Genomic DNA, 229,064 nt, shown 5'->3' on the forward strand with positions numbered 1-229,064 from the left:
TGCCCGTTATCGGCATGGGGACCTGGCGTACCTTCAACGTGGGCAGCGACCCGGTTTTGTTGGATCAGCGCGCCCACATCCTCGAGGTTTTTTTCGAGCGTGGCGGCGAGGTCGTCGATTCCTCCCCCATGTACGGGTCCGCCGAAGCGGCTATGGGGCGTTTGACCGAGCGCCTGGGACGTTACGACAGTCTGTTCGCAGCCACCAAGGTGTGGACCAGCGATGGCAGCGCGACCCGTGAAGAGGTGGAGCGTTCCGAGGAGCTTTGGGGGGTGGAGCAGCTTGATCTGATGCAGGTCCACAACTTGCTGGGATGGGAAGGTCATCTTGAAACCCTCAAGGCGATGAAAGCCGACGGCCGCATTCGTTACATCGGCATTACCACCTCCCATGGTCGCCGTCATAGCGAGTTTGCGCGCATCATGGAAACCGAACCCCTGGATGCCGTCCAACTGACCTACAATATTCTCGACCGGGAGGCTGAGGAACGCCTGCTGCCATTGGCAAAGGAACGCGGCATTGCCGTGATTGCCAACCGGCCCTACCAGGGCGGACGCTTGTTTGACCGCTTCCAGTCCCATCCGCTGCCTGATTGGGCTGGCGAGGTCGGTGCGGGGAACTGGGCGGAATTCTTCCTCAAATTCATCGTCTCCCATCCGGCGGTGACCTGCGCCATTCCCGCGACGACCCAGGTCGAACACATGCGGGAAAATATGGGCGCGCTTTACGGCAAACTCCCGAACGCGGATCAGCGGCAGCGGATGATCGACTACATCGGGACGCTGTAACCGATGAGCTATGACCTGCGGGACTTCCTGATGTTTACGCCGGAGGTGTACCTCCGGTTATTCGAGCGTCAAAACACCACTTTCGGGCTTTGGCTGCTGGTGGCTGCGGTGGCCTTGTTGGCGGTGCCGGCGCTCCTTTGCTCGCAGGCGACCTGGGCGCGCCGGCTGGCGCTTGTTATTGCGGCTGTGGGGTGGGGTGCGACCGCCAGTGTCTTTATGCATCGCTACTACGCGCCGATCAACTGGCCGGTCAGTTACTTTGCCTGGATGTATGCTGCCGAAGGTTTGCTGTTGATCGTTGCGGCTTTAAGGTTGTCACCTATCAAAGCCCATCCGCCGTGGGCGGCCTTGGGTTTGGGCAGTGTACTGATGCTGTCGCTATTGACGGCGTGGGCTGGAGATGACTGGAAAGCGCTGGCCTTGCCCGGATTAACGCCCGATATGACCGCCTTGGCGACCATAGTATTGCTGACTACCATGCCTCGGGGTTGGCGGGTGGGGCTGCTGATTGTGCCTTTATTCTGGTGCCTTTTCAGCGTGCTGACACACTGGGCTCTAGGCTTGCACGTTCCATTGATGGCGCCACTCGCCGGTGTACTGCTGGCCGTTGCAGCGGCCTTCTGGCCGGGGCCTTGATTTGACCCCGGCGCAAAGAAAGCACTGTAGGTTGGGCTGGCAAGCGCTGTAGGTTGGGCTGGCAAGCCCAGCAGGATTTCCCGGGGTTGTTGGGCTTGCCAGCCCAACCTACCGGAGTGTCCAGACTTTCAAAACTTATTTGCGGGACAGCACGCTAGCGCCCGGATTTACTCGTCCCATTCCGGCGCGAAGCTTGGATTTGCCACCCGCTCGTTGCGATTGAGCTTATCGATGGCATCGATCTCGTCGATGGTGAGTTCGATATCCATCGCCGCCAGGTTTTCCTTCTGGTGGCTGGGCCGTGTGGAAGACGGAATCGCGACAATACCCCGCGATGCCAGCCAGGCAATGGAAATCTGCGCCGGCGTGACGTTGTGGGCGCGGGCGATATCCAGCAAGGTTTCGTCGTCCATGACACGCCCGACGGCCAGTGGCATGTAGCCGGTCACCTTGATGTCCCGTTCCTGTAGATGGCTGACCACCTTGCGGTTGCTGAGGAAGGGATGGACTTCCACCTGGTTGGTCATGATCGGCGTATCGCCAAGGATAACGCGCGCATTGTCCACTTGATCGTTAGTAAAGTTGGAGACGCCGACGAACCGCGTCATGCCTTCGCGCTGGGCGTCGCGCAGGGCACCCAGGTATTCTTCCATAGGCACTTCGTCGTCCGGCGAGGGCCAGTGGATCAGCGTCAGGTCCACGTGGTCCGTCTTCAGCCGCTGCAGGCTATCCCTGAGGCTGTTCATCAAGTCGCTGGCACGGAGATTTTCGAACCAGACCTTGGTGGTCAGGAAAATATCGCGACGAGGAATGCCGCTGGTGGTAATGCCGTCGCCCACCTGAGCTTCATTTTCGTAGATCTGGGCCGTGTCGATGTGTCGATATCCCAGAGACAGGGCACTTCGCACCGCATCCCGGCAAACGTCGCCTTTGAGGCGGTAGGTTCCCATCCCGATGGGTGGCAGGGTATCCAAAACCATTGCAGTTCCCCTCTATGATGGTCGTCGGTTTATCCATGATGGTCGATAGTTATACGCCGGGCCTCTATACCGGACCTGTCGTCTCTACACCGGACTATTAAGTCTCTAAACCGGACGACTAAACAGGACACAGGCGTTCGATCGGCAAACCGGAGTCGAGACACTCGCCAAAGCAGGCTCGCGGAAAAGTAAGGGCTACCCGCATTGCAGCCTGGCATCGTCGATCCGGGGAGACGCCTGAGGAATTCTGGAGGCCTCGGAATAAGCTCTGATAGCGAAAATGATGTCAGGGCTCATTCCGTGACTACTATTACGTTGGGGCGAAACGAAGGGTTCTTCAAGTACTTTTTGCACGGCCCCGGCATTTAAAATGAGGCATGTCATTGTGGCCGGACTCACCGGCGGGATGTCGGATTTGCCTCTGTTCTCGCCTCGTCCGGCTCCCTATGCTGGGGTGAACGACGAAAAGCCACTGGCAATGAGGAGAACGACCATGCTTCAAGCGAAATACGAGAAACGCGGCCCCGTACCCCAAGAGGTGATTGAGGCCGTCGAGGTGGAAACGCCGGACCCGGGTCCTGGCCAGGCGTTAGTCAAGGTCGTCGCCGCACCCATTAACCCCTCCGATGTTCTGACGCTGACCGGCGAGTACGGCATGCTGCCGTCGCTGCCGGCCGTTGGCGGCAACGAGGGGGTAGGCAAGCTTGTGGGGCTGGGTCCCGACACCCAGGGGCCGGAGCCGGGACAGCTGGTGCTGCTGCCTGTTGGTATCGGTACCTGGGCCAGCCACGTTCTGGTGGATGCGCGCAAACTGATCCCCCTGCCGGGCGAGGCGGATGCGAAACAACTGGCGATGATGACGATCAACCCGCCAACCGCATTGCTGATGCTCAATGAGTTCGTCGATCTCCAGGAGGGCGACTGGGTCATCCATAACGCCGCTAACTCCGGTGTTGGCGGGTATCTGGTTCAGCTCGCCAAAATGAAGGGTATCAAGACCGTCAACGTGGTGCGGCGCGAGTCTGCTGTCGAATCGGTCAAGGAGCAGGGCGCCGACGTCGTGCTGGTGGACGGGCCGGACCTGCACAAGCGGGTGCGCGAAGCCGTAGGCGACGGGCAGGTTCGGTTGGCCATCGATGCCGTCGGCGGTGCTGCCACAGACCACATTGCCAACTGTCTGGTCGAAGGCGGCGTGCTGGTGAATTACGGCATGATGAGTGGCGAACCCTGTCAGGTATCGCCGGCTAACATCGTCTTCAAGGGTGTCACGGTAAAAGGGTTCTGGCTGGCCAAGTGGTTTGAGAACGCTACTCAGGAGCAGCAGCGCAATATCTTCGGTCAACTCACCAAGCTGATCGCCACGGGTAAGCTTCAGGCAAAGATTGCCGGCGAGTATGATGTGCTGCAAATCAAGGAGGCGGTGGCCGCTGCGGCAGCCGGCGAACGCGACGGCAAGATTCTGGTCGTGCCGGTTTAGTACGCGCTGCAGACGCCGCCTTACCAGACCTAACAGGGGACATAATGATTACGGGTCAATGTCTGTGCGGCGGCGTCCGCTTCGAATACGGGGGCCGTCTCGGGCCTATCGCGCTGTGTCATTGTAGCCAGTGCCGTCAGGCCCACGGCAGCGCTTTCGGCGCCAGCAGTCCGGTGCAGAATGTGCATTTCAGTTTCACCGCGGGCAGCGACCTGATCCGCGAATTCGAATCCCGGCCCGGCAAGTATCGGGCCTTCTGTTCCAACTGCGGGAGTCCGCTATACAGCCGGGTCGATGCCATACCCGGTATCCTGCGACTGCGGGTCGGCGTGATCGATGGTCCGGTTAACCCGCCGGCTGCGTACCATGTCTTTGTGGGCGCCAAGTCTGACTGGTTCGAGATCACCGATGATCTCCCCCAGTACGAGAAACTCGAGCGCACCAACGATCCGCACTAGTGCACTGGTTGACGATTAAGGAGCTGGAGTGAACCGATCCGTGGTTCGCGTGGACAATCTGCACAAGCAATTCCGCTCAGGCGGCGAGACCGTTGCCGTTTTTCACGGGCTGAACCTGACCCTGGCGCCCGGGGGTTCGCTGGCCCTGATGGGCCGTTCCGGTTCCGGTAAAAGTACGTTGCTGAACCTGCTAAGCGGTCTGGAGACCTGGAGCCGTGGCCGCATCAGTTTGTTCGGCGACGAACTGACCGCAGGGGATAGCCTGCACTGGAGCGAACTGAGGCGCAAGCGGATTGCGACCGTCTTCCAGGAAGCCAATCTGATGCCGGCGATGACCCTGACGGAGAATGTGCAGTTGCGTGCCAGCCTGGCGGGACATGACCGAGTAGACGCCCAAGGTTGGCTCGACCGTCTGGGGGTGGGTGCGTTGGCCAAGCGGTACCCCGATCAGGTTTCCGGGGGCCAGCGTCAGCGTGCCGCGCTCGCCATGGCGTTTGCCATGCAGCCCGCGTTGCTCCTGGCGGACGAACCCACCGGTAGCCTGGACCTGCACACTGCCGACGATGTGGCTGATGTGCTCTTCACCTTTCAGCGTGAACAAGGCTGCCCCATGATCCTTGCCACGCACGATTCCCGTCTCGCCGAACGGTGCGGCCAGATTCATCAATTGGCAGATGCGGCGTGACGCGGGGCCTGCTCCTACGCGCCTTTCTCAGTCACTATCGCCGTCATCCGCTGCAACTGGCCGCCCTGGCTCTGATCATCCTGCTGGCGACGGGCCTTTGGAGCGGCGTCTGGGACCTGACGCGCCAGGCGCGCAGTAGCCTTGAACAGGGCAATCAGGTGCTCTCCGGTTTCAGTGAAATCAGCCGAGCGAACGGCGATCCGGTCACGGTGGACGACTTTGTCCGGCTGCGGCGGGCGGGCCTCTGTGTCATTCCTTGGTTGAATGTAGAGGCCGACGGCGATCGCGGCCAGATCATTGGTATCGATAGCGTGTCCCTCGGTTGCTTTGCCGGGCGTGCCCAGGGCAAGCGCAGCCTTGATCGCTTCCGGGGCGAGCCCTTTGTCGATATTGGCCAGGCTGCCAGCCGGGCACAATCGTCCGGGTCAGACAGCCGTCTGCGCCTGATGGCGCCAACCGACGTGGGCTCGCTGCCGCAGGGTTATCGTACGGCGCCGGCCGAGCGGCGGCTCGATACCGGTGAGTTGGCGGATAGCTTCTTGTTGAACCTGGATGCGTTGTGCGTACTGGTACTGCTGATCACCGGCCTGCTGGTGCGAAGCGTCTATCTGCTCGGCCAATCCCAGCGACGGGCCAGCTTCATGCTGCTACGTCGTTTCGGTGTGCGTCCGTCCCGAATCCGGCGCTTTCTGGTCGTAGAATTGGCGGTCATAACGGTGGTTGCGGCGTTGCCCGGCACACTGTTGGGCCTCATGCTGGCGCAAGGGTTTGCGGTGGGCTTCGAACGAGCCTTGGGCGGTCTTTTCGACGTCACCCTGTTCAGTCAATCCCTGTCCTGGATGAGTATCGTGCCGGTGTTGGTGATGACCCTGCTGGTGCTGCTCTGGTGTCTGGTCTCGCCCGCCGGGTCCCGGCCGCGCCGGGGCAAGTCCTATCTTCTCCCGGGGGCCGCTCTGTTATTGGGGATTGCGACGCTCTGGGTCTATGGCTCAAGTTCGCTGTTGCAGGTCTTCCTGGCGCTGGCTTTGCTCTTTCTCGCAGTGGGCGTTTTGACGCCGGGACTGATCGCGGGCGTTCTCGCTCGTCTGTCACGGTCGCGCCACGCCGGCCAGCCGCTGCAACGATGGTCGTTGCGCGAGCTTTCGGTGATGGTTCGCCGCTTGGGGCTTCCGGTCGTGGCGCTACAGTTCGCTGCCGCGACGGTACTGGCGATACAGGCACTGGTCACGACATTCGAGGCGACCTTTTACGACTGGCTGGATCAGCGCCTGCAGGGGGACATCTATATGGAATGGCCCATCGATGCAAACCTGGAGCGTCTCGCGCCGACACTGCGCTCCCTTGAAGCGGTAGATGCCTGGCATCCGGTCACGCGCGGTGAAGCCACTCTGCAGCAGCCGCAACAATCGCGTGTAGATCTGCTTGCCCTGGAGCCGTCGTCGCCGCTCCTGCAGGACTGGACGTTTCTCGCTGCTGTCGACACACCCTGGCACGCGGTCGCGGACGGCCAGGTTATGATCAACGAGCAGTTGGCACGACGCCATGGCCTGAAGCCGGGCGATGCCCTGGGCGTTACGCTCTCCGGGTCGACGCAACAGCGCGTCATCGCGGCTATCTACGCCGACTACGGCCGTCCCAGTGGCGAGGTGTTAATCGCCGCAAAGCTGCTGCCGCCCAATTTCCGTCCCTCGTTCGTCAGCCTTACGCTCGACCTGAAACCATCGGCGGACATCGGCAAGGTCAGCCGAACCCTGCAAACGGCGGTTCCGGACCTGGCGCTGCACATCAGGAATAATGACTCCGTTCGCGGACTGGCTACCCGGGTATTCCACCAGACGTTCCTGCTGACCCAGGCTATCAGCCTACTAACCCTCGTGCTGGCGGGAATGGCGTTGCTGGTCCTGGGTTGGGTGTTTTTTGCAACCCGGCGCTGGTATTTCCACCTGTTGCGCGTTTGGGGGCTGTCGGCAGGCGAGCTGAGACGACTGGTTGCGCGTCTTTCCGTCGGCCTGACGTTGCTGTCTGCGTTGGCCGCCTTGCCGCTGGGGGTGTTGCTAACCTGGGTGCTGGTGGCGCGGATCAACCCGTTGGCGTTCGGCTGGTCTCTCCCCATGGCGGTTTATCCTCTGTTCTGGATTCAACTTTTAGGGGTGGCCGTGGGTATTGGCCTCATCATCGCGTGGCTTATCCAGCGTCAGCTTGGGGACACGGCGCCCGATCCCGTGACGATGGATCAGTTGGCGGGAGAGGAACGATGAGCCGGCCTATCTGGGTGTTGATCCTCCTGCTGACGACCGTAGGCTGCTCGGACCCCTCGTCCTCGCAGCCGGAGGGCTTCGCCGGCTTGGGCGAATCGCTGGATCAGGGCGCGCAGGCTCAGGACTTTGCTCAGCCGGGGCCCGGCGATGGGATTCAGCTTCCCCGCGACCTGGGACCGCACCCGGCGCATCGAATCGAATGGTGGTACCTCACGGCTAACCTGACCACTGAGCAGGGCACCCCGGTCGGCCTGCAATGGACCCAGTTTCGTCAAGCTCTGGTGCCGAGGTCACCCTCCGATCCCCCGCCTGCCAGCGAGAACTGGCCGCTTGAATCGGTTTGGATGGCTCATGCCGCGCTTTCCGTAGACGGATCGTCGCAGGGCCAACATCTTTTCAGTGAGCGCGTGGCCCGCGGCGATATCGGTCACGCCGGTGCCCGGGCCCAGCCGTTTACTGTATGGCTGGACGATTGGCAATTGACCTCCAAAGGCGATGGCCGGTGGCATCTTCAGGTGGACGGCGGGGATTGGTCCTATGACCTGATCCTGCAAACCCGGCGGCCCCCGGTCCGTCATGGCGAGCATGGTTTCAGTGCCAAGTCCGGCAGTGGCGAGGGCTCTATGTACTTCAGCTATGTGGACCTGGCCATCGCAGGCACGATCACCGTGGGTGGCGAAACGCAGAAGGTGTCCGGCGGTGGCTGGTTCGATCGGGAATGGAGCAGCCAGTTCCTGCGCTCCGACCAGACCGGTTGGGACTGGATGGCCCTGCGATTGGACTCCGGCGCACGGGTGATGGCTTTTCGGCTACGGGAAGCCGGCGGCGCGTTCAGCGCCGGGACCTGGATCAGCCCCAAGCACGAGGTGGTGCCGCTACAGTCCGCTGACTTTGAGCTGGAGGTCGAAGCGCGGCGCAAGACCCCACGCGGCGCGGTGCCTGTGAGTTGGCGTTTGCGCATTCCCTCACGGCAAGTGGATCTGACGATACGGGCAATGCCGGGCAACTTCTGGAACGAAGGCCTCTATCCCTATTGGGAAAGCCCCGTCCGGATCGATGGCTCGCATCGGGGCCGGGGTTATCTTGAGTTAACGGGCTATGATGAGGAAAATCCGTAACGAGTATTAACGAACACTTGTTGCTCCTCGGATTGGTTTAATAAGGCGATGGCATGGAAAAAGCACGCTGAAGAGTATCGAGCACTAGCCGAGGAAACGCCGTGACCCATATTCTGATTGCGCCCGACTCGTTCAAGGAAAGCTTAACCGCCGCCGAGGTGGCGACTGCCATCCGAAGGGGTTTGGCCGAAGCCCTGCCCGACGCTTCTTTTACCGAACTGCCGCTGGCTGACGGCGGCGAGGGCACCCTGGAAGCGCTGGTCATCGCAGCGGGCGGACGCTATGAAACCACCGAGGTCACCGGGCCGGACGGCTCGACCCTCAAGGCGCGTTTCGGTTTGATACATGACGACCGCACCGCGGTCATCGAGATGGCCGAAGCCAGCGGCCTGCAGCGGTTAAGCCAAGCCCGGCGCAACCCGATGAAAACCACCACCCGGGGCACCGGTGAACTGATCCTGGATGCACTTGATAGAGGGGTCGAGCAGATTATCCTCACCCTGGGCGGCAGCGCCACGAATGACGGCGGTCTGGGCATGGCCCAGGCACTTGGCGTCAATGCGCTGGATGCGTCCGGTCAGCCGGTCGCTCCCGGAGGACAAGGACTGCTGGAGCTGGCGTCCCTGAACCTGCATGAGTTGGATACCCGGGTGCCTGCCACCCGCTTTCGCGTGATTTGCGATGTGAATAACCCGCTCACGGGCGCCAATGGCGCAACCTACGTCTTCGGGCCCCAAAAAGGTGCGACCCCGGAGATGCTGGTCCAATTGGATCAGGGAATGGCGCGGTATGGTCTCCTGCTGGAGCAAGTGGTCGGTCGGCGCCTCTCCGATACGCCGGGTGCTGGCGCGGCCGGTGGACTCGGGGCAGCCGCCTGCGGCTTTTTGGGCGGCCGGTTGGAGCCCGGAATCGACGTAGTAATGGATGCGGTAGGCCTGCGCGAGCATTTACGCGGCGCCGATCTGGTAGTTACGGGTGAAGGTCGTATCGATGCCCAGACGGCACGCGGCAAGACGCTGGCCGGTCTTGCCCGTGAAGCCGCTCAGGCCAACGTGCCCGTGATTGCACTGGCCGGCAGCCTGGGCGATGACTACACCGAGGCACTGGCCTGCGGACTGACCGCTATTTTCGGCGTCACGCCCGCACCCATGCCTTTGGCTGAAGCTTTGGAGCAGACCGCCGCCAGCCTGAGACGGACGGCCCGCAACGTCGGTGCGCTCTACGGCGTCCGCCCGCATTGGGGCTAAATCAGGGCGCCGTGATCTTCATAATGTGGCCATCAGGGGCATCGGTCAGCAGCCAGATATTGCCTGCGGGTCCCTGAGTGACGGCCCTGATACGGTGATCCATATCCGTCAGCAGGTCCTCCTCCTCGACCACGTCCTTGGCGTCATTAATGCGCAGACGCACCACTTTCTGGAACTTCAAGGCGCCGACGAACACGTCGCCCTGCCATTGCGGAAAGACCTCACCGGTGTAAAAGGCCATACCGGAAGGTGCGATGGACGGATCCCAGTAGTGCAGGGGCTGGGCCATGCCCGGTGCCTCGGTTCGATCCGTGATAGGCAGGCCGCTGTAGCCGATCCCGTGGGTGATTTCCGGCCAACCGTAGTTGGTGCTGGCCTCGAGAATATTGATTTCGTCGCCGCCTCTGGGACCATGTTCGTGGGTCCAGATTGCGCCAGTTTCGGGGTGACGCGCTATCCCCTGGATATTGCGGTTGCCGTAGGTGAAAAGCGTATCGCTTGCGTCGGGGTCGTCGAGAAAGGGGTTGCCCGGTGCCGGTTCGCCATCGGTAGTAATGCGATGCACGCCGCCTGCGTCGTCACTGATGTCCTGGGCGCGATCCTTTTCGCCTCGATCACCCACCGGTACATACAGATAGCCTTCCCGGTCGAATGCCAGGCGCCCCGCGTAGTGACGCGTCGAATCCGAGCGGGGTAAAGCATCGAAGATGACTTTCACATCGCTCAGCTTGCGGTTCTCGTAGTGGGCCCGGGCCACACGCGTGGTGTACCCCTCTGAGTTCTGGTGGGCATAACTCAGGAACAGCTGGCGGTTATCGCTAAACTCGGGATGCAGAATTATATCCATGAGTCCGCCTTGGCCGCCCACCTTCAGGTCGGGTAAACCCGACACAGGCTGCTCGACGATGTTGCCGTCCCGCAAAATCCGCAACCGGCCTGCCCGTTCTGTGACCAAGGCGTCGCCATTGGGCAGGAACGCCATGGCCCATGGATTTTCCAGGCCGGTCGCAATGGTTTCAACTTTGTAATCATGGTATTGCGAACTAAAGATTTCTGCGTGAGTCGGGCTGCTCAAGGTAAGGCTCGCCAGGATCAGACTGAACAGGCTTATGGGAAAGGATCGGTTGCAATGGCTCTGCGCGCTCTGCATCAGTGGCCTCCTGCGTTGATGGGCGTCGGACGCGGTTTATATCGGGTTTATCGGGTTTATCAAAGTCAAAGTATGGACAACCAGAGTATGGTTAAGAATACGGTTAGATGTACACGCGATACGAAGGTTCAGATGGGTTCCTGAATAAGCTGTCATGAAAGGCATCGGACAAACGCGATCGACTAGCCTATGTGTTTGAAAAAGACACCCTAGCCTGTGCCATACTCACGAGTACACTTTCAGCACAAGGAGAACGAGATGTCAGACCATCACGTCTACAAGAAAGTTGAGGTGGTTGGTTCCTCTCGCACCAGTATCGACGACGCTATCAATAATGCGTTGGCCGAGTGCAGCAAGAGCATCAAGAACGTGGAGTGGTTCGAAGTGACGGAAACCCGGGGCCATGTGGAGAACGGCAAGGTTGGCCATTATCAGGTGGCCCTGAAGGTCGGCTTCCGGATAGAAGGCAGCTGAGCCTAAGGAGCCTCTGAATAACTCCTGGACCGCCTCTGCGTGCTCTGAAGGCTGTAGCTGCAAGGCGTGGCTCGCCGGTAATGGCCTGGGCCGCATTCGGATAGCCCTTACCAAGAGCCGCAACGCGGCAGATGCAGTCTTCAGAGCACGCCCTTCGGGGCTTTCAGAGCCATCCACACTCCGCGTTGCGACTTTTTGAAAGGCAACCAGCCTTCCCGCAAAGTCGCGCCTTGATTGTGGATGGCTCTGAAAGCCAGAGGCGATCCAGGAGTTGTTCAGAGGCTCCCTAAGCAAAGCCGGAGTTTCCCATGTCTCGCTGGAAACTCCGGCACCGCATTGAGTTAACCAACACTCAGTGCGTCTTCCTCCTTCATCGCGCCGGTCTGCACACGCCATTGGGCGGCGTAGCTGCCGTCGAGATCGATCAATTCCGCGTGGGTTCCGCGCTCGCGGACTTCGCCATCCCCAATTACTGCAATCTGATCCGCGTGGACGATAGTCGACAGACGGTGGGCAATCATAATCACCGTGCGGTTGTGACCGATACGGCGCAGGGAACGCTGGATAGCGGCCTCGGTTTCGTTGTCCACGGCGCTAGTGGCTTCGTCCAATACCAGAACGGGCGGATCCTTCAGCAGGGCGCGTGCCAGAGAGAGGCGCTGACGCTGTCCGCCGGAGAGGCGCACGCCGCGCTCGCCAACCGGCGTGTCCAAACCGCTGGGCAGATTCTCGATAAAGGTCCAGGCCTCTGCGGTTTTTGCGGCTTCGATAATTTCCGCGTCCGTCGCATCCGGCCGGCCGTAGGCAATGTTGTCGCGGATCGAACCCTCGAAAAGGTAGACGTCCTGGCTGACCAGGCCGATGGCCCGACGGACGGAATTGAGGCTGACATCCTGGATGGGTTGGCCGTCGATCAGGATGCGGCCGTCCTGCACGTCGTAAAAACGCAGCAACAGCTTGATAAGGGTGGACTTGCCGGAGCCGGTGGCGCCGACCAACGCCAGCGTATGGCCTGCGGTGATGTCCAGGCTGATGCCCCGTACACCGGATTCGCTATTGGCGTAGCGGAACCGCACGTTTTCAAAGGTCACCGCACCTTGCACCGGCTGGGCCAGTGGCTGGGTGGCTTTGTCGCGTACGTGAACCGGCTCGGCGATCAGGTCGAGGATGCGGCGGGTGCTGGCCATGGCGCGCTCGAACAGGTCGATGACTTGCGCCATACCGGTCAATGGCCAGAGCAGGCGCTGGGTCAGGAAGACCAATACACCGTAGGCGCCGACGTTGAGTTCGCCGTTCAGTGCCATCATGCCGCCCACCGTAAACGTAGCCAGAAAGCCGACCAGGACCGCCATACGGATGAGTGGGATAAAGGCTGAGCTGATGCGGATGGCATGCCGGTTCGCTTCGACGTAGGCATCGCTGGATTGACGCAGGCGTTCGGCTTCGCGTTTCTCGGAGGTAAAGCTCTTGATGGTTGCAATGCCGCCCAAGTTATTAGCCAGGCGGGTAGACAGATCCCCGACTTTCTCCCGCACGTCGGCGTACAGCGGGCCCGCCTTGCGCTGGAAATAGAAGGCGCCCCAGATAATGACCGGTATCGGGGTAAACGCCAGTACGGCAACTGTGGGTGAAATGACAAAAAACACGGCGCCGACCGCAAGTATGGTGACCACCACCTGAACCATGGCGTTGGCGCCCCCATCGAGAAAGCGCTCAAGCTGGTTGACGTCATCGTTCATGGTCGCCACCAGTTGGCCGGAACTGCGGGACTCGAAAAAGTCCATATCGAGCCTTTGCGCATGCTCGTAAGCATCCTGGCGCAGATCGGCCTGCAGCCGTTGAGCCAGGTTGCGCCAGAGCACCTGAAACAGATATTCGAACAGCGACTCACCGGCCCAGATAACAAAGGTCAGTACGCCGAGCACGATGATCTGCTCTTTTGCGGAGGTAAAACCGAGAGCGGCGACAAAGCTCTCTTCCTTGTTCACCACCACGTCGATGGCGACACCGATCAGGATTTCCGGCGCGATATCGAATAGCTTGTTGATCACCGAACAGGTCGTCGCGGCAATGATTTGGCGCCGGTAGCCTCGGGCGTAGCGAAGCAGGCGCCCTAGGGCCTGAAAACTGCTGGTGTTGCTGGACATGGATAGTCTCCGACTGGGGCGCCCTGGCCGCAGACAAGAAAGGGTTGGGGCAGGGCCTGGAAAGGCGCACAGACTAGCGGAAATTGGCGTGGCTTAAAAGAAATCACTCTCAGGCGCATGTAGGTTTGTGGTAGCTGTGAGGACTTGTGGATGACCTAACGCATATGCTTTTGTAACCACCGATCCAACTGATCGGCAAACGCCTTGCGGTCGGTTTGGGAAAAACTGGACGGTCCGCCGGTAACTTGTCCGGCATTGCGCAGCTCTTCCATGAAGTTGCGCATGGCCAAACGCTGGCGGATGTTATCCGGCGTGAAGGGCTGGCCGCGAGGGCTCAGGGCAGCGGCGCCTTTCTCGATGGCTTCGGCGGCCAGGGGGATATCCTGGGTAACGACCAGGTCGCCACCACTGAGCTGGTCGACGATTTCGCGGTCGGCGACGTCGAATCCCTGTGCCACCTGCCGGCTGCGAATATACGGTGATGGCGGCACGGGTACGCTCTGGTTGGCGACAAACGTAACGTCCACTTTCCAGCGGTTGGCGGCACGGCACAGGATGTCGCGGATGGGGACCGGGCAGGCATCGGCATCGACCCAGATAGGCATAGTCGGCTCTCCTCGATGAATGCCGCTGAGGATACCCCGATTCGTCCTGAAGGGCATCGTTCGAAGTGAGCAAAATAGGGGGTTTCAGCGTAACGTTAGGTATTGAAAGTGTCTGCCTGGAGGGACGTAAACGATGTTATGCCGCTTGCGCTTTGTGTTGCTGGCTCTCGCCTTGCTGTCCGGTGTGCTTCCTCTCCAATCGGCCGCCGCCAGCGATGCTGCGGCATGGCAGGCTCTGCGTGATGGCGAAGCCGTGCTGATCCTGCGTCACGCCCTGGCGCCGGGAGTAGGCGACCCGGATAACTTCGACGTCAGCGATTGTCGCACCCAGCGCAACCTGAACGTTGCAGGGCGCCAGCAGGCTCGGGATTGGGGCGCATTCCTCGAGCGTCACGGCATTCATGAGGCGCAGATTTTCTCCAGCGCCTGGTGTCGCTGCAAGGACACGGCGGAGCTGATGAACGTCGGCGAGGTGGCGATCATGAGTTCGTTGAATTCCTTTTTTGGCGGACAGGGGGATCGCGCGGCTCAAACCCGGCAAACGGTGAAGAGTGTCAATGAACTGCCATCCGGTCAGCCCATTGTCCTGGTTTCGCATCAGGTGAATATTTCCGCGCTGACCGACGCGTTTACCCGCTCCGGTGAGGGCGTGATCCTCGCCCTGCCACTCGACGAGGATAACGAGGTGCTTGCGCGGGTTATGCCCGCAAGTAGGCCGTAATATTGCGGTTAGGGCGTATTGAAGGGCGCCGGTTCGATATGGAGACTGGTGCCTTCAGCTTATTCCGTCTTTAAATCATCGAAAGCGTCTGTCCTGTCAGGACGGGCAGGGAGAGTCATGATTTCCGAACAACCGGTTGCACCCGCACAGTGTTCCGTCTGCCAGGATGCTGCCTTGCGCCTGCTTGAGGTTGTCAGCGACGTGCCGTACTGGCGTTGCGGTCGCTGTGAAGCCACGCTCATGGCGCCAGAGCACTGGCTGGACAAAGACGCGGAAAAGCAGATCTACGACCTGCACGACAACAACCCGGACGATGCCGGTTACCAGCGCTTCCTGACGAAGATTGCGGACCCGATTCTCCAGCGGGCGCCGGATGAAGCCCATGGCCTGGATTTCGGCTGCGGCCCGGGCCCGGCTTTGGCTAGGATGCTGGCGGCCAAGGGTATGGAAGTCTCTCTTTACGATCCTTTCTATGCGCCCAATCCGGAAACCCTGGCGCGGCGCTACGATTTCATCACCTGCACCGAAGTGATCGAGCATCTGCACGAACCGCAAAAGGTATTCCAGCAGCTCGATGAACTCCTCAAGCCCGGCGGCTGGCTGGGTGTGATGACCTGTTTCCAGACCGACGATGCCCGGTTCGCCAAGTGGCATTACCGACGCGATCCGACTCACGTGGTGTTCTATCGAGAAACCACACTCCAATGGCTCGCCCGCGCAATGGGCTGGGAGCTGGAGATTCCGGCGAAAGATGTGGCGTTGTTCCACAAGTCTGCCTGAATCGAAACGGCGTCAGACCAGCTTCGGCACCTTCTTCATGCCCCGGCGGATGGCTTGCTCGAGGCCCAAGCTGATGACCCGGCCACTGAAGGGAATCAGGTCGTCGAAGCGAATGGTGTAGTTGACTACCGTCCGACCGTTTAACTCATCAAAGCGCAAACGGCCCAGATGATTGCGGATGGGACTCATGCTGGTCACGGTGTACTCGATCAGCGCATCCGGCTCGAAGGCGATGACGGTCTCCTCCAAGCTGATGGGGCCAATACCCACCTTGCGCACGGAACCGACGCCGTTCGGATCCGCCTGATCGCTGTCCTTGATGCGCTTGATGGGCGCGCCGAGAATATCCGCCAATCGGTTGTGATCGGCAAACAGCTCGAACACGTGTTCCCGGGGCAGGTCGTATTGTTCCTGGATTTCGATGGTGTAGCTGGCCATGGTGTTTTCCGTTGTTATTGTTGAAAGGCCAGACTAAACAGTTTTCTATGGGAACAAAAGTAGCCGCGCTGCCGGAGCGGCAATCTGGCCCGTTAATGCCTTCGTGTATGCCGGTAATCCCTCGGCGATATCCCCATCACTTTTTTGAACAGCCGCGAAAAGTAGTAGCTATCCTCGTAGCCCAGGCTGTCGCTAATGCCCCGGAAAGACAGGTCTGAGTTATCCAGTAACTGACAAGCCCGTTCCACCTTGAGATGCAGGAAATGCTGGATCGGCGCAACACCCGTGATCGAGCGGTAGCGGGTGGCAAAATGGGCCGGAGAGAGGCCGGCCAACTCGGCCAGGTGTTCCAGGGTCACGCGCTCGTCCAGGTGTTCGTTCATGAAACCGTGAATACTGTCCAAGTCCAGCGGTTGGCGGTGGGCCAGCGGTTCGGCGCACAGGGTGACGGCGGACAAGAGCTGGCGCAGGCGGTTGGCGGCATGAATCAGGCCGGCCGGGCGGAAGCCGGTTTCGCGAACGGATAGTAGCCCATTGAAGTCCACCAATAACCGCGGCTGTTGGCCCACGTGCCGCACCAGGGTTTGCTCGGAAAATCCCATGTGTTCGCAGAAGGCCGGTGCCAGATTGCCGCTGAAATGCACCCAGTGCAGGCTCCAGGGTTTTTCGTTATCGGCTGAGTAACGATGGCTCGCGCCTTTGGGCAGCAAGAGCAAATCGCCCGCGTGGATGCGGTGGCCCTCGCCCTCGACGTTCAAGTGGGCGATGCCGTCCGTGCAGTAGATCAGCAGATGGTCGTCGTGATGTTGGCGATGCATATGGTGCCGGTAGGCCTGGCGGTAGTGACCGAAGGCGAGGGGATAGAGGTCCCGGGTCAGGGGATGGCCTGCCAGCAGGGCGATCATTCGCGATGGGATGAGATAGCGGATGCTGTCCGGGGGCAGCGGCCACTGTGAGGTGCGGGTCATTGTCGTTGCCGGTCTGATTGGGGTTCTGGGCATTAATCGAAAGATAGTCCATTACGGACGAAATTTAGTCAATCATCCCGGCTGAAATGCTGTGCTAGGATCATTTGAAATTACCCGTTTAACTGCACCCGCAGCTTAATCGGCGATGCCTTGCCTACAAGAACAACTGGGGAACGATCATGAAAAAAGTGCCACTCTTTATCGAAGGCGAATTCTGTCAGAGCGCTACCAACGACTGGATCGACGTTACCAATCCCGCCACCAACGAAGTTATCGCCCAGGTGCCCTGCGCCACCGAAGACGAGATGCAGCGTGCCATTGCCAACGCCGGTGAAGCCTTCAAAAGCTGGAAGGAAACGCCGGTGTCCGAACGGGCTCGCCTGATGATGCGCTACCAAGCGCTACTCAAGGAACATCATGACGAGATTGCCGAAATCCTCTCCCAGGAAACCGGCAAGACGTTCGAGGACGCCAAGGGCGACGTCTGGCGTGGCATCGAAGTGGTCGAGCACGCAGCTAACATCCCGTCCCTGATGATGGGCGAGACGGTCGAGAACGTGGCCCGCGGGATTGATACCTATTCCTATACCCAGCCGCTGGGCGTCTGCGCCGGCATTACCCCGTTCAACTTCCCGGCGATGATTCCGCTGTGGATGTTCCCGATGGCGATTGCGGCGGGCAACACCTTTATTCTCAAACCGTCCGAGCAGGACCCCCTGACGCCGACCCGCCTGGCTGAGCTGTTTGAACAAGCGGGCGCACCTAAGGGTCTGCTACAGGTGGTCCATGGCGCCAAGCCGCAGGTGGACAAGCTGCTGACCGATCCGGCGATCAAGGCCGTTTCCTTTGTCGGCTCCGTTCCGGTCGGCCGCTACATTTACGAAACGGGCACGAAAAACATGAAGCGCGTCCAGAGCTTTGCCGGCGCCAAGAACCACATGGTCATCATGCCCGATGCCGACAAGCAGCAGGTGATCAGTAATTTGGTGGGCGCATCTGTGGGCGCCGCCGGTCAGCGCTGCATGGCCATTTCGGTCGCGGTCTTTGTGGGCGAGGCCCAGGAGTGGGTTCCGGAACTGAAAGAAGCTATGGCGAAGGTTCGTCCCGGTGCCTGGAACGATTCAAACGCCGGCTACGGTCCGGTGATCAGCGGCAAGGCGAAGGAACGCATCGAGCAGTTGATCGGCCAGGGCGAACAGGAGGGCGCACGCCTGTTGCTGGATGGCCGAGGCTGCACGGTGGACGACCTGCCGGATGGCAACTGGGTCGGCCCCACGCTGTTTGCGGGGGTGAAGCCGGAAATGAGCGTCTACAAGGAAGAGATTTTCGGCCCGGTACTGAGCTGCATGGAAGTCGACTCCCTGGACGAAGCTATTGAGCTGGTTAACCAGAGTCCTTACGGCAACGGCACATCCCTCTTTACCAGTTCCGGCGGCGCCGCCCGTCGCTTCCAGCATGAGATCGACGTGGGTCAGGTGGGGATCAATATTCCCATTCCGGTGCCCCTGCCGTTCTTCTCCTTCACCGGTTGGAAGGGCTCGTTCTACGGCGACCAGCACGCCTACGGCAAGCAGGCTGTGAAGTTCTATACCGAAACCAAGACCATTACCTCGCGCTGGTTCTCCAGTGAGGCGGTTTCCGGACCCAACTTCTCCATCCAGATGCGGTAAGGGTGGCCGGTATGGATTTCGCGCTGAACGAAGACCAACTGGCTTATCGCGACGCGGCAAAGGCCTTCGCCGAGAAGGCCATGGCGCCGCAGGCGTCTGCCTGGGATATCGACCATACCTTCCCGGTTGACGTGATCCGCGAGGCCGGCGAGCTCGGCTTCTGCGGCATCTACACGCCGGAAGCCTGCGGCGGCCTGGGACTGTCCCGGCTGGATACGTCGATTGTCGTCGAGGAACTGGCGGCGGCGTGCCCGTCCACCGCGGCCTACATCACCATTCACAACATGGCCACCTGGATGGTGGCCAGTTTCGGTACGGACGCGGTCAAGGATGCCATCGCCCCGCGCATGGCCAGTGGCGAGTATCTGGGCTCCTACTGCCTGACCGAACCGGGCGCCGGGTCGGATGCCGCCAACCTCCAGACCAAGGCTGTTCGGGAAGGTGACGGCTATCGGCTGACCGGTTCCAAGGTATTCATCTCCGGCGCCGGCGCCACGCAGATGTTGGTGGTCATGGCCCGCACCGGCGCGCCGGACAGTGGTGCCAAGGGCATTTCCGCCTTTGTGGTGCCGGCGGATGCCGAGGGCATTCATTACGGCAAGTCCGAAGAGAAGATGGGCTGGCACAGCCAGCCGACCCGCCAGGTCAGTTTCGACAACGTGCTCGTGCCGCTGGAAAACCGGCTGGGCGAAGAGGGCGAAGGCTTTCGCATCGCTATGAAAGGACTGGATGGTGGCCGGCTCAATATCGCCACCTGTTCGCTGGGTGGCGCCCAGGCTGCGTTAATTCGCTCCCGGGACTACCTGCACGAGCGTAGCCAATTCGGTCAGCCTTTGGCCGATTTTCAGGCGCTCCAGTTCAAGCTGGCGGATATGGCCACCGATTTAGTCGCGTCGCGGCAGATGGTGAGGTTGGCCGCCTGGAAGCTGGATCACGCTGATCCCGAAGCCCGGCTGCACTGCGCCATGGCCAAGCGTTTCGCCACCGATGCGTGTTTCGAGATCTGCAACCAGGCGCTGCAACTGCACGGCGGCTACGGCTATATCCGCGAGTACCCGCTGGAGCGTTACGTTCGAGACCTGCGGGTGCATCAGATTCTCGAAGGCACGAACGAAATCATGCGCATGATCATCGCGCGCCGGGTGCTGGAAGACGGCGTCGCGGAAGCGATTCGTTAAGGAGAACAAAAAGATGAGTGACCTGATCCAAGTCGAAAATCGCGGCCATGTGGCGATCCTGACCATTGCCAACCCGCCCGCCAATACCTGGACCGAACAGTCCCTGGGCCAACTGACGGAAATCATCGAATCCCTCAATGCTGATCGCAACATCTTTGCGTTGGTGATCACCGGCCAGGGTGAGAAATTCTTTTCCGCCGGCGCCGATCTGAAGACCTTCGCCGAAGGCGACGAAGGCCGTGCGAATCGCATGGCCCAGGCCTTCGGTCAGGCCTTCGAAACCCTGAGCCGTTTCCGCGGCGTGTCCATTGCGGCGGTGAATGGGTACGCCATGGGCGGTGGCCTGGAGTGTGCGATGGCCTGCGATATTCGCATCGCCGAGGAACATGCGCAGATGGCGTTGCCGGAAGCCGGTGTGGGTCTATTGCCCTGCGCTGGCGGCACGCAGAACCTGCCCTGGCTGGTGGGCGAAGGCTGGGCCAAACGGATGATTCTCTGCGGCGAGCGGATTAAGGCGGATAAGGCGTTGGCAATCGGCCTGGTAGAAGAAATCGTGCCCAGCAGCCAGGCTTTGGACAAGGCGCTGGAGCTAGCGGAAATGGCTTGCAAGCAGAGCCCTTCGTCCGTCGCTCGTTCCAAAACGCTGGTGATGAGTGCCCGCGACGGCCGCTCCCATGCCGACGGCTGGCGCATGGAGCGCGAGTTGTTTGTCGAGCTGTTCTCGACCGAAGACCAGGCCGAAGGCGTCAATGCGTTTCTGGAAAAGCGCAAGCCGGAATGGAAAAATCGGTAGAGAACGGAAAACCGGTAAAGGGTGGAAAAAAACCGGTAGAAAGTCAAAGAATCGATAACCCGGATACGAGGATCACATGCCTGAACAACCGATTATCTTTGAGCAGAAGGAGGCGACCGGCGGCCAGCGTATCGGCATCGCTCGCCTCAACCAGCCCAAGTCGCTGAATTCGCTCTCGTTGCCGATGATCCGCGACCTGGAGCGACAGCTCGATGTCTGGGCCAAAGATGACGCTATCGCTGCCGTCTGGCTGGAAGGCGCAGGCGAAAAGGCTTTCTGCGCGGGCGGCGATATCGTCGCGCTCTATCGTTCGATGACCGAGGGCCGTTCCGGGCCAGACGAGGGTGTGGATTTCTTTACCGAGGAGTATGCCCTCGACTATCAGATCCACACCTATCCTAAACCCATTGTGGCCTGGGGCAATGGGTTCGTAATGGGTGGCGGCGTGGGGCTGCTGGCCGGCGCCTCGTACCGGGTGGTCACCGAAAAATCACGGGTGGCGATGCCGGAAGTGACGATAGGCCTCTATCCCGATGTAGGCGCAAGCTGGTTCCTGAACCATATGCCGGGCCACGTCGGTCTATTTATCGGTTTGACGGGGGTACACCTCAATGCCGCTGATGCCTGCTATCTGGGTATGGCGGATCGCATGATCGGTAACGATCACCGGGACGCCGTGCTAGACGGCTTGCTGGCCTCCGAGGAGCTTGCCGCTGATCCGCATGCCGCGGTGAATCAGGTTTTGCGCACCTTCGAGCGTGAGTCGGGCAGCGTGATGCCGCAGTCGGCCGTTCGCGCGCGCCGCGATGCGATCCAGCACATGATGGACGCTGACGACTTGGCGTCCCAGGTGGAGCGTATTACTGCTTACGAGGGCGATGACGAATGGTTCCAGCGTGCGGCGCAAACCGCAAAGGCCGGGTCGCCAACTACCATGGCGATTCTTGAGCGTCAGCTCCGGGAGACCCGTCTCGATGGCTTGAAGGCCGTTTTCGATAAGGAATTAAACCTGTCGATCCGCTGCCTGCAGAAAGGCGAGTTTGCCGAAGGTATTCGCGCGCTATTGATCGACAAGGACAAGAATCCGCGCTGGCGTTATCCGTCGCTGCGGGCAATGGACCCGGATTGGGTGGAGAGCTTTTTCGAGCCGGCCTGAACCGGCAGTCCATCCTCCAAAACAAGAACAAGGAGCAATCACTATGGCCAACATTACCTTCATCGGCCTGGGCAACATGGGCGGCCCCATGGCCCTCAATCTGCTCAAGGCCGGTCATACCGTTACCGTCTTCGATCTGTCCGAAGAGGCCATGACGACCCTGAAAGATGCCGGTGCCAACACCGCGCCAAGCATTCATGACGCCGCGAAGGACGCCGAGTGCCTCATCACCATGCTGCCCGCCGGCGAGCACGTAGAGGCGGTGTACCTGGGCGACGACGGCCTACTCAATACCCTGTCGTCATCCACTTTGGTTATCGATTCCTCGACCATCGCTCCGGAGACCGCGCGCGTCGTGGCCGAGAAAGCGGTTAAACAGGATATTGCCTTCCTCGATGCCCCGGTGTCCGGCGGGGTCGGCGGCGCTAAGGCGGGCACGCTCACCTTTATTTGCGGCGGCGAACAAGCGGCTTTCGAGCGCGCCAAGCCGATCCTCGAAGGCATGGGCAAGAATATCTTCCATGCGGGTCCCCATGGTGCCGGACAGGTGGCGAAGCTCTGCAATAACATGCTGCTGGCCATCCTGATGAACGGTACCTGCGAGGCGCTGGCCTTGGGCGCCAAGAATGGCCTGGACCCCGCCGTGCTCTCTGAAATCATGCGCCAGAGTTCCGGCGGAAACTGGGCGCTGAATGTCTACAACCCTTGGCCCGGCGTGATGGACGGGGTGCCGGCATCGAACGATTATCAGGGTGGCTTCCTGGTCGATCTGATGAGCAAAGACTTGGGATTGGCCTTCGACAATGCCGTAAAGAACAAGGCCCCCATCCCCATGGGCTCGCTGGCGCGCAATCTTTATTCGCTGCACGGACAGCAAGGGAACGGGCGTCTGGATTTCTCCAGTATCCAGCGTTTTTACCGGGGCGAGTAAACTATTCTGGCGTGTTCGGCTGTTTCTGGGCCCGTTCGAAAGGCATCGGGCAGGCCCGGTTATACCCCTCTGTTAAGGCGTTATCTTGAGGTTCTATAAGTTCTTGCCTTTCAAAATCTTGCATTAACCTGGTTATCTGGACATCTGCAATGCGGCCCTCTAGTGTAATGCGTTTGATTCACAGGACACGATGTGTCGTAGAGGGAACCTCGAATGGCCGAAACGCCGGATAACCGCGCTGACGATCAACGCGCCGACAGTAATAGCGATAGTAATAGTGACAACGAAAAGAAGCTGCTTGGACAGTTCCCGGTCGGCAGAGATCTGGCTACGCCTCTTTACGGCATTTTTATCTTGGGTGTGCTTTACACGCTGTATGTCGCGCACCAGATTATCCTCCCCATTTCCCTTGCGATACTGACCAGTCTTCTTATGGCGCCGGCCGTCCGCGCCGCCCGACGCCGCTGGCGTATTCCCCGGGGCGTAACGGCTCTCGTGCTGATCATTGGGCTGTTGGCCGGCATCGCGGGCATGGGGTGGGCCGTATCCAAGCCGATCATGAAGTGGGTTGAGAAGGCCCCGGAAAGCATGTCCCGCTTGTTGGTCGGGGGTGGTGGCGGCATTACCGCGAGCCTGGAACAAGTCACCAAATCGGCCCGCGAAGTGCAAAAGCAGATGGAGAGCCTGTCGGAGGGCGACGAGCCGACCAAGGTGGTGGTGCAGTCCAATTCCTGGCAGCAGACCCTGTTCACCAAACTTCGTAACGGCTTGACCGGTATGGCGCTTGCGCTGGCTCTCAGCTACTTCCTGTTGGTGAGTGGCGATAATTTGATACGTAATTTCGTGCGCCAGCTTCCACGTCACGATCAGCGTACCGTCCTCAGGGTGGTGCGGGGTTCCCAGAGCCAGATTGCCCAGTACTTGGCCGTCATCAGCACCAGTAACCTGCTGGTCGGCGTGCTTACCGGTTTGATGTGCTGGGCTGTGGGCTTGCCGTCACCGGCGGTGTGGGGACTGATTGCAGGCCTGGCCCGATTCGTCCCCTACCTCGGTGTGATCGGCACCATCGGCCTGCTGGGCGTCATCTCCATCACGACACTGGACCAGCTCTGGATGATGGCCATCGCGCCGTTGGGCTACCTGGCGCTGACATCCCTCGTGGGGTTCTTTATCGAACCCTATATTCACGGCTTCCGCATGTCGATCAACCCCGTGGTCATTTTCCTGTCCATCTTTTTCTGGGGCTGGCTATGGGGCGCGATTGGCGTATTGATGGCTGTACCGTTGATGACGGTCATACAGGTCGTTCTACGCCAGATTCCGAGCCTACGGCCCATCTACCGGGTGATTGCGCGCTAAACTGGAGTGATCACAGCGGGGTTTAACGCTTTTCTGACGCTAAGGTTCGGGTATTACGACCCTTTGTTTGTCTGAGCGGACTATGATTATGGTCATTAAATGACCTAACCTGTTAAGAATCAGGGACGCCTGACCGGGTCGGGTAATTTCCGGCTTCCACGCGGTCCGGGCAGTGTTTAAGTCGAAGAAATAATCGGCAATCTTGTGGTTCTCGTACTCGACAGTAAATCGGAAGACGTAGGGGCAGCCTATGCTGAATAATCACGGTGGTTTTAAACATCGGATGAGATCCATCGGTTTGGTGGATATGCAGTCCGGTGGCGATGTCAGTCGCATCATCACCAGCGGAGTGGGCCACCTGCCTGGCGGCTCCGTACTGGAAAAGATGCGCTATATCCAGGAGCACGGCGACGGCTTACGCCGGCTGTTGCTGTCGGAGCCCTACGGCGACCCTTACATGTCCCTGGATCTGATCGTGGAGCCGGCTCATCCGAAAGCCCAGGCCGGCTATATCATCATGGAGGCGATGGGTTATCCGCTGTATTCGGGGTCCAACACCATTTGCACCGCCGCTGCCGTCCTGCAGAGCGGTATCGTGCCGATGGAAGAGGGCGAGCAGTCACTGCTTCTCGAATCCCCTGCCGGGCTCGCGCACGTCACCGCCTTCAATCAAAATGGTCGCACTCATTCCGTTACGACGCGCTGCGAGCCGGCTTACGTCGCGGCTCGGAACGAAGTGGTGGACGTGCCGCGTTATGGCAAAGTGCGCTATGACCTGGTTTGGAGTGGGGCCTATTTCGCGTTGGTGGATGCCACCGAACATGGTTTTCAACTGGTCGCCGACGAGATGCCGGCCTTGGCCGCTTTCGGGCATGCATTGGTAACGGCGGCACGGCCCCAAGTCACGCAGGAGCACCCGGAACTGGGGGCCGTCGGGCCGTTGCCTTTTGCCCACTTCATGGGACCGGTGGACACAGTGAATGAGAAGGGCTTTCGCTCCCGCTCGGCGACGTATGTGCATCCCGGGGTGATCTGCCGCAGTCCGACCGGAACCGGCACTTCGGCGCGTATGGCGTTGATGTACGAAACCGGTGAAATAAAAGATGGCCAGTGGCTGGAAACCGTCTCGCCACGGGGCGCCTCATTCGTCGGTAAGGTTCTGGGTGCGGATACGGTGGCCGGTCACCGGGCCATGAATAGCGACATTACCGGCAAAGCCTGGACCCTGGCTCGTTCCGAGATTGTGGTCGACCTGGACGATCCGCTGGTGGACGCCTCTGATCTCGAAGACGTACTGGATACCGAGCCGGACTGAGATATGCCACAGCTGCTGCCCGGTCTATCTGATCGGGCAACTGCTCGCCTTCCTTGCTAACAACGGCGTGGGATTCGAGGAATGAGTAGACGCCGACGTGTTCTGATACCTCCTATCCTCCTTTCGGTCTGATTGTTGCGATCCGCCTTGCTCACCGGCATCTACAGCGTTTCCCTAAGGTTTTGGGAATCCCGTATCCCGTATCCGTATCCGTATCCCGTATAAGGGTGCCGGCGAGCGTGCGAACCGCACAATGCCCTGGCGGCTGATTAATAGTCCGCGGTATAGGTCAGCGTGTAAGTCCGCCCGCGACCCTTGTAATCGAACATCTCTTCCGGCCCATAGGCGGAGTAGAAGATCACGGAACGCTGCCCCCAAATAGTGGAATAGTCTTCGTTCAGCAAGTTGCTGACGCCAAGTGATAGCCTCCCCACAGGCAACTCGCGGGTGCCGGTTAGGTCGAACAGGGTGTAGCCGTCGATCTGCCTGCCATCGTCGTCATCCAGCGGGATTACCCGGGTGCCTTGCAAGCGTGCCTGATTTAGCCGGTCGCGCCAGCCCACGTGGCCGGTCACTTTGGACAGGCTGGCCGATGTCACGGAGCGGTCCTGCCAGTCGCCGTCCACCTTCTGCTGCGAACGGGTGAGGTGCGTCGTGCCGCCGACTTCCCACTGCTCGGCAAACCGATAGGCGGCGCTGGCTTCGATGCCATAGTCGCGGGTTTCCTGATCGTTCACGACGACCGACAGGGTATTGCGGTCGTAGCTTAGGGCTTTGTCGGACCAAGCGTAGTAAAGCGCGACCTGGGCATCCCAGGCATCCTTGTAATGGCGCCAGCCTAATTCAACCTGATCGGTCTTGATGGCCTGGAGCGGCGAGTCTTCGACATTGACGCTGTTGACCAGCACGGCGTTGCCACCGGCGATGGCATATTCGCCTTGACCATAGAACTTCGCCGGATCCGGCAGTTCGAAGCCCTGGCTGTAGTTTGCCCAAACCTGCTGGCCGGCACCGAGATCGTAGACCGTGCCCAGGTTGAACAGGGATTCTTCGTAATCGTTGTCGCCACCGGGGACCGTTTCAGCACTGCCTATCTGGCCCTGGGAAACCATTACTTGGTAATCGCTGTCGACGAAGTCGTCGACAGCGACCCGGGTATGTTCGTACCGGACACCGCCGCTCACGCGCCAGCTATCGGTCAGTTGCTTCTCCACCTGCAGGTAGGGGGCCAGGGTGTCGATGGTGATGCCCGGGTAACGGCCAACGACATCCGACTCGCGAGCAACCAGTCCGCCCGTGTCAGCGGCTGTATCGAAGTCAAAAAGCATCTGCGTTGCGTCGAATGTTTCATGGGAGTAATCGACCCCGTAGCTGAAACGCCAGGTGTCCTGATCGCGCACCAGCAACAGTTTGGCGCCACTCAGATCGGTACTCTGCTCGGATGCTGAGTAGTACGAACCTGTCTGCAACTCTCCGCTGTCATTAACCTTCAAATAGGGAAAGGGGTGAAAGCTGAACGCTTCGCTACGGGTATAGGCCTGGGCATAGAAGGTATGTCCGAGTACGTCGAAAGCTTGGTAGTTCAGGTTGACCTGGTGGCGTTCGGTCGCCGGCTCCTGGTCGAAATCGACACCATCGCGGATCTCGAAGGCGTTGCGGTCCACACCGGTCACGGCGTCGAAGTTTTCACCGAGATAGAGCCCGCGATCGCCATCGTAGCGTGAGTCGTAGTATTGGGCGGTAATGTCCAGACGCTGACTGTCGGTTAGCTCGATACCCAGGTTGCCGGTGACGTCCACCGAGCGATTGTACTGTAGGTCCGTCTGAGTAATATCCGGCTTAATCTGGTCGCCATCCGCATCGAACTGCCCGCCTCTTTTTTCAAGCGCCACCCCCAGACGTCCCTGAACCCGCTCGCTACCACCGCTAACGGATTGGGCGATGCGGGTATCCAGATCGTCGCTATCGTTGAAGCCGCTGGTCGCGCCTACCTGAGTGGTGAAATGGGGGCCGCCGCTTTCACCTTTCTTGGTGATGATGTTGATAATGCCGCCGGTACTGCCGCCGCCATACAGGGACGTGGCGCCGGAGAGGACTTCGATACGCGCGATGTTAAACGGATCGATGCTGTCGAATTGGCGGCTCACGGAACGCGACGAATTGAGCGACACCCCATCGATCATCACCAGCACACTGCGACCGCGCATGTTCTGGCCGTAATTGGTGCGCCCCTGGGGCCCGGCGTCGAGTCCGGGGATCAGTTGGCCCAGCGCCTGCTTCAGAGACTTACCGGATTGGATCTGTTCGGACAGCTGTTCCTGTTCGACCACCCATACGGTGCCCGGAACTTCGCTGATCTGCGAAGGGGCGCGTGTGCCGACGACGACCAGTTCGTCCAATGCTGTTGAACCGGCTCCAAGGGCCGCCAAGGCTGGCGCTGACGCCAGCAGCGACATGCTTAGGAATGCCTGTACACCCGCAGACAGCGGATGGCGAGGACCAAGCTTCATGTGTAGCTCCTTCATGGTGCAGGAATTCGATAAAAAAGGTGAAATCTCTGAAATTTTTGCAGGTGATAACCGATGCGTGAATGGTTCGCAATGTTAATAGGGATGATAGTGATTATCAATAACGTCTTGTTTTGAGTTTTTAATGGTGTTGATAATCGTTCTCATATAAAGTCTGGTTATGATCTCGGGAGGTCGTCGCATTGCAAAGGCGCGTCGAGCGACTCAAGGGCGTACCGCAACTCATGACGTCCAAGCGCTAAAACCTAAGTAATGACAAGGGGGCGGGATGGAGCCGAAGACGAAAACAGCGGAAGCCACGATGAACGAAGCCGACCTCCGGGATTTGGAGGTCATGGAAGGGGTGAAACTTGCGGGCATTGCGCTGGGTATCGTTCTCCTCGCGGGGCTACTGTCGGCCGGAGGCATTCTGATCGGCTAGCCAAGCCAATGACAACGCATTGTTATACCGTTTTCCTAGTACTGTGGCTGCCCGGTCGCGGAGGCTATCGCTGCGTAAGAGACCTTCCGGCGATCCTGGCCGGCCAGAATGATGAAAGAACCATTGAGCCCAACGACGGTTGTCAGGTTCGAATTCGTCCGGCCAGGCGGTTGGCTTCTTTGGCCATCGCTTCCAGCTTGGGTACGGTTGCCAGGTTATTGCGGGCGGCCTCGCTCATCGCTTCAGAAATATCGGCGACGCCAGAAACATTTTGGTTGATGTCCTCGCAAACGCTGGTTTGTTCTTCGGCCGCCGTCGCTACTTGGGTGGTCGCATCGTTGATCTGAGACATCCGTTCCTGGACGTTACCCAGGCTCTGGCGAACGGTATTGACCGCCTCGCTACTTTCCCGTCCAACGATCTCGCTGGCCTCCATGAACTCCACGGCGTCTTTTGAGCCACTGCGGATGGTTTCGATAATGCGGTCGATTTCCACCGTGGCATCCTGGGTCTTCGAGGCTAAGGTCCGTACCTCGTCCGCCACTACCGCAAAGCCACGGCCTGCCTCACCGGCGCGGGCGGCCTCAATGGCTGCGTTAAGCGCAAGCAGGTTGGTCTGGTCGGCAATTTCCCGGATGACTTCCATCACTTTGCTAACCTTTTGGCTGTCCTCGGCCAGTCGCGAAACTGTTTCGCTAGAACTGCGGATCTGAGAGACCAATCGCTCCATGCTGTCGACCGCTGTTTCAATCTGGCTGTCGGCAACGTCGGTCTGTCCGGAGGTTTCCTGAACCTGATTGGCGACGGTGGCCGCATGCTGCGCCACCTCCTGAGCCGTTGCGGACATCTCGTTCATGGCGGTAGCGATCTGGTCGATGCGCAGATGGGCGTCCTCGGCGCGGCTGGATACCCGGTCGGCGTTGTCACGGATGATGTCCCGTGTGCTGTTCAGCTCGCCGGCATTCGCCGACAACTGCCCACTGGTCGTGACCAGAAATTGATGAAGTTGGCGGGCGGCGTCGGCCAGACGTCCCAGCTCATCGCTTCGCTGCAGGGTCGCCGCTTGAGTGGCATCGCCGTCGCCCAGTCGCTGGATGTTACGGATGAGCGACTGCGTGGGACGAATGACGGAGTGAATCAGAACGATGACGCAGCCGATAGTGCCTAGCAGAACAGCCAGCATAAGCACGATACCGAGCGTGGTGGCCTGGCGGTTAACATCCGCATTCAGGATTTCCAGTTCCTCGAATGCACGGCTACGGATATCCGCGGCGGCCTGCTCAATCAGCTCGCTGGGTTCGCGATCGATGCCGCGCACCGCTGCATCGCCTGCCTGGTGGTCGAATCCGGAATCGACAAAGGCTTCGAAGCCGTCGCGATAAGCCTTGCCCATCTGCCGGTGGGATTTACGAAAACGTTCCAGCAACGATCTGGCGTCCGGGTTGGCAACGCGCGGAATCAGCTCGCCCAAGGATTGCTGAATCGCTACTTCTTGCTCTTGGAAGCGGGCCCAGTACTTATTGCGGTCGTCTGCACCGCTTCCCCGGATTAGTACGTTTTTCCATTCCTGCACTTGCGTCTTGAAAGCACTCAAGATGTCTTGCGCTTCCATCGCCTGGCCCAAATCCTCAGTACTGAGATGGGCATAATCATCCTTGACTTGGAGGGAGTAGCTGAAATAGATCCCAGCTACGATAGCTACCACTAAATTGGCGCCGATCACAATTGTCAGCACCCGGCTGAGGATGCTTCGGGTATACCATTGCATTAAACGTTGACCTCGTCAGAACGATATAGCGACCAAAAGTGGTCGACGCGGTCAGGATAATATGAAAATGAGGTTACAGTTTTACGACAATGTATCGATTTTGTTAGCGGTGAAACCTTGTGTCTTAGCTAACTGGTTTGCGGACTGGAGCGCTGGTCCTCGGGGATAGGCCGAACTTGACTCGAAACGCCTCCAGGTTCGATCCGGCTTTGCTTGACGCCACAGCGTGCGCGAACGTATCGATAAAATCGGCAATGACATCGGGTTGGCTCAGCGGCGACCAGTGGCTAGCCTCGATTTCCCGCCGGTAGAGGGCGGGCACCCAATCTTCCAAACCCTCGAACAGTTGAGCGCCGACGTAGCGGTCACGGGCGGCCACGATGAGCTGCACCGGACAGTGAGCGTAGCGAACCCGTGGCCTCAGCAGGCGCTGAAGAACGTTGGCGCGATAGAGCCGAATACCGTCACGGCCGTCCTCGCGCTGGTGCGGGTTGGGTTCGCCGGCATCGATGCTTTCGGTCGCTTTGAGATAACGATGCCAGCGCTTGCCCAGCAGGTTCTCCCATACCACTGGCGCGAGCCACGGCAGATGGAAGGCCCCGATATACCAGGAACTCGCCAGTTGCCGGAGGAGCTGGCCTGCGCGGCGCGGCGTGGGTCGCCGCAAACGGGACCGCAGCCAGTGGCCCACATGATCCAAGCAGGGACCGGACAGGGTGGTATAGGACAGGATGCGGGCCTGCAGCGGTCCCCCGGTGACCGATTCCCAGCTTTGGATCGAGCCCCAGTCGTGCCCCACCAAGTGGAACGGTCGATGGGGTAGCACCGCGTCGACGACGGCTTCCAGGTCGTTCGCCAACAGCGATATCCGGTAGTCCCGCGATCGGGCGGGCCGATCCGATAGCCCCGCTCCACGCACATCGTAGGTCACCACGAACCAGTTTTCGGCCAGCTGCGCGGCGACACCGTTCCAAACGTGCTGGTTGTCCGGATAGCCATGAACCAGGACGATGGCACTGTTGTCGGGATTGCCCCGTGTGATCACATTGAGCTGGACGCCGTCGCCCTGGATGTGCTGCTGTGTAGGCATAGATGACTTCTCAACGCTCAGGTAAGACCGACCAGGGGTGGCGGAAACAGATGGCGAAAATGGGGGAGGGAAACGAGTCTGAATCCCCGAAATTATCCACTTTAGTCCGGTCCCGCAGGGTTGGGCATGGCCGCACAGGCCGTCTTGTTGATCGGCAGGGCCAGCGGCTAAGTCAAGGCAGGCAATGTGTATGGAGCAGAGCCTTTCAGGCGAAAACGAGAATCGTGCAGGTTCCGTCATCCTTTTCGATGGCACCTGCGCTTTCTGCAATTTCTGGAGCCGGTTTGTGCTGCGCCACGACGATCACCGGGTTTTCAAACTGGGGCGCTTGCAATCAGAGGAGGGCCGCCGGTTATGCGAGCGATATGGCTTGTCGCCGGATGCCCTGGATAGCGTGGTGCTGATCGACGGCGGGCAGGCCTATCTTCGTAGTGCTGCAATGATAAGGATTCTTGCCCGGCTGCCCTGGCCCTGGCGATGGCTGGCGGTTGTTCGCGGGTTACCGCAGGGACTGCGCGACGGCCTGTACGATTTCATCGGTCGCCATCGTTACCAGTGGTTTGGCCGCTACGATCATTGCCCGATGCCGGATCCCAAACACCGGGGCCGCTTTATCGATTAACGGAGGGCAGCGCGCAGACGCCTAACGCCAAAGCTCTTTCAGTGGGGTTTCCGGCGTAAATCGATGCTGGAGCTGCGCTTGCAGGAGTTCGGCGGTGGCCAGGGCGTCAGTTAGCGCATGATGCGGGGCATAGTAAGGCAGGCCGTAGCGGGTGCGACTGTCGGCCAGGCGAATGGACTCGTGTTTGCGTCCGCGAACCTGCGCCCATAGTCCGTGCGGCTTATGTCGGTGCCAGCGGGCTTCAAGTTCCATGGTGTCGACGACCGGGAACTCGATGCCTTCCTTCAGACGCCAGCGAAACGCGGCATCGAGAAACTGACGTTCGATATTGCGGTAGTGCACCACCACGATTTTGCCCGCGAGCGCCTCCAGCAGTTCGCCGATAACGTCTTTGATATCCGGTGCCTGACGAATTTCCGAGTGCGTAATGCCATGGAAAGTAACGGATTCCCGATGCAGCGGGAGTACCGGGCGTACGACCCAGTGATGAGCCTGCCTGCAGTAGATGCGTTGATAGTCGAACGGCACCAGCCCCACGCTGACAATCGAGTGAGTCTCGGCATCCAGCCCGGTGGTTTCGAAATCCATGCCGACCATAGGCACCTCCTTGATCGGCGTGTCGCCAGCGGGAACCCCGCGCTCATAATAGGCTTTGAGGCGAGAGTCCTTGGCATTGGCTGCGAGTTCCCGAAACCGATGTTGCCAGTCCAGGTTCGATTCCGGCGATTGGCGTTTTGGAAAAAGAGGCATTAATCGGCTCCGCTCAATTTATCCTGCCGCTGCTGGCATGATAGCGATGACGGAGGAACTTCTGAGCGTTGCTGATCACCTGAAACGCATCTTTCAAATTACGACGCTCGAAAGACGAGAGGATCTCCGGCTCGATATTGTTGTTCGGTTCGCGCCCGTGCTCGATATCGGCGGATTGGTGACGGATGCGGACGATGGATATGAACTCCAGGGCATCGCGTAAATTGCTGGCGATGCCATCGGCCAACAGCTGGGTTTCACCAATCGCCTTGAGGCGATTGAAGGTATTCTGTGCCCGGGAACCACAGGCCAGGGAGTGCACCCGGATCAGGTCGGACAGCGGCGCGGTGCCCCGGCGTTTGAGGTTGATTGAGTTTCGGTGCATACCGTCGCTTTCCATTACGAAGTCGCGGAAGAAGCCGAGTGGCGGCGTGCGGTTGAGGGCCGCGTGAGCCAAGTAGGCTAGAAAACGCGGGTTGTTTTGGGCCTTTTCCGCAACCAGCGTCTTGAGCTCTTCGGCAAACTCGGTATGTCCGGCGATGCCGTCCAGATCGAAGAAGATGGCGCTGTTGAGTAGCGCCTTGGCGTTGGGGTTCTCGATCCAGCCGGTGAAGTAGTCCTTCCATACTCGCAACGGTTGGCGCCACTGCTCATTGGTGGCCATGATGTCGCCGCTGCAATAGGCGTAGCCACACTCCGCCAGTCCGTCACTGACGAACTTCGCCAGTGCTTTAAAGTACTCATCGTGCTGGGCCGGATCGAAACTGTCGTCCAGTACAAGCGCATTGTCCTGGTCGGTGACGATCAGCTGCTCGTCGCGGGCCATCGACCCGAGCGCCATGAAGCAATAGGGTACCGGAGGCGGCCCCAGCAGTTCCTCGCCGAGCTCCAACAGGCGCTGGGTGAAAGCGCGCCCGATGCCGGCCATGGCACTGCCGATCATATGGGAGTTGGCGTCCTCGTTGACCATGCGGACGAAGGTGGAGCGGGCGTCCCGGGTGAGGCTCTTTAAGCCACGTACATCGGTTTGATGGTGGATGTTGCTTACCAGATAAAGGCCGCTTTGGGACTCGTACTTGACGATATCCGACAGGGCCAGAACGCCTATCGGCCGGTGACGATCCAATACCGGTAGATGATGTACGTTGTGGCGCAACATGGTCAGTATGGCCTCGAAGACGAAGATGTCAGCCTGGATATAAACCAGGTCCTTGGACATGATTTCGCTGACCGTCGTCTCGTAGGGTAAACCGGGGGCGAGCGCGCGAGTGCGCAGGTCGCGATCGGTGATAATGCCGGCGATAATGGGACTATCGCCTGGCTGCCAGTCCTGATCGATACGTACACCGGGATGCGTCAGCACCAGGGCGGACACGCCCTCGTCGGTCATGATGCGTGCAGCTTCGTGGATCGTCGCGTCGGCGGCCGCCGTGACCGGCGTGCGGGTAAGCAGCTTGAATACGCGCGAGGTCATCAGTGGGTTGGATTCTTCCTGTCGTGATACCACTGCGCGCAGACGGGATTGATCCTCGAGTTCGACGAAGTCCGCAAAGTGATCGTCGGTTTCCCAGAGTTCCTGAAAAATGTCGTCGGGGATCAGGTAAATCAGTGTGTCTTCGATGGCCGTCGCAGGAAAACGCACCTTTTTGTGCATCATCAGGCCCATCTGACCGAAGATGTCGCCTTCGCTGAGCCGGTTGTAGAGTTCGCCGCTACGCCGGTAGACTTCCACTGCGCCGCTTCGGATGAAATACAGGTCCGTGGCGGGCTGGCCGAATGTCAGTATGGTTGAACCGGCCCGATAGTAGGCCACTTCGACCTGGGTGGCTAACCGGTTGAGGGTATCTTCGGGGAGGTCGTCAAACGGTGCGAAGCGTTTGATATGGTCCCTGATTTCGATTTGCTCGACTTCCATCGGCTTGCCCCCGAATGTGCACTATGCCGCCATTCTGGCAAAGTTTCCGCCTTGCGCTCAATGCATTGTCGGGTTTTGTTCACCTCCAGAGGTTGTCTTTGTGTCGGGTTCCTCCGCGGATGCCAATCCCCTCGGCTTGATTTACCGGGACGATTATCTTTTGGCGGTACACAAACCGGCGGGGCTGCTGGTCCATCGCAGCCCTATCGACCGGCATGAGACCGAGTTCGCCCTTCAGTATGCCCGCGCATTAAACGGTGGCCAGCATGTCTACCCGGTGCACCGGTTGGACCGGCCTACCTCCGGGGTATTGCTGTTTGCCCGCTATCCCGAGGTGGCGAGGACGTTGGGTGAGCACATGATGACCCGGCAAGTGGCCAAGACCTATCTGGCCATTGTCCGCGGATGGCCACCCGAACAGGGCCAGATCGATCACGCCCTGCATGAAGAGCCGGATGACCGGCGTTTGAAGGGCAGGGAGACGGTGTCTCGAGAGGCCGTGACCGATTACCAGCGCCTGGCGACTACGGACATTCCCTATCCTGTGGAAGGCTATCCCACCAGTCGCTATGCATTGATGGCGTTATACCCCCGGACCGGGCGGCGGCACCAGTTGCGCCGGCATATGAAACACATCAGCCATCCGATTATCGGCGACGCCAATCACGGGCGCGGCCGTCACAATCGATTTTTTGCCCGGCATTTTGGCGAGGCACGCTTGTTTCTGGCCTCCGTGGGTCTGACGTTCACCCATCCGGTGTCGGGCACCGAGCTCAATCTGACAGCGATGCCGGAAAGAAGCTTCCTGACGGTCGCCGGGCAGCTCGGTTGGGAGGACATACTGCGTCGGCAGTTTGAACCCTCGGCCCCAGTTTGAACCCTGAATAACACGTTGTTCTCTGAATAAATCGTCACCGGGCATGACTGTTCCTACGCCATGTCGCCCGCTAAGGTTAAAGGGACGGTTCGCAAAGAGCCGGTGAATGCCCGGCGTTTTCCAGCAAACGTGCACAAGGCCCTCAACCTCGGAGGCGAAGCAACTTGCAGTCCGATCAGTATAAAAACGATGCGCCCGCTTATGGCCATCCTTCGACCGGCGGAGTTCTGGTCGGTCCCTTGCTGCGGCGTGCCAGTGCGGGACATCTGGTCTTCTGGTTGGTGGCCATGCGACCCCTGGATATCGAGTTGTGGCTGTTCGAGGGCGAAACCGCCCAGCCGTCCCGGCGACACGCGCTCTCGCAAGCAAATTGCCGTGTCCTGCCGATCGGCACTCGGGCTTTCGTCCATTGCCTCGATGTCAAACTCGATCAGCCCCTGCCGGAAGACGAGCTGATCGGCTATGACTTGCGCATCCTGAATCCTTCGTCGAACCAGGAAGAAGGCATCGCAGACTGGGCGCCACACCTGCTCTACGAAGGCCAGACCCATCCCGCCTTCGTGGTGCGTTCGGCGGTGACTCACTTGCTTCACGGTTCTTGCCGCCGGCCTCATCATCCCGCGAAGGACGGCATGGCCAGGGCAGACCGCTGGCTGGCACAGCGCTGGCGTTCCGCCGAGTCACGGCCCTCGCTTATGTTACTGACCGGAGATCAGATTTACGCCGATGATGTCGCCGGGCCGATGCTTAGAGCCATCCACGGGGTGATTCAGCATTTGGGGTTGTTCGAGGAGGATTTGAGCGAGGCCTGCGTTGGCGATAGCCGCGAACTGCTTCGGGATAGCAACACCTACTACGGCCGCGAGCACATGCTACCGGAGACCGACTACAACGAGGCGTTGATGGAACGTTTCTTCGGCGGCGTGCGCAAACCGATCTTCTCCACCGCCAATGCCAAGAATCACACTGTCACGGTGGCAGAGGTTCTGGCCATGTACCTACTGGTCTGGTCGCCGGTGCCTTGGGCATTCGCCGATTTGCCGGAGCCGGAACTGGATGACGAACATCGCCGGATATATCGGCGGGAGCAACGTTGCATCGATCGCTTTGCCGAGCAACTTCCTGCCGTAGCGCGTTTGCTGGCGCAGGTTCCCAGCTACATGATTTTCGACGACCACGATGTGACCGACGACTGGAACCTCTCCGCACTGTGGGAGGAAACAGTCTACGGCCATCCTTTTTCGCGCCGGATTGTGGGAAATGCGCTGATTGCCTATCTAATTTGCCAGGGTTGGGGCAACGAGCCCGAACATATGGCAGAACTGATGGATAAAGCTGCGGAACTGTTCCAGACCCGGCGCCGGGAAGACGATATCGACAAGCTCGATGCCGAATTACAGGATGCATTCATCGATCAGTTGGTGCATTACGACCGCTGGGGGTATGTGCTGGATACGCAACCCCGGATTATCGTGCTCGATACTCGCACCCGGCGCTGGCGTAGCGAGGTTCGCCGGCGCCGGCCTTCCGGTCTGATGGACTGGGAAGCCCTAACGGAGCTGCAGCAGGACATTTTGCATCAGTCGTCGGCCATCATCGTCTCCCCGACACCGGTGTTCGGCGTCAAGCTGATCGAAGGCATTCAAGCGGTCTTCTCCTGGGTTGGCAAGCCGCTGCTGGTGGATGCAGAGAACTGGATGGCCCATCGCGGCGCGGCGAACGTCATCCTCAATATTTTTGGCCATGCCCGCACACCGCAAAATTTTGTGCTGCTCTCCGGCGACGTGCATTACTCGTTCGTGTACGACGTGAGTTTACGCCATAAGCCGGGGCCGAAAATCTGGCAGATTACCAGTAGCGGGCTCAAGAACGAGTTCCCCCACAAACTGCTGGATCTGCTGGACCGTCTCAACCGCTGGCTTTATGCGCCCTGGTCCCCACTCAACTGGTTCACCAAGCGCCGGCGCATGCGCGTCTCGCCGTGGTATCCGGAGAATCGCGATGCGGGTGAACGCTTATGGAACGCAGCGGGCATGGGGTACGTCCAATTCAATAGCGAAGGCCGTCCGGTAAACATCGTTCAGTTGAATGCGACGGATACCGACACGATCTTTCGCCGCGAGGACTCGGATTAGGTGCCGCCAGAATCCTGAGCAGGAAACGACTGTTCGTGACGCCAATGTCCCGTCAGACCGGCTGATCCGCCAGGATTTTCTTGAGAAAGTCCCGTGTGCGTGGGTCCTGCGGATTGGAGAAGAATTCCGACGGCGGACCCTGTTCCACGATACGGCCGCCGTCAATGAAGATCACCCGGTCTGCAACATCACGGGCGAAACTCATTTCATGAGTGACCACCATCATGGTCTGGCGCTCCCGCGCCAACTGCTTCATCAGCGCCAGCACTTCCTCCACCCATTCCGGGTCGAGGGATGAGGTGGGTTCATCGAACAGAATGACCTCGGCGCCGGCCGCCATCGCCCGGCCGATACCCACGCGTTGTTGCTGTCCGCCGGAGAGCGCTGCCGGGTAGGCTTCGGCTTTCTCGGACATGCCAATACGCTGCAGGATTTCCCGCGCCTTATCGTGGGCTTTTTGCTTGGGCCAGCGATCCACCACGATGAGCCGTTCCGCGATGTTGTCCAGGGCGTTCTTGTTGGCGAACAGGGCATAGTTCTGGAAGACGAAAGCGGTGCGCCGGCGCAGCTCCAGGATCTCTTTCTTGGAGGCTTTGCACACATCCACCGTCAGATCCCCGACGGTGATTTCGCCGTCGCTGGGTTGCTCGAGAAAATTGACGCAGCGTAGTAGCGTGGATTTTCCGGTACCGGATGGGCCGATGATCACCACAATCTCGCCCTGTTCGATCTCCAGATCGATGCCGTTCAGCACGTACTGGTCGTTGAATTTCTTGCGCAGTCCCTTGAGTTTGATCATCGGCTATAGGCTCTGTTGAGGCGGATTTCCAGGAAGCGCTGCAGCCACGACAGCAACTCGACTACGATCCAGTACATCACCGCCGCGACGATAAAAGCTTCGAAGTAAAGGAAACTGCCGGCGGCTTCCTTCTGAGTGGCGCCCATCAGCTCCGTGACACCGAGGGTGAAGGCCAGTGACGTGGCCTTGATCATATCGATGAAATAGTTCATGAGCGTGGGTACCGCGATCCGGGTCGCTTGGGGCAGAACGATCCGGCGCATAAGCTGGGCATTGGTCATGCCGATGGAGAGAGCGGCTTCGGTCTGGCTGCGATCGACGCCGACAATGGCGGCGCGGATGGATTCGGCCATGTAGGCCGAAAAGTGCATGGTCAATCCCATGACGGTAGCGGTGATTCCGTCGATAGCGGTCAGCGAGCTGAAAATCTGCGGCAGGCCATAGTAGAAGAGGAAAAGCTGAACCAGCAGCGGTGTACCGCGAAAGAACGAGATAAATAGAATGGTGAAGTGATTGATGACCGGAATTTTCAGCACCCGGACCACGGCTAGCAGGCCGGCGAGTACCAGGGCCAGCACCATGCCCAGCGTAGCCATTTCCAGGGTCAGGGGAAGATACTGGAGCAGGATCGGTACCAGCTCCAGCATGTACGTGATGTCGAGAACTTGCATCGGCGAATCCCGGTTCAGGGTCTGGTGATATCCGTCCCGAACCAGGATTCGGAGATTTTCTTCAGCGTGCCTTTTTCGCGCAGAGCGTCGATAGCGGCATCGACGTCATCGCGTAGAGCGCGGCCTTCCTCGGTATCCGGGAAAGGGTAGGCGTTGCGAATCGTGGAGAAGGTCGGCCCAGCCAGTTCCAGCGGCAATGGCTTCTCTTTGATGATCTGGCTGGCGCTGATACGGTCCATGACGAAGGCGTCCACCCGGCCTAGAGCGGTATCCTGCTCCAGATTGCTTTCATAGGTGCGGATGTCGATCTGGTCGGCGTAGGGCAGGTCGCGCAACAGGGCTTCGAAGTTGGAACCAAGATTCACCGCGACCGTCTTCCCCTTGAGGTCTTCCACGTTGCTAACCTCGTCGTTGCCTTTTTTGGTCACCACCTGGGCGCCGTCATAGACATAGGGCTGAGTAAAGACATACTTCTTTTGCCGATCCTCGGTGATGGTGATCTGATTCGCCACAGTATCGACGCGGCCGGATTCCAGCATGCCGAACAAGCCAGAGAAAGCAGCGGTGTGGTAATTCACTTCGCGGCCCAGTTCCTCGGCGATGGCGTTCATGACGTCGACTTCAAAGCCCTTGAGCTGATCCTTCTCTACAAAGGTAAAGGGAAAGTAACGGCCGGACATTCCGACATTCAACGGTTCCGAACCACCGCTACTCTGAGCCGACGCCTGAGCCAACGATAGAGGGCTGATAGCGAGGGTCAGAACGGCGATGACACTGAGTAGCAGGGCTTTCATAGTCGTCTCCAATTGAGTGAGCGCAGGTGAGAGGGCGCAGGACGTTTTCGGGCCGATATCAGCGTTTTCCCTAAAGCGCCTTGTACTCTGAATTCAGGACCAGAGTTGCACCGAATTCACGACCAGAGTTGCTCCAGAGTTGCATGGGCTTTTCGGTCTCTTCGCTGCTTCCTATATCCGTCCGGACATCGCGGGTTTCAAGGCCTGCCGTGGGTTGATGCCGTTGGATCTCAGAGAACGGACCGCTTATGGTGCGCGCTGTATTCCAGCAATGTATCGATTGGAATGGGTTTGCTGAACAGGTAACCCTGCAGCAGGTCGCAGCCCTGTATGGTCAGCCACCGTCGTTGTTCCTCGGTTTCGACACCTTCGGCAACCACCTGCATACCCAGGCCGCGGGCCAGGCCGAGGATGGAGAGGGTAATGGCGCAGTCGTCGGCGTCACCGGGAATCTCGTGAATGAAGGAGCGGTCTATCTTGAGCTTGGAGAAGGGCAGGTGCTTGAGCCGCGAAAGCGATGAGTAGCCGGTGCCGAAGTCGTCGATGGATAACCGTGAGCCAAGATCGACCAGCCCGTTCAAGGTCGTCTGCAGGCTTTTCGAGTCGCCCTTGATGGCGTCTTCGGTGACTTCGAATTCTAACTGATCTCCGCTAAGGCCGAACTCCGCCAGCATTTCCTGAATGCGCAGTGGCAGACGTCCATCCATCACCTGTTCGGACGATAGGTTAATCGCTGTCGTCGTCATCTCGATGCCTTGTTGTCGAGCGTTGCGCCTGTCTTCGCAGACCCGTCGCAGCACCGATAGACCCAGCTCTTGCATCAATCCGGCGTTGCGGGCTACGTCGAGGAATTCCATCGGCGACATCCAGCCTCGTGCCGGATGCTGCCAGCGTACGAGCGCTTCGTTGCTGACGATCTCGGCGTTGTCCGGCTCGACGATGGGCTGGTAAAACACGTCAAGCTGATTGTGCTGGATCGCGTGGCGTAGCTCGCTCTCCAGTACGAAACGCGAGCGGGCGGTGGAGTGGATATCCTGACGGAACGCCTGCATTTGCGCGCGGCCACTCTCCTTGGCGTGGTACATCGCCGCTTCGCCACTGCGTAGCAGTGACTCGGAGTCCAGACCATCCTCCGGGTAGCGGCAAATGCCGATGCTGGCGGTCATGCGCAGGGTTTGGTCGTCAATGGTCATCGGATCGCTGATGCAATGCTGGATTTGCTGGATCAGATCCTGCAGGTGGCGCTGTTGCTCATGGTCCCGGACCAGCATTGCAAATTCGTCACCGCCGATGCGCGCCAGCTTGTCCCGTCCGGGTAGGTAAAGACCGCGCAGACGGTTGGCAATCTCGGCAATCACACGGTTGCCACCTGCGGCACCCATGCCGTCGTTCACAGCCTTTAGCCGGTCCAAGTCGATCCAGATAACGGTAAAGCCGTCGTTTTCACGCTGGCGCATTTTCCGAATCAGGTGCTGGAGTCGCTCCCGGAAAGACTGGAGGTTGGGGAGCCCCGTCAGATTGTCGTAATGGGTGACGTAATCGAGCTGCTGCTGGGCGCGAATCCAGGCGTCGTGAGTGTTGACGAGACTGATGGTGTCGGCGATGGCGATTGCAAAGGAAATTTCCGGTAGCGTCCAGGTTCGCCGCCGCAGCGACTCCAGACAGATCGCGCCGCTGAGCCGCCCGCCGTCGAATACAGGCAGATCCAGCAGCGACTGGATGCCCAGCGGGCGAAAATAGGGTTCGGCGAATTGGGCGGTGCGGGGGTCGTTGAGGGCATCCCCCGCATCGATCACACGTGCGGTTTTCAACGCCTTGAAGTAGGCGGGATTGTCCGTATCCACCAGCGACACCGGCCGATAGTCGTGCCCCTTGTCGAGCAAATACAGCACTTCGCTGTCGATGCGGTCCTGGCCCGCGTTCATCTGCCAGACACTGACCCGGTCAACGTGAAGCAGGCGACCGGCCAGCGCGCTCAGCGAAGCCAGTTTCCTGCTACGATTCTCGTTGATAAAGTCAGCATTGTGGCTGAGTTTCAGCAGGGTTTCGTGAAATTCTATAAACGTCTTGTTTTGGGACATAGGTGTTAGTTACAGCCTGAGTTCTCGCACGATGGGCACCAAGACACGCACGAACCTGTCCGAAGATGTGAAAAGTCGTCCCTCTTTTCATTTATAGCAACACATTAATAATGGCAACGCTTGCCGCGTCTGTCCAACGTGGCGGTCGTGCGTACCCTTGAGTTGGGTCAACCTAAACGTGTAAGCCGTTGATTGTTTATATTCTTTAATGCGTACACCACTGAACGCGTACGCTATGGCGAACCTACCGGAGGTGGATATGCCTTGGCATCAGCAGGAAATCAGACTCCAGTCCCGTCCAAGAGGGTTTCACCTGGTCACCGGTGAGGTTCTGGACCAATTGCCGCAGCTGGCCGATATCCACGTCGGATTGCTGCACCTCTTCATCCAGCATACATCGGCGTCGCTGGCGGTGAACGAGAATGCGGATCCGGATGTGCGCGGCGATCTGGAGCGGCATTTCAATGTCATGGTCCCGGAGAATGCCCCGCATTACGAGCACACCCTGGAGGGGCCGGACGATATGCCCGCCCATATCAAGAGCGTGCTGATCGGTCCATCCCTGTCGTTGCCGATCCGCGATGGCCAGCCGGTACTAGGCACCTGGCAGGGAATCTATCTTTGTGAACACCGGGATAGCGGCGGCTCGCGCCGAATTGTCGCTACGCTTCAGGGGGAATAGGCCGATAGCGTGAGCTTCTCGGAGTGGCAAGACCTAATCGAACGCTTCCGGATAGCGCTGTTTGGCTCGATAAAGGCGATAAATGGTGATGGCATTGGTGACGAGCACCAGTACTTCGGCCAGTGTTCCGCCCACTGAACCCACCAAAAGGTGACTGAGCCCCCAAGCCAATGCAGCCAGGCCCAACAAGACGCGCATTGGAATGCCCCGGAGCAAGAACATGCCTACCGTGCCCAGCACCATCGCAACAATAGCGGGCAGGTCCGCCCAGCCCTGCCACGTCACCACGGAAGCGACGCCACTGGCAGCCAGCACCACCGCCATTACCGCCTTGCTGCCCGGATAGCGCCTGGCAAGTCCAATGCGAACGATGACCAGTCCCGTCAATGCGGCTGCAGTCCAGCTCTCAAAAAACATGAACTGAAGGGCGAACGCTACATTGGCGGAGAGCAGAAGCACCAGCAGCCGGTCATCCTGCTTGCTGGAAAACGCCAGCACGCAGAGTATCAGCGAAACGAGGCCAAAGAACTGGCCAGCCAATAGGCTATAGTTTTCAAGCATGGAGGGGCCTATCGCTGAATTCGCCGCCAAGGCGCGGCTTGCTCGAGTTCAAAGGCGAGTTCCAGCAGATCCCGTTCGCATCCATGGTGGGCCGAGATGTGGACGCCCACGGGCAAGTTGTCGGGCGTTGTGCCCATAGGGAGTGAGATGGCGGGAACGCCTGCAGCGTTGGCCAGGGGCGTGAAGCTCACATAGTCGACGAGTCGCTGGAACAAGGTGTCGAACGGCAGCTCCGGGCTGAGGTAACCGAGTGGGGGCGTGGTATGCGCCAAAACTGGCGACAACACGGCATCCACGCCGAAATTTTCCAGTCCCTGAGCATAGAGAAACCGTGTCTGGCGCAAACGCCAAAGGGTGGCGGGCAGGCGCTGAAAGCCGGCGGTAAAGCGACTGCTAAGACCCCGGGTAAGCCCGTCAACCTTTGTGGGGTCAAAGCCCTTTCCCAGGAATTGTTTGCCACCCTTTCGCATGATGAAGGCCAGGAACGCCCAGTAATGCGCAAAATCCTCGGCGAATTGCCGGGGCACCGGCACGTCCATCGGAATAATCGTGTGACCCAAGGATTCGAGCAGCCGGGCGGTTGCGTCGACCGTATGGCGGGTGACTTCGTCCGTCCCGCTCTTCGTATCATTCTCCGTACCACTCGCAGTAATGGATTCCATCACCAGGCCAATGCGTAACCGGCGTTTTGCCGGACCCAGCACTTCGCCGATCGCGGGCAAGTGCGGATTGTGATAGTGGTGCTCCGCTCCGGCAAAGAACCGGGCGGTATCCCGCACCGAGCGAGTCACGACGCCTTCGCTGATGATGTTGATGGGCAAGACTCTTCCGGCTTCGTTCGCCACCAGGCGGCCCCGTGTTGGCTTGAGTCCCACCAGGCCGCAGCATGCTGCGGGTATGCGGATCGATCCGCCGCCATCATTGGCATGGGCGATGGGCACTACACCGGCGGCTACCAGGGCAGCCGAGCCTCCAGATGACGCCCCGCAGGAGAAAGCCGGGTTCCATGGATTCCTCGTCGGCTCGGCATGGGCAGGCTCAGTGGATGCGTTGAAACCGAACTCGGGCAGGGTGCTTTTGCCTAAAGGGATAAGACCTTGGGCCAGGAGTTGATGCGCGAAGGGCGATGTCGATTTTTCCGGTTTCCCGGTGGTTGCGAGCGAGCCATGCCGTGTCGGCTGGCCTGCTATGTTGGTGTTGTCTTTAATCAGCGTCGGCACCCCGGCAAAGATGCCATCAATTCGGCGCGACGCTGTGTGCAGCGCATCTTCGAAATCGGCAAATGCCAGTCCGTGGATCAGCGGTTCGACCCGACGGGCACGCTGAATGGCAGCGGCAACGACATCCCGGGGGCTGAGTTTGCCCTGGCGAATCAACGCGGCAAGCGCCGTGGCGTCATGGTCCGAGAGGGCGTCATCGGCAAAAGCATGGACCGGTGTGGGTTTTTCCTGGGCAGTCATGGGGTCAGCCGTTTATCCAGTTAGGAGTGTCCCATCCTCTGTGTCGGGGGCCACCTTGTCGAGAGGCAGGAGTCACACTATCGTTCTATCGATAGCGAGCTAACGATGATGCACTGTCACTCATGAACGATCAATAACGCACTATCGTTCATGACTGAATGCCATGTCAGGCACCGTTTCGAGAAACATAAGTGGTTGTTCGCAATAGCCAAACGCCATAAGCTGCTCCGCTGCGTGTGAGAGAGAAGGAAACCTATCCGACATGAGTTCGGTCGACTTGCTGGTCAAACATTTCTTGGGCATTTATTTCCTGATGATCGGCCTCTATTACACCAGCCGAAGCCTGGGGTTGTACGCGCGCATGCGCTTCTCGCACATCCACTACGGCATGAAAGGCTCCCGCACCTGGTGGCATCGCCATGTCTTCAACGTGTTCCGTGCCAGCATTCTCGGCGTGTGCGTCACGCGGATCTTTTTCGATATTGATGCCTGGCTCGGCGTTTTCGATCCGCTTTACCGGTCACCGATCCTGACCGCCGGGGCGGCGTTGTTGTTGATCGCCTTCTCGTTGATTGAATACGTGCAGGCCTATATGCATGAGGACTGGCGCTCGGGAATCGACAGCCAGAATCGCGGGCACCTGATCACCACCGGCCCCTATAACCGTTCTCGGAATCCGTTGTTTATCGGTATTCTCTTGGGGCAGTTGGGCTTTTTCCTGGCGCTGCCCAGCGTGTTTTCGCTGGTCTGCCTGATGGTTGGCGCCATCGTTATCCTGCGTCAGGCGCAGTCGGAAGAGCTGGCGCTTAGTGAAATCTACGGTAATGAGTACCTGGATTATCAGGCGCGAGTACCCCGCTGGTTTTAAGGTGTCTCCGAATAAGGTGTTTTCGAAACAGTCTTCTATGCTCCAGCCGCGCCGTATTATCTTTAGCCGCAAGGGTTTCGACTCCAGTTCGGGAGGCTGCCCCAGCCCTATACTGCCGGATGGGCGGTTGCTGTCGTTGCCGATCCCCGATACGCGCTCCCAGGTAACGTTCGCGGATATCGTCCATCAAGGCGTATCGCTGGGCGATCACGTGGCGGTGCTGACCCGGGAGCGTTGGGACGGCGCGAGCGGTGCCCACATCGACCCCGATCTCAATGCGGATGCCTTGCCCCGTATGCCGGGCTGGCGGCCTGTTTTCGGACAGAGCGGCGCCGCCCAGGGGCATCTCAAGAATCGGGGCGTCGAGGTTGGCGACCTATTTGTCTTCTTCGGCCTGTTCCGCCCTGTCATCGAAACCCGGGCCGGCTGGCGATTCGATCCGGGCCAGCCCCCGCGTCATGTCATCTGGGGCTGGCTGCAGATCGGACAAATTCAAGCCGTCGATGCACTGGAGAAGGGCGCCTTGGCCTGGGCTCGGTATCATCCCCATTTTGGCTGGCGAGACGATCCTAGCAACACCCTTTATCTTGCCGCAGATGCACTAACGCTGGGGGATACAGCGCCTGGCCTGCCGGGCGCCGGCTGGTTCGAGCGTCACCGTGCCTCGCTGCAACTTACCGACCGCCGAGCGTCCCGGCCCGGCGTGTGGGCGTTACCCCGTTGGTTCTATCCACGCAAGGGTCAGGTTCCGCTCACTTATCACGCCAAGCCGGAACGCTGGCGGCGGGAGACCCATCGCGTGGTTTTGCAGGCCGTCGCCAGAGGACAGGAGTTTGTACTCGATACGCGCCACTACCCGGAAGCCTTGCCTTGGATCCGGTGTATTATCGGCTCTAATGCAGGTCGGGCCGGTTAGCATCGATGAACGTGCCTGTTTTTGAAAAACGACTGTCTGGGGATGTCTTTCTTTCGGAAGTGGTTGTTTTTCGGAAAGTGCGGAAAGTACCTATACGCGCGCTACATAAGTTTCATTAGCTTGCTTGGATGGACTCTAATCGTTTGCGTCGATGACGACCTCAGCGACGACCTACCGTCTCGATCCGGCGCAGGTACGCGCCGAATTTCTCCGGCTCCTTCCCATCTCGCTTTTTGTGGTGGCGTTTGGCGCTGCCTTTGGTTTGGCTGCGGTGCAGAAGGGTATCGTTCCGCTGGAAGCCACCTTGATGAGCGTGCTGGTGTTTGCCGGTGCCTCCCAGTTTGCCGTGCTGGAACTTTGGGGCGAGCAGGTGGCACTGCTGCCGCTGATCGCGATCACTTTCGCCATTAACTCCCGTCATCTGCTGATGGGCGCTTCTCTCTATCCCATGCTGCGCCAGATGCCGATAGCTCAGCGATACGGCATTCTACTGGTGCTTACAGACGCCAATTGGGCCGTGGCTGCACAGGACTACCAGAATGGTAGACGCAACCTCGAGGTCATTCTCGGGGGCGGTTTCGTGCTTTGGGTGGCCTGGCTGATCGGAACCCTGCTGGGCGTCTATTTTGGCGGCCTATTGCAGGAGCCCAAGAGTCTGGGGCTGGATATGGTGCTGGGCTGTTTTCTTCTGGCGATGGCTCTGGGCGGGCGCAAGAATTCGCGGGTTATCGTCGCCTGGACGGTGGCTGGAGCGGCGGCGATGGCCGCTTACTGGTGGTTGCCGCCACACACCCATGTCGTGGTAGGCGCCCTGGCTGGCGGCGCGGTAGGTTTTTTCTGGTTGGAGCGTCAGTCCGATGAGCATTGAAACGACGCACCTTGGCGTTCTGCTAATTATCGTTATTATGGCGGCGGTAACCCTGGTCACCCGCTGGGGCGGGCCCTTCCTGATGTCCTACGTGACCATCAACCCACGGGTCGAGAGCTTCATCAATACCATGGCCAGCTCGGTACTGATCGCCATCCTCACGCCGATGGCCTTCACCGGCGATCTGGGCGCCAGACTGGCGTTGGCTACCACCGCTATCCTGATGCTGGCGCTCCGTAAACCCCTTCCCGCTATCGCCGGCGGAATCCTCGCCGCGGCTGGCGCGCGCTACGTCTTCCAATAACACCACTTGCCGTTTGAGGTTTGCCGATGTATCTCGGGTCACCGCCGGGCCGGTCGACCGGTGGTAGCATGAGTCTTCATCGTGTGTCGGCAGAGACAAGGCTCCATGGCGGTAATCTCCGCGATAAGCAGACTGATTCCTTCGCTGGTGCTGGTGGCCTTCATCGGCCTGGTGGCGATGTTGTCCAGCGAACGGGCACCCGGTGACGCCGCGCGCATTGTGCTGCCGCAATGGCCGGACCAGAACCCGCTGGATTGGCAGGCTGTCGATCGGCTTGTCGCCCGGGTGCCGCTGACGGAGAGAGGGGCTTTGGTGGTCGATGGGCGGACAATCGCCGCACTGGAAGAGGGCAGCCGGGGAGTAGCGCTGCCCTTGACGCCCGAGCAACGTATGCGCATTGAATTCTTGCTAAACAAAGGCCTGCCCGACGCGGGCAACGGGGTTGCGGACCTGTTTTTTCGCTTCCTTCAGTATCGAGCGGCCGAACAGGCCCTAGGGACATCTGCGAGTCCGGCCGAGCACGAGCGTCTGCAGGCGCGCTTCTTCGGCCACCAGACCGCTCACTCGCTGTTTCAGCAACAGAACGCGATGCGCAAGGGCCTGGCTGAGCAGGAGGCTCAACGGCAAGGCGAACCGCCGGCAAGCGGAGGTGTGCGCTAATGTCTCGAAGCCCGTTGGACTGGAAAGCGCATCTGCTGGCGGTCAGCGCCGGGGTCCTGCTGGCGTTGCCGTACAATAACCGTGAATTATTCCTGCTGACGTGGTTGGGTTTCGTTCCCCTGCTGTTTGCCCTTCAGGGCAAGACACCCGGCCAGTCTTATCGCCTGGGTCTATCCTGTGGGCTGGGTCTTTACGGGGTCGGGGCCTGGTGGGTTGTCGGCTTTATCGAGCGGCTGTGGTCGCCGGGCCTGGCGGTCACAGCATCGCTCTCACTGCTGTTTTGGTTCTACAGTGCGCAATTGCCGGCGTTGCTGGCGTCATCCTTGCAATGGCTCCGGCGGCGGACCGGCTGGTCGGATGTGCTTCTCTTCCCGCTTTTGGTTGCGCTTTTCTTCGGTCACTTTCCGATGCTCTTCCATGCTCAGCTTGGCGAAAGCCAAAGCGCCTTCCTGGCCGCCTTGCAGCCGGTGTCTCTGACCGGCGTGCTGGGGTTGGATACGGTCATCGCTGTGGTGAATCTACTGCTGTTCCGGTGGCTGTCGGGCGCTGTGGAAGGCCGGCGCGATCCAATAGGTTGGGGTGCGGCCCTGGTACCGGTAGCCTGGCTGGTCTTCGGTGGTTTCAGCCTAGGCGCCTGGGATATGCGAATGACCGATTGGTCGTCGCGGCGAATAGGGTTTGTGCAGGAGAACGCACCGGCCGGTGTCGGCAACAAGCCGCCCGTAGCCGGTTATAGTGAAACCTATCCGCGTGCGCTGGCACTCTCCGAGCAGTTGACCGCACAAGGGGCTGAGCTGGTGGTCTGGCCTGAAGCGCGATTCAACCCCTACTTTCTCGAGCCCCGTGTCGCTGAAGCCTTTCGCCAGGCCGCTCAGACCATGGGCGCAGCGCTGCTGTTCCAGGCGATGGAGCGGGAGAACCGGGTGCGGAGTCGATTGGAATTCAATAGCGCGGTACTGATCGATGCCCAAGGGCGAGACCAAGGCCACTACCGCAAGATCAAGCGCGTGGCATTCGGCGAGTATCTGCCGGTCCTGGGGCTGTTCCCGGAGGCGCGGCGCTGGGTTCGGGGAACGTTTGGCGCGTTCTTCAGTCATGTTTCGGCGGGGCAGGGGCCGGCGCGTTTCTCGCTAGATGGCCTGCAGGTGGTGCCGTTGATCTGCTACGAAGCGATGTTTCCCTATTTCGTTGCCGACGCGGTGCGTGGCGGCGGTGCCGGCGAACTTGTGGTGACGATGTCCAACAACGCCTGGTTTGGCGCCACACGCCAGCCGTACCAGCATCTGAATGCATCGGTATTGCGAGCGGTGGAAAGCCGGGCGCCATTGCTTCACGTGATGAACAACGGCCCGTCAGCGGTCATTCTGCCCAACGGCCGGCGGCTGTTTGAATCGGCTTACGGTGAGGAAGCGGGTTATTGGGTCGACGTTCCCATACCGGCTTCAGGCGCCGACAGCTTCTTTACCAGGCAGCCCTGGCTGTTTCGCGGTGCGCTCTATGGCTTGCTGTTGGTCGTGCTGGTCAAGGCGTTCTGGCCTGTTCGGGCGCGCCGATCAGCGACGTCGGCACCCGCTTCCTGAGCTGTTCCTGCTGCGCCTTCTTTTCCGCCGGGGATAGGGTCGGGTCCGACTGGATACGCATGCTCTGCAGAGTGTAACGCGTCAGCGTTTCCTCCTTACCGTAAAGCGCTTCGGTGAGTTCGTCTCCCAAGTGGGTCCGGCGCAGGCGACTGAGTTGTTCGAAGTTCGCCTCCAGATTCGTCAGCTCGCCGTGGTAGCCAAAGGTGTCTTGGATGTCCCGGTAGGCGTTGCTATAGCGGTAGTAGCGCTCCGCAACGTCCGCCGCCTGTCGGCCTGCTTCGCCCTGAAGACCGCCTTCGATCAGCGTTTTCAACTCGGCGAGCCGGGCCTCGGTCATGGCGTCGTCCGGTTGTAGGAAGGCCGCTTCCAAAACGGCCTTGGCCTGTTGGTCAAGTTTGACCTCGCCGGATGCATCCAGATTCAGACGGCTCAGCGCGGTGGCGATGGCATCCAACTCGAACTGGGCTTGGCCCGGGGGTTCGGGCGAGGGTGGTTGCTCTCCCGCTTGAACCGGCGGCTGGCGGAGCGAGGGCCCCGGTTCGGTCGCCGCCGGGGAGCGCGCCAGCGCGTCCGGTGCGGGCGCTGGGTTTTCCGGCATGTAAACATCCGGTTGCGGCGATGTGGCCGGTTTGGCGACCGGCTTTTCCGGCGTCGTTGCCTTGAGCCAGCCCAGCATGCCGGCCATCACGAGCGCGAGCGGTCCGGCTACGGCCAGCGAGAGCTTCAGCGCCCGCAGGCGTTGCTGTTGCTTGTGGCGCTTCAACTTTGCTTCGGTTCGGTGGGTATCGGATTGGACCATGACGATTCCTTAGTCGGCCACTTCACGGATTTGGCTGATGGTGGCTCCCGTCCAGTTCTTCACCGCACGGCGCAGGCTGGAGGCGCAGGAGAAGCCGGTCAGTTCGGACACGTCCTCGACGCTCAGGCGGGAAAAACGCAACTGGTGCGAGGCGAGTTCCATTCTTACTTCGTGCAGGATCTTGCGGAACGATGCATTTTCGTTGGCTAAGCGTCGCGTCATGCTGCGCGGCGTCATGCTCATCTGCATGGCGACTTGGTCGAGAGTGATTTCAGGCTTGAAGTGTGCCCGAATGTGCCAGCGCACCCGGTCGGCAAAAGTGACGTGGGATGGCATCCGGCTAAGCTCCCGCTCGCACTGCTTTACAATTCTCTCGAAGGTGCGTTGACGCAATCGGCGGAAGCGTTTGAAGACGAACTCAAGCTGACCCGATATCGTCGATTCCTCGCAGCCGAACGTGATGGAGCTGCAAGGTAGGGCGCTGTATGGCTCGGCATCTTCCGGTTCCGGGATGGATAGGCGCACATGAACGGAGGGGTCCTCCACCGTCTTGTTCCCGCACAAATCCCATATACGCAGGCTAATAGCCAGCCGGAATTCGCGGATGAACGCCCGCATGACCGGGTTGCCGTCCTCGGCCGTGGGGTAGTCTAGTGGCTCGACAATGCGATTGTCGGCGTCAAGATAGGAGTTGGGGTGGGATGCGGCCATGGTGTAGTAAGGCTGCGCGGTGACCATGTAGCGGCGGAAAGCTTCGGCGGCGTCCTTAAGGTTGGTGCTGCAATGCACCACGAAACCGACCGGCCCCCAAAAACTCCAGTCGAAGTTCATGCCGACCTGCAAACCCAGGCCCGGCCGGGGTAAGAGTCTGATGCCATTACCGATGAGTGCATGAAGCTGGTTGTAGCTGACACAGACATCCTGCATATCGAACAGAGCGGGTGAGATGCCGGTGCCTCTCAACAGGTCGTTCTGGTTGGCGCCCAGTGTACAAAATGCTTCGATAAAACCCAGTGGGTGGCGGTGGAGGGGAATGAGTTTGCTATCAAAATTCATGGAGAGCCTCCCTGGCTGTTAAAGCCTGTTTTGTTGTTTTGGGAGCGCACAATAACCGTGCCCGAAAAGGGCACGGTTACGTTGTGTCTGTGCTTGCTGACTCTTTAGCCGCTAAATCCGGCCATGAAAACGATCTAGCCGTTACAGTCCTTTGCGCTCGACGTCCCAGTCGCTTAGGTCACAGACTTCGCACGGTCCGGTGAATAGGTCGGCGGCGTCGGCGTCATCCGACAGCTGATACAACCACCAGGCTGTGGTGATACCGCGGTAATCGCCCATGCTGCCAACCGGCTCGAAGTGACTGGCTCCATCCAGAGTAGCCCAGAATACCGGAACATCAACACGGCGATAGACCGGCGCCTGGTTCAGCGTGGGACCGGCCAGGGTGTCTGACGAGCCGGAAAGCAGCAGCATCGGGGCGGTTTGCTGGTATTGCGATGAGGTTTCGTGCCCCAGGCCTAGAATGTAGGGCTGCACCGGAGCGGTCGCGGTGATGCGATCGTCACGGGCGGCCATGATGGTGCCGCCACCACCTTGTGAGTGGCCGGAGGCGCCGACGTTGGAGAAGTCCAACTGGTCGGCGTAGCTGGTGCGCTGAAGATACTCCAGGCAGTCCAGCATTTCCTCACCGGAACCGGCATTGGAGGTATTCGCCGCCGCAACGACAAAGCCCCACGAGGCCCAGTGTTCGAGACCGCCGCCATAGGTGGACGGCGAACCACCGGTGCCGTTACCCCACAAGATCACCGGGTGGTCGTCCTGCAGGTTGACGGGACGATAGATGGTGCATGAGAAACCACCACGCTGGCTTGTGGTGGCGAACGGGCCATCTTCGGCATAGGCGGCGAGAGAGTCACCGCCCGGCGTCATTGCCACTGCACTGGTGGACAGAATAATACCGCTTACAGCGGCTGCAGTTTTTGCAGCCCACGTCGATTTTAGGACTTGCAGTTTCATTGTTGTTTCCTTCCCTGCTGTCATTTGAGAGTTTTTGGCGTTGTTTTGTCTCGCAGTTCATACACCGAACGAAACACTTGCGATTCTAGGGAGGTGGTTCGCAGGTCGGCTATGACGGGAAAGGCGGGATTGCGGCAGTGTTGGAAGGTCAGGTTGCGTATAAAAAGTGTACAGCGACGATCGCCGGCGCTACCGCGGTCGTTAAAGCCGTCCTTGGCTCATTCGGGAGAACCGAATAACTCCTGTTTTATACGATTTTCCTTCCTGCTAATCGCGCAGAATGCGGTCTGAGGAAAACGTCGAGTACGTGGGTTGGCGCAATCAATTCGAACTGCGCGCGTCCTTGATGACATCGTAGGCATGGCTGATTTCGCGGGTTTTTTCCTCGGCCATTTCCCGCATGCTTTCCGGTAGGCCGCGTCCCGCCAATTTGTCGGGGTGATTTTGACTCATCAGCTTGCGGTAGGCTTTTTTCAGTTCGGCATCGCTGGCGGATTCGGAAACCCCCAGTACTTTGTAAGCATCGGCGAGTTGCTGGCCGCGAGCGGGACCGCCACCGGCCGTGCCGCTACGGGCTCCCCGTAGCATGGCTTCAAGCTGGTCAACCTGGGCCTCGGGGATGCCCAGCTTGCGGGCGATGTGAACCAGCATTTCATGTTCGGCCGGATGCACCTCGCCATCGGCGCCCACGGCGGAGACCTGGACCTGCAGGAACATCTGTAGCAGCGCGCTTTGGCCACGGGTCACACGCAGCAACAGGTTCAGTTCGTTGTCCAGATCGAAGTCGTCCTCTTTGCCGCGGCGGAAAGCGGCCTTTGCCGTTTCACGCTGCTCGCCGGACAAACGAAGTCGATTGAACAGGGTTTCAGCCACCTGGATCTCATCCTGAGTGACCACACCGTCGGCCTTACACACCGCGCCCATGACGGAGAACGTGCTTTCAAGGAACTGGGACTGAACCCGGAAAATACCCTGGCGTAGCTTGTGGGCTAGGGCCTTGGCGAGGATGTAGCCTACGATCGCGCCAATGAGCAGGCCGGGAAATCGTCCGAAGCTGTAGCCGATGAGGCCACCGATAAAAAGTGCGAGGAACATGCGGGGAATCCTATCGTGTTTTTTGCTATGACAGTCATGACGATACTTGTATAAGCCGTGGGTATCTTAGCAACGTTTGCCGGTCGATAGCGTATGGAAATGCATTGCGGCGTTCCGCGCCTGTATTGATAGGCGACAGCAGAACGGCCCTCAAGGCGTGCAGAATCGCCAACAGACTTAACTAGAGGTTTCTTGGCAGCAGTGTACTAATGACTCGGGTACTGATAACCAGTGTACCAGTGGACGGAGGCTCAGGGGTGGGGCATTTCGGCGACCGTCCGCCCTAACCGGCAAAGGCTTGGGAATTGCGCCCACAGAAATCTACACCGCCGTCAAGGACAGCGGTGCCTGCTAACAGGATAATCAAGCTTCCGGGAAGGCGCTCCAGCCGTCGAGCCAGCTTTTCTCCGCGATTGGATTGATGGCCCCCTGAAAGGTAGCCGATTCGTCGAAGAATTCGCTTTGGGGCGGCGCGACGGCCTGCATCTGACGCGAGGTCATGATGGGCTGAAAGCTGGGTGAACTCACATTGCGCGCCGACGTCATCATCGCACTTTCCACGCGGAAATGGTTGTGGTGTTGGGGCGAGCGGATCCAGGCTTTTTCGTCGAAACCGTAGTCGTCGTCCGTATCGCCATGCTCATCGGCACTCTGGCCAAGATTGCCGGTGCTGGCCACAATGCTGCCGGAGAACGACAAGGTTCCCGCGCCCACCAAGGCGGACACCTCGTCGCGCAGGTCCAAGGCCTCGATACCGTAGCTGTCGATAATCATGTTGTGGAAGTGGGCGCCGGAGCCTTCGCGGATGACCATGCCCCGGTGCTTCTTGGCGGACAGCCCGCCGCCGACCATGGTGACGTTGTAGAAGGTCGGTTCCGAACGCGGGCGTGCATTGTGGTCATCGCCGTTGTTATCGCCCTCGAAGCCATTGTCACCAGCGTCCGGATGCTGCTGGATGATCGCGAACTGGACCCGGCCGGTCCAGCCCCAGTCCCAGTCGATCCCGTCGTCGCCTGCGCCGGAGACGACCACATGCTTGAGATCGACCTGACCGCCAAACATCTCGATACCGTCATCCAGTGACCGGTGAACCTGGACATGCTGGACGATGGTGTTTTGACCGCATCCGCCCAGCGTCAGGCCATTAAGCTCGTTATTCTTGTAAACCTCGAAGCCGGCGAATTCGATGCGCGTGTATTGCATCACGCCGCAGCTATCCTGCCGGTCGTTCCCGCCGAACCGGCCGCGACTGTCGCCTTCGGGCACGCCCTCAATGGCCGCGTTAGGCTGATTGACCGGCGCTTTACCCAGCAGCGCAACGCCGCCCCAATCGCCGCGTTTACGCTGGCCGTTGTCCTGAGCGCTCGTAAAGACAACCGGAGCGTCCGCGCTGCCGCGAGAGAACAGTTTGCTGTCGCGCGTCACGATCAGAGCGGAACCGCGCTCCCCTTTGACCGTCACTCCGTTCTCGATAGTGAGGTTGGCGCCCTGGTCGACGTAGATGGTCTTTTCCAGCACGTAAGTCTTGCCGGCTTTCCAGGTAGTGTCGGCCAGGACGTCCTGGCCGACGCGTACCGTTTTGTTTTCGAATGCGGTGAAGCCAACGATAACCGCCGCGGTAGCGACCACGGGTAAAGCCCAGGCCGTTGTCTTGAACGCGCGTCCGCGCGGGTTTGCGGACGGTGTTTCAGCCTTTTCGTAGCGCTGGGTGCGGGGGGCCGCCATCAACGGCTCGCCGGTATCCGCCGCGCGAATGTCTTTCACCAACGCCTTGAGCTCGGAAGAGCCCGCCGCTTCCACGCGAGTCAGAATATCGTGCCGGTACGGGACGTCGCGCAGAAGGTTGTTGAGATGGATGAATTGAACGCCGGGACACTGGCCCTGGTCGACAACCCGCTTGAGGCGCCACAGCATTTCGATGAGCAGAGAAGACTTCGCAGACATGACCTGAACCTTTGTCGGTTTGGACCCTTCAGCCATCAAGACGCGCCGGGCGGCATGTTCAACCCGGTGTAAAGGCACAGTGTCTTGTTACGGAAGGGCTTTCGAGTTGACAGGCATTGAAGCGAAGGCAGATGACCGGAAGGTTACAAGAAAACATATGCCACAAAAAGTTACATAAATACGCATCCGCATCGTGCACTAGGCGCTGAGATTAGGGGTGGACGAACGTGAGCATCAGTCCGAGGCTTGCTCATTCAGATAGCGCTCGATATCGAAGATGTGCACATCGACGGCGGATAGATCTCGCAGGGAGTCGGCCAACCGCAGCAGGTAGTCCCGGTTCGGCCCGCTGGGGCCCGTCGCGGAGGCAATTTGGCGAGCGATATCGCGCTCGTGGGCGGGACCGAGAAAGGCCGTGTTTTCCGGGGTGGCGATGTAAACCAAACCCTCCACCTGCTGGCCATCGTCGAAGGTAAGCTGCGTGGTAAAGCGTAGGTAACCGTTTTTCTCGCGGATATCCAGGTGGTCGAACACCTGGGGCGATATCAGGTAGCCCATGCCGCGGCACAGTGCGCCGGGTTTCTCGATCAGCGTAACAACGCGTCCCGGCGCCTCAACCGTGCCACGGTGATCGTGGGAGCCTTGCCAGAAGCGACGCTCCCAATCCCGGATGGAGGCCGGTTTGCGTTCAAGATAAGGAAAATCTGCCTTGAAGATCAGCGAGCCGTAGCCGAACAGCCATACGGATTCGCGACCGTCAAAGCGATGGCGCTGGCGATTGATTTCAACCGTATTCGTGGACATGGCAAAAGATAGATGCGGAAGTGTAGTCGAAGGCCAGCATAGCATGCTGGCTCGCACGCACATAACGGGAGAGAGCGGGAGAGTGCAGCTCTCTGTGTCCGCCTCCTGGGAAAAAGCCTGGTCGCCGTTGCTTAACTGGAATGGTCCCACCTGTCTTTGCGGCTCTCACGATGCTGCGTCCTTTGAGAATTGAAGTAGGGAGGCGTTGGTGGCCGGTTCGCTTCCCGAGCACCGGGCTAGGCGGTATGCTCGATATCGGTCCAACCGCGAGTAAACCGATATGGGCGATGTCCTTCCTTTCAAACGGCCGGAAAAGAAGAAACTCCGCAAGGGGCTTTGTCAGCACGATATCCACAAATGGGTGGTCTGCAAGGATAAGCAATTTGACGTCAAAGCCGGCAAGCTAGTCACCGTTTATCGCTGCGAGCGATGCGGCAAGCAGAAGGTCAAATCGCACTAGTGCACTGTCAGCGCACTGTCAGCGCACTACGATGCTATGACTCAGCTACCGTGTAGACCTTCACATCCACCTCGTCGATCTGTTGTTCGCCCAGAAATCCCCGGGCGTAATCCAAGTAAACCCCAGACTGCAGAAACAGGTTGAACATGGCAGGATCCACATGCCCCTCCCTGGCCATGTTGCGCATGATGCCCAGAGCCTGGGTCAGGGTCTTGCCTTCCTTGTAGGGCCGGTCGACCGCGGTCAGCGCCTCGAAGATGTCGGCGATGACCATGGCTTTCTCCGGCACGCTCAATGCCTCGCCCGGTAGCTGGCGGGGGTAGCCGGTGCCATCCACCTTCTCATGGTGGGTGCCGGCCAGGCGCGGTACTTTCGATAGCCGGTCGGGCAGGGGCAATTCATCGAGCATGATGATGGTCTGCACAATATGCTCGTTGATTTTGAAGCGCTCTTCCGGTGTTAGGGTGCCGCGGCGAATCGTCAGATTGTAGCGTTCGCCATAGTTGTAGGCCGTATCCGGCAGGGCCATATCGAAGCCCCAGCGATTGCGCGGATCGTCCCGGGCTACGGGCGGTTTGCGGCCTTCATCCCAGGGGACGATGTGCTCCTGCTTATCGGCCAGCAACGTCTCTTCCACCGGCAAGGCCGGTTCCGGCTCAGCGGTATGGCGTGCCCGTTCATCGTGAGAGAGCCCCAAGCGGTCGCTGAAGTAGCGGAGCCAGCGCCGGTCGCCGATTCTTACCACGCGTTCGACAGCGCTGTCGTCCATGGCTTCGCCACCGATGTTGGTTTGCGCCAGGAACTGAAAATCCGCCTGAAGTTCCGCCTGCAGCGCGTCTTTTCTTGGCCGGGCCTGGTCGTCGTCCTCACCGGCCAGGCGGCGATTGAGATAGTCGATCTCCAGGTCGCGATGCAGGACTTCAAAGCGGGTGCGGATTTCATGCAAGCGGTTGTAGATGGTTTCCAGCTTGGTGGCTTTGTCGACCACGTACTCCGGGCTGGTGATTTTGCCGCAGTCGTGCAGCCAGGCGGCGATATGGAACTCGTAGCGCTCCCACTCGGTCATTTCGAAGTGGGTGAATGGCCCGCTGCGAGTGTCGATGGCCTTATCCACGATCATCTTGGCGAGCTTGGGTACGCGTTCGCAGTGACCGCTGGTATAGGCCGACTTGGCGTCGATTGCGTCCGCAATCAGGCGGATGACGCCCTCGATCATCCGCTGCTGGCCTTCGATAAGCTGGCGGGTTTCGATGGCTACCGCCGCAGAGCCTGCAATTTCGTTGACGAAGCGGATGGTGTTCTCGTCAAGGGCGCCGAAATGCGCCTCGTCGAGATCGATTAACAGTACACCCACCAGCTCATTTGTCCGGTTACGCAGAACGGCGTAAACCGCGTGGTCTGTCAGGCGCTGGCGAAGATCGCGGGTGATGTCGGTGTCGGTCTGGTGCTGCGCTATCCCGTCGATGACCGCTGTGCGCTCTGGCCCAACGGATACGGCAAGTTCCAGCTGTGACAGCGGTTGGCGAAACAGGTAGATCGCGCCGCGTTTTTCGTTAAGGATGCTGATCAGCTCATTTAGGATACCGTGGAGTAAGGCGTCCAGGTTTTGGGACCGGTTCAGCGTCGTCGAGATGGACTGAAAGCTGCGGATAGTGCCCGCCATGTCCTCGATCGCCAAGCCCAGGCCGTGAGCCTCGCGGATGCGGGATTCAGTGGATATCGGCGTGTCGAAGCGGAAACGCGATAGTTCGCCCACCTCGGTGGCCAATTGTTCCAGCGGCTTTCCCAACTGTCGTCCTAACCGCCAACCCAGGACGAGCAGGACCAGCACGAGACCCAGCGCGATCCAGAGCTGCTGGCGCACGAGGCTCCACGCATCGGCCAGCAGTTCATCGGCGGGAATGGCAATCAGCATTTGCAGGCCGGCGCCGTGCATGGGCCGAAGAGCCGCGGAGATACCGAACCATTCGCCGTCGGCAATACTGAACTGTCGTGCCTCGGTGCTGACAGGCATGGCCCGCACGCGGTCCAGGGCGGGAACGTCCAATTGCTCCAAGTACGCCAGTTGGGGAGTGTGATCGGGGCCTGCCATCATGCGTGAGGGGTCCGGATAAGCGATCACCGTGCCCTCGCGGTCGACAATCGCGATCTCGGTGTTGGCCGTCAGCTTCAGCGCTTCAAGTTGGCTGCTTAAGGCCGAGACGGTCACGTCGATACCGGCTACGGCAGGGGTATCCGCCGCTTTGCGAGCCAGGGTTAGGCCGACAGCGCTTGTGGTGTAGAACACATAGGGATCGGTCAATGCGATGTCGTTGGTGCCGGCCGCTTTTTGGTACCAGTTGTGTTGCTGCGGGGCGTATCCGGTATCCGGGTTGGCGCGGCGCTCCAGCAAGTCCAGTCGCGAACTGTAGAAATGCAGCTCGGCCTTTAGCTGATTATTCTCGTCCAGCGTAATGGTCTGTAGAACGAATTGGGTAGCGCCGGGAGCGCCAAGAAACGTGTCGTCTTCGGGCATACGGCGAAGCAGGAAGAATTCACCGTTGGGGTAGCCCATGTAGGCGGCATCGACGATGTGGTTGATGCGCAGGATATCGGCCAGCACGTCGAGGTGCTCAAGCCGCTCGTCCAGTGTTTCTGCCTGGGCAAGGGTGCTGCCTCTGAGTAGGAGTAGAGCGGTAACCGGCGGTTCGGTCAGAGAGCGGATGCGGTCGTTTACGGCAAAGACAAGGTCTTCGACCGAATCCGACGTGGCTCTCAGCTTGGCGGCCTCCATACCCCGGTGCGCCTGATAGATCAGCGTTAGAGTCAGAATCAGCATGCCCAGCGTAATCGCCAGAGAAGTGAGCAGCGCCAGGGGATAGCGCTTTGGGTCGCGCGTCATGGTCAGATCCTTCTGCATGTACCGCATCGCCCCTCAATACAGTCACTGTCGGTAAGATCAAGCGTAGTCTTTCATCTCACTATTGCACAAAGCCGGTACTTGATCATTTGGATCATCGGCATAGACTGCTGATCTGACTACAAGAATAAATAAAGGCAACCTTCGTGCATCTCCTAACTGGCTTCGGTCTCGGCTGCCTTTGTCTGCTGAGCGTCGTTATTCTGCGTGACTTCCGCCACTCCCGGCTTGGCCGCGTGTTCTTGCTGATCGTCGTGACCTCGGTGGCTTTCCTGCTCGATCCCTTGATGGACCCGCAGTGGCGCTGGATTACCTCGAACATTCAGACCGCCTTGCCCGGCCTATTCTGGCTGCTGTGCGAACTCACCTTCGCCCGGCGACCTAAACTGGTTAGCCTCTGGGGCGCTATGGCGGCTTACAGCTTTGTCGCACCGGCGATTGCGCGGCCATTCGTCGCACCGGATGATCCGCTGAACCCCGGCGTATTTTTCGGCTGGAGCCTGGGCCGCTACTTCGAGTATGCCATTATGCTCAGGGCTTTCTGGCACGTGATTTCCCATTGGCAGGACGATCTGGTGGAAGCCCGGCGCCGGGCGCGATTGGTCGTTTTGCTGGTCGTCGGCAGCGCTGTGGGCTGGGCGGTGGTTACGCTGAACATGGGGTTGTCCGGCGAGCTGACGCCGGGAATGGTGACCGGTGTGGCGGCCTTTCTCGCCGCTTTTTTCCTGTTACAAGGACGGCAAGGGGTGCTCGAGGTGGCCGAACCTGGGACGGCGCCATCGGTCGAGCCCTTAGCGCAACCGTGTGTGGAACGGAGCGCCGATGCGCAGGTTCTTACCCGCATTATGGACCAAGAATACTACCGCACCGAACGGTTGACTCTGAAAATGCTGTCCGAAGCCTCCGGCATTCCGGAGTATCGCTTGCGCCGGGTGATCAACCAGACCCTGGGGTACCGTAACTTCAACGATTACATTAACCAGTTGCGTATTGCCGACGCGTCCCGGCGGCTGTTGAACGCGCCGGATATGCCGATCCTCAATGTCTCCCTGGACGTGGGCTACCGTACTCTCAGTTCCTTCAATCGCGCTTTTCGCGAGATTACGGGTGTGACGCCCACCGAGTACCGGCAGAAGGCCGGCTCGTCACTCGCCAGCGTCTGATCAAATTCTCTGATTTCACGTTTTGCACAGCGATTACAGGATTTGTTTTCGCTCTTGCAAGCCTTGTGCTGCAATGGATTTCAGGAATTGCACAGTGGCCTGACGGATCTGCATGCTGCTTTCCCTCGCGAGCGCGTCAGTCACTCCCTAAGTTGGTAAGACCCGGAACCCCGGTATAACCACAAAAAAGGGAGTCGATAACAATGACAAAGCATCAAGCGCTTCAGGCAGGCACGGTTGCCGCCTCGTTGCTGTTGGTCGCGAGCCTGGCCGGCTGCCGCGGCAGTTCCGATAGCTCCGATAGCGACGGAGGTACGGCATCGCAGTTTCCTGAGGGTGCCCCAGGCGGACAACCTGACACAGAATGCCAAGGAAGCCTTTATCAACGCCGAATCCGGCGCGGTGATCGTTTTTCCGGAAGGCCGCTTCGACATGGCCGACACCTTGACGTTCGATGCCGATTCCGACGGGGACGGCACGCCGGTTAACAACATCACCCTGATGGGTTACGGCAAGGAGAAAACGATTCTGGACTTCTCCGATTCCGCCGGCGGCGACGGCATCTTTGTCCAGAACGGGAAAAACATCACGATTAAGGATATCGGTGTCTACGAGGCGGCCAACAACGCGATCAAGCTGAAAGATACCGACGGTATCCATATCAAGTCGGTGGCGACGGTGTGGGAAGGTGAGCTGGATGAAGGCAACGGCGCCTACGGCCTTTATCCCGTCGAGTGCCAGAACGTCCTGATCGAGGACTCCTACGTGCGCGGTTCGGCGGATGCGGGTGTCTATGTCGGCCAATCCAGCAATATTGTCGTGCGCCGTAATGAGGCCGTGGAGAACGTGGCCGGCATTGAGATTGAGAATTCCACCCATGCCGATGTCTACGACAACGTCGCTACCGGCAATACCGGCGGTATTCTGGTGTTCGATCTGCCTATCGGCAACGGGCTTTACGGCTCGACGGTGCGCGTCTTCGACAATGACGTGACCGACAACAACACCACCAACTTTGCCAACGCGAGCGCCAATCCGGCGGGTGTACACATCGTGCCGCCGGGTACCGGTGTGATCGTGCTTTCCACCAGCGACGTGGAGATCTACGACAACACGATCACTGGCCATAACACCACATCTGTGGCGATCAGCTCCTTCTATCTTGCGGACGAAAATCTCGGTTACTCGAATCCCACCTACCAGCCCGTTATCGACGATGGCTGGAAAGCGGTGCCCCGTAATATCCACGTGCATGACAACGCTATTTCCGACTCCGGAGCGGCGCCGGAGGGCGCGTTTATCGAGGATATCATCAGCGCCTATGTGGCCAACTACGGTGCCTTCCCGGCGGTACTCTACGACGGCTTGGGCGAATTAGTTGCCAATGCCGGGATTGATGCTTCGACCACGGGCGCCCCTTTCGGCCCCGAGGATAGGGTGTGTGCCGAGAATAACGGCGATACGAGTTACGGCCAGGTCTACGGTACCGATCCCGCCGATAGCGGTAACTTCGACGGCAGCATGATGCCGCAGGCTCGCCTGTTCTTCGAGGTGAGCCAAAGCGACCTACTGAGCTGCTCGACGCCTCTGGCGCGCCTGCCCGCATCGTCCGCCACCATTAACGGCACGGCATACGGCTGCGGTTCCAGCGAGTCTGGAGATCCCAGCGCTTCGTCCTGCCTGCTCTGAACCATCCCTGTAGCAACGCTGTCTCCGCCCCTGTCTGGGGCGGGGCTCATCGAGGAGTGGAGCGACATGTTCCTGACGATGTCTTACCGAAATGTGCTGGGCGGATTAGTGTGCAGTCTGGCTCTCGTGGCCTGCGGTGGCGGTGGGAGTTCTGGCACTGACGACACCGCGGAGCCGGCAAGTCCGGGAAAGGAAAGCGGTGTTTGCGGCGAACAGGTCGGCGCCGTTAACCAAGCGGCGTTAAATACCGCGGATTGCAAGTTCCTGAGCAGCTACCGCCTGTTTGCCGACAGTGGCGATCCCACGGCAAAGGCTAACGGCACAGGCACGCCCTATGACCTGACGACGCCGCTTTTTACCGATTACTCGAGTAAGTACCGTTTTGTCTTCGTACCGGAGGGAACCCAGGCAACCTACGTCAGTCGGGAGGCCTTCGATTTTCCCGTCGGCACGGTGATCACAAAGACCTTTTCGATCCCTGCGGATACCGCTTTTCGCGGCCCGCAAAACGAAAGCATGATCGAAACCCGCCTGATGATTCATCGCGAGAGCGGCTGGGTGGCCTTGCCGTACATCTGGAATGACGATTTCACGGATGCCGAACTACGGGTGGCCGGCGGCACGGTGAATGTAACCACTATCCACAATGGCCAACAAATCGATCTGGCCTACCAGGTACCCGACAAGAATCAGTGTAAACAGTGCCACCAGTACAGCGATGGCAGCACCACGGGTATCGAGCCTATCGGTCCCAAGGCGCGCTTGCTCAATCGCGACTTCGATTATCCGTCCGGAGCGGGCAATCAGCTTGAGCACTGGCAGAGAGCGGGGATTCTCGCTGGCGTGCCTGCCGATGTGCATAGCATCGAGACGATTCCCGCGTACAGCGACGCCGATGCGACACTGCTATCGGGCCAATCCGATGCAGGCTTGATGGCCTTGGCCAAAGGGTATTTGGACGTCAACTGTGCCCATTGCCATCGCCCGGAAGGCGGCGCCAGCAACACCGGCCTGCACCTGGAATACTGGCGTGACTACGAAACCGACCCGCGCAAGCATGGCGTATGCAAGAAGCCTGTGGCCTATGGTGGAGGCAGTCTGAGCTACGATGTCGTTCCCGGCGACGCAGCGAACTCGATTCTGCATTTCCGCATGGCGAGCAACCAGCCGGGGGACAAAATGCCGGAGATCGGCCGGACAATCGTGCATGACGAGGGTCTGGCGCTAATCGAAGCCTGGATCGACAGTCTGGACGCTACGACCTGCTCATCCTGACGTTGTGTGGGGGGCGCCTGTCGATAAGGCGCCCCAAATACAACGCATAGCCAGTCCTCGCCGAAGGGCTGTTCCTTGTGCTGTGGCCAGACGTCATCTGGCCCGATGGCGCAAGCCGTACTATTATTCCCCGAAGTTTCCCTCTCAATACAGTTCAACGAATTGGCAGGAAGACGTCGCCATCGTTCTGTCATCGGGCCAGGCTATTTTCTGGAGCTGATTTTTAACATAAGGACTTGTCATGCAACGTTTGACGCGACGTGAATTCTTACGTATCTCGGCTCTCACGGCCGGTACGGTAGCCATTTCTACAGGCCTGTCAGGTTGTTTTTCTTCGGATTCGGATTCCGACTCCGATAACGATCGTGCCGTCGGTTTTCAGCATGGTGTGGCTAGCGGCGACCCCTTACAGAATAGGGTACTACTATGGACCCGAATAACACCCGACGACGATGACAGCTCCGATATACCCGTGGGCTGGGAAGTGGCGACCGATGCCGAGTTCAGTAATCTGGTGCACTCGGGCGACACTATGGCCCGCGCCGCCAACGATTACACCGTAAAGGTGGACGTATTGGATTTGCAGGCAGGCCAAACGTATTACTACCGCTTTAAGTCTGAAGGCGACACCGTCTCGCCCGCCGGTCTCACACGGACCTTGCCGGAGGGCGCGGTATCGCAGGTGCGGTTAGCCGTGCTGTCCTGCTCCAACTACCCCGCGGGATACTTCAATGTCTACGCCGCCGCTGCACAGGAAGCGGAGCTGGATGCGGTCGTCCATCTCGGCGACTACATCTATGAATACGAACAGGGCGGCTATGCGTCGGGCGATGCCGAAGCCCTGGGTCGTACGTTGCCGGCCGATAACGATACCGAACTGCTGACGCTGACCGACTATCGCAAACGCTACGCGCTCTACCACACCGATACCGACCTGCAGGCCCTGCACGCGGCTGCGCCGTTCATTGCCGTTTGGGACGACCACGAAGTGGCCAACGACGCCTGGGAGGACGGTGCCGAAAATCATACGCCAGGCGAAGAGGGTGATTTTACCGCTCGCAAAACGGCTGCCCTGCAGGCTTATTTCGAGTGGATGCCGGTGCGTCCCGCCAGCGAAGACGACCAGCAAACGATCTACCGCAGCTTCCAGTTCGGCAATCTGGTCAGTCTCTATATGCTGGATACGCGGATTATCGGACGCGATGAACAGCTCAGCTACGCCAACTACCTGACTGGCGACCCGGAGAATCCCATCAACGCCGCCCAGTTCGAGGAGGACGTGACCAATCCCAACCGCACACTGCTGGGCGCGGAACAATTGGCCTGGCTGCAGAACCAGATGGCGACTTCGACGGCCACTTGGCAAGTGCTGGGCCAGCAGGTGCTCATGGGCCGGATGACATTGCCGGCGGAGTTACTGCTCAGTATCCAAAACCCTGATCCTGAGGTGTTGTTGCCCCTCTTTGAGGAGCTTGCGACGATCAAGGCCCGCATGTTGGCGAACGATCCGACTTTAACACCCGAAGAGCGAGCTCGCTTAGACGCCGAGTTGCCCTATAACCTCGATGCCTGGGACGGCTATTACCACGAGCGGGAAGTGGTGCTAGCCTCCGTGCGCGAGCTCGACAAAAACCTGGTGGTACTGGCAGGGGATACCCATAATGCTTGGGGCAACGATCTCAAGGACATGGCCGGCAATGCCGTCGGCGTGGAGTTCGCCACCGCATCTGTCACATCGCCAGGGTTGGAGGACTATCTGGGGTTGCCGGAGGACGCGGTTCCCGGGGCCGAAGAAGCCCTCCAGACGCTAATCGATGATCTGCAATACACCAACATTAACCAGCGCGGCTATCTGTTGATCACGTTGACGCTCAATGAAGCCCGAGCCGACTGGCGCTACGTCGATACCATTAAGGCTACCAGTTACAGTCTGGACGCATCCCGCCGGATGTCATTGAAGACGACGCCTGCAACACGTCAGATTCAGGCGGTGTCTTAATGCACTGTTCGGCCCTGACCTCTGTCGCGAACCCTATTGCATTTCCAGAGGATACCTATGCAACTCGTCATCGGTAACAAGAATTACTCTTCCTGGTCGCTTCGACCCTGGTTACTGATGTCCGCTTCGGGCCTGGCGTTCGAAGAGATTCAGGAATCCCTGCACAAGGACGATATTACGCGGCGTTTGGGGCAGTATTCGCCGACCTGCCGTGTTCCCGTGCTGATCGATGATGGCGTGACCGTTTGGGATTCTCTCGCCATTTGTGAGTACGTGTCTGAAACATACCTCGATGGCCAAGGTTGGCCATCCGACCGTTGGGCCCGGGCACAGGCCCGGGCCGTATGCACGGAAATGCATTCGGGCTTTTCCGCTCTGCGCAAGGAAATGCCCATGAACTGCCGCGCGCGCCGGCGGATCGAACTGAGCGACGCTGCGAAAGCCGACATTGCCCGTATTGACGCCATCTGGACCGAGTACAGCTCCCGCTATAGCGAGCACGGGCCCTGGCTGTTCGGCTCGTTCTCGATTGCCGATTGCTTCTTCGCGCCGGTGGCGTTTCGCTTCCTGACCTATGATGTCGAGCTATCCGATAGCGCCCGGCAATACGCTGAACGGCTGCGCGATCACGGCAGCATGCAGCATTGGCTGTCGGCCGCCAGAGACGAAAAAGAAGTCGTGGCGGAAGACGAGGTGGGTGTTGAGGCCTAATGATCGAGCTCGTGCACTGAAGCTCAGGGACATTCGATGTCCCGGGCCTTGGCGAATTGCTCGCTGATCGCGGCCTTCATGCGCTCGGGGTTCACGTATTCCGGCGGTAACGGTGCAAGCAGGTAAATAGCGTCGCCTTTTTCCAGATCGGCTTGGTCGAAACCGGGCGCGCGGGGATTGTCGACCACGACCGGGCTCAATACGCGAACCTGGATATCCGGCGCTCGGGCTTTTAGCGCTGCGACAGTCCCCAGGCGGTTTTCGCTGTGGAAAGTGCCGGTCAGGTGCAGTACCTGATGTTCTGGGTGAGCGTCGAGGGCCTCTAAAATGCGGCTGGCCATGGTGTTGTCCCGCAACACTTGGGCCTTGTAGCGGTTTTCTAGCTGGTTGGAGGCGTTGGTGCTGTGTCCGCCCAGGGCGCCGAAGAAGCGCTCCCGGTAAGCCGGATCGCTATAGAATGGATCTTCCGGCAGCAACTCCCGTGTTTCCGGAGCGAACGCCCCCAGAGCCTCTTCGCCTTGACGCCCAACGCAGCGCACCACCGTGGCGGGGGCGTTGGCGGCAATGACCGGCACACCCATAGCGGCGGAAAAAGCCACCAGGGGCCGGTAAGACGCACGGTAATTATCCCAGGCTTGCGCATCCTCGATCATTTCCGCTTCGCCCAACTCGCCAGCCAGGTAGCGATCCAGTTGCGGCTGATAATCCATGTTGAATTGCTCCAGCGACAGGATCTGTTGCGGACGGTGCGGGTAGAGGGCCACCTGCATCCGGGCCTGGAGCAGGTGGGCGCCGTTATGCCCATGGAGCTCGCCGATGATCACGACATCGACATTCTGCCAGCGCTCCGCCAGAGCTTCGGCAGTGATGTATTGACCTGTGTCCGTGTCGATCAGGTGGGTATTGAGCAGCGAATGCAGAGGTGGTAGCGACCGGGTTGGCGCCGGCTCAACTGTACTGACCGTCGAGCAGCCGGCTAACAGGAGCATTGAAGTGCCGAAACACACTAAGGAACGGGCAAGCACGTTGGGGACTCCCACAGAGCGAATTCACTTTGGGTTTCAGGAAGCCACTGATTATAGCGGATCGGTGGCGAGCGCTTGACCTTGAAGTGGTTGCAGGGTTTAGAAATGCAGCATTGGGTTTTCGTAGAATTCGAGCTGCTTAGGAGCCGCACGCATGACGCACAGTCATTCTCATCAGAGCCATTCCCACGGGCATCACCATGGCCACTCTCACGGGGTGCCCAACAGCCGCGCATTTGCCATTGGCATCGTGCTCAACGTCATTTTTGTGGTGGTGGAAGCGGTCTATGGCGTGCTGGCGGGTTCCATGGCGCTGCTGGCGGATGCCGGCCATAACCTGAGCGATGTACTGGGGCTGGTTCTGGCCTGGGGCGCGGCTTGGCTGGCGCAGCGGCAGGCGACCAAATGGCGCACCTACGGACTCAAGAAAACCACCATCCTGGCGGCTTTGATCAATGCGCTGGTACTGATGGTGGCCATCGGTGGTATCGCCTGGGAGTCCGTACGTCGCTTTTCCAATCCGGCGGATGTAGCGGGCATGACCGTTATCGTCGTGGCGTTGGTGGGTGTGGTCATCAACGCGGCCACGATGATGCTGTTCATCGGCGGACAGAAAGATGACCTGAACGTGCGCGGCGCCTTCCTGCACATGGCTGCGGATGCTGGCGTGTCATTGGGTGTCGCGGTTGCCGGGGGGCTTATCCTGTGGACCGGTCAGGCGTGGATTGACCCGATAGTGAGCCTGGGCATAGTCATCGTCATTCTGGTGGGCACGTGGGGTTTATTGCGTGAATCCCTCAACCTCAGCCTGGACGCGGTACCGGCGGGCATCGATCCCGATGCAGTGCGCCAGATGTTGATTGACCTGCCAGGGGTCGAAAATGTCCATCACATTCATATCTGGGCGATGAGCACCACCGAAAACGCCCTGACGGCGCATTTGGTCAAACCCGATCCCGAAGCGGACGATGCCCTGCTGGAAACGTTGGAGCGGCGGTTGCGCGAGGAATTTAACATCAGCCATGTGACTGTCCAGTGGGAGCGCGACATGAGCGGTTGTCCGATGCCGGAGCCGTGCTGATCGTTCGCGCGTAGCCGCTTAACCTACCGGGAATTCAGTCTTCGCGTAGCGTACGTGCAACTTGCGCCGCATGGTAAGGATGTAGCCCAGGGTTAGCGGGCCGACCCGGCCAACCACCATCACAACCATGATAATGATCTGTCCCGGAGCGCCGAGTTCGCCGGTGGTACCCCGGGATAGACCCACCGTGCCAAAGGCGGAGACCACCTCGAAAGCCAGGTCGAGGAAACCGGTGCGCATGGTGATCGCGAGCCCGAAAACGCCCAGGAAAATGGTCGCCATAGCGATGGTGGTAATGGCAAGCGCCTTGATAACGGCTTCCTGGGTCAGGGAGCGCTTGAAGAGGGTGGCGTGGAGATTGCCCCGCAAAAAAGAGCGCGTTGCGGCGATAAGGATCACGAATGTCGATAGTTTGATGCCGCTGGACGTGGAATTAGGCGCACCGCCGATAAACATCAGCAGCAAGAACATGACGCAGGTTCCCGACGTCAGCGCGCTGATATCCAGGGTGTTGAAGCCGGCCGTGCGCGGAGTGGTGCTTTGGAACCAAGCGGCCAAAAGTTTATCGCCCCACCCGCCCAATGCGCCCAGGGTATTGGGGTTGCCGTACTCCAGCAGCAGGAAAATCGCGGTTGCCGCCAGGTTAAGAATGACAGTGGTGACCAAAATCAGCTTTGAATAGACCGAAAGGGCCGAAAAACTGCGCTTTTCCACCACCTCCTTGACGACGATATAGCCCAGCCCGCCGACGATAAACAGAGCTGAAACCGTCAGCGTAATGCCCGGGCTGGAGACGTAGCTCATAAGGCTTGAGGAAGACAACGCAAAGCCGGCGTTGTTGAAGGCGGAAATGCTGTAAAACAGCGCGTGGTACAAGCCGTCGCCCCAGCCTTTTTCCGGCACAAAAAAGCCAGCCAGAATCAGCAGTCCGATGGCTTCGCTGATCAGAGCAAAGGCGGCGATGGAGGCGCCCGCCTTGCGGGTGGTCTTGATGGAAATTTCGTTCAGCGCCTCCTGCGCGAACAATTGTTGCTTTAGCCCCAACCGGAAACCCAGAGCCACAGCGGTGAGCACGGCGAAGGTCATTAGCCCCAGGCCGCCGAGCTGGATCAGCGAGAGAATGACCACTTGCCCGAAAACCGTGAACTGGCTGCCCGTATCGACCACCACCAGGCCCGTGACCGTAACGGCGGACGTTGCCGTGAATGCCGCCTCCAGCCAGGTAACGGGTACGTGGGTAGCCCAGGGCGTCTTCAACAGGCAGGTGCCGATGGTGATGAGCACCAGAAAACTCTCGATCAGCAGGCGCGGTGGGCTGGTGCGGCGCGGGCCCGACCGTGAGGAACGAGGGTGCCTGGGGAAAAAGGCAGGTCGCCAGTTACTCATACTCGGTCGGCGAGTTTGCGAAATTCGGTCAGGGTACCGGCAAGGACAATCTGGTCGTCCTTGCGCAAGACAAAGTCGTTCGAAGGATTGATGGTCGTGTCTGAGCCGCGCTTGACCAATAGCAACTTGACTTCGGCCTCGGTTTCGCCGGCCAGATCGGCAAGCGCGGTGCCGTCAAGACTGTCGGTGGCGAAGATCTCGACGATAAACTCGTCGTCACCGAGATCGATGTAGTTATTCACCATCGGGTAGTTGAGTTCCTGCGCGACACGTACACCCATCTCGAACTCGGGGCCGATGATCCGGGTCGCGCCGATTTTGTCGAGAATCCGGTGATGCTGGCTGGTGATTGCCTTGGCCCAGACTTTCTCGATACCCAGGTCCAGCAGTTGCATCGTGGCCAATATGGCGGCTTCGAAGTCCTCGTCGATTGCCACCACGCCGATGTCGTATTGGCTCACGTCGAGTTCCTTGAGGGCATGCTCGTTGGTCACGTCGGCAATGACGGCATGGGTGATCGTCTCCGCCAGGCGGTCGACCCGGCTTTCATCGATATCCACTCCCAGTACGTCATGTCCAAGGCGGGTCAACTCCTTGGCGATGGTTTCACCGAAAACACCTAAACCAATTACAACGACCTGCTGTCGCTCAATCATGGCGCGTCCTTGTTCCTGGGTCTCGCTCGGGTCGAGCAGTGCGGAGTTTGATGTTAGCAAATTCTGAATACGCTTGTTTTAGGATGCGCTTTCGAGACCGAGTCCACTGCTGCCGCCCAGGCCCTCGGCGGTCGAAACTTGATAGACCGTAATGCGTTCGGCTTTTTTGCGCTTGATGGCCGGCGCCGGAGGGGTGCACTGTAGTTACCGATGACGGATGCAATGCCTATTCACTGAACAGGAGGTTATTCATGGCTAAGGTTCTTGTCCTGTACTACTCCTCATACGGTCACATTGAAACCATGGCTAACGCCGTGGCGACCGGTGTTCGCAACGCGAATCTGGAGGCCGATGTCAAACGGGTCCCGGAAACCGTGCCGGAAAATGTGGCTAAGGATGCAGGCTTCAAACTGGATCAAGAAGCGCCCATTGCCCAGGTGGAAGACTTGGCAAACTACGATGCTATCGTGCTGGGAACGCCGACGCGCTTCGGCCGTGTCAGCAGTCAGATGGCAACATTCCTCGATCAGGCCGGCGGACTCTGGGCCAAAGGGGCGATGGTCGGCAAGGTCGGTAGCGCGTTCACCTCCTCCGGCAGTCAGCACGGCGGCCAGGAAACGACGCTATTTTCCATGATTACCAATCTGCTGCACTTCGGCATGATCATCGTCGGCCTACCGTATAGCCACAAAGGACAGATGACCCTGGATGAAATCGTGGGCGGTGCGCCCTATGGCGCAACGACCATTGCGGGTTCCGATGGCGCGCGCCAGCCCAGTGAAATCGAGTTGGAAGGCGCGCGGCATCAGGGCGAGCTTGTTGCACGGACTACTGCACGACTGTTTGACTAAGTCCGCTAAGGAGCTTCTGAAAAGTCCATTCTGCGGCGAATCGCTGTGTTGCGCGGTGCTTGTGGCAAGCCCGGTCAGACATTCGTCTTCGCAGAGATGGCGGAGGAGTTGGTCGTGGAACACTTGAGTTTGTTGGTGGCGAAGTAAAAATGAGGCCTCATCACTGATTACGAAGCTGTCACAGTGATTGCCGGGCGCCCCGGGTCGGCTAAGCTGAACGTATCGAAAGCATCGACATGGAATAGGGGCGTTCGTCATGAGCAAGAAAGCCGGGACCACAGCAACCGGGACAAAAAAAGACCTGTCCAGAGAGCCCATCTTCCGCCTGCCGCCCTATACCGTGCACAACATTTTCGTTGGCCTGTCGGAGATTCAGGACTGGGGCCTGAAACTGCTTAATATTCCGTCGCTGTGGCGCATCTCCGAGGGGGAGGGTGTCAAAGTCGCGATTCTCGACACCGGTGTGTCCCTGAATCATCCGGATCTCACCGGCTCCATCCCGGCGGGCAACTACAAGGACTTCACCAACAGCCCTCACGGTATTGCCGATCAGCAGGGGCATGGCACCCATTGCGCGGGGATTGTCGCCGCGCGCAAAAACAGCCGCGGGGTGGTCGGTGTTGCGCCGAAGGCCGAGCTTCTCATTGGCAAGGTGCTGGGCGACGATGGCTCCGGTACCGGCGAGAATATTGCTGCCGGCGTCAATTGGGCGGTGGAGCAGGGGGCCGACATTATCTCCATGAGTCTTGGTGCACAGATGGATGTCCCGATGATTCACGCACCTATCCGCCTAATGCCTACGTCAAACTCAGCGGCACCTCGATGGCAACGCCCTTCGTCGCTGGTGTCGTGGCGCTCATGCTCTCCAAACACCGCAAGTATGGTGGCGACACGCCTCTCAATACGCAGGCCGATGTGGAGAAACACCTATCCATGATGGCCATCGACCTGGGCGCGCCCGGCTTCGATCCTCAGTTTGGTTGGGGGCTGGTCAATCCGGGTAGCCTATTGGCGGACATGAAGGCGAATGGGAAGGGGCCATGCTAGTGTCCCTTAACAAAAGTTCGTCGCCTGTCAGCGCGGCTGTGCGGCTGCCCGACAAGGCGCGCGAGCGCAGGACTGGCCGTAGCCAATTCAAGTGAGTGCAACGCGGTCGGGCAGCCGCACAGCCGCGCCCGTAGGGAGCCCCGCAGTTCTACCCTGACCGCGTTGCGCAACTTGAAAAGGGAATAACCCTTCCCTGCGGTACGCGCCTTGCCAGGGTAGAACTGCGGAGCTCTGACGGGTGACGAACTTTCGTTAAGGGGCACTAGAACTCTCGGGCGTTTCTATTTTTTATCGGAAAGGTTATTAAGAGCCTCATCGAGACGGCCATCAAACAGGTCATCACGTACTCGGGCATCAAGTATGCGTTCATGAAGGGAGCGTCGTTCGTGAAGTGTGCGTTTTTATCCAGTGCGCTGTGGTTCATGGCCAATATCGCCGTGGCCGAACCGCTCGATTGTGCGGCTCCGGTGACGACCGTCGATATCAATCGCTGTACCGGACAGACCGTGGAACGGGCTGAAGCCACCCTCGATAAGTATTTGCAGGCCAGCCTTCGGCGCAATGCGGAGAATAGCGAACTCACCGATCGGATCAATGCCTCGCAAACGACCTGGCAGGCCTATCGTGAGGCCCACTGTGGCGCAATCTACGAGGCCTTGAAAGACGGTACGCTTCGTGGGACGGCGGCCGGTCAGTGCCAATTGAGGATGACCCGCGAACGCATCTATGAGCTTTGGCAGAGTTGGCTCACCCTTGGCGATGCCTCGTCGCCGGTGCTGCCCGATCCCAGCGTTCGGGAAGCGGCTTTCCAGCTGGACCTGACCGACGATCAGCTCGCCGAAGTCGGGCAGAAAATATTCCAGAACGAGTGCGCCGGCAACGTCGATTGTCTGGTTCACTGGAATCGGGGCGAAGCCTTCCCGTCCCTCGGGATCGGTCATTTCATCTGGTACCCCACCGGGGTGGACGGTCGTTTTGTGGAGAGTTTTCCGGATTTGGTCGCTTTTATGCAGGCTCGGTCCGCTGACTTGCCTGGCTGGCTGACGCGGCTTGAGCCGCTCGATGCCCCCTGGCCGGATCGTGAGGCTTTCATCGCGGCGCAAGGAAGCGAAAAGATTGAAGGCTTGCGTCGGTTTTTGAACCGGACCAAGCACCTGCAAGCGGAATTCATGTTTCGGCGGGCCGAGCGCTCCATGACCCGGGTCGTCGAGGCGGCCCCCACCTCCGAGCAGGCCGCCATCAGCCAGCGGTTGAAGGCGTTGGCGGCAACGCCAGGCGGGGTCTACGCCTTGATCGACTACGTGAACTTCAAGGGCGAAGGGCTTTCTGCCAGCGAACGTTACGATGGAGAAGGTTGGGGCTTGTTGCAGGTGCTCCAGCACATGCCGGAAACACAGACCCGCGCCGCTGTGGACCTTTTCCGGCAATCCGCTGCGGAAGTGCTGACTCGCCGTGCCGAGAACGCCCCACGGGCGATTGAAAAGGCGCAGTGGTTGCCGGGATGGTTGAAGCGTGTAGAGACGTATCGTGAGTGAATTGTCGTCCGCCGCAACGGACTTTCTTTTCTCTTTCTTCCGTTTACGACTTTTCGCTTACGTCATTTCGGCGCAGGGCATGCGAGTATCTCTGTAAGCAACTGGATGCGCATGGCGGAGATAAAACAAGATGATGAGAGTAATTGCCTTCGGCGAAGCACTGATCGATATGCTCGCACTGCCGGGTGAAGGCCAGCGTCGTTTCCTGGAACAGCCCGGCGGCGCACCGGCCAACGTGGCCGTGGGTGTGGCCAAACTGGGTGGTCAGGCAAGCTTCGTTGGGCAGGTGGGCAACGACATGTTTGGCGATAAACTGGCGCGCGCCATGCGAGGTTACGGTGTGGATACCTCGCCGTTGCTTCAAACCGATGACGCATTAACGGCGCTGGCCTTCGTCAGTCTGGACGATAAGGGCGAGCGCAGCTTTGCTTTTTATCGCCATGGTAGCGCCGACCTGCTTTACCGGGTCGAGCACTGCCCGCCGGGCATATTCAGCCGCCCGGCTATTTTTCACAGCGGCTCGAATACCCTGACTGAGCCGGATATCCATTTCACCACACTCGCCCTGATGCAAAAGGCACGGCAGGCCGGTTGTCTGGTGAGTTTCGACGTCAACTATCGTCATAACTTATGGACCGCCGGCGCGAATGCCCGTGAACCGATCTGGGACGCTATGGTCGCCGCCGATATCGTCAAGCTCAGCCGGGAGGAGTTGGATGCGCTCTACGGCAACGAGGACAAGCTCGTTCGCGAGCTGCTGGAGGCCGGCGTTCGGCTGATTCTGGTGACCGATGGCGGCAACCCCCTCAACGTCCATTGGTCGGGCGGCAGCACCCAGCTGACGCCGACCAAGGCGCAGGTCAACGATAGCACTGCGGCCGGCGATGCCTTTGTAGCCGGACTGCTGTATCAGCTGGCAGATCAGGATATCGTGCCCGCCACGTTGGACCGGTGGATCGAAGACGAAGCCCGCCTGGGCAAAGCGCTCACTTTTGCCAACAAGTGTGGAGCGGTTGCCGTGTCCCGGTACGGGGCGTTCGATGCCTTGCCGAATCGGGAAGAGGTGAGGTGATAAGCGCTTGGGCCGTTGAATGGGCCAGTTTGCCGGTTCGCGGGTGACATGGATTGAAAGTGACTGGCAGATTGCGGAATGCGCGTGTGGCGCTATGCTTAGGAGCGTGTGGCTTGGAAAAACGTGGCGTTAGCGCTACAGATGAATGGAACAATCGGGAGATTTGCGATGCGCCTATACCTTATCCGGCTTTCCGGCCTTCTCTTATTGAGCCTTTCACTTTTGTGCGCACCGGCAGCGCTCTGGGCGGCCGAAGGGCTCGTCACCGTCAAGAGTAGCCACAGCGTCAACGACACGGCCGACAAACTTAAAGACGTCCTTAACGCGAAAGGTATGACCGTGTTCAAACGCATCAATCATACCGACGGCGCCAAAGGTGTCGGCCTGGATTTGCGTCCCACTGAACTGATTGTCTTCGGCAACCCCAAGGTCGGCACCCCGCTGATGCAGTGTGCCCAGTCCGTTGCCATCGATTTGCCGCAGAAGGCCTTGGTCTGGGAAGACGCCGACGGACAGGTCTGGTTGGGCTACAACGATCCACAATACTTGAAAAAGCGCCACAATATCGAAGGCTGCGACGAGGAAATGGAAAAGATTGAGGCGGCTTTGCGTAGTTTGGCCAAAGCAGCGACACAGTAGCTAAATAGAAGAGTTAATTGCGTATTGCACTTAGGTGTTGAACGCGGGGGTTGTATCAAGGAAGAAAGAACGTGAGCAGGGGAATTATTGATTGCTGAAATGAACTAGTAATGAAGGGAGTACATTGGGGCAGGCTCGACGGCAATTGTCCAACCCACCCCTGTTTTTATCTTTCTAGGTCACCGGTATTTAAGATAAGCCCTCGCATTGAGATTAGGGCTTGGTTCGGTTCCTGAAATCCACTCGCTTATTTGGCGAAGCGCGATCCACCGGTGAAGAACCTTATACCTTCTTTTCCCTTTGGCTGCGGCCTGCTACGGCGCCTCTGGGGGATCGGTCGGTATTCTCTCTTGCTTGCTTGCGTTCCTGCATTACCTTGGTCAGGCCCAAGGTACGTCTGTGTTTAGTCGAACTTCCAAAACGGTTTGCTCAAGCGGTCCTCTGCTTGCTCGCGAGAATAGCCGACATCCAACAGCAGGCGTTCGTCCATCCGACTTACTAAATAAGCAAAGTCTCTTTTCTTTCTCCACTTGCTAAAAACACCAGCAACTCGCTTCATGTATACCTCCTATTAAAGGGTTTTATTTAATATGGCGGTATGATAGTGCGAGCGAGCTTTCTTATGAATACCAGGAAACACCTATTCAGGATAAATCAGACTTGTATCGGTCAGGGTAAATCAGACTTGTATTGGCGTGAAGCGAGCATAAATAAAGCAATAAATTGCTAATGCATTATTGGAGTAAATTCAATTCGTAGAATCACGAACAATAGAGTTGGTGTTGGTCCGGTTTACTCGATGGCATTGCTATGCAGGAAAATGGTTTGAATGGCTTCTGGGCGTTCTCAGATAGCGTAAAGCTCCGCGTCCATGCGGAGTAATAGGGCCTCATTAGTTAATGCTCACCGTTAAGGCTCTGGATGGCCGGCTCTCGAGCCCCTCGGTGTCGACCGTGGAGATAGAGAACTCATAAGTGCCAGGCCGGAATCCCGACAGCGAAAAGCTGGTGTCGCTCGCGCTGTGGACCGTGATGGTGCTGTAGCGTCTCTGGTCCCGGAGCTTGTAGTAGATCCGGTAGCCTTCTATATCGCCCATGTACAACTTGGATCCATCGGCACGGGTGGCCGGTGCGTTCCATTGCAGTTGGGTGAATTGCGCCCGCCGCGTTGACGTACTACGGCTACGCTGGACGTTAGCGCTTGCCTCGCGTCTGCTGACGGAATCGGTCGTTTGGCTGCGGGAGTAAGACCGGGAATCGGCCTGGGCGGTGGGGGCGTTCAAAACTGCGATTTGTGCTGAGCAAAGGGCTACTGTAAACAGCAAGGCGCGTCGCGCCGCTGAAGGTTTTTTGTGTTTCATGATATGCCTTGTCGTATCTTCTGAGTCCACTGGCGTGGACTTCTTTTATATTAGAGGTACAACGAGACCTGACTCTCACCCTCGGTTACAACCGCGGCTATTATGCGGAGCAAGAAACCCTGAACAAGTGTCCATTTTATAAGCCCAAAGAAAAGCACAACAACATTACCATTAAGAAATTTTTGACCGGCCGTCGGTAAAAATTTAGATGTCCGGCTGCTCAGGTTGGCCGCAAGGTAGGGCTTAAGCCACGCGTGGCGAAGTTGGCTATTTATTGTCCGCTATAGCGCATCAGGAAATTGCTACAAATTAATTTTAGTTGCCGCAGGTTGGGGGATTGTCGCCAGCATGGCATGCAGGCGCTTTCGGTCCAGACCCGGCGCGACCAATGTTCGGTCCTCCACGCAGAGAGCCCCGCAGGCTGCGCCCAGCTGCATGCAGGTTTGGAGAGGCTGCTGATTGATGTACCCATAAAGGAAGCCGCTGAAGAATGCGTCGCCGGCACCGTTGGTATCTTCGATGTGCTCAATCGGGTAAACCGGCTGCTCAAGCCAATGGCCGCTGCTGTCGAGCAGGGTGGCGCCGTGACGGCCATGGGTGCATACCACCAGCGCTTTGCCGCGTTCAATCTGCTGAGTCATGAATGCCCGGTAGTCCGGCAACTTGTCGCTGGATAGGAAAATCACGTTAGCGGCGTCGATGAAAGGCTGATGGTAAGGGTTTCGGCCATCGTAGTCGTGGAGGTCGGTCCAGATGGGCTTGCCCGCCGCGCGGGCCATCTCCAGCGCCGGTCGAGCGTAGGCGAGAATGTTCACCACAGCCAGGTGGCACTGGCTTAGAGCGATCTCGACGTCGCACCAGTCGATCTTGTCGGGCATCGCCGGGGGCGTGACGAAAAGCGAGATGCGGTCGCCGTCAGTATTCATCAGATTGACGTGCTGTTCCGTGCCGGCTTCAGTTTCTTCGACCAGAAGGGTAATGTTTGGATGCTTCAGGGCGTCGCGGATGAACTGGCCTTCCGCGTCGCGACCCAGTAATGTGTGCAGCGTCACCGGAATATCCAGCGCCGCCAAGTTGACGGTTTTACCCGCTCCGGTGCTACCGAGACTGCGATAGCCCGCCCGAGGCCAGATCGTCTGGGGTGCAGGGGAGGGAAATTCGTCGAGCTGGATGATCGTATCGACGGATGCGCCGCCGATCACGGTTATTGGCATGGTCATAGGGCGCCCTTCCAAAAACTGAAATCTTACGGCAGTAGAGTCGAAGCTGAATCCTCCGGCGTGCTAAGCCGCGAAAAGCGGGTTAGGGGGTGAGAAAGCGTGATTTATGCCAGGGTTTTGGATTTTCCGGGCAATCAATAATTTCCGTAACTGGCTGTAAAAGAAGCTGTTCCTTTCGTTATATAGAGCGGCTCTATAGGTCATTTAAGTATAATCAATTTTATCCGCTGGGGAGTTGTGGTTATCTTAGCGGCTCCAGACAACTTTTTAGGAGAAAGTGTAAATGGGCGTGATCAATAGCGAGATCAAACCGTTCAAAGCAACCGCATTCAAAGCGGGCGAGTTCGTCGAAATTTCCGACGCCGACGTTAAGGGCCAGTGGGCGGTCTTTTTCTTCTATCCGGCCGACTTTACCTTCGTTTGCCCCACTGAGCTGGGCGACGTCGCCGACAAATACGAAGAGCTGCAGAAGCTGGGCGTAGAAGTGTTCTCAGTGTCTACCGACACTCACTTCACTCACAAAGCGTGGCACGATAGCTCCGAAACCATCGGCAAGATCCAGTACTACATGGTTGGCGATCAGACCGGCACCGTCACCAATAACTTCGGTGTCATGCGTGAAGGCCAAGGTCTGGCGGACCGCGCGACCTTCCTGATCGATCCGGACGGCGTTATCCAGGCGATGGAAATCACCGCTGAAGGCATTGGCCGTGACGCGGAAGATCTGCTGCGCAAGGTTAAGGCCGCTCAGTACGTGCGTAACCATCCGGGCGAAGTTTGCCCTGCCAAGTGGAAAGAAGGCGAAGAGACCCTGTCTCCGTCTCTGGACCTGGTCGGCAAGATCTAAGCTTCCCCATAAGGTGAAGCTGAAAGAAAGGCCCGCTCTGCGGGCCTTTCGCGTATGTGGGCATCCTGGGATGAGGGACATCCTGCTAAGGGGATACCCGGCATATGTGGAATGCCTCTCGTATTTTGGAATGCCTAAGAACCTCGGATTAAGTCGATTGGCTTGTATAGCAAGTGGCTATTAAACGTTTAAGTCTAATTAATTTGAGCCTTGGCGGGTTCATCCTTATCTTTGCTTATAACTTATTCGTCAAACCACTCGGTTTTTAAGTCACTCAGTTTCGCGTTACGCAAGGGGAAAAAAGACATGTTGGATGCCAATATCAAAGCGCAATTGGAAGCCTATATGGATAAGCTGCAGCAGCCGATCGAGCTGGTTGCGGCGTATGACGATGGCAAGAAGTCCCAGGAGCTCAGACAGTTGCTGGAAGAAATCGAGCCGATGTCCTCGAAGATCAGCCTGCGCACCGAAGAATCGCAGGATGTTCGCCGGCCGTCTTTTGCCATTAACCGTATCGGTTCCGATATTGGCGTTCGTTTTGCCGGTATTCCCATGGGCCACGAGTTTACCTCGCTGGTTCTGGCCTTGTTACAAGTTGGCGGTCATCCATCCAAGGCCTCTCAGGAGGTCATCGAACAGGTTAAGGACCTGGATGGCGAGTTTGAATTCGAGACTTATTTCTCCCTCTCCTGCCAGAACTGTCCGGACGTCGTGCAGGCGTTTAACCTGATGAGCGTGCTAAACCCGAAGATCAAGCACACGGCTATCGACGGTGCGCTGTTCCAGGACGAAGTCGAGCAGCGTGAAGTGATGGCCGTGCCGAGCGTTTACCTCAACGGCGAATCCTGGGGCCAGGGCCGCATGACGCTGGAAGAGATCGTCTCCAGGCTGGATACCAAATCCGACGAGAAAGAAGCCGAGAAGATTAACCAGAAGGATCCTTTCGAAGTGCTGGTGATCGGTGGCGGCCCGGCGGGCTCCTCTGCCGCCATCTATGCTGCGCGCAAGGGCATCTCGACAGGTATTGCCGCAGAGCGCTTCGGTGGCCAGGTGGCGGACACCATGGGCATCGAGAACCTGATCTCCGTGACGTACACCGAAGGCCCGAAGCTGGTGGCCGCCATGGAACAGCATGTCAAGGAATACGACGTCGATATCATGAACATGCAGCGCGCGGAGAAGCTGATCCCGGCGGCTCGAAAGGGCGGGTTGCATGAGGTGCGCTTGAGCAATGGCGCGTCCCTGCATGCGCGCAGCCTAATTCTGTCCACCGGTGCGCGCTGGCGCCAGATGGGCGTGCCGGGCGAGGAAGAGTACCGTAACAAGGGCGTGGCCTACTGCCCGCACTGTGACGGCCCGCTGTTTAAGGGTAAGCGCGTGGCGGTGATCGGTGGCGGTAACTCGGGTGTCGAAGCGGCTATCGACCTGGCCGGTATCGTTGGTCACGTCACCCTGATTGAGTTTGGCGCCGAGATGCGAGCGGACGACGTGCTGCAGAAGAAGCTGCGTAGTCTGAAAAACGTGGAAATCATTACGTCGGGCCAGACCACTGAAATCACCGGCGAGGGCGGCAAGGTAAATGGCCTAAACTACAAGGATCGCAACACCAGCGAGGAGCACCACATTTCTCTGGAGGGTGTCTTCGTACAGATCGGTCTGATGCCGAATACCGAGTGGCTCAAGGGCGATATCGAGCTGAGCCAGCACGGTGAAATCATCGTCAACGATCGCGCGGAGACGTCAATTCCGGGTGTGTTTGCCGCAGGCGATGCGACAACCGTACCGTACAAGCAGATCGTCATTTCCATGGGCGAAGGCTCCAAGGCGGCTCTCAGCGCCTTCGACTTCCTCATCCGCAACTCCGTCCCTGAGGACGAAGAAGAAGCGGCTTAAGACGGGCCTAGCGGACAGCAAACCCACCATCCGGTTTGCGGGTGGTGGGCTTTTTTATTCCTGCGGCTCCTCTGGCTGATCGCCGTTCTGTTCCACGTCCGATGGATTGACGCTGCCCTCAAGATTCGCTTCGAAAGCGCTGATAAACGCGTTGCGCAAGATATTAAGCACGGCGCTCAATGTTCCGGTATCCGGTGATTCAATTTGCCCGTCGATAGGAATGCGTGTCGCGAACTGGTCCCTGGGCTGATTTTCCAGCAGCTCGGCAATGCCTCCTACCAGCCCCTCCCAAGCAGCTTGAAACAGGTTGTCGCCCTGTTCTTTCACGTCTTTACGCCAGTCGAACACGTCGATGTCGCGCAGCAGGGGTTTGACGTAGCCGGTAATCCGACCGTCTTTAGCCGCCAGTTCCGTTACCAAATCCAAACTGCCGGCCTCGATGTCGATCGGGGTATAGGCCATCACCAACTGGTCGATGGCGTCCATTTCCAGGTTCACCAATTTGCCATTGAAGTTGAAATGGGCCTGTTCCCGATAGGGATCCATCTGCATGCTGATCGTCAGCTCGCCTTTTTGCATGGCCTTGGCTTGGAGCTCCAGGTTTGCCGCTAAAGAATCGGAGAGCTCCCGGCTATTGGTGAGATTGGTTAAGGTACCTTCGATCTGGGTCAGGTAGGCATCGACCGGCGGTGAGGCATCGGGCTTGCGAAAATGGAACTCGCCGTCGTGGATTTCGACACGATCAAGCCGAAGCGGAAACAAATCCCGCACCACTTGACGCCAGTCCGCCTGCTCCCCGGTCTGTTGAACGCCCTCCGACGATGCGCTGTCTTCGACAACGATATTGAGTAACGGCTGATGAAAGGCCAGCTCCCCCACCAGCTTGCCGCGGAGCAGGGCGGAGGTCAGCAGGGACAGGTCTACTTTACGTGCGCTGAACAACGGGGCAAATACTTCGCCGGTGGCTTTATCGATCTCAACGTTATTAATGACATAGGCGCCGCGCCATAGCGCAAGATCGATATCGCCAACCTGACCGCTATAGCCCTCGGCGCTGTCCAGAGTGCGGTTAACGTAGCGCTGTAGTACTTCCGGCAGTGCAGCTCGCATGGCGATAAGAACAATGGCGAACGCGAGCAATACCCAGAGTACTTTCCGTTTACGGTGTCGCATAGGTTTTGAACCTGTTTAGGCGGTTAACCTACTTATTAGACGCGGTAGCCTAGCTTAGCACCGTTGCTGCTATCGGTCTGGTCGGTGGCCAGTTCATCGGGCCTGCCGATGGCGAAGCCCTGAACGTAGTCGACACCGATTTCCTTCAGTTTGTCGAAAACCGCCTGGGTTTCGACAAACTCGGCAATGGTCTTCTTGCCCATGATATGGCCGATCTCGTTCATCGAACGGACCATCGCTTCGTCCATGGGGTCGTCGATAATCTTGCGCACGAACTCGCCGTCGATCTTGAGGAAGTCTACCGGCAACCGGCGCAGGTAGTGGTAAGAGGCGAAGCCGCTGCCGAAATCGTCCAGCGAAAACAGGAAACCCTGTCGCTTGAACTCGTTGGCCAGCTCGATGGTTTTTTCCAGGTTGCGAATGGCCATGGTCTCCGTGATTTCGAAGCAGATCTTGTGGCTGGGCACCTTGTGCTTATTGACGAGCTCCATTAGGTAGTCAGGGAACCGATCATCGCCAAGGGTGCTCACGGACAGGTTGATAGAGCAGATATCCAGCGCGTCTGTCAGGCCCGGGTTTTCCGACAGCCAGCTGAAAACCTTGCCAACCACGTAACGATCCAGGCGCGGCATCAGGTTATAGCGCTCGGCCGCAGTAATGAACTCAGCGGGCGGGATCGTCTCTCCGTCGTCGCCCTTGAGCCTGGCCAGTACTTCGAAATGTTTACCCCGGGTTCGCCCGTCCGTCATAGCCACAATAGGTTGGGCCACCAGCTCGATTTTATCGTCCTCCAGCGCCTGGGAGACACGCGTCACCCAATACATATAGGTTCGGTGATGCAGGTCGTCTTCGTTGTCCTGATTGTAGACGTAGATCCTGTCCCGGCCAGTGTCCTTGGCGACGTAGCAGGCGCTGTCGGCGTTGTGCACTACCTGGCGCACAGAGGCGGCGTGTTCGTCGATCAAGGCAATGCCGATGCTCATGCCGACCTGGAAGGTTTTATCTTCCCAGGTGAAACGGAAATTGCGCATGAAAGCCAGCATATCGTCCGCAATACGGAAGGCCTGCTCTGAGTTGCAGTTCTCCAATATCAGCGCAAATTCATCGCCGCCCATGCGGGCAAGGGTGTCGCGCTGGCGAACGTGCAGCTGCATCTCACCGGTGATCTGCCGCAATAGCTCATCGCCGGCCAAATGACCGCAGGTGTCGTTAACGATCTTGAACCGGTCGAGATCCATGAACAGCAGGGCGTGGATCTTGCCTTCCTCCCGCGCGCTGGTAACCACCGTCGCCAGACGACTCTCGAACTCGCTGCGATTGACCAGTCCGGTCAGATCGTCGTGGCTCGCCCGGTGGCGTACCCGCTTAGTCAGTTCCCGGGCATAGCTGACGTCGAAGAACACCGCGACCGCGCCCAACAGCTTGCCGCTGTCGTTGTAAACCGGCGACACGGAGGCATCCACGTGGACGCTCGCGCCGTCTTTGCGGACCAGCATGGCCGGCTCGGGCACGGCGACGGTCCTGTTCTCTCCAAGGGCCGTGGAGACCGGGTTGTCGATGGGGTCGCCGGTCTCGTCGCTGCGAAGCTCCAGCACGTCTTCGATCCTGCGGTTCATCGCCTCCCCGGCGAGACGGCCGGTGAGGCGCTCGGCCACAGGATTAATGCTGGTCACCCGGCCTTTGGTGTCGGTGGTTATGATGGCCTCGCCGATGGACATTAGGGTCACGTGGGCCAGTTCTTTCTCCGCTTGCAGTTGCTGGGTTCGCTGAAGGATCTGTTTTTCCAGCTCCTCCTGGGCACGCTGCACGGCATCGGCCGAGTGCACACGCTCGGATATGTCGCGCACGACCCCGAGCAGCATCTGCTTTCCGCCGCTCTGGATATCCCACTCCAGCCAGTTGTGGCTACCGTCCCTGGCGCGAAAACGGACGCTGGCCTTGACGCCTTCGCGGGCTTTTCTCACGCTTTTTAGAGCCGCCTTGAACTTCTCCCGGTCTTTCGGATGAATAAAGTCCAGATAGGGATGCTCATAAAGTTCGTCGAGGCTCCAGCCGAACAGGCGGTTCCAGGCCGGATTCAGGCGGTAGAAATAGTCGCCTTCGGCCATGACGAAGAAAGGCACGGCCGAAAGTTCGAAGAAAACATCGCGCTCCCGGCTTGCCTGTTCCTGTTCGCGACGGTGGGTATGCGCTTCGCGGGAGCTGTCTTCCACCTGTTGTTCCAGGGCCTGGGTCATCTTCAGCCGTGTGATATCGGTATAGGTAATAACGACACCGTCAACCTTATCTCCGCTGGTGCGGTAGGGCGCGATCCGGCGCAAGTGCCAGGTGCCGTTCTCCGACTGTACTTCGCTTTCGAGTGTGCCCAGGGTCTCCAGTAGCGACGCCGCGTCCGTAAGCAGGTGCTCGTCGGCCACCTTGAACTTGATCTCCCCCAAAGGCCGCCCGATATCGGTATCCACCAGATTGAAGAGGTCTCGGCAGTTCGGTGTGAATAAGCGAATCCGAAATGACGTATCGATGAAAAGCGTGGCCGAGGTAATGCTTCGCAGCAGGTTATCCAGATCGTTGTAGGCCTGGTCGAGTTGGTCCACTTTGGTCTTCAGCTCGTTGTTGACCGTGGACATTTCCTCGTTCAGCGACTGGAGCTCCTCTTTCGAGGTTTCCAACTCCTCGTTGGTGCTCTGCAGCTCCTCGTTCATGGAGACCGCTTCTTCGTGAGACACCGTGAGGTCCTGGTTGGAGGCTTCGAGGTCGTCAATCGTGCTTTGCAGTTCGGACCGAACGGCCTGGAGTTCCTCTTCCAGATGCTCCACCAGTGCCGGGTCGCTGTCGCCACCGGTGGAGGCAGCAACTTCCGGCTGAACTCGTGGTTTGTCCTCGAAAGCGCGTTGCGTTTCGAAGGTGATGAGATAGTGAACGCCGTCGTTGACCTGCAGCGGGGTGAAAGCCAGCACCAGCGGATTTTCCGGCGTCTCCGTCGAGGCGCGGAAAGGCGCCGACTCGACGCGCTCGCCGTCCTTGAGCGCTTGACGGAATAACCCCCGGAGCTTGCTTTTTATCGTATCGCGCGCCAGATCGAACAACCGGTGGCTCGGTTCGCCGGACGGATGCTTGAGAAAATCTGTCGTGTCGCCGATAAAATAGAGGGTTTCGCCTTCTTTGTTAACCAGCACCGCCGGTGGCGCATACTTGCCCAGCAAGTGTTGCCTGACCCGCTCCCCAATCCGCACGCTATGAGACCGTCTGCGGTCAGGGAGTGGCTGCGAACGTCCCGGAGGCGCCGTGTTTCTGGCGAGGCTGGGCGTTTGCCCCTCGATAAACGGCAGATTAATCGGTTGCCGGTCTTTCGGCTTGCGCTGGTAGATGCGGTGACGACGGTCGACGGACCGAAACAGGTCTTCCTTGCGGCCGATAGTCTCGGATGAACCGAGGAACAGGATGCCGTTGTCCTTCAAGGCAAAGTGGAAAAGCCCCATTAACTGAGTCTGCACGTCCAGTTTCAGGTAGATCAGCAAGTTGCGGCAGGTAACCAGGTCCAGCTGGGAAAACGGAGCGCCGGTAATCACGTTCTGGTAGGCAAACACGATCTCTTCGCGGATTTTCTTGCTGACGCGATAGTAGTCGTCCTCACGGTGGAAATAGCGTTGCAGCAGCTCCCAGGATAGGTTGCTCGTGATGCTGTCCGGGTAGAGTCCATTGCGCGCAATATTCAGCGCATCTTCATCGATATCCGTTGCGAAAATCTGGATGGTTGGGCGCTTGCCGACAATCCGCATTTGCTCATGGAGCATAATCGCCAAGCTGTAGGCCTCTTCGCCGGTGGCGCATCCCGGGACCCAAACACGGATGGACTGGCCCGGCTCGGCATTGGCCACCAGCGACGCCAGAACCTGTTCGTCGAGGAACTGCATACTGTCGCTGTCGCGGAAGAAGCTGGTGACGGAAATCAGCAGGTCCCGGTAGAGCCGGCCGCGTTCTTCCTCGGATTGGTCCAGATACGCCAAGTACGCCTGCTCGTCCTCGGCATGGCTTAGCCCCATGCGGCGGAAAATTCGACGCGCGAGCGTCTTTTCCTTGTAGCGGGTAAAGTCGTTGGGGCTGTTGTGGGAAATCAGTTCGATAATCTTCCTGACGGTTTCGGGCGCAGGGACGTCGGACCGACCGTCGCGTTCGCTGGCAAAGCGGGATTGGCCCGCAAGGAAATCGAGGATGTACTCCGGCATATCTTCGGCGTTGACGGTTGCATCCGTGGCGCCGGTATGAATCGCGGCCGTCGGCATGCCGTTGAACTGGGCCTGCTCCGGGTTCTGGGCAATGACCAGGCCCCCGGCTTCCCGAATCGCCTTGACGCCCTCGGAGCCGTCCGTTCCCGTGCCGGACAGAACCACTGCATAAGCCTGCTCGCCGCAATTATGGGCCAGCGAAAGGAAGAACTCGTCGATGAGCAGGTTAGGGTGCTTTCCCTCCAAGGAACGCATTCTGAATTTCGATCCTTCCAGCTCCAGACACGTGTTTGGCTGTAAGACATAGACCCGATCCGGGCGGATGGTCATGTCATCGGTTATAGGCTCCACCGGCATGCTGGTCGACTTGGCCAGGATATCGGCCAGCGCGCTGTCGCCACTGGACGGCAGATGCTGTAAGACCACAAAAGCCAGGCCGGTGCCGCTTGGGCAGTTGGAGAAAAAGGCTTGTAGCGGTTCCAGCCCGCCGGCCGAGGCGCCGATGGCGACAAGGGGAACGCCGGAGGGCGACAAGGTGCGGACTGTGACTTGCTGGCGCTCTCGGTTCTGTTCGCGATCATCCATAATGTGGCCCAAGGTTGGGAGCTGTCCCTGTTGAAAGGGGTGTGCCCGGAGTATCCCCGAGTTGTCGAGCATGCTGACCCCCGGATCGGCCGTGGTCTGGACGGCGCGGGTTACCAGCAATGTCGATGTTGCCATTTCTGAGGCATACTCGCATTAGGCTATGTTGAGAGGCGTATGCGAGACTGATGCATCGGTGGCCGTAAGGATAGCTGAAACGCTACCGAAGGTATGGTGTAAATTCGACACCGGGGTGATATCCAGGGCGTATTCGGAGAGCCCGCGACGAATGCAAGGATAATGATCGATGTCTCGAAGAACAGAAGTCAGGGTAGGCGTTATCGGATTCGGGCTCGCCGGATCCGTGTTTCACGCGCCGCTAATTGATGCAGCTAACGGGATGCGCCTGGCGGCCGTCGTCACGTCCAGTCCCGAGCGTGCCGGGGAAGTCCGGCAAGCCTATCCGGAGGTGACCGTCTACGACACCGCCGGCCAGCTGTGGCATCACGCGGACACGCTGGACCTGGTCGTTATCGCCTCGCCTAACCGAACCCATAAACCTTTGGCCATGGCGGCTCTGCAAGCCGGCCTTGGGGTGGTGGTCGACAAACCATTGGCCGCCCACGCCGACGATGCGCGGGAGCTGGCCGAGGAGGCCGAGCGCTTGGGGCTGTTTCTGACGGTGTTTCAGAACCGCCGTTGGGACAGCGATTTTCTTACCCTGCAGCAGTTGATAGCCGAGGGTGCGCTAGGCGAGGTGCGCCGTTTCGAATCCCGTTTTGAGCGCTGGCGTCCGGAGCCCAAGCCCGGCTGGCGCCGGTCGGGTGCCCCGGAAGAGGCCGGCGGCGTGCTCTATGACTTGGGCGCCCATCTGATCGATCAGGCGCTGGTCCTGTTCGGGCCGGTCAAGTCGGTCTATGCGGAACTGGATCGTCGCTATCCCGATGCCGAGGTGGACGATGACTCTTTCGTGGCCCTGACGCATCGCAATGGCGTACGTTCGCACCTATGGATGAGCAGCGTTGCGGCCCAGTGCGGCCCACGCATGCGCGTACTCGGCAGTCGCGCGGCCTACACCAGTTTTGGTTTAGACGGCCAGGAGAGCGCTCTGCGAGACGGTGTGCGGCCTGGTCAGAACAGTTGGCTGGATGCCATTCAGGATGGCCAAGGCTATCTGTCAGCGGGAAGTGAGGAACGCGCGATTCAAAACGACCCAGGCGATTATCTGCAGTTCTATGAGGCCGTCGCCGCTGCGTTGATCGAGGGCCACGCGCCCCCGGTCGATCCATTGGATGCCGTCGCTGGCCTTGAGATTGTTGCGGCGGCACAGCATGCATCGGCAGAACGCCGGGTGATTGAACTCTCGAAGTAGCGTAAACTCACGCCGGATGTTCTTGTGTCTGACAGGCCGTGGTTGACTGGAGTCTGGATTGCTAAGTCTTATTCTTTTCGCTGCCGCGCTAATTGTTGCTGCTCTCACCGTATTGGCGCGTCTGCCGTTTTACGATTGGTGGATACGGGCCTGCGATTTTCCACGTCTGCAAATCGCGGCTCTTGCCTTGATTATTCTCGCGCTGTCGCCGTTAGCCTCGGCGCCCTATCACTGGCTGACGGCGATCGTCAGTGGCGCCGTGCTGGGCTGGCAGTCCTATCGTATCGCTCCCTACACGCGACTCTGGCCGAAACAGGTCAAGGACGCCGAGGGTGGAAACGAAGAACGCTGCATTAGCCTGCTGATCGCCAATGTGCTCATGCCCAACCGTAAATCAGAGGGCCTGATGCGGCAGATCCGGGAATGCCAGCCGGATGTGGTGCTGACCCTGGAAAGCGATCACTGGTGGGAAAACGAGCTGGACTCGGCCATTGCCAGCGATTATCCCCACGCCGTGCGGATTCCTTTGGATAATCTTTATGGCATGCACCTCTACTCTCGGCTGAAGTTGGAGGAGACCGAGGTGGAATGGCTGATCCAGGACGACATACCGTCGATCCACACGTGGTTGCGGCTGGCGAATAATTCTCGTGTGAGGCTGCACGCCTTACATCCTCGGCCGCCAGCGCCCAGCGAGAGCGAAGAGTCGCTCTGGCGCGACGCGGAGTTGCTGTTGGTGGGCAAGCAGATCCACCGGGACGGCGACCCCACCTTGGTTGTCGGCGATCTGAACGATGTGGCCTGGTCGCGCACGACGCGCACCTTCTGCCGGGTCAGTGGCATGCTAGACCCCCGCCGTGGCCGCGGTATGTTCAGTACCTTTCACGCCAATTACCGCTTGATGCGGTGGCCATTGGACCATGTCTTTGTCAGCGAGGAGTTTACTCTCAAGAACATGCGCCGGCTGGAGGCTTTCGGTTCGGATCATTTCCCCATTCTCGTCACGCTCTGTTTTCGTCCCAGCCGCGCCGACGAACACGAGAATCCGGAAGCGGATGCAGACGAGTGGGAAGAGGCCGAGGAGGCGATTGAAGAGGCGCGCTCCCGCGATCAGGAGACTTGATCGGGGCCGGGGTATTCAGGTTATATAAGAGGTGAAGGCAGGTTCGGAAGCGCCGCCGGGGCTCATTCGGACCTGATATCCGATCATTGATGGCAAACAGTGCACTAACAATGGCGATTTCACTCAAACGTGCCTACGAACCCGCATCGAGCCGAGATGGCGAACGCATCCTTGTAGATGGCATCTGGCCGCGAGGCGTTTCCAAGGAAAAGCTGGATATCAAGGAATGGCTCAAGGAGATTGCGCCTTCCAGTGAGCTGCGGAAGGCCTTTCACGCCGGAGAGATGACTTGGGGTGAATTCCGCAAAACTTACATGAGCGAACTCAAACCCTATCGCGACACCCTGCGCAAAATCGCTAAAGAGTCACGGGAACGTACCGTGACGCTGGTCTTCAGTGCCGCCAATACCGAGCACAATAACGCGGTGGTGTTGAAACAGTACCTCAACATGCTGCGGGGGAAGTAGGGCTGCGGCCCAGGAGTTAATCAGAGGCTCCCTAACTCTGAATCAGTTGCCGAGAGAAAACCTGCAACTGATCCAGCCCTTGAATATCGTCTTCGAACAACGGCAGGCGCAGCAGCGGAATATCGCCCAGGCGCTGCGTGATGCCGTCCAACTGTCGCTGCTGGCGTTCGCGGCGATGGGTCCAGAAGTCGCTGTCGTCAGTTTCTGGCAGCAGGCGATTGATAATGGCGCCTGCCACGGGTACCGACGCGCTCCTCAGCGAATTTACCGCTCGTTCCGTCTCCAGAATGGGCAGGCGCTCGGGCGTGAGCACGAACAGGAAAGCCGTGCAATCGGCATCGTTGAGCACGCGCCGTGTCCGCTGGAACAGACGCTGGCGAGCCAGCAGGGTTTCGGTGAGTTCGCGGCTGCGTTGATCCATGCCCTCTAAGGCATGCTCTTCGGGGTTGCTCATCGGATTGTCGATGCTGCGCCCCGGCGTGAGATGGGCGAGAGCCTTACCTAGCTTTTCAGAGCGCTTATTGTGCTTGAGCAGACCATCGGTCCAGGCTGCCATGATTTCGGGGAGACTTAACAGCCGCAAAGTATGACCGGTCGGGGCGGTATCGAAAATGAGCAGGTCGTAGTCTTTCTCGCTGTCGTCAATCAGCCGCGAAATGCGTTCCAGCAGTGCGGCCTCCTGAGCGCCCGGCGACTGACTGCTCAGCCGAAGCTGACGTTGCAGCTCCTGGAGCTGATCCGGCCCGACGTAACGGCGCATTTGGGCGAAGACCCGCTCCAGATAGGCGTCTACCTCAGTGTCGGGGTCCAGCTCGAGCGCCATCAGGTTGGGCCAGAGCATGGTGGGCGTATTGCCGATGGGCCGGTCAAAGACGTCCGCCAGACTATGGGCGGGGTCCGTGGAGATAAGCAGCACCCGACGCCCGGCATCCGCCGAGGCTAGGGCCAGGGCGGCGGCGACCGTGGTCTTACCGACGCCTCCTTTGCCGCCCACCATTAGTAGGCGTTTTTCGGCGATCAGTCGCTGGATGTCGAGCATTCAGTCCTCAGCAGCAGCGCATATTATCCAAGGGCGAGCGTTCCATCCCCATCCGTTGGTGCCAGTCATGGAAGCGCTCCAGTAGGAGAGGCTGAAGCTCCAGGGTATACCAGCTTGCCGGATTGGGGATGCCCATCATTTCGCCGAACACCAGCAGCATGAACAGGTCGTCCTCGTCCCGCTTGGCGCGGGCCACGGCCGCTCTGTAAGGCGCATTGTAGTATTCGGCGCCCGCGACGCTCACCCGCCGGTACCAGTATTTCAGCTGCGAAAAGGTCTCTTTCATAACGACCTCCGAGTATGTGGAGGCGACGCCCGCTGCGTTAAACGTCGCCTAGTGCCCCGGTTAACCATCAGGACGCGTCAGCGCTTTCGCTTTCCCGTTTGAGCCGCCGTAGCGAGGCGATACATTCCAGGGTTACCAGTATCGCGGCTACCAGTACCACAAGGTCCAACGTCAGCAAGAACCAGTCGCCCTTGGTGTAGAAGCCTTTGAGTTGGATCAGCAGCGCATACAGTGTCATCACCAGCAGGAAGATCAGGGGCACGACGGTGAAGACCGTCGGTGCGCCGCGGCGGACCAGCATGACGGTCACAACCAAAAGGGTCAGCCCGGCTAACAGCTGGTTGGAGGTGCCGAACAGCGGCCAGATCAGCAGTCCGCCGGACCCGTCCGCCCCGCCGGCGCCAAAGGCGAGCAGCAGGCAGGTGCCTACCGACAGGAGCGTGGCGGGTACGGGTTTGGCCATCCATTTGAAGTTATAGATTTCACCCCATTCCTGGAAAATATAACGCTGCAGACGCAGGCCCGTGTCCATGGTGGTGCCGGCGAATAGCGCCGCCATGACCGTCAGCATGGTGCCGGCCACTTCCGCATTCAGCCCCGTGCCCTGGCTGAGGATGGTCGCGCCGCCATTGACGAACGCCAGCACGCCCCCCTGACCGAACGACGTATAGACCGCCTGCCAGTCGGCCAGCGAGGCGAAACCCGCGGTAGCGGCAATGATGGCCGCCAACGCCAGTGCGCCTTCGCCGGTGGCGCCGAAGTAGCCGACGAAGCGGGCGTCCGGTTCGCGGCGTAGCTGCTTGGACGTCGTGCCGGAGGATACCAGGCCGTGAAAGCCGGAGATTGCACCGCAGGCGATGGTCACGAACAGCAACGGGATCATCGATGGCGTGCCGGCCGGCAGATCCTGGTTGATCATGGGGGCCACAATCGTGGGGTTGCCAATCAGCACTGCGGCATAAAGCGCGATCAGGCCGACGAACAGCTGCAGGCCGTTGATGTAGTCCCGAGGCTGGAGCAGTACCCAGACCGGTAACAGCGATGCGACCGCGGCATAGCCGAACAGAATCAAAATCCAGGCGGCGTTGTCGGAGAGGCCGCCGACCTGTTCCGGCAGGGAAACCGGCACCGAAGGTCCCATGTAGATCAGAACGTACAGCGCAACCACGCCGATGAGTGAAACCAGCGGCAGGCTCAGCTTCGCCCGGTAAATCAACTGGCCGATAACCAGTGCGACGGCGATGGCGCCCCAGACGGGAACCACGGATCCCGGGTTATTGATCAGCAACTTGGCGATAACGACGCCAAACACCGCGTTGACCATCAACAGCACCAGGAAGATAACGATGCTGAAGATCGAGCGGGCTCGGGTACCCACCACTTCGCCGGTGAGGGTGCCGATCGATTTGGCCTTGTTGCGCACACTGGCCCAGATGGCCCCGAAATCATGGATGCCCGCGAAAAAGATGGTGCCGATAGTGACCCACAGGAAGGCCGGCAGCCAGCCCCAAATCACGGCGATTGCCGGGCCGACAATGGGCGCCGCTCCCGCCACGGAGGTAAAGTGATGCCCCCAGAGTACGAACTTGTTGGTGGGCACGAAATCCACACCGTCCTCAAACTCGTGGGCCGGCGTGCGGAAATTTTCGTCAACTTTGTAGATGACTTTGGCGATAAAACGGGAGTAGACAAAATAGCCCAGGGCCATCCCGCTCAGCCCCAATATAAGCAGCAATATGGCACTCATCGTAAGTTCCTGGCTTTGATGGGTTATGCGACCGGTTCACTCATGGAACCCTGACAAGTCCATTGACGATTCTGCCGGAGCTGGCCTGGGCGGTGGTGCGCCATGGATGGCCTGGAATGCCGGAATCGTCAATAGACTTACCCCCCGCTCTCCAGGGGGGGTAACGAAGGTTCAATGGTCGGCCCTCAGCCGTTGATTTTCAATAGACTTTCTGAGCATAGATCAACCGGTAAAGATGCGATAGCCGTCCGCTTTACGGTCAGGACTCGCCTTACGGTCAGGAGGCGGTGGTGACCGCTTCTACCACATCTGTGACTTCCGGGCCGACAACCTGATTGCGCCCCCGGGTTTTAGCCACGTATAGCCGCTGGTCCGCCCGGGCCACCAGCGTGCGCAAGCTATGGCCATCCGTGCCCAGTTCAGCGGTGCCGAGACTCATGGTCAATGGAATGGTGATATCGCCCAGCCTGAGCGGATTGGCCTCAAGCGTCGCGCGTAATGTTTCGCAAAGGGCGAGGGCGTGGTGGCTGCTGGTCGAGGGAAGTAGGGCGCCGAATTCCTCGCCGCCGAGGCGACAGGCTAAATCGGTGGCCCGCAAACGCTGGCGCAGGAGGTTCGCGACGTGGATCAGCGCTTCGTCACCCACGTCGTGACCGTAGCGGTCGTTCACGTCCTTGAAATGGTCCAAATCCAGCACGATGACCGCAAGCGGCCTCTTTTCCCGGCGGGCGCGCGCTTCCTCTTGCGCGTAGCGTTCTTGCAGCATCGCGCGGTTGGCCAGTCCGGTCAGCACATCGGTGCGGGCCAAATGCAGTAATTTAAGGGCGGTGCGCTCTCGGCTGACTTCATAGACATTGGAGAAAACCAGTAGGCACAGGGTCAAGATCACCATATTCGTTATGGGGACCGGCTGCATAAGTTCCACTGAGTCGTGGTATTTCATCAGAAAAATGGAGCCGGCGCCCACGATGAAGACAACGGCAATAGCGAGCCCCACACGGCGACCATGCAGCAGGTGGGACAGTAGTGGAACCAAGAGTACCCAGCCAAAAACGGTGATGGATGTTCGATCCGTGGACATCGCGAACATCATGGTCGAGAAAAAAGGCAGGGAAAACGCACAGATCCAGCGCTGAAGATGTTTGGTGTGGCGCACCTTGAGCATCAGGAAGATGGAATAGGCCACCATACCCAGCTCTACTGCTGCGAGCGGAATGTTGTCGTTCAGGATATTGAGAACAGCGAAGAGGACACCGCAAACGGCGGTTAACCAAAGCAAGGCTACCAGCACCGCCTTGCGATGAGGCTGGGCAAGCTTGTGCCGGGTTTCAGGGGTGTTGTCCATCGGCAATCACTAATTCGCCTAATATTTCAGCGTGAAAACTATCGGACAGCGGCCCCGAAAACAAGGAATACGATACTTTAAATTGTCATAAGTTGTTGAAAAAAATTCCGAGACGGTTTGTTGATTCGATTGTGTCGTGTCATACCGAAAGGCTGCACTCGCATGAGAGGTCGAGTGCAGCCTTGTCAGTCTAGAACGCGGTTGTCACGAGGTAGACGGTATAAGCGATGTAGGCGGTTATCAGTAATGCGCCTTCGAAACGGTTGATCCGTCCCTGGCCCCGAAAACCATAGCCAATGACGAACAGTGACAGTGTCAGCGCCGACATCACCATGATGTCTCGCCAGAAGACCTCCGGTCCCACACTCATCGGGTGAATGATGCCGGCGATGCCCACCACCGCCAGCGTGTTAAACAGGTTGGACCCTAATACGTTACCAAGCGCCAGGTCATGCTCGCCTTTGCGGGTGGCGATGATCGAGGAAGCCAGTTCCGGTAACGACGTACCGATGGCAATGATCGTCAGACCGATGACGAGATCGCTGACGCCGAATGCGCTGGCGATCTCCACGGCACCCCAGACCAAAATTCGGGAGCTGATGACCAGTAACACCAAGCCAGCAATTAACCAGAGCAAGGCACGATTGAGCGGCATGGTGTGGGTGGCCAGCTCCTGTTCCATTTCGCCGCCGAGGGTATCGGTTTTCTGGCGCATACCCTGAAAAATCGTCCAGCCCATGACGCCTGCAAACACCACGAGCAGAACAATGGCTTCGAGGCGGGTGACGTTACCGTCCCAGAGCTGCCAGGCGGCCAGTACCGTCACCAGAGTCAGCAGCGGCAATTCCTTGCGTAAAATCTGTGAGTGCACGGCGATGGGAGCGATAACGGCCGTCAGGCCCAAAATCAGCGCGATATTGGTGATGTTGGAGCCGTAGGCGTTGCCCAGCGCGATACCCGGGTTGCCCTGAGAGGCCGCCAATGCGGACACCACCATTTCCGGTGCCGACGTGCCGAAGCCCACCACGACCATGCCAATCAGTAGCGGCGGCATCCCGAAATGCCGCGCCGTGCCGGTAGCGCCATCGACAAAACGATCGGCGCTCCAGACCAGGAGCGCCAGCCCAGCAATCACGGCGATAAAGGCAAGGGTCATAAACCAGTTCCATTGTGAAATGACGAAATTAACCAGACGGGGCACTCGTGTGCCGACTGGGACTTTAGCGATATACGGGGAGAAATTCATGATGTTTTGTATCATTGAGATACACCGTAGCAGTCGCGGAATCGGTGGGTACGAGATACATAACGCTATCGACGCAAGGCGGGACGCATCAAGGACTCCCTGGCGCATGACGATTAGGGCGGCCACGGTGGGAGAGCAATCAGGGTCGGGCGCTCATAGGCGTAAGTGAGGGACGGACCCCGCCGGATCAACGCTGGCGGGGTCTTGGACAGCTTGCTGTTCTGAATTACTGGCCGCAGGCGATGTCCAGTGCCTGCTCGATATCTTCGAGAATATCCTCAATATGCTCGATGCCGATGGACAAGCGCACAAGATCCTTGCTGACGCCGGCGCTTTTGAGCTCCTCGGCGTTGAGCTGCCGGTGCGTCGTGGAGGCCGGGTGGCAGGCCAGGGACTTGGCGTCGCCGATGTTCACCAGCCGGTAGATCAGCTTGAGTGCATCGATAAAACGGGCGCCCGCTTCAAAACCGCCCTGGATGCCAAAGCTCAGAATGCCCGACGCCTTGCCGCCGCAGATTTTCTCGCAGGTTTCGTTGTAGGGGCTGCTTTGCAGGGCCGCGTAGTTGACCCACTCAACCTTGGCGTGGTTTTCCAGGTAATTCGCTACTTTCTCCGCATTTTCGCAGTGCCTTTCCATGCGTAGCGCGAGCGTTTCAAGTCCTTGCATGATCAGGAAGGCGTTAAACGGCGAAAGCGCGGCGCCGGTACTGCGCAGCGGCACTACGCGGCAACGACCGATAAAGGCGGCTTCGCCCAACGCTTCGGTGTAGATCACGCCGTGATACGACGGGTCCGGCTCGTTGAGCATCGGGAACTTGGCTGCATTGGCTTTCCAATCAAAGATGCCCGAGTCTACGATGACGCCCGCTACGGCCGTGCCGTGGCCACCGGCATACTTGGTCAGCGAGTGGATCACGATATCCGCGCCATGCTCGAACGGGCGACATAGGAACGGCGTGGCCACGGTGTTGTCGACAATCAGCGGAATGCCGTGGCTATGGGCAATTTCCGCCCAACGCTCGATGTCCACCACGTTGCCAGCGGGGTTGCCGATGGACTCGCAGAACAGGGCCCGGGTGTTGTCGTCGATGGCCTGTTCCACCGCGTCGAAATCATCGTGTTGCGTGAAGCGGCATTCGATGCCCTGGTTGGGTAGGGAGTGGGCGAAAAGATTGTAGGTGCCGCCGTAGAGCTGGCTGGTGCTGACGATGTTGTGGCCGGCGTGACAAATCGTTTGCAGGGCATAAGTGATCGCGGCCATACCCGAGGCCACAGCCAGCGCACCCACGCCGCCTTCGAGCTTCGCCATGCGTTCCTCGAGGACGGCGTTGGTGGGATTCATGATCCGGGTGTAAATGTTGCCTTCAACCTTCAGATCGAACAGATCGGCGCCGTGCTGGGTGTCGTCGAAGGTGTAGGAGGTGGTTTGGTAGATCGGCGTGGTTGCGGCATGGGTCGTCGGGTCGCCCTTGAAGCCTGCATGCAGTGCCAGAGTTTCCGGTTTCATAGCTGTGCTTCCATTCCTGATGTCTTTTTGTCGTGTGTCTTTTTTGTGTGCAAAGGGATCTGTTGTTGCAACAGAACCTGTTTTTTGGCTTGTTGTAGAGCTGTTGTTGAAACCTGATGGTAAAACCAATCAGTTGTTAAAAAAGGAACTTGAGTATAGACCGCTCCTGGTCAAAGCGTCATTGCCTATGATCGTCCGTAGCGATCCGAAACAGAAATTTACCGGCTTTGCTTACCTCATGATTTATATCGGAGGCCTATAAACTCAAGCAGTGACCGATTGCGCGGCCCGGTTTGGGGCTGTGTGTTCTGACTCAACCCGGCTTTGGCCGGGTTTTTTATAGGGGAGCTAATGGGGTAGCTACCAAGAGCAGCTACTAAGAGCGGTACCACTGCGGGGGAAGTCCGCTCCGGGAGGAAACGGCTCGTTCTTCGATAGGCAACTTGGCTCGTGTCTTGCTGCCCAACCGGTAAGTCAGTTTTCGTCGTGGTAGGGAGTGTTTATGGTATACGCCTCAGATCAAGGCCAGATACGGGAACACGCCATCACCCCGGTGGATTCCATTACCCAGCTGCAGGCCGAGCACCGTTATATCCGCCGGCTGTTCGGGCAGCTGGCCCATCATCAGCAGAGTCATGACCTAACCGGGCTGCTGCAGGCTATTTGCGACCAACTCACGGTTTACCTGATCCTCAAGGAAGAAGTCTTTTACCCCGGCATGCGTGCGGCGGCGAATGCCGAACAGCGCGCTCAATTGGACGAATCTCTCGTCGAACACTACGCGCTCAAGGTTATTCTGGATACGCTGGATGGCCAGGCGCCGGGCGATCTGCTGTTCGGAGCCAAGGTAAGAACGCTCAAGCGGCATTTTGTACGGCATGCCAGCTACGAGGAAGAGGCCCTGTTTCCGGGGCTGCTGCCCCTGAGCACCCAGGATTTCAGCCAGCGTTTATACGATCGCCGCCGGGAGCTCGTGGCGGATATGCGCCAGCATCGGCTTTGAGGCTTTCAAGTATTTGCGCACTAGCGTCGTAGATTTTTGACGAGCCGTGGCACAATCTCTAGCTCAACATGCGGCTCACAACATGCATAAAAAAGGCCCGACCGGTTGGCGGGCCTCGTCATGCGTTCCCTGCGAATGACGTTATCAAGCGGCCTGGCTATGGGCCGTGATGCCGGCGAAGACGTTCTTGGCCGTATCGGCTTGAAGGTGGGGCACCATGTCGCCAATGCTGACAACGCCCACCAGCCGCTTGTCTGCGTCGACCACCGGCATACGCCGAACCTGCTTCTCGCCCATGTTCTGAGCGACGGCCTCGACGTCTGTATCTTCAAAAGAGTAGAGCACATCGTCAGTCATGATCTCGGCTACTGTCGTCGTGCTGACGTCTTTACCCTGGCCGACGCCCCGAAGCACGATATCCCGATCTGTGACGGACCCGGCAAGCTTGTCATCGCCAATCGGCAAGAAGCCAATGCCCCGCTGGGCCATTTGGGCTGCGGCATCCTTCAGGGTGGTGGATGGCGTAACCAGTTGTACGTCTGAATTCATGATTTCCCTGATGTTCATAGCAACACTCCGTCATGCTCTGTCATGAATGGGCCGATTAAAGGACGGAGACCGCCCCAAAATAAAGGCACTGCACTACAGATAAAGCGAAGACCAGGCCAATTATGAATACATGAAACCTTTGTCAGCTTTGGGCACAAAGCGGCCTGGAATCAGGGGGAAGGCGATAGCGATGATGAGGGTGGTTTAATACGTTAGCTTGCTGATCCCGCAGAGATTTTGCGTCGGTAAAAACTACAAGCAGTTTTGCAAAGTTTGCAGGCTATGCTCACCTTATTGGGGGCGCCCCTAACCTGGGTTAATGTGGATTGGCCGAAGCTGGCTTTAGTTTATATGTTAAGTCCTGTGTTCAAAAGTAGCCTACCATTCACCGTAAGGGCGTGAACGACGGATAGAGCCGGGCATGGCTTGAGTTAGCCTGGCAGTAGCAACCATCAAGTCACATTCCGCACGACAAGCAGTTTCCAGTTGGACGGAGATGCAAGGAGCGTGAAGGATGAGCGTGATTAAGGAATCCAAACTGTCCTCTTTATCAGCGGGCACGCCGGGAAATGAGTGCCCGGTATCCGCAAACCATGTACTTGTATTGGCGCATTCCGGCGAAGCTATCCACCTTTCCGAGATTCCCGATACTCAAAACTGTACAGCGACATTCACCCAAAACGCCGGCTATGCCCTCCAGGTCTTGCGAGAGCTACGACCAGGGATTGCCATTCTCAGTGTCGGGCGCGGTACGGCGAGCGAGCTTTCGATAATCGAAGAAGCAGCGAAACTGGGTGCTAGGGTGGTGGTGACGGGACCGGACGAGCGAGGCCTTTTTGCCCAGCAGTCTCGGGCTAGAGGGGCGTTGATCTATCTGCAGAATCCAGTGGACACCGCCGACATCTGGAGCGCCTTGAGCGAGCTGGGACAGACGTCGGATCGTATGATAAATCGCTCAGGCGCATGCGCTTCCCCAGCGTCGACGGGGGAAGATACGGTGTGGGACCTGTTGCATAGCGAGTCCGACACCATGCAGCGAATTGCCGAGCAGATCCGCAAAGTCGCGCCAACCACCGCAACGGTCATGCTGACCGGTGAAAGTGGCACTGGCAAGGAAGTCGTAGCGCGCGCTATCCATGATCACAGCGACCGCCGGGACAAACCTTTCCTGCCGGTCAACTGCGGCGCTATGTCCCCCCAGCTCATCGAAAGCGAACTTTTCGGGCATGACAAAGGCAGTTTCACCGGGGCCGTCAAGGATCATCAGGGCGTTTTCGAACGGGCGCATGGCGGTACGCTGTTCCTTGACGAGATCACGGAGATGCCCATTGAGTTACAGGTGAAACTGTTACGCGTGCTGGAATCTCGCGAGTTTGTGCGTGTCGGCAGTCATCGAGTCCGAGAAACGGATGTGCGGGTCATCTGCGCCTCCAACCGCAAGCTGGAGCGGGAAGTGGAAGCCGGCAATCTAAGGTCCGACCTGCTGTACCGGATCCAGGTGTTCCCGATTGTGCTACCGCCACTGCGCGCGCGGGGGGACGACATCTCGTTACTGGCCAACTGCTTTCTCGACGAACTCAACGCCGAAACAGGCCGTCGCACGCAGCTTTCCCGGGACGCGCTTAATGCTCTGAAAAACTACCCGTGGCCGGGCAATTTGCGTGAACTAAAGAATGTTATGCAGCGGGCTCACATCATGGCCGACGAGTGGATTCGTGCTGACGATTTGCCGGACGCCATTTGCCACCCACTGACGGCCGACGCCGGCGGTGGCCCTAGCTTGACGGTCAACATCGGCACGTCTGTAGCAGAGATGGAGAAAAATCTGATCCTTGCCACCCTGGAGCGAGTCCACGGCCGTAAAGATCGAGCTGCGCATCTACTCGGTGTCAGTCTGAAGACCCTTTATAACCGGCTGCGCGACTATGAACGGGACGGTTCATAATCGGAGCCGGTTGGGGAGCGGGAGCGTTCATCGCCTCCAAACCGGGGGCTAAAGCTGCTTGCTGCCTCCGGTCACGCCATAGATTTCACCGGTGACGAAACTGGCCGCCGGTGAAGCCAGGAATACATACACCGGGGCCAGTTCTGCCGGCTGGGCTGGGCGGCCGAACAGGGTGTTGCCGCCGAAGCTCTCAACCTTGTCCGGTGGAAACGTCGAGGGAATCAGCGGTGTCCATACCGGTCCCGGTGCCACGCCGTTGACCCGCACCCCTTGCTCAATCGCCTGCTCGGCCAGGGAGAGGGTGAAATTGGCGATTGCCGCTTTCGTGGCCGCGTAGGGCGCCAGGTGCACGCTCGGTTTGAACGCCTGGATCGAGGTGGTATTGATGATGCTGCCGCCGGGAGGGATGTGTTTCAGGGCGGCGCGGCATAAATAGAACAGGGCTTCGATGTTGGTGCTGAACGCACGGTGGATCTCGTCGTCCGGAATCTCTTCCAGTTTGTTATAGCTCATCTGGAAGGCGGCGTTGTTCACCAGGATGTCGAGGTGGTCGAATTCGTCGATGACGCGCTTGATCACGTGATCGCACGCATTGCGATCGGTCTGGTCCATTTTGATAACCAGCGCCTTGCGTCCCGCTGCCCGCACCAGTTCGGCGGTCTCTTGGGCATCCCGATCCTCGTCGAGATAGGTAAACGCGACATTCGCGCCTTCTCGGGCATAGGCCAGTACGACGGCCTTTCCGATCCCGCTGTCACCTCCGGTCACCAGGGCGGTGTAGCCTTCAAGCTGCGCGTTGCCGCGATAGCTCTCCTCGCCATGGTCGGGGAACGGGCGCATGTCGCCCTCTTCTCCGGGCACCGACTGCTGTTGGCTGGGATACTCGGGTTTGGGATACAGTTCGCGTGGATCCTTGAGCAAAGTACGACGAGACGGGTTCATACTCGATGACCTCCTTCCTGAAGATGACTGATCGCGCCGTGCATTGGACCACCGGGCGGCCCTTGACGTATGACACTCGGGCGATGGCCGGGATAACCCGCGCCATTTAAAATAAGCCTGCCATTTTTGCGAACCGGGGACTATAACCCATGACAAGACACACCCGATTTTCCGAGGACTTGCCGGTACCTGCCGACGATGGCGCCTGTGTTCACCTGGATGGTGCGGCGATACCCGCGGTTGCGTTGCCCGGCACCCACGGTGAAACGATTGATCTCTCGGCCCTGAGCGGCCTGACCGTGATTTATTGCTATCCGCGCATCGGCGATCCAAATACGCCGGCCGCTCCGGGCTGGGCCGATATCCCCGGGGCCAAGGGGTGCACGCCCCAAGCCTGCGACTTTCGTGATCACCATGATGAATTGACGGTTCTGGGAGCGAGTGTGTTCGGTGTGAGCGCTCAGCCGTTGGATGAGCAGAAAGCGGCTGTCGAGCGACTGGGGTTAACCTTTCCGCTGCTGCATGACAGCGATCTGGCCCTGGCCAACGCATTGACGCTGCCGACCTTTGAATTCAATGGCACGCATTTGATCAAGCGCCTGACGTTGATTGCCGTCGGCGGTGTCATTCAAAAAGTGTTCTACCCGGTATTCCCGCCGGACCAGCATGCGGAGGCTGTGGTGGCGTGGGTGCGGGACCAGCGAATAGAGGATGGATGATGCCCATAGGCGTTTGCGTCAGTTACCTTTCAGCTTCGCGCATAACCGGGCTTAGTAGAATCACAATATTCCGCGTTGCAGGTTCGCCGCCTCCAAAACGAAAAACGCCCCGCATAAGCGAGGCGTTAAGGCAGACCTGGATTGTTTTACTGCGCTTTACGACGCAGAACCAGACCAGCCAGTCCAAGACCCAGCAGGGCAAAGGTTGCCGGCTCGGGGACTGAAGCGAAGCTGATGCCGGCGACCGCGAAGTCTGAATTCGCGGACGAGGCGGTCTTAGCCGTGTCGGCAAAGAATTCGATCTGGAAAACACCGGTATAGTCCAGCAAGCCGGTTTCGGCGTAGCCGCTGTCCAGGTAGCCGTCGAGAGTCCCGCCTACACCTGAACCGTTAATTTGCCATTGCGCCTTCTCGACGGCCGGGTCGCCGCTTGATCCGCCTTCTAGGAACAGGTCGAAGAAGTGCAGTTTAGTGATGTCCAGAGCCTGCGAGAAGGTGATTACGATGCGCTCGACATCGGTTTTGTTGCCTGCGCCGTAGGAGATCTCGTCATCGTTGATGCCGGTGCCATCGGTTTCGCAAGCCAGCAGAGTGTCGCAAGGCGCGTGGCTGGAACCATCAAAATTAGTAAAAGTCAGGTTCGCCAGCTTGCCGGCCTTATAGGCTGTAACGGTAACGTCAATGCCTTCAACGGTGCGGGTCTTGCTGGAAGAGTTATCGCCGCTGACCTTCTTTTGCCAGAGTGCGTCGGTGAAATCGATAATACCAGCCTGTGCTGTTCCTACAGTAAGAGACAACAGGGCACCCAGGGTCAAACAACGAGAAATTCTCATACTACTCTCCTTGAGATAGGCGCAAACGCTCCTGGAAGGCGGAGCGCTAATGCAATGCACGCGAGCATAGGCAGGAATGGTGCCTGTTTTTGATAGCTGTCACATAAACAATGAGTTAGTGTGCTTTCAATTGTTGGGTGGTTGAGAGTTGTGTAAGTTTATTCGACGCAACGGCTTTATCGAAGAAAGAATTGTGTTTGATTTTATGACACTGCTGGGACAGATCGGGGACACGCCTCCAAGCGCGAATACCCAGAACGCATGGCGCAGTGACGAAAGAAAATAGTCCAAAAAAAGGGGCATCTGGCAACGCCGGATACCCCAAGAACCGATGACAGATCATCATCGAAAACTTTGCTAAGACCTAGTCCGCTGTGGGCGTCTCCTTGATGGCCGAGTTCATGCGGCGGCGCAGGATAGGGCCTACGATGTAGGGCAGGATCAGCCCCATTCCCGCGAAAACCCACAGACCGATAGCCAGACCGCTGTTCCAGAGCGTCGACCAGTCGCCGTCTGAGATATCCAGCGCGTGGCGCAGGTTCTTCTCCATTTCCGGTCCCAGCAAAAGGCCGAGAATGACCGGCACCAGCGGGATTTCCAGTTTACGCAGCACGTAGCCTGCGACGCCGAAGGCGACCATAAAGTAAAGGTCGAAGGTAGTGTTGCTGATCGAGTAGATGCCCACGAACGCCACCATAGTCACGATTGGCAGCAGGTACATCGGCGGCACCGACAGCAGCCTTACGAAGATGCCCACCAACGGAATATTGAGCACCAGCAGCAGGAAGTTGCCGATCAGCAACGCCGCGATCACGCCCCAGACGATATCGGCGTTCTGGGTGAACATCAGCGGGCCCGGTGTGATATTCAACGAAATCAGCAGAGCCAGCAGAACAGCGGTGGTGCCGCTGCCTGGCACGCCCAGGGTTAGCATCGGCACCAGTGCACCACTGGATGCACCGTTGTTACCGGCCTCTGGCCCCGCAACACCGCGCGGATCGCCCTGGCCGAAGTACCCTTTCTTACCCACCACTTTCTTTTCCAGGGTGTAGCCGATAAAGCTGCCCAGGGACGCGCCCGCGCCCGGCAGAACACCCGCGATGAACCCGAGAACGCCGCCGCGAAAACTGGAAGGCATGATGCCGCGAATGTCGGCCCAGGATAGCTTGAGCTTGTTGACGGTCATCTTCTCCTTGCCGCCGCCGGCCTTGTCCTCAATGAAGAACAGCAGCTCGGAAATAGCGAACAAGCCCACAATGGCAATGATGAAATCCACACCTTCGTATAATTCCAGTACCCCGAACGTGAACCGCTGTACGCCGGTGTTATCGATACCCACGGTAGCGATCATCAGGCCGATACATGCTGCGACAACGGTCTTCATTGGGTTCTTGCCGGTAATGCCACCGAGAGTGGCGAACGCCAGCAGGAATAGGGCGAAGTACTCCGCAGGACCGAAGGTCAATGCGAAGTTGGCTAAGATTGGGGCCAGCAGGATTAAGCCGATAGTGGCGATCAAGCTCCCCATGAAAGAGGCCACGGCGGAGATCGCAAGGGCTTCGGCGGCCTTGCCCTGCTGGGCCATGGGATAGCCGTCCAGACAGGTCATCATCGCCGGTTCGTCACCGGGAATATTAAGCAGGATCGACGATATCCGCCCACCGTACATGGCGCCGGCGTAGACCGCCGTCAGCATGATCAGGGCCGTTTCCGGACGCAGGCCCAGGGTGAAAGCCAGCGGAATCAGGATCGCCACGCCGTTGGCAGGGCCGAGGCCCGGCAGCGCGCCGATCAACGTGCCGAGGAAGGCCCCCAGCAAGGCATACATCAGGTTCTCCGGCTGCAGCGCGACGGCGAAGCCATCCATCAGGAAGCCAAGGGTTTCCATTAGCTCACCTCTAGAAAATCAAGCAGGCCCAACGGGAGCGCCAGATTAAGCGCGAAGTTGAACAGCAGGAAAACCACGACACCCGCCACGCCGCCGGTAATAAAGGCGTTCAGTGGGCGCGCGCCCATACGCCAGCACAGCGTGCCGACGGCCAGAAGCGTACTGACGATGAAGCCCAGCGGCTGCAGGAGCATGGCGTAGAGCACCAGCACCACCACGGCAATGACGAGTTCCACGCAGGTGCGGCTCCAGGGCCAGGCGTTATCCGGGTCGGGGCGCACCACCATGTACAGGCTGGAGAGGCCCAGCACCACGGCCAAGAGAATCGGGAAGGTCTCCGGCCCAACGGCCTCGGACCCACCGAACGGTTCGGGTAGCTGTGAAGCGCCCCAGCCATAGGCGATGGCCAGGACGATCATCACAACGCCGAAAATACGGTCGTTGAGGGAGGTCATTAGCGAATCAGCCCGATGTCCTTGGACAGGTCCTCGATGGACTGGATCTGCTCCTTGACGAAGCTCTCGAACTCACCGGCGCTCATGTGGAAGGGCATCAGGCCATTCTGCGTCATGACCTTCTTCCACTCGTCGCTCTGGTAAATGGTGTCCATAGCGTCGATCCAATACTGCTTGGCCTCGTCGGAGATATCCGCAGGCATGTAGAACCCGCGCCAGTTGGGGCCAAGCGCATCGATACCCTGTTCACGGGCGGTGGGGATGTCCGAGTACTTGCCCGGCAGGCGCTCTTCGGCGAGCACGGCCAGCACGCGGAGGTCGCCGGATTCCATGAATCCCTGGGCTTCGCTGATATCGCCGGTAAAAGCATCGACGTGACCGCCGACCACTTGGGTCATAGCCTCGCCACCGTTGTTGTACGACAGGTAGGGAATCCGTGGCAGCGTTTCGACGCCTGCGGCTTTAGCGGCAATCAGCACCTTGAGGTGATCCCAGCCGCCCTTGGCGCTGCCCCCGGCGAACTTGACGCTGCGGGGATCGTCCTTAAGCGCATCCATCAGCGAAGACAGGTCTTTATACTCGGAGTCCTTGGACACGGCGATGACGCCGTAATCGGCCCCTAGCGCGCCAATCCAGTTCACCATATCGGCATTCATACCGTGGAACTGACCCTGGGCGAGACGGGTTGTCGTCGCAGTAGATGCGGCCACCAACACCTGCTCTTCGCCAGCGCGCTTGCTGACCGTGTGGGCATAGGCAACACCACCGCCGGCACCGGCCATATTGATGGTCTGAACGCTGCGGGGAACGATATCGAGCTGTTCCATCACGTTGCCGACACTGCGGCAGGTAAAGTCCCACCCGCCGCCCGGGTCCGCGGGCGCGATACATTCGACTTTGCCGGAGGGTTCCCACGCGAAGGCGGAAAGGCTGAACGTGGCCATGGCCACGAATGACAGGCATCGTTTGATAAGCATATTGTCACCTCGGTTTTGTTGTTGTGCCGTCAGGGGAGGCTCGTTGCGAGATACTCCCCGTGTGATGCCGGTTTGGCATCGAGCAGACGACTCACCTCGGAGGTTAAGTACCGATCAGGCAACGATGAAGTTTGTGGGCGTAAAGCCTTTAAAGAATTTAAAGGACGTTTTGTGCATAAAGTTCACGGGCAAACCTGTCGCCTGTGAATTAACCTCTTGCAGAAACTCATAATAAATTTGCTGTTTGTCCATGCCGTTTGCCTACCGAAAGCTCAAGCTCAAAACTCGGATGATCATCATCCTGGGCCTCGTCAGTGCGCTCCAGACCGGCTTGATCGGCGGCTTCGCCGGCTACTACCTGAGCGAGTCGCTGTACGGCGAGATCGGCCAGCGGGCGCTGATGGTGTCCAAAACCGTTGCGGCCATGCCGTCGATTATCGAGGGCGTACGCGCACGCGATACCGAGTCTTTGAGGGCGCTGAGCGAGCGTCTTGCGGAAACCAACGAGGCTCTGTTCATCGTTATCGGTGACCATAGCGCCATCCGACTGGCCCATCCCGATCCGGATCGCATCGGCCACTCGATGGCGGACGATGATGGCGATCACGGCACCCTGGCGCTGGAGAAGGGCCAGGCGTACGTGGCCAAAGCGCTGGGCAGCCTAGGTCTTTCGATGCGGGGCAAGGCGCCGATTATCGACGTCAGCAACGGAGAAATTATCGGCATCGTTTCGGTGGGCTATTCGCTGAATCAGGTCTTCTCCGTGATCCAGCGCTATAACACCGTGCTCTACGCGGTGATGGGGCTGATGTTGCTGGGTAGCGTACTGGCAGCCATCCTCATCGCCGGCCGCTTCAAGCGCGCTATTTTCGGGCTGGAGCCGGAGGAAATTGCCGGCTTGTTCCAGGAGCGCGACGCCACTTTGCAGTCCGTCCGCGAAGGCATCATCGCCATCAACCGCGGCGGCACCATCACCACGTTTAACCGCACGGCCATCAAGACGCTGGGGCTCGACCCGGATACCCGCCTCGCCGGCAAGCCCATTGCCCACATTTTGCCCGACAACAACCTGATGACGGCGTTGGAAACCGGTGAGTCCGCATTCGATCAGGAAGTGTGGCTGCAAGGACGGCAAATGATCGTTAACCGCTTGCCGGTCAAACAGGGGGACGAGATTATCGGCGTGGTCGCCAGTTTCCGCCTGCGCGACGAGCTCGACCAGGTCAGCCGGCAGCTCACCCGCATTCAACAGTATGCCGACACCCTGCGCAGCCAGACCCATGAATATTCCAACAAGCTGCACACCATTGCCGGACTGATCCAGATAGGGGCTAACGAAGAAGCGCTGGCGTTGATCGGCAACGAAGTGAGTGATCACCAGGCCTTGATCCATCTATTGCTGGAAGCCGTGCCCGACCCGGTCCTCGCCGGCTGCCTGCTGGGCAAATACAACCGCGCCCGGGAAATGGGCTTGAAGCTGGTCATCGACCCGGACAGCCAGATGGCGGACGTGCCGGAAAAACTGCCGAGGGATCAACTGGTCAGCGTGCTCGGCAACCTGATCGACAACGCGCTGGAAGCCACGCGCCAGTATCAGGGGGAGGGCGGCCTCGTACACCTGAGCATGACCGACCTGGGCCACGACCTGATTTTCGAAGTGGAAGACCAGGGTCCCGGCATTCCGCAGAACCAGCACGAACGCATCTTCGAACGCGGCGTCACCGACAAACAGGAGGGTGATCGCGGTATCGGCCTGTATCTGGTGCGCCAGTTCGTCGATCGCTGGGGTGGTTCAGTGACCGTCGAGACACTGCAGCCCTCGGGCAGCCGGTTTACACTGTATTTATCGAAAACACCCAAACCATCGAACGCGCCCGGACAGCCGGAGGTCAATGCGTCTTGAAGTCCATTCGCCTGTTTATTGTCGAGGATGACCGCCAGATCGCCGAAATACAGCGCCGCTTTGTCGAGCGCATGGACGATGTGGAGCTCTGCGGTATGGCCCATACCCTGGCAGACGCTCGTGACCAGGTCGACGTGCTCCAGCCGGACCTGGTACTGCTCGACGTCTACTTTCCGGACGGCAGCGGCCTGGAACTACTGCGCGAACTGCGCGCCGGCGACAGTCCCAGCGACGTCATCCTCATCACCGCCGCCAAGGAAGTGGACACCCTACGCAGCGCACTACGCGGCGGCGTATTCGACTACATCCTCAAACCGCTGGTGTTCGAACGCCTGCAAGCGGCCATCCAGCGCTATCGCCAGCATCTGGACACCCTCAACAGTCTCAACAACGTAGCCCAGGAAGAGGTCGACGCCCTCCTGCCGCGAAACCACACGGAGCCTACCGGCGAGTCCGCACAACGCCTACCCAAAGGCATCGACCCGCTCACCCTCGACAAAATCCGCGACGTGATGAAAACCCCCGGCGACTGGAGCGCAGAAGCCGTCGGCCAGGAAATCGGCGCCTCACGCACGACGGCGCGCCGGTATCTGGAGTATTTGGTGAGTGCGGAAGAACTGATGGCTGAGGTGACCTACGGCTCGGTGGGGCGGCCTGAGCGGCGGTATCGGGCGTTGTAAAAAACTATGGGTTTGCACGTCTCGCTCGGAAATATGAGCTGGAGTTATACGAACGCGTTCGTAAAATGCCGGGGGGCTTCCGAAAGGGTGGGTAACTATTTGATACGTTTGAAAAGTGGACACATGGGGGTGCGGAGTTATACGTTTCAGATTTAGGGGCGGTGTGGCTTCTGGAGGGGCGTATAATTCCGGTTTTGATTGGTTGGGGTGCTCTCACTGTTCTGTTTTTAAAGATAAAAGTTACTTTTTTGAGAGCGTTTTTCTTTGGAGTTATACGAATGGGTGTTATACGAACGCGTTCGTATAATTGGCTGCTATGTTTATTGACCGCACCTGTTAACTGGTGCTATTGATAGCACCAAATCGTTGAGTAGGTAATCACCATGCAAGTGAAATTTTCCGAGGATGTCATTCCTCTATCAGACCTGAAGATCAATCCCGGAAAGGTGGTTGGTCGAGCGCAAGATACGCATCGCCCCATCCTGCTCACCAGCCGTGGCCGCGGCATAGCTGTTGTTCAGGGGCTCGAGGATTATGAGAGAACCGCAGAGGAATTGCGGTTTGTAAAGGCGGTGGCGCAGGGGCTTATGGATGTTCGCGAGGGCAACACCGTATCGTTGGAGGACGCCAGGAAAACGTTGGGTATCAAGTAAATGGAATTACGCATCGCGCAGTCCGCTCTTGAGGACTTACAGGCTATTCAGGAATATTACAAAGAGCAGGATGTGCCACATATCGGTGATGATTTCGTGGCTGCTATCCTGGAGCACTGTGAAATGCTTCAAATCCACCCTGATGCTGGCCGAGTTGTTCCTGAATTCAACATGGATCATATTCGCGAATTGATTCACGCGCCGTTTCGAGTTGTCTATCTCAGGCAGGCTAAAGAGGTTGTGCTCATTCGAGTCTGGCGGAGTGAGAGGCAGCTCGAATTACAAGCAAACGCAAACACTTAAAAGAACACCCACTCTAAGACCGCAAACACTTAAAAGGACACCCACTCTAAGACCGGAGTCTTCACTCGGTTCGTTAGGTGGTCTTCTACGTCTTCGTTAGAAAGATGCCAATAGGCACACGCTCTGCTAGACTCGTCCCATGAAGCAAGTTAACTGGAATGCTGAGAAGAACCAGCAGTTGATGAGCGAGCGGGGTGTCTCCTTCGAAGATGTCCTGTTTGCTCTTCAGTCTGGTGGTTTACTTGATGATGGACCTCACCCCAACAGGGACAAGTATCCGAACCAGCGCCTGCTTGTGGTTCGGGTTGACGATTACGCCTGGCTGGTGCCATACGTTGAGAATGATAGAGAAATTTTTCTCAAGTCGGTCATCCCCAGTCGCAAGGCCACCAAGAAATTTTTAGGGGGGTAGCATGGCAAAGACCAAATTAGATCCCGAAGAGCAAGAGCTGCTAGAGGCTTACGAATCCGAAGAGTTCGAGTCAGATCTGGATGCCGATCGTCGAGAGTACTTGACGAAGGCAGCGGAAGAAACGTTCAAGAAAGACAAGCGGATCAACATACGTATCTCCAGTCGTGACCTGGAAGCACTTCAACGTCGGGCACTGGAAGAGGGGCTTCCTTACCAGTCCTTGGTTTCTAGTGTCCTACACAAGTATGTCTCCGGCGGCTTCAAGGACATCTCTGCTAACAAGTCAGGCCAACGGACGCGCTAACGCGCGCCGCTGTGCCTGGCGTGTGTGCCAGGCATGGCACCAGACTCGTCGGATATAAAGCACTTAAAAGGACACCTGGAGCCCTTAAAACGGAGCCCTTAAAAGGACACCCACTCTAAGCCGCCCACTCTAAGCCGGAGACCTCGCTCAGTCTTTACAGCAAAATTTGCCTCAACTTTCCGATTTGACCCGGCGAAATGGAGAATCGCCACGGCTTTACGTCTTGCAGGGCTATTAAATCAAGCAATGCGGCTTTCTGAACAAAAGGCGGCTGCCCGCCACTCGAAGAGGGCAGATATTCGGTGTGAAGGAAGGTGGGTTGGGGGACTACCCCAACAACATTTGGCAACGGCCCAGGCCAACGGTCCGTCGGTAGCCCAATTGCTGACAGGCCGCCTTCAGATTGAACGCTGTGCCAACCAGTCCTTTGAACTGGCTTTCAAAGCTGCGACTCATGTAGAGCCAGTGTTTGGGTTCAATGGCGAGGCGGTCCAGGATAGGGGGTACGTTTTCGGGGATGTGGCCTTTTTTGCCGGCCCTGAGTTGGCGGCCCGTCCAATCGACTAGTTCCAGGTAGTCCTCCAGCCGGAAGGGTAGGCCCACTGGCATGTCCTGTCGTGGGTAGCCTGCAAACGGAAACAGGCCAGGCAGGTTATCGGTATCGTTCCGGCGCTGCTGTACTCGAGCCCTGACGGAAGTGAACTCACTTGTCTCTGGCGTCTTGGCGATGCCGGCGCGTATGGGGTTGAGATCGACGTAGGCCAGGCAGGCGGCCAGGGCCTGCTCGTCAAGCAGGGCCTGGGATTTGAAACGACCTTCCCAGAATCGGCCGGTACAATCATCTTCAAGGTTGGCTCGCCGGGCGATGTCTTCGTTCAGACAACGCATGAACCAACTGATGTCCTGCAACCGCGCCCGCCAAATCTCGACTTGCTCCTCCAGTTTGCGTTGCTCGATTTCTCGCAGGGGCTCACCCCGGAGATAGCGTTGACTGAAGATCGTGCCCCTGAACAGGTGGTGCCATCGCTCAATGACCGCCCCTAGGGTCCACTGGTCGGCCTCCGCTTGATTGATATGCAGGACCACATGGACATGGTTACTCATCACCGCATAGGCACAGACGTCCAATGCAAACACCGTAGCGAGTTTGAGCAGGCGGGTCTCAATCCAGGCTCTTCGGTGTGAGAAATCCTGACCGGTCAGAGGATCCTGGCCACAGAGAAAGGCGCGTCGGACACAGCGGCTGACGCAGTGGTAGTAGGGTGTCGCTTCGACGGCGACTTGGGCTTTCCTTGCCCGGGGCATTGGCATTCCCTTCTTTCGGTAGCTGTATGGATAGACAGTATCAGAAGTTGTTGGGCCGGGCTATGGTTTCGTTGGGTGTCCTCATGCCGTCGGGCTATGGTTTCGTTGGGTGTCCTCATGCCGTCGACGCTCATGCCGTCGGGAGTCTTCGCTCGGTTTCGTTGGGTGTCCTTCTACGCTTTCTTCTACGCTCTGCAACTTCCGCATCCTCTGTCTGATCCGGAAATGATGGACAGAGTGTCATGCACCAGCTAATGCAGGCGGCCGCTTCAGGCTCTACTCTATACCTGATATAGCAACCGCAGGCTCAATAGTAAGCCATCTAACACTGACCAGATGGTTGTCAAAGGGTATACGAACAGTTCTAGTTGCGGCTGCAAAGATCAACGGAGACAGATATGGCAGGCGATCAGGAATCATTAGTTCAGCAAGGTATGAAACTCGCCGTAGATCTACCGGATATCATGCCCGAGCAGGCGGATGCACGTCTGAAAGAAATCTATGAAGATATACAGCAGACGCTACGGGTACCGATCGTCAACAAGATCTTTAGAGCGCTGGCCAACTACCCCGACTATCTTGAAGAAGCGTGGGGGCAAGTCCGCCCCATCGCGCGGACAATCCATTTTGAGGAGGCTAGTGGCGACATACGAGCCCAAGCCTTACTGAAAGGCGCCCCCGTGAGCGCTGTGATGGATCTCACAGGGCTGGATAACCCTGACAAATTGCAAGCCTTTAACGACACCATTCATTATGTCCTGCCAAAACTGCTGCTCATCGTTACGTTTTTCCATAAGGCAGCGTTTGAAGATCAGATAGCTGACGTAGCGACATCGCCAGAGCTATTGCAATCCCTGCCTTCCGGTATTGCACAGGGTGCGGCCAAAGTCCAGATGGTTGACCCTGAAAAAGCCGATGTTCAGGTTCGTCAGTTATTTGAAGACATCAAAAGCTGCCACGGCCATTCGCTGGTTTCGTCTTACTATCGCGGACTGGGACAGTGGCCGGATTTTCTGCAGCACGCTTGGGAACAGATCCGGCCGTATGTCGGGAGTGAAGAGTACATTGCCAGCCGGCTTAAGCTTATCGGCAAAGCGCATACTGTTGTCGATAGCTGGCCCACAGCCTCGGTTAAGCTTTCCCCCATTCATCAGGAAGAGATTAGGGCTATTCTTACGGCCTTCCAGCTCAAATTCATTCCCGATATGCTACTGGATGCGGCGCTTATACAGGCACTATTGGGAGGACGAGAGGCAGCCCTGATGTCGCCCCTTAGCGTAACGACGTAGATGTTCCACCCCATACGCAGCCCCGCTTTTCGGATCTGCGGCTTTCCATTTCTCGGAATTAATGCTTAATAGGACACCCACCTCACAATCTGAGCTATGAAACGGTGCCACTGACTGAGCGGTAGCTGACGCAGCGGCGAAATCTGAGATAAGCCGCTATTGCCTCTAAATAAATCAATGCGCTAGCCGACCTCGGATGAATAAAAGAACAGCTGCAAAGGTTGGTAGGAATGGCTCAGAATTTGGTTTTTATACAGCCTCGTTTTTCGCAAAAGGAGGAGGCGTGCATCATTTAGCAGCCCAGTGGATCGTGGGGCTACTGAGAGAGAGCAATATCCCTTTTCTGATCTGTGGCGGACTCGCAGCAAAGGGATATGGCTCTAAGCGCGAACTGAATGACATCGACCTTTTTGTCCCCGGTGAGTACTTTTCGTCAGTGGTTCAGGCCGGCCAGGCATTTGTATCTAAAACTGCCGCTCACCGCCAAGAGGAAGGCTGGGATCTAACCTACGTCCAGTTCAAGTATGAAGGCATCAAAGTGGAGGTAGGTAGCGCTAACGGTCCAAGAATATTCGATGCAGGCAGAGAAACTTGGGTTCCGCTTGATATAGATTTTTCCCGCCATGCGATGGTGCGTTTGTTGGGTCTTGAGCTTCCCCTTATGCTGAAGGAAGACTTGATTCAGTATAAGTCTGCGCTCTCACGTCCGGTGGATGTTGACGATATCCGAGCTATCTATGACGGCGCGTAACCAAGCTTTGGACCGGATGTCAGAACCTCCGCTTCGCTACGGTTTTCCGATTGCCTACTCGACCTCCTAAATTGCCGCAAAGTTCTGCATTGAAAACGTATTAAAAGGACACCCACTCCAAACGTATTAAAAGGACACCCACTCCAAGACCGGATCCTTCGCTCTGCTTGTACATCAAGTTTCAGCATTAAAAGGCAGCTTGTGTTCCGCTGCTAGAGCAATCCCGCCTGTTGTCTACACGAAAAAGCTCTCCCACGCTCGCTAAACCATATACGGACTAGTTCGCCTCAAACGCATGTCGATTTTCGGAAGTCTCGTTCGACTAATTGTCGCGAGCAAGCGTGCTGGTAATGGCAAGGCGGCTACGCACCACTATCCGACAGGAGAAACGACGATGAAAGCGGTCAATATCTACCTCAACTTTGCGGGCCATACCGAAGAGGCATTCAACTTCTACAAGGCCATCTTTGGCGGTGATTTCATGGGGGGCATCATGCGCTTCCGGGACTTTCCGTCAATGGAGGGTATGGAGGACATGCCGTCTCTGAAAGAGGAGGAAAAGGACCTCGTCGGGCACGTCTCCCTGCCTCTGACAGAAAACACGACTCTGATGGGCACGGACACCACGTCAAACATGCCGGAGAAGCTGGTAGCGGGCAATAATACGCAGATCACGCTTGAAACCGACAGTGCGGCCGAAGCTGAAGCGCTTTTCGGCAAACTATCCGAGGGCGGCAGGGTTGTGATGCCCTTGAATGAGATGTTCTGGGCGGAGAGATACGGCGCGTGCGTTGATAAATTCGGCATACATTGGCAGGTCAATTATACGGGCGATCGCCCCATGGGAAGCTGAGCTGAGGCCTTGAGGGAAAAAGGCAGCATGGACTGACTTGGTTCGAAGGTCCCGGCCGACCGCTGTTCCGCGGCGTCGTCTGGCTCTCAGCGTTGTAACTCCTCAGCGAAGCTTCCAGGCGTTTCGCGAGCAAGTGGTGGAGGACGTATCGAGAAGCGGATATCGATCGAGTCCTGGATGTCATCCGCCCGCGTCACAGACGCTGTCGAAATCGACGCTACCCATTCGACTATGAAGTGCAATTTGGATGAAAGGAGCCGGCATCATGACAGTGAGTAAGATTACACTTCCGCAATCCGTATCGCTTGAGACGTGGCGAGAGGCGCGCCAAGAACTCCTCGCCAAGGAAAAGGAGCTGACGCGGGCGTTGGACGCACTGGCTGCCGAGCGCCGAAGACTGCCGATGGTCCCCGTCGAGGAAGACTACGCATTCACCGGTCCCGAGGGTGAGGTATCGCTAGTTGACCTGTTTCATGGGCGCCGGCAACTGATCGTCTATTGCGCAATGCTGGAACCCGGTGCGGCGCCCTGCGAGGGCTGTTCAATGGTTATGGACAACGTCGGTCACAATCTTTCGCATGTCACTGCTAGAGATACCGCCTTCGTGTTCACGTCACCGGCGCCGCAGAACGAGATCATCGCCCTGCAAAAGCGGATGGGTTGGAGCGCTCCCTGGTACACTGATCAAGGTCGCCGCTTCGCCGATGCTTTCGGCGCAGGGAAGGGTTTTGCCGTCAACGTATTCATCCGTGGTGATGACAACCGTGTATACCTCACGTACTTTACCACCGCCCGCGGCGGCGAACTGTTCGATACCCACTTCCGTTTGCTTGACCTCACGCCGTACGGTCGGCAGGAGCCATGGGAAGATTCTCCCGAAGGCTGGCCGCAGACCCCGCCATATGAGTGGTGGCTCTTGCGCGACGAGTACGACATGTAGCTGAACGTGAAGAGCTGATACGACGAGAAAACGTCCAGCAATACGCTGCAGCCGACCGCCGCTTTTTGGCTTCGGCTGAGCACTTGCCAACACCAAAGGAATCAAGCGGATGACGAGTGAAAGCTGGTTGTTAGTCGGTGGACTGGTCGCTGTCGTCGTGGCGCTTGTCCATTCTGTGCTTGGCGAAGTTCTCATTTTCAAGCGGATGCGTGAGGGTACAGTTGTCCCAACGCGGGGGCAGCCGGTCCTCAGGGAGCGTCACGTTAGAATATTGTGGGCTACATGGCACATTGTTTCTGTATTCGGTCTGGCCATTGCGGGGATCCTCGTTTTTATGTCTGTTTATCCGGTCACCGATGTCCAAAGCTTATTTCTCCGAGCGGTTGCAACTTCCATGGGCGTCTCCAGCGCCCTGGTCCTTTTCGCAACCAAAGGCATGCATCCGGGATGGGTTGGGCTCCTGGTCGTGGCAATATCAGCAGCCATGGCATTCTAAGCAGGGCGCATACATAACAATTCAATGAAGTCCACGCCTGAATTCTTCAAAGGCACCCGTTGGTTGAATTCTTGAAAGGACACCCACTCTAAAATGAATTCTTGAAAGGACACCCACTCTAAAAAGCGGAGCCTTTGCTCGGTTTCGTTGGGTATCTCATGCCACCCATGCCATCCCGCTTCAGGCAGGCAGCCTGCAAAATACTATTCCTCAACTCTTTAGGTTCTACTGCATCTGGTATATTCTTTATTCGTAATATACGAATATCAATATATTCAGGTATACAGATGGAAAGTCGACGTCGAGTACTCTTCGTATGCACGGCCAACAGCGCACGCTCGCTGATGGCTGAAGCGATCCTGAAGGACATGGCTGGCGATCAGTTTGAAGTGGCCAGTGCCGGTACTGGTCCCACGCAGCCGCACCCGATGGCGTTGCAATGCATTAAAGAGGCAGGGCTGGACAGCGCCGGGGCGCGCTCCAAGTCGACGGCTTCTGTTGGCGATCAACACTGGGATTACGTCATCACGCTTTGCGACAAGGCCGCTCGGGAGTGTCACCCCATCGCGTCTGTCGGGCAGGTGATTGCCTGGGATTTCCCCGACCCCGTCCCCAAGAATCGGCATTCAACGTTTGCACTGGTGATGAAGGAGCTGAAAGAGCGCATCAGTCTGTTTGTCATGGTGCATCAGAAGGTCGGTCACCGGCCGATCCACTATCCGCCGGCGGGCGTTTTCAAAGCGCTGGGCGACGAGAACCGCCTGGCGACGATGTTGTTGATCCAACAGCACGAAGAACTCTGTGTTTGCGAATTGACGGAAGCGTTGGAGCTGTCGCAACCGCGCATTAGCCGTTATCTCGCCCATTTGCGGGAGCAGGCGCTGGTGCAGGACGAGCGTCGTGGGCAGTGGATCTACTATCGGTTGCATCCGGCCTTGCCCGATTGGGTGCTGACGACGCTCAGAGCGGCTGTGGATGAGAACGCGGCCTTTCTTGAACCCATGATCGACCGGTTGGCGACGATGCCGAATCGGCCTGCTAAAACGGATTGTGTCTGATGGGGTTGTTTGAACGTTTCCTGAGTGTCTGGGTGGCCTTGGCGATCGTCTTTGGTGTTGCTGCCGGGCATGTGTTTCCGGGGTTGTTCGAGGGGATTGCCGCATTCACCTGGGCTCAGGTGAACCTGGTAGTCGCGGTGTTCATCTGGGCCATGATTTACCCGATGATGGTGCAGGTGGACTTCGCGGCATTACGGGATGTCCGTGAGCAGCCGCGCGGTTTACTGCTCACCCTGGTGATTAACTGGCTGATCAAGCCTTTCACCATGGCGGCGCTGGGCTGGCTGTTCTTCCGGGTGTTCTTCGCCGAATGGGTGGCGCCGGAGACCGCGAACGAGTACATCGCCGGCATGATCTTGCTCGGCGTGGCGCCGTGTACCGCCATGGTGTTCGTCTGGAGTCACCTGACCAAGGGCAATCCCAGTTATACGCTGGTGCAGGTGTCGATCAATGACATTATCATGATTTTTGCCTTTGCGCCCCTGGCATCGTTGCTGCTGGGGCTATCCGACGTCACAGTGCCCTGGGACACGCTGCTGCTGTCGGTGACGCTCTACGTTGTGCTGCCCTTAATCGCCGGCATTCTGACCCGGCTTCATTTGCTCAGGCAGGGGCCGAGCCGGCTTGAAAGCTGGCTGGCCCGTAGTAAACCAACGACGGTGTTGGGACTGCTGGCCACTGTGGCCTTATTGTTTGGTCTTCAGGCGGACCGGATTCTCGATAACCCGCTTGCGATCGTCCTCATCGCCATCCCGCTGCTTATCCAGAGCTACGGCATTTTTTTCATCGCGTATGGCGCGGCGCGTTCAATGCGGCTTCCGCATGACATTGCAGCCCCTGCGGGGCTGATCGGCACGTCCAATTTCTTTGAGCTTGCTGTTGCGGTTGCGATCAGTCTGTTCGGTCTGACATCCGGTGCGGCTCTCGCGACGGTGGTCGGCGTGTTGGTCGAAGTGCCCGTGATGTTATCCCTGGTGGCTTTGGCCAATCGGACCCGGCACTGGTTTCCTCAAACGACCGCCGCGGAGGCGACATCATGACCCGAATCAGAACCCTGGACGCACCCTCCGACTGCCCTCATATCGACCTCAGTAGGCTGGATTTTTCCTCTATAAATGCGCCGGGCGCCCCGGAACACGCGCCCCGCATCCTGCTGCTTTATGGCTCTCTGCGCGAGCGATCCTATTCCCGGCTGGCGGTGGAGGAGGCGGCGCGCCTGCTCAACCTGATGGGCGCCGAAACCCGGATTTTCGATCCGTCGGACTTGCCGCTACCGGATCAGATCGAGCATGACGACCACCCGGCGGTGCATGAGTTACGGGAGCTTTCGTTGTGGTCCGAAGGCCAGGTGTGGTGCAGTCCTGAACGCCATGGCCAGATTAGCAGCGTGATGAAGGCTCAGATCGATCATCTGCCGCTCAACATGGGTGGCGTCAGACCGACGCAGGGACGCACGCTGGCGGTTATGCAGGTGTCGGGAGGCTCGCAGAGCTTCAACGCGGTCAACACGTTGCGCCAATTGGGGCGGTGGATGCGGATGGTCACCATCCCCAACCAGTCCAGCGTTCCCAAAGCCTACCAGGAGTTCGACGACCACGGCCGCATGCTGCCGTCAGCCTATTACGAGCGCATCGTCGATGTGATGCAGGAGTTGATCCGCTTTACCCTGCTGCTGCGGCCTCACACGGATCTGTTAACTACGCGGTATTCCGAGACACAGCCCGACACCTTCGCCCGGGAGCAGGCCATCCTCGGCCGCCTCTAGTCTTTATCAATCAGGAGCCTTGGACCATGAGCACACTCAAAGTCGGCATCAACGGATTTGGCCGGATTGGCCGCCTGGCGCTGCGCGCCGCTTACGATTGGCCCGATGTGGCGTTCGTCGCGATCAACGATCCGGGTGCCAGTGCCGAAACCCTGGCACATTTGCTCAACTTCGACAGCGTTCATGGCCGCTGGGCGCATGAAGCGACCGCCGACGAGCAAGGTATTGCTATCGGCCAACACGCCATCCGGGTTACAGGGAACAAAACCATTGGCGAGACCGACTGGTCCGATTGCGATGTGGTGATCGAAGCCAGCGGCAAAATGAAGACTGTTGAGGTGCTGAACGGCTATCTGGAGCAGGGCGTCAAACGGGTGGTGGTATCCGCGCCGGTCAAGGAGGCGGGGGCCAAGAACATCGTGATGGGCGTCAACGATGACGAGTTCGACCCCACCGTTCACCGCATCGTGACGGCCGCCTCGTGCACCACCAACTGCCTGGCGCCGGTGGTGAAGGTGATCCACGAGAAGCTGGGGATCCGGCATGGCTCGATCACCACCATCCATTGTCTGACCAACACCCAGACCATTCTGGATGCGCCCCATAAGGACCTGCGCCGGGCCCGGGCCTGTGGCAGTTCGTTGATTCCGACGTCCACCGGCTCGGCAACGGCCATCATCGAGATTTTTCCCGAACTCAAAGGCCGTCTCGACGGCCACGCGGTGCGTGTTCCCCTGACCAATGCATCGTTGACCGACTGCGTGTTTGAAGTGGAAACGCCGACGGACCGTGAGACGGTGAACCGGCTTCTGCGAGAGGCCGCTGAAGGCGAGCTGGCCGGCATCCTCGGCTACGAAGAGCGCCCACTGGTGTCTATCGATTACAAAACCGACCCGCGTTCCTCCATCATCGATGCGCTGTCGACCATGGTCGTTAACGGGTCCCAGGTGAAGATCTACGCCTGGTACGACAACGAATGGGGTTACGCCAACCGCACGGTGGAGCTGATGCGCAAGGTGGGCCACGCCTGAGATGAACGCCGCCATCCGCCAATACCTCGTTATTACCGGCAACTATTGGGCTTTCACGCTTACGGACGGCGCGCTGCGCATGCTGGTGGTGCTGCATTTTCATGAGCTGGGCTACTCGCCGTTGGAAATCGCACTGCTGTTTATCTTCTACGAGTTCTTTGGCGTGGTGACCAATCTGGTGGGTGGCTATCTGGGCGCTCGCATGGGGCTGAACCGGACCATGAATATCGGCCTGTTCCTGCAGATCATTGCACTGGGGATGTTGGCCGTACCGGCGGCCGCGCTCACCGTACCCTGGGTCATGGCGGCCCAGGCCCTGTCGGGCATCGCCAAGGACCTGAACAAGATGTCCGCCAAAAGCGGCATCAAACTGCTGGTGCCCGGTTCCCAGCAGGGCAAGCTCTATAAATGGGTGGCGTTGCTGACCGGCTCCAAGAACACGCTCAAGGGGGTGGGATTTTTCCTGGGCGGCGCCTTGCTCATGCTGGCCGGCTTCCGCGGTGCGGTGATGATTATGGGTGGCTTGTTGCTGCTGGTCTGGGTGGGCAGCCTGATTCTGCTTTCCCAGGAACTGGGCAAGAGCAAGGCCAAGCCCAAATTTACCGACATTCTTTCAAAAAGCCGGGCCATCAATGTGTTGTCGTTTGCGCGCATGTTCCTGTTTGGCGCACGGGACATCTGGTTCGTGGTGGCCCTGCCGGTCTTTCTACATACCACCTTTGGCTGGGACTTCTGGAAAGTCGGCGGCTTCATGGCGATCTGGGTGATTGGATATGGCGCGGTGCAGACGGTGGCGCCGGCCTTTACCCACCGGTCGACTGACACCATGCCGGGGCGGGGCGTCACCGTATTCTGGGCCGCGCTGCTTGCCGGTATTCCCGCGCTGATCGCGGTGGGGCTCGGTACGGACCTCCCGGCTCAACTGATCGTGGTGGGCGGGTTGCTGCTGTTTGGGGTGATCTTCGCGATCAACTCGTCGCTGCACAGCTATTTGATCGTTAGCTTGGCGCGGGCGGACGGTGTATCGCTGGACGTCGGGTTCTATTATATGTCCAACGCGATGGGTCGTTTGATGGGCACGTTATTGTCCGGCTGGGTGTATCAGGCCTACGGTATCGAGGCGTGCCTCTGGGTTTCTTCAATGCTGCTGCTGGTCGCAGTCGTGGCCACAGCGCAGCTTCCGTTAAAATACGCTGCCGCCCGTGGAGAAGGGGCTACGCGAGCGTAGAACCTTGTGGGAACGCTCGCGCGCAGTCATAGTCATGCGATCAAGTTTTCGGACGCCGGTCGCCTTCCAGGAAATTCACCGTAAACACCGCCTTGCCATGGGTTTCGAAAGACCATTTCATGGTCTCCGATAAGACCTGCATGACTTGATCGAATTCACCGAAGATCTGGGTGCTCATCCGATTGGGATGCACTTCCAGCCCGCTGCTGGATAGCCGCTGGATCACTTCCTTGATGCTGGGCTTATAATCGTCTTGCAGCGGGTAATGGCTGATCTGTACCGATAGATACATGACAATACTCCTTAAGTTGCTAGTGCACTAGGTTCCTTGGGACAGCGTACTCCTGCCTACCGGTATCCGGCCAGTGCGTTCGTAATCGCTTGATGAATCCTGGCATGGGCAGCGAGCGTATGGTTACTTTTACCTTCTTTGTTGTCTCTCTTGTGGGCTCGCCGTGGTACGCCTGTTGATCGTTCTGTTCGTACTCAATCTCATGTTTATCGGCCTGCAGTTACCGGGGGCCGGGCCCGTCCCCTGGGTGGCGCTCGAAGCCCTGCTACTGGTTGGCTTTTTTGCACTCATCCCGGAGCGTCGCTGGAGCTGCCGTCTGGCTTGGCTGCTGGGTGCAGGCTATGGCGTGTTGACGCTGTTGGCCATTGCCAGTGCCTTGCTGGTGCAAACCCTGGGGCGGCCGCTGAACCTCTACCTGGACACTGGGCTGGTTGATAAAAGCATTCATCTAATGCTCACCAACTTGGGGGTGAGTGCAACCGTGCTGGCCGGTGTGATTATCCTTGGCTGGGTCGCCGGCTCTGCCTGGCTGGTGAGGACGCTGTTGGTCCGGGTCATGCGCCGCCCACCGCCGCCTACGCAGGCTTGGGCTTTACTCGGTGCCGCTTTCGCCGGGCTGACTCTCGTGCCGGTCAATGCTATTCCGGTCGCGCTTGGTGGCGGTGAGTTGCTGGTCCGGCAAGTCACGCTGGCCCTCGAAACCCACCGTGCCACGCAAGCCTTCGATCTTCAGGTGGGGACGCCGCAAGCGAAAGACCTGCACGGTGGGCCGGTTATGCTGGATCGGCTGGCCGGTGACGATGTGACGGTGGGTTTTGTCGAATCCTATGGCATCTCGGCGTTAGTTGACCCGCGGTACCGAAAGACCCTGGATCGCAGGCTTTCAATAATGGACGAGGCTTTTGCCGATGCCGGACTGCATGTGGTCAGTGGCCGTCTGCGTTCGCCAGTACAGGGCGGGCAATCCTGGCTGGCGCATGCGACGTTGCTTAGCGGGCTCTGGGTGGACAGTCCGTTGGACTACGAGATCCTTCTATCCAGCAATTACCCTACGCTGATCGACGATTTTCGCCACACGGGCCATGACGCCGTCGCCGTTATGCCGGCGATCACGCGGGCCTGGCCCCAGGGCCGGCAGCTCCGGTATAGCCGTATCTACGATGCCGATCGCATGGACTATGCCGGGCCACCTCTGAACTGGGTGACGATGCCGGATCAATACACCTGGTCGTGGTTCCAGCGCCAAGTGCGCGAGCCAGCCCAGACGCCCGTCTTCGCGGAGCTTGCGTTGATCAGCAGCCATGCGCCCTGGGTGCCTATTCTGCCGGTGCTGGAGGACTGGCAGACGATTGGCCGGGGCGAGGTCTTTGAACCTTGGCGCAATGCCGGCGAAGCTCCGGCCAGTTTGTGGCGGTCCCCCGAGCGTGTACGCGAGCACTATGTACAGGCCATCGACTACGCGCTGGCCGTGGCTACGGAGTACGCGGTGCGCCACCTGGGGGAGAATGCATTGCTTATTCTGCTAGGGGACCACCAGGCCGCGCCGCTGGTAACCGGCCAAAATGTCAGCCGGGATGTTCCGGTTCATCTGGTCAGCCGGAACCCGGCTTTGTTGACGCCTTTTGTCAGCGAAAGAGAGGCCGGTCTAGCGGGATTTCGTTGGGGGACAAGGCCCGCCACCGACATCGCTGGAGTCGGCATGGATCGCTTTCGCCCTTTCCTTCATCAATATTTTTCTACGTCGCGTCCTGTTACAAGCCGCTAGCACACTTTGAACTAGTCAAACCCATCCGAAGGGAAACGCCCTATAACCTGATAGTGGGAGCCCTCCGGCCGTTGAGTGCTGCTGAACAGACTGAAATGCCCGACATGGAAATCGGGCAACGCTAGCTGTTTATGCCGTTCCAGGAAATGCTCGATGACGGGCATTTCGGTCTTGCGGTCGGGTCTGATCAGCGGTTGCCGGGAGCGCCGTCGGCGAAATCGCGCCAGAGTGACATGTGGCCGGAAAGGTTTTTCCGGGGGCGATACTCCGAGAGGGGCCATGCGCTCGTGAATAGCCTCATGGAGCGCTTTGACGGGTGATTCCGGTGCAACGCCAGCCCAGAGATTTTGGGGATGCAGCGGCGATCCAAACAGCCCCACCTCATTAACCGCCAATCTGAAGGGCGCCAGCGTGACGCGGTAGAGTTCCTCGTAGATCGCATCCAACTGCTCGTCGTCGACATTGCCGATGAAGCAAAGGGTCAGATGCAGCTGTTCCTCGGTTTGCCATTTGGCATCCGTAAGCTCGGTGCGCAAGGTAATGAGCTGTTGCTTGGTGTCGCTTGGCAATTCCAGGCCGACAAACAGGCGGAGCATGGCGTTCTCCCTTTTGGAGACTCGACGCGTGAACGGATCGCTAAGGAACCTCTGATTAAGTCTAGTCTCTTCTGATACTTCTGACGGTTTTTGTGACACAACTCGCCGTGAGTGAAGCGGTCAAGTTAACGCATCGGTAACCTAACGACATGATTAATAAATAGTATTCTGGATTTAATTCATGCTCCCGAAAAGTTTAGGTATCTTGATTTCACGCAGTTCGGTGCAGCTGTCAGTGCGCTGATTGAGCCGAACGGATTCCATGGACGAGACCTACGGGGAATACTTCGTATGAACCAAAAAACAAATCTGGCATGCATCACGTTCCTGAGCGCTGCGGTTTTTACCGCACCGCATTTAATGGCACAGGACAACCGTGACGACTCAGGGTTCTATGTCGGGGGTAGCTATGGTGGCTTCAAATCCCACGGTGGTGAGTTTGACGATGAGAACGATCTGTTTGCAGGTACGGTCGGTTACCAGTTCAACGAATTTTTCGCCATCGAAAGTGACTACCTCGATTTCGGCGAGTTTGGCGAAGACGATGAAGTGAATAGTGACCTGAAAGGGCTTGCGCTGTCAGCGAAAGGCCGAATCCCGGTCACCGACAGCTTCGGCGTCTACGGCAAGGCGGGTGCCTTCGTCTACTCCTATGACGTGGAAGCTTTCGACGAAGATGAAACCTACGATGAGGTCAGCCCGGTCATCGGCGCCGGTGTCGACTTCCGTGTTACCGAGAGCCTGACGGCCTACGCCGAATATAACCGTTACAACACAGAGATCGACGAAGACGATTTCAACGGTCAGGTCACTAACGATGGACCGGAGTTCGATACTGCCCGTGTGGGTCTGAACTATATGTTCTGATCTCAGGCAACTGAGATATAGCGAGAAAGCCGGTGCGCGGACGTTTGTTCGCCGGCTTTTGAGTAGAGCTGTGAATAGAAAAGGTGCCCCATGCCGGCACCTTTTCTCGTATAGGATGAGAGATTCTTAGTGTCTCAAGGCAGGAATAAGCCATGCTGGATAAACCTCGAAACGCGAACGTCAGGCTCAGGTCCTCAACCATGCGGTTGCTGCTAGCGACGACGTTGCTGGCGGCTTTCAATGGCTCAGTTCACGGCGAAGACGATGCTTCGGCTGCCGCGTGCGAGCCGGAAGGCTATCAGCTCGACATGCTCGAACGGGTGAATGAGGCGCGCGCGACACGCCGGTCCTGTGGTGGCGAAAGCTATGCGGTGGCCGGCCCTCTGACCTATTCCTGCACTTTGGAAAAGGCTGCCCGGTCCCATAGTGAAGACATGGCGGCTGGGGCTTTCCTCAGTCACACCGGGTCTGATGATAGCTCGGTGTCACAGCGTGTCGATGCGACAGGATATGCCTGGCGGGCTGTTGGCGAGAACATCGCATCCGGCAATGTGTCGATAGCGGTGATTTTCGAGGGTTGGCTCGCCAGCGCCGGACACTGTGCCAACATCATGAACCCGAAGTTCGAAGAGTTCGGGGCCGCGCGCGCGGAAAGCTCGGCGGACGACGGCGGAAACTATTGGACACAGGTTTTCGCCAAACCCCGCTAATCCAAACCCCACTTGCTTAGATCTCGCGAACGACAGACCCCGTGAACGATGTAGCTTCGAATCGAACAGAAACGTTTATCGAAGCAATACCAGGGTTCCACTCTGAGCCACTTGAATAACACCCTCGGCCCAGATCCCCAGTGCAACGACCAGCAGCCCCGTCACGGCCATCGTCGCCGCGGCGGGCCAGCCGAGGTCGGCTGCTTTCTGGTCGGTCTTCGCGAACACCATCGGCGCGATCACCCGCAGGTAATAGAACAGCGACAGCACGGTATTGACGATGGCCGCGACCGCCAGCCAAGTGTAACCGCCCTCGATGGCAGCGCCGAACAGCATCAGCTTGCCGAAAAAACCCACCAGCGGCGGCAGCCCCAGAAACGATAGCAATGCGAGAATAATCACGCTGGCTGTCCAGGGGCGACTGCGAGCCAGTCCGCGGTAATCGTCCAGCTCAGTCCGGCCGCGCAGGTAGGTCACCGCCGAGAACGCGGCGAGGTTGGCCACCGCGTAGCCGGCCAGGAAGACCAGCAGGGCCGGCAAGGCTTGATCCGTCACACCCAGAACCACGATGGCCATCAGCGCATACCCGGACTGGGAGACGGCCGACCAGCCCAGCAGGCGGCGCAGGTTGGTCTGCCAGAGCGCCGCCAGATTACCCCAGGTCATGGTCACTGCGGCTATCAGCGCGATTGCCCATCGCCAAGCGATGGCATCGGGCAGCAGCATGGCAAAGCGTGCCAAAGCGACAGCGGCGCCCGCCTTGGTGATCACGGTAATCAGGGCGGCTACCGGTGCTGGCGCGGCCTGGGCCGCATCGGGCATCCACATATGCGCGGGAGCTGCGCCCAGCTTGAACCCCAGGCCCAGCAGTATCAGCACCAATGAGGTAACGATAACCCAGGGGTCGGGATTCTCAGCCAGGCTCGCTGCCAGCTCGGTGTAGCCGGTGGCGCCGGTGAGGCCGAAGAGCAGGACAACGCCGATCACCAACAAGGCGTTGGCGAGCGCGCCCACCAGGAAATACTTCATCGCCGCTTCCTGGGAGGGGCTCCACTGCCGGTGATAGCCCACCAGGGCATAGCCCGTCACCGAAGACAGCAGCACGCCGACGATCAACTCCATGGTATCGGCCGCCGCCGCCATCATCACCGACCCGAGCACGGCGAAGAGCAGCAGGCCGTAGTACTCGCCGTGCCGGCGGTCAGTGGCCATCCAGCGCGGTGAAAGCGCAGTGGCGGCAATGGCGCTACCAAAGATCAGCAGTTTGGCGAACTGCGCTGCGCCGTCCAGCGCCCAGACGCCCTTGAACGTCAATTGGTCCGGCTGACCCCAGCGGATTGACACCAGAACCATGCTGGCTACCAGCAAGCCCATCGTCACCGGGGCGCAAAGACCCTGCAGACGCTGGGGCAGAAAGGCCGCAGCAACGATAATCGCGGCGGCGCCGATGAGCAGGATCAACTCCGGCAGCAGGTCGGCAATAGGCATCAACTGCCTCCCACCAGCCAGCGAGTGGAGGTCTCAATCACGTCAATTAGCGCAGTGGGATAGATGCCAATCACAACCACCAGCAACAGCAGGACACCCAGCACCAGGGTTTCGCTGGTTCTCAGATCGGCCATGGTATTCCAGCGCTCGGGCAACGGACCGAAGAACAGCGTTTGCAGCATCCGCAGGAAAAGCGCAGCCGTGATCAAAATGCCCAGCAACCCGATCGCTGCCAGCCAGGGGTAGACGCCAAACGTCCCCACGAAGATATGGAACTCGGCGACGAAGCCCGCCAGGCCCGGCAGACCCAGGCTGGCAAAGGCCGCCAGAGTGGTCAGCCCGGCCAGCTTAGGCGTTCTTGCGGATAGACCGCCATAATCCGCCAGCCGATAGGTTTCGCCCCGCTGCCAGAAGGAACCGGCGATCAGGAACAGCGCGCCTGTGATCAGACCGTGGGCCACCATTTCGATAGTCGCCCCTACGAGCGCCATGGAACGGGCCACTTCGCTGCCGTTGAGCAGGGCGCCTGCGGCGGCGATACCGAGCACCGCATAGCCCATGTGATTGATGGAGGTATAGGCAATACGCCGCTTGATGTCTTTCTGGCCCAGAGCCACCAGGGCGCCATAGATAATGGAGACCAGTGCCAGGATCGCCAGCGGCAGCGCCCAGGCGGAAAAGGTTTCCGCCATCATGCTGTAGGGAATCCGGATCAAACCGTACGTCCCCATCTTCAAAAGCACACCTGCAAGAATGGCCGACGCGGGGGCCGGCGCATCCACATGGGCGCGGGGCAGCCAGGTATGGAATGGAACCAGGGGCGTCTTGATGATAAAGCCCAGTAGAAAAGCGGCCATGACCACGCCGGCAAAGACGCCAGCGCCTGCCAGCGGTTGCTGTGCAATCAGCTCGCGCATGTCGAAGGTGAGCGGGTCGGCCGACAGGTAAAGACCCAAGATCGCCAATAGCAGGAACAGCGATCCGAACAGCGTGTAGAGAAAGAATTTCAGCGCCGCGTACTGCGGCTCACCGTGGCCCCAGCGCCCGATCAGGAAATACATGCCCACCAGTGTGAGATCGAAAAACACATAGAACAGCAGCAGATCGAGGGCGAGGAACACGCCAAGGGAGGCCGTTTCCAGAAACAGAATCCAGGCGTAGTACTGGCGCGCAGAGCCTTGAGTGTCGATGGGATAGATCGTCGCGCCGGTAAACAGCAGGGCCGTCATGGCGGCGATGGCAAGGGCAATGCCATCCACACCGAGACGGAAGCCCATGCCCAGTGACGGCACCCAGTCCACTTCCTCGACCAGTTGGAACATGGCGCCGCCGGTATCGAATCGTGCCCAGGCGATAAGCATCAGGACCAGCGGCGCCAGCGTCACGGCTATGGCGAATCCGCGGGCCGACGCGCGTGACCAGCCCGGCCAGAGAGCCAGGGCCAGGGCGCCAAGTAACGGTATGACCAGTGAGGCGGTCAGAATCAAGAGAATCCTCCTGTGAACATGCCTAGAATCAGGGTAAGAACCATCGCCACAACCCCAATGCCCATCAGGCTGTAGTAGTGGTGCAGCATGCCGGACTGCAACTGGCGAGTATTTTCTCCGGCCTTGCCGGCGAGTTGGGCGAGGCCTTCCGGTAACTCGTCGAACAGCCATTCCACGGTACGACTGCCGAGGTTCGCCAACCAAAGTGTAAAGCGGGTGCTGGCACGGATGCCGGCGTCCACCGCACGGTCATCCAGTGTGGCGAGACGGACCGCAACAATATCCACCGGTTTTACGATCAGGCCATGGGCCGCCTGTGGCAGTCGCATCCACTGAGACAGAAAAGTGCGGACGGTGCTGCTCTGAGCGGAACCGCTGATCTCACGTGCGGCGAAACGGCGCCCCAGGAATAGACCGGCCAGCACCAGCAGTAGCGAGACGACAAACTCCCAAAGCTTTGTCGACGGGAACGATGTAGTCAGCCACTGACCGAGGCCACGGTGAACGCCCGGCAGCCAGATCATGCTACTGAGAATCACCAGCGCGACGAGGAAATAGACTGGAGCGCGTTGCAGGCCGCCATGGGTGCCGTCGGCAGATTCCGGCCCCGTCAGTGCGGTGGAGCGAGGAAACAGGCAGCCCTGGAAACGGGCGGCATAAAGAGCGCTAAGCCCACCGGCGACTGCGACCAGGAGTGCCAGCCAGGGTGCGGTGAGACCCGCTGACGTCACCACGGCTTCCTTACTCCAGGCCGGGCCCAGCGGTACCAGTCCCGCCAGGGCGAGCGCCGCAATGAGCGCGGCCGGGCGGAGCCCGCTAGGCAACCTCACACGAGCGATTTGCCCCAACTCGTAAGAACCCGCGCGATGACCGGCTATACCCGCCGCCATAAATAGCGGTGCCTTCATCAAGGCGTGCATCGCGAAATGCAGCAGCGCAACCGCTGGGTAACCGGCGCCGATGGCCACAAACATCAGGCCATAATGGGCCGAGGTGGAGCCGGCAAGCAGGCGTTTGGCGTGAGGCGTGGCGGTGGCTACCAGGCCACCGGCCAGCGCCGTGGTCAGTCCGGCAGCGATCAATAGGGGACCGAACCAATCCACGCCGGCGAGAATAGGCTGGAACTGCATCAGCAGAATAACGCCCGCAGCGACCATGGTCGCTGCGTGCAGCAGGGCCGATACCGGCGCCGGGCCGGACATGGCGGCGAACAGCCAGGGCGCAAAGGGAAGCTGGGCGGATTTGCTCAGGGCCGCCAGGGTGACGCCGGCGGCAAACAGGCCCAGCGCCAGAGGATCCATCTGACCGAGGTCGGCGTAGGCCAGGCTGCCGGTGTGTTGGAAAGCGATGAAGGCGGCCAGGTAAAGGCCCAGGTCCCCGGTACGGGTGGTCAGAAACGCCTGGGAGGCATGCCGGCCCCGTTCGCGGTCTTTGAACTCGTGCCCGATCAAGGCCCAGGACAAAGCGCCGGCAATCTCCCAAACCATCAACAGACTGAGCAGGTCCCGGGCTAGCACAATCAGCTCCATGACACCCGTGAATGCTACAAGTAGCGCAAGGAGCCGAGCCAAACGGTGGGGCGATTCATGGGCCGCTGCGTAGAAAACAATGGGCGCGGCCACCAACGGCACGACCAGCGCCGCCAGGTACGTCATTGGCGTAAAACCAATGGCCAGCCTGAGCTGCTCGCTCCAGACCAGCGACCCTGTCCAGCCCGCTGTTCCAGCCACGACCACCAGCGCCAGCGTGACCGCGACCACGCCAGCGGCGGACACCGCCAGGGCCGGCCGCGAGGCGGTGGTGCGCCACCAGGGGTACAGGAGGCCGGCGGCGATGATCGGGAATAGGGGGATCAACCAGAGCATCAGTGCTTCAGTCCGTCCAGGGCTTCAGTCATATCTGCCTGCTTGGCGCGGTAGACCGAGATGACCAGGGCAAAACCCATGGCCATCTCGATCGCCATCACCGCCATAGCGATGATTGTCAGCAGCTGTCCCTCGGGCGCACCGCCACCGGTCAGCGCCCAAAAACTCACCGCTGCGAGCATCGCGCCATTGAGAATCAGCTCCAGGCCCATCATCAGCATCACGAAAGACTGCTGGGAAAAGGCGCCATAGAGGCCGATGCCGATCAATGCGGCGGCAACGATGAGCAGTGTTACCAGTGTCATGGACCTCTCCTTGTGTCTGTTCCTTTCACTGTTCCTGTTTCTTTTTTGTCACTGCGATGAGGAAGGCTCAGTGGCAATGGTGATGGTGGTGGCCACCGCCTTCGTCCTCGGGCGGCTTGTCCGCCGGGTCGCCGCCCGGTTCCAGGCCCGGTGGCTGGGAGCCTTCATTGGCATCGCCAAAACGGCCCCGGTGGCTGGTGAGCATCACCACGGCGATCATGGTGGCCAACAAAGTGACGCCGGCGGACTCGAACACCAGCATGGAATCGCCCAGCAATTCGTGGCCCAGTGACACCACGGGTTTCAGGCCTTCCGGGACTGGCCGGCTGGGAAATTCGCCAAATAGCGCGACGGCGCCGAGCGCCAGAAAAGCTGCGACCCCGACCCCGATGGCCACTTTTTCCTGGTGAACCATCTTCATCGGATTCAGGCCGGCCGGGTTCATCATGAACATGACCATGAACAGGGCCATCACCATCATCTCCACCGCCATCATGAAGAACAGCGCCACGCCCAGATAGATGGCGGCAAGCAGCAGCATGATCACGCCCACCGCCAGGAAGGAAATCAGCAGGAAGAACGAGGCGCGCACCATGGAGTCGGTGACGAACACCCGCCAGCCGGCATAGATCGCGATGGCGGCATTGACGTAGAAGACAATATCAACGGCGCTCATAACAGGGCCTCCAGGCCGGCCCAGGCCAGATCCAGGAAAGCCAGCGGCAACAGGACCACCCAGGCGACGGTGAGAAAACGCTCGGGAGAGGGACGTGGCAGCCGGTGCCCGAGAAAGACCAGGATCAGTAGCAGCGCGAGCGTCTTCAGGATCAGCCACACCGGGCCGGGCAGCCACGGCCCCTGCCAGCCGCCCAGGAAAGCCGAAGCGCCGATGGCGGCAAAGGCCACCAGCATGGCCGCGCGGCCCATTTGCCAGAGCAGGCGCGTGCGCCCCGACGCTTCGGACGTGGCTCCGCCCGCCAAATCGCCGGCGTCGGCAAAGTTCAGCGGACCCCAGAAACTGATACCCAGGCCGACGATCAGGAACAGGGGCAGTCCGAGCGGCTGGCGAATCACATTCCACAGCTCGGCCTGGGATTCGACCACAGCGCTGACCTGTAACGATTCCGCCGGTAAAGCGACGCCAATCAGCACGAACATGCTGACCAGGATGTAGGACAGCCCCAGGGAGACGTACCGGTAAGCGCCGAGCAGGGGGAAGTGGGCGTTGGGCGCCCAGCCCCCGAGAAAGATCACCACTGTGGCGAGCGGTTCCAGCGCCCCCCAGAGCACAATGCCCGTGGTCAGGTCCACCGGGATGAAGCGGGCGGTCCAAGGCACTAACGCCAATCCCATCGCCGCCAACACCAGATAAAGTACCGGAGCGATACGCCAGGCGGCCCGGTCCGGCGCTTCGGTCTGGTTCGCGGGGGCATACCAGAGGCTGGCGGCATCCTGCAGCGGGGCGATCAGGCTATTCCGCCCGTTGGCACCGGCGATACGCGCGTGCACAGCGGCATCGAGCGCCGCGACGCAGTAGATGCCGGCCAAGAGCGCCAGCAGCACGGTAAAGACGGAGCCAAAGAGCAAACCCACCGTCATGACCCGGCACCTCCTTCACGAATGGCCGGCAGGTCGAGACTGGCGATAACCGACATGGCTTCACTCCACTCCAGACCGACGAGCAGCGGCGCCAGCAGATCGCTGCAATCCACCGGCGGTTCCGATTTGGCCAAGAGTCCCAGCGGTGACTCCACCGGATGGGATGGCGAGTTCATCGCCTCGTTCCGTTGGGCCGCCAAAGCCAATTCCAGCGCCTGTTCGGCTTCGTCGAGCCACTGCTTCCAGCGCGCGGCGCAGGTTCCCATCTGCTGGACCACAGGCTTGAAGCCGAGCGAGGCGTAGGCCGGGTCCTGGCTGCGGGCGTCCATAGCCACGTCGGCGGCGCGTGCAGCGGGGCCGCGCAGCCTCGCCAGACTGTCGGACTCGACAATACCTTTATCGGCGCCGGCGACACGAAACAGGGATCGCCATATCGACGCAGGCACCAGCTCACTCGGGGACTGGCCGGGTTTGAGGTGGGCCACCCGCTGACGTAGTCGTATCGCGTAAGCTGTCAGGCCGTTTAATTGGAGAACATCGCTGAGACGGCGCAGGTGGTAGCCCGCCCGGGCCAGTTCCAGATCGGCGATGGGCACCGGCTGGCGCTGGGCCTGATGGAACACGGCGGGTAATGTACGCGGATAAGGCCTTGAGACCACCTCGAAATCGGCGACGACATCGCCATGGAGCTTGATGCGGGCGGTCATCCCCGGCGGCAGCAGGGTGGAAAACGGCCCCAGGGTAAAATCCAGCGGATCGAGCTGCAGGCCGTCACGCAGATCGTCCTCGGGCATCGCCATGGGGCGACCGTAGGGTTTGCCGCCCATCATGCCCTCGCCTCCGTGGCCATCGCCCAACCCTTTCCAGGGGGCCGGAGGCTCGTCCAGACACAGGTTCACATCACCGGCATGGTCGCCGCTGATGAGTTTCCGATAAACCTGACGGGCCTGTTCGGCGAGGTCTTCCGGCGTACTGGCCCGAATAGCGGAACTGTGCAGTTCCCGTGGAATTTCAGTGTCGCCATACCAGAGGCTGGTCCGGGGTCCCGGCACCTGATCGTGAATACGCTTCAGGGCATCTAGGTCAGGACTATCGACGGTTCCCAGGACCGCCAGCGCCCGGGCATGCCTTGGCGACGTTGTGAGCGTTATCCCAGGCGCGAGTTGCAGGACTTCAAGCGCTGACTCCCCGGCGTGTCCAACCACCGGAAACAGCGGGACGGGCGCCGCGCCGGCCCATTTTCGCAGCCAGCTCATTGCCATTTGAACGCCCCCTCACGCCAGCCGTACAGGATGCCGATGGAGAGAATGCCCAGGAACATGCCCATCTCGGTCAGGGCCTTGATGCCTTCGGACACGTAGACCACCGCCCAGGGGTACATGAACATCATCTCCATCTCGAAGGCGATGAGCAGCAGCGTCATGGGGTAATAGCGCACGTGGAAACGGGTCCAGGCGTGGGTATCCGGCTGTCCGCCGCCCAGGAAAGGCGCCCGCTGGGGCCAGGTGATGGGATGGCTTGATTGTCTGGGCGTACGCTGGACCCAGAGGCCGAAAGCGGCCGTGAGTAGCGCAATGATCAGCAGAACCAGCAACTGTTTCAATTCCATGCCTTATCCGTGCTTCCTTAGCGTAGAGAGGGCTGCGAATTTGAGTCAATTAGAAAATGGGACTCGCAGTATTTCTGGGGACAGCCTTGCTGCGTTTGTGAAAAACGCCCGGAACCCGTCCGTTTCAGCGTAAGGCGTTGTTTGGACAATAACGTTTATAGGGTAACCATAGTTAGCCAAACTGAAATGAACCTGAAAATAACCTGTGTTTAATCTTGCGAGGTTCTTAAGTTCGGGGCCTATCAAACTTCTTTGCGCGCCGGCATTGGAAGGCTAATACGGACTTCCAGGCCGCCGCTGCGAGCATCGTTGAATTCCACCGTACCGCCGTAGCGGTCAACCAGGTCCCGCACAATAGCCAGGCCAAGCCCGTGTCCCGGTGTTTGCTGGTCGAGTCTGAGACCGCGTGTACCCAGGTTTTCCCGTTCATGAGGAGCAACGCCTGGGCCATCGTCGGTGATTCTGATTATCAGGGTATCGTTGACCATAAGAAGGGCAAGGTTGACGCTGGCTCTGGCCCACTTGCCCGCATTGTCGAGAACGTTGCCCAGCATCTCGTTCAAATCATGCTCTTCGATAGGCCACTTGAACTCGCTTTCCAGCGCCGTCTGCAATTCAAAACTGATATGGCGGTATAGCCGACCCACCATCCATACCATGTCGCGCGCCTGTTTTACCGGGTGCGCCAATTTCCCAACCTGTGGCCCGGCGAACTGGCTGCGCCGCATTTCGGACTCCAGTTGCCGGTCAATATCGGACAGACGGTTGGCTAAACGTAGCCGGTAATCGCTGTCCAGCGGGCGCTCGGTATTCTGCAACACCTGCTGGATCGCTGCGATTGGCGTCTTGACGCTGTGGGACAGGTTGGCCAGGGCATCCCGGGAGCGTTGTAGGCGCTGGTCAAGCATATCCAGCAGGCGGTTGATTTGGGTAATCAGGGGAACAAACTCACGCGGTGCATTCAAGTTCAGCCGGGCCTCGTGGCCTGCCTGCAGCTCCTGAAGCGAATGGCGCAATTGGCGCACCGGTTTGAGCGCCAGGGAGACCGCCAGCAAAACCAGTAAAATCAAAATCACGAGCAGTCCCAGTGCTACGAACGCGGTCCATGCATGAAGTTCGCTCTGACTCCCGTTGAGTCCGCTCAGGTCTTCGGCGACCACGATGACCGCGGGGGTCTCGTCAATTACCAGAGATTTGCGATAGGCCAGGTATTGTCTCGATTCGAAGTCGAGGTTGAGAAAATCCGTCGAGGGTTCAGCGAGCAGCGGGGCTAGGAGAGGACGCAGTGGGTCGGGGGAGACAAACGCCTGTTCGCCCACCTGAATGGCGAACGCATGGTGAAAGACATCCTCGAAATAGGGACCGGCCGTCAACATAGGGTCCACCTGCGGATAAAGCTCGTTAACCTGTTTTTGTAGAAAAAGAGCCTCCTGCTGGAGACGATCATGCACGAAATCCCGCGTCATGCGCTCAAGCAGCACCCCGTGAATAAACCAGGCCAGCAGCATGAATGCGGCCATCAGTGGTAAAAGCCATAGCAGCAAGGTCGCGCGGATCGACAAGTTCTGCTTACTCATGGGCATGGAAGGTATAGCCCTGGCCGCGCTGGGTGGAAATAGCCCCTTTGCCGACGATTTTTCGCAGCCGGCGAATGTAAGCCTCGATGGTATTGTGCGCCGGTTCGTCGTCGAGACTATAGAGCTGTTCCACCAGTTCGTCTTTTGACAGTAGCCTGCCTGGGCGGCCCATCAGGCAGCGCAACATGCGGAATTCGGTGCCCGTCAGGGGGTGCCACGCCTGGTCTGGTGTCTGGATTTGCTGGCGATCCTCGTCCAGGGCAAAGCCGCCGACAAGGATCCGGGCATCGCTGCGCCCTTCGGAGCGTCGAATCAGCGCGCGGATGCGGGCAATCAGCTCTTCGGCATGGAATGGCTTGGCGAGATAGTCATCGGCGCCGGCCTTCAGGCCGTTGACCTTATCCTGCCAGTTACTGCGTGCGGTGAGAATGAGCACCGGCGTTGAGCGCTGTTTCTGGCGCCAGTGACGCAGCGCCTGAAGACCGTCGCCATCAGGTAGTCCCATGTCCAGAATAACCACACGGTAGTCTTCCTGCAGGCCGAGTGTTTTGGCTTGGGCGATGGTGTTCACCCAGTCCACGACGAAGCCTGAATCGGCCAGCCAGCGCTTCAGGCTTTCCACTAGCATGTCGTCGTCTTCGACCAGCAACAGCCGCATGTTTTTATCTCCTTCTCCTACCGTCAGTACGCGCATCATAACGGCTTGTCACTATACGGCGTTTGCCTGAACTGTAGCTGAACAATTTTTTTAGGTGAATTCAGCAAGGATTCAGTTTGCCAGGGCAAAGTAAGCTGGAATTTACCATCGGGTCGAAGCCGGCTCGCTTTACATCATCCTTCAGGAGCTTATCCATGAGAAATGCCTGTTCTTGGTTCGTTTCAAAAACAGCGTTTGTGGTTTTCTCTTTTGTTTCCACCGGAGTGTGGGCCGGGGCTAGCCACGACGGTCACGAAGGGCACTCTTCGGCGCAAGCGCAAATGCCGATTGGCCAGCAAGGCAAAGCAGGTGAAGTGACTCGCACGATTGAAGTGGACCTATTCGACAACTACTTCGAGCCAGAGCAGATCGCCGTCAGCGCCGGAGAAACCATTCGCTTCAAGCTGAACAACGAAGGCGCGCTGGTTCACGAGTTCAGCCTGGGCACGCCCGCGATGCACGAAGCCAGCCAGGACATGATGAAAATGATGGTTGATCACGGCGTCATCCAAGGTGGAACGCTCAATCGAGAGCGGATGGCCATGGATATGGGGAACGGTCATACCATGGCGCATGACGACCCCGGCAGTGTACTCCTGGCTCCGGGCGAAACCGCCGAGCTGGTATGGCAGTTTGGTCAGCCGACCACGCTTGAATTTGCCTGCAACGTTCCTGGCCATTATCAGGCCGGTATGGTTGGCGATGTCGAGTTCAAGTAATGGCGCGAATGAATGATTTAGAGGTCTTAGAGGCAAAGCTATGACGTTAGTACGCAATGTATTGATTGCGCTTACGGCGATGACCGCATCGCTGTCCACTGTGGCAGGCGAATACGATTTATCCGTCGATCGCGTGAGCATCGACACGGGCGATTTCGTGAAGGAGGGTATCGGCTACAACGGGAGTTCGCCCGGTCCGGTCCTGCGCTTCAAGGAAGGCGAAGACGTAACCATCAACGTCACCAACAACCTGGATGTCTCCACCTCTATCCACTGGCATGGCTTGATTCTGCCCTTCGAGCAGGATGGCGTTCCGGGGATCAGTTACGCGGGCATTCAGCCCGGTGAGACCTTTACCTATCGTTTTCCCATCGTCCAGAACGGCACTTACTGGTTCCACAGCCATTCCGGCTTCCAGGAGCCTAATGGCGCCTACGGCGCCATCGTCATCGAACCCAAGGGCCGCGAGCCGTTTCGCTATGATCGCGAATACGTCGTTCAACTGACCGACAAGCACCCGCACAGCGGCGAACGTATCATGCGCAACCTGAAGATGATGCCGGACTACTACAACCGTCAGCAGTTGACCGTGGGGGACTTCTTTGACGACGTTGAGAGCGAAGGCTTCTGGGCGACGGTTCAGGACCGTCTGATGTGGGGCGATATGCGCATGATGAAAGCCGATGTCGAAGACGTGCAGGGCTTTACCGGCCTGATCAACGGCAAAGGCCCGGGCCAGAACTGGACCGGATTGTTCGAGCCGGGCGAGCGGATTCGGCTGCGCTTCATTAACTCCTCGGCCATGACCTACTTCGACATCCGCATTCCCGGGCTGGAAATGACAGTGGTCGAAGCCGATGGCAACAACGTCCAGCCGGTGACGGTTGATGAGTTCCGAATCGGCGTTGCCGAGACCTATGACGTGATCGTACGTCCACGGGACGACAAGGCCTATACGATTTTTGCCGAATCCATGGGCCGATCCGGCTTTGCCCGCGGAACTCTGGCGACCCGTAACGGCGAAGAGGGTGAGGTCCCCGAACTAAGGGAAGCGCCGCGACTGACCATGGCGGATATGTCCGGCATGGACGGTATGGATCACGGCAACATGGATCATGGCGCAATGGCGGGCATGGATCTCGGCGGCATGGATCATGGCGCAATGGCGGGCATGGATCTCGGCGGCATGGATCATGGCGCAATGGCGGGAATGGACCACGGTGAGCAGGGTCAAGGTTCCATGGAAGGCATGGACAACAAAGCCATGGGCCATGAAGGTATGGGTCATGAAGGTATGGGCTACGAAAACATGGCTCAGGCTGGCAAGCCCGGGATGACGCGCGATGGCGATACACCGAGCCAGGGCATGAGCGGTATGGATCACAGCACCATGGATCACGGCAACATGGAGCAGAGTACTGCAAATCAGGGTGCCATGGACCACAGCACGATGGATCACGGCTCGATGCCAGCGGACGCCTCCGGCAGCGATGCTTTCTATGCGCCGGGGAGTGGCCTTACCCCCCAGGCGGCCAACGGCGGCAAGTTCCTCTCCTATTCGGACCTTCGCGCTCAAGAGCCGCTGTACGAGGACCGTGAACCCACCCGGGAAATTGAAATGCGGCTGACCGGTAATATGGAACGGTATGCCTGGAGCATCAACGGTGTGAAGTACGAGGATGCCGACCCCATTCGCTTGCAGTACGGCGAGCGCGTGCGCTTCAAGTTCGTCAACGAAACCATGATGACCCACCCCATGCACCTGCACGGTATGTGGTCGATCCTGGATGTTGGCGCTGACGAATGGAACCCGATCAAGCATGTCATCAGCGTTCAGCCGGGCACGACGGTTTATATGGAGACCGAGGTCGATGCGCCGGGCCAATGGGCTTTCCATTGTCACCTTTCCTACCATGCGGCGTCCGGTATGTTTCGCAAAGTCATCGTCGAGGGTGGCCCGGAGCAAGCGAACGGTGCGGATCAGCAGCGCGAAGGAGGTGGCGTATGAGAAACCCGGCCTTTAAGTGGTTGCCCGCCACCTGCGCACTGATCTTTTTTACCGGCAGCGCCCTCGCCGAAGATCGCGGCATACATACGTTCAGCCATTTCTGGGGTGTGCAGTTCGAGGAGTTGGAGTATCGCTACAGTGATGATGACGAAGAGCTGGGTGTGTGGGATGCCGATGCCTTCTATGGCACGGATGAACTGAAGCTACGCTGGTTGTCGAAGGGTGAATACAGTCTTGAAGAAAACGGCTTCGAGGATCTGGAGAACCAGCTACTCCTGCAGACGCCGATATCGGACTTTTTCGATGCCAAGGCCGGGGTGCGCGTCGATACGCCAGAGGGCCCGAATCGGACCTATGGCGTTCTCGGTGTGGCGGGCCTCGCTCCGTACTGGTTTGAGGTGGACGCTAGCCTGTATGTCAGTGATGAAGGAAAAGCATCTGCGGAGTTCGATGCTGAGTATGAGCTGCTATTGACGAATCGCCTGATCATGGCGTTCGGGCTCGACGCTACAGTGGCGTTCAGCGAGGACCGCGAAATCGGCGTGGGTAAGGGGTTGTCCAGCACCGAAACCGGAATACGGCTGAGTTACGATCTGGTTGATCGTGCATTTTCGCCTTATATCGGTGTGGTCCACGAACGTAGCTACGAGGATACGCGGGATTTGGCCGAGGAGGAAGGCGGTTCGGCCAGCGACTGGTTCGCTGTCGTTGGTGCGCGCCTGGTGTTTTGAAGCCGCCGTTGATAGGCCGTGAGCGAAGCCGTGCAAGCGAGCTGCGCTCAATGGACTTCTAATAATACTGAAAATCCGGAGATAACAATGCGATTCCTGTATGGCGTTTTAACGACGCTCGTCGTCCTCGCTCTCGGAGGTGTGCTTTTCGTTTTTAGCGGCCTCTACAATGTTTCGGCACGGGAAGATCATTCTTCCCTGGAAACCTGGGCCATGCACACCACGATGCACAATTCCGTTCAATCGCGTGCCCAGAGCATCGAAGAGCCTGACGACTTGATGACCGAGGAGCGTATAAGGCAAGGCGCACGGGGCTACGATCAGCTTTGCGCGGCCTGCCATCTTAAGCCGGGGCAGAGCGATTCGCTCATTCGCCAGGGGCTCAATCCTCAGCCGCCGTTATTGACGCGTGCCGGTCACTGGAGTGCTGCGGAAAAATTCTGGATTATCAAAAACGGCATCAAGATGACCGGTATGCCCGCCTGGGGAGGCACCCATGAGGATGACGACTTGTGGGAAATCACCGCCTTTTTGCAGCGCCTGCCTGAACTCTCGGAACAGCAGTACGCTGATTTGGTCCAGCCGGATACCTCAGGAAGCGAGCCGGCTGACGATGGCCACGACCATGTCCACAGCGATATGAGTGGTATGACGGGCGCTAACGCCGGTTTAAACGCTTCTGGGGCCGCGGCTAAATCAAATCATGGTGAGGAGAGCCCAGGGCATCACGGCGGAAATAGCGCCGGCCAGCGAGGGCACGATGACATGGAAACCGAAGAGGACGACCATGGGGATAGCGCCCGCCAAACGGAATCCGTCGACAAAGACTCGCAATCGGAAAAAGATGATCATTATGCCGACGGGCATTCTCACTGAGCGCCGTCTTTTTTATCGAGCCGAGACTGGAGTGGTCAAGCATTTTAGGTCCTCCATCTTTTGGGCGCTTATCTGATGAGGTTTCAGGCCACCTTCTGCCACTGCCTGCACGGCTTTTCCGACATGCTGTCGTCAATAGATTGCAGCTTCGTAAGCCAAGAATGGCCTGTCAACTTGTAGCCTGAAGGGGAGTCGTCGACCTGAATGGAACACAGAAAGAAGGAAGCCCGCCATGTTCATTGAGAGAATCAAGTCAGAAGGACTTTCACAACTTTCCTATCTCATTGGTGGTGGTGGAAAGGCAGTCGTTATCGACCCCCGTCGCGACTGTGAGGTATACCTTGAAAAAGCCGCCCAGCTTGGTTGCCGGATTACTCATATCTTCGAGACTCACCGCAATGAGGATCTCATCTCTGGCTCGCCGGTCCTCGCGTCGCTTACTGGCGCTAAGGTGTATCATGGGCCCCATGCGGCCGGAAAGGTGAAGTATGCCGATACCGTGGCCGAAGGGGATAGCTTTTCCACTGGCGAGGTGCGCATCGATGTCCTCGAGACACCGGGCCACACTGATGATAGCGTGTCCTATGTACTGTCTGATCAGTCTTATGGTGAGGAAGCGGTTGCGGTATGTACGGGCGACGCGCTGTTTGTCGGAGATGTGGGCCGCACGGACTTTTATCCTGAGCGGGCGGAAGAAGTCGCCGGGTTGCTTTTTGACAGCTTACAGAAGTTATTGACGCTGGATGATCACGTCTATGTCCTGCCTGCTCACGGGGCTGGCTCGGTGTGCGGTGACAACATGGCAAACCGCGATTTCTCATCGATCGGCTATGAACGGGCGCATAACAAGATGCTCCAGATTACCGATCGCAAGTCGTTTATCGCCGCCAAGCTTGATGAACATCACTATCAACCGCCTTACTTCCGACTGATGGAGCGGCTCAATCTTGAAGGCGGTAAACCCGCTGCCCGCACCTTGGTGCCAATGCCGCTGGATCTGGCTGAGTTCCAGGAACTCGCCAAACACTCGGCGCTGGTCGATATCCGCGATGTCACGGCCTATCTCGGTGCGCATGTGCCAGGCAGTCTTGCACTGCCGGTGGGAATGCTTGCCTCGTTTGCCGGTTGGCTGCTCAAACCTGAAGATGAACTCACGTTGATCGCCGAAAACGCCACGCAAGCTGAAGCAGCGGCCCGACACCTTGCCCGCATTGGTTTCGATAACGTTCAGGGGTATTTTGCCCTCCCGATGCCCGGGTGGGCGGCCAACGGATTGTCTTTCGAATCGATCCCGGCCATAGGGGTGGAGGACGTGGCACGTCGAGTCAACGAAAAGCCGGACAACTGGCAGTTGCTGGACGTGCGCAGCCAGTCAGAGGTGGAAGGCGGCGTGATCGACGGTTCAAAGCACATCTACGTCGGTCACATACCGGTTGAAATGGATGCCCTATCTTCTGACAAACACTACACGGTAATGTGCGCCAGTGGTGCCCGAGCGACTGTTGCCGCATCCGTCTTACTCTCCAAAGGGGTTAAGAACGTCGATGTGTTCATGGGATCCATGGGAGCCTGGAAGAAAGCGGGCTACTCTGTCGGCTAATCGTTTGTTGGAATACCGGCTTGCGTGGGCAATTGGGAAACGAGTGAGAAGCAAGGCTTGTATCTGGATGGACGAATAAAGATAGAGGTAAGCGATGGAATGGGGTTCATATATTCAAGGTGCGGTGGGAGGCCTGTTAATCGGCTTATCCGCGGTTACGTTGATGGCCACATTGGGGCGTATTGCGGGTATCAGCGGCATGGTATCCGGTCTCATCTTTGACCGGTTTACCACAGAGTCTGCGTGGCGACTGGCCTTCTTGCTAGGCCTGCTCAGCGGTCCGCTGCTGATGGTTATGATGAATGGCTCGCTTGGCAATGTTGCGGGCAATCCGGAAGCCGTGGTCGGCGAACCCATCGGTGGTGTGCTGCTGATGGCTGTCGCGGGCTTTCTGGTGGGTTTAGGCTCTGGTATCGGTAACGGTTGCACCAGCGGGCATGGCGTGTGTGGTATCGCAAGGCTTTCTCCGCGATCTATTTGGGCGACGCTGGTTTTTCTGCTCACCGGTATTGCAACGGTCTATTTTACCGGATTCGTAACAGGACCCTGATGATGAAGCTAGTTTTTGGTTACTTGTCCGGTTTGCTGTTCGGTTTGGGGCTCGCTATCGGTGGCATGACCGACCCCCAGCGTGTTCAGGGCTTTCTTGATGTATTCGGCAACTGGGATCCGACGCTTATATTTGTCATGGGCGGTGCCGTGGTAACCGCGTTTATTGGCTACCGCTGGGTATTTCGTCGCCAGCGTCCTTTGTTTGCCGAAACATTCAAGCTTCCCACGCGTCGCGATATTGATACCCGTTTACTCGTCGGAGCCGCTGTGTTTGGGATAGGCTGGGGGCTGTCCGGGTATTGTCCCGGGCCGGCTTTTGCTTCGGTCAGTGGCGTCACCTGGCCATTAGCGGCGTTGTTGCTGTCGATGGTTTTTGGTTGGTGGGTAGCCCGACGGGTTTGACGCGACCGGTCAAATCACCGTGATGAGCGACGCCTCTAGTTTTGAAAAGTGTCTTGACCGGTCTGCTCGATATGGAGATGACCGTTTAGGAGTTTGCCTGACGCCCCCGACGATCGATGTTAAGTTAGTCACTCTGGATTAAATAGAAAATGGGAACCTTCTTTCGTCAGTGGTGTCTGAGCTGTCGTCTTCACGCATAACGTCTGAGTTTACGATGTCTGCCTCTTTACGCATCTACATTGCCGTCCTGATGTCGCTACTGTTGCTGGTCAGCGGGTCGGTGTCGGCTATGTCACTGGTTGCCGGCCTGCCCATTGGCGCGGACATGAGTGACTGCGGGGCATCGATGACGACAGCGGATACCTCTTCTATTGTTGAAGGGGCGTCTGTCGAAGAGGCAACCGCAAACAAGGGTGCCGCGAACAACGGTGCCTGCGGTAGTGTTGCCGGGACCGTTTGTCTCAACCCCGGAAACATGAGCCCATGCGTTGTGCTGTTTGCGCTCGGCTTCTCTCATAAACTATTGATACCAGAGCTGGCCGCCCGGTCAGTATCTCAGCTGCTTGATGTCGAGTATCAAAACCCCGACCTTGCAGTGATAACGCCCCCTCCTGAGCTTCACGCCTGAATTTTCGCTTTCGCGTTGTCGCGTAGCGTCTTTCGATAATTAGATTTTCGAATCCATAGGCCCGTCTTGTAAACAGGGCCATTCAGGAGTGAATACCATGCGTATGTCCACGTTAAAGTGCATTCTTTTTTCCGTTGTTCTTGCCACCGGTGCTGGCGCATTTGCTGTGCAGGCCCATGAAGGCGAGGGCGAATCCATGATGTCCGGTGGAATGATGGGCGGAATGATGAAGATGATGTCCGAAATGTCCCCCGAGGAGCGCAAGGAGATGACGGATGCCTGCATGAAAATGATGCAGAGCGCCACACAGAAGCACCAAGACAGCCAGTAACTTTGCTGGAAACGTTGTAACCGAAGGCTCCCGGCTAAGGCCGGGAGCCTTCCTTCTGTCCTTTTTTGACGTTTATCGAGGCACTTCATGAATAAGAAGGCAGGCTTAGTGGCCGTCGCCGTAGGCGCCACCGCCATCGCAATCATTGGAGCAACATTTGCAACTGAACCGCCCGGGGTAGCTACTGAACAGAACGTAGCTTCATCCACCACCGACAAGCCAACGATTACCGTATACCGCAACGAAAACTGCAGTTGCTGCAAGGACTGGGCAGAACATCTTAAGGAAAGCGGTTTTCACGTGGACCTGGTCGTCACCAACACTATGAATGACGTAAAGCGTGAGCATGGCGTGCCAAGGGAGATGCAGTCCTGCCATACCGCGGTAATGGATAATCTGGTTATTGAGGGCCATGTGCCGGCCGAGGACATCCTGGCTTTTCAGGATAATCCCGTATTCAACGTCGAAGGACTGTCTGTGCCAGGCATGGTCCAGGGGTCGCCCGGCATGGAAACGGGAACAAAACAGGATTATGCCGTTATTGCCTTTGGCGCGAATGGGCTATCCTCGGTTTATCGTGAATACACGGACTATTGAGGTCAGGCCATGATCGAATTTATCAGGGCCGGTGGCCTGTTCGCGCTATTCACGATGTTTCTACCGGCGTTAGCTCTGAGTGAGCCCCTGGCCCTTGGCGCGCCTGTCACCGCGCTCTCCGCGGCATCTTCCACCGGCGGCGAGAAGGCCCTTTGGGCTATCGCAAATGGCGAATTGATCGAAGCCGATGTTAAAACTGGGCGTCTGGCAAAGTTTGTGCCTGCCGGGTTATCGGAAGGGGGTGCTATAAACGCCTTGACCCAGGGCGCTGATGGCCGGCTTTACGTTGCAGGCCCTGGCAGTGGTGTCTGGAGGTACAGCACTGAAAACCAGCAGTGGGCAGATCTGAGTGAAACGCTTCCCACGCTGAACGTGACGGCTATTGCAGCGCATTCGACCCAGGCAGAGACGCTTTATGTCTACGTCCCGGAAGTCGGCATTTTACGCAGCCGGGACGGCGGTTCGGAGTGGGTTCAAGTGGATGGCGGTCCTCAGGAAGCGATTCGAACCTTTCTGCACTCCAACATGCCAGGCAGCATGGAGAGCGGTTGGCTGTTCGCGGGGACACCCCGCGGTGTGGCGCGATCCATGGACTGCTTCTGTTTATGGAGCGATGCGGGGGAACTGCGAGGTGAGGTGTCATCCCTCGCCTACAATTTCGACAGTCCGATGAATGTCTATGCCGTCATTGATGGGCGATTAAATCACAGCGCAGATGGCGGTGAGTCCTGGTCGGCAATGGCGGTCCCGAAGGATGTCTCTGCCGTCGCCTACGACAGCGAGACTGGACGACTGTTTGCCGGCACCACGGACGGAAATTTGCTCTATCGAGAGGCTTCCGGCGAGTGGCAGGGGATTCGCCGTGACTAGAAAGCTGCTAGCTGTCGGTCTGCTGTTTGCATCGTGGGCCGTTTGGGGAGGGGGCAAACCCGAGAGCGACTCGACTAGGCAGGGCAGACAGCTCTACCAGCAGCATTGTGCCGCTTGCCATGGCCGGGAGGCAGAAGGCGCTGACGAGTGGAAAGCGCGTAACGCGGTGGGGGAGTTGCCCCCGCCGCCGCACGACGAAACCGGTCACACCTGGCGGCATAGCGACAGCATGCTATTCAAGATGATTGCCGATGGCTGGCGCGATCCGTTCAATAAAACGGATCGTTTAACCATGCCGGCGTTCGGAGACACGCTCTCCGATACGGAGATCCGGCACATCACCGAGTACCTGAAAACGCTTTGGACCGAAGCGCAAAGGGTCTATCAAGTAAAGCAAAGTCAGTAGATACGTAGGCCAGTGTTTTATAAGCACTGAACCGAAAAGCACAAGAAAATACATTATGGCCCCCAGCAAAAAAGCAGTCTTAAACGTTCCAGAGCTTCACATTGCGATCTTCGCATTTCTGCTGCACTTCATTTGGGAGCTCATCCAGATGCCCTTGTTCGCAGGCTTTGGTGAAACCCACTACTACAAGGTGATCCTTCATTGTACCCGGGCGACTTTCGGGGATGTGGTTATCTCTTTAGCGGCGTTTTGGTCAGCCTGTGTCGTGGTGAAGTCGCGTTTCTGGTTTTTGCGATATGGAAAACCCGGGCTCTGGACATTTTTGGGCGTCGGCATGCTGATAACGATTGTCTTCGAGGTTTTGGCAACCGGCCCCCTCCGAAGATGGGAGTACGGTGGCGCCATGCCGGTCCTGCCCATACTTGGGGTTGGCTTTTCGCCAGTCGCTCAGTGGATCGTGCTCCCTCTGTTGCAACTCTGGTTTGTCAGGCGGCAGGTGCTGGGAGGAAAGCTGGAAGCAGAAGGTATCCGGATTGCGTGAGATCTTTCGTAGCGAACCAACATCTCGTTTGTTCGAGAGTCTAGCCTGTGTATGGACCCGATTCCCTGAAACCTTCATATAACGACGCGATCATCGGACAGGTAATATCCCCTTGGTGAACTTGGCAGCGGGCGACCATTTCGCTTAGCACCTTCTCAATTCGACCCAGTCTGTCGATCTTCTCACGGACACTCTGCAATTTATGTTCGGCGATAATACTGGCTTCCTGACAATGTGCGCCATCCTCCAGGCAGAGTAGATCGCCGATCTCATTGAGACTAAAGCCTAACTGCTGCGCTGTTTTAATGAACGTTAGCCGTTCGACGTCGTTAACACCATAGCGACGAACGCCCCCCGGAGGACGTTCCGGCTCCGGTATCAACCCTCTTCGCTGATAAAAGCGAATCGTCTCGACATTCACGTCAGCTGCCTTGGCCAAGCGACCGATGGTTAGCGTGTTGGTCATGTTTGGCATCACCTTGACTCCGTACCTAACTACGGAAGTAACCTTATCCCAATCAACCTATTCATTAAAGCTTGACGACCATGTCCACATCTAAATTAAGACTGCGAAGCGGAGATCACCATCGAGGATATCCTGAAATCTGTGGCGCTTTAGCTGAGGCCCTCGCAAATGCTGGCTTGCCTCAACTCCGAAATTTTCCGATTCGAATCGAGAGTCGCCATGAAAAATCCTAATAAACTTCTGCGGGTGGGTGTGATAGGCATCGCTCTGGTTGCATTGTGTTGCTTTACGCCGATTTTGGTGATTCTACTGGGTGCTATCGGGTTGGCGGCATTTACCGGTTACCTCGATTACGTGCTGCTGCCTGCCTTGGCTGTTTTTATCGGCCTGACTCTCTACGCGATATGGCGTAATAAACCATACAGCGCTTGTGATAAAGAGAGTTTTCCCAAAACCAAGGAGTCTCGAAATGAGCGATAGTGCAAAGCTCCATGTCGCCGTGATCGGTAGCGGTGGCGCGGCTATGGCGGCTGCCCTAAAAGCGGTCGAGCGTGGCGCGCGAGTTACCCTGATTGAACGCGGAACCCTTGGCGGCACTTGCGTGAATGTTGGCTGCGTGCCTTCCAAAATTCTGATTCGTGCAGCCAAGGTGGCCTATATGCGCAAGGTGAGTCCCTTTGACGAGGGGCTGAGCGCTAATATGCCGATAGTGGATCGAGTGGAGTTGCTTGAGCAGCAGCAGGCGCGTGTCGAAGAACTACGAGATACTAAATACCAGCGGATTCTCAGCGGCGATCCGGCCATCACGGTCCTGAACGGCGAGGCTCGGTTTGTTGACGCGCATAACCTGACGGTCAAGCTGAACGGTGGGGGTGAGCAGAACATCAACTTCGATCGTGCCTTCATTGGCACCGGGGCCCGTCCGGCAGAACCGCCGATACGAGGTCTGGCAGATACACCCTATCTAACGTCCACCAGCGCATTGCTTTTGGACACAATACCCGAAAGGTTGACGGTAATAGGCGCTGGGTTAGTCGCCCTGGAGTTGGCGCAGGCATTTGCCCGACTTGGTAGCCAGGTCACGGTGATGGCTCGTAGTCGCCTGTTGTCAAACGAAGATCCCGCAATTGGTGAGGCGGTAGACGCAACGTTTCGGCATGAGGGCATCAAGGTGCTCAAGCAGGCCCAGGCGAAGCGTGTGGACTATATCAACGATGAATTTGTTATTGATACCGATACTGACACAGTGCGAGCGGACCAACTGCTGGTAGCAACCGGCCGGACACCCAATACCGAGGCTCTGAATCTGGAGGACATCGGCGTAAAAACCGAACGTGGCGCGATTCTGGTGGATGAGTATCTGCAAAGCACGGTAGCGGGTATCTATGCCTCCGGTGACTGCACTGATCAGCCGGAGTTTGTCTATGTGGCCGCCGCAGGGGGCAGCCGGGCTGCAATCAATATGACTGGCGGCAAGGCCACTCTGGATCTCAGGGCCATGCCGAGGGTGATGTTTACCGACCCCCAGGTCGCCACCGTTGGCTTAACAGAGGCCGAGGCGCTCAGGCAGGGTTTTAGTGTGGAGACCCGCGTGCTCGACTTGGAGAACGTTCCGCGTGCACTGGTCAATTTCGACACCGGTGGTTTCATCAAAATGGTAGCTGAACGCGACACAGGGAGGCTGCTGGGCGTTCAGGCGGTTGCGGGGGAAGCTGGAGAATTTATTCAGACTGCGGTGATGGCGCTCCGGGCAGCCATGACAGTGCAAGCCATCGGCGACGAGCTGTTTCCCTATCTGACCCTGGTAGAGGGGCTTAAATTATGTGCCCAGACCTTCACCAAGGATATTAAAAGGTTGTCCTGCTGTGCGGGTTAAGGGATATGAATTCAATTGTGTAGCACTGCCGGGTGAGCAGGGCCGTCAAAATTCCCTCGAGTAAATGAATTCTTGACCTTGAGTCAACTCCAGGTCGTATCGTCCGTCTGAAGACAATTTTTTGAGGCCTGGGGAGCGTAGTGTCGCTGCCTACATTCAGGAGTGATCATGAAAACCACGACTTTGTCTATTAAGGGCATGCACTGTGACGGCTGCGTGCAAATCGTTCAGCACATGCTGGAACAGCAGGCGGGTGTCAAGGGTTGCTCTGTGTCACTGGACGCCAAGCAGGCGCGCGTAGCCCACGACGCTGACCGCGTATCAGCCGAAACGTTGGCAGAATCCGTACGAACAGCAGGTTATGAGGCGCTGCCTACGGAGAACTAGCCATGGAGCTGCTGCAAAGTCTGGCCTTGGCGATGGGTCTCGGTTTGTTGGGCTTCATAGAGCCGTGCTCCGTCGGTAGCCATCTCATCTTCCTCAAATTCCTGGATCGGCTTCCGAAGCGGCAGCGTTGGCTGCAAACGTTGATTTTTACCCTCGTGCGGTCGGGATTTATGGCACTGCTCGGCGTAGTAGCGGCTACGATCGGTGCGCGCTTTCTTGGCATCCAGGAGACCTTATGGGTCGTCTTGGGCAGTGTGTATATCCTTTTGGGGCTGGTTTATCTCGCGGGCGGGGCATCCTGGATCATTCGGCGCTTAAACCGCTTGCTTCCTCACGTCTCTCCGACGGCCGGTGGCGTGGGCTTGGGAGCTGCATTTGGGCTGAATATTCCCGCCTGTGCGGCCCCACTGCTTGCGGTATTGCTGGGCGACGCCGCTGCTCGGGCGGCCATGGATTCCGGTGCTGCCCACGGTGCTTTGTCGCTATTCATTTTCGGGCTGGCGCTTTCGAGTCCGCTGGTGTTGGCCGTGTTTACCCGTACCGGCCGTCGGATGATGAATGCTATCACCCGCTTTGCCGGACGTATGCCGCGTTGGACCGGTGGGGTACTGATCGTACTGGGTCTTTGGTCCATTGCATTGGCGCTCTAATGCTTGATGCGCCTCAACGAATCACTCGGAGGCAACACGATGACCGACGACACAAGTCCATCGGACGAAGTTACCCCATGGAGCGAAGAGGCGACTGACCGCCGCGGAATCAGCCGCGTACGGGCGCACATTGGTGGCCTTCATTGCTCGCTGTGTACCGGGACCATTGAGCGTGCTCTAGGCGCCAAACCAGGCGTCGAGCGCGTTGCAGTCAGCCTGACTCACGAGCAGGCATTGGTGGAATACGATAACAGTCGCTCCAATGCCAGGGACCTGATGGGCACATTGCAGCAGATCGGCTATACCCTGAGTGATCCACGTAAAGTCGAGCCCTTCGAGCGTCAGGAAAGAGCGCTTGCCGTTGAACGCAATCGCTTCGTCGTCGCGCTTGCTATGAGCCTGGCTGCGGTCGGACTTATCGTCGACACCACCACGTTTTGGACCTTGGGGTTATCAGCGCTGGTGTATGTCAGCTTGGTCGGGTTTGGTTACGCGGTGCTGCGAGGCAAGGGAACAAAGGCGGCGCTGGTCGGCAGCGGTGGCCTGGCGGCGGGCGGACTGATCTTGCTTGGGTTGCGTGTCGGCGGTGTGTTGAACGGCCTTGAACCGTTACTGGTCGCAGCGCTCGCTCTGGGCACGGTATTCGGTATAGCCCGCCACATGTTGATAATGGCGTCACAAGCGTTACGTCGCGGTATTCTCAATCAGCATGTGTTGGTGGAGATCGGCGCTTTCGCCGGGCTGGCGGGCGGCGCCATCGGGCTCATCCTCCGGCCTGAGGGCTACCCGACCGCGGCCTTTTTTGCCGTGTCGGTGATGGTGCTCACTTACCATATATTCTCCGAATGGTTGTCGCTGATCGTTAAAACACGTAGTGCGCAATCGGTCAAACGTTTGCTCGATCTTCAGCCAAATGTGGCACACGTTGTAGCCGAGGGCGATGAAAAGGACGTTCCCGTCGATCAGGTCACATCCGGTATGCGCGTAAGAATTCGCCCAGGGGAGCGTATCCCGGTCGATGGCATCGTCATTGAGGGGGCCTCGGCCGTGGACGAGGCACTGATCACTGGCGAGCCTTTGCCGGTGGACAAGGCGATAGACGACAAGATTGTGGGCGGAGCGATCAATGGCAACGGTACACTGGTGATTCGTGTCACGGCCGTGGGCGCAGAGAGCTTCCTGCATCAGGTCATCAGCAGCGTGGAAGATGCGCGGGCGCTCAAACCCGGCCTGCTGCATATCGTGGATCGCGTCTTGCAGGTGTATACGCCTACTGTCCTGACAATTTCCTTCCTGGCCTTCGTGGCATGGGCGCTCGGGCCGCTGTTTCTGGGGGGCGATCCCCAACTCCAGCGCGCCGTGTTCGCAGCGTTGACGGTTCTGGTGATGGGCTATCCCTGCGCGGTCGGTATTTCAGCGCCACTATCCATCGTCAGGGGCGCCGGGGAAGCCGCCGATAAAGGCGTGTTGATGCGCACCGGCGAAGCCTTCCAGGCGCTGCGCACCGTCGATACGTTCGTGTTCGACAAAACCGGGACACTCACCGAGGGCCGTCCAGCGGTGCGGCACATCGAGAGTCTCGAAGGCGACGACGATGCCCTTCTGGCTATTACAGCCGCGGTCGAGGCGGCGTCCGAGCATCCATTGGGCCGAGCGGTGGTCGAGAAGGCGTTGGAGCTGGGGCTGGAGTTTCCCGAGGTGGAACGTTTTCAGGCCGAGTCCGGACTTGGTGTAACCGCCCGCGTCGATGATGAAGATATTAGAGTTGGCAGTCCGGCCTATCTAAAGTCGCTGGGCATTGATCTTAGCGCGTTGAAAGACAGCGTCGAAAGCGCCGAAAAGGATGGCCATACAGTGATTCTCGCGGCCCGCGGTGAGCAGCTGCTCGGATCGATTGCCCTGGGCGACGCCCTGCGCACCGATACCGTCGAAACCATTAACCGCCTCCGCGAGTTGGGTATCCGCACGGTCATGCTGACAGGCGACAACGAGCGCGCTGCCCGACATATCGCCGAGCGCGCCGGGATTGACGAGGTCTATGCCGAAGTGTTGCCCGCCGACAAGGCCGAAACGCTGCGGACAATGCAGGGCGAGGCGCGAATCGCCATGGTCGGTGACGGCATTAACGACGCTCCGGCATTGATGCAGGCCGATGTCGGCATTGCCATGGGTAGCGGCACTGATATCGCCATTGACGCGGCCGATATCATCATCCTCAATGGGCGTGTAGGCGCGGTCATTACCGCGTGGGAGATTAGCCGGTGGGGTTACCGCAAAATGCTACAGAACGTGAGCCTGGCCTTCTTGTTCAACGGGGTGGGTATTCCACTGGCGAGCACCGGACTGATTTATCCGGTCTGGGCCATGGTTGCGATGGCCGCTAGTGTGACCGCGATCTTCATCAACTCGCTGTGGCAGCGTCCGTCGATCTTTTTCGATGCAGTGTCCAGTGTCGGTAACGAAGCAAATGAATAACGCATGATTTTCAAATCAAAGCGTGCCATTCATAGTCGGAAAGAGACACAAGACGATTGGAGCGAGGTCGAATTATGGGAGTCGCGACGTAATGTCTACCGTGATCGAACTCTTCAGCGCACCCCACTGCGGACATTGTAGCGCCACGGCCGAGCGCCTGCGTAGCTGGCTGGCAAACCGTGGTTTCGAGATTCAGGAGTATAATATCCTGGACCACATTGATCGCGCTGTGGATCTAGGTATACAGCGTGCTCCTGCGTTGGTACTCGATGGCGCCGTGATACACCAGGGGCCTATCGGCAACCAACGGCTAAGACAACTGTTCGGAGAGCCGCTATGCCTGAAGTAAGTATTGGAGAGGCCGCCCGGCGCACCGGTTTGTCGGTCGATACGCTACGCTACTACGAAAAAATACAGCTGATGCCAAGAATTGCCCGTGACACCGGCGGTCGCCGGGTCTATCAGGAAGGCGACCTTTCGAGATTGCGTTTCATCCAGCGCGCCCAGCGTTGTCACTTTTCTCTGGCCGAAATTGGCGAGTTATTGAGTCTACGGAGTAGCTCAGAAGTGCCTCGACCGCAGGTACAGCAGCTCACTGAGCAAAAATTGGAAGAAATCGAAGCCCGGCTCGGGGATCTTGAGCGCCTTCGACACGAGCTGAAGCTGCTACTCAATCTCTGTCGCGGCACGGAAAAAGGATGTCCGATTATCGATAGCCTGAATACGTGCGGTTGATACCCGCGCCTGAGTGCCGATGCCGCTTGGCATTCTGATAGTGGTCCGATTCATTCCTCCGGCTGTGATAAATGAGCACCGAGACACTGCTGCCATGTCTAAGGAACGCCCCGGTCAGCCGTTTGGCTGTCGGGAGCATCATTGCTATGTGGATCGCCAGAGCAGGCCTTCCGGGCGCCGCCTATCTTTGATTGATTACAAACACGTATGGAGAGTTCATCGGCGGTAACTGGCAGGTTGCCAGTTACCGCCATCAGACTCACCAGCATTCCGTTTCCTTTGCAATGGAGCATGGGGCGCGGACGACATCGCGGTCTTTAGCATCCGGATTGGAATCGCCCCGATGTGGTCTGACAAATCAGTATGTTGCGGACTGGTCGAATTTGGTTTCCGAGCCATCCCGTTTACCGGCTGGATTTCCGCATGTTTTCCTGGCACATCGCCATGCCCTCCGGATTTTTCTCCATCATGTTGCAGGGCATGTTTTTATGAACTCCACAGTCAGCCCCATTCCGCACGTTTTCAGTCTTGGTAGGGTAGCTGCGGGCTTCGTTGGCACGATCGGCTAGCCCGGAGCCGGCGTTTGCAAAACTTGCGCCGATCATGGCGGCTAGAAATACAGGTGCTAGCGTTTTCATTGCGGTCTCCTCATTGGTTTTAGCGACAACTTTAGTAGACCAGAGATAACTGAACTGCACCTGAAATGTCTGAGTAAACTATTGAAAATAAAATTATTTTCAGTTTCGTTTCAGTTTGGGTGTCCGGCCTCGGCTAGGCCCTGATTATTTACTCGCAGAACGGCCAGAACTGGTAGAACCGACGGCAGCGCAGCTCCGCCTCGCACTGTTCTAGCTGAGCCGTATAGGTCAGGGCGTGGCTGGTCACCCGGTTAGCCACCCGCTGGACCCAGGGGCGCTGCTTGTAGGTCTGGCGTGCGAATCCCGTCGGACCTTCGTGGTAGGCGAGGTACAGGTCGCGGGTATTGTCGAGGGACAGACCCAGTTGCTTGTGGGTGCGGTGGTTGTACCAGCCGATGAAGTCCAATGCGTGCTTCATTTGCGTCCGCTCTGCGAACAGACTGCCGGCGTCCTCCATATAGTCCGCCCAGGCTGGATCCAGCGCTTGCGCGTAACCGACGGCGGTGGAGGGTCGCGACCAGGGAATGACGTCGAATAGGCGTGTGCGCGGTGGCCGGATATAGCTTTGGAAGGCGGACTCCTGGCGCACGAAGGCTATTTGCGTGGGGATGGGGGTGCCCCAACGCTCCCGGGACGCTGCTGCGTCGTCGTACCAGTCGGGATGCTCTTCGAAGATGCTGCAAATATTGTCCGGATTGGCCGGCGGGTTTGGCACCAGCACTTGGTAGCCACCGATCAGCCAAGCGAGCCCTGCCACCAACGCCAGGGGCATGGCGAATTCCAGGGTGAACAAGAACAAGGTTTTGGCGCGGGCTCGGATGGTTCTCTCCGTTACGGCTTAATTCGCCGTTACAACTTATCTCGCGCCAGTATAGCCGGTCCTCCGGGAGCCGGGGACCGGCCGACAGTTCCTTCATCTAAGACAAAGAGAATTCACTCTTCGCGGCTGGGCGGCGCCATGAATTCCGGTCCGACCGGGTCCTTGATGTGCTCGGCCAGGATCGCGTCGATGGCTTTCATGTCCTCGCCGGAGAGGGACCAGCCCTCGACATTGCTGACCGGATCCAATTGGTCCGGACGACGCGCGCCCCAAAGGGCCGTCGTCACCCCTTCCTGATCGATCAACCAGCGCAGGGCGAGGGACAGGACGGATTTGCCATAGTTGCTTTCGGCGTAGTCCTGCAGGGCCGCTACCGCGTTCAGGTACTGTTCGAAACGCTCGCCCTGGAATTTGGGGTCGTTGTTGCGTAGGTCGTCGCCCTCGAACTCACTCTCTTTGCTCATCTTGCCGGTGAGCAACCCGCGGCAGAGGCCGCCGTAGGTGATGGTGGCAAGGCCTTTGTCGCGGCAGTAGGGCAGGATGTCGTTCTCGATGCCGCGCTCAAACAGATTATAGGGTGGCTGGAGGCTGTGCAGTGGCGCGAATTTCTGGAACTCATCCATCTCCTCGGGGGTGAAATTACTGACGCCGACCGCCCGGATCTTGCCATCCTTCAGCAACTTCTCCACAGCTCGCGCGGTTTCCTCCATCGGGGTTACCGGGTCCGGCCAGTGAATCTGATAGATATCGATTGTGTCGGTTTGCAGGCGACGTAGGGAATCCTCGACTTCCCGCTGGATGCGTTCGGCGCGGGCGTCACGCCATACGCTCTCATCGTCGTTCCAATTCATGGCGACCTTGGTGGCTAAGACCACTTGATCGCGACGACCGCCGGCGAGCGCTTTGCCGACGATTTCTTCGGAGCGACCAAAGCCATACACGGGCGCGGTGTCGATGAGTTTGATACCCTTGTCGATCGCGGTGTGGATGGTGTCGATCGAGTCGGACTCGTCCGTGCCACCCCACATCCAGCCGCCAATGGCCCAAGTGCCAAGGCCGACAGGTGTGACTTCAATGTCCGTATTACCAAACTTGCGCGTTTTCATGGCGCCTCCCTTTCAGCGTCAATCGATCAGTGTCAATCGTTGGCTCAGACCAATCGATGTGTGTCGTACTGACTTGCAGCAGTTGAATACCACACTGCCTTTTAACGAAAGTGTTCTAACGAGGTGTTGCCGGGCACTGTCGTGAGGGCGGATAGGCCTTGAATCATCAGGCCGGCCGATCACACGTTCTTTATATGTCGTTTGTTTTTGAATGAGGTGTCATTTGATTCTGGAGAGGGGATTGCTGTAGTTCAATGGCACAAAGGTGACCGTCCGGAAAGGTGGGAAGGTTGGAAGGGGGCGCACGGCCATACCTATCGCTCTCAAAACGTTCTAAAAATTGTTTTACTCAAACTATACTCATTTAATTTCAATGAATTAGCGTTTAATAATTAGAGTTTTTATATTCTTTAACAGTTCTGTCGCCAATTGTTACGCACCAAAAATGAATTTCTGTTAACTTTTAGCCATGCAGCCGCTGCGCAAGCAGGGAAGCGCGTTGGGTGCTATGCCTATCGCGTCATCATGGAATAGATAGTTGCAGGGTAAACGCATGACAACAGAGCTATACCGTATTCAGTTCGCCGGCGAGACGCTGGAGGGTTTCGAAACGGAACAGGTCAAGGAAAACCTCCAAACGCTCTTCAGGATTTCCAGCGAACGTGTCGATTTATTCGACGGCACGATCCGCACGCTTAAAACCGATCTCTCGTGGGATGAGGCCAATCGCTACCGTGACCACCTGGTCAAGGCCGGCGCCGATACTCAGGTGGTACCGATAGCCGCACCTCAGTCTGTCGCCGAGCCTAAGCCTGCCGGCGAGGCGAAGGCGTCCCCGTCACTGTCGATGGCGCCTCTGGAGACGAACAACGAGACTGGTGCGGATGCGGCCTCCACAGAGTCGCAAGCGCCGCCTGTCACACCGGCAAGCGCAGCGGGCCGTCCCGAAGCCCGGCGCTCCACAGCCCAGCCGGTAGAAGCCGGACGCCTACGTGAATCCCGTGTTGAGTTTACCGGTAAGGGCGGGGAATACTTCGGCATCTGGATCGTCAATATTCTGCTAACCATTGCCACCCTCGGCATCTATTCGGCCTGGGCGACCGTGCGCAATAATCAATACTTCTACGGTAATACCCGCCTCGACAATGCCAGCTTTCAGTATCTGGCGAGTCCCATCACCATCCTCAAGGGGCGTTTGCTGGCCTTGGCGATCCTGGTGGTTTATGTGGTGATCTCCGAACTCTTCCCGGAAGCGGCCGTGGCGCTGGCGGTCGGTTTCATTTTTATCATTCCGTGGATCGTCATTCGGTCGCTACGCTTCCGTGCGGTGAATAGCGCCTACCGTAACGTTCGCTTCGATTTCGAGGGTCGATACGCCGAAGCCTTGATGGTGACGTTTATCTGGCCGTTGCTGAACGTGTTTGCGCTCTTGCTGCTAACGCCTTTTGTCGTCCTCAAAACGCACCGTTTCATTGCCCACGGCAGTCGTTTCGGCACCACGTCCTTTGCTCTGAACATGATGCCGGGCCAGTACTACGGCTTCTTCGGCAAAGGTATCCTGCTGGGTCTGGCGTTCGCTCTGGTGGCGTGGATCGCCGGCGAACTGTTCCATCCGGTCGTAGGCTTGCTGATCATGGGCGCCGGTTACATCGCGGTATTCGGTTATTTCATGGCCGGCGTGTCCAACCTGTTCCTCAACGGTCTGTCGCTGGATGGCCACACGTTCTCCTCGGAGCTGCAGCCGGGCCAGATGATCTGGATCTATATGAGCAACAGCCTCCTGGTCATGCTGACGCTGGGACTGTTCACGCCCTGGGCCAAAGTACGCATGGCTCGGTATCGCGCTTCCCGTACGGCGATGATCGTGGATGGAGATCTGAACCACTTCGTAGCCGCCGAGGATAAACGCGCCAGCGCCCTAGGTCAGGAAATGGGAGACGCTTTCGACGTCGGTCTCGCGGCATTTTGATGCAGCTGCAAGGCGATTTTTATACAGGCGCGGCCTCTCGTCGGCGAGAGGCCCGTCTCGTCCTGGCCGGCGAGAGACTGTGCCTGCAGTGCGATGGTAAAGATCGGGTTTTGGGCTGGTCCGAGATCACGGTTTCGCCCCGGGTGGGCAATACGCCGCGATATCTGTACCTGCCCGGCGGCGGTGTTTTTGAAACCGCGGACAACGATAGCGTCGATGCCTTCGTTCAGGCATTCGATCCGGGGTTGATGGCCGGTTTCGTACACCGGCTGGAGAATCACCTCGGCCTTATCCTGATCGGGACGGTGTTCACCGTCCTCGTGACGTTATTCGTTTTTTTCTACGGCGTTCCCTGGACCTCGAAGGTGGTGGCCGATCTGATACCACAATCGGTCAGAGCGGAAGTCAGTGCGTCTACTCTGGAATCCATGGATGGCCGTTGGCTCTCGCCTACGGCACTGCCCCAGGAGGTGCAGGCGCGAGTAAGAAACCACTTCGCCCCGATGCTCGGGCTCTACCCGGATTTGTCCCTGAAGGTGGAGTTTCGTAGTAGCGAGTATATCGATGCCAACGCCATGGCCCTGCCGGACGGCACCATCATCTTTACCGATGAGATGGTGACGCTGGCCGAGAATGACGACCAATTACTGGCGGTCCTGGCCCATGAAATCGGCCACGTCGCCCACAACCATGGCATGACCGGGGTGGTCCAATCGTCTCTGGTGTTCTGGCTGGCGGTAGTGATGACCGGCGACTTATCCGCTTTTGCCGATACGACGGTGGGCGCGCCTGCGGTACTGATGACGTTGGCATATTCGCGGGACATGGAACGCGAGGCGGATACTTACGCACTGGAACTGATGCAGGCGGAAGACCTCGCGCCCATTCACTTCGTCAACTTGATGCGCCGACTGGAAGCCAGCCATGACGGGCCGAACGAAGAGGCCGAGAGCAAGGGAGAAGGTAGAAAGGGTGAAGGTCGTAAAGAGCGTGGTGCTAAAATCGGGGATGAAGGTGACTGGCTGTCAGGCCTGAGGAGCCTTATGTCGTCCCATCCCATGACCGAAGAGCGCATTGAGCGCTTCGAGAACGCGGCCCGCTGATGGGCCGCTTTGCCGCTGGCTGGGTATCGGTATCCGGCGTCACTCCTCCAGGATAAACGCGGTCTTTTCCAGGGCGTTCTCGTCCTCGTCGACGAAGCGGAACAGGTTCCACCCTACGCGCACGATGTCGTTGTTGTTCAGTCGCTGGCGCTCGGTGAGGCGGATATCGTTGACGAACGTGCCGTTGGTGCTGTTGTTGTCCGTGACGAAATGATCGATGGTCCCTTCCAAGTAAGCGTTGGATTCGACATCGATATAAGCATGGCGGCTACTGACGGAGATTTCGTCGATCTGTATGTCGTTCTCTGGATGCCGGCCGATAAGGACGCGGGGGCCGTCTAACTCAAAGGTCGTGACCACCAGGTTATCGACCAGTTGGGAAAGCGCTGCCATGTCATGACTCCTTAAGAATAAGTACGACGGACACGTTGTCCGCTGCCTGGTTGTCGAGACTGGTACTCACCAGTGCCTCAGCCTGTTGTCGCAGGGGTTGGCCGGTATTCATCACCGGGGGCCAGTCGGCTTCGGGAACGGCGTCGGTGAGGCCGTCTGAACATAGAATCAAACGGTCACCGCGTTCCAGCCTGACTCGCGTCAGGCTTGGCATCGCTTGATCGGTGGAGCCGAGGGCCTGGGTTAGAACATTGCGGAAAGGCATGCGGGGGGCTTCCGCCTCGGTGATGCTGCCGTCGTCGATCATGTTCTGTACGACGGAGTCGTCCCGGGTTTTCAACAACAGTTCATCGCCATTGAGGTAATAGCAGCGAGAGTCGCCGATATGGGCGATCAATGCGTTATCCCCCTGGACCCAACTCATCACCACTGTGGTCCCCATATTGCCCAAAGCGGCATCTTCCTCACGCAGCGCCTGGATTTGCTCGTTAGCCTGGTCGATGGCTTCGCGCACGGCTTGCACCTGTTGTGCGTCCGGCGTCGACTGGTTGACCAGCGGCGCCAGGAGCTGGGTAATCACGTTGACTGCCACCTGGCTGGCAATTTCGCCGCCTTTATAGCCCCCCATACCGTCCGCGACGATGCCTAAGGCGCGGGTGCCGTCGGGGGAGACGTGCCAGGCAATAGCGTCCTGGTTGCTGACCCGGCGGGTGCCGATGTCGGTCATTCCGGTTGCGATAAATGTCATCAGGAAGCCTCCTTGCTGCCTTTACGCACAGCGGCCCGGCGCAGGGCTTCGGCCATGGCCCCGGCGCTGGCAAAGCGCTTGGACGGGTCCCGCTGAATGGCTTTGTTAATGAGACGAATCACGCCATCGGGCAGATCAGGGTTGAATTCCCGGACACTGCGCGGGCGTTTGTTCAGGATTTGGTATGTCAGGTTGGCCAGAGTGTCGGCGTTGAATGGCGTCTCCCCTGAAGCCAGTTTGTAAAGCGTAACGCCCAGACTGTAGACGTCTGAGGTGCCGGCGATGCGCTGGCCCTTGAGTTGCTCCGGCGACATATAGAGCGGGCTGCCCATGACGCTACCGGTGCGTGTGCGGGAGTCGTCGGCTATTTTGGCAATGCCGAAGTCGGTGATTTTCACGTCGCCGCTCCTGGCGTCGTAGATGATGTTGCCCGGCTTGATGTCGCGGTGGACGATCTTCTGCCGGTGGGCGTAATCGAGGGCGTCGGCGACCCGAGCCAGCACGTCGAGGACCACGGGCAACTGCAGCAAACGGTCGCGCCGGCTGTAGGCGCTGAGTGGCTTGCCGTCGGCATAGTCCATGGCGATAAAGGCCAGGTCCGCTTCCTCGCCTACATCATAGACCGTCACGATGGCGGGATGGTTCAGTCGCCCCGCGGCTTCGGCTTCGCGGTAAAAGCGACTCTTCAACTCTTTAAGTTCAGCACCTTCGAACTGGGCGTAGCTGAATGTCTTGATTGCCACCCTGCGCGCGATTTTGGGGTCTTGGCCCAGGTAGACGACGCCCATGGCGCCGCGGCCGATTTCACGATCGATTTCGTAGCGGCCCAGGGTCGGCTTGGACACGGAAGCGTCCGGTAGCACCAAGGTGCTGGTGGCGTCACACGTGATGGGGGCCGCTGTACCGGTTCCGGTGGCGCCAGTACTGATCTTCTCCAGAGCCTGCAACCGGTTCTTTACGTCCCGAAAGCCCTTGCGTTGATTTGCGATCTGACTATAGGTACGTGCGGCGGCATCGTACTGGCGTTTGCGCTCCTGCTGGATGGCAATGTCGTATTGAAGCTCCAAGGTCTGGTTGGACGGCGGGCAGTCCGCCAGTGCCACCAGTGCGTCGTCCGCCTGGCCTTGCTGGAGCAGGAGGCGCCCCAGTTGGTAGCGGGCTTTCAGCACGTTCTGCCGCAAATCCCGAATCTGCCGGTATGGCTGCATCCAGAACAGCATGGCGACTAAACCCGGCCCTAGCAGCGCATAGATATCGCCCAACGGTAGCCAGATTTTCTGGTACAGCAGCATGATCGCCTGTCCCACCACCAAACCGGCACCCATCAAGCCAGTGACCAGCACGGCCAGCCCCGTGCCCAAAGCGGGTATACCTAAAGTCAGCAGTAGTACGCCGCATAACAGTAGGCCGTCAATCAAGAGGTCGGCCCACCTAGGCTGGTATAGGTTGTGCGTTTGGAGGTAGGTTTGAAAGTCTGCCGCGGTTGGGGGGACCGAAGCCTGGATGTCGCTTGCGGGAAGGTCCCAAAGCATTCGGAAGAGGGCGTGGTTTAGCCATTCAACCGGAGGCAAAGAATCGCTCCAGAGCGCGAGCGCTAAGCCTAGCGCTACAACCACCAGACGCAGGCTAAACATATGGGAAAGCAGAAAGCGAATGGCCATCACTCCGTTAAAAGATGTAAACCGCCTGATCGGAGTTTAGGAACGTAACTGGCCGGGGAATATAGGAAGTTCTTGGCTTTTTGTAAGTGAATGTTGTGGTCTCGTGGTGATGGCGACCGAGAGCCGGAAAACCGAGGCTTGGTGGGCAGCCTTAGAGGGCGCCTGGACTTTATTTCGAGCCATACGTCTTTGCGCTCGGAAAGGCCCGACTATCGACTGACTATGACGTTTATATGAATTGACTATGACATTAGTTTGATGAGTTGGTTAAGCTTTTAGCGTACACGTGTACTCTATAGAATGTGATGTTAGCGTAACCTGTGAAATTGTGCGGTAGGGTGTATGCTGAATGCATAAAATCGTATTTGAGGGTACGGGTTTGCCCCGGCCTGAGCGCGGATGCTAGCTTCGCAGCACATGCATTAGGTGACTGCAGTTTGCAGTAGTGTGCGTAGCATCGCCGACTCCAGGTTCTTAAGCTTTCACGGAAAATCGAGGATAGGGTATGAACGTGGCTATGGCCCCGAGCAAGAAAACCGAGGCACTGGGTGCACTGGAGCCCCTGGTCGAGGAACTGATGGCCCGGCATCTGAAAGAGCGCAAGCTCTGGATGCCCAGCGAGTTTGTTCCGGCCAGCGAACAGATGTCCGGTGAAGAACTCAAGGAGCTTGACGATCTGCGAGAACGCGCCAGAGGGCTGCCGGACCCGGTGCGGGTATCGCTGGCACTCAACCTGTTGACCGAGGAAGGACTGCCGCACTTCCATCGTTTGATTGCTGTCCATCTTGGCAGCGAGAATGCGTGGTCGCGCTGGAACTTCCTTTGGACGGCGGAAGAGGATCGTCATGGTTGTGCGTTGCACGATTATGTGCGCGATACGCGACTGTTCGATATGAAGGCCTTCGAGTATCTGCAATACCAGTATATCGAAGCGGGGTTTGATCCCGAGTGGCACGGCGATCCCTATCAATTGCTCGCCTATACGAGCCTGCAAGAGCGTGCCACCCAGGCCGCCCACGCGAATACCGGCAAGCTGGCCGCAAAATACGATCCCACCATCCAGCGCTTATTGGGGCATATCGCTGCGGACGAGTCTCGGCATTTCCGCTTCTACCGCGATGCGTTCCGTGGCCTGTTGGAAATCGACAGCACAGGTGCGATGCAGTCCGCCCTGAAGGTGATGCCGCGTCTAGCGATGCCGGGCCACACGATTGCCGGCTATGGCGATATGGCTGATGTTGTCCACCGTTCCGGCATTTATGGACCAAGAGATTACCGCAAGGTGGTGGAAGAATGCCTGGATAACTGGGGGATTGCCGACCTCACACCGACGGATGCCGCCGGTCGCGAAGCTCAGGAGAAAATGATGGCCGTGCCGGCCCGGCTGGACAAGCTCGCAGGCTTGCTTGAGCGTCGAATGCGCAGTAAGAGTTTCTCGTTCGACTTTGTCTACCAGCGGACGATGGACTTCTGAACCGTCTGCTCTGCTGATATTGAGTGCGGGGCTTGTTGGCCTCGCACTCAAGCCCTTGCCACTCAAATCGAATCAAATCCCCATTCACGGCACCTATAGCGAAAATAAACCCGCGATACTCACGCCTATCCTCACGGCGATGCTACTTTCAGAGCCTGAACCTCTCTTTTAAATGCCATAGGATCACTTCAGGGACCAGGGAGACGCATCGTGGTTGATTTCAGCATGGCGATTGGCGGTTTACGGGTGCCGTATCCAATCATTCAGGCGCCGATGGTCGGCGTATCGACGCCGGAGTTGGCTGCAGCGGTATCCAATGCCGGTGGCCTGGGATCGATCGGTGTTGGGGGCAGTACTGTCGACGCGGCACGCAAGGCGATTGAGCATACCCACCAACTGACAGCCAAGCCGTTTAACGTCAACGTTTTCTGTCATCGGCCAGCTCAGGCGGACAATGAGCGGGAGGCGGATTGGCTCAGCTATCTCCAGCCATTTTTTGACGAATTTGGGGGCGAAGCGCCGGCAAGTCTGAAAGCGCCCTATCCCAGTTTTGTAGAAAGTCGACCTATGCTAGACCTGCTGCTGGAAACCCGGCCGGCGATGGTGAGCTTTCACTTCGGACTGCCGGATCAGGCGTGGATCGACGAACTAAAAGCCTCCGGCATCACGCTGGTAGCGACGGCTACGAACTTGGCTGAAGCCTACCGGATTCAGGATGCGGGGCTGGCAGGTATTGTTGCCCAGGGACGGGAGGCTGGCGGTCATAGCGGCGTGTTCGAGCCTGGCCGGGATGATCCCGATTTGGGGACCTTGCCCTTGGTGCGTTTGATCGCGGCGCAGTGCGAGCTGCCGGTGATCGCCGCAGGTGGCATCATGGACGGGCGTGGCATCTGGGCCGCAAGGCAATTGGGTGCTATTGGCGTACAGATGGGAACAGCCTTTGTCCTCTGCCCGGAGTCCTCGGCCGATACTGAATATCGCGCTCTGTTCAAACGCCGGCCGCACTTGGAAACGCGCATGACCTCCGTGATCTCTGGACGTCCCGCCCGCGGTTTCGTCAATCGTTGGTGGCAGGACGTGGACAGCGATCAGGCAGCGGACCTACCGGATTATCCCGCCGCCTATGTCGCCGGCAAGGCGCTTAAAGCCGCGGCCAGAAACGCGGGGCAGCAGGCGTTCGACGTGTGCTGGGCGGGGCAAGGCGCTGCGCTGGCCCGGGAACTGCCGGCGGCTGAACTGATGCGTCGTCTGGTGGAAGAGCTTGAGGCGTTCTGAAGTGGTCTAGGATATATTGTCTGGCTTACTGCCAATGGAGCCGTTCAGTGAAAGCAGCCCGCCTTACCCCTGCCGCCTGGACCGTCATCGTTGCAGGTTCAATCGTCCTGATGCTGGCCTTCGGTCTTCGCGCAAGCTTCGGTCTGTTTGTACAACCCATTACCGAGGCCAACGGCTGGGGCCGTGACGTGCTCGGCCTGGCGCTGGCGATCCAGAACCTGGCCTGGGGCGTGATTGCTGTCCTTGCCGGTGGCCTGGCGGATCGTTTCGGCAATGTGGCGGTGATTGTCGGCGGTGCCTTGCTCTATGCGCTGGGATTATGGCTGACGGCGGACGTCGGCTCAGTTTGGTCGCTGCATATGGGTGCCGGGTTGATTGTGGGGGCCGGTATTGCGGGCACCGGGTTCGGTATCGTCCTGCCGCTGATGGCTAAGGCGGTAAGCGAACAGGACCGCCAATGGGTGTTGGGTATCGGCACTGCTGCGGGATCCATGGGGCAGTTCCTGATAGCGCCGCTGGCGCAGCAGTTTATCGATCTGTTTGGCTGGACTGGAGCGCTCAACGCGATGGCGCTGATGGCCCTGGCCATTATTGCGCTGGCGATGCCGCTGGCGAAGCTGGCCAGACCCGCTGCCGCCAGTACCCTTACATTGGCCGGTGAGGACAGTCTGGGCCGAACCATCGCCCTAGCTCGCGGCCATGCCTCCTACTGGCTGCTGACGGTCGGCTTCTTCGTTTGCGGCTTTCACCTGGCCTTCATCACCGTGCATTTCCCGGGCTACCTGACCGACCATGGTTTCGACCCGGATGTGGCGGCCTGGTCCATCGGACTCATCGGTCTGTGTAATGTGTTCGGCGCCATGTTCTCCGGCTATATCTCCGGCCGGGTGTCGATGAAGAAAGTGCTGATCTTCATCTACGCGAGTCGTGCCGTAGTTACGGTCGGGTTGCTGCTGATGCCGCTGTCGCTGACGTCCGTGCTGGCCTTCAGTTGCCTGACCGGCTTTCTCTGGCTGGCTACGGTCCCGCCGACCACGGGGCTGGTGGCGACCATGTTCGGCACGCGCTACATGGCCACGCTCTACGGCGTGGTGTTCCTGGGTCACCAGTTGGGTAGCTTCACAGGCGTGTGGCTGGGTGGCTGGCTATACGAACGCACGGGTACATACGATGGCGTATGGTGGACCGGTGTTGTGCTCAGTCTGGTGGCCGTCGCTTTGCACTGGCCGATTCGGGAAAGTCGGGTGCTTGGTATGCGACCGGCGGCGAGTGGTTGAGCAACGATTGCCGCCTTATAAAGAGGCTTGATCACTTCTTCTACGCTTCGCCCCCCGCCGCAACACCCGAAGCCCAGGCCCACTGGAAGTTATGTCCGCCCAAGTGCCCGGTCACATCCACCACTTCACCGATAAAGAAGAGGTTGGGGCGTTCGTTGACCGCCATGGTTTTGGAGGAGAGCTGGCGGGTATCCACGCCGCCCAGGGTCACTTCTGCCGTGCGATAACCCTCAGTGCCCGCGGGCTTTATCGTCCAGTGATTGAGCGATTGGGCCACGTGCTCAATATCGCTGTTCTTGTAGGCTTGCAAAGGGCCTTGCCAACCTTGCAGGTCGTTAAAGGCTTGGGCGAAGCGTTTGGGCAAATGGTTATTCAGATACTGAGCCACCGTCGACTGAGGTTTGTTCGTACGCAGATGGGTCAATGCGTGGTAAGCGTCTTCACCTGGCAATAAGTCGATCTGCAAGGCATCCCCCGGTCGCCAGAAACTGGAAATCTGCAACATCGATGGGCCACTCAGTCCGCGGTGAGTAACCAGCATGGGCTCCCGAAAGTGCTCGCCATTGCAATGGACATCCACCGGGCAACTGATGCCCGAGAGCGGGGCGAGTTGCGATTTCAGTTCCGGGTGCAGGGTAAAAGGAACCAGCCCTGCGCGGGTTGGCAGTACCTCAAGACCGAACTGCCTGGCGATTTCGTAGCCGAACCCGCTTGCACCCAGCGTTGGGATCGACAGTCCACCGCAGGCGATGACCAGCGAACCGCACTCAAGCACGCCGCCGCTGGTTCGGACTTCGAAGCCGCCGGTGGTTTCCCGTAATCCTGTAACGCTGGTTTTCAGGCGTACTTCGGCGCCCGCCCACTCGCATTCAGTCAGCAGCAGGTTGAGAATGTCCTTGCTACTGTCTCGGCAGAACAGTTGGCCGGCGGCCTTTTCTTCGTGTTCGATACCATGGCGGTCCACCAACTCCAGGAAATGCTGCGGCGTATAACGCTTGAGCGCGGAGATACAGAAGTGTGGGTTTGCCGACAGGAAATTGGCCGGTGTACTGTTCAGGTTGGTGAAGTTGCAGCGACCGCCCCCGGACATGAGGATTTTCTTGCCCGCCTTGTTGGCATGATCGATCACCAGCACGCGGCGCCCGCGATAGCCCGCTGTCGCAGCGCACATGAGGCCGGCGGCACCGGCGCCAATAATGATGACGTCGTAGGTTGAAGGCATGATGGTCCAAGGCTTGGGCTTAAGTGAGCCGCGGATTATACGATTTCCAAGCGGTAACGTCTTTCCCCAGGGCCTGCAGTTATACTCAGGGAACGGGGGAGTGTCGTATCTCCGAGGCGCTTAGCGGCAAAGGAGTTGTCATGAGTAATACCGATTCCCATCCTTCATTATCGTCTTCACGAGACTGCCCGATCGTGGATGGGCGGCGGATGATCCAGCGTGTGGAGGCTCGAACCACGGATGTGGGCGGTATTCCGGTCGCGCGTACGTTGCCCACGCGGGGCAGGCGGACGATTGGCGCCTGGTGTTTCCTGGATCATGCCGGGCCGGTGGTGTTCCGGGGCGATTCCCGGGGAATGCGAGTGGGGCCTCATCCACATATCGGCTTGCAGACGTTTACCTGGATGATGGCCGGTGAAGTGCTGCACCGGGACAGCCTCGGATCTGAGCAGATCATCCGCCCCGGTGAGATCAACCTGATGACTGCCGGTTATGGCATCTGCCACACCGAGGAGTCGATGCCGTCCTCCGGTCAGCTCCATGCAGCGCAACTTTGGATTGCGCTGCCCTATGCCGACCGTGAAACTTCGCCTCGTTTCGATCACTACGGCCACCTACCACGCTGGGAGGAACAGGGCGCAGACATGACCCTGCTGGTCGGCCATTTTCGCGATCACAATGCGCCGACAATCGCTTTTTCCCCGCTACTCGGCATTGACCTGGCGCATCGCAACGGCGGGCGTATGCGTATTCCGCTGCGGGCCGATTACGAGTACGGTTTGATGCCGCTGGAGGGCGCTTTTCATTTCGGGGACGAGGTGTTCAAGACCAACGAGCTGGCCTATTTTGGCACGGGCCGTACGGATATCGAGTTCCAGGCGCCGCCGGGTGGTCGAGCCCTTCTTTTGGGGGGTGAGCCGGTACAGGATGAAATTCTGATGTGGTGGAACTTCGTCGGGTACAGGCGCGCGGAAATTGCTCAGGCGCAACGAGAATGGGAAGAGGGTAGTTCGCGTTTCGGCACAGTGCCGGACTACGACGGCGAGCGCCTGATGCCGCCTCCGATGCCCTGGAAGGCCGGTTAAACAAAACAGCTACTATTCGTGAACTTTGCCGTCTGTTACGGGATGCAGAGGCGTGCTTGGCCTGAATACACAAGGCTGCTAGCACTGGAGAAAAGGCCAGCTCAGCCACCGTCGGCGATGGACGGTGGCTGAGCTGGTCAGACTTCATTTAACTAACTGTTCTTCAACGACTTCATGTCAATAACGAAGCGGTACTTCACGTCGCCTTTTTTCATGCGCTCGTAAGCTTCGTTGATATTCTTCATGTCCAGCATTTCCACATCGCAACTAATGTCGTGTTCGGCACAGAAGTCCAGCACCTCTTGGGTTTCCGGCATCCCGCCGATCAGCGAGCCCGCCAGGACGCGGCGCTTGAACACCAGGTTACCGGCTTCCAGCGCTGGGTCGACCGGTTCCAGCAGGCCCACGATGATGTGGGTGCCATCGAATTTCAGGCAGTTGAGATAGGGATTAAGGTCGTGCTGGACCGGCACGGTATCCAGCATGAAATCGAAGCTTTCCGCTGCAGATTCCATCTGGCTGTCATCAGTGGAGACAACGACGTGGTCCGCGCCTTGTTTTTTGGCTTCGCTGACCTTGCTCTCCGAGCGGGTGAAGATAGTGACCTCTGCACCCAGGGCTTTGGCAAATTTGACCCCCATGTGGCCGAGCCCGCCCATGCCGATAACGCCGACCTTATCGCCCGCCTTTACACCGTAGTGGCGCAGCGGCGAGTAGGTGGTAATGCCCGCGCATAGGATGGGCGCCGCGGTGGACGGGTCCAGCTTCTCGGGGACTTTCACCACGAAACGCTCGCTAACGACGACGTTGTCGGAGTAGCCGCCGAACGTGATGGTGCCATCATGGCGGTCTTCGCCATTATAGGTGGCCGTCATGCCTTCCAGGCAGTATTGCTCCAGCCCCGACTGGCAGGCAGAACAGGAACGGCACGAGTCGACCATACAGCCAACGCCGACAATGTCGCCTTCCTTGAACCGCTTTACATCGTTACCGACGGCTGTAACCCGGCCAATAATCTCATGCCCCGGCACTACCGGGTATTCGGTGACCCCCCAGTCGTTCTGGACGAAGTGAATATCGGTATGGCAGACACCGCAATAGTCGATTTCAATGGAGATGTCATCGGGGCGCGGTTCGCGGCGATCGAAGCTTATCGGCGCAAGGCCCGAAGTGTCGTTTTGTGCTGCATAACCTTTAGCGTTTGCCATGGTTCTTCTGTCCTCCTTGATGGGGATGAGGTGCCAGTTTGGAACGCTGCAGCAACTGCGGCAATCAACATTCCTTTGCCGTTTTTGCTTATTTCTCCGAATTGACCCGGGTTGTTGATGTTAGACTCGGAAGAGGAGGCATAATGGTATAGCGCTGACTGATCTTGTGGGAGAAGGCATGGACACTGACAAACTGCATTCGCCGGCGATGTGGGAGCTTATCGAACCTCTGGTTGCATGTGACGGATTCTCCGATACCGCAATGGCGGATGTCAGGTTGATCTCCTGTACCGAAGCGATAGGGCGCACGCCAATCCTTTACGAGCCGGGGCTGACAATCATCGCTCAGGGACGGAAAATCGGCTATCTGGGCGAGCGGGAAATCCATTACAACCCCGGACATTATCTGGTTCAGACGCTGCCGTTGCCCTTCGAGTGCGAAACGTTCGCGTCTGCAGAAAAGCCGCTACTGGGGTTGTCGATTCGAATCGATCCGGCGGTGTTGGGTGAGCTGGTGGTGGAAACCGGCGTGGATAGCCGATTGGTGACCCAGGAGTCGCCCCGCCCGTTGGATTCCGTCGCCATGACTGAAAGCATGCACGAGGCGGTTATCCGTTTGCTGCGGGCACTGCATGATCCGCTGGACATGCGCGTGATGGGGCGCCAGCGCGTCAGGGAAGTGGTCTACGAAGCGCTTAAGGGCGAGCAGGGGCCAGCGCTGCGGGCGTTGATCCTGAATCAGGGTAACTACTCCCGTATCGTTCGGGTACTGACTCAAATGCATACGGATTTCACACGCGAACTGGCCGTGGAAGATCTCGCCCGGCAAGCCAACATGAGCCTTTCGACCTTCCACCAGCACTTTAAACAGGTGACCCAGTCCTCGCCCTTACAGTATCTCAAGCGCCTGCGGCTGTTAAAGGCGCGGATGCTGCTGAGCCACGACGACCTGAACGTCAGTCAGGCCGCGGCGGAGACCGGCTACCGCAGTGTGCACCAGTTCAGTCGTGACTATAAACGCTATTTCGGTGTCAGTCCGGTAAAGGACCGCCGGCCCGAGTCGGCGGCCCATGCCGAGCCGCCGCTAGCTGCGCCTGCAGCAGCGTCCAGTGTCCCTTAATACGCGATGCTGACCTGACCTTCCATATACGGCACGGCCTGGCCCGCGATGTGTACCCGGTCGCCGTGCAGCTCGCAGCGTAGCTCGCCGCCGCGGGCCGAGACCTGGCGGGCAACGAGACGTGACTTGTCCAGACGGTCGGCCCAGTAGGGCGTCAGAATACTATGAATCGAGCCGGTCACGGGGTCCTCGTCGATGCCGCCGCCCGGTGCAAAATAGCGGCTGACGAAATCGCAGTTGTCGCCGGGAGCGGTGACGATAACGCCCAGACTGCCAAGGGTTTTGAGCGCTCGCATGTCCGGCGTCAATGCGCGGACCTCGCTCTCGCTCCGCAAAACCAGCATGTAGTTGGTGTCCGATGCGATGTAGAACGCGTCTGCCGGCGCTTCGGGCATGCCGTCGAGGATAGCCTTGGGGGTGTCTTTGGCCTCGAAGGTCAATTTGGGGAAGTCCAGCTCCAGCCAACCGTCTTCCAGCTTCCGCACGCCCAGCGACCCACTTTTCGACCGAAACCGGACCTGCTCTTTTTCCCATCCAAGTTTGTTGAATATCACCCAGGCGGAAGCCAATGTGGCGTGTCCACACAAAGGCACTTCGATGCCCGGCGTAAACCAGCGAATGTGGAAATCGTCTTCGGCGGCTGCCGGTTCCGGGACGAAGAACGCCGTTTCCGACAGGTTGTTTTCCAGTGCGACGGATTGCATCAGCGCATCGTCCAGCCAGTGTTCCAGCGGCATCACGGCGGCCGGATTGCCGGTGAAAGGGCGGCTGGCAAAAGCATCGACTTGATAAAGAGGCAGGGTGCTCACGTTGTTTTCTCCAGATTTCGGGTGGCTACCGGATTTGGGATGACCCAAGCGGGTTTCCGTTTGTGCGATTCCAGCATCGTAAGGTGATTCGCAAAGGCTTTCAGCTCGTGCTCGCCGTAGAGATGGACCGTGATGCCGGCCCGCGTCAGAACCCAGTGATCGGGTTCTGGATATGCGTCACGGTAGCCCAGCGTCGCCAGGCGCATGATGGCGGTTTCGGTACTTGTGACGGAACGTTGGATGCAATCGTTATAGAGGTCAAGAACATCGGCGCGTAGACGGCGATGGCACGGGTTAGGGCGGAGTGGCGTCGGCTCATTCATGGCGTCTATCCTTATCCGGTGAGCGATGGTGTCATTCTCCGCAGGTAGGGGTGACCAATACAGATTCAGTAGAGGTATAGTTGAACCGGTACAGGGGCGGTTCCGTTTAAACTGTACTGCTTGATTAGGCGCTCAACTGTAATGCCCGAATGACTGGCCTTTTTGGGAGGATAGTCTTTTGCTGGCGATCGTATTCTGCGGAAACCGTATTGAGGTGCTGGGGAGAGAGTAGGCTTCCGCCCCGGAACAACCTATTTCAAGAGCGCCAGATCCATGGACGGAGAGAGGAAACAGCTATGACCATTCTCTATGCGCAGCTTGCCGATCAGATTCAGCAGCTCATCAATGACGGGGTGTATCGTGAGGGCGAGCGTTTGCCCGGTGTCAGGGTGCTCAGCCGCCAGTTCGGGGTAAGCATTTCGACAGTGCTCCAGGCTCACCAGACCCTGGAGAGTCGAGGCTATCTCGAAGCTCGTGAGCGTAGTGGGTACTTTGCCCGCGTACCCCGCCAGGACGCGCCGGTGCCGGTTATGCAGCGGCCCAAGGCCAAGCCGGCTCCGGTGACGGCACGGGATATGGCATTGGATTTGTGTTCGGTCGAACGCAAGCACATGGTGGCGCTTGGGCCGGCGGTGCCTCATGCCGATTTTCTCCCGCTGCGTCAGATCCAGCACGCCACCCTATGGGCTGCCCGGCAGGGCCTGGAAACTCTCGATTATGCCTTCCCGGGCAAAGAGATCTTTCGGCGTCAGATCGCTCAACGCATGACCAATCTGGGGGTGGTCACAACCCATGAGGATGTGATTGCCACCAACGGCGCGCAGGAAGCCATTATTCTGGCCTTGCGGGCGGTCACCCAGCCCGGAGATATTGTGGCGGTGGAGTCGCCGTCTTTCCCCGGTATCCTGCAGGCCTTGGAAGTGGTCGGACTCAGGGCGCTTGAAATTCCCACTCATCCGGTGGAAGGGCTGAGCCTTGAAGGGCTGGAGCTGGCGCTGGAACAATGGCCCATCAAGGCCTGCGTGGTCGTGGCCAACCATAGCAACCCACTCGGCGTACAAATGCCGGAACCGCAAAAGAAGCGATTGGTCCGGCTGTTGGACGAGGCCGGCGTGCCGTTGATCGAAGACGATATCTATGGCGATCTGCCCCACGAGGGCGAGCGTCCACGTCCGGCCAAATCGTTCGACGAAACCGGTAACGTCATTTATTGCAGCTCCTTCTCCAAAACGATTTCGCCGGGCTTGAGGCTAGGCTGGGTCTTGGCCGGACGGCGTTTTGCCGAGCTGAGCCAGCAGAAGTATTTCAACAACCTCGCAACAGCCTCCATTCCACAACTGGCGGTTGCTCATTTCCTGGAGCAGGGCGGCTACGACCGATATCTCCGTGCAGCACGCCAGCGTTACCGCGAAGCGACTGACCGGTTACGCACGGCGATCGTTCGGGAGTTTCCGGACGGCACCGCTGTCAGCCGGCCCATGGGCGGGTTTGTGCTCTGGGTACAGCTGCCGAATCGGGTATCCGGTACTCGCGTTTTCCAGGACGCCCGGGAGCAGGGTATCAATGTAGCGCCGGGGCGGATGTTTTCCACCACGGACAAGTACGAAGACTACATTCGGCTCAACGGTGCCAATCCCTGGAGCGAACGGATTGATCGCGCGATTCGTACCCTGGGACACATTGTCGATCAGCAGAGCCGCTGACAGACACTAGTACATTAGACGCCGCAACACGCTTTTTAACTGGAGCCGGTCGACTATGGCCCTTTCCGACACGTCGCAGCGTGCGTTGGACTGGGCAACAGCGGGGCCGTGGCGTATGCTAATGTTTAGTTTGAAGCAGTCGCTTTAATGTCGTCCTTGTCGAATCGGCGATTGGCTATAAAAACAACAAATACCAGGGAGCCGCTCCCCCGGAGGTGCTTATGTCCACCAGTTCCACGCCCGACGGTGTTCAGGTGACACCACGTCATGTCAGTTTCAACACCCGTGACGAACTAAAAACGCTCTGGCATGGCAACAACCTGTTTCGGACCGCTTTCTTCAATGCCTTATCGCTGCAGTTCCCGGACGGAGAGCAGCAGTTTATCAACTCCGTTCGTCTATACCGGGAGCGTATCGACGATCCCAAGCTGCTGCAGGAAGTGCGTGGCTTCATCGGCCAAGAGGCTTTACACGGTCGTGAACATCGGCTCTACAACGAAGCGCTCAAGGCGCGCGGGTACGATATCGATGCTATCGACGCCCGCTTCCGGAAACACATGGCGTGGGTCGGTCGTCTGCCACCGAACCGGCAGCTGGCCGGCACCTGCGCTGCGGAGCACTATACTGCGGTGATGGCCAACGCCATCCTGGCTCACCCGGAATGGATGGAAGACGCTACACCGCAAATGCGCGCGCTTTGGCGCTGGCATGCTATTGAGGAAACCGAGCACAAAGCGGTCGCGTTCGACGTGTATCGCCACTGCATAGGGAACGAGCGCCTACGCAAGGTGGTGTTCCTGTTCGTGACCTACAACTTCTTCAAGTTCACCTTCCTTAACACCTGCAGCATGCTGAAAAAGGAGGGCAAGCTTTGGAGCCTGCGAACCTGGCTCGATGGTTTCAATTTCTTGTGGGGTAAGCCCGGCGTGATAAGGAAGTGCCTGCCTGAATTTTTTGCGTACTTGAAGACCGGCTTTCATCCCTGGCATCAGGATAACCGGGCGTTGCTGGAGCGTAGCCTAAAAGAATTGGACGCCTCTTGATCGATGACATACCACTGACCGGATAACATCGTTGTATCGAGGAGGCAGTACACGAGTGGCCTAAGTTTCCCACCTTGCCGGCCTTCCGGGCTAATCCGGAAGGGTCCGTCCACGTGTTAACCTGCTTGCTCAATCCTCATTTCCACCGGATACGATCATGGCGAAGGAAACAACAGTGGTTGCAGACCAGCTCCTGGAGCTGCATATCAAGCATGAACTGGCGGCGCTCAAGGGTGCCAAACTGCGCAAATTCATCGCCAACGAAGTGAACGAGCTGTTTAGCCTGGCAGAGCATGTCACGCTACGGCAGGCCGTAAGCGAAGAGCAGATCCTCGGTGTCATCCGTCGCCAGGTCGTCGAGTTAGAGTTGGATGGTGGCATTCCCGAGCTGGCCGGAGAAATGGCGAGCGAAGTGCTTTCCGCCGGGGTCCAGTCGGATACTCGGTTGGGGGATATTCTCAGCCGTGAGCAGGCTACTGCTTTCGTCGAGGAAATTTTGGAGCTGCGTCACCACCGCGAGCGGTTGATCAGCGAGGTTATGGCTCATCCGGTCTATCAGGAGCTGGTGTCGAACATCGCCTACCATGGCTTGGTCAATTACCTCTACGAGGACAATTTGATCTCGCGTAGCGTGCCAGGCGTAGGGTCGATGATGAAGTTCGGCAAGCGCATGGCCAATCGCGCGGTGCCCGGAATCGACGAAACTTTCGAGCGGCGTATCAAAGCCTATCTCAGTGACAATCTGCCGGCGTTAATCCGCCGTAGTGAACAATTTCTACAGAAGGCGTTGTCCGACGACGAGCTGCGCGACACAATCATGGCCGCGTGGAACGGGGTTGAAGACCGTAAGTTGTCGGACTTGCAATCGGGCCTCGGTGAACTGGAGCTGAATGAGTTCGTGGTACTGGGCTACCAGTTCTGGCTGGAGTTCCGTCAAACGAGGTATTTCGAGGGGTGTTATACCGCGGTGGTCAATCACCTGTTTGAAAAGTATGGCGACGCGCCTCTGATTGAGCTTATGGCGGATGTCGGTGTGGACCGGGAGGTGGTAATGGCTGAAGTGGATACGTTCGCCCAGCCGACACTCGATCTGTTGCGCGAACAGGGGTATCTTGAAGCCCTGTTACGTCGCCGCCTCGCGCCCTTCTACCGTTCGGCGGCAGTTAAGAAAGTACTCTCCGAATCCCGAGGAGCTTGATGCCGAGCGCCGAACTTTTTTGGGCCTACCTGATCGCCATTTCGTTGCTGACCGTGACCCCCGGGGTGGATACGCTGCTGGTCATGCGTAACACTGCGCGCGGCGGGCTGAAGGACGGCGTGGTCAGTAGTTTGGGTATCTGCAGCGGGCTTTTTGTCCACGCGACGCTGTCTGCGGTAGGCATCTCCCTGATCCTGCTACAGACCGCGTGGGCTTTCTCGCTCCTCAAGTGGGTGGGCGCCGCGTATCTGGTTTGGTTGGGCCTGGCCAGTTTGCGACAGGCGTTGCGCTCTTCCCAAGCCGAAGGTGTCGCGGAACAAGCACCGGCACCGCGAATCGGCACGAGTAATTACCGGCTAGGTCGCTCTCTGCGCGAAGGTCTGCTGTCTAATGTACTTAACCCAAAAACAGCGCTGTTCTACATGGCTTTTCTGCCCCAGTTTATCGATCCCCAAGGTCCGGCATTCGTCCAATCCATCGCCCTGGCGGCGATTCATTTTGTCCTGGCGATGATCTGGCAGACGCTGGTGGCGGTGATGGTTGTGCGTTCCAGCAAGTGGGGCGTGAAGCCCACGGCCAAGCGGGTGCTGCATGGTTTGTCCGGCGGGGTTTTTGTGGCGATTGGGGCGAAACTGGCGGTGACGCAGCCCTGATTCCAGGGAAGTCAATGTAGCGGATGCTTGAGAGGGTGTTGCAAAACTACTGCGCTCGGCCATGCGGCGTTGGAAATCCACTCGTGCGCGAGTTCGATCAAAATGCTCATTTACTATCAGTAAACTGCGCTTTTTCGCGGATTTCCGCCTTGCCTGGCCTTCGCTCGCTACGTTTTGCAACACCCTCTAAGGCGTCGGCTACGCAAGACGTCAAACCTTCATGTGAAGCTCACAAAAAAGGGAGCAGCCTCGCGGTGCTCCCTTTTTTCGATTCAGCCTGTCAGCCAGAGCTTACTTCTCCAGATACTGGAACTTGTCTGGCTTGCCGTCCCATTCTGCCGCGTCGGGCAGGGGATCTTTCTTCTCGGTGATGTTTGGCCAGTCTCCGCTGAGCTCGGCGTTGAGCTCAATGTATTTTTCCTGCCCGGCGGGTAACTCGTCTTCCGAGAATATAGCCTCCGCTGGGCACTCTGGCTCGCACAGCGCACAGTCGATGCATTCGTCGGGGTCGATGACCAGGAAGTTCGGGCCTTCGTAGAAGCAGTCTACAGGGCAGACTTCCACACAGTCGGTGTATTTGCACTTGATGCAGTTGTCAGTAACGACAAATGTCATGTTGGTATCCCTGGTTTCTCAGTCTGTCTCATCAGTTGGCGGAGCCCGAAGCGCGCCTTTTGCCAGCTTGCGATGCCTTTGAGGGGTGGGTCAAGGCCTCGGCGGCCCCCGGCATGCGGTGACCACTGCTGAACATTAGTATCGTGAAGGGCGGTATTTTAGGGAGCACTCCCCGAAGTAGCAAGCGTGCAGCGCATGCGGCTCAAGGCTCTTTGATTATATCGTTATGTATGTCGGGAGCTCCCCATTAGTTCCTTGAGCTTATAAAGCCGGTCAAGAGCGTCCCGAGGCGTCAGCCCGTCGATATCCATCTCTGCCAGGGCTTTTTCCACCTCGCTGGGATCGAAGCTGGCAAACATGTCGCCCTGGAACGCCGCAGGTTCTCGTGCTACAGAAGGCTTTTGTACTACAGGCTGGCTAACCGCAGGCTGCGTGGGGGTCGCCGCCGATGGCGCGGTGGCACTGCCCTCCAGACGCTGGAGCTGGTGCTTGGCATTGTTGATCACATCCTGCGGCACGCCGGCGAGCTTGGCGACCTGCAAGCCATAGCTCTGACTGGCGGGGCCTTCGTGCACATTGTGCAGGAAGACGATGCTGTCGTCGTGCTCGGTGGCGGTCAGATGCACATTGACGGCGTGCCTGAGCTGATCGGCCAACTGTGTCAGTTCGAAGTAGTGCGTGGCAAACAGGGTGTAGCAGCGCACTTTTTGCGCCAGTTGCTCGGCGGTGGCCCAGGCCAGTGATAGACCGTCGAACGTGCTGGTGCCGCGGCCGATTTCGTCCATTAGCACCAGACTGGATTCGGTGGCGTTATGCAGAATGTTGGCGGTTTCGGTCATTTCCACCATGAAAGTCGAGCGTCCACCGGCGATATCGTCCGACGAGCCCATGCGGGTAAAGATACGATCAACCGGCCCCAGAATGGCCCGGTCGGCCGGTACGAAGCCCCCCGTGTAAGCCAGCAACGCAATCAATGCAGCCTGGCGCATGTAGGTGGACTTACCGCCCATGTTGGGGCCGGTAATAACCAGCATCCGGCGTTCGTTATCGATCAGCAGGTCGTTGGGGACGAAGGGATCGTCCAAGAGCTGCTCGACCACCGGATGGCGGCCCGCTTGGATATCCAGGCCCGGTGAATCGGTGAACTCCGGCGGATTCAATCGCAGTGTGGTGGCGCGCTCGGCAAAATTGCTGAGAACGTCCAGCTCGGCCAGCGCCTGCGCGGTATCCTGCAGTGGAGAAAGCTGCTCGGCCAGGCTTTCCAGCAGCTCGTCATAGAGGCCTTTCTCCCGGGCCAGGGCGCGGCTCTTGGCGCTCAGCGCCTTGTCCTCGAATTCTTTCAGTTCGGGCGTAATGAATCGCTCGGCGTTTTTCAGGGTCTGACGGCGGATATAGTCCACCGGCGCCTGGTCGGACTGGGCGCGGCTGATTTCGATGTAGTAGCCATGCACCCGGTTGTAGCCGACTTTCAGGGTGCTGATGCCGGTGCGTTGCTTCTCCCGTGTTTCCACGTCCAGCAGAAACTGGCCGGCGTTCTCGCTGATATTGCGCAGGTCGTCCAGCTCGTCGTCGTAGCCTTCGGCGATGACGCCGCCGTCGCGGATGACCACCGGAGGATTGTCCACAACCGCCCGGGTCAGCAGGTCGGCGAGCTGGGGATACGTACTGGCCGTGTCCCGCAGTGCGGCAATGCGTCCGGCATTGACCGGCTCCAGCACCGTTTGCAGCTCCGGCAGCAGGTTGAACGCGTCGCGCAGGCGCGCCAGGTCCCGGGGTCTGGCCGAGCGCAGAGCGACACGGGACAGAATACGCTCGATGTCGCCCACTGACTTGAGCAGGTCGTGCAGCGGCTCGTAGTGGAACCCGTCCAACAGGGCGGCGACGGCCGCCTGACGCTCTTTGACGATGTCGACATCGCGTAGCGGGCGGTTCAGCCAGCGGCGCACCAGGCGACCGCCCATGGCGGTGGCGGTTCGATCCATGACCCAGGCGAGGGTGTATTGAGTGCCGCCGGCGAGGTTCGTGTCGATTTCCAGATTACGGCGGCTCGTTGCGTCCAGGAGTACGCCGTCTTCGCGCCGCTCACGCGTCAGCTTGCGAATATGCGGTAGGGCGGTGCGCTGGGTTTCCCGGGCATATTGAAGCAGGCAGCCAGCGGCGCAGACGGCCAGCGTCAGATCCTCGCAGCCAAAGCCGGTCAGGTCCCGCACTTGTAGCTGCTGGGTGATGATGCGCTGAGCAGAATCGCGCTCGAATAGCCAAGGGCCCTGGCGCCGCACGCCGGTATAGTCCTCGAGCAGATCGGCGTAGGGAAAGTCCTCGCTAATCAGGATCTCCGCAGGTTGTAGACGCTGCAACTCGCCCTGTAGGGATTCGGCACCCGTGAATTCGGACACGGAGAAACGGCCGCTGGAGATGTCCAGGCAGGCGATGCCAAAGTTCTCGCGCTGGCTGCAGATGGCGACCAGCAGATTATCGCGGCGGTCTTCCAGGAAGGCTTCGTCACTCAGGGTGCCCGGCGTAACGATGCGTACCACCTTGCGCTCTACCGGTCCTTTGCTGGTCGCCGGGTCGCCGATTTGCTCGCAAATGGCGATGGAGTGCCCGCCGCGGACCAGCCGGGCAATGTAGTTCTCCGCTGCATGATAGGGTACGCCCGCCATCGGTATCGGCTGGCCCCCAGACTGGCCACGAGCGGTCAGAGTAATATCGAGCAGCTCGGCTGCCTTTTTCGCGTCGTCGTAGAACAGCTCGTAAAAATCCCCCATACGATAGAACACCAGTTCGTTCGGATGCTCCACCTTGATCTTGAGGTATTGCTGCATCATCGGGGTTTGTTTACTGAGTTCCGTGGGCGCGATTGACATTCGGAATCCGTTGTTCTCTGGGGGTGGGCTGCAAAGGCAAACCGGGATTGTAAGGAAATCCGCCGGATGATGAAACGAGAGAGGTGGGTGTTTCGTTCATCCCGCTATCTTCTGAATCCCCGCCGGATTTCAAGGTGCTCGCTAGCCAGGCGGAAAAATCAGCGTGGCCCAGGGGTGGACTGATGCCGCTCAGGGGTTAAGAATGTGGATTCAAATTTTTCTGGAGGGCAACGCATGTCGATATCCGATGACGTCCTCGAAGAGGCTGCCGAAGCGCTGGGCGACGTGCTGCGCGAGCGTGGGCTAACGATCACGACCGCCGAGAGCTGTACCGGAGGCTGGATAGCTAAGGCCTTGACGGACCGCGCCGGCAGTTCGGACTATGTGCATAGCGGTGTAGTGACTTATTCAAATGAGGCCAAGCGGGTTTTGTTGGGGGTTACCGACAAATCCCTCGTGGCACATGGCGCCGTGAGCGAACCCGTGGTTCGTGAAATGGTTGCTGGCGCCCTGGCAGAGACGGGGGCACAGGTCGCCGTTTCCGTCAGTGGCGTAGCTGGCCCTGGCGGAGGCTCCGATGAAAAGCCGGTCGGTACTGTCTGGTTCGCCTGGGGCCGCTCGCCAGCGGACACGGAGAGTGTGGTTGAGTACTTTTCCGGCGATCGCGATGCCATTCGGCGTCAGGCGGTGCTGTTCGCGCTTCAGGGCGTGAGGGGCTTCCTGCAGTGACTCTGTACCTACGGGCTCTGTACCTGCGGTGACTATACATCTGCAGTGACTATATAACTGCAACGAATATATATCTGCAACGACTATATAGAGGAAAAAGCATAGAGGATGAAATGCAGCACTTGGCCTGTTTCATCCATTATGTTCTAATACTGTTCAAATATACAGTTACCCGGCCAGGCGCCGGGTCTATGAATCATGCCGCCTGGCGGCACATCAAGACGAGGTTTTCGCAGCGATGGAAGACAACCGCAAGAAGGCGTTAGGTGCGGCACTGAGCCAGATCGAGCGCCAGTTTGGCAAGGGCGCCGTGATGAAAATGGGCGATCAGCCCCGTGAAGCCATCCCGTCTGTCTCTACCGGTTCACTGGGTCTGGATGTGGCCCTGGGCATTGGCGGTCTGCCTTACGGTCGAATTGTGGAAATCTACGGCCCGGAGAGTTCGGGTAAAACCACGCTGACTCTGCAGGTTATCGCCGAAGCCCAGAAATCGGGCAAGACCTGTGCTTTCATCGATGCAGAGCATGCACTCGATCCGATCTACGCGGAAAAACTGGGCGTGGACGTCGATGAATTGCTGGTCTCCCAGCCGGATACCGGTGAGCAGGCGCTGGAAATTGCCGATATGCTGGTCCGCTCCAACGCCATCGACGTCATCGTCGTCGATTCCGTCGCGGCGCTGACGCCGAAAGCGGAGATCGAAGGTGAAATGGGCGATTCCCACGTTGGTTTGCAGGCGCGCCTAATGTCCCAGGCGCTGCGCAAGCTGACCGGTAACGTCAAGCATGCCAACTGCATGCTGGTGTTCATCAACCAGATTCGGATGAAGATCGGCGTCATGTTCGGCAGCCCGGAAACCACGACCGGCGGTAACGCGTTGAAGTTCTATTCCTCCGTTCGCCTGGATATTCGTCGTATCGGTTCCGTAAAGGACGGCGACGAGGTGGTGGGTAACGAAACCCGCGTCAAAGTCGTCAAGAACAAGGTCTCCCCGCCGTTCAAGCAAGCCGAATTCCAGATCATGTATGGTAAGGGCATCTACCGCATGGCCGAAGTAGTGGACCTGGGTGTGAAGGAAGGCTTTGTCGACAAGTCCGGTGCCTGGTACAGCTACAGTGGCGACAAGATCGGCCAGGGCAAGGCGAATGCCTGCAAGTTCCTGGAAGAACACATGGATATTGCCACTGAGATCGAAGGCAAGATTCGCGAAAAATTGATGCCCAAGCCGACCGGCAAAGAGAGCAAGGAAAAATCCGCTGCCGACGCCGAGGCGGCCAGCGGCGAGTTGCTCTAAAGCCAATTCTGATTGTCAGTGTTTGAAGAGAGCCGGTTTCGAAAGGAATCGGCTCTTTTTGTTATTTTCTCAAGGCTCATCAGTGCGCCAGCATGATGTTCATCGGTGTGCCTGGGGCAAGCAGGGGCTTGTTACCGCGTCTAACTGGCGGCAAAGTCAGTAGCAGTACCTGAACGACACGGAGGAGATACCGCATGGCATCCCGTAAACGCCTGTTGATCGTGGCTCACGCCCCTTCTCCAAATACGGAAAAGCTACGCCTAGCCATCGAGCGGGGCGCCCGCAATCCCGACATCGAAGCGGTTGAGGTTAACGTGATGGCGCCTCTGGATGCCGGGCCCGACGATGTGCTGGCTTGCGACGCGATTATCCTGGGGACCACGGAGAATCTGGGCTACATGAGCGGAGCGCTCAAGGATTTTTTCGATCGCAGCTACTATCCCTGCCTGGAGAAAACACAAGGGTTACCGTTTGGCTTCTATATCCGGGCTGGCCACGACGGTACCGGTACCCACAGGGCCATCGAATCCATTACCACGGGGCTGCGTTGGCGCCTGGTTTGTGAACCTGTGCTTTGTCGCGGTGACTATCGGGATGTGTTTGAAGAGCAATGCGAAGAATTGGGGTTGTACGTGGCGGCCAGTCTCGATGCGGGGCTTGTCTGAGCGAGCTTGGTTGTACGTTGGTATTTTTCGTGTCTATCTCTTGCTCTATCTATCGGACTCTCGATCAGCTGGCCAGCCGATTATAGAACCCCTCGATGCGTGACAAGGCGTTGTCCACCGCCCTGGAATAACTATGCCGGTTGCGGCAATAGCTGAACTGGATACCCAGCCGATAGCCGGTCTGATAGGGATAGCAGTCGACGATCCGCGCCGCGACGTGGGATTCGGAAATGTATTTGCCCGAAAAGTCCAGAAACAGACGGCTGCCCGGTTCCAGTCGCCGAGGAGAGAGCACGGCCAAACCATAGCGGTTGATGTCCAGGCAGGTGGCCGGAATGCGTGTTTTCTCGCGACCGAAAAAACCCCGTTCCCTAAGCTGAACCTTGAGACAATGGGCCTCGTAGCGGTCCTTGATTCGGCGGTCTCCAGTGTTCTTTCGCATAACGCCGGCTCCCACTCTTATCTATGTTCACTCTTGTATTTGTTATAAATGAACCTTGCCACGACAAGCAAATAGTTGCATGAGCGATCTTTTATTCTGCACCCGGTATTGTAGGAGGCCGGTGATTGACTGAAAAACGGCCAGAGCAGCAAGTGTGACGCATGTCTCAAAACCCGCTGCCGTTTCTAAAACTTGGCCTCTTAGGCGGACGTATCGAGTCTTTCGCCCCTGCGGTCCTCGGCGGCTATTGGCCGGGCATTGCGGGGGTGGAGCAAGCTCGGGCTGCGCCGAGTGGAGCGTTTGCGGCGATCCTCTCCATCGAAAGGCTCTTGCCGGCGTCGGCGATCTGGCCGGACCCGGCGGTCCATGACCCGCTTGGTCGGTGTGGCTGGCGTTTCCGGCGCCTTGCGTGTTCGTCTCGGGCTTTGCGCTTTCTTTCGATCCAGTGTACTGAGCCCGTAGGGTGTTGAGCGTAATACGTCCATATAAGATCCTCGTCGCAAACGAGCGCCCGACCCTGCAAGCCTCTGTTATAGGCGTAGGCGCGCTTGTAGTTCACTGCCCTAAGTAACTGCGGGTAATAGTATCTTACGGTTTAACGGCAAAGTTGCGTAAAACTTGAGCAGGCGTAAGGTTAAAAGTCGTTAACGGACGACAGGGCCGCCGACACCTTCTACAATGGCCCGTTATTGCTTTGTCCTTACTTTCTGTTGGTTTTACGCTTACTTTCTATCGGCTTTACCCTTAACTTCTATTGGTTTTATCTTCCAATAAACGGGTTTCACTTTTCATCATTTTACTTCTCATAAATAGGACGGCGCCTTGAAGTCACTGCCTCTTAACCAGCTTTACCGCACGTGTGATATTAAAGACTTTACGTTCAAGACGACTCGCCAACTAGAACCCCTCGAAGAGATTGTGGGTCAAAACCGAGCGCAGGAAGCGGTGCGCTTCGCGTTGGCGATGCCTCACGGTGGCTATAACGTGTACGCCGTCGGCCGGAACGGTCTGGGTAAACGCACCACAATGTTGCGCTATCTGGAGCACTATGCGGACAAGGAATACGAGAGCTACGACTGGTGTTATGTCGCCAACTTCGAGGAGCCGCGCTCGCCGCGGGTTCTGCGCCTGCCTGCGGGGGAAGGACAGACCCTGAAGCAGGATATGGATCGCCTGATGATCCGCCTGACTCAGCTGATTCCCCAGACTTTCGAGGGTGATAACTTCCTCGAGCGCGCGGAACAGTTGAAGAACGAGTACGGCCGGAAACAGGAAGATGCACTGGATAAAGTGGCCCGCCAGGCCAAACGTAAAAAAGTCCGGTTAACGGTATCGACTCCCGGTGGCTATCGACTGGTGGCGATGAACGGCGACGAGCCGCACACCCAGGAAAGCTTTGCAGCGCTGACGGAGGAGCAGCGTCAGTCCTTCGAAGACGAGATTAACAAGCTGGAAAAGAAGCTGCGTGCTGCAGTTCGCAAAGTCGCGGAACTCGAGCAGGAATACACGGACAAGCAGCAAGCTCTCAACGAGGAAACCCTGGAAAGCCTTACCGGGCATCAGTTCGATGAGTTGGTCGCCAAATACAAAGAGTATCCGCAAGTTGTCGGTTATCTCGAATCCGTTCGCAAGGATATGGGCGACAACCTGGATATCTTCCTCGAGGATGGCGACGAGCAGGCCGCTATCGCGTACGCGTCGCTAGACCGGAAGATGCCGCGGCGCTACCAGATCAATTTGCTGGTACACCATAAGAATCGCGATGTCCCGGTCATCGTCGAGGACAATCCGAATTACCACAACCTCTTCGGTTATGTGGAAAACGTAACCTTCAAAGGCACGGTGTTCACCGATTTCTCGCTAATTCGTCCGGGCAGTCTGCACAAGGCCAACGGCGGGTATCTGCTGATGGACGCCATCAAGGTGCTGGAGCAGCCTTTTGTATGGGACGGCCTCAAGCGCGCGTTGCGGTCCAAGTCTCTCCAGATCAATTCCCTGGAGCGGGAGCTGACGCTGTCCGGCACCATTTCTCTGGAACCGGAGGCGATTCCTCTGAACGTCAAAATCGTCCTCTTTGGCGACCGGGAAACCTGGATGCTGCTGCAGGAATACGATCCGGAGTTCTCTGAGCTGTTTCGCATAACCGCCGATTTCGAGAACGAGATGTATCGGACGCCCGAAAGCGAGCAGCAATATGCCAAGTTCATCGCCAGCGTGGTGGTGGATAAAAAACTGCTGCATTGCGACCGCAAGGCGGTGGCCCGGGTTATCGAGTACAGCTCCCGTATCGCCGACCATCAGGAGCGTTTGTCCCTGCATGCCTCGGATATCGCCAACTTGTTACGCGAGTCCGACTTCTGGGCCCGTCAGGCTGGAGCCCGCTTAATCCAGGCAACCCATGTTGAACAGGCCCTGACCAGTGCGCGATACCGCAGCAGCCGCATCCGTGACCACTATTTCGATTCCATCCGCGATGGCACGACGCTGGTTTCGACGGACGGTGCGCGAGTGGGTCAGGTCAATGCGCTGTCCGTGCTATCCGCTGGCGGCTACGAGTTCGGCATGCCCAACCGGATCACCGCAACCAGTTATTATGGCGATGGCGATGTCATCGACATCGAACGGGATGTGAAGCTGGGCGGCAATATCCACTCCAAAGGGGTGATGATTTTGACCTCCTGGCTGACTTCCCGCTTTGCCGTCACCGAGCCGATGCACCTGTCAGCCAGCCTCACGTTTGAGCAAAACTACGGCGAAGTGGATGGCGACAGCGCCTCGCTGGCCGAACTCTGTGCCTTGGTCTCATCACTGTCCGGCAAGGCTGTGCGCCAGGACCTGGCGATCACGGGGTCGATCAACCAGTTCGGTGAAGTGCAGCCGATAGGTGGGGCTAACGAAAAAATCGAAGGCTTTTTCCAAGCGTGTGAGATCAAGGGGTTCTCAGGGTCCCAGGGCGTGATCCTGCCCGCGTCCAATGTACAGAATCTGATGCTCGATGCAGAGGTCCTGGCGGCGGTACGCCAGCGTAAATTCTCGATATATGCGGTGAATACCGCCGAAGAAGCGATCGGCCTACTATTGGGCCAGTCGGCAGGCAAGGTTTCCGCCAAAGGGCGTTACCCGGCCAATACTATTTTCGGTGCCATTCAAAAGCGCTTGGAGCGGATGCGCGATCAGGAGCGGCAAGAGGCCTCCGGCGATAAGGCCGCGAAAGAGTCGTCATCCTGAGGGCGCCCCGATGCGCCTGAAAGTCAGGTTGAACCGCTCGCCCGACACCTTGCGTGTTTTGGGTAGCTGATGCTGGTAGCGGGTCTGTAGTCCGCGCGGCATAATCAGAAGGCTATTGTGGGGTAGAGGAATCGAGCGATACAGGCGGCTCTCCCCACGGCGGCGGAACTGAAATACGCGCTCTGCGCCCAGCGATAGCGAGGCTATTACCGGCTCTGGCCCCAGTTCCGGCTCGTTGTCGCTGTGCCAGCCCATGCTGTCTTGTCCATTGCGATACCAGTTGCAGAGCACGCTGTTGAAGCGCTCGCCGGCAAGTTCGTTGAGCCGGGCCAGGACAGGTCTGAGGGCAGCAGCCCAGGGTTCGGGCGTCATGTCGTGGCCCGAATAACGGTAGTGCGCTTGTGGGTCGCCCATCCAGCATTGCAGGCGGGGCGAGTAACGCCATTTGCCATAGAGGCGAAGGCGGGCCTGGTACCAGGGCAGGGCGTGGGGCAATGCGTGCAGCAGATCATCGGCCATCGCCTGAGGTAGCGCATCCCGGATCAACCGGGGCTGAAACGGCGGAAGATCAAAAAAGGCTGCGTTATCAACGGTAAAGCGCATGGGTTTTCCCGCTTATTCAGGACAATCGATGCAGGAACGGCTATGGTTATACGATACAGGATTCGGAGGCTGCTCGCTGGTGTGCTCCTGACGGGCTTAGGTGGGCTTATCGGCGTTCCGGTGCATGCCGAACCGGCGACCCTGAGCGGTAGCCTGGCTCAGGGGAGCCTGGTGTCTGGCACCGTGGCTCCGGGTAGCTTGGTATGGCTTGACGATACGCCGGTGCGGGTAAGTCACGACGGGCGTTTCGCGTTGGGATTCGGTCGTGACGCGGAGCTGGAGTATGCGCTCAGAGTGCAAAGCCCGGACGGCACGGAGACGCTGCAAATCCTCGAATTGGAGGAGCGAACCTATGCGATCCAGCGTATAGAAGGAGTGCCTTCACGTACGGTGACGCCATCCGACAAGCACCTGGCGCGCATTCGAGCCGAAGCCGAAAAAGTGAAACAGGCCCGCACAGTCGTTTCTGATCGTCTGGCCTTTCTCGGCCCGTACATTTGGCCGGCGCGCGGACGCATCAGCGGCGTCTATGGCAGTCAGAGGGTCTACAACGGTGAGCCCCGCCGGCCTCACTACGGCGTTGACGTTGCAGCGCCGCGAGGAGCGCCGGTTGTCGCGCCGGCGGCCGGTACCGTTACGCTGGCGGAGCCCGACCTGTTTTTCTCTGGCGGAACGGTGATACTGGATCATGGCTTCGGTGTGAGTTCGACTTTCCTGCATATGGATGCCGTCGAGGTCGCGGTGGGGCAGGGTGTGGATCAGGGAGAACAGATCGGCAAGGTTGGCAGCACCGGTCGTTCGACGGGGCCGCATCTGGACTGGCGCATGAACTGGTACGATGAACGGGTGGACCCGGTCAGCATCGCGCCACCGTTGGTAAACGGGCGTACGCCGGAACGCGCACAGACTGCCACGGTCGGCAAGTGAGCTTGGAGACGCCTATGCGCGATACAACTCGCAGGCCTAATAAAAGGTCAATGACACGGGATAAGGTGGAGCAATGAACGAGACTACAGAAACGGTTTTTGTTGTCGAAGATGACGAAGCAGTACGTGACTCCCTGGAATTGTTGCTGAAATCCTCCGACAAAGGCGTTATGACCTATCCCAGCGCCAACGTCTTCCTCGAGGACTACAGCGATGATATGGCGGGCTGTATTGTGCTCGACATTCGCATGCCCGGTATGGATGGCATGGAACTCCAGCGCCGTCTCAACGAGAAGAATTCGATCCTGCCGATTATCTTCGTGACCGGTCACGGCGACGTGCCGATGGCGGTGGACGCGATGAAGCAGGGCGCGGTTGACTTCATTCAGAAGCCGTACCGCGAGGAAGATCTGCTTAAGAAGATCGAAGAAGCTCTCGAGCAGGATCGTGAACAGCGTAAGACTCTGGGACAAAAGCAGGAAATTACACGCCGCATCGGTATGCTCACCCCGAGGGAAACCGAAATCATGGACCGCATGATTGCCGGTCAGGCTAACAAGGTGATTGCGATCGAGCTGGATATCAGTCAGCGCACGGTAGAGATTCATCGTTCACGTGTTATGCATAAGATGGGAACGCATTCGTTGGCACACCTGGTGCGCATGGTGATGTCCGTAAAGGACCGTATCGACGCGTCCTGAAACGCACGCCAATATGGCCGTCCATTCTGAGTCGGCACGGACTTTATGACTGAAATTGCCAGTGAACGCGACGAGGCGACGATCCTGCTCGTCGATGACAACGCGCAGAACCTGAAAGTGCTCTACGAGACGCTCAAGGACCGCGGTTATCGATTGCTGATCGCCAACGAGGGCGAAAAAGCCCTGGCCCTCGCCGAGCGTCACCAGCCTGAAGTCGTCCTGTTGGATATCATGATGCCCGGGATGGACGGCTACGAAGTCTGCCAGCGGCTCAAGGCCAATCCCATTACGGCGGACGGGGCCGTTGTGTTTCTATCGGCGCTGGACGACGTCGATGCCAAGGTGAAGGGGTTTTCCCTTGGCGGAGCCGATTACATCTCCAAGCCCTTCCAAGCCCAGGAAGTGATTGTCCGCGTAGCCACCCATGCCCGGGTAATTCAGCTTGAACGGGAGCTGCAGGCCCGCAATCGCCAATTGGAAAATGATCAGACCCGCATCCTCAATGCCATCAGCGAAGGCATCTACGGTTTAGACACCGAAGGCCAGATTATTTTTGCCAACCCCGCCGCGGTCGCCATGGTCGGGCTGGCGTCCGAAGAGCTGGTGGGCCGCAACTTCTTTCAGCTGCATTTCGGTACGCCGGATGCGGAAACCGATGACCTGCCGGCGTTAAGTACTTGTCGTGAGGGCGTCGCCGAGCACCAGCGCGAGGTGCGGATGCGGCGTTCGGATGGCTCTGTTTTTCCGGCCGAGTATCGCTCCAGTCCTAAATTGGAAGATGGCCAGGTGCTGGGCGCCGTCGTTGTTTTCCGCGATATTTCATCGGAACTGGAAAGCGAAAAGGCATTGGACGAAGCGCGCGATACGGTGGCCACCCAGCGTGACCAGTTGGCGCACGCCTCCCGGCTATCGACCATGGGCGAGATGGCAGCAGGCTTTGCACATGAGGTCAATCAGCCCCTGACGGCTATTTCCAATTACGTCCGGGTTGCCTTGCGAATGGTCGCGGCGGATGAGATTGACCGGCAACTGGCCAGAAGTACGCTGGAGAAGATAGAAGCGCAGTCCCATCGCGCCAGCGAAATAATTCGTCGTATTCGCAGCTTCGTCAAAAAGCCGGCCACCGGTAAGGAAGTGATTACGGTTGCAGCTTTGCTGGAGGAAACCCGGCAATTTGCCGAAGTGGATGCCCGCACGAACCAGGTCGCGGTAGAGCTGGATGTGTCCGCCGCAGTCCCCGACGTGCTGGCTGACCCGATTCAGGTTCAGCAAGTGGCACTCAACCTGATTCGCAACGCGCTTGAGGCCACGCGTTCGGCAAAGAGTACCGAACCTGTCCATGTTGCGGCGCGGCTCGTCAATCGCGACTTCGTGCGCGTTGAGGTTACCGATAGCGGCATCGGCTTGCCTGAAAACGCCGAGGAAAAGCTCTTCCATCCCTTCTTTACCACCAAGCAGGAAGGTATGGGGATTGGCCTGGCATTGTGCCGCAGCCTGATGCACGCTCAGGGTGGCGAAATTGGCTTCGATCGGCCGCATGGCGGCGGAGCGCTGTTCTACTTCACGCTACCCGTTGCGCAGGTGACGGCCGGGCAACCGCAGGAAACGATCCAGTAGTCATGCCCAAATAACCTCTCCCGTCAGATGGGGCGCATCTCCTTTTTCATTCAGGAGCTGGTAAGCCCAGCGCTTTTTGTTCTCCTTCCAGTTGAGTTGGGCTTTCCCGGGCAGGAACAGCGGCTTCTTGAAGTGCGCGGTGACGGTGACGGGGCCTGTCTGCCACTCGCTTTGCTGTTCCAGCAGTGCAATGCAATGCGCCTGGCTCCACATCCCGTGGGCGATCGCCCGGGGGAAGCCGAAGGCCTTGGCGGTCAGCGCATGCATATGGATTGGATTGAGATCTCCGGAAATCCGTCCATAGCGCCGGCCCAGCGATTCCGGGGCGGTTATCGCGACGGAATGGGGCAAGCGTTCCGGCGCCTTCGGTGGCGATTTGCCGTTGCTCCTATCCGGCTGGCGAAACAAGTTGGTGCTGTTTTCCTCCCATATCAATCGTCCTGAGCTGAACACCTCCGTTACCAGATCGAACTCGATGCCCTTTTCAGTACTGACCTGGTTGTCCAGGCGCACGTCGATGTCCAGACATTCGCCATAGGCAATGGGACGATGTTGGGTGGTCGCGTTACGCAGATGAACGAGTCCCAGCAAGGGTAGCGGAAAAGCGTCCTCGGTCAGCAATTTCAGGTGCAGGGGAAAAGCGAGGATATGTGGCCAGGTCATGGGTAGGCGCGAACCGGGCCGGAAACCACACACGGCGGAATAACGCGCGGCACGCGTCCCGTCGTTAGTGATGCCGGCTAAACGAGCCCGAAGTGGGGGAATGACCGGCGACCCGCTACCGTCGCCTCCCGCTTTAAAGGCTTTGCCGTAAAGTGTCCATAGCGCTGGCGGCCGATGCCGGTAAAAAATAATGTCTCGCATTGTGACTGACCTCATCCTTGTAGCTGGTGGAGTCTTGAGCTGAGCTTCCTAACGGCTAATATAAGTCATATTGGGCCATGAGCATGCCTCTTCGGGTGCCGGCTCCGCCTTCAGGCGGTATGGTTTCCAATCGACGGGCCGGTTGCGACTGGCGCTATAGGAAATCTGATACAAGTGTACATACAGAGGGGTTGGTTATCCCCCGAGTGAAGGGGAGTGTCGCAAATAAGCCGGGAGCGGGCATTGACTGGCCTGTCTGCCGGACAAGGCGAGCTGGCCAACGCAGCAGTAACTATCGGACCTTTGACGATGTCTATTGGCGATGACGGAATTAAGTTATCGGCGACGCCGCTTTCAGGGCGAGCCAGAATCGCCGGTAGATCCATCAAAGGATCCCTATAAAAATAAGCGGGATCACAATGCAGGAACTTCGCGACGCGGGTGTGATGTTACGCCTGATCTATCAGGCGATGAAAAAGCAAGGCGTGGACACCCATGAAATTCTCAAGCGTCTTGGCGTGGACGAGGATTATCTCAATTCCGCACACCTAAGAACGCCACACAACGCACAGCTCTTCTTCTGGCAGGTCGTTGAGGAGGTCTCCGGTGACCCGGATGTTGGCCTGCATCTCGGCCAGGCGCTGCCAACCTACAAGGGCCAGGTCCTGGAGTACCTGTTTCTCAGTAGCCCTACGTTTGGCGAAGGTTTACGTCGGGCACTCAACTACCAGCGGCTGCTGAGCGATGCAGCCAACACAGAATTCTTTATAGAAGGCGACCAGGCCTGCATGGTATTGGATGCCGCATCCGATGAAGTTCGGCGCCTGAAACACTTCAACGAATGCTTCGTCCAGGGGCTGATTACGTTTTTCAAGTCCATCACCGATGGCCGCTTCCAGTGTTCGCGGGTGGCGTTCGAGCACGCGCGTGAGGCCCGTCAGGATCATGTTGCTGACGTCCTGGGCTGTGAAGTGGTTTTCAATGCCGAAGAAAACCGCATGTATTTCCCGGCCAGCTTGCTGGCGCACCCCTCGTCCCACGCTGAGCCCGAATTGCTCGCCTTGCATGAGCGCTTTGCCAGCGAGCAGGTGGCTCGCCTCGAGAAGAAGGATATTGTGGGACAAGTGGAACGCATCGTGGCCGAGTTGCTCGATAGCGGCGAAGTCACCCTCGACTCGGTAGCCGGGCGCCTCGCCATTAAGCCTCGCACCCTGCGCACCCGACTGACGGAGGCCGAAACCAGCTTCAATCAGGTGCTGGCCGATTTCCGTTACCGTTTAGCCCGGCAATTACTTGCGACGACGGACGAGTCCATCGACGAGATCGTCTACCTTACGGGCTTTTCCGAGCCCAGCACGTTCTACCGCGCTTTCAAGCGCTGGTCCAGTATGACGCCGATCGAATACCGCAAGACGGCCCAAGGCCGGGAAGTCCTGGACGTGGTCGGCTAAGATTTGGTGAAAAAATCCGTTGACATGACCATACGTCTCTTTATAATGCGCCCTCGTTGTCGCTACTGAACGGCGGCAACGTTTAGCGCGGAGCGGTAGTTCAGCTGGTTAGAATACCGGCCTGTCACGCCGGGGGTCGCGGGTTCGAGTCCCGTCCGCTCCGCCATTTCCTTTCTCGCTTTCCTCTTTAATTCAGCTCATCCCAAGTTTTTGTAATCTATCCGTCATGCATCGGACATAATCTACGTTGTATTGTGGTCGTTAGTTGTTTTTAAACGCACCGATTGATAGCAACGGAGGCCGTCATGGTCGATTACGAAGAAGAATTGCTGGATGGATACATCGAAGATTTCGACGACGATGAAGATATCGACGATGCCACCGAGATGTAAGCCGACCTGGGTGTAGATGAACCTAAGCTTCGTCGGACGCCTGTTCTGTCGTAGTGCTTTTTGTCCACCCAGAGCTGGCCATCCTCGTGATTGCCGCCGGTGTATTTTTTGACTATTGGCGGCTCGAGCCGTGTTCCTTCCAACGGCTTCTGGCTTTTCGATGATCCCCCGGGCTCATGCCGAACCAGCGCCGATAAGCCTTATGAAAGGCCGGAGCTCCGGAAAAGCCCAGCAGCCAAGCGACCTCCGCATAGTTGAGTTGGGTTTCAACGACGTAGTCTGAAGCCAGATCCCGCCGAGTTTCATCCAGTAGAACCCTGAATTGGGTGTTTTCTTCGTTCAATTGACGCTGCAAGGTCCATGGCGCCGTACCCAGTTCGGCAGCGACGGCCTCTAGCGAAGGGGGCTGTCCCTCTAGCATCGGCGAGAGCTTTTCCCGCACCTGATCGACCACCGTCCAGCCACCGCGAATGCGTTTTAGCTGTGCCTCGCACTGCTGGGTCAAGGCGCGGTGCATGGCCGGCTGGAATTGGGCCGACGGCGCCGCGGCGGTTTCAGGGCGAAGCTGGATACTGTTCTCGGGGGCGCCGAAATTCACCGGGCACCCGAACCAGGCTTCAAAGGCCGGTTGTTGCCCCTGGTCCGGGTACTCAATCCTGACCTGCTCGAGCACATGGGTTTGGCCGGTCATCCGCCTTAGGAATTGCGTCCACCCAGCCAGTACGGAATCCACGACAAAGTAGTTATAGACGTTGTAGGGTCGAATGGAATAAAAGCACGCCCTAAGATCGTCGGCCTCGTAGAAAGGGTGTCCACGGCTATTACGGCTATTGAGAAGGGAGTAGGTCAGCAGGGTTTCAAGCCCCTGGCCTGCGGTTGCAGCGCTCATAGCGGCAAGGCCCGGTAGTCCCGCGTCTATCGGTCGCGTCTGCTCGCCCATGTTCAGTCCCAGATTGGGATCGCCGGTCAGGCCAATCGCCGCCCGGCCGAGGCGCATGAACCGCGGAATGCTGATGCGGGCCTCTGGGGCGTTGACTAGGGTATCGGTGATGCCGAACTGCTCGAACAAGGGCTGCATCGTTTTGCCTGCATGGTTTACTGCGCGATGCATTACGGATAAGTAGAGCACGCTAATGTCGCCCAAGGCATAGCGTCGACGAGGGGATTCGGGCATAAAGTAGGCGACTTGTTGTCTAAAGATAATTAAATGTTATTCCAGGATATTGTTAGCGGCAACCATCGCGCTTAATTTAGGTCTCATCAACGAACCGGCCTCCAGAGCCGGTATGAAAACTGATGAGGAGTCCCACCATGAACGCGATCGAAAAGACCCCAGGTCATCGGCGTTACCCCAAATTGCTTGAGCCGTTAGACCTTGGCTTCACTACCTTGCGCAACCGGACGCTGATGGGGTCGATGCACACGGGCCTTGAGGAAATGCCCAATGGCTTCGAACGCATGGCGGCCTTCTTCGCTGAACGTGCGCGGGGTGGTGCCGGGTTGATCGTGACCGGCGGTATTGCGCCCAACCCTGAAGGCGGCGTACGCCAGCATGCGGCCAAGATGGATACCCAGGAAGAGGCGGATCAACACAAGGTCGTCACCCGGGCGGTTCATGAGGCGGGCGGTAAGATCTGCATGCAGATCCTCCATGCTGGCCGTTACGCTTACCATCCCGAGCTGGTTGCACCGTCTGCGATCCAGGCGCCGATCAACCCGTTCACGCCGAAGGCGCTCGATGAGGCCGGCATCGAGAAGCAGATCGAAGCCTATGCCCATTGCGCTTCCTTGGCGCAGGGGGCGGGGTACGACGGCGTGGAGATCATGGGTTCGGAAGGCTACTTCATCAATCAGTTTATCGTGGCCCATACCAACCATCGTACCGATCAGTGGGGTGGCAGCTACGAGAACCGGATCCGTCTGCCCATTGAGGTTGTGCGCCGGGTTCGCGAGCGGGTTGGTGCGAACTGCATTATTATCTACCGGTTATCCATGCTGGACCTGATCGAGGACGGCAGCACCTGGGACGAAGTGGTTCATCTCGCCAAGGAGATCGAGAAGGCCGGCGCTACCATCATCAACACCGGTATCGGCTGGCACGAAGCCAGAGTGCCTACCATTGCCACCTCCGTGCCACGCGGCGCCTTTACCAAGGTCACCGCGCGGCTGAAGGGCGAAGTGAGTATCCCTCTGGTCACCACCAACCGCATCAATATGCCGGATGTCGCGGAAAAGATTCTGGCCGAAGGTGATGCCGATATGGTGTCCATGGCCCGTCCATTCCTGGCCGACGCGGACCTCGTGCGTAAAGCGGAGGAGGATCGGGCCGAGGAGATCAATACGTGCATCGGCTGCAACCAAGCCTGTCTGGACCATACCTTCGGCGGCAAACTCACCACATGCCTGGTGAATCCTCGTGCGTGCTACGAGACCGAACTGACCTACGTCAAAACCGTGGCGCCTAAGCGGATTGCGGTTGTTGGCGCTGGCCCCGCGGGGCTGGCCTTCGCGACGGTGGCCGCGGAGCGAGGTCACAAGGTCACGCTGTTCGATGCGGGCAATGAGGTGGGCGGCCAGTTTAATGTCGCCAAACGGATTCCGGGTAAGGAAGAGTTTTACGAAACCCTGCGCTATTACCGCGTCATGCTTGAGAAACACGGTGTCGAAGTGAAGCTCAATACCCGCGTGAGCGCCGACGATCTCACCAAGGACGGTTTCGACGACATCGTTCTGGCCACCGGTATCGCTCCGCGTACGCCCGAAATCGAAGGTGTCGACCACCCGATGGTGATGGGCTATCTCGATGCGTTGCTGCAGCGTCGTGAAGTGGGTCGTCGCGTCGCTGTCATTGGCGCTGGAGGCATCGGCTTCGACGTCTCCGAATTCCTGGTCCATGAAGGCGACTCGCCATCACTGCATACCGATCACTTTATGAAGGAATGGGGTGTGGACCTGACGGTGGAACACCGCGGCGGCATCCAGGGTGTTGCTCCCCAGGTACCGGCGCCGGCCCGGCAAGTGTTTCTGCTTCAGCGCAAGGCGACCAAGGTGGGTAAGAACCTGGGCAAGACCACCGGTTGGATTCATCGCAGTGCTTTGAAGATGCGTGAGGTGCAAATGATCCCGGGCGTCACCTACCGCAAGGTCGACGATCAGGGGCTGCATATCACCGTGACACCGAAAGGCGCGGAGCAGGGAGAGGACCATATTCTCCAGGTGGATAACGTGATTATCTGCGCCGGCCAGGACCCCTTGCGGGAACTCCAGCAGGGCCTGTTGGATGCCGGTCAACGTGTCCATCTGATCGGTGGCTCGGACGTCGCCGCTGAACTGGATGCCAAGCGGGCAATCAATCAGGGGAGCCGGTTGGCGGCTGAGCTCTGAGTACTGAGATGCCGACACAGTGGTCACAAACCGTTCTTGCTGAAGTGACGGTGTAAAATGATGTCAACTCGATAGCGAACCGAAGGTCGTTTGTCTAGGCTCAGTCAGATCTAATTGTTCAGCAAAGGGATTTGACTTGAGCCGTTTCGACCGTATCTACCGTATCCACGATATCCTCCGCACTGCCCGCCACCCGGTCCCCAAACGCCGTTTTATGACCGAGCTGGAGACTTCCAGCAATACGCTTACACGCGATTTCGAATACCTGCGTGACACGCTTGGTGCGCCCCTGGTCTATAACCGGGAGCGCAATGGACATGAATACGATCCAGAGGCACCGGTATTCGAACTGCCCGGCTTTTGGATGAATCCCAGTGAACTCTATGCGCTGTTGGCCTGTGAACAGCTACTCGAGGCCGTACAACCCGGTTTGATGGCGCACCGGTTGGCACCGCTGAGAGAGCGCATTCGCAGCTTGCTGGGTGAGACCGGTCACGATGCCGAGCGGATCAGCGAGCGGGTCCAGGTTCAGCCCATTCAGGTCAGGCACACACTTCATCAGATTTTCGAGCCCGTGGCCGAAGCGACCCTGGCTGCTCACAAGCTCCGCTTTGCCTATCGGGGGCGATCCGGTAAGGGCGGCAGCCTGAGAACCGTCCATCCACAACGTTTACTGCATTACCGATCTAACTGGTATCTGCTAGCTCATTGCCAAAAAGCCCTGGCCTTACGATTGTTCTCGCTGGATCGAATCGCAGATCCGAAATGTCTGAAAGATCCTGCCAACACCATCGAGCCGACTGTCCTTAACGAATACGCCACCTCTAGCTTCGGTATTTTTGGTGGCCAGCCGCTAGGTATCGCTCACCTCAAATTCAACGAACACGCTGCGCAGTGGGTAGCCGACGAACAGTGGCATCCGGACCAAACCGGCGAATGGCGAGGCGACAGTTTTCATCTGAAGGTGCCCTATGCCGACATGCGCGAGCTGGTTATGGATATTTTGCGCTATGGAGCGGACGTGGAGGTGATTGGGCCGGTGGAATTGAGGCGTGAGGTGGCCGACCGGGTAAGGAATATGGCTGCACGGTACTGTTGATTTAAACAGGAGTGCACGTTTTGGGGCAGCAGCTGTTTTATCGTCCCCCTACATATTATCGGGATGCAAAAGTGATGAGCGATAATCAACCTACGGCACGGTATTACCGCTACTGGGGGAAAGCCAGGCCGAGCGACGGGCAAAGCGCGAGCGTGCCCTGTCACTTGTTGCCTTATCATTCGCTGGATGTAGCGGCGATGGGCTATCTCCTGATGGCGCCCCGGCAGCCGAGGGTGCAAGCGCTTGCCGAGACTGTTCTTATAGAGCCGGCTCAGCTTCAGGGCATATTTACCTACTGTCTGTCGATCCACGACCTGGGCAAGTTCTCGCAGTCTTTTCAGTATCAGGCGCGGCCTCATACTGATTTTCTTATTACGCCGGGCACTGGCTTTCGGCCGGCACAGCACGCGGCGCTGGGGCTGTTGTTGTGGAAACGGTCGACCGCTTTCACGAGCAATATTGTTGATGCTTGCGCCTGGCCGGACGAGCAAGGCCCTAAGGGTAAGGCGCGGCGGGCATTAGAGCTTTTTCTGGGGACTGCATTTGGTCATCACGGCGAGCCGGTAGACATAGGTCGGGATGAGACCGAAGCCTTTTTCATACCCGAGGACGAGCAAGCTGCGCTGGATTTCACTATAGAAGCGGCGCGACTTTTCAAGCCTGACTGGCCCCTTCGACAGATGGCCGATCCAACCTGGGCTGAAGCACTGAAAGGCATCAGTTGGCATCTGGCCGGCCTAGCGGTATTGGCAGATTGGTTAGGGTCGGACCAGTCCCAGTTTCCCTACTGTGTTGAACCGATGCCTCTTGACCGTTATTGGTGTGAGCGTGCGTTGCCGCAAGCACAGCGGCAGCTGGATCGGTTGGGTTTCGGCGAGCCACCGCGCCCGGCGCCATTCCCCGGTGTCGAAGTCTTCTTCGGCTTTAAGCCGACGCCGCTACAGCGTTGGGCCGAGCAGGTTTCTCTGTCCGATGGGCCACAGCTTTTTATTCTTGAAGACGTTACCGGTGCGGGGAAAACCGAAGCTGCCAATTCCCTGGCCCACCGCCTGATGGCCCACGGCAAGGCCGGTGGGATCTACTTTGGTTTGCCGACCATGGCGACATCCAATGCCATGTATGCGCGCCTGTCCGGTTATTACCGGCGCTGGTTCGCCGACGATCAAACACCGAATATCGTGCTGGCCCACGGCGCGAGTCAGCTCCACGATACGTTCCGGGAGTCGTTGATTCCGGCCCAGCCGGACGATCTGAACTATGGCGATGACGAGCGCAGCGCCACGGCTATCTGCAATCAATGGTTCGCCGACTCGCGCAAGCGTGCGTTATTGGCGGAGGTTGGCGTCGGCACGGTTGATCAGGTGCTGATGAGCGTCCTGCCTTTCCGGCATCAGGCGCTTCGGTTGATTGGGTTGAGCAATAAAGTACTGATCGTCGACGAAATACACGCCTGCGACGATTATATGCTTACCCTGCTGGGTGCCGTGCTGGAGTGCCACGCCCAGCAGGGCGGCGATGCCATCCTCCTGACGGCAACCTTGCCCTTGTCCATGCGACGGCAATTGATAGACGCCTGGCATCGCGGGCTCGGTCGGACAGCGGCGGTTGAACCTGGGGAAATGGCTTTTCCTCTGGCGACCGTGGTGAGTCGGGAACAAACGACGGAAACGCCGGTGGAGACCCGGGCCAGTGTCGAACGCGAAGTGGCCGTTGCACAGTTGGATGACCAGGAGCAGGCCGTGAAGCTGTTGGTGGAGGCGGCTGAAGCCGGTCAGTGTGCCTGCTGGATCAGAAACACCGTAGACGACGCCATCGCCGCCTATGAGGCGATTCGAGGCCGAGTTGCCGACCCTGACAAGGTTCTTTTGTTTCACAGCCGCTTTGTGATGGCCGACCGGCATGCCATAGAGAATGCGGCCCTTTCCCGGTTCGGTAAAGCCTCCCAGTCCGCGGATAGGGCAGGGCGCATCCTAATCGGGACCCAGGTCCTCGAGCAGTCCCTCGATATCTGCATGGACGTGATGATTTCGGACTTGGCCCCTATTGATTTGCTTATCCAGCGCGCCGGACGACTGCAGCGGCATTGCCGGGACGCTGAAGGTAATCGCAATGCCCTGCCAGGCGGCCGAGACGGTCGTCCGGCCCCGGTACTCCATATCTTGGCGCCACCCTTGTCCGGTCCGGCTGATCACGAGTGGATGCGACGGTTCCTACCCGGTACCGCTGCGGTCTACCGCGATCATGGCCGCCTCTGGTTGACGTTAAGGACATTGGTGGGCGAGGGCGGCATTCGCATGCCTCAATGCGCCCGGCACCTGATCGAGTCGGTTTACGGGGATTCGGCTGACGAAACCATTCCGAAAGGTTTGCAGGACAGCTACTTCGATCAGGAAGGTGAACGTCAAAGCCAGACGGCCATGGCGCAGTTCAATCGACTCAATCTGAAGAAGGGCTATATCACAGGGAGCGCCATGGGCGGATGGCAGGCCGAGGTGGACATTGGTACGCGCCTGTCGGATGAGCCGAGTGTGAAAGTGACCTTGGTGCTTTGGGACGAGGCGCGCGAGACTCTGAAGCCCATGGTCGAGGATGTCCGCCATCCCTGGGAAATGAGTCAGGTCAGCCTGCGTCAATCCCTGGCGGAGCGATTGCCCGAATGGCCCGCCGAACTCGAAGTCCAGCGGGAACGTCTGTTGGCGCAGAAGCCGGGGCTACGCTACTCCAGGCTTTGGCTGGGGCCGTTTGATACGGGCGAGTGGATATATGAGTCCCGGGTGGGTCTTCATAAAGCCCCGCGAAGCGGGGAACTTGGATCAAGCTAAAAGCGCATTGACCGCCAATAGCGGACCATCCCCGTCAAGGGAACGGCTGGATCTTAGGCCGCTGCTTAGCTTTGATCAAGTTTGAGTTATTTATTTACCGCTAATAGCTTTAATTTTGTTGTGCCAGAGCTTCGTCGATGGCAGCATGCAGTTGTTTCGGATAAGGCGCGTGCCAGATACGCATGCCAAATCCTGCGCGTACGCTTGCAATTGAGGGATCACGCGACTCTATTAAGGATGTTTGTTATGAATTTATTGACTGATCCTTGGCTACCGTTTCACAAACGTGACGGTACGATTGAATACCTTCCCGTTAGAGACATGGCTTCGGCGGATGTCGTTGATCTGGCCTTACCTCGGGCCGACTTTCAGGGTGCTGCATATCAGTTCCTGATCGGTCTACTGCAGACGGTCTATTCGCCGGAGGACATTGAAGCTTGGATAGAGGGCTACGAATCGCCGCCGTCCGCCAAGCAGCTTGCTGATGCCTTCGTCCCCTTCGAGCCCGCGTTCTACCTCGACGGCGATGGCCCCCGCTTCATGCAAGACGCCGATCCGCTGGAGGAAGACAAACCCACGCTGGCTTCAAGCCTGTTGATTGACGCACCGGGCGCTTCGACCATCAAGAACAATACGGATCACTTCGTCAAATCGGGGCGTGCCGAGACGTTTTGCCAGGATTGTGCGGCGATGGCCTTGTTCACTATGCAAATCAACGCGCCGTCGGGGGGCAAAGGGTATCGAACCGGGCTGCGCGGTGGCGGGCCACTCACCACCTTATTGCTCCCTGCCGAAACCTCATGCTCTTTGTGGCACAAGCTCTGGATTAACTTATTGGATGGCGAACAGTTGGCGGTTTCCGATGTGAATCCGCGCGATAGCAGCCTCTTCCCCTGGATAGGGCCGACACGCACCAGTGAAAAAGGGCAGGCAACGTACCAGACGGATGTCCATGCCCTGCATCCGCTATGGGCCATGCCCCGCAGGTTCCGCCTTATGCTGGAGGACGTGGAAGTACATTGCGATCTTTGCGGCCGCGCTGCCAAACGAACCGTCAGCCAGGTCAGGGCACGCAACTACGGCAATAACTACGACGGTCCCTGGCGTCATCCGCTCACCCCGTATCGGACGGACCCCAAGCAACCCGATCAGCCGCCGCTTTCAGTTAAGGGGCAGCCGGGCGGCATTGGTTATCGGCATTGGGAAAGCCTGGCTCTGGAAGACCGAGAGGAAAGTGGAAACCTGCCCGCCCTGGTAGTCCTCGACTATCCACGCAAAGTGGACGAGTGCCAGGCGGACGGAGTCGATATACCGCGCGCCGCCCGCCTGTGGGTCTTTGGCTACGACATGGACAACATGAAGCCGAGGGGCTGGGTCGGGTCGCAGTTACCTTACCTCGCCCTCCCCGAGAACCTCCAGCACCGGCTGCTGAACTGGCTGCGCGTGATGGTCGGCTTGTCCCGCGAGGTTTGCTGGCAACTTCGCAAGAGTGTCAGGGAAGCCTGGTTCAATCGGCCCTCCGACATTAAAGGCGATATGGAATACATCGACGCCCGGTTCTGGGAGCGCACCGAACCGCTCTTCTATTCGCTGCTTGAAGAGTTGGGCAAACGGCTGCTACAGGACGCGATACCGCGGCTGCCGGAGGATGTGGCCCAACGCTGGTATCGCCATGTGCAGAGGCAGTCGCTAGACGCCTTTGACGAACTTGTACTTTCAACCGGCGATGCCACCGCCAATATGAAACGCATCACGCGTGCCCGGAACCTGTTTATGGGTTGGTTCCGCAAAAACAAAACAGCGAAGAACTTCCGCAAACAAGCCGGGCTAGAAGAGGGCGCATCTTTGGAACGCGAGCCGGCTGCCGACGAATAAGGGAAGACACAACGATGAACGCCAAGAAGCGATACTACCGAATCTTACGTCACGAGTACCTGCAAAAACAGGTCTTGGCCTGGTGGGCAAGGCTACATGGCGATAAGGACATGCTTGAACGCTTGGAATGGCCGGGCGACAGAGCCCCCTATACGAAGTCTATGCGAGCGGAGCTGAAGCACTGTGGAAGAGTGGACGATGTGCTGTTGACAGAAGCGTTCCGCACGCTCTGGTTCTCCCTGGGCGACCGAGAAACTTACTCAACGAATGACATGCTGGCGTGGGCCACGGTTGCGGCGGTAGTGGCGACCATTCGAACCCATGATGAAAGTCGCTCCTTTGCTGCCGCGCTGGGTAGCCAAAAAGAGAAGACCGGCAAGCCGCATGTAAGTGAACTCCGGTTCGCCCAACTCCAGAAAAGCGGTGATGCTGATACTTTCCTGCGGCGCTGCCGTCGAGCGGTGGCGCTCCTGGGTAATCAGGCAAACGTGATGTCGGTGGCCGACAGTGTCCTGCACTGGCATACAGAAAAGCAAGGCTATTCCCTCGAACGGGCGGACCAGCGGCTTGCGGTGCGCTGGGCTACCGACTATTTCACGGCGCTGGCCGAGTACCAGAAGTAACGGATTGATCGAAAAACGACAACGGAGACTGAATCCATGACCACGTTTATCCAACTGCATCTATTAACGTCTTACCCGCCGGCCAACCTGAACCGGGACGACCTGGGTCGCCCTAAGACCGCGCGAATGGGCGGTGTAGAACGCTTGCGAGTTTCGTCGCAAAGCCTGAAGCGCCACTGGCGAACTTCCGATCTGTTCCAGGAAGCGGTGGCCGGTCATGTGGGTACCCGGACAAAGCTATTGGGTAAGGAGCTGTTTGAACGTTTTATTGAGGCCGGCATTAAGGAAAAAGACGCCAAAGCCTGGGCCAGTAAGATCGCGGACGTCTTCGGCGCCCTCAAGAAAGGCAGCGTGGAAATCGAACAACTGGCCCACATCGGACCGGAAGAACGCCAGGCGGTGGACGAGCTGGCCCAACGGTTGGTCGAGGAAAACAGGGGCCCCGAGGATGACGAGCTCAAACTCCTGAGGAAGACGCCGGCCGCTGCGGACGTGGCTTTGTTTGGACGCATGCTCGCGGCTGAACCCGCTTTCAACGTCGAAGCGGCGTGCCAGGTGGCGCATGCCATTACCGTGCATCCCGTAGTGATCGAGGATGACTATTTCACCGCCGTGGATGACCTCAATACCGGCGAAGAAGATCGCGGCGCGGCCCATATTGGAGAGACCGGCTTCGCCGCCGGGTTGTTTTACAGTTACGTCTGCATCAACCGGAATCAGCTTGTTGACAACCTGTCCGGCGACGAGGCCCTAGCGGAGCGCGCCATCGCCGCATTGACCGAGGCGGCCATCAAGGTCGCGCCCTCCGGTAAGCAGAACAGCTTCGGCTCTCGGGCTTATGCAAGTTACGTATTGGCGGAGAAAGGGAGCCAGCAGCCTCGATCCCTGTCCGTGGCATTCCTGAAACCAGTTCAAGGCCATGATTACGAGGCGGACGCGATCAAAGCCCTTGTCTCCCAAAACGAGCGGTTCGATAAGAGTTATGGGCAATGCGCTGACAGCCGCTACGCCATCAACGTTGCCACGGGCGAGGGCAGCTTCGACGAGCTGCTGGCCTTCCTGAAATCCGACTAGGAGGACGTATGGACGCTCTGGTTTTTCAGCTCTATGGTCCCATGGCCAGTTGGGGCACGCCTGCCGTCGGTGAGCAGCGGCCCAGCTCCGATCATCCTGGCCGGTCGGCCTTAATAGGTTTGCTGGCGGCAGCATTGGGGATTCGTCGTGACGAGTCGGCGGCCCAGGAGGCGTTGGTCGGTTCGGTACGGTTTGCGGTCAAGCAGGTGGCTCCGGGAAGGATCATCCGCGACTTTCACACGGTCCAGGTTCCCAAGCGAGATAAAAAGGCCCGCTACGCCACCCGCAAGGACGAGATGGCGCTGTCCGGCGACCGCCTCAATACCATCATATCGCGTCGGGAGTACCGGTGTGACGGACTCTGGTACATCGCCGTTACCCTAACCGGCAGCAGTGACTGGAGTCTGCAAGACCTGGAGGCTGCCTTGCGCCGTCCTCGCTTCACGCTGTATCTGGGGCGCAAATCATGCCCATTGGCTGTGCCTCTGGCTCCCCGAATTGTCCAGGCGGATGGCTTGAGAGCGGCTCTGGCCGATGCTTTCCCGCCCATGGTGGACCGCCAGCAACGATGGCTGGGACTGGATGGAACTGTCGACTACTTCTGGGAAGGCGATGCGGGCGATATCCCGCTGCAGGATACCCGCTTCCCGGAGGACGATGTGGTCAGTCGTGACCGCTGGCAGTTTCGCTCGCGACCGGAGCACCATGCGCGTATCAGGGAGGACTGACTATGTTCCTATCACGGGTTCAGGTGGCAACGGAAGGACTCGACAGGCAGGCTTTACTATCGCTGCTTGCCGGCAACGCCTATTCCAACCATCAGTTGCTATGGCGGCTATTTCCAGCCTCGCCGGAACGTTCCTTTCTGTTCAGGCAGGAGTTGGAGCAAGAACAGTTGGGCGCCGAGCATTCGCCGCGAGGCCTACCCCTGTTCTACGTCCTCTCGACGGAGCTACCGGAAGGCGTGCCCGGTTTGTTGTCGGTGGAATCGAAGCCATTTGCTCCCCAACTGGTTAGAGGTCAGCGTCTGAGATTCCGGCTTCGGGCCAATCCAACCGTGGCCCGTAAACCGGAAGGCGGAGGTCGTTCGGTGCGTCACGATGTCCTTATGGACGCGAAGACTCATTGCAAAAAGCAGTCAGTGGCTAAGGATCAGATGGGCCGGCACATGGATGAAGCGGCTGTCGAATGGCTGGAAAGCCGATCCAGCACCGGCGGCTTCAGTCTTGACGCGAATCCTCAGGTATCTGGTTATCGCCAGCATGTCCTGCGGCGCAAGGGCCGGGAAATCCGCTTTTCGTCGGTGGATTACGAAGGGATTCTCACCGTGATCGATCCAGACCAGTTTAACGCAACATTGCGTGAAGGCTTGGGGCGCAGCAAAGCCTTTGGCTGCGGTTTGCTCATGGTGCGGAGGGTCTAGCCGTGACGTTCGTTCCCCTCAAACCCATTCCGATCAAAGATCGGGTCTCCATGGTTTTTGTCGGGCGAGGCCAAATCGATGTGCGGGACGGCGCCTTTGTTGTAGTCGATGAGGTGAACGGAGAACGCATGCACATTCCGGTGGGCTCAGTAGCCTGCCTTATGCTGGAGCCGGGAACGCGGGTCTCCCATGCCGCGGTGAAGCTGGCCTCGACCGTGGGAACCCTGCTGATCTGGGTCGGCGAGGCCGGTGTCCGGCTTTATTCGTCCGGGCAGCCGGGTGGTGCGCGATCCGACAAGCTTCTCTACCAGGCGCAACTGGCCCTCGACGATACCCTGCGCTTGAAAGTGGTCCGACGAATGTTCGAGATCCGTTTCGGCGAAGAGGCGCCGCAACGGCGTTCGGTGGATCAGCTGCGGGGCATTGAAGGCGCGCGGGTCCGGAAGCTCTACCAAGCGTTGGCCAAGCAATATGGTGTGAAGTGGGACGGGCGGCGGTATGATCCCAATAACTGGGGCCGTTCCGATCCCGTCAACCAGTGTCTTTCGGCGGCAACCGCCTGTCTTTACGGCGTAACCGAAGCAGCGATACTGGCCGCTGGCTACGCTCCAGCCATCGGCTTTCTCCATTCCGGCAAGCCTAAAAGTTTCGTGTACGACATCGCTGACCTGGTGAAGTTCGAGACTGTCGTCCCCGCCGCCTTCAAGGTTGCGGCAAAATCGCCTTCCAAGCCGGATCGGCAGGTGCGCATCGAATGCCGGGACGCCTTCCGGCAGACGCGATTGTTAAAAAGGCTGATCCCGTTGATTGAGGATGTACTGGAGGCTGGCGGCATCGAACCGCCCGTACCTGCCCCGGATAGCCAGCCTCCTGCTATTCCCGAGCCGGATACCATTGGCGACGTCGGCCACAGGAGCCAGTGAAATGGCGATGCTAGTTGTCGTGACCGAGAGTGTCCCGCCCCGTTTGCGAGGACGCCTGGCCGTCTGGTTGCTTGAGATCCGTGCGGGAGTCTATGTTGGCGACGTCAACAAACGTATCCGCGAGATGATCTGGGAACAGGTGGGCCTAATGGCCGAAGAGGGCAATGTGGCCATGGCGTGGTCGAGCCCGCATGAATCAGGCTTCGAATTTCAAACCCACGGCGAAAACCGCCGCGTCCCGACGGACCATGATGGCCTTAATCTGGTACGGTTTTTACCGCAAAACACTAACTAGTTGAAATTTAAAGGTTCTTTAAAAATAAATAGCATTGTTTGCGAAGGGAAATCGCTGGTAAAAATAACCGGCGGTTATTTTTTGTTTAAATACAAGCGTGTACGATTAGACTGTTCCCCGCGTTCGCGGGGATGAACCGCATTTGTAGCGCTTAAAGATTTGCATCTTTTTCTGTTCCCCGCGTTCGCGGGGATGAACCGCGGACGCTCTGAGCGGCCCGGTCACGATCCGGCTGTTCCCCGCGTTCGCGGGGATGAACCGGGACCGGTATCAAATCATCACCCGCAAAAATTCTGTTCCCCGCGTTCGCGGGGATGAACCTGATAGAGACGATTCCGAACCCATTTTCGAGGGCTGTTCCCCGCGTTCGCGGGGATGAACCGAATTCGAAACCGTTTTCCGGACAGTGGGCAAACTGTTCCCCGCGTTCGCGGGGATGAACCGAGGTGAGAGGCCACATGCCAGAACTAACGAAACTGTTCCCCGCGTTCGCGGGGATGAACCGATGGACCCAACGCAAACCCGCGCCATTGCTGGCTGTTCCCCGCGTTCGCGGGGATGAACCGCCTTGCAGCGTAATGGCGTAGACGTGGCAGCACTGTTCCCCGCGTTCGCGGGGATGAACCGTAGACAACGTTATTGGCTTCGTTAATGGGAATCTGTTCCCCGCGTTCGCGGGGATGAACCGCGCGTATGTGTCTCGGTGATCACCCGCGTGTGGCTGTTCCCCGCGTTCGCGGGGATGAACCGGGGTTACATAGAATGTCGGAACAATTATTAGCCTGTTCCCCGCGTTCGCGGGGATGAACCGTCCACGCTGATTGAATTCCTCTGGAAGCTGGTCTGTTCCCCGCGTTCGCGGGGATGAACCGTGGACACCGGTTTGCCATTCAGAATCAGGCGGCTGTTCCCCGCGTTCGCGGGGATGAACCGGAATTCTAAACCAACAGGCCCAACGCAAAAGTCTGTTCCCCGCGTTCGCGGGGATGAACCGTCATCCAACGGCAACCCTTATTTTATCCGTTTCTGTTCCCCGCGTTCGCGGGGATGAACCGCGCTCAATAGCTCGCTGATCGCCTTCACGCAGCTGTTCCCCGCGTTCGCGGGGATGAACCGTCTTGCAAGGCGACGAAGCAGCGCGCGCCACTCTGTTCCCCGCGTTCGCGGGGATGAACCGCTCGCCCGAGCACTGCACAACATGGATGGGGCCTGTTCCCCGCGTTCGCGGGGATGAACCGCCTGAATCTGATATCGCCTTCGAGCTGGACAGCTGTTCCCCGCGTTCGCGGGGATGAACCGTTCTATGGGGCATCCAATCGCAATACATTCGACTGTTCCCCGCGTTCGCGGGGATGAACCGGCCTGAATATCCTTATCGCGCCACGCTTTGGGCTGTTCCCCGCGTTCGCGGGGATGAACCGGTCATTGCGGCGTCCGAGTCCGCGCCGTTCATCTGTTCCCCGCGTTCGCGGGGATGAACCGCAGTAGACCGCCGCCAATTTGCTGAGCATACGCTGTTCCCCGCGTTCGCGGGGATGAACCGTACATCGGCATCGACCTGGGCGCCGAATGGGGCTGTTCCCCGCGTTCGCGGGGATGAACCGACCTTCACCGCGGGCACGCCCGACGAAATAACCTGTTCCCCGCGTTCGCGGGGATGAACCGATTGACGGGGTAGAGGTTAAAACGCTGCGTATCTGTTCCCCGCGTTCGCGGGGATGAACCGGCATCGCGCCCCAAAATCGAATACCAGAGCTTCTGTTCCCCGCGTTCGCGGGGATGAACCGGGTGTCTAGATACTCGCGTTGTTCATGAAGGCGACTCGCCATCACTGCATACCGATCACTTTATGAAGGAATGGGGTGTGGACCTGACGGTGGAACACCGCGGCGGCATCCAGGGTGTTGCTCCCCAGGTACCGGCGCCGGCCCGGCAAGTGTTTCTGCTTCAGCGCAAGGCGACCAAGGTGGGTAAGAACCTGGGCAAGACCACCGGTTGGATTCATCGCAGTGCTTTGAAGATGCGTGAGGTGCAAATGATCCCGGGCGTCACCTACCGCAAGGTCGACGATCAGGGGCTGCATATCACCGTGACACCGAAAGGCGCGGAGCAGGGAGAGGACCATATTCTCCAGGTGGATAACGTGATTATCTGCGCCGGCCAGGACCCCTTGCGGGAACTCCAGCAGGGCCTGTTGGATGCCGGTCAACGTGTCCATCTGATCGGTGGCTCGGACGTCGCCGCTGAACTGGATGCCAAGCGGGCAATCAATCAGGGGAGCCGGTTGGCGGCGGAGCTCTGAACAACGGTCGAAACGCGCAGCTAAAAAATGAACCGGCAATTGCTCCTTGGAGGCGGTTGTCGGTTTTTTGTGTTCTCAGTTTCAAAACGTTGCAGTTTAGTGCTTATCCTACGCATCCGTATGGCTACAATAGCCGTTAACTTCCAGACAAATTCCGCGTATTTCTGACGTACTGCGGCATCGAGAAACTGGCGTAGGGCCGCATTTTCGGAGGCAAGGCATGGCGAAAACCGCCAAGGCGGATGAGGGATACTCGGCCGTTTTTTTGATGGATAGTGCTCAGGTCGCGCGACAGATGCGTGGCTCCGAGTTTGGCGCTTTCCTCGACGGCTATGTTGGCCTCTCTGACCTGGCCGATACGGATGTACGCGCTGTCTACCTCAATCTGGCTCCGGATCTGGGCATTCGCGGGCTGGTATTTTTTCGCATCTATTTCGACGAAGAGGGCCGGGCCGACAGCCACTGGAACCTGCCGGTGGAGCGTCTTTCTGAAATCGGCGCCAAGGGGCCTGATCTGGGCGCCGGTCCAATCCACCTGGTCTGTCGCAGCCAGTGCCCCGAACCGGCCATTGCTGGCGAGCTTTGGGATCCGGACATGGCGCCGGGGAATAACCATTTCCAGGCCATCCGTCGAGCGGTGGAGTCCAACCAGCTAAAATTCCAGAGAAGAAAGATAGAGACACCGGATGAGGAGATTCCGGTGCTCAGGGCGGCCGTTCGACGTTCGTCCGACGAGCTGGACACGAGAGAGGCGGCCAGGCAGCGGATTCGTCTGGCGCGGATGATTCGCGAGCAGCGTTTGCGTATTAAAACGCTGCAGAGTGTTCACCGGGACGCGATGTCCGACTTGCAGCGAGTACATCGGCACGAACTCCAGGGCGTTCGCAATGAGTTACAGGCGATTCAGGAGAAGCTCGAGCGCCAGCGCCTGAGTAACGAGCAACTGAAAGTCCGCTTGGCTGAGCGCAATGAGCAGTACCTTGACCTGCAGCAAAAGCTCAGTGAGACGGATAGCAGTAGCGAGGCCAAACAGGACGCCAGCAATGCCGAAGTGGTGCTGCTGAGAGAACAGCTCGAGCGAAAGCAGCGCGAGCTGGAATCTCATAACGATAGAATCGTTATGCTGGAGCAGGAACGCGATGAGCTGGTTCATCAGGAACCGGTGGAAAATTCAATCTTGGCGGAATTGAAATCCCAAAGCGTGTTCTTGGTTGCCTACCACCCCGGTATTGGCCACATCACCTTACCCTACGATGACATCAAGCCTTACTTCGAGAGCCCCGTGGCCTATGCCGCCGGTAAATGCGGCATGAATGAGCCGGCCTATCGCCAGTGGCTGGCCCATCACGAAGAGCCGCGTTGCCAGGCCAAGGTTAATGGCAAGCCCTGCGGTGAACCTTTGGTTCGCGTCAGTCAGCCCGCGGAATTCAGGCCCGGCATAGACGATCGTTGCGAGGCTCACCAAGTGTAGACGGCAGCGGTGATTGAGCTTAACACTCCATCATCGCAGCTTGCTTATCGATCACCGCAGCACGTTTCGGAAGCGTTCAAACTTACCTCTGAACACCGGGCCAATGGTCGGGTACCACAAAGATGCGACGCAACTCTTCCCAGCCTCCGGCGGCCCTTGGCGTCATCTGCGCGAAAAGACGGGGCGGCGCCCCTTGCTGTATGGCATTGAGCGTGGCCGCGGATTTATCGGGATCAGGTGCTGTCGTGCTCTGAAAACGGCCCAGCCAATGGGGTTTCTGTAGACAGATCCAATCACTCACGTCATCGTCGGAGAGGTGCTCGGCGCGCTGCCAAGCGCCTTTTCCGTGCACCTCAGGTGTAGTCGCCGGGCGCGCCAAACGTTCAGCCACCGGGTAGAACAGGTATCCGGGCATGAATAGCCGTGGGCAGGGCAGGCCGATACCGTGCCTGGCCAGCAGTTGGCGTGTTTCGGGCAGTTCGGTAAGGCGGCATTGGTGAGTGATGAGTCGGCTTGTCTTGATATCCAGGCGGTCCTGGGCGTTAGGGCCGTACCAAAGGGTCGCATCCGCGCTCTTGTCTGCACGCTTCTCTGTGCTATCGCCCGCCTTCTCTCCATATATGGTTTTAGAAAGGCTACCGGACACGCCGAGGTAGAATTTTACCGCGATCTCATGGTGCTCGATGCGATCGTCGTGGCGGTTATGGACCACGAAATCCAGCTCGCCCACCGTGCGCCCTTCGCGCGTCACTTGCGCGTTCTCAAGCAGGATGGACCATCCCAGGATGTCCGCTAGTAGAAAGTGGTAAAGTCTTTCGAAGTACACGCCCAGGCGCGGCCGCGGGTTGTCCGCAATCCGGGTCAGTAGGGGCTCCGGATGGTCGTCAAGGTGAGCTAGGCGCGTTGCGATATCGTCGGGTAGATAAGGCCCGAGGTCTATTCTCAGTGAAGAATCCGTCAACGATGCAGCACCGCAAAGCCAGGCCAAATGTCTGACAGCGGGGGTTTTCCATAGCCTACTGGGGTGATCGGGAAACACAGTCATGAGCGTCTGCCTGAATCGGGATACTGTCGCTTGGATTTCGAGACCATCGTCGGGTTAACTTAACCCGTGGGTTTAGGGAAGCGCCAATAGACTTAATCGGAGGCTCCCTAATTCAGCGGTTCCTTAGATCCTTGCACGCGGGTCTAGTACTATTAGGCGGCTTCTCTACTCGGCCGAATGATAAGAACGCCGGGAAACGAGTATGAGTAAGCCCGGTCACTCTAACCCAATGGGCCGGAATGCATCTCTGGGCTGGCACAGGATATCGAATGGAGCAATTCAGAAACATCGGGGTCATCGGGCGCATGAACAGCGTCAAGGTCGTCGAGACGTTGCGCCGTCTGCGGACCTATCTCGTGAATGAGAACTACCAGGTTATTCTGGAATCGGACACCGCGACGATGTTGCCCGGCCACGGCTTACAGGTGTCGAGCAAAAAGCTTCTGGGAGAGATCTGCGATCTGGTAATCGTGGTTGGCGGTGATGGCAGTCTGCTCGGCGCCGCGCGGGAGTTGGCCAAGTCGAAGATCCCGCTGCTGGGGGTCAACCGCGGGCGGTTGGGTTTCCTGACCGATATTTCGCCGGACGACCTGGAAGAGCGCGTGGGGCGCGTATTGCAGGGCGAGTACATGGAGGAGCACCGCTTCCTGCTCGATGCGCACGTCACCCGCAACGAAAACCCGGTGGGCTTCGGAACGGCGCTCAACGATGTGGTGCTGCATCCGGGCAAGTCAACACGGATGATCGGATTCGATCTCTATATCGATGGGCACTTTGTCTATAGCCAGCGGTCCGATGGACTCATTGTCTCCACGCCCACAGGGTCGACCGCCTACTCGCTATCCGCGGGCGGACCTATCATGCACCCCAAGCTGGATGCGGTGGTACTGGTTCCCATGTTCCCGCACACCTTGAGCAGCCGGCCGATCGTGGTGGATGGAAAAAGCGAGATCAAGCTCGTCGTCGGGGAAGACAACGAAACCTATCCCCAGGTCAGTTGCGACGGCCAGATGGATATCGCCTGCGCGCCGGGTGACGTCATCCGCATCACTAAGAAGCCTTTCAAGATTCGCCTGATTCATCCGACGGATCACAATTTCTACGCGACCTGCCGTGAAAAGCTCGGGTGGGCCAGCAATATCGCAGCGAGTTGATTATGTCTGTAACGCGGTCAGGGTCTGTAAGGCGGTCAGGCAGCCGAGGCTACGACATCATCGGCGACATCCACGGGTGCGCATTAACCCTGGCGACCCTGTTGGAACAGATGGGTTACCAGAAAATCAATGGTGTCTACCAGCACAAGCGGCGTCAGGCCATATTTATTGGCGATATTATCGATCGCGGCCCGCGCATTCGCGAATCGTTGCATATGGTGCGGGATATGGTGGAGCACGGTTCTGCCCAGATCACCATGGGCAATCACGAGTACAATGCCCTCGGCTACTGCACCCGTGCCCGGCCGGGCAGCAACCGCAAGTTCCTGCGTGAGCACAACGCCCGTCACGATCGGCTGATCCGCGAGACCCTGGAGCAGTTCGAGCACCACCATCACGAGTGGAACGAGTTTCTGGAGTGGTTCTATACCCTGCCGCTATTCCTGGAAATCGAGCATTTCCGTGTGGTTCATGCCTGCTGGGACCACCGCTTGATCGAGCAATTCAAGAAAGTGCAGGGCGGTAACCGCATCGACGAGGACTTCCTGCAGGCCTCGGCGGCGCTGGATTCCTTTGCCGGAAAGGTCATGGATCGGCTGTTGCGAGGCACGGACCTGCGTTTGCCGGAAGGGCTTTCGATCAAGGGCCGGGACGGCTTCACCCGTCAATTCTTCCGCACCAAGTTTTGGGCCGACGACCCTGAAACCTATGCCGATGTCGTGTTTCAGCCGGACCCGCTGCCACACGACATTGCCAATCGCCCGCTTTCGGAGGCGGAAAAGAAGAAGATCCTGTCCTATCCCTTATCGGAGCCACCTGTCTTTGTCGGGCACTACTGGCGCGATGGCCGGCCGGCGCCGCTCAAGGCCAATGTGGCCTGTATCGACTACAGCGCCGTAAAGTACGGACGTCTGGTGGCTTACCGCATGGACGATGAGCGGCAACTGTCTGCGGACAAGTTCGTCTGGGTCAACGTGCCGCGTCCCGAGCTGCCCAGCGATTCCCAAACCGAAGACAGCCTGACGAGGTAATGCCTTTTGTATCGTGTTAAACAACTCTCGGCCAACACCGATTTGGCCGATTTCAGCCTTTGGCTGCGCCAACAAGGCGTTGAACACCGCATTACCGAGGAGGGTGATCAACAGGTGGTCTGGCTGGCCAATTCTGACCATGCCGAGCCGGTATTGGCAGCACTGGAACAGTTTTTGAACCGCCCGGAAGTGCGGGAGGCGGTTCACGAAACCAACCACTCCCCGGTTTTCGTCAATGGCCGCTGGCAACCTTCGCCGCGCCACGCGCCCGCAGTACTCACCATTATTGTTGTTGCCGCCTTGGTGGCCTGGGTCACCGGTCTGGGGCGGCAGTCGATTGCATCGTTCTTCATGTTCGTCGATCCGACCCAGTTTGGTTTTCAGTCTTTTACCGAGCGGCTCGATGCATGGACTGCAACGCTGTCCCAGGGCGCTGTCTGGCGATTGCTGACGCCGGATCTTCTGCACTTCAGCTGGTCGCATATCCTGTTCAATTCGGTGATGCTCTGGTTCCTGGGGAGTCAGGTGGAGTGGTTCGACGGACGGCGTCGCCTGGCGGTAATCATCGTCTTCGTCAGCCTGGCATCGAACACCTTGCAGTATCTGGTCTCGGGACCGCTGTTCGGAGGCCTGTCCGGGGTGGTTTACGGTATTCTCGGTTATTGCTGGCTGAGTCAGCTCCGCGAGCCACGTTTCCAGTTCCCGCCAGCGTTGATGGTGGTTTCGTTGATCTGGATGCTGATTGGATTTACCCCCATACCGGATATGGTCGGCATCGGTTCCATGGCTAACGAAGCGCATTTGGGCGGCTTGCTATCCGGTCTTGCCCTCGCGGTCCTGCCGCCTCGCCGCAAGCAGTGAATACTGCGCCAGGTGTGAGTGCGAACTAACTTTTCTGCAGTCATAAAAAAGCCCCGCAAAAGCGGGGCATTAAATGAGCTTGTTAAAGCTCCTGATGAGAGAGACCAAATGAAACGACCGTGCTCACTTGGTACGGTTTAATGATAATGATTATCATTATTTGATGTCAATGGTTTCTTTTACGAATTTTTAAATTTCGTGCGTTTTTTCAAAAATCCCGTCGGGCCCATGGGGTGTTCCTATGGTGGGGGCTCTTATGATGGGGGCCTATGAGTGGTGCGTCCGGCAAATTGGCCGGTTATGTTAAGCTTGGATTACGTGGCCAGAGTTGAAGGTAACAGAGGTGCAGAATGACCTATGAAGAATTGATTGAGCGACTCGATCCGACGGTGTACCGAAATTTGAAGCAGGCCATTGAGCTGGGCAAGTGGCCGGACGGGCGGCCTGTCTCGGAGCAGCAGCGGTCAATCTGCATGGAGGCGGTTATCTATTACGAGAACCGGCACGATATTCCAGAGAATGAGCGAGTCGGCTATATCAATCGCGATCGCAAGAATAAGCGGGCGAAGGGCTCTGCCGACGTTTCATCGCCTATACGCATCCTCAACTGAGCCGGAGGATAGATGACAGAGCCGGTGATAGACGTTCAGGGCCCGTTGCGTAAAATGCCGGCAGAGCCTGGGGCGCCAGTGCTTTACCATATGAAGGTCGGAGAAACGCGGGTGCCCCTCAACGACCTGATTGGCCGTGAGTTGCAACTCGACTTCGGTGGCGAGATTCGTTGCGTTCATTGTGACCGTTTGACCAGAAAGAGTTTCAATCAGGGTTATTGCTATCCCTGTTTCCGCAAGTTGGCGGCTTGCGACAGCTGTATCGTCAGTCCGGAAAAATGCCATTATCATGAAGGCACGTGCCGGGAACCGGCATGGGGTGAAGCCCATTGCATGGTTCCTCACGTTGTTTACCTGGCAAACTCGTCAGGACTCAAAGTGGGCATAACCCGCAAAAACCAGGTGCCTACGCGCTGGATCGACCAGGGGGCCATCGCGGCCATTCCGATGCTCGAAGTCGCCACCCGGCGACTGGCGGGGCTGGTGGAAGTGCTTTGTAAGGCCTACGTGGCCGACCGCACCAATTGGCGGGCCATGCTCAAAGGCGATGTCGCACCGGTGGATCTCGAGGCCGAGCGCCAGCGCATGTTGGACACGATCGAAGCCGGGCTGGATCAGCTTCGGGCCGAGCACGGTGAAAATGCCATTCGGGCGGTGAGCGATAGCGGGCTCAGTTTGGCGTACCCTGTCGAGGTCTGGCCGACGAAGATCCACGCCCATAACCTGGACAAGACGCCGCAAGTAGCCGGACGTCTGGAAGGCGTAAAAGGGCAGTATTTGATCCTGGACAGTGGCGTGATCAATATCCGTAAATTTACCGCCTACAATGTCCGTTTGCAGGTGTTTGAGGCGCGTCCGCAGACACCCGACCTGTTTTCAAGCTAAACCAGAGTCCGCAAACGGGTTAGTGCTTTAAAACGGTATCTAAGGCAGGGCTGCGATTTTCCGACTACGCGCCGCTCCTGTCTCGCATCAGCCCCGGTCTTTGGGCTTGAGTGCATCGTTAACTTTCGGAGTCGTAGTCAACTTTCGGAGTAAAATGCCATGCGAACCAACCAGCCGCAGACCATTTACCTCAAGGATTACAAAGTCCCGCCTTTTCTGGTGGATCACGTCGACCTTCGTTTCGAGCTGTTTGAGGAGGGGGCGCGGGTCTACAGTTCCATGGAGATTCGTCGCAATCCGGATGCCGAACGAGGACAGGCACTGGAGTTGGATGGCGAAGGCTTGGAGCTGGAAGGCCTTACACTGAATGGTTTGCCGCTGGCCGAGACCGACTATGAGGTGACCGCCGGTGGATTGCGTATCGAGAAGGTCACCGACGCCTTCACACTGGGCGTGGTTACCTGGCTACGTCCTCAGGACAATACCCGCTTGGAAGGGCTCTACAAGTCATCCGGAATGTTTTGTACCCAGTGTGAGGCCGAGGGCTTTCGCTGGATTACCTATTTCCCGGATCGTCCGGACATCATGGCGAAATTCCGCACCCAGGTTGAAGCGGACAAGACGCGATATCCGATTTTATTGTCCAACGGCAACGATATCGAACGCGGCGACCTGGAAGACGGCCGGCATTTTGTGGTGTGGGAAGATCCGTTCCCCAAACCCTGTTACCTTTTTGCGCTGGTGGCGGGCGATCTTGTGGAAAAACGAGACTCCTTTACCACCGAATCTGGCCGAGACATCGACCTGCGGATGTACGTCGAACCGCGCAATGCCCAGAAGTGCGATCATGCGCTGGATTCGCTCAAGCGCTCCATGCGTTGGGACGAAGAGGTTTACGGCCGTGAATACGACCTCGATATCTTCATGATTGTCGCCGTGGACGATTTCAACATGGGGGCAATGGAGAACAAGGGGTTGAACATCTTCAATTCCTCCTGCGTCCTGGCGAGTCCGGATACCGCGACGGATGCGGCCTTCGAGCGAATCGAGAGCATCGTAGCCCACGAGTATTTCCACAACTGGTCCGGTAACCGCGTGACCTGCCGGGACTGGTTCCAGCTTAGCCTCAAGGAAGGCTTTACCGTTTTCCGTGATACCCAGTTCTCTTCCGATATGGGTTCGCCCACGGTCAAGCGTATCGAAAATGCGACGTTGCTTCGCACGGCGCAGTTTGCGGAAGACTCCGGACCTATGGCGCATCCTGTTCGTCCGGACTCCTATATCGAAATATCCAATTTCTACACCTTGACGGTCTACGAAAAAGGCGCCGCGGTGGTGCGCATGCTGCACACGTTGCTGGGTGCAGAGATGTTCCGTGAAGGTAGCGACCTCTATTTTCAGCGTCATGACGGCCAGGCCGTGACCACCGATGATTTCGTCAAGGCCATGGAGGACGCGAGCGGCCGTGACCTGACCCAGTTCCGTCGCTGGTACCAACAGGCCGGCACGCCGGTTGTGGAGGTATCGGACGACTACGACCGTCAGGCCAAAACCTACACGCTCACCCTGCGCCAGCATATTCCACCGACGCCGGGGCAGCCGGAGAAACAGCCGCAGCATATTCCTTTTGCGCTGGGGCTGATAGGCGAGCATGGAGAGGATCTGCCGCTGAAACTTGAGCCCGGCGAGAACAGTGCGCCGACCGAGCGGGTGCTGGAACTGACGGACGCCGAACACACGTTTGTTTTCCATGACGTAGCCGAGCAACCGGTTCCTTCGCTATTGCGTGATTTCTCCGGGCCGGTCAAGGTGCGCTATCCCTGGAGCCGCGACCAATTGCTGTTCCTGATGGGGCATGACAGCGACGGTTTCAATCGCTGGGACGCGGGGCAACGTCTGACGGTCGACGTCATTCAATCGCTGATCAATCAACCCCAGGAGCAAACGGTCGATCCGCGGCTGGTCACGGCTTTCCGTCAGTTGCTATCGGATTCCAGTTTGGATCAGGCACTGGTTGCCAAGATGCTGCAATTGCCGAGCGAAGCCTACCTGATCGAACTGGCCGAGGCGGCGGACGTGCAGGGCATCCACGATTCCCGTACCCGCGTGTTGAACCAGCTTGCGCTGCAATTGCGTGACGAATTGCTCGCCTGCTATCGCCGTAACCACGAGGAGGGACCGTACGAGCCGACGCCCGAGGCCATTGCTCGCCGCTCGGTGAGAAACACGGCGTTGAGCTGGCTGATGCACATTAATGACGAAGAAGCCCGGATGATGGCGCTGCAGCAATTCGATCAGGCGTCAAACATGACGGACCAATCGGGTGCGTTACGGGCATTGGTCAACTCCGATTTCGAGAAGGATCGTGCCAACGCGCTGGCGTCCTTCTACGACCAGTTCAGTGACGATCCACAGGTGGTGGAACAGTGGTTTTCCATCCAGGCAAGTAGCCCAAGGGCGGGGTCCTTGCCGGCCGTCGAAGCGCTGCTTGAACATGACGCGTTCGATTGGAAGAATCCGAACAAGATTCGCTCGGTGATCGGTGCCTTCGCCAATCAAAATCTGGCCAACTTCCACGCTGTCGACGGCTCTGGTTACCGCTTCCTGGCCAAACACATTCTGGCGCTGGACAGCAGTAACCCGCAGATTGCCGCCCGTCTGGTGTCGCCTTTAACGCGTTGGCGCAACTACGGCGATGTGTATCGAGACGGCATGAAGGCTGCGCTAGAGCAGGTCCACGCCAAGCCCGACCTGTCCAAAGACGTTTACGAGGTGGTCCACAAGTCTCTGAAGGACTGATAGACAGGCTATCTACAGTCTTCGCTCACCCGGTGGCAGGTGCGCCTTCGTGCGCCTGCCACTGTTTCTCTCCGATCCCGGCACCTTCTCGCCAATCTCCGTCCTTTCCCATTTCTAGTGCGCCGGCACGCGTTCAGGGCCCCGTCGTTACCGGGCTGCACGGTTGCATAACGCTACAAAATCGCACTTTCGGTTGATGGATTTTGCCGCCAGTTCAGCTAACCTTCGAGCTTTGATAGTCCTATAAATGGGCCCGAAGCCTTTTTGCAATCGCAAGCTGCGGCATTTCTTAAAAGTTTTAACGTTGAATGGTCGAAGGGATGCCGGTCGCCGCACGTCGGCGTTAACGGCGAGCGCCTTCAGGTCGTGCGTTCCGGAGAAGTCACCGGTTTCTCCGACACAATTACAAGAAACAAAAGCCTCCTGGCTTTTAGACACAAGAAAGGTCCGAACAATGATCCATAACAAGAAATGGCTGTTGGGCAGTGTAGTTGCCCTTTCGATGGTGGCTGGACAGGCTGGCGCGGCAGTTTCCGCATCCGAGGCGGCTCGTCTGGGTCAGGATTTGACCCCGTTTGGCTCGCAGAAGGCAGGTAATGCCTCCGGCACCATTCCGGCGTGGACTGGGGGTATTTCGGAGCCCGTCGCGGGCTATGACGAAAGCGGCGATTTCCATCCCAATCCGTTCCCGGACGATCAGGTTCTGTTTACCATCAATGCCAAGAACGTCGAGCAGTACAAGGAGCATCTCACCGATGGCCTAATGGCCATGATTGAGACTTATCCGACGACGTTCAACGTACCGGTTTATCGCACCCGTCGCACTCATGCAGTACCCGGCTGGGTTGCCGAGAATACCCGGGATAACGCCACAAGTGCGACGATTGTAGGTGAGGGCGCCGGTATCGATGGCGCCTACGGCGGCTATCCATTCCCGATTCTCCACGGCGACAGCGAGCAGAAAGCCTATCAGGTGATCTGGAATCACCTCACGCGCTGGCGGGGGGTGAATATCACCCGTCGCGCGAGTGAAGTTGCGGTCCAGCAAAACGGCGACTACACCCTGGTGACCTCCCAGCAGGAGGCCTTCTTTAACTACTACAACCCCGAAGGTAGTGAGTCCGAGCTGGAAAACATTATCTTCTACTACCTCTCGTTCACTCAATCTCCGCCCCGCCTGGCTGGTGGAGCCATACTGGTTCACGAGACCTTGAACCAAATCAAGAATCCGCGTTACGGCTGGGGCTACAATGCCGGCCAGCGCCGGGTTCGCCGGGCGCCGAACCTGGGGTACGACTCACCGATTGCGGCGGCTGATAACCTGCGTACCGCAGACGATACCGATATGTTCAACGGTGCTCTGGATCGCTACAACTGGAGCTACGAGGGTATACGTGAGGTCTACGTGCCCTACAACAGTTACGAGATTGCCCAAAAAGGCCTGTCGTACTCAGAGATTCTCGGTACATCCCACGTCAATCCCGATCTGACCCGCTGGGAGTTGCATCGCGTGCATGTGGTAACGGCGACCCTCAAGCAAGGGGAGCGTCACATCTATGCCAAGCGCCGGTTTTATGTCGACGAAGACAGCTGGAACACGTTGCTGCTTGATCAGTACGACGGACGTGATCAACTTTGGCGCGTAAGCATGGGTCTGGTGAAGAATTATTACGAATTGCCAGGTGTGTGGACAACGCTCGAAGTGTTCAACGACCTTCAGGCCCGACGCTACCACGTCCAAGGGTTGGATACCGAGGAGCCCAATACCCGGATCTTCACCGATGACGTTCCGAACACGCGCTATTTTTCACCCGCATCGCTGCGTCGCCGGAGCGTTCGCTAGGCGTCGAAGCAGTGCAGTATTCAGCCCTGCAGACGCCTGAGCACGCCATGCGGGGCTTTCCGGACACCATAGACAGACACTAAACAACTCAAAATAAAGGCACTCTGAATGGCTACACCTTTGACGCGCAAGACGTTTGCAGCGCTGCTGGGGCTATCATTGGCGGTTGCGAGCCCCTGGGCTTCGGCGGTCAGCGATGTTCTTGAGACGCCCGCACGGCAGACGTCCCTGGCCGACGACAATCTGCTGACCGCGAGTGATCGCGCCGGTGACCGGCTGGTCGCCGTAGGCGAACGGGGGCACATCATTTACTCGGACGATCAGGGCAAAACCTGGTCCCAGGGCGAGGTGCCCGTTGCCACGACATTAACCAGCGTGCATTTCCCGACGCCGCAAGAGGGGTGGGCCGTGGGCCATGGGGCCGTCATCCTGCATTCGTCCGACGGCGGCAAGTCCTGGGAGAAGCAGTTCGATGGCAGCCAGGCCGCCGATCTGGTGATTGCGACCATGGAAGACCAGATTGCCGAGATGGAGTCGCGCATCGAGGAAACGCCGGACAGCGAGAAGGCGGATCTGGAGTGGACGCTTGACGGCATGATTTTCGCGCTTGAAGACGCCGAGGCCGATAAGGAAACCGGACCCTGGAAGCCCTTGCTCGATGTCTGGTTTGCCAATGAGAATACCGGCTTCGCCGTCGGTTCCTACGGTTTTATCTTCCGCACTGACGATGGCGGCGACACGTGGACTGAATGGTCCGCGGAGTTGCCGAATCCCGACCGCTTTCACCTCAACAGCATCGCCGAAGTCACAGGTGGCGCTCTGGTTATTGCCGGCGAGGCCGGCACGGTTTTCCTATCCACCGACCGCGGTGAAAGCTGGGAGCAGGTGGAAAGCCCCTATACAGGGTCGTTCTTTGGCGTCATGGGAACGGGCGACGTCAACGAGATTCTTGCGTTTGGCCTGCGTGGGAATGTGTTCCTGTCCACAGACCTGGGACGCAACTGGACGACGGTGCCGAACGACTCCTCCAACACCCTCAACAACGGCGCGGTGGCTGACGACGGTCGCATCACGCTGGTGGGCAATGGCGGCACCGTGCTGGTCAGCAGCAACAATGCCGAGAGCTTCCGGACCTATTATCGGTCTGACCGCGCAGGCGTGATGTCGGTCATTCCGGTCTCCGACGAGAAGCTCGTGCTGTTTGGCGAAAGTGGCGTCAAACAGACCGATATCAACGGCAAAAGTCCCTGAGCGTCCAGTCTCAGCAGTACGACAAGCATTCTGAAGAGGGTCATTGAATGTCCAACCCCAAGCACGACAAAGGCGAACACTACTTTTCGTCGCCTAATGCCGAGCCGTTTCTCGAACGTCTGATTTTCAACAATCGGGCGATTATCCTGATCGCGTTCCTGCTTTTAACCGTTTTTCTTGGCTACAACGCCGTCAAGATTCAGCCGGATGCGAGTTTTGAGCGGATGATTCCGCTCGAGCATCCCTACATCGTCAACATGCTCGAACACCGTGACGATTTGGAAAACCTCGGTAACTTCGTCCGTATCGCCGTCGAGGTGGAAGAGGGCGATATCTTTACCAAGGAGTACATGGAAACCCTGAAGGCCATTACCGATGAGGTCTTCTTCCTGCCCGGGGTGGACCGGTCCGGCCTGAAGTCGGTCTGGACACCCAACGTTCGCTGGGTGGAAGTGACCGAGCAGGGGTTTCAGGGCGGCACAGTCATTCCGGATGACTACGATGGTTCTCGGGAAAGCCTGGAGCAGTTGCGCCAGAATATCTTGCGCTCCAACGAGGTTGGCCGCCTGATTTCGGACAACTTCAGGTCCACGATCGTCTACGCGCCGCTGTATGAAACTAACCCCGAAACCGGGGAAGCACTGGATTACGCTGCGTTTTCGCAACAGCTCGAAGAAAAGATTCGTCAGAAATACGAAGAACAGAACCCTGATATCGAGATCCACATCGTCGGCTTTGCCAAGAAGGTCGGCGACTTAATCGAGGGTATCGGGTCGATCGCCTGGTTTGCCGGTATCACCATTGTCCTCACGACAGTTCTGTTGTTCTGGTATTCACGCTGTATCGCCGGCACGCTGGTGCCTGTTTTCTCTTCCATTGTGGCCGTATTCTGGCAGTTGGGTATCCTGCGCCTGCTGGGCTATGGGCTGGACCCGTACTCGGTACTGGTCCCTTTCCTCGTATTCGCTATCGGTATCAGTCACGGCGTACAGGTGGTCAACGCCATGGCCAGCGAAGCCGCCAAGGGCTTCGATCCACTGACGTCAGCGCGGCTGGCTTTCCGGGCGCTCTATATTCCCGGCATGCTGGCCCTGGTGTCCGATGCCTTCGGCTTCCTGACCCTGCTGTTCATCGAAGTTGACGTTATACGCGACCTGGCCGTTGCGGCCGGTATCGGTGTCGCTGTCATTATCGTGACGAATCTGGTCTTGCATCCGCTGATTATGTCTTACATTGGCATTACCAAGGGCGGTGTGAACCACGTCCAGCGGCACGGCGAGAAGGAAGACCGCAAGTGGCGCGTCATGTCCTATTTCTCGCATCCGGGCGTCGCGCCGATTTCGTTGCTGATTGCCATGCTCGGCCTGGGTCTGGGTTTCTACTACAAGCAGGACCTGAAGGTGGGCGATCTCGACCAGGGCGCTCCGGAGCTGCGTGCGGATTCCCGCTACAACCTGGATAACAAGTACATCATCGAGAACTACTCCTCCAGTGCGGACATCCTGGTAGTCATGGTGGAAACGCAAAAGGAGCAATGCACCCAGTATGAGGTGCTGACGGCCATGGATCGTCTGCAGTGGGAGCTGCAGAATACCCCGGGCGTTCAGTCGTCGGTATCGCTGGCGGACGTATCGAAGGTGGTGACCAAGGCCCTCAATGAGGGCAATTGGAAGTGGTTCGAGATTTCTCGCAATCAGACCATTATCAATGCGTCGATCCGTGAGGCGCCGAGCGGGTTGATCAACACCGACTGCAGTCTGACCCCGGTGCTGGTGTTCCTGGAAGACCACAAAGCGGAAACCCTGCGCACGGTTGTGGATGTGGTGGAGGACTTTGCCGGCGAGCACAGTAACGACGTGCACAACTTCAAGCTGGCCGCCGGTAATGCCGGTGTGGAAGCTGCGACCAACGAGGTCATTTCCAAAGCCAAGAACCTGATGCTGATCTTCGTCTACGGCGTTGTGAGCTTGCTGTGCTTCCTGACCTTCCGCTCCATCCGGGCGGTGCTGTGCATCGTCATCCCGCTGGGCCTGACCTCTGTGCTGTGCGAAGCGATCATGGCGGTGTCCGGGATCGGCATCAAGGTGGCGACGTTGCCTGTTATTGCCCTGGGCGTAGGTATCGGTGTGGATTACGGCATCTACATCTACACCAAGCTGGAAAAGTATCTGCTGGAAGGCAAGACTCTTCAGGACGCCTACTACGAAACGTTGCGCTCGACCGGAAAGGCGGTCATCTTTACGGGTGTGACCTTGGGTCTTGGCGTGGTCACCTGGATTTTCTCGCCCATCAAGTTCCAGGCGGATATGGGCTTCCTGCTGTTCTTTATGTTCCTCTGGAACATGATCGGCTCTATCTGGCTACTGCCGGCCCTGGCGCGGTTCCTGTTGCGTCCGGATCGAATGGTAGCCAAGGCTAGGGCGGCCCGCTAGGGCGCGCCCCACCAATCTCGAAAAAGCCCGCATTGCGGGCTTTTTTGTTTTCCATCATGTAGTTAGCTAAGGTTAAAATCTTTATTTTATGTAACAATTAGTCTATGTTCTAAACTGAAAGAGACAACGGGCCGATACTCCTCGGACCTGGAACGAGTGACTTATAAAAGAAGGGAACGAATACAATGGCACTTCGACTCAAGCTATCCACTTTTGCGCTGGCCACTGCGGTTGGTTTCGGTGCAGCGTCTGCCTCGGTTTCGGCGGCAGAGCAGCAGTTCGTGACCATCGGTACCGGTGGTGTGACCGGCGTGTACTACCCGGCGGGCGGTGCGATCTGTCGACTGGTGAACAAGGATCGCAAGGAGCACGGCATCCGTTGCTCGGTGGAAAGTACCGGTGGTTCCATCTACAACCTGAACGCAATTCGTCAGGGTGAGCTTGATCTGGCCGTCGCCCAGTCCGATTGGCAGTACCACGCCTATAATGGCACCAGCGAATTCAAAGATGACGGTCCCAACAAGAAGCTGCGGGCCGTGTTCTCCCTGCATCCCGAGCCGTTCACCGTGGTGGCGCGCAAAGATGCTAATATCAAGGAGTTCAAGGACCTGAAAGGCAAGCGCGTCAGCGTTGGCAACCCCGGTTCCGGCCAGCGCGCCACTGCAGAAGTGTTGATGGAGGAAATGGGGTGGGATATGAGCGCCTACTCCCTGGCAGCCGAGCTGAAAGCGGCTGAACAGTCCCAGGCTCTGTGTGACAACAAGATCGATGCCTTCTTCTATACCGTTGGCCACCCATCCGGCGCTATCAAGGAAGCAACAACGTCCTGCGACAGCGTGTTGGTTAACGTGGACAACGAGGCAACCAAAAAGCTGGTGGAAGAGAACCCGTACTACCGCGTAGCAACGATTCCGAGCGGCATGTACCGCGGTAATTCGGAAGACACCACCACCTTCGGTGTGGCTGCAACCTTCGTGTCCTCCGCCGACGTGCCGGAAGATGTGGTCTATGAGGTGGTCAAGGCCGTTTTCGAAAACTTCGACAGCTTCAAGCGCCTGCACCCGGCGTTTGAAAACCTGAAGAAGGAAGAAATGGCCACGGATGCGCTGAGTGCGCCGCTGCATCCCGGTGCGGTCAAGTATTACAAAGAAGCGGGCCTGATGGAGTAAAGCCGGTTGGGCGGGGATAATCCTGCCCGCGGTTATTACTACCGGTTGGATCACGGCTGTCCTAGTGCCCTGTTTATCGACAAAGCAGGACGCTCCGGACAGCCGTTTTGGTAAATCCCTCCTGAAAGGTCGTTTTTAAATGGCGAATCGAGACAGTAAGTCATCCCAGGACAGCGCCTTGCAACTGTCTGATACCGAAGCGGTCATGCAGACGGAGACCGGTGGGCGCGCAGTGGCGGGTGTGCCCGGCGCCATTCTGTTCCTGGTGCCTGTCGCCTGGGCGTTGTTCCAGCTATGGATAGCGTCACCCCTTCCGTTCATTCTCGAAGTGGGTATTTTTAACTCCACGGAAACCCGTTCCATCCACTTGGCGTTTGCCATTTTCCTGGCTTTCTCCGCTTTCCCGATGCTCAAGGGAAAAGCGACCACCTACGTCCCGATTTACGACTGGGTTCTGGCCCTGCTGGCCGCATTCTCCGCTGCCTATATTTTCATCTTCTATGAAGAACTAGCGTCCCGCCCCGGCGCGCCGACCATGATGGATATGGTTGTGGCTCTGGGTGGTCTGGTACTGCTTATGGAAGCCACGCGACGTGCCTTGGGGCTGCCGCTGACTATCGTGGCGGGCTTTTTCATCTTTTATTCCCTGGCCGGTCCTTACATGCCCGATGTCATCGCGCATAAAGGCGCCAGCCTCGAGAAGCTTGCGGCCCACCAGTGGCTGGGTACCGAAGGTGTTTTCGGGGTGGCCCTGGGGGTTTCCACCAGCTTCGTATTCCTGTTTGTATTGTTCGGCGCTTTGCTTGAGAAGGCTGGGGCCGGCAACTATTTCATTAAGGTGTCTTATGCATTGCTGGGACACATGCGTGGTGGCCCGGCCAAGGCGGCCGTAGTGTCCAGTGGTCTGAGCGGCGTGATCTCGGGCTCGTCGATCGCTAACGTGGTAACGACCGGCACGTTTACCATCCCGCTGATGAAGCGCGTGGGCTTTCCGGCCAGTAAGGCCGGCGCCGTTGAAGTGGCCGCCTCGACGAACGGGCAGTTGACCCCGCCGATCATGGGCGCTGCGGCATTCCTGATGGTTGAATACGTCGGTATTTCCTATCTGGAAGTGATCAAACACGCCATCCTGCCTGCTTTGATCTCCTATATCGCATTGATCTACATCGTGCATCTCGAAGCCTGCAAGTTGAAGATGCACGGTATCGAGCGCACTGATCGCCCCAGTCTGGCCCAGCGCATGCTGACGTGGGTGGTGTTATTGATTGGCTTGTGTGTGCTGACGTTTGTCGTCTACTACGGGGTGGGGTGGCTCAAAGTCCTCTTTGGCAGCTATGCCTCCTGGGTTTTGGCGGCGCTGCTTGCTGTTGTCTATGCCGCTATGGTCGCCTATGCGGCGCGATTCCCGGCGTTGGAGGACGACGGGGATAAGCCGATGGACGAGTTGCCCCCGGTGGGGCCGACCGTCAAAACCGGTCTTTACTTTTTGCTGCCTGTGGTCGTACTGGTTTGGTGTCTCACCGTCGAACGGTTGTCACCGCAACTTTCGGCGTTCTGGGCAACGCTATTCATGATCTTTATCGTGGTTACTCAGCGTCCCTTACAGCACTTTTTCCGCAAGCATTCCGGCGGGCTGCTGGCACCGTTCAAGGCAGGCTTCGGTGACTTGGTTCATTCCCTGGCTACCGGTGGGCGCAACATGGTGGGCATTGGGGTGGCGACGGCTACCGCCGGTATTGTCGTCGGTACGGTGACGCTAACCGGTATCGGTCTGGTCATGACTGAGTTTGTGGAGTTCATCTCCGGTGGCAATTTGCTATTGATGCTGATCTTCACCGCCCTGATCAGTCTGCTGCTGGGTATGGGCTTGCCGACAACGGCGAACTACATTGTCGTATCCACGCTGATGGCGCCGGTTATCGTTACTCTGGGTGCGCAGAACGGTTTGATCGTGCCGCTAATCGCCGTGCATCTGTTCGTGTTCTACTTCGGGATATTGGCGGACGACACGCCGCCAGTGGGTTTGGCTGCCTATGCCGCAGCCGCCATTTCCGGGGCGGATCCCATCAAGACCGGTGTTCAGGGCTTCACCTACGATATCCGGACCGCCATCCTACCGTTCATGTTCATCTTCAACACGCAGTTGTTGCTGATCGGTCTCACGGGCTGGTTCGACCTGCTGGTCACCGTCGCCAGTGCGGTGACCGCGATGCTGGTTTTCTCGGCGGCAACGCAGGGCTACTGGTTTACCAAGACCAAGATCTGGGAAACGGCACTGCTTCTGCTGATCACTTTCACGCTGTTCCGTCCCGGCTTCTGGTGGGACAAGATCTATCCACCAACTGAACTGCGCCCGGGCGTGGAAGTCATGGAATACGTTAGCGATGTATCGGCGGGCGAGAATATCGTTCTCAAGGCCTCGGGCATGACGCTGGAAGGCGACGAAGAAACCACGTTTATCAATCTGGAAGTGCCCGCCGGCGACACGCCGGAACAGCGCATGATGGATGCGGGCCTGGAGTTGCGCCCCGAAGGCGACAAGATGGTTGTGGATTTCGTCACCTTCGGCAGTCCGGCCGAAAATGCGGGGCTTTCCTTCGACTGGACCATCGATGCTGTTCAGGTAGAGCTGGATCGACCGCCCAAGGAGCTGATGTTTATCCCGACGCTGGTGCTCTTGGGCCTTATGGCTTTTGTTCAGATACGCCGAAGAAACCGGGAGGAGGAGGCGGCAGCTCCGGCTGCCTGACGCAGCGCACGACGAAAAAAACGCTCCGGTTAGGAGCGTTTTGGGGTCTGCGTAGGGTTAGACGCGCGTGATCTTGCGTACTTCGCTCCACAACAGACGATAGGCCAAGGCTGCCGGGGAGCGGGCGCGAATCCGGTCGACCGGGCAACGTCTTTCGCCCATCTTTTCCACGTCGCTGGCGTAGGGAATAAACGCTCGCATGCGGCCCTTGAGCGGAACTTTGCCGGAATTAAGCATCTCCTGATGGACTTTCTTTCGACGGTCGACCATGGAGAAGAAAGGATGCAGCTTCTTACTGCCCAGCTTTTTCTCGGTGGCGAATTCATTGAGTTGTTCCCAACTGTTCAGCGATAACCAGCTGGGAATGATCGGAACGAAGACCTGATCCGCCGTCTCAAGAATCTGCTCGGCCAGCTTGGACAGAGAGGGCGGGCAATCGAGCACAATCAAGCCGTAGTCTTCCGACAGGGGTTTGAGCCAGTCCTTCAGGGCGTGTTTGTCGCCGTCTTTCTCCAGCCGTAGATCGAGATTGCGGAAGCTGGGGTGGGCGGGTATGAGATCCAGGCCGTTATAGGCCGTCGGCTGGATCATCTGGCCCACGGGCGTTTTGCCTTTGACCAGGCGCGCGGCTTTCTCGCCAACGATGTCCGGCGCCTCGCCCAGATACCAGCTCGCAGCGCCCTGAGCATCCAGGTCCCAAAGCAAGGTCGGGATGCCGCTATCGGCGGCCAGATAGGCAATATTGACGGCTGCGGCCGTCTTGCCGACGCCTCCCTTTAGGTTATGAAAAGCGATGACCCGCAAGGCCTAACTCCCTGTTTTTGTCGTCTATCGATGCAATAGCCTGGAAAGAAAGCCATTGTGCAGGGTTTCGCCAGTTTTTGCATGGCAGATGTCGAAGTGGGCTGTTAGAATCCCGGGCCTGAACAGACCGCGATTGTGACGCGGTCGCCCAAAACCATGTGGTCTCTCGTAAGGATCACCGCTGATAGGAGTCATTTATGCCGGTCGTTACTCTCCCCGACGGAAGTCATCGCAGTTTTTCTCAGCCTGTCTCTATTCACGATGTGGCCGCCGACATCGGTGCCGGCCTGGCCAAGGCGGCGTTAGCTGGACGCATTGACGGCAAGCTGGTCGATACAAGCTACGAAATCGACCATGACGTTGAGTTGGCTATTGTCACCGAGCGTGACGAAGAGGGCGTCGATATCATCCGGCACTCCACCGCCCATTTGCTGGCGATGGCGGTTAAGGATCTGTTTCCCTCCGCTCAGGTTACCATCGGGCCGGTGATCGATAACGGCTTTTATTATGACTTCAAGTTCGATCGCCCCTTTACCAACGAGGATCTGGCGCGCATCGAAAAGCGCATGGAAGAACTCGCCAAGCAGGATTTCAAGGTTTCCCGCTCGGTCCTGTCTCGGGATGAAGCCGTCAAACTGTTCGACGAGATGGGCGAGGAGTATAAGGTTCG

Annotated in this window: 205 protein-coding genes, 1 tRNA gene, 3 pseudogenes and 1 CRISPR repeat array (2 of these 210 cut by a window edge); of the genes and pseudogenes, 132 read left to right on the plus strand and 77 right to left on the minus strand. The window is 58.4% G+C overall.

What is annotated here, in order from left to right:
• Positions 1–788, plus strand: partial view of an aldo/keto reductase gene (locus FXO11_RS05645; protein ID WP_148862020.1) — the 3' portion only. It extends 136 nt beyond the left edge of the window; the window shows 788 of its 924 coding nt (coding positions 137–924); its start codon lies beyond the left edge, outside the window; the stop codon is at positions 786–788.
• A 3-nt stretch (positions 789–791) separates the two neighbouring features.
• A complete protein-coding gene (locus tag FXO11_RS05650; RefSeq protein WP_148862021.1) occupies positions 792–1,424 on the plus strand; it encodes a hypothetical protein in 633 nt (210 codons plus the stop codon).
• Between the two features lie 167 nt (positions 1,425–1,591).
• Here FXO11_RS05650 and dkgB read toward each other — a convergent pair whose 3' ends face one another.
• Entirely contained in the window at positions 1,592–2,404 is an 813-nt protein-coding gene (dkgB, locus tag FXO11_RS05655) for a 2,5-didehydrogluconate reductase DkgB (RefSeq protein ID WP_148862023.1), read from the minus strand.
• A gap of 493 nt (positions 2,405–2,897) precedes the next feature.
• On the opposite strand from dkgB, the gene FXO11_RS05660 reads away from it, so the two are divergent.
• The 6 genes from FXO11_RS05660 (at position 2,898) to FXO11_RS05685 (ending at position 9,647) form a co-directional block, all read left to right on the plus strand.
• Positions 2,898–3,881, plus strand: a complete 984-nt coding sequence (locus tag FXO11_RS05660) for a zinc-dependent alcohol dehydrogenase family protein (protein WP_148862025.1) — start codon at positions 2,898–2,900, stop codon at positions 3,879–3,881.
• A 44-nt stretch (positions 3,882–3,925) separates the two neighbouring features.
• Positions 3,926–4,339, plus strand: a complete 414-nt coding sequence (locus FXO11_RS05665; protein WP_148862027.1) for a GFA family protein — start codon at positions 3,926–3,928, stop codon at positions 4,337–4,339.
• A 28-nt stretch (positions 4,340–4,367) separates the two neighbouring features.
• Complete coding sequence (locus FXO11_RS05670) at positions 4,368–5,024, plus strand: ABC transporter ATP-binding protein (protein ID WP_148862029.1); 657 nt, start codon at positions 4,368–4,370, stop codon at positions 5,022–5,024.
• Positions 5,021–7,282: an ABC transporter permease gene (locus FXO11_RS05675; protein ID WP_227546047.1), complete on the plus strand. Its 2,262-nt coding sequence runs from the start codon at positions 5,021–5,023 to the stop codon at positions 7,280–7,282. The genes FXO11_RS05670 and FXO11_RS05675 overlap by 4 nt, the downstream gene beginning before the upstream one ends.
• Positions 7,279–8,400, plus strand: a complete 1,122-nt coding sequence (locus tag FXO11_RS05680) for a lipocalin-like domain-containing protein (protein ID WP_148862031.1) — start codon at positions 7,279–7,281, stop codon at positions 8,398–8,400. Before FXO11_RS05675 ends, FXO11_RS05680 begins: the two co-directional genes overlap by 4 nt.
• A gap of 101 nt (positions 8,401–8,501) precedes the next feature.
• Positions 8,502–9,647: a glycerate kinase gene (locus FXO11_RS05685; protein WP_148862033.1), complete on the plus strand. Its 1,146-nt coding sequence runs from the start codon at positions 8,502–8,504 to the stop codon at positions 9,645–9,647.
• A 1-nt stretch (position 9,648) separates the two neighbouring features.
• On the opposite strand, the gene FXO11_RS05690 is transcribed toward FXO11_RS05685, so the two are convergent.
• Complete coding sequence (locus tag FXO11_RS05690; protein WP_148862035.1) at positions 9,649–10,797, minus strand: PQQ-dependent sugar dehydrogenase; 1,149 nt, start codon at positions 10,795–10,797, stop codon at positions 9,649–9,651.
• A 258-nt stretch (positions 10,798–11,055) separates the two neighbouring features.
• Between FXO11_RS05690 and FXO11_RS05695 the strand changes: the two genes are divergently transcribed.
• Positions 11,056–11,271 carry a dodecin gene (locus FXO11_RS05695; RefSeq protein WP_148862037.1) on the plus strand — a complete coding sequence of 72 codons (216 nt, stop codon included), beginning with the start codon at positions 11,056–11,058 and terminating at the stop codon, positions 11,269–11,271.
• A 341-nt stretch (positions 11,272–11,612) separates the two neighbouring features.
• Here FXO11_RS05695 and FXO11_RS05700 read toward each other — a convergent pair whose 3' ends face one another.
• Both FXO11_RS05700 and FXO11_RS05705 read right to left on the minus strand, forming a co-directional pair.
• A complete protein-coding gene (locus FXO11_RS05700; RefSeq protein WP_148862039.1) occupies positions 11,613–13,418 on the minus strand; it encodes an ABC transporter ATP-binding protein in 1,806 nt (601 codons plus the stop codon).
• A gap of 155 nt (positions 13,419–13,573) precedes the next feature.
• The gene (locus FXO11_RS05705; RefSeq protein ID WP_148862041.1) at positions 13,574–14,023 is read right to left on the minus strand and encodes a YaiI/YqxD family protein; all 450 of its coding nucleotides are present in this window, start codon (positions 14,021–14,023) and stop codon (positions 13,574–13,576) included.
• A gap of 133 nt (positions 14,024–14,156) precedes the next feature.
• Between FXO11_RS05705 and FXO11_RS05710 the strand changes: the two genes are divergently transcribed.
• The gene (locus FXO11_RS05710) at positions 14,157–14,744 is read left to right on the plus strand and encodes a histidine phosphatase family protein (RefSeq protein WP_227546048.1); all 588 of its coding nucleotides are present in this window, start codon (positions 14,157–14,159) and stop codon (positions 14,742–14,744) included.
• A gap of 117 nt (positions 14,745–14,861) precedes the next feature.
• On the plus strand, positions 14,862–15,524 hold the full coding sequence (locus tag FXO11_RS05715) for a class I SAM-dependent methyltransferase (RefSeq protein ID WP_148862043.1): 663 nt from the start codon (positions 14,862–14,864) through the stop codon (positions 15,522–15,524).
• A 12-nt stretch (positions 15,525–15,536) separates the two neighbouring features.
• On the opposite strand, the gene FXO11_RS05720 is transcribed toward FXO11_RS05715, so the two are convergent.
• Both FXO11_RS05720 and FXO11_RS05725 read right to left on the minus strand, forming a co-directional pair.
• Positions 15,537–15,962: an SRPBCC family protein gene (locus tag FXO11_RS05720; protein WP_148862046.1), complete on the minus strand. Its 426-nt coding sequence runs from the start codon at positions 15,960–15,962 to the stop codon at positions 15,537–15,539.
• 92 nt (positions 15,963–16,054) lie between these two features.
• Positions 16,055–16,930: an AraC family transcriptional regulator gene (locus tag FXO11_RS05725; RefSeq protein ID WP_148862048.1), complete on the minus strand. Its 876-nt coding sequence runs from the start codon at positions 16,928–16,930 to the stop codon at positions 16,055–16,057.
• 179 nt (positions 16,931–17,109) lie between these two features.
• On the opposite strand from FXO11_RS05725, the gene FXO11_RS05730 reads away from it, so the two are divergent.
• The 7 genes from FXO11_RS05730 (at position 17,110) to FXO11_RS05760 (ending at position 25,332) form a co-directional block, all read left to right on the plus strand.
• Positions 17,110–18,600 (plus strand): CoA-acylating methylmalonate-semialdehyde dehydrogenase, encoded by a 1,491-nt coding sequence (locus FXO11_RS05730; protein ID WP_148862050.1) that lies wholly within the window; start codon positions 17,110–17,112, stop codon positions 18,598–18,600.
• A gap of 11 nt (positions 18,601–18,611) precedes the next feature.
• Complete coding sequence (locus FXO11_RS05735) at positions 18,612–19,778, plus strand: acyl-CoA dehydrogenase family protein (RefSeq protein ID WP_148862052.1); 1,167 nt, start codon at positions 18,612–18,614, stop codon at positions 19,776–19,778.
• A 13-nt stretch (positions 19,779–19,791) separates the two neighbouring features.
• Positions 19,792–20,571 carry an enoyl-CoA hydratase gene (locus FXO11_RS05740; protein WP_148862054.1) on the plus strand — a complete coding sequence of 260 codons (780 nt, stop codon included), beginning with the start codon at positions 19,792–19,794 and terminating at the stop codon, positions 20,569–20,571.
• Between the two features lie 76 nt (positions 20,572–20,647).
• Positions 20,648–21,727: an enoyl-CoA hydratase/isomerase family protein gene (locus FXO11_RS05745; RefSeq protein ID WP_148862056.1), complete on the plus strand. Its 1,080-nt coding sequence runs from the start codon at positions 20,648–20,650 to the stop codon at positions 21,725–21,727.
• Positions 21,728–21,770: 43 nt separating this feature from the next.
• On the plus strand, positions 21,771–22,658 hold the full coding sequence (mmsB, locus tag FXO11_RS05750) for a 3-hydroxyisobutyrate dehydrogenase (RefSeq protein ID WP_148862058.1): 888 nt from the start codon (positions 21,771–21,773) through the stop codon (positions 22,656–22,658).
• 213 nt (positions 22,659–22,871) lie between these two features.
• On the plus strand, positions 22,872–24,017 hold the full coding sequence (locus FXO11_RS05755; RefSeq protein ID WP_148862060.1) for an AI-2E family transporter: 1,146 nt from the start codon (positions 22,872–22,874) through the stop codon (positions 24,015–24,017).
• 250 nt (positions 24,018–24,267) lie between these two features.
• Complete coding sequence (locus tag FXO11_RS05760) at positions 24,268–25,332, plus strand: proline racemase family protein (RefSeq protein ID WP_148862062.1); 1,065 nt, start codon at positions 24,268–24,270, stop codon at positions 25,330–25,332.
• 269 nt (positions 25,333–25,601) lie between these two features.
• Here the strand turns inward: FXO11_RS05760 and FXO11_RS05765 are convergent, their stop codons facing one another.
• From FXO11_RS05765 to FXO11_RS05775, 3 genes are all read right to left on the minus strand, one after another.
• Entirely contained in the window at positions 25,602–27,842 is a 2,241-nt protein-coding gene (locus FXO11_RS05765) for a TonB-dependent receptor (protein WP_148862064.1), read from the minus strand.
• Positions 27,843–28,423: 581 nt separating this feature from the next.
• Positions 28,424–30,049, minus strand: a complete 1,626-nt coding sequence (locus FXO11_RS05770; RefSeq protein ID WP_148862066.1) for a methyl-accepting chemotaxis protein — start codon at positions 30,047–30,049, stop codon at positions 28,424–28,426.
• A gap of 124 nt (positions 30,050–30,173) precedes the next feature.
• On the minus strand, positions 30,174–31,139 hold the full coding sequence (locus FXO11_RS05775) for an alpha/beta fold hydrolase (protein ID WP_148862068.1): 966 nt from the start codon (positions 31,137–31,139) through the stop codon (positions 30,174–30,176).
• 190 nt (positions 31,140–31,329) lie between these two features.
• On the opposite strand from FXO11_RS05775, the gene FXO11_RS05780 reads away from it, so the two are divergent.
• Positions 31,330–31,761, plus strand: a complete 432-nt coding sequence (locus tag FXO11_RS05780) for a thiol-disulfide oxidoreductase DCC family protein (protein ID WP_227546049.1) — start codon at positions 31,330–31,332, stop codon at positions 31,759–31,761.
• A gap of 21 nt (positions 31,762–31,782) precedes the next feature.
• Here FXO11_RS05780 and FXO11_RS05785 read toward each other — a convergent pair whose 3' ends face one another.
• The gene (locus tag FXO11_RS05785; protein WP_148862072.1) at positions 31,783–32,511 is read right to left on the minus strand and encodes a 3'-5' exonuclease; all 729 of its coding nucleotides are present in this window, start codon (positions 32,509–32,511) and stop codon (positions 31,783–31,785) included.
• Between the two features lie 13 nt (positions 32,512–32,524).
• Positions 32,525–34,426 carry a DUF294 nucleotidyltransferase-like domain-containing protein gene (locus FXO11_RS05790; protein WP_148862074.1) on the minus strand — a complete coding sequence of 634 codons (1,902 nt, stop codon included), beginning with the start codon at positions 34,424–34,426 and terminating at the stop codon, positions 32,525–32,527.
• A 100-nt stretch (positions 34,427–34,526) separates the two neighbouring features.
• On the opposite strand from FXO11_RS05790, the gene FXO11_RS05795 reads away from it, so the two are divergent.
• Together FXO11_RS05795 and FXO11_RS05800 are read left to right on the plus strand one after the other, a co-directional pair.
• Complete coding sequence (locus FXO11_RS05795) at positions 34,527–35,303, plus strand: pseudouridine synthase (RefSeq protein ID WP_148862076.1); 777 nt, start codon at positions 34,527–34,529, stop codon at positions 35,301–35,303.
• Positions 35,304–35,467: 164 nt separating this feature from the next.
• Positions 35,468–37,438: an alkaline phosphatase D family protein gene (locus FXO11_RS05800; RefSeq protein WP_148862078.1), complete on the plus strand. Its 1,971-nt coding sequence runs from the start codon at positions 35,468–35,470 to the stop codon at positions 37,436–37,438.
• Positions 37,439–37,490: 52 nt separating this feature from the next.
• Here FXO11_RS05800 and FXO11_RS05805 read toward each other — a convergent pair whose 3' ends face one another.
• The 4 genes from FXO11_RS05805 to FXO11_RS05820 form a co-directional block, all read right to left on the minus strand.
• A complete protein-coding gene (locus FXO11_RS05805; RefSeq protein ID WP_148862080.1) occupies positions 37,491–38,237 on the minus strand; it encodes an amino acid ABC transporter ATP-binding protein in 747 nt (248 codons plus the stop codon).
• The gene (locus tag FXO11_RS05810; RefSeq protein WP_148862082.1) at positions 38,234–38,908 is read right to left on the minus strand and encodes an amino acid ABC transporter permease; all 675 of its coding nucleotides are present in this window, start codon (positions 38,906–38,908) and stop codon (positions 38,234–38,236) included. Before FXO11_RS05810 ends, FXO11_RS05805 begins: the two co-directional genes overlap by 4 nt.
• 14 nt (positions 38,909–38,922) lie before the next feature.
• The gene (locus tag FXO11_RS05815) at positions 38,923–39,702 is read right to left on the minus strand and encodes an amino acid ABC transporter substrate-binding protein (RefSeq protein ID WP_148862084.1); all 780 of its coding nucleotides are present in this window, start codon (positions 39,700–39,702) and stop codon (positions 38,923–38,925) included.
• Between the two features lie 230 nt (positions 39,703–39,932).
• Entirely contained in the window at positions 39,933–41,783 is a 1,851-nt protein-coding gene (locus FXO11_RS05820) for a putative bifunctional diguanylate cyclase/phosphodiesterase (RefSeq protein WP_148862086.1), read from the minus strand.
• Positions 41,784–42,042: 259 nt separating this feature from the next.
• Between FXO11_RS05820 and FXO11_RS05825 the strand changes: the two genes are divergently transcribed.
• The gene (locus FXO11_RS05825; RefSeq protein WP_148864805.1) at positions 42,043–42,465 is read left to right on the plus strand and encodes a secondary thiamine-phosphate synthase enzyme YjbQ; all 423 of its coding nucleotides are present in this window, start codon (positions 42,043–42,045) and stop codon (positions 42,463–42,465) included.
• Positions 42,466–42,498: 33 nt separating this feature from the next.
• Here FXO11_RS05825 and FXO11_RS05830 read toward each other — a convergent pair whose 3' ends face one another.
• Positions 42,499–43,026 (minus strand): YgjV family protein, encoded by a 528-nt coding sequence (locus tag FXO11_RS05830; protein ID WP_148862087.1) that lies wholly within the window; start codon positions 43,024–43,026, stop codon positions 42,499–42,501.
• Between the two features lie 8 nt (positions 43,027–43,034).
• A complete protein-coding gene (locus FXO11_RS05835; protein WP_148862089.1) occupies positions 43,035–44,486 on the minus strand; it encodes an amidase in 1,452 nt (483 codons plus the stop codon).
• Between the two features lie 262 nt (positions 44,487–44,748).
• Here FXO11_RS05835 and FXO11_RS05840 point away from each other — a divergent pair, with 262 nt between their 5' ends.
• The 6 genes from FXO11_RS05840 (at position 44,749) to lnt (ending at position 49,682) form a co-directional block, all read left to right on the plus strand.
• Positions 44,749–45,354 carry a methyltransferase family protein gene (locus FXO11_RS05840; protein ID WP_148862091.1) on the plus strand — a complete coding sequence of 202 codons (606 nt, stop codon included), beginning with the start codon at positions 44,749–44,751 and terminating at the stop codon, positions 45,352–45,354.
• A 37-nt stretch (positions 45,355–45,391) separates the two neighbouring features.
• Entirely contained in the window at positions 45,392–46,270 is an 879-nt protein-coding gene (locus tag FXO11_RS05845; RefSeq protein ID WP_148862093.1) for an Nmad3 family putative nucleotide modification protein, read from the plus strand.
• 151 nt (positions 46,271–46,421) lie between these two features.
• The gene (locus tag FXO11_RS05850) at positions 46,422–47,138 is read left to right on the plus strand and encodes an AzlC family ABC transporter permease (RefSeq protein ID WP_148862095.1); all 717 of its coding nucleotides are present in this window, start codon (positions 46,422–46,424) and stop codon (positions 47,136–47,138) included.
• The gene (locus tag FXO11_RS05855; protein WP_148862097.1) at positions 47,128–47,442 is read left to right on the plus strand and encodes an AzlD family protein; all 315 of its coding nucleotides are present in this window, start codon (positions 47,128–47,130) and stop codon (positions 47,440–47,442) included. The genes FXO11_RS05850 and FXO11_RS05855 overlap by 11 nt, the downstream gene beginning before the upstream one ends.
• Before the next feature lie 105 nt (positions 47,443–47,547).
• Positions 47,548–48,102 carry a hypothetical protein gene (locus FXO11_RS05860; RefSeq protein ID WP_148862110.1) on the plus strand — a complete coding sequence of 185 codons (555 nt, stop codon included), beginning with the start codon at positions 47,548–47,550 and terminating at the stop codon, positions 48,100–48,102.
• Positions 48,102–49,682, plus strand: a complete 1,581-nt coding sequence (gene lnt / locus FXO11_RS05865) for an apolipoprotein N-acyltransferase (RefSeq protein ID WP_148862113.1) — start codon at positions 48,102–48,104, stop codon at positions 49,680–49,682. Before FXO11_RS05860 ends, lnt begins: the two co-directional genes overlap by 1 nt.
• Here lnt and FXO11_RS05870 read toward each other — a convergent pair.
• The 6 genes from FXO11_RS05870 to FXO11_RS05895 form a co-directional block, all read right to left on the minus strand.
• Entirely contained in the window at positions 49,624–50,481 is an 858-nt protein-coding gene (locus FXO11_RS05870) for a lipase secretion chaperone (RefSeq protein ID WP_148862115.1), read from the minus strand. The genes lnt and FXO11_RS05870 overlap by 59 nt on opposite strands.
• A 9-nt stretch (positions 50,482–50,490) precedes the next feature.
• The gene (locus FXO11_RS05875; RefSeq protein ID WP_148862117.1) at positions 50,491–51,537 is read right to left on the minus strand and encodes an AraC family transcriptional regulator; all 1,047 of its coding nucleotides are present in this window, start codon (positions 51,535–51,537) and stop codon (positions 50,491–50,493) included.
• Positions 51,538–51,678: 141 nt separating this feature from the next.
• Complete coding sequence (locus tag FXO11_RS05880; RefSeq protein ID WP_227546051.1) at positions 51,679–52,494, minus strand: poly(ethylene terephthalate) hydrolase family protein; 816 nt, start codon at positions 52,492–52,494, stop codon at positions 51,679–51,681.
• A 321-nt stretch (positions 52,495–52,815) separates the two neighbouring features.
• Positions 52,816–53,589 (minus strand): co-chaperone DjlA, encoded by a 774-nt coding sequence (gene djlA / locus FXO11_RS05885; RefSeq protein ID WP_148862119.1) that lies wholly within the window; start codon positions 53,587–53,589, stop codon positions 52,816–52,818.
• Between the two features lie 363 nt (positions 53,590–53,952).
• Positions 53,953–55,533, minus strand: a complete 1,581-nt coding sequence (locus FXO11_RS05890; protein ID WP_148862121.1) for a hypothetical protein — start codon at positions 55,531–55,533, stop codon at positions 53,953–53,955.
• Positions 55,534–55,767: 234 nt separating this feature from the next.
• On the minus strand, positions 55,768–56,337 hold the full coding sequence (locus tag FXO11_RS05895) for a gamma-glutamylcyclotransferase (RefSeq protein WP_148862123.1): 570 nt from the start codon (positions 56,335–56,337) through the stop codon (positions 55,768–55,770).
• A 280-nt stretch (positions 56,338–56,617) separates the two neighbouring features.
• Between FXO11_RS05895 and FXO11_RS05900 the strand changes: the two genes are divergently transcribed.
• On the plus strand, positions 56,618–56,797 hold the full coding sequence (locus FXO11_RS05900) for a hypothetical protein (RefSeq protein WP_148862124.1): 180 nt from the start codon (positions 56,618–56,620) through the stop codon (positions 56,795–56,797).
• A 34-nt stretch (positions 56,798–56,831) separates the two neighbouring features.
• On the opposite strand, the gene FXO11_RS05905 is transcribed toward FXO11_RS05900, so the two are convergent.
• Positions 56,832–59,678: an HD domain-containing phosphohydrolase gene (locus FXO11_RS05905; RefSeq protein WP_148862126.1), complete on the minus strand. Its 2,847-nt coding sequence runs from the start codon at positions 59,676–59,678 to the stop codon at positions 56,832–56,834.
• Between the two features lie 164 nt (positions 59,679–59,842).
• On the opposite strand from FXO11_RS05905, the gene FXO11_RS05910 reads away from it, so the two are divergent.
• From FXO11_RS05910 to FXO11_RS05930, 5 genes are all read left to right on the plus strand, one after another.
• Complete coding sequence (locus FXO11_RS05910) at positions 59,843–60,859, plus strand: AraC family transcriptional regulator (protein WP_148862128.1); 1,017 nt, start codon at positions 59,843–59,845, stop codon at positions 60,857–60,859.
• A 336-nt stretch (positions 60,860–61,195) separates the two neighbouring features.
• On the plus strand, positions 61,196–62,548 hold the full coding sequence (locus FXO11_RS05915) for a parallel beta-helix domain-containing protein (RefSeq protein WP_227546052.1): 1,353 nt from the start codon (positions 61,196–61,198) through the stop codon (positions 62,546–62,548).
• Between the two features lie 66 nt (positions 62,549–62,614).
• On the plus strand, positions 62,615–63,823 hold the full coding sequence (locus FXO11_RS05920) for an SO2930 family diheme c-type cytochrome (RefSeq protein ID WP_202980293.1): 1,209 nt from the start codon (positions 62,615–62,617) through the stop codon (positions 63,821–63,823).
• Positions 63,824–64,064: 241 nt separating this feature from the next.
• Positions 64,065–65,822 carry an alkaline phosphatase D family protein gene (locus tag FXO11_RS05925; protein ID WP_148862129.1) on the plus strand — a complete coding sequence of 586 codons (1,758 nt, stop codon included), beginning with the start codon at positions 64,065–64,067 and terminating at the stop codon, positions 65,820–65,822.
• A gap of 57 nt (positions 65,823–65,879) precedes the next feature.
• Complete coding sequence (locus FXO11_RS05930) at positions 65,880–66,533, plus strand: glutathione S-transferase family protein (RefSeq protein ID WP_148862130.1); 654 nt, start codon at positions 65,880–65,882, stop codon at positions 66,531–66,533.
• A 23-nt stretch (positions 66,534–66,556) separates the two neighbouring features.
• Here the strand turns inward: FXO11_RS05930 and FXO11_RS05935 are convergent, their stop codons facing one another.
• Positions 66,557–67,522 (minus strand): ChaN family lipoprotein, encoded by a 966-nt coding sequence (locus FXO11_RS05935; protein WP_148862131.1) that lies wholly within the window; start codon positions 67,520–67,522, stop codon positions 66,557–66,559.
• 190 nt (positions 67,523–67,712) lie between these two features.
• On the opposite strand from FXO11_RS05935, the gene FXO11_RS05940 reads away from it, so the two are divergent.
• A complete protein-coding gene (locus FXO11_RS05940) occupies positions 67,713–68,639 on the plus strand; it encodes a cation diffusion facilitator family transporter (protein ID WP_148862132.1) in 927 nt (308 codons plus the stop codon).
• An 18-nt stretch (positions 68,640–68,657) separates the two neighbouring features.
• Here FXO11_RS05940 and FXO11_RS05945 read toward each other — a convergent pair whose 3' ends face one another.
• Both FXO11_RS05945 and FXO11_RS05950 read right to left on the minus strand, forming a co-directional pair.
• The gene (locus tag FXO11_RS05945) at positions 68,658–70,025 is read right to left on the minus strand and encodes a TrkH family potassium uptake protein (protein ID WP_148862133.1); all 1,368 of its coding nucleotides are present in this window, start codon (positions 70,023–70,025) and stop codon (positions 68,658–68,660) included.
• Positions 70,022–70,681, minus strand: a complete 660-nt coding sequence (locus tag FXO11_RS05950; RefSeq protein WP_148862134.1) for a potassium channel family protein — start codon at positions 70,679–70,681, stop codon at positions 70,022–70,024. Before FXO11_RS05950 ends, FXO11_RS05945 begins: the two co-directional genes overlap by 4 nt.
• A gap of 251 nt (positions 70,682–70,932) precedes the next feature.
• Between FXO11_RS05950 and wrbA the strand changes: the two genes are divergently transcribed.
• The 6 genes and pseudogenes from wrbA to FXO11_RS05975 all read left to right on the plus strand — a co-directional run bounded on the left by wrbA (position 70,933) and on the right by FXO11_RS05975 (position 75,825).
• Entirely contained in the window at positions 70,933–71,532 is a 600-nt protein-coding gene (gene wrbA / locus FXO11_RS05955; RefSeq protein WP_148862135.1) for an NAD(P)H:quinone oxidoreductase, read from the plus strand.
• 256 nt (positions 71,533–71,788) lie between these two features.
• Positions 71,789–72,246 (plus strand): annotated as a pseudogene (locus FXO11_RS05960) (S8 family serine peptidase); the annotation flags it as partial.
• Positions 72,247–72,354: 108 nt separating this feature from the next.
• Positions 72,355–72,459, plus strand: a pseudogene (locus tag FXO11_RS20650) (S8 family peptidase); the annotation flags it as partial.
• Positions 72,460–72,965: 506 nt separating this feature from the next.
• Positions 72,966–74,114, plus strand: coding sequence for a lysozyme inhibitor LprI family protein (locus tag FXO11_RS05965; protein ID WP_168203130.1), 1,149 nt, complete (start codon positions 72,966–72,968; stop codon positions 74,112–74,114).
• 130 nt (positions 74,115–74,244) lie between these two features.
• Positions 74,245–75,186, plus strand: coding sequence for a carbohydrate kinase family protein (locus FXO11_RS05970; RefSeq protein WP_148862137.1), 942 nt, complete (start codon positions 74,245–74,247; stop codon positions 75,184–75,186).
• Positions 75,187–75,354: 168 nt separating this feature from the next.
• Positions 75,355–75,825 carry a DUF302 domain-containing protein gene (locus tag FXO11_RS05975; protein ID WP_148862138.1) on the plus strand — a complete coding sequence of 157 codons (471 nt, stop codon included), beginning with the start codon at positions 75,355–75,357 and terminating at the stop codon, positions 75,823–75,825.
• 403 nt (positions 75,826–76,228) lie between these two features.
• On the opposite strand, the gene FXO11_RS05980 is transcribed toward FXO11_RS05975, so the two are convergent.
• The 3 genes from FXO11_RS05980 to FXO11_RS05990 all read right to left on the minus strand — a co-directional run bounded on the left by FXO11_RS05980 (position 76,229) and on the right by FXO11_RS05990 (position 78,405).
• Positions 76,229–76,384 (minus strand): DUF1127 domain-containing protein, encoded by a 156-nt coding sequence (locus tag FXO11_RS05980; protein WP_148862139.1) that lies wholly within the window; start codon positions 76,382–76,384, stop codon positions 76,229–76,231.
• Between the two features lie 333 nt (positions 76,385–76,717).
• Positions 76,718–76,921, minus strand: a complete 204-nt coding sequence (locus FXO11_RS05985) for a fibronectin type III domain-containing protein (RefSeq protein WP_148862140.1) — start codon at positions 76,919–76,921, stop codon at positions 76,718–76,720.
• 566 nt (positions 76,922–77,487) lie between these two features.
• Complete coding sequence (locus tag FXO11_RS05990) at positions 77,488–78,405, minus strand: carbohydrate kinase family protein (RefSeq protein ID WP_227546054.1); 918 nt, start codon at positions 78,403–78,405, stop codon at positions 77,488–77,490.
• 283 nt (positions 78,406–78,688) lie between these two features.
• On the opposite strand from FXO11_RS05990, the gene ahpC reads away from it, so the two are divergent.
• Positions 78,689–79,252, plus strand: a complete 564-nt coding sequence (gene ahpC, locus FXO11_RS05995; RefSeq protein WP_148862141.1) for an alkyl hydroperoxide reductase subunit C — start codon at positions 78,689–78,691, stop codon at positions 79,250–79,252.
• A gap of 306 nt (positions 79,253–79,558) precedes the next feature.
• The gene (gene ahpF, locus FXO11_RS06000; RefSeq protein ID WP_148862142.1) at positions 79,559–81,145 is read left to right on the plus strand and encodes an alkyl hydroperoxide reductase subunit F; all 1,587 of its coding nucleotides are present in this window, start codon (positions 79,559–79,561) and stop codon (positions 81,143–81,145) included.
• Between the two features lie 54 nt (positions 81,146–81,199).
• Here the strand turns inward: ahpF and FXO11_RS06005 are convergent, their stop codons facing one another.
• Positions 81,200–82,318, minus strand: a complete 1,119-nt coding sequence (locus FXO11_RS06005) for an AsmA family protein (RefSeq protein ID WP_148862143.1) — start codon at positions 82,316–82,318, stop codon at positions 81,200–81,202.
• Positions 82,319–82,353: 35 nt separating this feature from the next.
• Positions 82,354–87,264, minus strand: coding sequence for an EAL domain-containing protein (locus tag FXO11_RS06010; protein WP_148862144.1), 4,911 nt, complete (start codon positions 87,262–87,264; stop codon positions 82,354–82,356).
• Between the two features lie 169 nt (positions 87,265–87,433).
• Here FXO11_RS06010 and FXO11_RS06015 point away from each other — a divergent pair, with 169 nt between their 5' ends.
• From FXO11_RS06015 to FXO11_RS06025, 3 genes are all read left to right on the plus strand, one after another.
• Positions 87,434–88,498 (plus strand): Gfo/Idh/MocA family oxidoreductase, encoded by a 1,065-nt coding sequence (locus tag FXO11_RS06015; RefSeq protein WP_148862145.1) that lies wholly within the window; start codon positions 87,434–87,436, stop codon positions 88,496–88,498.
• A 58-nt stretch (positions 88,499–88,556) separates the two neighbouring features.
• Positions 88,557–89,621 (plus strand): endonuclease/exonuclease/phosphatase family protein, encoded by a 1,065-nt coding sequence (locus FXO11_RS06020; protein ID WP_148862146.1) that lies wholly within the window; start codon positions 88,557–88,559, stop codon positions 89,619–89,621.
• A gap of 89 nt (positions 89,622–89,710) precedes the next feature.
• Positions 89,711–90,088 (plus strand): DUF488 domain-containing protein, encoded by a 378-nt coding sequence (locus FXO11_RS06025; protein ID WP_227546055.1) that lies wholly within the window; start codon positions 89,711–89,713, stop codon positions 90,086–90,088.
• 31 nt (positions 90,089–90,119) lie between these two features.
• Here the strand turns inward: FXO11_RS06025 and FXO11_RS06030 are convergent, their stop codons facing one another.
• The 6 genes from FXO11_RS06030 to FXO11_RS06055 all read right to left on the minus strand — a co-directional run bounded on the left by FXO11_RS06030 (position 90,120) and on the right by FXO11_RS06055 (position 97,258).
• The gene (locus tag FXO11_RS06030; protein WP_148862148.1) at positions 90,120–91,127 is read right to left on the minus strand and encodes an ArsA family ATPase; all 1,008 of its coding nucleotides are present in this window, start codon (positions 91,125–91,127) and stop codon (positions 90,120–90,122) included.
• A gap of 7 nt (positions 91,128–91,134) precedes the next feature.
• Positions 91,135–91,413, minus strand: coding sequence for a cory-CC-star protein (locus FXO11_RS06035; RefSeq protein ID WP_148862149.1), 279 nt, complete (start codon positions 91,411–91,413; stop codon positions 91,135–91,137).
• 67 nt (positions 91,414–91,480) lie between these two features.
• A complete protein-coding gene (locus tag FXO11_RS06040; RefSeq protein ID WP_148862150.1) occupies positions 91,481–93,160 on the minus strand; it encodes a carbon starvation CstA family protein in 1,680 nt (559 codons plus the stop codon).
• A 277-nt stretch (positions 93,161–93,437) separates the two neighbouring features.
• Positions 93,438–94,505 (minus strand): GGDEF domain-containing protein, encoded by a 1,068-nt coding sequence (locus tag FXO11_RS06045; protein ID WP_148862151.1) that lies wholly within the window; start codon positions 94,503–94,505, stop codon positions 93,438–93,440.
• Positions 94,506–94,695: 190 nt separating this feature from the next.
• Positions 94,696–95,661: a calcium/sodium antiporter gene (locus tag FXO11_RS06050; RefSeq protein ID WP_148862152.1), complete on the minus strand. Its 966-nt coding sequence runs from the start codon at positions 95,659–95,661 to the stop codon at positions 94,696–94,698.
• Between the two features lie 316 nt (positions 95,662–95,977).
• Complete coding sequence (locus FXO11_RS06055; RefSeq protein ID WP_148862153.1) at positions 95,978–97,258, minus strand: O-acetylhomoserine aminocarboxypropyltransferase/cysteine synthase family protein; 1,281 nt, start codon at positions 97,256–97,258, stop codon at positions 95,978–95,980.
• A 502-nt stretch (positions 97,259–97,760) separates the two neighbouring features.
• Here FXO11_RS06055 and FXO11_RS06060 point away from each other — a divergent pair.
• Positions 97,761–98,261 (plus strand): hemerythrin domain-containing protein, encoded by a 501-nt coding sequence (locus tag FXO11_RS06060; RefSeq protein ID WP_148862154.1) that lies wholly within the window; start codon positions 97,761–97,763, stop codon positions 98,259–98,261.
• A 144-nt stretch (positions 98,262–98,405) separates the two neighbouring features.
• Here the strand turns inward: FXO11_RS06060 and FXO11_RS06065 are convergent, their stop codons facing one another.
• Positions 98,406–98,828: a CBS domain-containing protein gene (locus FXO11_RS06065; RefSeq protein ID WP_148862155.1), complete on the minus strand. Its 423-nt coding sequence runs from the start codon at positions 98,826–98,828 to the stop codon at positions 98,406–98,408.
• A 496-nt stretch (positions 98,829–99,324) separates the two neighbouring features.
• Between FXO11_RS06065 and FXO11_RS06070 the strand changes: the two genes are divergently transcribed.
• The gene (locus FXO11_RS06070) at positions 99,325–100,755 is read left to right on the plus strand and encodes a sigma-54 interaction domain-containing protein (protein WP_148862156.1); all 1,431 of its coding nucleotides are present in this window, start codon (positions 99,325–99,327) and stop codon (positions 100,753–100,755) included.
• A gap of 48 nt (positions 100,756–100,803) precedes the next feature.
• Here the strand turns inward: FXO11_RS06070 and FXO11_RS06075 are convergent, their stop codons facing one another.
• Positions 100,804–101,697: an SDR family oxidoreductase gene (locus FXO11_RS06075; protein ID WP_148862157.1), complete on the minus strand. Its 894-nt coding sequence runs from the start codon at positions 101,695–101,697 to the stop codon at positions 100,804–100,806.
• A 149-nt stretch (positions 101,698–101,846) separates the two neighbouring features.
• Between FXO11_RS06075 and FXO11_RS06080 the strand changes: the two genes are divergently transcribed.
• A complete protein-coding gene (locus FXO11_RS06080; protein ID WP_148862158.1) occupies positions 101,847–102,416 on the plus strand; it encodes a peroxiredoxin in 570 nt (189 codons plus the stop codon).
• A 146-nt stretch (positions 102,417–102,562) separates the two neighbouring features.
• On the opposite strand, the gene FXO11_RS20325 is transcribed toward FXO11_RS06080, so the two are convergent.
• The 4 genes from FXO11_RS20325 to FXO11_RS06100 form a co-directional block, all read right to left on the minus strand.
• Positions 102,563–103,249, minus strand: a complete 687-nt coding sequence (locus FXO11_RS20325) for a PEP-CTERM sorting domain-containing protein (protein ID WP_202980294.1) — start codon at positions 103,247–103,249, stop codon at positions 102,563–102,565.
• A 364-nt stretch (positions 103,250–103,613) separates the two neighbouring features.
• Entirely contained in the window at positions 103,614–105,137 is a 1,524-nt protein-coding gene (locus FXO11_RS06090; RefSeq protein WP_148862159.1) for a tripartite tricarboxylate transporter permease, read from the minus strand.
• Entirely contained in the window at positions 105,137–105,592 is a 456-nt protein-coding gene (locus FXO11_RS06095; RefSeq protein ID WP_148862160.1) for a tripartite tricarboxylate transporter TctB family protein, read from the minus strand. Before FXO11_RS06095 ends, FXO11_RS06090 begins: the two co-directional genes overlap by 1 nt.
• Positions 105,592–106,569 (minus strand): Bug family tripartite tricarboxylate transporter substrate binding protein, encoded by a 978-nt coding sequence (locus FXO11_RS06100; RefSeq protein WP_148862161.1) that lies wholly within the window; start codon positions 106,567–106,569, stop codon positions 105,592–105,594. Before FXO11_RS06100 ends, FXO11_RS06095 begins: the two co-directional genes overlap by 1 nt.
• A gap of 250 nt (positions 106,570–106,819) precedes the next feature.
• On the opposite strand from FXO11_RS06100, the gene FXO11_RS06105 reads away from it, so the two are divergent.
• From FXO11_RS06105 to FXO11_RS06135, 6 genes are all read left to right on the plus strand, one after another.
• Entirely contained in the window at positions 106,820–108,472 is a 1,653-nt protein-coding gene (locus tag FXO11_RS06105) for an ATP-binding protein (RefSeq protein ID WP_227546056.1), read from the plus strand.
• Positions 108,469–109,152, plus strand: coding sequence for a response regulator (locus tag FXO11_RS06110; protein WP_148862162.1), 684 nt, complete (start codon positions 108,469–108,471; stop codon positions 109,150–109,152). The genes FXO11_RS06105 and FXO11_RS06110 overlap by 4 nt, the downstream gene beginning before the upstream one ends.
• Before the next feature lie 383 nt (positions 109,153–109,535).
• A complete protein-coding gene (locus FXO11_RS06120; protein ID WP_148862164.1) occupies positions 109,536–109,805 on the plus strand; it encodes a type II toxin-antitoxin system Phd/YefM family antitoxin in 270 nt (89 codons plus the stop codon).
• Positions 109,806–110,108 (plus strand): type II toxin-antitoxin system RelE/ParE family toxin, encoded by a 303-nt coding sequence (locus tag FXO11_RS06125; RefSeq protein ID WP_148862165.1) that lies wholly within the window; start codon positions 109,806–109,808, stop codon positions 110,106–110,108.
• A 139-nt stretch (positions 110,109–110,247) separates the two neighbouring features.
• Positions 110,248–110,520 (plus strand): BrnT family toxin, encoded by a 273-nt coding sequence (locus tag FXO11_RS06130; protein WP_148862166.1) that lies wholly within the window; start codon positions 110,248–110,250, stop codon positions 110,518–110,520.
• A 1-nt stretch (position 110,521) separates the two neighbouring features.
• A complete protein-coding gene (locus FXO11_RS06135; protein WP_148862167.1) occupies positions 110,522–110,824 on the plus strand; it encodes a CopG family antitoxin in 303 nt (100 codons plus the stop codon).
• Positions 110,825–111,151: 327 nt separating this feature from the next.
• Here the strand turns inward: FXO11_RS06135 and FXO11_RS06140 are convergent, their stop codons facing one another.
• Positions 111,152–112,129 carry a transposase gene (locus tag FXO11_RS06140; protein WP_148862168.1) on the minus strand — a complete coding sequence of 326 codons (978 nt, stop codon included), beginning with the start codon at positions 112,127–112,129 and terminating at the stop codon, positions 111,152–111,154.
• 398 nt (positions 112,130–112,527) lie between these two features.
• Here FXO11_RS06140 and FXO11_RS06145 point away from each other — a divergent pair, with 398 nt between their 5' ends.
• From FXO11_RS06145 to arsJ, 10 genes are all read left to right on the plus strand, one after another.
• Complete coding sequence (locus FXO11_RS06145) at positions 112,528–113,418, plus strand: halocarboxylic acid dehydrogenase DehI family protein (RefSeq protein WP_148862169.1); 891 nt, start codon at positions 112,528–112,530, stop codon at positions 113,416–113,418.
• Positions 113,419–113,614: 196 nt separating this feature from the next.
• Entirely contained in the window at positions 113,615–114,169 is a 555-nt protein-coding gene (locus tag FXO11_RS06150; RefSeq protein ID WP_227546057.1) for a nucleotidyltransferase family protein, read from the plus strand.
• A 394-nt stretch (positions 114,170–114,563) separates the two neighbouring features.
• Entirely contained in the window at positions 114,564–115,022 is a 459-nt protein-coding gene (locus tag FXO11_RS06155) for a VOC family protein (RefSeq protein ID WP_148862170.1), read from the plus strand.
• A 265-nt stretch (positions 115,023–115,287) separates the two neighbouring features.
• The gene (locus FXO11_RS06160; protein WP_202980295.1) at positions 115,288–115,962 is read left to right on the plus strand and encodes a DUF899 domain-containing protein; all 675 of its coding nucleotides are present in this window, start codon (positions 115,288–115,290) and stop codon (positions 115,960–115,962) included.
• Between the two features lie 109 nt (positions 115,963–116,071).
• Positions 116,072–116,458 (plus strand): hypothetical protein, encoded by a 387-nt coding sequence (locus FXO11_RS06165; RefSeq protein ID WP_148862171.1) that lies wholly within the window; start codon positions 116,072–116,074, stop codon positions 116,456–116,458.
• Between the two features lie 287 nt (positions 116,459–116,745).
• Positions 116,746–117,516, plus strand: a complete 771-nt coding sequence (locus tag FXO11_RS06170) for a metalloregulator ArsR/SmtB family transcription factor (RefSeq protein WP_148862172.1) — start codon at positions 116,746–116,748, stop codon at positions 117,514–117,516.
• Entirely contained in the window at positions 117,516–118,556 is a 1,041-nt protein-coding gene (arsB, locus tag FXO11_RS06175; protein ID WP_148862173.1) for an ACR3 family arsenite efflux transporter, read from the plus strand. Before FXO11_RS06170 ends, arsB begins: the two co-directional genes overlap by 1 nt.
• Positions 118,553–119,281 (plus strand): arsenical resistance protein ArsH, encoded by a 729-nt coding sequence (gene arsH / locus FXO11_RS06180; RefSeq protein WP_148862174.1) that lies wholly within the window; start codon positions 118,553–118,555, stop codon positions 119,279–119,281. Before arsB ends, arsH begins: the two co-directional genes overlap by 4 nt.
• A gap of 26 nt (positions 119,282–119,307) precedes the next feature.
• On the plus strand, positions 119,308–120,312 hold the full coding sequence (locus tag FXO11_RS06185; protein ID WP_148862175.1) for an ArsJ-associated glyceraldehyde-3-phosphate dehydrogenase: 1,005 nt from the start codon (positions 119,308–119,310) through the stop codon (positions 120,310–120,312).
• A gap of 1 nt (position 120,313) precedes the next feature.
• Complete coding sequence (gene arsJ, locus FXO11_RS06190) at positions 120,314–121,540, plus strand: organoarsenical effux MFS transporter ArsJ (RefSeq protein ID WP_148862176.1); 1,227 nt, start codon at positions 120,314–120,316, stop codon at positions 121,538–121,540.
• 40 nt (positions 121,541–121,580) lie between these two features.
• On the opposite strand, the gene FXO11_RS06195 is transcribed toward arsJ, so the two are convergent.
• The gene (locus FXO11_RS06195; protein WP_148862177.1) at positions 121,581–121,832 is read right to left on the minus strand and encodes a YkoF family thiamine/hydroxymethylpyrimidine-binding protein; all 252 of its coding nucleotides are present in this window, start codon (positions 121,830–121,832) and stop codon (positions 121,581–121,583) included.
• 163 nt (positions 121,833–121,995) lie between these two features.
• Between FXO11_RS06195 and FXO11_RS06200 the strand changes: the two genes are divergently transcribed.
• Positions 121,996–123,597, plus strand: coding sequence for an alkaline phosphatase family protein (locus tag FXO11_RS06200; protein ID WP_148862178.1), 1,602 nt, complete (start codon positions 121,996–121,998; stop codon positions 123,595–123,597).
• Positions 123,598–123,608: 11 nt separating this feature from the next.
• On the opposite strand, the gene thpR is transcribed toward FXO11_RS06200, so the two are convergent.
• Positions 123,609–124,193 (minus strand): RNA 2',3'-cyclic phosphodiesterase, encoded by a 585-nt coding sequence (gene thpR / locus FXO11_RS06205; protein ID WP_148862179.1) that lies wholly within the window; start codon positions 124,191–124,193, stop codon positions 123,609–123,611.
• Positions 124,194–124,484: 291 nt separating this feature from the next.
• Between thpR and FXO11_RS06210 the strand changes: the two genes are divergently transcribed.
• On the plus strand, positions 124,485–125,060 hold the full coding sequence (locus FXO11_RS06210; RefSeq protein WP_148862180.1) for a porin family protein: 576 nt from the start codon (positions 124,485–124,487) through the stop codon (positions 125,058–125,060).
• Positions 125,061–125,212: 152 nt separating this feature from the next.
• The gene (locus tag FXO11_RS06215; RefSeq protein ID WP_148862181.1) at positions 125,213–125,770 is read left to right on the plus strand and encodes a CAP domain-containing protein; all 558 of its coding nucleotides are present in this window, start codon (positions 125,213–125,215) and stop codon (positions 125,768–125,770) included.
• 75 nt (positions 125,771–125,845) lie between these two features.
• Here FXO11_RS06215 and FXO11_RS06220 read toward each other — a convergent pair whose 3' ends face one another.
• The 10 genes from FXO11_RS06220 to FXO11_RS06265 all read right to left on the minus strand — a co-directional run bounded on the left by FXO11_RS06220 (position 125,846) and on the right by FXO11_RS06265 (position 136,358).
• On the minus strand, positions 125,846–127,258 hold the full coding sequence (locus tag FXO11_RS06220; RefSeq protein WP_148862182.1) for an NADH-quinone oxidoreductase subunit N: 1,413 nt from the start codon (positions 127,256–127,258) through the stop codon (positions 125,846–125,848).
• Positions 127,258–128,745, minus strand: coding sequence for a complex I subunit 4 family protein (locus tag FXO11_RS06225; RefSeq protein WP_148862183.1), 1,488 nt, complete (start codon positions 128,743–128,745; stop codon positions 127,258–127,260). Before FXO11_RS06225 ends, FXO11_RS06220 begins: the two co-directional genes overlap by 1 nt.
• Positions 128,742–130,610 carry a proton-conducting transporter transmembrane domain-containing protein gene (locus FXO11_RS06230; protein WP_148862184.1) on the minus strand — a complete coding sequence of 623 codons (1,869 nt, stop codon included), beginning with the start codon at positions 130,608–130,610 and terminating at the stop codon, positions 128,742–128,744. Before FXO11_RS06230 ends, FXO11_RS06225 begins: the two co-directional genes overlap by 4 nt.
• Positions 130,610–130,915: an NADH-quinone oxidoreductase subunit NuoK gene (nuoK, locus tag FXO11_RS06235; protein ID WP_148862185.1), complete on the minus strand. Its 306-nt coding sequence runs from the start codon at positions 130,913–130,915 to the stop codon at positions 130,610–130,612. The genes FXO11_RS06230 and nuoK overlap by 1 nt, the downstream gene beginning before the upstream one ends.
• Before the next feature lie 67 nt (positions 130,916–130,982).
• Positions 130,983–131,591 (minus strand): NADH-quinone oxidoreductase subunit J family protein, encoded by a 609-nt coding sequence (locus FXO11_RS06240; protein ID WP_148862186.1) that lies wholly within the window; start codon positions 131,589–131,591, stop codon positions 130,983–130,985.
• On the minus strand, positions 131,588–132,514 hold the full coding sequence (locus FXO11_RS06245; RefSeq protein ID WP_148862187.1) for a complex I subunit 1 family protein: 927 nt from the start codon (positions 132,512–132,514) through the stop codon (positions 131,588–131,590). Before FXO11_RS06245 ends, FXO11_RS06240 begins: the two co-directional genes overlap by 4 nt.
• Positions 132,511–133,770, minus strand: a complete 1,260-nt coding sequence (locus FXO11_RS06250) for a hypothetical protein (RefSeq protein WP_168203131.1) — start codon at positions 133,768–133,770, stop codon at positions 132,511–132,513. The genes FXO11_RS06245 and FXO11_RS06250 overlap by 4 nt, the downstream gene beginning before the upstream one ends.
• The gene (locus tag FXO11_RS06255; protein WP_148862189.1) at positions 133,767–134,123 is read right to left on the minus strand and encodes an NADH-quinone oxidoreductase subunit A; all 357 of its coding nucleotides are present in this window, start codon (positions 134,121–134,123) and stop codon (positions 133,767–133,769) included. The genes FXO11_RS06250 and FXO11_RS06255 overlap by 4 nt, the downstream gene beginning before the upstream one ends.
• 242 nt (positions 134,124–134,365) lie before the next feature.
• A complete protein-coding gene (locus FXO11_RS06260; protein WP_148862190.1) occupies positions 134,366–135,706 on the minus strand; it encodes a sensor histidine kinase in 1,341 nt (446 codons plus the stop codon).
• Complete coding sequence (locus FXO11_RS06265; protein ID WP_148862191.1) at positions 135,693–136,358, minus strand: response regulator; 666 nt, start codon at positions 136,356–136,358, stop codon at positions 135,693–135,695. Before FXO11_RS06265 ends, FXO11_RS06260 begins: the two co-directional genes overlap by 14 nt.
• 194 nt (positions 136,359–136,552) lie before the next feature.
• Here FXO11_RS06265 and FXO11_RS06270 point away from each other — a divergent pair, with 194 nt between their 5' ends.
• The 13 genes from FXO11_RS06270 to FXO11_RS06330 all read left to right on the plus strand — a co-directional run bounded on the left by FXO11_RS06270 (position 136,553) and on the right by FXO11_RS06330 (position 146,658).
• Entirely contained in the window at positions 136,553–137,116 is a 564-nt protein-coding gene (locus FXO11_RS06270; protein WP_148862192.1) for a cupredoxin domain-containing protein, read from the plus strand.
• Positions 137,117–137,156: 40 nt separating this feature from the next.
• Entirely contained in the window at positions 137,157–139,124 is a 1,968-nt protein-coding gene (locus tag FXO11_RS06275; protein ID WP_227546058.1) for a copper resistance system multicopper oxidase, read from the plus strand.
• Positions 139,121–139,855, plus strand: coding sequence for a copper resistance protein B (locus tag FXO11_RS06280; protein ID WP_148862193.1), 735 nt, complete (start codon positions 139,121–139,123; stop codon positions 139,853–139,855). Before FXO11_RS06275 ends, FXO11_RS06280 begins: the two co-directional genes overlap by 4 nt.
• A gap of 18 nt (positions 139,856–139,873) precedes the next feature.
• Complete coding sequence (locus FXO11_RS06285; RefSeq protein ID WP_227546059.1) at positions 139,874–140,731, plus strand: c-type cytochrome; 858 nt, start codon at positions 139,874–139,876, stop codon at positions 140,729–140,731.
• Positions 140,732–140,963: 232 nt separating this feature from the next.
• Positions 140,964–142,331 (plus strand): MBL fold metallo-hydrolase, encoded by a 1,368-nt coding sequence (locus FXO11_RS06290; RefSeq protein WP_148862195.1) that lies wholly within the window; start codon positions 140,964–140,966, stop codon positions 142,329–142,331.
• Between the two features lie 94 nt (positions 142,332–142,425).
• On the plus strand, positions 142,426–142,881 hold the full coding sequence (locus tag FXO11_RS06295; protein WP_148862196.1) for a YeeE/YedE family protein: 456 nt from the start codon (positions 142,426–142,428) through the stop codon (positions 142,879–142,881).
• Positions 142,881–143,285 carry a DUF6691 family protein gene (locus tag FXO11_RS06300; protein ID WP_227546060.1) on the plus strand — a complete coding sequence of 135 codons (405 nt, stop codon included), beginning with the start codon at positions 142,881–142,883 and terminating at the stop codon, positions 143,283–143,285. Before FXO11_RS06295 ends, FXO11_RS06300 begins: the two co-directional genes overlap by 1 nt.
• A gap of 214 nt (positions 143,286–143,499) precedes the next feature.
• Positions 143,500–143,913 (plus strand): hypothetical protein, encoded by a 414-nt coding sequence (locus FXO11_RS06305; RefSeq protein ID WP_148862197.1) that lies wholly within the window; start codon positions 143,500–143,502, stop codon positions 143,911–143,913.
• Positions 143,914–144,010: 97 nt separating this feature from the next.
• On the plus strand, positions 144,011–144,244 hold the full coding sequence (locus tag FXO11_RS06310) for a hypothetical protein (protein ID WP_148862198.1): 234 nt from the start codon (positions 144,011–144,013) through the stop codon (positions 144,242–144,244).
• 87 nt (positions 144,245–144,331) lie between these two features.
• A complete protein-coding gene (locus FXO11_RS06315) occupies positions 144,332–144,841 on the plus strand; it encodes a DUF411 domain-containing protein (RefSeq protein WP_148862199.1) in 510 nt (169 codons plus the stop codon).
• Positions 144,842–144,850: 9 nt separating this feature from the next.
• The gene (locus FXO11_RS06320; RefSeq protein WP_148862200.1) at positions 144,851–145,711 is read left to right on the plus strand and encodes a WD40/YVTN/BNR-like repeat-containing protein; all 861 of its coding nucleotides are present in this window, start codon (positions 144,851–144,853) and stop codon (positions 145,709–145,711) included.
• On the plus strand, positions 145,704–146,117 hold the full coding sequence (locus FXO11_RS06325; protein WP_227546061.1) for a c-type cytochrome: 414 nt from the start codon (positions 145,704–145,706) through the stop codon (positions 146,115–146,117). The genes FXO11_RS06320 and FXO11_RS06325 overlap by 8 nt, the downstream gene beginning before the upstream one ends.
• Positions 146,118–146,172: 55 nt before the next feature.
• Complete coding sequence (locus FXO11_RS06330; RefSeq protein WP_148862202.1) at positions 146,173–146,658, plus strand: hypothetical protein; 486 nt, start codon at positions 146,173–146,175, stop codon at positions 146,656–146,658.
• A 40-nt stretch (positions 146,659–146,698) separates the two neighbouring features.
• Here the strand turns inward: FXO11_RS06330 and merR are convergent, their stop codons facing one another.
• Positions 146,699–147,133: an Hg(II)-responsive transcriptional regulator gene (gene merR, locus FXO11_RS06335; RefSeq protein WP_148862203.1), complete on the minus strand. Its 435-nt coding sequence runs from the start codon at positions 147,131–147,133 to the stop codon at positions 146,699–146,701.
• Positions 147,134–147,343: 210 nt separating this feature from the next.
• Between merR and merF the strand changes: the two genes are divergently transcribed.
• The 7 genes from merF to FXO11_RS06370 all read left to right on the plus strand — a co-directional run bounded on the left by merF (position 147,344) and on the right by FXO11_RS06370 (position 153,247).
• A complete protein-coding gene (merF, locus tag FXO11_RS06340; RefSeq protein ID WP_148862204.1) occupies positions 147,344–147,604 on the plus strand; it encodes a mercury resistance system transport protein MerF in 261 nt (86 codons plus the stop codon).
• Positions 147,594–149,000 carry a mercury(II) reductase gene (gene merA, locus FXO11_RS06345; protein WP_148862205.1) on the plus strand — a complete coding sequence of 469 codons (1,407 nt, stop codon included), beginning with the start codon at positions 147,594–147,596 and terminating at the stop codon, positions 148,998–149,000. Before merF ends, merA begins: the two co-directional genes overlap by 11 nt.
• A gap of 168 nt (positions 149,001–149,168) precedes the next feature.
• Complete coding sequence (locus tag FXO11_RS06350; protein ID WP_148862206.1) at positions 149,169–149,387, plus strand: heavy-metal-associated domain-containing protein; 219 nt, start codon at positions 149,169–149,171, stop codon at positions 149,385–149,387.
• 2 nt (positions 149,388–149,389) lie between these two features.
• Entirely contained in the window at positions 149,390–150,037 is a 648-nt protein-coding gene (locus FXO11_RS06355) for an urease accessory protein UreH domain-containing protein (protein ID WP_148862207.1), read from the plus strand.
• A 39-nt stretch (positions 150,038–150,076) separates the two neighbouring features.
• The gene (locus FXO11_RS06360; RefSeq protein ID WP_148862208.1) at positions 150,077–152,512 is read left to right on the plus strand and encodes a heavy metal translocating P-type ATPase; all 2,436 of its coding nucleotides are present in this window, start codon (positions 150,077–150,079) and stop codon (positions 152,510–152,512) included.
• Positions 152,513–152,603: 91 nt separating this feature from the next.
• Entirely contained in the window at positions 152,604–152,861 is a 258-nt protein-coding gene (locus FXO11_RS06365) for a glutaredoxin family protein (RefSeq protein ID WP_148862209.1), read from the plus strand.
• A complete protein-coding gene (locus FXO11_RS06370) occupies positions 152,849–153,247 on the plus strand; it encodes a heavy metal-responsive transcriptional regulator (protein WP_148862210.1) in 399 nt (132 codons plus the stop codon). Before FXO11_RS06365 ends, FXO11_RS06370 begins: the two co-directional genes overlap by 13 nt.
• Before the next feature lie 404 nt (positions 153,248–153,651).
• On the opposite strand, the gene FXO11_RS06375 is transcribed toward FXO11_RS06370, so the two are convergent.
• The 3 genes from FXO11_RS06375 to FXO11_RS06385 all read right to left on the minus strand — a co-directional run bounded on the left by FXO11_RS06375 (position 153,652) and on the right by FXO11_RS06385 (position 155,811).
• Positions 153,652–153,885: a hypothetical protein gene (locus FXO11_RS06375; RefSeq protein ID WP_148862211.1), complete on the minus strand. Its 234-nt coding sequence runs from the start codon at positions 153,883–153,885 to the stop codon at positions 153,652–153,654.
• 148 nt (positions 153,886–154,033) lie between these two features.
• Positions 154,034–154,657, minus strand: coding sequence for a transglycosylase SLT domain-containing protein (locus FXO11_RS06380; RefSeq protein ID WP_148862212.1), 624 nt, complete (start codon positions 154,655–154,657; stop codon positions 154,034–154,036).
• A gap of 161 nt (positions 154,658–154,818) precedes the next feature.
• Entirely contained in the window at positions 154,819–155,811 is a 993-nt protein-coding gene (locus tag FXO11_RS06385) for an aldo/keto reductase (protein WP_148862213.1), read from the minus strand.
• Positions 155,812–156,364: 553 nt separating this feature from the next.
• Between FXO11_RS06385 and FXO11_RS06390 the strand changes: the two genes are divergently transcribed.
• Both FXO11_RS06390 and FXO11_RS06395 read left to right on the plus strand, forming a co-directional pair.
• On the plus strand, positions 156,365–157,780 hold the full coding sequence (locus FXO11_RS06390) for a YjgN family protein (protein WP_148862214.1): 1,416 nt from the start codon (positions 156,365–156,367) through the stop codon (positions 157,778–157,780).
• Positions 157,780–158,883, plus strand: a complete 1,104-nt coding sequence (locus FXO11_RS06395; RefSeq protein WP_148862215.1) for a M48 family metallopeptidase — start codon at positions 157,780–157,782, stop codon at positions 158,881–158,883. Before FXO11_RS06390 ends, FXO11_RS06395 begins: the two co-directional genes overlap by 1 nt.
• Before the next feature lie 39 nt (positions 158,884–158,922).
• Here the strand turns inward: FXO11_RS06395 and FXO11_RS06400 are convergent, their stop codons facing one another.
• From FXO11_RS06400 to FXO11_RS06410, 3 genes are read right to left on the minus strand one after another with little or no spacing between them, the layout of a single operon-like run.
• On the minus strand, positions 158,923–159,276 hold the full coding sequence (locus FXO11_RS06400; protein ID WP_148862216.1) for an FHA domain-containing protein: 354 nt from the start codon (positions 159,274–159,276) through the stop codon (positions 158,923–158,925).
• A gap of 1 nt (position 159,277) precedes the next feature.
• Complete coding sequence (locus FXO11_RS06405) at positions 159,278–160,024, minus strand: PP2C family protein-serine/threonine phosphatase (protein WP_148862217.1); 747 nt, start codon at positions 160,022–160,024, stop codon at positions 159,278–159,280.
• The gene (locus FXO11_RS06410) at positions 160,024–161,442 is read right to left on the minus strand and encodes a serine/threonine-protein kinase (RefSeq protein ID WP_227546063.1); all 1,419 of its coding nucleotides are present in this window, start codon (positions 161,440–161,442) and stop codon (positions 160,024–160,026) included. Before FXO11_RS06410 ends, FXO11_RS06405 begins: the two co-directional genes overlap by 1 nt.
• 748 nt (positions 161,443–162,190) lie before the next feature.
• Here FXO11_RS06410 and FXO11_RS06415 point away from each other — a divergent pair.
• The 3 genes from FXO11_RS06415 to FXO11_RS06425 all read left to right on the plus strand — a co-directional run bounded on the left by FXO11_RS06415 (position 162,191) and on the right by FXO11_RS06425 (position 165,711).
• Positions 162,191–163,159, plus strand: coding sequence for an acyl-ACP desaturase (locus FXO11_RS06415; RefSeq protein WP_227546064.1), 969 nt, complete (start codon positions 162,191–162,193; stop codon positions 163,157–163,159).
• 225 nt (positions 163,160–163,384) lie between these two features.
• A complete protein-coding gene (locus FXO11_RS06420) occupies positions 163,385–164,434 on the plus strand; it encodes an NAD(P)H-dependent flavin oxidoreductase (protein WP_148864816.1) in 1,050 nt (349 codons plus the stop codon).
• Positions 164,435–164,481: 47 nt separating this feature from the next.
• A complete protein-coding gene (locus FXO11_RS06425) occupies positions 164,482–165,711 on the plus strand; it encodes an MFS transporter (protein WP_148862219.1) in 1,230 nt (409 codons plus the stop codon).
• A gap of 40 nt (positions 165,712–165,751) precedes the next feature.
• On the opposite strand, the gene FXO11_RS06430 is transcribed toward FXO11_RS06425, so the two are convergent.
• Positions 165,752–166,933: a BaiN/RdsA family NAD(P)/FAD-dependent oxidoreductase gene (locus FXO11_RS06430; protein WP_148862220.1), complete on the minus strand. Its 1,182-nt coding sequence runs from the start codon at positions 166,931–166,933 to the stop codon at positions 165,752–165,754.
• Between the two features lie 140 nt (positions 166,934–167,073).
• Here FXO11_RS06430 and FXO11_RS06435 point away from each other — a divergent pair, with 140 nt between their 5' ends.
• The gene (locus FXO11_RS06435) at positions 167,074–168,018 is read left to right on the plus strand and encodes a pirin family protein (protein WP_148862221.1); all 945 of its coding nucleotides are present in this window, start codon (positions 167,074–167,076) and stop codon (positions 168,016–168,018) included.
• A 152-nt stretch (positions 168,019–168,170) separates the two neighbouring features.
• Here the strand turns inward: FXO11_RS06435 and FXO11_RS06440 are convergent, their stop codons facing one another.
• On the minus strand, positions 168,171–169,226 hold the full coding sequence (locus FXO11_RS06440) for an NAD(P)-dependent alcohol dehydrogenase (protein WP_148862222.1): 1,056 nt from the start codon (positions 169,224–169,226) through the stop codon (positions 168,171–168,173).
• A gap of 178 nt (positions 169,227–169,404) precedes the next feature.
• On the opposite strand from FXO11_RS06440, the gene FXO11_RS06445 reads away from it, so the two are divergent.
• Positions 169,405–170,346: an AraC family transcriptional regulator gene (locus tag FXO11_RS06445; RefSeq protein WP_148862223.1), complete on the plus strand. Its 942-nt coding sequence runs from the start codon at positions 169,405–169,407 to the stop codon at positions 170,344–170,346.
• On the opposite strand, the gene FXO11_RS06450 is transcribed toward FXO11_RS06445, so the two are convergent.
• Both FXO11_RS06450 and FXO11_RS06455 read right to left on the minus strand, forming a co-directional pair.
• Entirely contained in the window at positions 170,343–171,155 is an 813-nt protein-coding gene (locus FXO11_RS06450) for a PhzF family phenazine biosynthesis protein (RefSeq protein WP_148862224.1), read from the minus strand. The genes FXO11_RS06445 and FXO11_RS06450 overlap by 4 nt on opposite strands.
• A complete protein-coding gene (locus FXO11_RS06455; RefSeq protein WP_148862225.1) occupies positions 171,152–171,478 on the minus strand; it encodes a hypothetical protein in 327 nt (108 codons plus the stop codon). Before FXO11_RS06455 ends, FXO11_RS06450 begins: the two co-directional genes overlap by 4 nt.
• 296 nt (positions 171,479–171,774) lie before the next feature.
• Between FXO11_RS06455 and FXO11_RS06460 the strand changes: the two genes are divergently transcribed.
• The 4 genes from FXO11_RS06460 to FXO11_RS06475 all read left to right on the plus strand — a co-directional run bounded on the left by FXO11_RS06460 (position 171,775) and on the right by FXO11_RS06475 (position 176,075).
• Entirely contained in the window at positions 171,775–173,181 is a 1,407-nt protein-coding gene (locus FXO11_RS06460; RefSeq protein WP_148862226.1) for an aminotransferase-like domain-containing protein, read from the plus strand.
• 221 nt (positions 173,182–173,402) lie between these two features.
• Positions 173,403–174,224, plus strand: a complete 822-nt coding sequence (locus tag FXO11_RS06465; protein WP_148862227.1) for a metal-dependent hydrolase — start codon at positions 173,403–173,405, stop codon at positions 174,222–174,224.
• A 157-nt stretch (positions 174,225–174,381) separates the two neighbouring features.
• Complete coding sequence (locus FXO11_RS06470; protein ID WP_148862228.1) at positions 174,382–175,422, plus strand: hypothetical protein; 1,041 nt, start codon at positions 174,382–174,384, stop codon at positions 175,420–175,422.
• Positions 175,422–176,075: a LysE family translocator gene (locus FXO11_RS06475; protein WP_202980298.1), complete on the plus strand. Its 654-nt coding sequence runs from the start codon at positions 175,422–175,424 to the stop codon at positions 176,073–176,075. The genes FXO11_RS06470 and FXO11_RS06475 overlap by 1 nt, the downstream gene beginning before the upstream one ends.
• Before the next feature lie 291 nt (positions 176,076–176,366).
• Here the strand turns inward: FXO11_RS06475 and fdxA are convergent, their stop codons facing one another.
• Together fdxA and mutS are read right to left on the minus strand one after the other, a co-directional pair.
• Positions 176,367–176,690 (minus strand): ferredoxin FdxA, encoded by a 324-nt coding sequence (gene fdxA / locus FXO11_RS06480; protein WP_148862230.1) that lies wholly within the window; start codon positions 176,688–176,690, stop codon positions 176,367–176,369.
• 224 nt (positions 176,691–176,914) lie between these two features.
• Positions 176,915–179,557, minus strand: coding sequence for a DNA mismatch repair protein MutS (gene mutS / locus FXO11_RS06485; protein WP_148862231.1), 2,643 nt, complete (start codon positions 179,555–179,557; stop codon positions 176,915–176,917).
• 234 nt (positions 179,558–179,791) lie between these two features.
• Here mutS and pncC point away from each other — a divergent pair, with 234 nt between their 5' ends.
• The 3 genes from pncC (at position 179,792) to FXO11_RS06500 (ending at position 182,245) form a co-directional block, all read left to right on the plus strand.
• Complete coding sequence (gene pncC / locus FXO11_RS06490; RefSeq protein ID WP_148862232.1) at positions 179,792–180,286, plus strand: nicotinamide-nucleotide amidase; 495 nt, start codon at positions 179,792–179,794, stop codon at positions 180,284–180,286.
• Positions 180,287–180,524: 238 nt separating this feature from the next.
• Positions 180,525–181,580: a recombinase RecA gene (recA, locus tag FXO11_RS06495; protein ID WP_148862233.1), complete on the plus strand. Its 1,056-nt coding sequence runs from the start codon at positions 180,525–180,527 to the stop codon at positions 181,578–181,580.
• Positions 181,581–181,774: 194 nt separating this feature from the next.
• On the plus strand, positions 181,775–182,245 hold the full coding sequence (locus FXO11_RS06500; protein WP_148862234.1) for a flavodoxin family protein: 471 nt from the start codon (positions 181,775–181,777) through the stop codon (positions 182,243–182,245).
• A gap of 64 nt (positions 182,246–182,309) precedes the next feature.
• Here FXO11_RS06500 and FXO11_RS06505 read toward each other — a convergent pair whose 3' ends face one another.
• Both FXO11_RS06505 and FXO11_RS06510 read right to left on the minus strand, forming a co-directional pair.
• On the minus strand, positions 182,310–182,687 hold the full coding sequence (locus FXO11_RS06505; RefSeq protein WP_148862235.1) for a PilZ domain-containing protein: 378 nt from the start codon (positions 182,685–182,687) through the stop codon (positions 182,310–182,312).
• 200 nt (positions 182,688–182,887) lie between these two features.
• Positions 182,888–183,172 carry a hypothetical protein gene (locus FXO11_RS06510; RefSeq protein ID WP_148862236.1) on the minus strand — a complete coding sequence of 95 codons (285 nt, stop codon included), beginning with the start codon at positions 183,170–183,172 and terminating at the stop codon, positions 182,888–182,890.
• 337 nt (positions 183,173–183,509) lie between these two features.
• On the opposite strand from FXO11_RS06510, the gene FXO11_RS06515 reads away from it, so the two are divergent.
• The gene (locus FXO11_RS06515; protein WP_148862237.1) at positions 183,510–185,915 is read left to right on the plus strand and encodes a Lon protease family protein; all 2,406 of its coding nucleotides are present in this window, start codon (positions 183,510–183,512) and stop codon (positions 185,913–185,915) included.
• Here FXO11_RS06515 and FXO11_RS06520 read toward each other — a convergent pair.
• Complete coding sequence (locus FXO11_RS06520; protein WP_148862238.1) at positions 185,907–186,518, minus strand: alpha-ketoglutarate-dependent dioxygenase AlkB family protein; 612 nt, start codon at positions 186,516–186,518, stop codon at positions 185,907–185,909. The two genes, FXO11_RS06515 and FXO11_RS06520, sit on opposite strands and share 9 nt — an antisense overlap.
• An 81-nt stretch (positions 186,519–186,599) precedes the next feature.
• Between FXO11_RS06520 and FXO11_RS06525 the strand changes: the two genes are divergently transcribed.
• From FXO11_RS06525 to FXO11_RS06535, 3 genes are all read left to right on the plus strand, one after another.
• On the plus strand, positions 186,600–187,445 hold the full coding sequence (locus tag FXO11_RS06525; protein ID WP_227546065.1) for a M23 family metallopeptidase: 846 nt from the start codon (positions 186,600–186,602) through the stop codon (positions 187,443–187,445).
• A gap of 73 nt (positions 187,446–187,518) precedes the next feature.
• Positions 187,519–188,145, plus strand: coding sequence for a response regulator FixJ (gene fixJ, locus FXO11_RS06530; RefSeq protein ID WP_148862240.1), 627 nt, complete (start codon positions 187,519–187,521; stop codon positions 188,143–188,145).
• A 45-nt stretch (positions 188,146–188,190) separates the two neighbouring features.
• Complete coding sequence (locus FXO11_RS06535; RefSeq protein ID WP_148862241.1) at positions 188,191–189,762, plus strand: ATP-binding response regulator; 1,572 nt, start codon at positions 188,191–188,193, stop codon at positions 189,760–189,762.
• On the opposite strand, the gene FXO11_RS06540 is transcribed toward FXO11_RS06535, so the two are convergent.
• Positions 189,763–190,626, minus strand: a complete 864-nt coding sequence (locus FXO11_RS06540; RefSeq protein WP_148862242.1) for a MaoC family dehydratase — start codon at positions 190,624–190,626, stop codon at positions 189,763–189,765.
• 419 nt (positions 190,627–191,045) lie between these two features.
• Here FXO11_RS06540 and FXO11_RS06545 point away from each other — a divergent pair, with 419 nt between their 5' ends.
• Together FXO11_RS06545 and FXO11_RS06550 are read left to right on the plus strand one after the other, a co-directional pair.
• The gene (locus FXO11_RS06545; protein WP_148862243.1) at positions 191,046–192,077 is read left to right on the plus strand and encodes an AraC family transcriptional regulator; all 1,032 of its coding nucleotides are present in this window, start codon (positions 191,046–191,048) and stop codon (positions 192,075–192,077) included.
• 89 nt (positions 192,078–192,166) lie between these two features.
• A tRNA-Asp gene (locus FXO11_RS06550) sits at positions 192,167–192,243 on the plus strand.
• Between the two features lie 338 nt (positions 192,244–192,581).
• Here the strand turns inward: FXO11_RS06550 and FXO11_RS06555 are convergent.
• Positions 192,582–193,643 (minus strand): AraC family transcriptional regulator, encoded by a 1,062-nt coding sequence (locus FXO11_RS06555; protein ID WP_148862244.1) that lies wholly within the window; start codon positions 193,641–193,643, stop codon positions 192,582–192,584.
• 137 nt (positions 193,644–193,780) lie between these two features.
• Here FXO11_RS06555 and FXO11_RS06560 point away from each other — a divergent pair, with 137 nt between their 5' ends.
• The 12 genes and pseudogenes from FXO11_RS06560 to FXO11_RS06615 all read left to right on the plus strand — a co-directional run bounded on the left by FXO11_RS06560 (position 193,781) and on the right by FXO11_RS06615 (position 209,760).
• Complete coding sequence (locus tag FXO11_RS06560; protein WP_148862245.1) at positions 193,781–195,853, plus strand: NADPH-dependent 2,4-dienoyl-CoA reductase; 2,073 nt, start codon at positions 193,781–193,783, stop codon at positions 195,851–195,853.
• A 136-nt stretch (positions 195,854–195,989) separates the two neighbouring features.
• Positions 195,990–196,952: a helix-turn-helix transcriptional regulator gene (locus tag FXO11_RS06565; protein WP_148862246.1), complete on the plus strand. Its 963-nt coding sequence runs from the start codon at positions 195,990–195,992 to the stop codon at positions 196,950–196,952.
• Positions 196,953–197,026: 74 nt separating this feature from the next.
• Positions 197,027–199,774: a CRISPR-associated helicase Cas3' gene (gene cas3 / locus FXO11_RS06570; protein WP_148862247.1), complete on the plus strand. Its 2,748-nt coding sequence runs from the start codon at positions 197,027–197,029 to the stop codon at positions 199,772–199,774.
• Between the two features lie 246 nt (positions 199,775–200,020).
• Positions 200,021–201,649, plus strand: a complete 1,629-nt coding sequence (gene casA / locus FXO11_RS06575; RefSeq protein WP_148862248.1) for a type I-E CRISPR-associated protein Cse1/CasA — start codon at positions 200,021–200,023, stop codon at positions 201,647–201,649.
• Between the two features lie 14 nt (positions 201,650–201,663).
• On the plus strand, positions 201,664–202,272 hold the full coding sequence (casB, locus tag FXO11_RS06580; RefSeq protein ID WP_202980299.1) for a type I-E CRISPR-associated protein Cse2/CasB: 609 nt from the start codon (positions 201,664–201,666) through the stop codon (positions 202,270–202,272).
• 36 nt (positions 202,273–202,308) lie between these two features.
• Complete coding sequence (gene cas7e, locus FXO11_RS06585) at positions 202,309–203,346, plus strand: type I-E CRISPR-associated protein Cas7/Cse4/CasC (protein WP_148862249.1); 1,038 nt, start codon at positions 202,309–202,311, stop codon at positions 203,344–203,346.
• An 8-nt stretch (positions 203,347–203,354) separates the two neighbouring features.
• Positions 203,355–204,074, plus strand: coding sequence for a type I-E CRISPR-associated protein Cas5/CasD (gene cas5e, locus FXO11_RS06590; protein ID WP_148862250.1), 720 nt, complete (start codon positions 203,355–203,357; stop codon positions 204,072–204,074).
• A 2-nt stretch (positions 204,075–204,076) separates the two neighbouring features.
• Positions 204,077–204,769: a type I-E CRISPR-associated protein Cas6/Cse3/CasE gene (cas6e, locus tag FXO11_RS06595; protein WP_148862251.1), complete on the plus strand. Its 693-nt coding sequence runs from the start codon at positions 204,077–204,079 to the stop codon at positions 204,767–204,769.
• 2 nt (positions 204,770–204,771) lie between these two features.
• Positions 204,772–205,692, plus strand: coding sequence for a type I-E CRISPR-associated endonuclease Cas1e (gene cas1e, locus FXO11_RS06600; RefSeq protein ID WP_148862252.1), 921 nt, complete (start codon positions 204,772–204,774; stop codon positions 205,690–205,692).
• 1 nt (position 205,693) lies between these two features.
• The gene (cas2e, locus tag FXO11_RS06605) at positions 205,694–205,987 is read left to right on the plus strand and encodes a type I-E CRISPR-associated endoribonuclease Cas2e (protein WP_148862253.1); all 294 of its coding nucleotides are present in this window, start codon (positions 205,694–205,696) and stop codon (positions 205,985–205,987) included.
• 110 nt (positions 205,988–206,097) lie between these two features.
• Positions 206,098–207,774: direct repeats of the CRISPR family, unit length 29 nt; unit sequence CTGTTCCCCGCGTTCGCGGGGATGAACCG.
• 17 nt (positions 207,775–207,791) lie between these two features.
• Positions 207,792–208,289 (plus strand): annotated as a pseudogene (fadH, locus tag FXO11_RS06610) (NADPH-dependent 2,4-dienoyl-CoA reductase); the annotation flags it as partial.
• Positions 208,290–208,509: 220 nt separating this feature from the next.
• The gene (locus FXO11_RS06615; RefSeq protein ID WP_148862254.1) at positions 208,510–209,760 is read left to right on the plus strand and encodes a DNA repair protein; all 1,251 of its coding nucleotides are present in this window, start codon (positions 208,510–208,512) and stop codon (positions 209,758–209,760) included.
• An 82-nt stretch (positions 209,761–209,842) separates the two neighbouring features.
• On the opposite strand, the gene FXO11_RS06620 is transcribed toward FXO11_RS06615, so the two are convergent.
• Positions 209,843–210,805 (minus strand): DUF1853 family protein, encoded by a 963-nt coding sequence (locus FXO11_RS06620; protein WP_148862255.1) that lies wholly within the window; start codon positions 210,803–210,805, stop codon positions 209,843–209,845.
• A 269-nt stretch (positions 210,806–211,074) separates the two neighbouring features.
• Here FXO11_RS06620 and FXO11_RS06625 point away from each other — a divergent pair, with 269 nt between their 5' ends.
• The 11 genes from FXO11_RS06625 (at position 211,075) to FXO11_RS06675 (ending at position 227,590) form a co-directional block, all read left to right on the plus strand.
• Positions 211,075–211,959, plus strand: a complete 885-nt coding sequence (locus tag FXO11_RS06625; RefSeq protein ID WP_148862256.1) for an NAD(+) kinase — start codon at positions 211,075–211,077, stop codon at positions 211,957–211,959.
• 2 nt (positions 211,960–211,961) lie between these two features.
• Positions 211,962–212,990 (plus strand): metallophosphoesterase, encoded by a 1,029-nt coding sequence (locus FXO11_RS06630; RefSeq protein WP_148862257.1) that lies wholly within the window; start codon positions 211,962–211,964, stop codon positions 212,988–212,990.
• Between the two features lie 6 nt (positions 212,991–212,996).
• Positions 212,997–213,851 (plus strand): rhomboid family intramembrane serine protease, encoded by an 855-nt coding sequence (locus FXO11_RS06635; protein ID WP_148862258.1) that lies wholly within the window; start codon positions 212,997–212,999, stop codon positions 213,849–213,851.
• A gap of 350 nt (positions 213,852–214,201) precedes the next feature.
• Positions 214,202–214,462, plus strand: a complete 261-nt coding sequence (locus tag FXO11_RS06640) for a YeaC family protein (RefSeq protein ID WP_148862259.1) — start codon at positions 214,202–214,204, stop codon at positions 214,460–214,462.
• Between the two features lie 12 nt (positions 214,463–214,474).
• Complete coding sequence (locus tag FXO11_RS06645; protein WP_148862260.1) at positions 214,475–215,347, plus strand: DUF2797 domain-containing protein; 873 nt, start codon at positions 214,475–214,477, stop codon at positions 215,345–215,347.
• Positions 215,348–215,506: 159 nt separating this feature from the next.
• The gene (gene pepN / locus FXO11_RS06650; RefSeq protein ID WP_148862261.1) at positions 215,507–218,146 is read left to right on the plus strand and encodes an aminopeptidase N; all 2,640 of its coding nucleotides are present in this window, start codon (positions 215,507–215,509) and stop codon (positions 218,144–218,146) included.
• A 454-nt stretch (positions 218,147–218,600) separates the two neighbouring features.
• Positions 218,601–219,989 carry a DUF1329 domain-containing protein gene (locus FXO11_RS06655; protein WP_148862262.1) on the plus strand — a complete coding sequence of 463 codons (1,389 nt, stop codon included), beginning with the start codon at positions 218,601–218,603 and terminating at the stop codon, positions 219,987–219,989.
• Positions 219,990–220,097: 108 nt separating this feature from the next.
• On the plus strand, positions 220,098–221,240 hold the full coding sequence (locus tag FXO11_RS06660) for a WD40/YVTN/BNR-like repeat-containing protein (RefSeq protein WP_148862263.1): 1,143 nt from the start codon (positions 220,098–220,100) through the stop codon (positions 221,238–221,240).
• Between the two features lie 47 nt (positions 221,241–221,287).
• Complete coding sequence (locus FXO11_RS06665) at positions 221,288–223,672, plus strand: efflux RND transporter permease subunit (RefSeq protein ID WP_148862264.1); 2,385 nt, start codon at positions 221,288–221,290, stop codon at positions 223,670–223,672.
• Between the two features lie 185 nt (positions 223,673–223,857).
• Entirely contained in the window at positions 223,858–224,841 is a 984-nt protein-coding gene (locus FXO11_RS06670) for a TAXI family TRAP transporter solute-binding subunit (protein ID WP_148862265.1), read from the plus strand.
• A 139-nt stretch (positions 224,842–224,980) separates the two neighbouring features.
• Positions 224,981–227,590: a TRAP transporter permease gene (locus FXO11_RS06675; protein WP_148862266.1), complete on the plus strand. Its 2,610-nt coding sequence runs from the start codon at positions 224,981–224,983 to the stop codon at positions 227,588–227,590.
• A 57-nt stretch (positions 227,591–227,647) separates the two neighbouring features.
• Here FXO11_RS06675 and FXO11_RS06680 read toward each other — a convergent pair whose 3' ends face one another.
• Complete coding sequence (locus FXO11_RS06680; protein WP_148862267.1) at positions 227,648–228,394, minus strand: ParA family protein; 747 nt, start codon at positions 228,392–228,394, stop codon at positions 227,648–227,650.
• Positions 228,395–228,591: 197 nt separating this feature from the next.
• Between FXO11_RS06680 and thrS the strand changes: the two genes are divergently transcribed.
• Positions 228,592–229,064: the start of a threonine--tRNA ligase gene (gene thrS, locus FXO11_RS06685; RefSeq protein WP_148862268.1), read on the plus strand. 1,453 nt of this gene lie beyond the right edge of the window; only the first 473 of its 1,926 coding nucleotides appear in the window; its start codon is at positions 228,592–228,594; its stop codon lies beyond the right edge, outside the window.

The organism is Marinobacter fonticola (assembly GCF_008122265.1).
In the GTDB taxonomy this organism is placed as follows: Bacteria; Pseudomonadota; Gammaproteobacteria; order Pseudomonadales; family Oleiphilaceae; genus Marinobacter_A; species Marinobacter_A fonticola.

What these genes read in the sequence shown, in the direction of transcription:
- FXO11_RS05650 (WP_148862021.1), top strand. Translation starts at nt 792, where the DNA reads ATGAGCTATGACCTGCGGGACTTCCTGATGTTTACGCCGGAGGTGTAC.
- dkgB (WP_148862023.1), bottom strand. Translation starts at nt 2,404, where the DNA reads ATGGTTTTGGATACCCTGCCACCCATCGGGATGGGAACCTACCGCCTC.
- FXO11_RS05660 (WP_148862025.1), top strand. Translation starts at nt 2,898, where the DNA reads ATGCTTCAAGCGAAATACGAGAAACGCGGCCCCGTACCCCAAGAGGTG.
- FXO11_RS05665 (WP_148862027.1), top strand. Translation starts at nt 3,926, where the DNA reads ATGATTACGGGTCAATGTCTGTGCGGCGGCGTCCGCTTCGAATACGGG.
- FXO11_RS05680 (WP_148862031.1), top strand. Translation starts at nt 7,279, where the DNA reads ATGAGCCGGCCTATCTGGGTGTTGATCCTCCTGCTGACGACCGTAGGC.
- FXO11_RS05690 (WP_148862035.1), bottom strand. Translation starts at nt 10,797, where the DNA reads ATGCAGAGCGCGCAGAGCCATTGCAACCGATCCTTTCCCATAAGCCTG.
- FXO11_RS05695 (WP_148862037.1), top strand. Translation starts at nt 11,056, where the DNA reads ATGTCAGACCATCACGTCTACAAGAAAGTTGAGGTGGTTGGTTCCTCT.
- FXO11_RS05700 (WP_148862039.1), bottom strand. Translation starts at nt 13,418, where the DNA reads ATGTCCAGCAACACCAGCAGTTTTCAGGCCCTAGGGCGCCTGCTTCGC.
- FXO11_RS05705 (WP_148862041.1), bottom strand. Translation starts at nt 14,023, where the DNA reads ATGCCTATCTGGGTCGATGCCGATGCCTGCCCGGTCCCCATCCGCGAC.
- FXO11_RS05710 (WP_227546048.1), top strand. Translation starts at nt 14,157, where the DNA reads ATGTTATGCCGCTTGCGCTTTGTGTTGCTGGCTCTCGCCTTGCTGTCC.
- FXO11_RS05715 (WP_148862043.1), top strand. Translation starts at nt 14,862, where the DNA reads ATGATTTCCGAACAACCGGTTGCACCCGCACAGTGTTCCGTCTGCCAG.
- FXO11_RS05720 (WP_148862046.1), bottom strand. Translation starts at nt 15,962, where the DNA reads ATGGCCAGCTACACCATCGAAATCCAGGAACAATACGACCTGCCCCGG.
- FXO11_RS05725 (WP_148862048.1), bottom strand. Translation starts at nt 16,930, where the DNA reads ATGACCCGCACCTCACAGTGGCCGCTGCCCCCGGACAGCATCCGCTAT.
- FXO11_RS05730 (WP_148862050.1), top strand. Translation starts at nt 17,110, where the DNA reads ATGAAAAAAGTGCCACTCTTTATCGAAGGCGAATTCTGTCAGAGCGCT.
- FXO11_RS05735 (WP_148862052.1), top strand. Translation starts at nt 18,612, where the DNA reads ATGGATTTCGCGCTGAACGAAGACCAACTGGCTTATCGCGACGCGGCA.
- FXO11_RS05740 (WP_148862054.1), top strand. Translation starts at nt 19,792, where the DNA reads ATGAGTGACCTGATCCAAGTCGAAAATCGCGGCCATGTGGCGATCCTG.
- FXO11_RS05745 (WP_148862056.1), top strand. Translation starts at nt 20,648, where the DNA reads ATGCCTGAACAACCGATTATCTTTGAGCAGAAGGAGGCGACCGGCGGC.
- mmsB (WP_148862058.1), top strand. Translation starts at nt 21,771, where the DNA reads ATGGCCAACATTACCTTCATCGGCCTGGGCAACATGGGCGGCCCCATG.
- FXO11_RS05755 (WP_148862060.1), top strand. Translation starts at nt 22,872, where the DNA reads ATGGCCGAAACGCCGGATAACCGCGCTGACGATCAACGCGCCGACAGT.
- FXO11_RS05760 (WP_148862062.1), top strand. Translation starts at nt 24,268, where the DNA reads ATGCTGAATAATCACGGTGGTTTTAAACATCGGATGAGATCCATCGGT.
- FXO11_RS05765 (WP_148862064.1), bottom strand. Translation starts at nt 27,842, where the DNA reads ATGAAGCTTGGTCCTCGCCATCCGCTGTCTGCGGGTGTACAGGCATTC.
- FXO11_RS05770 (WP_148862066.1), bottom strand. Translation starts at nt 30,049, where the DNA reads ATGCAATGGTATACCCGAAGCATCCTCAGCCGGGTGCTGACAATTGTG.
- FXO11_RS05775 (WP_148862068.1), bottom strand. Translation starts at nt 31,139, where the DNA reads ATGCCTACACAGCAGCACATCCAGGGCGACGGCGTCCAGCTCAATGTG.
- FXO11_RS05780 (WP_227546049.1), top strand. Translation starts at nt 31,330, where the DNA reads ATGGAGCAGAGCCTTTCAGGCGAAAACGAGAATCGTGCAGGTTCCGTC.
- FXO11_RS05785 (WP_148862072.1), bottom strand. Translation starts at nt 32,511, where the DNA reads ATGCCTCTTTTTCCAAAACGCCAATCGCCGGAATCGAACCTGGACTGG.
- FXO11_RS05790 (WP_148862074.1), bottom strand. Translation starts at nt 34,426, where the DNA reads ATGGAAGTCGAGCAAATCGAAATCAGGGACCATATCAAACGCTTCGCA.
- FXO11_RS05805 (WP_148862080.1), bottom strand. Translation starts at nt 38,237, where the DNA reads ATGATCAAACTCAAGGGACTGCGCAAGAAATTCAACGACCAGTACGTG.
- FXO11_RS05810 (WP_148862082.1), bottom strand. Translation starts at nt 38,908, where the DNA reads ATGCAAGTTCTCGACATCACGTACATGCTGGAGCTGGTACCGATCCTG.
- FXO11_RS05815 (WP_148862084.1), bottom strand. Translation starts at nt 39,702, where the DNA reads ATGAAAGCCCTGCTACTCAGTGTCATCGCCGTTCTGACCCTCGCTATC.
- FXO11_RS05820 (WP_148862086.1), bottom strand. Translation starts at nt 41,783, where the DNA reads ATGTCCCAAAACAAGACGTTTATAGAATTTCACGAAACCCTGCTGAAA.
- FXO11_RS05825 (WP_148864805.1), top strand. Translation starts at nt 42,043, where the DNA reads ATGCCTTGGCATCAGCAGGAAATCAGACTCCAGTCCCGTCCAAGAGGG.
- FXO11_RS05830 (WP_148862087.1), bottom strand. Translation starts at nt 43,026, where the DNA reads ATGCTTGAAAACTATAGCCTATTGGCTGGCCAGTTCTTTGGCCTCGTT.
- FXO11_RS05835 (WP_148862089.1), bottom strand. Translation starts at nt 44,486, where the DNA reads ATGACTGCCCAGGAAAAACCCACACCGGTCCATGCTTTTGCCGATGAC.
- FXO11_RS05840 (WP_148862091.1), top strand. Translation starts at nt 44,749, where the DNA reads ATGAGTTCGGTCGACTTGCTGGTCAAACATTTCTTGGGCATTTATTTC.
- FXO11_RS05845 (WP_148862093.1), top strand. Translation starts at nt 45,392, where the DNA reads ATGCTCCAGCCGCGCCGTATTATCTTTAGCCGCAAGGGTTTCGACTCC.
- FXO11_RS05850 (WP_148862095.1), top strand. Translation starts at nt 46,422, where the DNA reads ATGACGACCTCAGCGACGACCTACCGTCTCGATCCGGCGCAGGTACGC.
- FXO11_RS05855 (WP_148862097.1), top strand. Translation starts at nt 47,128, where the DNA reads ATGAGCATTGAAACGACGCACCTTGGCGTTCTGCTAATTATCGTTATT.
- FXO11_RS05860 (WP_148862110.1), top strand. Translation starts at nt 47,548, where the DNA reads ATGGCGGTAATCTCCGCGATAAGCAGACTGATTCCTTCGCTGGTGCTG.
- lnt (WP_148862113.1), top strand. Translation starts at nt 48,102, where the DNA reads ATGTCTCGAAGCCCGTTGGACTGGAAAGCGCATCTGCTGGCGGTCAGC.
- FXO11_RS05870 (WP_148862115.1), bottom strand. Translation starts at nt 50,481, where the DNA reads ATGGTCCAATCCGATACCCACCGAACCGAAGCAAAGTTGAAGCGCCAC.
- FXO11_RS05875 (WP_148862117.1), bottom strand. Translation starts at nt 51,537, where the DNA reads ATGAATTTTGATAGCAAACTCATTCCCCTCCACCGCCACCCACTGGGT.
- FXO11_RS05880 (WP_227546051.1), bottom strand. Translation starts at nt 52,494, where the DNA reads ATGAAACTGCAAGTCCTAAAATCGACGTGGGCTGCAAAAACTGCAGCC.
- djlA (WP_148862119.1), bottom strand. Translation starts at nt 53,589, where the DNA reads ATGTTCCTCGCACTTTTTATCGGTGGCCTCATCGGCTACAGCTTCGGA.
- FXO11_RS05890 (WP_148862121.1), bottom strand. Translation starts at nt 55,533, where the DNA reads ATGTCTGCGAAGTCTTCTCTGCTCATCGAAATGCTGTGGCGCCTCAAG.
- FXO11_RS05895 (WP_148862123.1), bottom strand. Translation starts at nt 56,337, where the DNA reads ATGTCCACGAATACGGTTGAAATCAATCGCCAGCGCCATCGCTTTGAC.
- FXO11_RS05900 (WP_148862124.1), top strand. Translation starts at nt 56,618, where the DNA reads ATGGGCGATGTCCTTCCTTTCAAACGGCCGGAAAAGAAGAAACTCCGC.
- FXO11_RS05905 (WP_148862126.1), bottom strand. Translation starts at nt 59,678, where the DNA reads ATGACGCGCGACCCAAAGCGCTATCCCCTGGCGCTGCTCACTTCTCTG.
- FXO11_RS05920 (WP_202980293.1), top strand. Translation starts at nt 62,615, where the DNA reads ATGTTCCTGACGATGTCTTACCGAAATGTGCTGGGCGGATTAGTGTGC.
- FXO11_RS05925 (WP_148862129.1), top strand. Translation starts at nt 64,065, where the DNA reads ATGCAACGTTTGACGCGACGTGAATTCTTACGTATCTCGGCTCTCACG.
- FXO11_RS05930 (WP_148862130.1), top strand. Translation starts at nt 65,880, where the DNA reads ATGCAACTCGTCATCGGTAACAAGAATTACTCTTCCTGGTCGCTTCGA.
- FXO11_RS05935 (WP_148862131.1), bottom strand. Translation starts at nt 67,522, where the DNA reads ATGCTCCTGTTAGCCGGCTGCTCGACGGTCAGTACAGTTGAGCCGGCG.
- FXO11_RS05940 (WP_148862132.1), top strand. Translation starts at nt 67,713, where the DNA reads ATGACGCACAGTCATTCTCATCAGAGCCATTCCCACGGGCATCACCAT.
- FXO11_RS05945 (WP_148862133.1), bottom strand. Translation starts at nt 70,025, where the DNA reads ATGAGTAACTGGCGACCTGCCTTTTTCCCCAGGCACCCTCGTTCCTCA.
- FXO11_RS05950 (WP_148862134.1), bottom strand. Translation starts at nt 70,681, where the DNA reads ATGATTGAGCGACAGCAGGTCGTTGTAATTGGTTTAGGTGTTTTCGGT.
- wrbA (WP_148862135.1), top strand. Translation starts at nt 70,933, where the DNA reads ATGGCTAAGGTTCTTGTCCTGTACTACTCCTCATACGGTCACATTGAA.
- FXO11_RS05970 (WP_148862137.1), top strand. Translation starts at nt 74,245, where the DNA reads ATGATGAGAGTAATTGCCTTCGGCGAAGCACTGATCGATATGCTCGCA.
- FXO11_RS05975 (WP_148862138.1), top strand. Translation starts at nt 75,355, where the DNA reads ATGCGCCTATACCTTATCCGGCTTTCCGGCCTTCTCTTATTGAGCCTT.
- FXO11_RS05980 (WP_148862139.1), bottom strand. Translation starts at nt 76,384, where the DNA reads ATGAAGCGAGTTGCTGGTGTTTTTAGCAAGTGGAGAAAGAAAAGAGAC.
- FXO11_RS05985 (WP_148862140.1), bottom strand. Translation starts at nt 76,921, where the DNA reads ATGGGCGATATAGAAGGCTACCGGATCTACTACAAGCTCCGGGACCAG.
- FXO11_RS05990 (WP_227546054.1), bottom strand. Translation starts at nt 78,405, where the DNA reads ATGACCATGCCAATAACCGTGATCGGCGGCGCATCCGTCGATACGATC.
- ahpC (WP_148862141.1), top strand. Translation starts at nt 78,689, where the DNA reads ATGGGCGTGATCAATAGCGAGATCAAACCGTTCAAAGCAACCGCATTC.
- ahpF (WP_148862142.1), top strand. Translation starts at nt 79,559, where the DNA reads ATGTTGGATGCCAATATCAAAGCGCAATTGGAAGCCTATATGGATAAG.
- FXO11_RS06005 (WP_148862143.1), bottom strand. Translation starts at nt 82,318, where the DNA reads ATGCGACACCGTAAACGGAAAGTACTCTGGGTATTGCTCGCGTTCGCC.
- FXO11_RS06010 (WP_148862144.1), bottom strand. Translation starts at nt 87,264, where the DNA reads ATGGCAACATCGACATTGCTGGTAACCCGCGCCGTCCAGACCACGGCC.
- FXO11_RS06015 (WP_148862145.1), top strand. Translation starts at nt 87,434, where the DNA reads ATGTCTCGAAGAACAGAAGTCAGGGTAGGCGTTATCGGATTCGGGCTC.
- FXO11_RS06025 (WP_227546055.1), top strand. Translation starts at nt 89,711, where the DNA reads ATGGCAAACAGTGCACTAACAATGGCGATTTCACTCAAACGTGCCTAC.
- FXO11_RS06030 (WP_148862148.1), bottom strand. Translation starts at nt 91,127, where the DNA reads ATGCTCGACATCCAGCGACTGATCGCCGAAAAACGCCTACTAATGGTG.
- FXO11_RS06035 (WP_148862149.1), bottom strand. Translation starts at nt 91,413, where the DNA reads ATGAAAGAGACCTTTTCGCAGCTGAAATACTGGTACCGGCGGGTGAGC.
- FXO11_RS06040 (WP_148862150.1), bottom strand. Translation starts at nt 93,160, where the DNA reads ATGAGTGCCATATTGCTGCTTATATTGGGGCTGAGCGGGATGGCCCTG.
- FXO11_RS06045 (WP_148862151.1), bottom strand. Translation starts at nt 94,505, where the DNA reads ATGGACAACACCCCTGAAACCCGGCACAAGCTTGCCCAGCCTCATCGC.
- FXO11_RS06050 (WP_148862152.1), bottom strand. Translation starts at nt 95,661, where the DNA reads ATGACCCTTGCCTTTATCGCCGTGATTGCTGGGCTGGCGCTCCTGGTC.
- FXO11_RS06055 (WP_148862153.1), bottom strand. Translation starts at nt 97,258, where the DNA reads ATGAAACCGGAAACTCTGGCACTGCATGCAGGCTTCAAGGGCGACCCG.
- FXO11_RS06060 (WP_148862154.1), top strand. Translation starts at nt 97,761, where the DNA reads ATGGTATACGCCTCAGATCAAGGCCAGATACGGGAACACGCCATCACC.
- FXO11_RS06065 (WP_148862155.1), bottom strand. Translation starts at nt 98,828, where the DNA reads ATGAACATCAGGGAAATCATGAATTCAGACGTACAACTGGTTACGCCA.
- FXO11_RS06070 (WP_148862156.1), top strand. Translation starts at nt 99,325, where the DNA reads ATGAGCGTGATTAAGGAATCCAAACTGTCCTCTTTATCAGCGGGCACG.
- FXO11_RS06075 (WP_148862157.1), bottom strand. Translation starts at nt 101,697, where the DNA reads ATGAACCCGTCTCGTCGTACTTTGCTCAAGGATCCACGCGAACTGTAT.
- FXO11_RS06080 (WP_148862158.1), top strand. Translation starts at nt 101,847, where the DNA reads ATGACAAGACACACCCGATTTTCCGAGGACTTGCCGGTACCTGCCGAC.
- FXO11_RS20325 (WP_202980294.1), bottom strand. Translation starts at nt 103,249, where the DNA reads ATGAGAATTTCTCGTTGTTTGACCCTGGGTGCCCTGTTGTCTCTTACT.
- FXO11_RS06090 (WP_148862159.1), bottom strand. Translation starts at nt 105,137, where the DNA reads ATGGAAACCCTTGGCTTCCTGATGGATGGCTTCGCCGTCGCGCTGCAG.
- FXO11_RS06095 (WP_148862160.1), bottom strand. Translation starts at nt 105,592, where the DNA reads ATGACCTCCCTCAACGACCGTATTTTCGGCGTTGTGATGATCGTCCTG.
- FXO11_RS06100 (WP_148862161.1), bottom strand. Translation starts at nt 106,569, where the DNA reads ATGCTTATCAAACGATGCCTGTCATTCGTGGCCATGGCCACGTTCAGC.
- FXO11_RS06105 (WP_227546056.1), top strand. Translation starts at nt 106,820, where the DNA reads ATGCCGTTTGCCTACCGAAAGCTCAAGCTCAAAACTCGGATGATCATC.
- FXO11_RS06120 (WP_148862164.1), top strand. Translation starts at nt 109,536, where the DNA reads ATGCAAGTGAAATTTTCCGAGGATGTCATTCCTCTATCAGACCTGAAG.
- FXO11_RS06125 (WP_148862165.1), top strand. Translation starts at nt 109,806, where the DNA reads ATGGAATTACGCATCGCGCAGTCCGCTCTTGAGGACTTACAGGCTATT.
- FXO11_RS06130 (WP_148862166.1), top strand. Translation starts at nt 110,248, where the DNA reads ATGAAGCAAGTTAACTGGAATGCTGAGAAGAACCAGCAGTTGATGAGC.
- FXO11_RS06135 (WP_148862167.1), top strand. Translation starts at nt 110,522, where the DNA reads ATGGCAAAGACCAAATTAGATCCCGAAGAGCAAGAGCTGCTAGAGGCT.
- FXO11_RS06140 (WP_148862168.1), bottom strand. Translation starts at nt 112,129, where the DNA reads ATGCCCCGGGCAAGGAAAGCCCAAGTCGCCGTCGAAGCGACACCCTAC.
- FXO11_RS06145 (WP_148862169.1), top strand. Translation starts at nt 112,528, where the DNA reads ATGGCAGGCGATCAGGAATCATTAGTTCAGCAAGGTATGAAACTCGCC.
- FXO11_RS06150 (WP_227546057.1), top strand. Translation starts at nt 113,615, where the DNA reads ATGAATAAAAGAACAGCTGCAAAGGTTGGTAGGAATGGCTCAGAATTT.
- FXO11_RS06155 (WP_148862170.1), top strand. Translation starts at nt 114,564, where the DNA reads ATGAAAGCGGTCAATATCTACCTCAACTTTGCGGGCCATACCGAAGAG.
- FXO11_RS06160 (WP_202980295.1), top strand. Translation starts at nt 115,288, where the DNA reads ATGACAGTGAGTAAGATTACACTTCCGCAATCCGTATCGCTTGAGACG.
- FXO11_RS06165 (WP_148862171.1), top strand. Translation starts at nt 116,072, where the DNA reads ATGACGAGTGAAAGCTGGTTGTTAGTCGGTGGACTGGTCGCTGTCGTC.
- FXO11_RS06170 (WP_148862172.1), top strand. Translation starts at nt 116,746, where the DNA reads ATGGAAAGTCGACGTCGAGTACTCTTCGTATGCACGGCCAACAGCGCA.
- arsB (WP_148862173.1), top strand. Translation starts at nt 117,516, where the DNA reads ATGGGGTTGTTTGAACGTTTCCTGAGTGTCTGGGTGGCCTTGGCGATC.
- arsH (WP_148862174.1), top strand. Translation starts at nt 118,553, where the DNA reads ATGACCCGAATCAGAACCCTGGACGCACCCTCCGACTGCCCTCATATC.
- FXO11_RS06185 (WP_148862175.1), top strand. Translation starts at nt 119,308, where the DNA reads ATGAGCACACTCAAAGTCGGCATCAACGGATTTGGCCGGATTGGCCGC.
- arsJ (WP_148862176.1), top strand. Translation starts at nt 120,314, where the DNA reads ATGAACGCCGCCATCCGCCAATACCTCGTTATTACCGGCAACTATTGG.
- FXO11_RS06195 (WP_148862177.1), bottom strand. Translation starts at nt 121,832, where the DNA reads ATGTATCTATCGGTACAGATCAGCCATTACCCGCTGCAAGACGATTAT.
- thpR (WP_148862179.1), bottom strand. Translation starts at nt 124,193, where the DNA reads ATGCTCCGCCTGTTTGTCGGCCTGGAATTGCCAAGCGACACCAAGCAA.
- FXO11_RS06210 (WP_148862180.1), top strand. Translation starts at nt 124,485, where the DNA reads ATGAACCAAAAAACAAATCTGGCATGCATCACGTTCCTGAGCGCTGCG.
- FXO11_RS06215 (WP_148862181.1), top strand. Translation starts at nt 125,213, where the DNA reads ATGCTGGATAAACCTCGAAACGCGAACGTCAGGCTCAGGTCCTCAACC.
- FXO11_RS06220 (WP_148862182.1), bottom strand. Translation starts at nt 127,258, where the DNA reads ATGCCTATTGCCGACCTGCTGCCGGAGTTGATCCTGCTCATCGGCGCC.
- FXO11_RS06230 (WP_148862184.1), bottom strand. Translation starts at nt 130,610, where the DNA reads ATGCTCTGGTTGATCCCCCTATTCCCGATCATCGCCGCCGGCCTCCTG.
- nuoK (WP_148862185.1), bottom strand. Translation starts at nt 130,915, where the DNA reads ATGACACTGGTAACACTGCTCATCGTTGCCGCCGCATTGATCGGCATC.
- FXO11_RS06240 (WP_148862186.1), bottom strand. Translation starts at nt 131,591, where the DNA reads ATGAGCGCCGTTGATATTGTCTTCTACGTCAATGCCGCCATCGCGATC.
- FXO11_RS06245 (WP_148862187.1), bottom strand. Translation starts at nt 132,514, where the DNA reads ATGACGGTGGGTTTGCTCTTTGGCTCCGTCTTTACCGTGCTGCTGGCG.
- FXO11_RS06250 (WP_168203131.1), bottom strand. Translation starts at nt 133,770, where the DNA reads ATGAGCTGGCTGCGAAAATGGGCCGGCGCGGCGCCCGTCCCGCTGTTT.
- FXO11_RS06255 (WP_148862189.1), bottom strand. Translation starts at nt 134,123, where the DNA reads ATGGAATTGAAACAGTTGCTGGTTCTGCTGATCATTGCGCTACTCACG.
- FXO11_RS06260 (WP_148862190.1), bottom strand. Translation starts at nt 135,706, where the DNA reads ATGCCCATGAGTAAGCAGAACTTGTCGATCCGCGCGACCTTGCTGCTA.
- FXO11_RS06265 (WP_148862191.1), bottom strand. Translation starts at nt 136,358, where the DNA reads ATGCGGCTGTTGCTGGTCGAAGACGACGACATGCTAGTGGAAAGCCTG.
- FXO11_RS06270 (WP_148862192.1), top strand. Translation starts at nt 136,553, where the DNA reads ATGAGAAATGCCTGTTCTTGGTTCGTTTCAAAAACAGCGTTTGTGGTT.
- FXO11_RS06275 (WP_227546058.1), top strand. Translation starts at nt 137,157, where the DNA reads ATGACGTTAGTACGCAATGTATTGATTGCGCTTACGGCGATGACCGCA.
- FXO11_RS06280 (WP_148862193.1), top strand. Translation starts at nt 139,121, where the DNA reads ATGAGAAACCCGGCCTTTAAGTGGTTGCCCGCCACCTGCGCACTGATC.
- FXO11_RS06290 (WP_148862195.1), top strand. Translation starts at nt 140,964, where the DNA reads ATGTTCATTGAGAGAATCAAGTCAGAAGGACTTTCACAACTTTCCTAT.
- FXO11_RS06295 (WP_148862196.1), top strand. Translation starts at nt 142,426, where the DNA reads ATGGAATGGGGTTCATATATTCAAGGTGCGGTGGGAGGCCTGTTAATC.
- FXO11_RS06300 (WP_227546060.1), top strand. Translation starts at nt 142,881, where the DNA reads ATGATGAAGCTAGTTTTTGGTTACTTGTCCGGTTTGCTGTTCGGTTTG.
- FXO11_RS06305 (WP_148862197.1), top strand. Translation starts at nt 143,500, where the DNA reads ATGTCTGCCTCTTTACGCATCTACATTGCCGTCCTGATGTCGCTACTG.
- FXO11_RS06310 (WP_148862198.1), top strand. Translation starts at nt 144,011, where the DNA reads ATGCGTATGTCCACGTTAAAGTGCATTCTTTTTTCCGTTGTTCTTGCC.
- FXO11_RS06315 (WP_148862199.1), top strand. Translation starts at nt 144,332, where the DNA reads ATGAATAAGAAGGCAGGCTTAGTGGCCGTCGCCGTAGGCGCCACCGCC.
- FXO11_RS06320 (WP_148862200.1), top strand. Translation starts at nt 144,851, where the DNA reads ATGATCGAATTTATCAGGGCCGGTGGCCTGTTCGCGCTATTCACGATG.
- FXO11_RS06330 (WP_148862202.1), top strand. Translation starts at nt 146,173, where the DNA reads ATGGCCCCCAGCAAAAAAGCAGTCTTAAACGTTCCAGAGCTTCACATT.
- merR (WP_148862203.1), bottom strand. Translation starts at nt 147,133, where the DNA reads ATGCCAAACATGACCAACACGCTAACCATCGGTCGCTTGGCCAAGGCA.
- merF (WP_148862204.1), top strand. Translation starts at nt 147,344, where the DNA reads ATGAAAAATCCTAATAAACTTCTGCGGGTGGGTGTGATAGGCATCGCT.
- merA (WP_148862205.1), top strand. Translation starts at nt 147,594, where the DNA reads ATGAGCGATAGTGCAAAGCTCCATGTCGCCGTGATCGGTAGCGGTGGC.
- FXO11_RS06350 (WP_148862206.1), top strand. Translation starts at nt 149,169, where the DNA reads ATGAAAACCACGACTTTGTCTATTAAGGGCATGCACTGTGACGGCTGC.
- FXO11_RS06355 (WP_148862207.1), top strand. Translation starts at nt 149,390, where the DNA reads ATGGAGCTGCTGCAAAGTCTGGCCTTGGCGATGGGTCTCGGTTTGTTG.
- FXO11_RS06360 (WP_148862208.1), top strand. Translation starts at nt 150,077, where the DNA reads ATGACCGACGACACAAGTCCATCGGACGAAGTTACCCCATGGAGCGAA.
- FXO11_RS06365 (WP_148862209.1), top strand. Translation starts at nt 152,604, where the DNA reads ATGTCTACCGTGATCGAACTCTTCAGCGCACCCCACTGCGGACATTGT.
- FXO11_RS06370 (WP_148862210.1), top strand. Translation starts at nt 152,849, where the DNA reads ATGCCTGAAGTAAGTATTGGAGAGGCCGCCCGGCGCACCGGTTTGTCG.
- FXO11_RS06375 (WP_148862211.1), bottom strand. Translation starts at nt 153,885, where the DNA reads ATGAAAACGCTAGCACCTGTATTTCTAGCCGCCATGATCGGCGCAAGT.
- FXO11_RS06380 (WP_148862212.1), bottom strand. Translation starts at nt 154,657, where the DNA reads ATGCCCCTGGCGTTGGTGGCAGGGCTCGCTTGGCTGATCGGTGGCTAC.
- FXO11_RS06385 (WP_148862213.1), bottom strand. Translation starts at nt 155,811, where the DNA reads ATGAAAACGCGCAAGTTTGGTAATACGGACATTGAAGTCACACCTGTC.
- FXO11_RS06390 (WP_148862214.1), top strand. Translation starts at nt 156,365, where the DNA reads ATGACAACAGAGCTATACCGTATTCAGTTCGCCGGCGAGACGCTGGAG.
- FXO11_RS06395 (WP_148862215.1), top strand. Translation starts at nt 157,780, where the DNA reads ATGCAGCTGCAAGGCGATTTTTATACAGGCGCGGCCTCTCGTCGGCGA.
- FXO11_RS06400 (WP_148862216.1), bottom strand. Translation starts at nt 159,276, where the DNA reads ATGGCAGCGCTTTCCCAACTGGTCGATAACCTGGTGGTCACGACCTTT.
- FXO11_RS06405 (WP_148862217.1), bottom strand. Translation starts at nt 160,024, where the DNA reads ATGACATTTATCGCAACCGGAATGACCGACATCGGCACCCGCCGGGTC.
- FXO11_RS06415 (WP_227546064.1), top strand. Translation starts at nt 162,191, where the DNA reads ATGAACGTGGCTATGGCCCCGAGCAAGAAAACCGAGGCACTGGGTGCA.
- FXO11_RS06420 (WP_148864816.1), top strand. Translation starts at nt 163,385, where the DNA reads ATGGCGATTGGCGGTTTACGGGTGCCGTATCCAATCATTCAGGCGCCG.
- FXO11_RS06430 (WP_148862220.1), bottom strand. Translation starts at nt 166,933, where the DNA reads ATGCCTTCAACCTACGACGTCATCATTATTGGCGCCGGTGCCGCCGGC.
- FXO11_RS06435 (WP_148862221.1), top strand. Translation starts at nt 167,074, where the DNA reads ATGAGTAATACCGATTCCCATCCTTCATTATCGTCTTCACGAGACTGC.
- FXO11_RS06440 (WP_148862222.1), bottom strand. Translation starts at nt 169,226, where the DNA reads ATGGCAAACGCTAAAGGTTATGCAGCACAAAACGACACTTCGGGCCTT.
- FXO11_RS06445 (WP_148862223.1), top strand. Translation starts at nt 169,405, where the DNA reads ATGGACACTGACAAACTGCATTCGCCGGCGATGTGGGAGCTTATCGAA.
- FXO11_RS06455 (WP_148862225.1), bottom strand. Translation starts at nt 171,478, where the DNA reads ATGAATGAGCCGACGCCACTCCGCCCTAACCCGTGCCATCGCCGTCTA.
- FXO11_RS06460 (WP_148862226.1), top strand. Translation starts at nt 171,775, where the DNA reads ATGACCATTCTCTATGCGCAGCTTGCCGATCAGATTCAGCAGCTCATC.
- FXO11_RS06465 (WP_148862227.1), top strand. Translation starts at nt 173,403, where the DNA reads ATGTCCACCAGTTCCACGCCCGACGGTGTTCAGGTGACACCACGTCAT.
- FXO11_RS06470 (WP_148862228.1), top strand. Translation starts at nt 174,382, where the DNA reads ATGGCGAAGGAAACAACAGTGGTTGCAGACCAGCTCCTGGAGCTGCAT.
- FXO11_RS06475 (WP_202980298.1), top strand. Translation starts at nt 175,422, where the DNA reads ATGCCGAGCGCCGAACTTTTTTGGGCCTACCTGATCGCCATTTCGTTG.
- fdxA (WP_148862230.1), bottom strand. Translation starts at nt 176,690, where the DNA reads ATGACATTTGTCGTTACTGACAACTGCATCAAGTGCAAATACACCGAC.
- mutS (WP_148862231.1), bottom strand. Translation starts at nt 179,557, where the DNA reads ATGTCAATCGCGCCCACGGAACTCAGTAAACAAACCCCGATGATGCAG.
- pncC (WP_148862232.1), top strand. Translation starts at nt 179,792, where the DNA reads ATGTCGATATCCGATGACGTCCTCGAAGAGGCTGCCGAAGCGCTGGGC.
- recA (WP_148862233.1), top strand. Translation starts at nt 180,525, where the DNA reads ATGGAAGACAACCGCAAGAAGGCGTTAGGTGCGGCACTGAGCCAGATC.
- FXO11_RS06500 (WP_148862234.1), top strand. Translation starts at nt 181,775, where the DNA reads ATGGCATCCCGTAAACGCCTGTTGATCGTGGCTCACGCCCCTTCTCCA.
- FXO11_RS06505 (WP_148862235.1), bottom strand. Translation starts at nt 182,687, where the DNA reads ATGCGAAAGAACACTGGAGACCGCCGAATCAAGGACCGCTACGAGGCC.
- FXO11_RS06510 (WP_148862236.1), bottom strand. Translation starts at nt 183,172, where the DNA reads ATGGACGTATTACGCTCAACACCCTACGGGCTCAGTACACTGGATCGA.
- FXO11_RS06520 (WP_148862238.1), bottom strand. Translation starts at nt 186,518, where the DNA reads ATGCGCTTTACCGTTGATAACGCAGCCTTTTTTGATCTTCCGCCGTTT.
- fixJ (WP_148862240.1), top strand. Translation starts at nt 187,519, where the DNA reads ATGAACGAGACTACAGAAACGGTTTTTGTTGTCGAAGATGACGAAGCA.
- FXO11_RS06535 (WP_148862241.1), top strand. Translation starts at nt 188,191, where the DNA reads ATGACTGAAATTGCCAGTGAACGCGACGAGGCGACGATCCTGCTCGTC.
- FXO11_RS06540 (WP_148862242.1), bottom strand. Translation starts at nt 190,626, where the DNA reads ATGCGAGACATTATTTTTTACCGGCATCGGCCGCCAGCGCTATGGACA.
- FXO11_RS06545 (WP_148862243.1), top strand. Translation starts at nt 191,046, where the DNA reads ATGCAGGAACTTCGCGACGCGGGTGTGATGTTACGCCTGATCTATCAG.
- FXO11_RS06555 (WP_148862244.1), bottom strand. Translation starts at nt 193,643, where the DNA reads ATGCCCGAATCCCCTCGTCGACGCTATGCCTTGGGCGACATTAGCGTG.
- FXO11_RS06560 (WP_148862245.1), top strand. Translation starts at nt 193,781, where the DNA reads ATGAACGCGATCGAAAAGACCCCAGGTCATCGGCGTTACCCCAAATTG.
- cas3 (WP_148862247.1), top strand. Translation starts at nt 197,027, where the DNA reads ATGAGCGATAATCAACCTACGGCACGGTATTACCGCTACTGGGGGAAA.
- casA (WP_148862248.1), top strand. Translation starts at nt 200,021, where the DNA reads ATGAATTTATTGACTGATCCTTGGCTACCGTTTCACAAACGTGACGGT.
- casB (WP_202980299.1), top strand. Translation starts at nt 201,664, where the DNA reads ATGAACGCCAAGAAGCGATACTACCGAATCTTACGTCACGAGTACCTG.
- cas7e (WP_148862249.1), top strand. Translation starts at nt 202,309, where the DNA reads ATGACCACGTTTATCCAACTGCATCTATTAACGTCTTACCCGCCGGCC.
- cas5e (WP_148862250.1), top strand. Translation starts at nt 203,355, where the DNA reads ATGGACGCTCTGGTTTTTCAGCTCTATGGTCCCATGGCCAGTTGGGGC.
- cas6e (WP_148862251.1), top strand. Translation starts at nt 204,077, where the DNA reads ATGTTCCTATCACGGGTTCAGGTGGCAACGGAAGGACTCGACAGGCAG.
- cas2e (WP_148862253.1), top strand. Translation starts at nt 205,694, where the DNA reads ATGGCGATGCTAGTTGTCGTGACCGAGAGTGTCCCGCCCCGTTTGCGA.
- FXO11_RS06615 (WP_148862254.1), top strand. Translation starts at nt 208,510, where the DNA reads ATGGCGAAAACCGCCAAGGCGGATGAGGGATACTCGGCCGTTTTTTTG.
- FXO11_RS06620 (WP_148862255.1), bottom strand. Translation starts at nt 210,805, where the DNA reads ATGACTGTGTTTCCCGATCACCCCAGTAGGCTATGGAAAACCCCCGCT.
- FXO11_RS06625 (WP_148862256.1), top strand. Translation starts at nt 211,075, where the DNA reads ATGGAGCAATTCAGAAACATCGGGGTCATCGGGCGCATGAACAGCGTC.
- FXO11_RS06630 (WP_148862257.1), top strand. Translation starts at nt 211,962, where the DNA reads ATGTCTGTAACGCGGTCAGGGTCTGTAAGGCGGTCAGGCAGCCGAGGC.
- FXO11_RS06640 (WP_148862259.1), top strand. Translation starts at nt 214,202, where the DNA reads ATGACCTATGAAGAATTGATTGAGCGACTCGATCCGACGGTGTACCGA.
- FXO11_RS06645 (WP_148862260.1), top strand. Translation starts at nt 214,475, where the DNA reads ATGACAGAGCCGGTGATAGACGTTCAGGGCCCGTTGCGTAAAATGCCG.
- pepN (WP_148862261.1), top strand. Translation starts at nt 215,507, where the DNA reads ATGCGAACCAACCAGCCGCAGACCATTTACCTCAAGGATTACAAAGTC.
- FXO11_RS06655 (WP_148862262.1), top strand. Translation starts at nt 218,601, where the DNA reads ATGATCCATAACAAGAAATGGCTGTTGGGCAGTGTAGTTGCCCTTTCG.
- FXO11_RS06660 (WP_148862263.1), top strand. Translation starts at nt 220,098, where the DNA reads ATGGCTACACCTTTGACGCGCAAGACGTTTGCAGCGCTGCTGGGGCTA.
- FXO11_RS06665 (WP_148862264.1), top strand. Translation starts at nt 221,288, where the DNA reads ATGTCCAACCCCAAGCACGACAAAGGCGAACACTACTTTTCGTCGCCT.
- FXO11_RS06670 (WP_148862265.1), top strand. Translation starts at nt 223,858, where the DNA reads ATGGCACTTCGACTCAAGCTATCCACTTTTGCGCTGGCCACTGCGGTT.
- FXO11_RS06675 (WP_148862266.1), top strand. Translation starts at nt 224,981, where the DNA reads ATGGCGAATCGAGACAGTAAGTCATCCCAGGACAGCGCCTTGCAACTG.